We start from the raw sequence: 216,673 nt of genomic DNA on the forward strand, positions 1-216,673 counted from the left end.
TCTATCAGGAGTACCCCGAGAGCACCGAGCAAGTCATCCACCCCAAGAAGTACCCCGACGAGGACCCGGTGAACGTCACCGTGCCCGACCGCTCGAACGGCGAGTGGGACCGGTTCGACCACGACCCGGTCGCCGACACCGTCGGCGAGGCGTCCATCTTCGCGACGATGTACCACAACAACCAGACCAACGCCAGTCGCTACCGCTACCAGAGCGAGCCATCGGCGGGGTGGGCCGGCGACAGCGTCGTCCCCTACCGCAACGACTCCGGTGGCGGCGGCTACGTCTGGGTGAGCGAGTGGGACACGGAGCAGGACGCCCGCCAGTTCGCACGGGCGTACCGCGCGGCGCTCGTCGAGGAACACGGCGCGACCCAGCCACGGACGAACGTCTACGTCGTCCCCGAGTCCAGTTCCTTCGCGGACGCCTTCCGCATCACCCGGTCGGGCACCACCGTCCGCATCGTCAACGGTCCGACCGTGTCGGATTTGGACGGCATCCACCGCCCGCGGGGCTGACCGTCGCCCCGGACCCTTCGTCCGTCGCCGACACACTACACGTGTAGCCCATCGTGAACGTCTCGCACACGAATAGACTCTTGTAGGTTGGGAGACACGATACGGACGAATGCAATCGACGAGACCGACGACGGAGCGGCCCGAGCGCACGTACGCGTGTCCACTCTGTGAGCACCACGGCCGGACGGTGAACGACGTCTACGTCCACCTGCAGGTCAGCCACCGGAAGAGTGCCATAAGCGAGGCACTCATCGACGCGGTCGTAGACGACGGGGAGCGGTAGTCGCCCGGCGCGAGGGCCGGCGACGACGGCGAGGCGCCGCGGAGACGAGCGGTGGACCGGGGTCCTTTTTGAACTACCTGCCGAAGGCGGGGTATGAGCGAGGGATTCGACGTCGTGCCGCCCGAGGCCATCCGCGAGGGGCGGGCGACCGACGCCTACTTCGACCGGACTATCGAGGCGCTCGACCACGCCGGGAAGAACCCCGACGTGGTCGCAGAGGTGACCGCAAACCAGTTCGCCACCGGGTCGTGGCACCTGCTGGCCGGCCTACGAGACGCCGCACACCTGCTGGAGGGCCGAGGAGTAGACGTCGACGCCCTCCCGGAGGGCCAACTGTTCGACGGCGGTCCGGTGATGCGCATCGAGGGCCCCTATCGGGCGTTCTGTCGGCTAGAGACGGCGTTGCTCGGCTTCCTCTCGCACCCGACCGGCGTGGCGACACGGGCGCTGGAGGCGCGCCACGCCGCCCCCGACTCGACGGTCCTCTCGTTTGGCTCCCGGCACGTCCACCCGTCGCTGGGCGCGATGATAGAGCGGTCGGCCCTGCTGGGGGGGCTGGACGGCTTCTCGAACGTCGCCGCCGGCGACGTCCTCGGCCGCGAGGCCGGCGGGACGATGCCCCACGCGCTGGTCATCTGCTTCGGCCGGGGGCAACAGGAGGCGGCGTGGCGGGCCTTCGACGAGGCCGTCCCCGAGTCGACGCCGCGTATCGCCCTGACCGACACCTACTCCGACGAGGTGGACGAGGCCCTGCGGGCCGCCGCGGCCGTCGAAGACTTAGACGGCGTGCGTCTCGACACGACCGGGTCCCGGCGCGGCGACTTCCGCTACATCGTCCGAGAGGTCCGCTGGACGCTCGACGCTCACGGCCACGAGGACGTGGACATCTTCCTCTCGGGCGGGTTGGGGCCCGACCAACTCCGCGAACTCCGGGACGTGGCCGACGGCTTCGGCGTCGGGAGTTACGTCTCGAACGCCGACCCGCTGGACTTCTCGCTGGACCTGGTGGAAGTCGACGGCGAACCCGCGGCGAAGCGCGGAAAGTTGACCGGCAAGAAGTCCGTGTATCGGACCTCAGACGGCGGCCACCACGTCGGTCTGGCCGCCCACGACGCGCCCGAGGACGCCGAGTCGCTGATGAAACCGCTCGTCAGGGACGGCGAGGTGGTCCGCGAGTTCGACCTCGACGCGGCAATCGAACGCGCTGCGGCGGACGCCGAGGCGGTGGGGTTCCCCGCCGAGAACGCCAGAGCGGAGTAGGCCGGTGCTCGTCGTTGGGGGGATGGCCGGCTGTTTCCGCCGACGACACGACCGACCGGGTGGACTGAAAGGGGCCGACCGCTGGCGCCAGCGGGCGGTCGTCTGCGCGACCCCTATCCGAGCGAGCGCAGCGAGCGAGGATATGTCGGACAGCGACCGCCAGCGGTCGGGGGCTTTCTGCCCATGTGGCTCGCGTCCCTCGAACAAAGTGGCCGAGGTTAAGTTCACAGCGACGCTACGAGCGGGCATGGCAGACCGCATCATGAAGGTCAACGCGTACACGACGTTCGACCTCCTCGACGGCGAGGTGGAGGGTCACGACTTCGAGGAGGAGGCACTCGCAGTCCTGAACGTCACCGCACCGCGGAAGAACCCCGACCACGTCGAACTCCAGTTGGAGATGGACAACACGCAACTGGACGCCGTGAAACCCCACGCCGACACGGTCACGCTCTCGGCGGGACAGGCCCGCGAACTGGCGACCGAACTCGAAGAGTACGCCGCCAAGGTCGAGGCCGCCCAGTCGGAGTAGGTCGCCGTCTGGCGGTTCTGGCGGTCCGTGAACGACCCGGTAGTTCTTTGATGTGTCGTCACTTACCACGGGCCATGTCGACCGACACGCCCGGGAACCCCGCGGCGCGGGAACTGGGGTACTGCCCGTGCTGTGGCTATCGGACGCTCCCGAAGGGCCGGCCGGGGTCCTACGAGGTCTGTCCAGTGTGCCACTGGCTGGACGACCCCACGCAGTTCGGCGACGACGACTACGTCAGCGACACCAACCACGTCTCGCTGGCGACGGCGCGGGAGAACTTCCGCGAACACGGGGCCTGCGCGCCACAGGAGGCCGACACCTGCGTCTCCGCCGACGGGTTCGACCGGGACCCGAACTGGCCGTACGACCGCTAGACCGCGAGCGAGATGTCGAGGTACAGCATGACGATAGCGCCGCCCATCAGTCCCAGCGTCGCCACCCGCTCGTGGCCGCTCCGGTGGGTCTCCGGGATGATTTCGTCGGAGATGACGAACAGCATCGCACCCGCCGCAAAGCCCATCGCGTACGGGAGCAGCGGTTCGACCAGCGTCACGGCGACGGCGCCCAGCACCGCCAGCGGTATCTCGACGACGCCGGCGCGGACGCCCGCGACGACGGCGTACAGTCGCCTGTCCAACCCGGCGTTGATGGCCGCCACCGACACCGCGAGGCCCTCGGGGACGTTCTGGATGCCGATGGCGAGCATCAGCGCGAGCGCGCCGCCCAATTGCGACGGGTCCGACGCCGCCGCCCCGAACCCGACGCCGACGGCGAGTCCCTCGGGCATGTTGTGTAGTGTGATAGCGAGGATGAATAGGACGACGCCGGACAGTCGCTGGTCGTCGACGGGCAGCGACTCGCCCGGGTCGGCGGCGTCCGTCCGTTTCCGGCCGGTGAGGAGGTAATGGGCGTGCGGCAGGAAGCGGTCGGCTTGGTCCAGAAAGAGCGCCCCCAGCACGACGCCGACCAGCGTCGGGACGGGGTTCCCGCCGGAGTACTCCTCGATGCCGGGCAGGATGAGGCTCGTGAACGCCGCCGCCAGCATCACCCCAGCGGCGAAGCCGAGGGCGGCGTCGAGCGCCCGCTCTGAGGGGTCGCGCCACACCAACACGAGCGACGCTCCGAACAGGTTCAGCGCGGCGATGACGAGGCCACCCACCAACCCCAACAGGAGCGGGTCGGTGCCGACGAGCGACGAGAACGTCTCCGGGAGTCCCGACTGCATCGTCGTCTCCTGCGGCGTCGCGGTTTTTGTAGCTATCGCCGACGACCCCGGAAGGCTTTTTTCTGCCGTCGGCGGAGTCGCGGGTGATGGAACGTGCCACGCGCGGCGTCGCTCTCGTCGGCCTCAGCCTCCTCCTCCTCGTCGGAACGCTCGCAGTCGGCTCGGCGACGGCACCGGACCGCGGTATCGGCGGCGACGGCAGCGAGGGCGCGACCCTCGTCGGGTCGCAGGGCGGCGGTCCCGGGTGGCACGAGAAGGGGAGCGTCTACCTCGTCGAGAACGGCTCTATCGCGTGGCGCGAGGACAGCGCCGACAGCTACTTCGACGTGACTATGCTCCCGAACGGCACCGTGATGGCCGGGTTCATGCACTCGGGGTACGACTCCGGGTGTGGCCCCTACGACGCCCCGTGTACGAAAACCGGCTTTCGCATCGTCGACCCGGACGCCGAGGGCGGACCGAGCGTCGTAGAGGAATACGCCTTCCCGGTCCGCACCGCGAAGAACAGCGAGACCCACGACGTGGAACAGCTGGACTCCGGCGAGTACCTGCTCTCGGACATGGAACACGAGCGTATCTTCACCGTCCGGGACGGCGAGGTGACGTGGCAGTGGAACGCCTCCTCGTTCTACGACGCGCCGCCGGACCCGACCAAGCGCGATTGGCTCCACGTCAACGACGTGGACGCCGTCAACGAGACGCACTACCTCGTCTCCGTGCGCAACGCCAACCAGATTCTGCTGATAGAGCGCGGAGAGGGCGTCGTCGAGGTGGTCAACGAGGACAGAGGGGGCGACGACGCGTCCTGTCTCGGCAACGGCCAACTCTCGGACTTCGACGGCGACGGCGACGTCCGCTGTGGCAACCCCGAGATTCTCGACCACCAGCACAACCCCCAGTGGCTGGGCGACGGCGCGGTTCTGGTCGCGGACTCGGACAACGACCGCGTGGTCGAACTCCACCGCGAGAACGGCCGCTGGGAACCGGCGTGGACGCTCGAACGCGCCGGCGGCATCGCCCTCCACTGGCCGCGAGACGCCGACCGACTCGACAACGGCAACACGCTGGTCACGGACACGCTGAACAAGCGGGTGTTCGAGGTGACCCCCAACGGCACCGTCGTCTGGAGTACGGGCACGCCCAGCGACTCGCCGATTCCCTACGAGGCCGAGCGACTCCCGGAGGGCGAACGAGTCGGTGCCCAACTGTACGGGACGGCCGACGGCGAGGGCGGGACGCCCACCGAGGCGGCGACGGGCACCGGAACGGCCACCGACGGCGGACGGGTTCCGGGCCTCTCGCTGGCGCTGGTCGGCGTCCGGGCGGTGGCCCCGTGGATACCGTTCTGGTTCGGCGAGGCCCACCTCGCGCTCTCGGCGCTGTCCGTGCTGGGAGTCGCCGCGGGGAGCGCCGACTGGTACCGCCAGCGCGACTAGAACGGGTCGGAGGACCCGACGAGGCGGCGCATCTCCATCGCCGAGGAGAAGTCCTCGCGGGAGACGACGTGGACGCCGTCCGGCCCCTCCACGAGGGCGGCGCTCGCCCGCGACGTGTCCAGTTCCACCAGCGCGTCGAACGCCGGGAGGTCGGCGGCCAGTCGCGGCAGGTCCGTCTCCATGAGGTCGGCGACGGTGTCGGCCGCGCGTTCGGCCTGCGAGAGCGCCCGGAAGTCCGCGACTGTGACGACGCCGACCACCTCGCCGTTCCGCGTGACCGTGAACTCCGTCGAGCGGTCGGCGAACATCCGGTCGACCAGTTCCTCGACGCTGGCGTCGGCCTCGATGGTCAGCGCCGTCGGGCGGGCGACGTCGCCGACGGTCAACCCTTCGAGCAGGTCCGACAGCGCGACGGTCCGGGACTCCCCGGTGGCGGCGGCGTAGATGAACAGCGCAAGCAACAGCAGAATCGGGCTGAAGGAGAGGGCCCCGACGACGGCGAACAGGACGGCGAAGGCCGTCCCGATGCGCGCGGCGATGCGAGTCGCGGAGGCGTACGGCCGGTTCCGGGCGAGCAGCGCCCGCAGGACCCGCCCGCCGTCCATCGGGAACGCCGGGAGCATGTTGAACACCGCCAGCACGACGTTCGTCACCGCCAGCCACCCGACGACGAACAGCGTCACGTCCGCGCTGGTCGGCACCGCCTGCAGGCCCGCGTAGCAGACGACGCCGACGAGGATGCTCGTTATCGGCCCCGCGACGGCTATCCAGAACTCCCGGTTCCACTCTCGGGGCATCTGCTTGAAACTCGCCAGTCCACCGAGAATCCACAGCGTGATGGACTCGACTTCGAGGTCGTAGCGCATCGCCGCCCACGCGTGGCCGAGTTCGTGGAGGGTGACGCTGACGAACAGGCCGACGGCCGCGAGCGTCCCGACCAGCCACGGCGTCGCGCCCGCCTGCAGGCGGCCGAGGTCCAGCGTCGTCCCGGCGAGGCTACCCACGATGCCGGCGTACAGTTCTATCTGCGACCCGCTCCCGATGAGCCACGCGAGCACCGGCAAGAAAATCAGCAACGAGATGTTGACGCGGATGGGGATGCCCCACACAGTCGTGACGTGATAGTTTCGCACGCCTGAGACGAACGCGCGCCTGCGGCTAATATCTTCGGCACAGACCGCAAGAGACAGGAACCGAGCCACCGGACCGAGGGCTATGGTCGACTGGGACGTGTATCTGGTGACCGGCGAGTCGCTGTCGGCGGGCCGGACCACCCGCGAGATAGTCGAGCGAGCCATCGCGGGCGGCGTCGGCGTCGTCCAGTTGCGCGAGAAGGACCGCACGGTCCGGGAGCGCTACGAGATGGGGCGAGAGCTTCGGGACCTGACTCGCGAGGCCGGCGTGCCGTTCGTCGTCAACGACCGCATCGACCTCGCGCAGGCGCTTGACGCCGACGGCGTCCATCTGGGTGACGACGACCTGCCGGTGACCGCGGCGCGCGACCTGCTCGGCGAGGACGCGATAATCGGGCGCTCCGTCTCGTTCGTCGCGGACGCCGAGGCCGCCGAGGCCGCCGGCGCGGACTATCTGGGCGTCGGCGCGGTGTACGCCACCGGGTCGAAAGACGACATCCCCGACGAGGAACACGGCATCGGGACTGACCGAGTGGCCGACGTCGCCGCCGCCGTCGACGTCCCGGTGGTCGCCATCGGCGGCATCACGGCCGAGAACGCCACCGAGGTGGCCCGAGTCGGGGCCGACGGCGTGGCCGTCATCACCGCCATCACCGGGGCCGAGGACCCCGAGGCGGCGACGGCGGCGCTCCGCGAGGCGGTCGAACGGGGGAAGGCCGAGCGGTGACTACGCGGTCAGTTTCCGGCGCAGTCGCCGCTCGTCGACGCGGTACTTGAACGCCGGCGACCCGTCGACGAGGACGTAGGGAACCCGCTCGCCGTACCGTTCGCGCAGTCCCTCGTCTGTGTCGACGTCCACCAGCGAGAGGTCCAGCGCGACGCCCTCGTCGTCGGCGACCCGTTCGATGGTGTCGATGGCCTCCTCGCAGAGGTGGCAGTTCTCGCGCGTGTACACCGTGACCGACACGTCGCTCATCACCCGGCCGTACCCGCTCGACGGGCAAATGACCATCTGTTTCGCCGAGGGGTTTCTGTGTCTTCGACCCCAACGACGGCCCATGGCAGGTTGGACGGCAGACGACATGCCGGCGATGACGGACAGCACCGTGGTCGTGACCGGGGCCAACAGCGGCCTCGGCTACGAGGGCACGAAAGCGTTCGCCCGGAAAGGCGCGACCGTCGTGATGGCGTGTCGAAGCGTCGAACGGGGCGAGCGGGCCGCCTCGGAGATTCGCCGCGTCGACGGCAGCGGCGAACTGGACGTCCGGGAGTGTGACCTCGCCGACCTCGACAGCGTCGCGGCGTTCGCCGAGGGCGTCCGCGAGGAGTACGACGCCGTCGACGTGCTCTGTAACAACGCCGGCGTGATGGCCATCCCGCGACAGGAGACGGCCGACGGGTTCGAGATGCAACTGGGCGTGAACCACCTCGGCCACTTCGCGCTGACCGGCCGCCTGCTCCCGGCCCTGCGGGCGAGCGACGGCGAGGCCCGCGTCGTCACGCAGTCCTCCGGCGCTCACGAGATGGGCGAGATGGACTTCGCGGACCTCCAGTCCGAACGGGACTACGGGAAGTGGTCGGCCTACGGTCGCTCGAAACTGGCGAACCTCCTCTTCGCCTACGAACTCGAACGCCGACTGGACGAGAGCGGCGACGATATCCGCAGCGTGGCCTGTCACCCGGGCTACGCCGACACCGAGTTGCAGTTCCGCGGTCCCCGCCAGATGGGGTCGTCGCTCCGCATGGCCGGGATGAGAGTGGCCAACGCGCTGTTCGGCCAGTCGGCCGCACAGGGGGCGCTCCCGATGCTGTACGCCGCGACGGCCGAGGCGGTCATCGGCGGCGAGTACGTCGGTCCCGACGGCTTGCTGGACATGCGGGGCCATCCCGAGTTCCAGCAGTCGAACGCGGCCTCCCGCGACGAGGCCGACGCCGAGCGACTCTGGACGGCCTCCGAGGAGTTGACCGGTGTCACGTACGACTTCGGCGAGTGAGCGACCCGGCGACGGCGACCGGTAGTGGCAACACGGGCGAGTAGCCCGGTGCTTTTCTACGCCGGACTCCACAGACCAGGTATGGACGGCACACTCGACCACACGATGATTCGCGTCGCAGACCTTGAGGAGTCGCTGGAGTGGTACCAGACACACCTCGACTACGAGGAGAAGGACCGCCACGAGGGCGACGGGTTCACCATCGTCTACCTCGGGCCGGAGGACATGCACGAGGACGGCGCGATGCTGGAGATTACCCACAACGAGGGCGAGACGCCCGAAATCGGTGACGCGTGGGGCCACATCGCGGTCCGGGTGCCCGAGGGCGAACTCGAAGCGTACTACGAGCAACTGATGGAGGAGGGCGTGGAGGACTACCGCGACCCCGAGTCCTGCGGCGGGCGCTACGCGTTCGTCAAAGACCCCGACGGCCATGAGGTCGAAATCGTCCAGCGCGACCACGGCGCGACGTGGAGCCTCGATCACACCATGATTCGCGTCGAGGACGCCGACGAAGCGCTGGGGTTCTGGACCCGCAAGTTCGGCTACGACGAGGTGGGCCGCTGGGAGGCCGACACCTTCGCGAACTACTTCGTCGAACCGACCGACGCCGCCCCCGAGGAGATGTCCGTCGAACTCACCTACAACTACGACGGCCGCTCCTACGAGATGGGCGACGGGTGGGGCCACCTCTGCGTCCGACTCGACGACCTACACGACGACTGGGACCAACTCATGACCCGCGAGGCCGAGGACTACCGCGACCCCGAGTCCTGTGACGACCTGTACGCGTTCACCAAGGACCCCGACGGCCACGAGATAGAGCTGCTGGAGCGGGACCCCGAGGCCGACTCGCTGTTCCCGTTCTGACCGGTCCCGACAGGTTCCGTCCCATCGGCCGCGAACAGTACTTTTTCCCGGAGCGAGAGAGAACCGACGGGCAATGCAACCCGTCGAGATAGCGGTCAGACTGCTGGCTGGCCTCGGCCTCATCCTCGCCAACGGCTTCTTCGTCGCCATCGAGTTCGCGCTGACGCGGGCCCGGCAGTTCACCGAGGACGAGTTCGTGAGCGGCGGCAACGCTGCCTTGGAGCGAGCGTGGGAGATGACCAACGACCTCGAGATTTATCTCACCACCTGTCAGGTCGGCATCACCGCCTCCTCCATCGCCGTCGGTATCGTCGCCGAACCGGCACTCGCCGCGCTGTTCGAACCGGTGTTCGCCGGGTCGCGACTGGCCGGCATCGGCCTCGGCGCACTCATCGCCTTCCTCATCATCAACCTCGTCCACCTGACCCACGGCGAGCAGACGCCGACGTATCTGGGCGTCGAACGGGCGCAGTTCGTCTGTCGCTACGGCGCGACCCCGCTGTACTGGTTCAACTGGCTCATCTCGCCGCTCATCACTCTCGGGGACGCCGTCGCGAAGTGGACGCTGAGACTGTTCGGCATCGAGATGACCGGCGCGTGGCTCGAAACCGAGGAGGACGTCATCGAGTCCCGAGCGGACCTCCGGAACAAACTCGGCTCGGTGCTCGACGAGGGCAACCTCTCCGAAGAGCGCCGCGAGGAGGTGCTGGCGGCCCTGCACGCCGGCGACCAACAGGTCCGGGACGTGATGGTCCCGGTCGAAGACGTCGTGGCGCTGTCGACGGCCGATAGCGAAGCCGAGAACGCCCGACGCGTCGCCGAGACGCCACACACCCGGTATCCGCTGGTGGGCGAGTCCCTCGACGAGTTCCTCGGCATCGTCTACGTCCCCGAACTCGTCCGCGAACAGGGCGAGGAACCGCTCGACGGCACCCTGCTCGACGGCGTCGACCTCGAAGCCGTCGCGGCCCCGCCGATGACGATGACCGCGAACACCAACGTCAGCGACGCCATCGACCGGTTTCAGGCGGAGAGTCAGGAACTCGCGCTGGTCATCGAGGACGGCGAGGTGCTCGGGATGCTGACCGTCACCGACGCGCTCGAAGCGGTGGTCGGAGACATCCGCGACCCGATGGACGAACAGGCCGGCGTCGCCTAACGCGGCGGCGTGTAGACGTTGAACGTCTCCAGTGGCGCGTCGCCGTCGTTCTCGATGCCGTGGCGCTCGCCCGCTTCGATGCGGACCAAATCGCCGGCGGCGACCCGCTCCGTCGCCCCGTCGACGGTGACGAGACCAGTGCCAGACACCACGAACAGCCACTGGTCGCTGTCGGCGTGGTAGTTCTCCGGGCCGCCGACGCTCCGGCCGGGGTCGACGGTCATCTCGGCGGCCTGTGCCTCCGCAGTCTCCATGACGACCTCGAAGTGACGGTCGAAGTCGAGGTGGGCGCGCTCCATGGCCGCCCTTCGCCCGCGGCCCAAGAGTGCGTTTCGGGGCCGAACGCTCAACAGCACGCCGGCCGAACCTCCGGTATGGACCTGCAGACGCTCGTCGAGTCGTCGCTTCGCGAGTACGACCAGACCCAAGGGCTGGACCCCGACTGGCTGGACGAGATAGGCGCGACCTACCGCGAGCAGGGGTATCTCACCCGCGACCAGTTGTACGACGTCGCCTACGCCAGTTCGACGCGGAGCGCCTACCACGTCGAGCGGAACCCGGCAGAGCGCTGTCGGGAGGTGACGCGCAACGTCCGCGCCGTCGAGGGGGACTTCTCGAAGATTCAGCTCCTCTCCGGCCTCTCGGGGTTCAAGGCCCCGACGGCGTCGGCCGTGTTGACAGCACTCGACCCCGACCGGCACGCCGTCGTCGACACCCGCGTCTGGGCCTCGCTGGAGCGACTGGGGTATCTGGAGGGGCGAAAGGAGACGTTCGACGCCGCCGACTACGTGACGATGCTCGACCCGATTCGTGCCATCGCCGACGAGACGGGGCACGCCACCGACGAGGTCGGGTACGCCCTGTTCGCGTACGACGTGGCCGAGCGCGAAGGGACGCTCCACTGAGCGCCGGACCGCTGGCACTCCGACCCGACCACTCGCTCTCCGGCACGACTACCCGTACCATTCAGGCCCCCGTAGCACTCACTACATAGATAGGTTCTATCCAAAACCGCAGTACTGCAGCGCTTGTAAGTTATTAACCATGAGTGATAACTCCGAACGATTCATACCGGACATCCAAGTACGTGGAAATTGCACACCAATGTCCACAGCTGACATCCGGCGCGTCCTGCGCGGCGATGGGGACCGGTTCATCTACCTCACGTCGGCGTTGGCCGCGCTGAACGGCCTCCTGTTCGGCTTCGACACCGGCATCATCTCGGGGGCGTTCCTCTACATCAACGACACCTTCGCGATGTCGCCGCTGGTCGAAGGCATCGTCATGAGCGGGGCGATGGCCGGCGCGGCGCTGGGTGCCGCCGTCGGCGGGAAACTGGCGGACAGATTGGGTCGTCGTCGACTGATACTCCTCGGCGCGGCGGTGTTCTTCGTCGGGTCGCTGACGATGGCCGTCGCGCCGTCGGTACCGGTGCTGGTCGCAGGCCGACTGATAGACGGCGTGGCTATCGGCTTCGCCTCCATCGTCGGTCCGCTGTACATCTCCGAAATCGCGCCGCCGCGCATCCGCGGGGCGCTCACCTCGCTGAACCAACTGATGGTCACCGTCGGGATTCTGGCGTCGTACTTCGTCAACTACGCCTTCGCCGACGCCGGCGCGTGGCGCTGGATGCTCGGCACGGGCATGATTCCGGCCGTCGTCCTCGCCGTGGGGATGCTCAAGATGCCCGAGAGCCCCCGCTGGCTGTTCGAACACGGACGGGAAGACGAGGCCGAGGCCGTCCTCCAGCGGACCCGACAGGGCGACGTCGAGGACGAACTCGACGAGATAGCCGAAACCGTCGAGAAGCAGTCCGGCACCGGCGTCCGAGAACTGCTCGAGCCGTGGCTCCGCCCAGCGCTGGTCGTCGGCCTCGGACTGGCCGTCTTCCAGCAGATTACCGGCATCAACGCGGTCATCTACTACGCGCCGACCATCCTCGAATCGACCGGGTTCGGGAGCACCACGTCCATCCTCGCGACGGTGGGCATCGGCGTCATCAACGTCGTCATGACCGTCGTCGCCATCGCGCTCATCGACCGCGTCGGTCGCCGCCTCCTCCTGCAGGTCGGCATCGGCGGGATGGTCGTCACGCTCGCCGCCCTCGGGACAGTGTTCTACCTCCCCGGGTTCGGCGGCGCACTCGGTTGGATAGCCACGGCGAGTCTGATGCTGTTCGTGGCGTTCTTCGCCATCGGCCTCGGGCCGGTGTTCTGGCTCCTCATCTCCGAAATCTACCCACTCGCGGTCCGCGGGAGCGCGATGGGGACCGTCACCGTCGCCAACTGGGGCGCGAACCTGCTCGTCTCGCTGACCTTCCCGATGCTGACCGCGGGCGTCGGGAAGCCCTACACGTTCTGGCTGTTCGGCGCCTGCAGTCTGGTCGCACTGCTGTTCACCTACCGACTCGTCCCCGAGACGAAGGGGCGCTCGCTGGAGGCCATCGAGGCGGACCTCCGCGAGAACGTCGGCACCTCGGCAGAGGCCGCGGACTGACACCTCGGCCGGGCCGGATTCGACCGTCAGACGGCTCGTGTCACACGAACGCAGGACATCCGTCTGACGAGAGTATTTATCCGCCGACCGCTTGGTTCGAACCCGATGAACGAGACGTTCCTCGACCTCGAAGAGGTCGAACTCGAACTGGACGAGGCGTTGCTCGAAGCGGTCGACGAGAAGGCGTTCGCGGACCACCGCGACAACCGCGACGCCGCAATCCGCGACCTGCTGGACGAGTGGCTGAAGACGCGCGATGAGGAGTGAGAGGAGCGTCGTCGACAGTCAGACCTCGACCGTCTCGCCGAGTTCGGGCGCGCCGGCCGTGAAGCCGTCGGCACGCAACTCCTCCGCGAAGGCTTCCGTCCGGTCGCCGTGGTTGACGAGGACCGGCGTCTCCCGGTAGCTATCGAGGAAGTCGAGCAGTCCGTCCCGGTCGGCGTGGGCCGAGAACTGGTGGAGTTCCACCTGCGCGCTGACCGGCATCACGCGCCCGTCGAGTTCGGCACTGCCGGTCTCTAGGAGTTCGCGGCCGGGCGTCCCCTCGACCTGATACCCCGTCAGCGCCACCTTGTTCGTCGGATGCTGGCGGATGGCGGGGACGTAGGTCATCGCCGGGCCGCCCGAGAGCATCCCGCTCGTCGTGATGATGACGGTGTTCTGCTTCGCGATGCGCTTCCGTTGACCGTCCCGGCCGTCGACGAACCGGGCGGAAGAGGTTGCACCGGCGAGCGCGTCGGCGTCCCGCAGGAACTCGGGGTGGCGTTTCAGTTGCGTCGTCACCCGCTGGCCCATCCCGTCGACGTAACAGTCCACGTCGTGGGCGGCACAGACCAGCATCGCCTCCTGCGTGCGGCCGATGGCGAACGCGGGGACGACGACGGTGCCGCCCTGCCAGACCGTCTGCTGGACGCTCTCGACGAAGCGCTTCTCGACCGTCTCGCGGGCCTCGTGACGCACGTCGGAGTACGTCGACTCGCAGATTACGGCGTCGGCCTCGGGACGCGCGGTGGAGGGAGCGACGAGTCGCTGGTCGCCGGTGTGGAAGTCGCCGGTGTAGAGCAACCGCGAGTCCCCGTCGTCCACGAGGACGTGCGCGCTCCCGGGGATGTGTCCGGCGTTGTACAGCGTCACCTCGTAGCCGGCGGCCTCGAAGGACTCGCCGTAGCCGTGGGTCACCGAGGCCTGTGTGAGTCGGCGCACGTCGGTATCGGTGAACGGACAGCGTGGCGTCGACCCGTGAAGTTTGAGCGTGTCCTCGGCGAGCGTCGTCGCCAAATCGCGGGTCGGTGGCGTCCAGTGGACCGGCGGCAGGTCGCCGCTGGACATCAACGCCGGGACCGCGCCCGCGTGGTCGAGGTGCCCGTGGCTCACGACGACGGCGTCGGGGTCCACGTCTCCGACCGGGTACTGCGGCGGCGACTCGCTCGCCATCCCGTAGTCGAGCAAGAGACTGTCGTCCACGAGGACGGCGCTCCGACCTATCTCGTCGGCCCCGCCGAGGAACTGGACCTCCATCGGCCGCGAGTAGGGCCCTCGACGGTTAGTGTTCGTCGGTCCAGTCCTCGTCGGCGACCACGCCGACCTCGACTTCGTTCCGACGCATGAACGGCGGCGCCCACGGGTCGTTGTACTGGAGGACGACCGGGTCACCTCGCGTCTCGACGCCGCGGTCGGCGAGCGTCGACAGCAGTGCGTCGCGCTCGCGGGCGACCCGACCCTCGGTGGCGTACCACCCGAACCGGCGGACTGCGACCGTCCGCGGCGGGTCGACGACGAGGCGGACCGCGGGGTCCGTCGGCATCGGGGCCGTCCCCGGCGTGTACGCCTCGGGGAGGTAGAACGCCATCGTCACGTCACTCTCGGCCTCGACGTCGTCGGTGCGGACCGGCGCCGTCATCGAGACGTCGACCCCGGTCCGGACCGGAGCGGGCGTCCCGACCGCCGCGCCGTCCGTCGCCACGGGCGCGGTCATCTCGACGCTCTCGCTCGCCTCGTTCTCCCCGGAGAGGTACCGGAACAGGCGGCGGAACGCCGCACCGGCCGTGGGAGCCGTCGTCTCGACGAGCACCGTCTGCGGGTAGCGCCGTATCTCGACCCCGTCGAACTCGTCGAGCGTCTCGAACGGGACGCGTTCTGTCGTCCGGTTTACATACAACCCCCAACCGACCCAGAGCGTGACGCCGGCGGCGACCGTCGCGAGGAGCGTGCGGGTTCGTGCGCCCATACGCGCAGAGACGCGCCGCGAAGACAAAAATATAGTCGGAGTAACAGTATCACACTACGGCGCCGCCGTCTTGCGGTATGTGTCCCTTGTTACCACGGATATTGTGGGACGCTACCAATAGCACATAAACAATTATTAGGATTGGGGGATAAGGTACACTTGTCATGGCGACACGCCAGCAGACACCGACGATGTACCACACGTGCAGCTGCGGTGAGGAGTTCGAGACGACGGAGGACCTCCTCGAACACGCACGAGAGGCACACGGAATCAGCGTATTCTGACTGGCGTTACGGTCCCCGTTTTTCCACGTCTCCGAGCGTCGGCTACGAGCGCGTGTCGACGTCCGGTCGGACGCTGAACCGGGCGTAGCCGCCGTGTGAGAGGTCGAGCGCGCCGAGCCACCAGTTCCACCGCTCGACGAGCGAGTAGTCCTCGGGGGCGTCCTGTAGGTTCTCGACGACGGTGTCGACGGTCAGTTCGCCGTCGAAGTCCGCGTCGAACTGGCCCGCGTCGGCGAGGTCACGCGCCTGTCGGGCGACGACGGCGACGAGGTCGGCCTCGGCGTCGAACGTCTCGCGCAGCGCCGTTTCGAGTTCCTGTCGGTCCACACGGTGTCGTTGGTGGCCGTGCTCTTGAATCCACGGCTGGATACGTGAGCCTGTGCGCTGAAGGGACTGAGAGTGCGAGTGGCCACGGGGCCTCGGCCGACCCCGGTCGGTGGCCTCGCTGCGGCCCTCACGTCGGCCGTCGTCCCGAAGGGAGACGTCACTCAGCGAACGGCACGCGAAGAAATCGGCGACGTCGAGACGCCTCAGTTGCCCTTCTCGATGGGCGCGCCGACGAGGTTGCCCCACTCGGTCCAGGAGCCGTCGTAGTTGATGGTGTCCTCGTAACCGAGCAGTTCGTGGAGCGCGAACCACGCGACGGAGGAGCGCTCGCCGATGCGGCAGTAGGCGACGGTCGTGGACTCGCCGTCGATGCCCTCCTCGCCGTAGAGTTCTTCGAGTTCGTCGTAGCTCTTGAACGTGCCGTCGTCGTTGGTCACGGCCGCCCACGAGATGTTGCGGGCGCCGGGGATGTGGCCGCCGCGCTGGGCCGTCTCCTGCAGTCCCGGGGGTGCGAGAATCTCGCCGGAGAACTCCTCGGGCGAGCGGACGTCGACGAGGGGGACGTCGCGCTCGATGGCGTTCTCGACGTCCTCGCGGTAGGCGCGGATGGACTCGCGCGGGCCGGAGGCCTCGTAGTCGACGGCGGAGAACTCGGGCACTTCGTCGGTGAGTTCGTAGTCGTTCTCGACCCAGTACTCGCGGCCGCCGTCCAGCAGTTTGACGTCGTCGTGGCCGTAGTACTTGAACTGCCAGTAGGTGTAGGCGGCGAACCAGTTGGAGTTGTCACCGTACAGGACGACGGTGGAGTCCTCGCTGATGCCGTGGGAACCGAGCAGGTCCTCGAAGTCCTCCTTCGAGAGGATGTCCCGGGTGGTCTGGTCCTGCAGGTCCGTCTCCCAGTTGAAGCCGATGGCGCCGGGGATGTGGCTCTCCTCGTACAGTTCTGTGTCCACGTCCACCTCTACGAGACGGTGGGCGGGGTCGTCGCTCTGGAACTCGTCCAGATGCTCGCTGACCCAGTCGGCCGAGACGAGCACGTCGTTGGCGTAATCAGTCATTGTGCGACCGACCCTTCGTCTACCACACATATATTACCACGAGTGGCGGCATGTACGGCCACTCCTCCCCCCTGACGGCATATGTTGCCCCTATCACACGAGCGGCGCTTGTGAACGAGACGCACTCCTAGCCACCGGAGCGAGGGACAGCGCGCGGGTTCGGCCGGACTACGGGACCCCGCCGCGACACAACAGGCAACAGTTGCCAGAACCTTCGACCGGCCCCGATGAGAGTCTTCAAGCGGCGCGAGTGGGTACGGGCGGGCAATGACAGACATCGTCTCCGCGGAGTGGGTCGCCGACCACCGCGAGGACATCCGCATCGTGGACGTGCGCGACGCGTGGGAGTACGACGGTCTCGGCCACCTGCCGGGCGCCGTGAGCGTCCCGTTCGACCGGTTCCGAAGCGACGAGGGCGAGGCGGGGATGCTCCCCAGCGAGGACGAGTGGTCGGCCCTGCTCTCGGAGGCCGGCGTCGCCGGCGACACCGAGGTAGTCGCCTACGACGACCACCACGGCGTCTTCGCGGCGCGGTTTCTGGTCACCGCGGAACTGCTGGGCCACGACCCCGAGAGGCTACACCTGCTCGACGGGGACTTCTCCAGTTGGCAACTCGAACGCGAGACGACGAGCGAGGCGCCCGACGTAGAACCCACCGAGTACGCCGTCGACCCGCCCGAGTCGTCGCCCCTGGTCGGCCCCGACGAGGTGGCCGCCGCGAGCGACGACCCCGACGCCGTCCTCGTCGACACCCGCGAGGACGAGGAGTACGTCGAGGGCCACATCCCCGGTGCCGTCCTGCTGGACTGGCGGGACCTCGTCGACGACGAGACGCGCGGCCTCCTCCCCCGCGAGGAGGCGCTCTCGGTACTGGAGTCGGTCGGCGTCGTCCCCGAGAAGCGAATCGTCCTCTACTGCAACACCGCCCGGCGAATCAGTCACACCTACGTCGTCCTCCGCCATCTCGGGTTCGAGGACGTGGACTTCTACGAGGGGAGCCTCACAGAGTGGGAGGCCGAGGACCGACCGATGGAGACTGGCGAGGCCGAGTAAATCGACTCGGAGAACCGACGCGGGCGTCACACTGCGTTGTTCGGCCCGCGCTCCTCGGCGAGGAGGTTCGCCGCCTCGACCAGCAGTGCGACGACCACCGGCCCCGCGATGAACCCCACCAGCCCCAGCGACAGCACCCCGCCGGTGAACCCGACGAAGTAGAGGCTGGCGGGCATCCCCGTCGTGTAGCGAGCGAGTCGCGGCCGGATGACCGCGTCGGGGAGGAAGCCCACGAGGACCAACCCCAGCACGGTCACCAACAGCGCACCCACGGCGTCGCCGGTCACGAGGTCCGCGGCGGCGATAGCGACGACGACGACGCTCGGCCCGACGACGGGGACGAACTGCAGGATGCCGGCGACGACGGCCAGCGAGAACGCGCTGTCGTAGCCCAGCACCGCGAAGACGGCCCACGCCATCAGGAACGTCCCGAACGCCGTCGCCGCCTGGAGGACGTAGATTGCGTACAGCGTCCCGCGCAGGCGTTCGTGGAAGCGAGTGACGACGTCGTGGTAGGGGGCCGGTATCGTCCGGTACAACACCCGCCCCGGCGCGCTGGGCCGCCAGAGCATCGCGTACAGCAGGATGGTGAAGAGGACGACTTTCAGCGCGATGATGGGCGTCTCGCTGGCGATGGCGACGGCGACCCCTCGCAGACTCTCGCTGAGAGCGGCCAGCGTCGCCTCGATGTTTATCGGATACCGGAAGTCGCCGACGACGAGGGTGACGCTGTCGGGGAGTCGCTGGAAGAACTCGAACAGGTCCCGGCGGCGGCGGTACAGCACCGCGGCCGGCGGGACGGCGACGAGCGACCCGGCGACGAAGGCGATACCCGTCGTCACCGCCGCCGCGAGTCGCTTCGAGAGGCCGTGGCCGACGAACCAATCCGACAGCGGGAACAGGACGTAGGCGACGGTTATCGCGAAGAAGACGGTGGTCAGCACGCTCGACAACAGCACCGTCGTCAGGAGGGCCAACCCGACGAGTAAGCCCGCGAGCACGTACGTCCGCTGGCGAGTAACCACGGCGTAGCTTTCGTATCGGCCGACAAAAACGTTCCCGCAGCTGACAGCTGAACGAAACGACCTGTCAGGGGGCGACGCCGACGGTGACGAGCGTCCCGAACTCGCGGTACCGTTCGACCATGGCCTCCCGACTCGCCCAGTCCTCGGTGGGGAACTCGCTGGCTGGCGGAATCTCGATGTCTCGGTCCGGGACGTTGTCCTGCACGGCGACGGCGAGGCCCGCCTCGCGGAAGGCGGTACGGTACTCGGCGGCGTCCCAGCGGGTCATCGGCACGTCCACCAACTCGTCCCACGCGTGGGAGTGAGTGTTCTCCTCGTAGTAGTTCACGGCACAGTGGAAGGTCCCCCCGGGCCGGAGGACGCGGGCCACCTCGTCGAGGACGGCGTGGGGGTCGCTCGCGTAGTAGAACGCCTCCATCGAGAAGCAGTGGTCGACGCTGTCGGACTCGAACGGGAGGTGTTCGAAGTCGCCGACGAGGTAGCCCACGTCCGGGTCGTCGGTGTACGACCGGGCGTTCTCGGCCATCGCGGGCGAGGCGTCGATGCCGTAGGCCCGCCCGGCGTCTTTCGTCTCCTTGAGGGCGCGGCCGGCGTAGCCGCTCCCACACCCCAAGTCGAGGACGGTGTCGCCCGCCTCAACGGGCATCCGGGCCAAGACGTGCTTCGCGGTGTGCCAGTGGCGGTCCTCCATCCCGCGGTCCTTCCCGCGGGCCGCCCAGTCGTCGAACTCGTCGCTGACGCTCATGCCCACCCGTGGGGGCGTCCGGGCCAAACACCCTTCGACTCGGCCGCCGACTCCGAGAACGTTATCCGGCCGGGCCGTCCAGAGAGGGGTATGCGCCGCCGTCGCCGCCGGTACCGTATCGCCGACACCGCCCAGCAGGTGGTCGGCGGGTTCCTGCTGGCCGGCCCCTTCGTGGTCACCGAGGAGGTGTGGGTGCTGGCCGCGAACATGACGACGTACCACGCGGCGCTGGTGGCCGCCATCGTCTTCGCCATCGGCTACGGGGCCCTCTACAAGGCCGACGCGGACCGCGACGTCGAACGGGAGGCCGAAGTCGCCGGCGTCCCCGTCCGGTTCGTCTCGCTGATGCTCGTCGCCTTCGGGTCGGTGGCGGTCCTCGCGCTGGTTTTCACCGCCCCCGACGCCTTCCTCGTGGAGGGCGGCATCCTGCCGGACCCGACGACCACGACAGTCGCCGTGACGACGCTGAAGGCGACGACGGTCGGCGCCATCTTCAGCGTCGTCGGGGCCGCTACCGCCGACAGCGTGTTCTAGGTGCCGAATTTCGGGAACCCGGACGCGAAAGCGAGACTGGACCGAACGACCAGAGAGCCCCTGCCCACACCGGGAAGGCGGACGAAGTACGCACGCGAGGCGAGCCCCGGCAATCGAGCGTCCGGGAACGTCGTGGCCGTCTCACTCACCCCTACTCCCAGTTCCCACTCGACGACCATCCACTGGCGAGACCCGCAGGCTTAATGACTGTCGCCTCGCTCTTTCGGGTACATGGAGTATACGCTGGCCATCGACAACACGCCAGACACCGTCGAGGGCGGGACGGGCATCCTCCTCCTGCACCCGAGCACCGGAGCGACGGACCGACTCGACACCGACTTCCTCTCGACCGACACGGACGCGATGCTGGTCATCTCGACGCGGACCACCGCCCGTGAGGTCAAGCAGAAACTGGAGTACTACGAAGTCGACGAGGACAGCGCGACCATCCTCGACACGCTCTCGGTCGAGCGAGGGTACACTCGCCGACAGTCCGAGAACGTCCGCTACGCCTCCGCCCCCGACGACTTGGAGGGCATCGTCGCCGAGACGGAGGCGTTCCTGCAGGACCACGAGGGGAAACTGCGCGTGAGTTTCGACTCGCTGACCGAACTCATCTACTACGCCGACGAGGAACAGGCGACGGCGGCCGTCGAGGACATCCTCGAACTGCTCGAGGAGTACGACGCCGTCGGGATGTTCCACCTCGCGAAGGGCGTCCACGACGCGGACACCGTCGACGACTTCCGGGCGCTGTTCGACGGCGTCGTCGAACTCGGCGAGGACGACGCGGTCACCAGCGAGTTCTGAACGCCGGTGGACCCCCAGTCCTCGGGTGTGACAATTCCTACCAAAGCACCAACAATTAAGACGATATAGTCCGTCATTCGCACCTGTATGCCGGAATGCCAGAACTGCGGTAATTTTGTAACGGCCGACTACGCGCGTGTCTTCACGCCGAACGGGGTCGAGAAACCGCGGGTCTGTCCGCAGTGTGAAGACAAGATTCGTGACGGGGCCGACGTCCGCGAGGCCCGGTCCACGCGGCGCGGGTAATCGAACTGGGGTCGAACAGCACGCTCTCTCTCCCCCGGGGCCTTCTGCCCGGGCGTTCTCGGCCGGCGACCAGTGCCGACAGTCTCAGCGAGCGTCGGCAAGCAGGTCCCGCGCCGTCGTCAGCACCGCGTCGGCCCGGTCGGCGTCGCGGGCCTCGGCGGTGACGCGAATCAGCGGTTGGGTGCCGCTCGCGCGGAGGAGGAACCACGCGTCGCCGAGGTCGACGCGCACGCCGTCGAGCGTGGTCACGTCGTCGAACTCGTCCAAGACCCGCTCTCGGACCCGGTCCATCACGGCACCCTTCTCGGTCACCTCGACGTTGTCCCGGCGGATGGGGTAACTCGGCACGTCCGCGGCCCGGTCGGCGAGCGGTCGGTCGGCGGCCAGCGCGACGGCGGTACAGGCCGCGAGCGGGCCGTCGGGACACAGCGTCCGGTCGGGCCATATCCACGCGCCGCTGGGTTCCCCGCCGAAGGCGACGCCCGCCTCGCTGGCGGCCTCCGCGACGTAGACGTCGCCGACCGGCGTGTACTCCACGTCTACGTCGATTTCCGCGAGGTGGTCCGCGACGGCGAGACTCGTGTCCACCGGGACGGCGACCCGTTCGCCGGGGCTGGCGGCGTCCCGCGCGAAGAGAGCCAGCAGGACGTCGCCCGAGAGATAGGTGCCGTCGGCGGCCACCGCGCGCATCCGGTCCGCGTCCCCGTCGTGGGCGATACCGACCTCGGCGTCCGACTCTGCCACGAGCGTCGCGAGCGACTGGCAGTTCTCGGGCGTCGGTTCGCTCGGCCGGCCGGGGAACGCGCCGTCGGGTTGGCCGTTCAGCGTCTCGACGTGACACCCCATCGCCTGCAGGACCTCAACGGTGACGCCGCCGGCACCGTTGCCCACGTCCACGAGAACGTGGCTGTCGAGTGTCTCGTGGCCCAGTTCCGACCGGACGGCCTCGGCGTGGCGGGTGCGAGCGCCCGTCTCCCACGATTCCAGGCGGCCCACGCCGTCCCAGTCGGCCGGGTCGAACGCGCCCTCGGCGATGCGGTCCTCGATAGTCTCGCGTCGCTCGGCGTCGAACGCCTGCCCGGAGGGTTGCCAGAGTTTGATGCCGTTGTCCTCGGCGGGGTTGTGGCTCGCGGTGATGGAGACGCCGGCGTCGGCGTCGCGCCACCCGACGGCCCGGCCGACCGTCGGCGTCGCGGCGAGGCCGACGTCCACGACGTCCGTGCCGCTCTCGCGCAGACCCGCGACGAGCGCCGACTGGAGGAACTCGCCGCTCTCGCGCGGGTCCCGTCCGACGACCACGCGGTCGCTGTCGACGCCCAGCGCCCGCCCGACCGAGAGCGCTAGCTCCGCAGTCACCGTCTCGCCGACCGGCCCGCGAATGCCACTCGTCCCGAATAGTGTCATACTCGGGTCCGCGAGTGGAGGCGGAAAAAGGGTGTCGCCACGGGAACTGACAGTTATTCCGGCGACCACTCACAGGCCGTCCCGGTCGTCAGCCCCGTCTCGTCGATGTGGGCCGACAGACAACCGTAGTTACAGAACTGCGCCGTCGGCTCCGAACCCGGCTCCGTCGAGAGGTACAGTGGGTCGTGGTCCTCGACCGGACTGCCGCAGTACGTACACTCCATGTCCGAGTGGAGCGCCCCGAGCAACAAACGTTTTGTCCGCGTCCGCGGCATCTCCGGGCATGAAACAGGGCGGCTCCGACGCGGCGAAGCGCGCGGCCGGCGAGGCGGCGGCCGAGACAGTCGAGGACGGGATGGTGGTCGGTCTCGGGACCGGGAGCACCGCGGCCCACGCCATCCGGGCTATCGGGCGAGACGTCGACGCCGGACTGGACGTGGTCGGCGTCCCCACCTCCTTCCAGTCCCGCGAACTCGCCCGCGAAGCGGGGATTCCGCTCGCCGACTTGGACGAGGTGTCGGTCGACCTCGCCATCGACGGGGCCGACGAGGTGGCCGGCGGCGACCTCGTGAAGGGCGGCGGCGCGGCCCACGCCCGCGAGAAGATAGTCGACGCCAGCGCCGACCGCTTCCTCGTCGTCGCGGACCCGACGAAAGAGGCCGAGACGCTCTCGTACCCCGTGCCGCTGGAAATCCTGCCCGCGGCCCGGAGCACCGTCGCAGCGTCTGTCCGAGACCTCGGCGGCGACCCCGACCTGCGGCGGGCCGAACGGAAGGACGGCCCAGTCGTCACCGACAACGGCAACCTCGTGCTGGACTGCGCGTTCGGCGAGATGGGCGACCCGGCGTCGCTGGCGGCGGACCTCGCGGCGCTCCCGGGCGTCGTCGAACACGGCCTGTTCGTCGGCATGGCCGACGCCGTCTACGTCGGGAGCGAGGACGGCGTCACGGTCAGAGAGCCGTAGCGGCGCTGTCGCTACCCGGCGAAGCGCCAAAGAAAGGGTGTGCTCGGAGACGACCTTACAGGTCGCGCGGCTGAACGGTCTTGCGGTCGTTCTCCTCGGCTCGGCGGGCTGCGTCGGCGAGCAGCTCCTCGACCTCGGCGTCGAGGGCGTCGTAGAAGTCCGAGGCAACGTTCATGTCATCGAGCTCTTCCTTCACAGCGGCTTTGACGATTAGGTCTGCCATACAATCGTGCCATCCGCAGGGGTAGCTTATATACTTTCCCCAATGATATGGCTCTCGCCGGTATTCACGGGGGTTTGAGACGTTTTTGGCCGTCTCCCCCTATATAAATAGCCCCCGAATCGGACATATCAGGGTCGAAAGCCCCCTCGCGGGCGGAAATTGGCTCCAGATACGTCCAGCGACGACGCTCCGGCGCTCGCGCGCGGTCGGCCAAGACCGACGGATAGGAGTAGTCGGCCCCCCGAACGGAGGCTATGCGAGACCTACTCGACGCGGTCGCGGCGGGAGAGGTGAGCCCCGCCGAGGCGGAAGCGGAACTCGCCGGGTACGCCACCAGCGGCGCCGGCCGGTTCGACGCGGCCAGAGAGAGTCGTTCGGGGGTCCCCGAGGCGGTGCTGGGCGACGGCAAGACCCCCGCGGAGATAGCCGACCTCGCGGCGACGGCCGTCGAGACGACCGGCAGAGCCATCGTCACCCGAATCGACCCGCCGGCGGCCGCCGCCGTCCGGCGGGAACTGGCGACCGAAGAACCCGACGCCACGGTCCGGTGGTCCGAGCGGTCGAACTGGCTCGTGGCGACGGCTCCCGACTTCGAGCGCCCCGAGTTGGACGCCGCCGTCGGCGTCGTCACCGCCGGCACCTCCGACGCGGTGCCCGCCGGCGAAGCGGCGATGCTAGTCGCCGAGATGGGGGCGACGGTCACCCGCATCTCCGACGTGGGCGTCGCGAGCATCGCCCGGACCATCGACGCCGTGGACCGCCTGCGCGACCAAGACGTACTGGTCGTCGCCGCCGGCCGCGAGGGCGCACTCCCCACCGTCGTCGCCGGCCTCGTCGACACGCCGGTCATCGGCCTCCCCGTCTCGACTGGCTACGGCCACGACGGCGAGGGCGAGGCGGCGCTCTCGGGCATGATTCAGTCCTGCACCTCCCTCTCGGTGGTCAACATCGACGCGGGCTTCACCGCGGGCGCGCAGGCGGGCCTCATCGCCAGACAGGTCGCCGACGCCCGGGCCGACGATGGGTAGCGACCGACCCGTATCTGGGGGAGAATACCCATACATTTGGGTAAACGAATATCCCTCCGGGACCCCTCTGAACCTACGTCGGCGGTGGTGTCGCCGACGAACACGATGCCTGAATGTGACCATTGCGGCGCGCACGTCTCAGACCAGTTCGCCCGTGTGTTCGCTGACGAGCGCGGACACATCAGGGCCTGCCCGAACTGCTCGGCGAACGCTGGCATCGCCGAGGTATCGAGAGAGCGCGCCCACAGAGTTTGAGGCCCACTGGGCCGCCCGCATCGTGCGATGACCACCACGCGGAGCCCTGTTCACTACGCCTACGTGCTGCGGTGTAGTGACGGAAGCTTTTACACCGGCTACACGACGGACGTCGAGCGCCGGGTGCGCGAACACGACGCCGGCGACGGGGCGAAGTACACCCGTGGCCGGACGCCAGTGGAACTCGTCCACGTCGAGGAGTTCGAGTCGAGGTCGGCGGCCATGAGCCGCGAGTACGAGATTAAACAGCTCTCCCGGGCCGAGAAGGAGTCTCTCGTCGAATCCTCGGACGCCGAGACGGCGTTCGACGCGTGAGGCGACGCGAGATTTTTTCACCGCTCACCGAGAGGGTGCCGACATGGACGACGACGACGCCGCGGCGATAGCGTTCGGGACCGACGGGTGGCGAGCGACGTTAGACGAGTTCACCGCACCGCGCGTGCGGATGGTCGGGCAGGGCGTCGCGACGGCGCTACGGGAGCAGGGGGCGTCCGGGACGGTGGCCGTCGGCTACGACGCCCGCGAGACGTCGCGCGGGTTCGCCGAGGAACTGGCCCGCGTCCTGTGTGCCAACGGGTTCGACGTACTGGTCCCGGAGCGTGACACGCCCACTCCCGTCGTCGCGTGGACGGTCACAGAGCGCGGCCTCGCGGGGGCGCTCCAGATTACGGCCAGCCACAACCCGCCGGAGTACAACGGCGTGAAGTTCGTCCCCGGGTCGGGTGCCCCGGCGCTCCCGGACGTGACCGAGGGCATCGTCGAGAACCTCGGCGACCCGGACCCCCTCCCCGAGGACGAGTGGGGGTCGGTCACCGAGGACGACCTCGTCGCCGACTACGCCGAGCACGCAATCGACTACGTCGACGCCGACCTCTCGGGGCTCTCGGTGGCCTACGACGCGATGCACGGGAGCGGTCGGGGTGTCACCGACGCGCTCCTCGAACGGGCCGGCGCGAACGTGACCGCCCTGCGGGTCGAGCAGGACCCCGAGTTCGGCGGCGGGTCGCCCGAACCGGCCGCAGAGAACGTCGAGGAACTGGTCGCCCGCGTGCGCGAGGGCGAGGCCGCCCTCGGCGTCGTCAACGACGGCGACGCCGACCGCATCGGCATCGTGACGCCCGAGCGGGGGTATCTGGACGCGAACCTCTTCTTCGCGGCGCTGTACGACTACCTGCTGGAGTCGCGGTCCGGCGACGTGGTCCGAACCGTCTCCACCTCCAGCATCGTCGACCGGGTGGCCGAGGCCCACGGCCAGTCCGTCCACGAGACGGCGGTGGGGTTCAAGTGGGTCGCACAGGCGATGGCCGACCACGACGCGCTGATGGGCGGCGAGGAGTCTGGTGGGTTCGGCCTCACCGACCACCTCCGCAACAAGGACGGCGTGTTGCTGGCGCTGGTGGCGGCCGCGGCCGAGTCCGAAGAGTCGCTGGACGCCCGCCTCGACCGCTTGCTCGACGAACACGGCGAGATTCATCAGGGACGGGTCAGCGTCGACTGCCCGGACGACCGGAAAGAGCCGGTGCTGGACGCGCTGGAGGACGAACTCCCCAACTCGGTGGCCGGCGAGAGCGTCGCCGGCGTCAACACCGTCGACGGGTTCAAGATACGGCTGGCCGACGGGACGTGGGTGCTGGTCCGGCCGTCGGGGACGGAACCGAAACTGCGCGTCTACGCCGAAGCGGGGAGCGAGGCCCGGGTCGACGAACTGCTGTCGGCGGGACGTGACCTCGTCGCCCCACTTGTTTAACCCGCCGGCGCGCGTCTCTCCGGTATGGACCCCGACGTCGAGTTCGCCTACACAGAGGGGATGTCCGAAGCCGAAGTCGAGAGCAAACTGCGCGACGCCACGGACGGCGTCCTCTCGCTGGCCGACGACGGCGACGCCTACGCAATCCCCGTGTTTCACCACTACGAGGACGGGGTGTTGTACTTCCGATTGGGCGAGACCCCCGACAGCAGAAAGGCCGCCTACATCGAGACGACCGACACCGCGACGTACGTCGTCTACGACGCCGAGCCGGTCGAGGACCCCGACGAACAGTACGGCTGGAGCGTCGTCGCCCGCGGCCCCGTGCGGGAAGTCCCGGCGGACGACCCGGCCTACGACGCCGTCAGCATCAACGACCGGTTCGCGCCCATCCGGGTGTTCGACGAAGCGCTGGACGAGATGGAGTTGACCCTCTACGAGTTGCGAATCGAGGAACTCGCGGGCCGGAAGGACTGAGGGCGACGGGCGTCAGCGCTCGCCACACCAGCGGCCGGCCTCGTCCGCCGGTTCGACGGCGAACCCGAGTCCCTCGTAGAACTGTTTCACGTCGGCGTCGAACGTCGCCGTCAGTCGCGCCCGTCGGTCGGCGGCGGCCCCGACGAGCGCCGTCCCGATGCCCTGTCCGCGACGGCGGCGACGGACCGCGACGGCCGCGATACGCTCGCCGTCGAGGACGAGTGCCCCCAGCACCCGCTCGCCGTCCTCGGAGACGGCCACGAGAACGCCGTCGCCGTCGATACCCGCCCGGACCGCCTCGACGTCGGTTTCGAGGGCCGCGCCGTCGAGGACGTTCAACACGTCGGGTACCTCATCGGCGATGGCGTCGCGGACGACCGTCATCGGCGGCGGGCCCCGTCGATAGCCGCCAACGGGTCGTCGACGCCGGGCCGGTCGGACGCCTCGCCGGTCGTCACCTCCGGGTCGGCGGCGAGTGCCGACAGCGACACCGGGTCCGGACCGGGGCCGACGTTGGGGTGCGAGAAGCCGCTCTCCTCGATAAGCATACGCTCGGAAGGCGCTCGACGGGCAAAAACGGTCGGTTCCGCCGGCCGACTCAGCCGCCCTTGATGAGTCTGACCACGCGCACGTGGTCGGCCTCGACCGGTTGGTTCGTCGGGACCGTCCGGTCGTCGACCAGCACCGACACCGCGTGCGGCGAGAGGTCCAGCGGCTTCAGCAGGTCGGCGTAGGTGGCGTCTTCGGCGACGCTGAGTTCGTGGGTGTCCTCGCCGGCCACCTCGACGGTGACGTCCATAGGCGTGTGTATCGGGATGGACGGCTTGAGTGTGTCGGCTAGCGACGAACAGCGACGACGAACACTGCGAGCGGGGCGTTTAAGGCTAGCCCGCGCCTCCCCACGACCATGAGTGAGGCCGAGTCCGAGTCGCGGGCGGGACGCGAAGAGGTGTGGATAGAGAAGTACCGCCCGGAGTCGTTAGACGACGTGATGGGCCACGAGGACATCGTGGGCCGGCTACAGAGCTACGTCCGGCGGAACGACCTCTCGCACATGCTGTTCTCGGGGCCGGCGGGCACCGGCAAGACCACCTGTGCGACGGCCATCGCCCGCGAACTGTACGGGGAGGACTGGCGCGAGCACTTCCTCGAACTGAACGCCTCCGACGAGCGGGGTATCGACGTGGTCCGGGACCGCATCAAGAACTTCGCGCGGACCAGTTTCGGCGGCCACGAGTACCGCATCATCTTCCTGGACGAGGCCGACGCGCTGACCAGCGACGCCCAGTCCGCCCTGCGCCGGACGATGGAGCAGTTCTCGAACAACGTCCGCTTCATCCTCTCGTGTAACTACTCCAGTCAGATTATCGACCCCATCCAGTCACGGTGTGCCGTCTTCCGGTTCTCGCCGCTGTCGGACGACGCCGTCGAGGCCGAGATTCGCCACATCGCGAGCGAGGAGGACATCGAACTGACCGACGACGGCGTCGACGCGCTGGTCTACGCCGCCGCCGGCGACATGCGCAAGGCCATCAACGGCCTGCAGGCCGCCTCGGTCAGCGGCGACGTGGTCGACGAGTCGGCGGTGTACGCCATCACCTCGACGGCCCGCCCCGAGGAGATTCACGACATGGTCCAGTCCGCACTCGACGGTGACTTCACGGCCGCCCGCGCGACGCTGGACCGACTGCTCACCGAGGAGGGCATCGCCGGCGGCGACGTCATCGACCAGTTGCACCGGTCGGTCTGGGAGTTCGACGTCGACGACGAGGCGGCGGTCCGCATCCTCGAACGCGTCGGCGAGACGGACTACCGCATCACGCAGGGCGCAAACGAGCGCGTCCAGTTGGAGGCGATGCTGGCCTCCCTCGCGAAGGGACAGTAGGGCTAGTCCCGCTGTTGGATATCTATCGCCACGTCGCCCTCGCCCGTGGCGAGTTGAACGATGCGGCCGGAGTAGCGGAACTCGCGGACCCGGTTCGAGGACGACCCGCCGACGCGGACGTCCGCGACCCGGTCCGACGGGTTGTCGTCGTCGCCGAAGACCGCCGATATTCGGCCCGTCACGCGGACGAACACCCGAACTGAGCCGCGGCGCGGGCCGGTAACCCGGACGTAACTCTCCCGCTCGTCGTCGTCATCGTCGTCATCGTCGTCGAACCGGTCGAGGTCGACCGTCCGCCCGTCGACCACGACGTCGGGCCGCCGCCGGGACCACCGGACGTCGGTGATGCGTCCGGTGAACTCGAAGGAGTCGACCGACGCCTCGTCGCTCAGAATCGCCCGGATGAACCCGGAGCGAGCCACGTCGTCGCTGTCGGCCCTGTCGCCCTTCCGGGCGTCGCCGGAGACGCGCACCTCGACGACGTTTCGCTCGTCGACGGTGTTGTAGATGCGCATCTCCTGAAACTCGTCGTCATCGTCGTCATCGTCGTCGTAGTCGCTCGGGTCGATGCGACGCCCGTCGACGTAGATTCGCGGTTCGGCCTCGCTCCAGCGGATGCGTCGAATCTGCCCGGTGAATTCGAACGTGTCGGCCGCCTCGCGGTCGGTGAGCACCGAGCGGATGCGTCCGTCCTCGGCGCTGTCTGCGTCTTCGGTGCCCTCGCCGAGTCGCACGTCGCCGGAGACGCGCACCTCGACGACGTTCCGGCGGTTCACGGTGTTCTCGATGCGGAGCGTCCGTCGCCGCTGCTGTGCGCTGGCCTCGCCGAACAGGGCCAGTCCCGTGAGCGAGAGCAAGCCCTTGGTCAGAGTGCGTCTATCCATCGTCGGTGCCAGCACGACCGGTGGGCGATTAGTTATGCGGCGGCGTCACACACTACCGTCGCCTTAGCGCTCCCCACCAGAAGTTTCGACGGGATTACCGACCGGAAGGCGCGGCCAACCGCGCTCCGAGACCCCCCACCTTGCCAGAACGGCGAATCCATCGTTTTCACCCGCGATAATTTCTCACGCAGGTTTATACGGGAGAGGTCACTTATCTATCAACAACTGGAATGCGCAGGACGACCAATCGACGCCGCGGCGACCGCGGACAGGTCGGCATCGGTACGCTCATCGTGTTCATCGCGATGGTGCTGGTCGCGGCCATCGCCGCCGGCGTCCTCATCAACACCTCCGGCTACCTCCAGACCTCCGCGGAGGCGACCGGACAGGGGGCGAGCGACTCGACGACCAACCGGGTGGTGGTCGTCAGTGCGACCGGGAGCCACTTCAAGAACGACGACGTCGGCGTGGTGAACATCACGGTGAAGGTGGCACCCGGCGCGGGCAACGTCGACCTGGGACAGGCGACGGTCCAGTGGGTCGGGCCGAGCGGGTCGTACTACCAACTGGCCGAGAACGGGGCCTCGGGGAACCCCGACGGCCGGTTCGGCGTCTCCGTCGTCCAAGACGACGACAACCCCGCGTCGTCGCCGGTGCTCGACTCGACGGAGGACCGCTTCACTATCTCGCTGGACCTCGGGAACGGTAACCTCGGCGGTGACACCACGCCGTTCGGTGAGGAGCTCGACGAGGGCGAGACGGCGACGGTCCGTATCACGACTACCTCCGGCGGGACCACCGTCGAGCGAATCGTCGTCCCGGAGACCCTCTCGGGCAGTTCGGCGGTGGCGGTGTAGCCCCCCTTCGGAACTGTTTTACCCGCTGCTGGGCCAACACTACCCCAATGAGTGACCTCGACGAGGCCTACCAACTCGACTACTTCGAGGAGGCCGGGTTCCATCGACAGGAGTGCGCGGAGTGTGGCGACATGTTCTGGTCGCGCGCCGACCGCGACACCTGCGGCGAGCCCCCGTGCGCCGAGTACGGCTTCATCGACAACCCCGGGTTCGACGAGGAGTTCACCCTCTCGGAGATGCGCGAGGAGTTCCTCTCTTTCTTCGAAGCGCGCGACCACACCCGCATCGACCCGTACCCGGTCGCCGCCAACCGCTGGCGCGACGACGTCCTGTTGACCCAGGCCTCGATTTACGACTTCCAACCGCTCGTGACCAGCGGGACGACGCCGCCGCCGGCGAACCCGCTGTGTATCTCCCAGCCGTGTATCCGGATGCAGGACATCGACAACGTGGGCAAGACCGGGCGGCACACGATGGCCTTCGAGATGATGGCCCACCACGCGTTCAACGCCAAGGAGGACATCGAGGACCCCGAGGAGTACGCCTATCAGGGCGAAGTGTACTGGAAGGAGGAGACGGTCGCGTACTGCGTCGAACTGTTCGAGGAACTCGGCGCGGACGTCGACGAACTCACGCTCATCGAGGACCCGTGGGTCGGCGGCGGCAACGCCGGCCCGGCCTTCGAGGTCATCTACGAGGGCGCGGAACTGGCGACGCTCGTCTTCATGTCCTTAGAGCAGGACCCCGACGGCGAGTACGAGATGAAGGACGGCAACCGCTACTCGGAGATGGACACCTACGTCGTCGACACCGGCTACGGGTTAGAGCGGTGGACGTGGGTCTCACAGGGCACCCCCACCGTCTACGAGGCCGTCTACCCCGACATGATACAGTTCCTCAAGGACAACGCCGGGGTCGAACTCACCGACGAGGAAGAGGCCATCGTCCACAACGCCGCGAAACTCGCGGGCCGGATGGACATCGACGAGGCCGAGGACATCGAGGCCGAACGCGACACCATCGCCGCCGAGGTGGGCGTCACCGTCGAGGAACTGCGCGAGTTGACGGCACCGCTGGAGGACATCTACGCCATCGCCGACCACTGCCGCACCCTCGCGTACATGCTCGGCGACGGCATCGTCCCCTCGAACGTCGGGACGGGCTATCTGGCCCGGATGGTTCTCCGTCGGACCAAGCGACTGGTCGACGGCGTGGGCGTCGACGCACCGCTGGACGAGTTGGTCGACATGCAGGCCGAGCGCCTGAACTACGAGAACCGCGACACCGTCCGCGACATCGTCCGCACGGAGGTCGAGAAGTACCGCGAGACCCTCGACAGGGGCGGCCGCCGCGTGCGCCAACTCGCCGAGGAGTACGCCGAGAAGGGCGACCCCATCCCGACCGAGGAACTGGTCGAACTGTACGACTCCCACGGCATCCAGCCGGACATGGTCGAGGAGATAGCCGCGGAGAAGGGCGTCGAAGTGGACGTCCCCGACGACTTCTACTCCGTGGTCGCCTCCCGCCACGGCGGCGGGGACGACACCGCCGCGACCGAGGGCGTCCCGTACGCCGACCGCATCGCGGAACTGCCGAACACCGACCGACTCTACTACGAGGACCAACAGCGAACCGAGTTCGAGGCCGTCGTGCTGGAGGTGTTCGACCGCGACGACGGGACGTTCGACGTGGTGCTGGACCAGACGATGTTCTACCCCGAGGGCGGTGGACAACCGCCGGACCACGGGACGCTGGCCACCGACGACGTGACCGCCGAAGTCGAGGACGTCCAGCGTCACGACGGCGTCATCCTCCACACCGTCGACGAGGACCCCGGGAAGGGCGAGTTCGTCCGCGGCCAGATAGACGCGACCCGCCGGAAGCGCCTGATGCAACACCACACTGCGACCCACATCGTCGTCCACAGCGCCCGGCAGGTGCTGGGCGACCACGTCCGGCAGGCCGGCGCGCAGAAGGGTGTCGACTCCTCGCGCATCGACGTCAGCCACTACGAGTCGGTGACCCGCGAACAGGTCAAGGAGATAGAGCGGTTCGCCAACGACCTCGTGCAGGACAACGTGCCGGTCACCCAGCAGTGGCCCGACCGCAACGAGGCCGAGGAGAAGCACGGCTTCGACCTGTATCAGGGCGGCATCCCGGCCGGCGAGCAGATTCGGCTCATCCAGGTCGCCGACGACATCCAGGCGTGTGGAGGGACCCACGTCGCCCGCACCGGCGACATCGGGGTCATCAAACTGCTGAACACCGAACGGGTGCAGGACGGCGTCATCCGTCTCACCTTCGCGGCCGGCGACGCGGCCATCGAGTCGACCCAGCGGACCGAGGACGCCCTCTACGAGGCCGCCGACGTCCTCGACGTCGCACCCGAGGAGGTGCCCGACACCGCGGCGCGCTTCTTCGACGAGTGGAAAGCCCGCGGCAAGGAGATAGAGGACCTCAAGGAGCAACTCGCGGAGGCGCGGGCCTCCGGCGGTGCCGACACGGAGGAGGTGGACGTCGACGGGACCACCGCCGTCGTCCAGCGCATCGACGCCGACATGGACGAGTTGCGCGCGCAGGCCAACGCGCTGGTCGAACAGGGCAAAATCGCCGTCCTCGGGTCCGGCCGCGACGGCGCGCAGTTCGTCGTCGCCATCCCGGAGAGCGTCGACGTTGACGCCGGCGAAGTCGTCGGCGAACTCGCCGGCCGCGTCGGCGGTGGCGGCGGCGGCCCCTCGGACTTCGCACAGGGCGGCGGCCCCGACGCCGACTCACTCGACGACGCCCTCGACGACGCCGCGGACATTCTCAAGTCCGTGGCGAACGTCTGAGCGGCCGAATTATCCCACTTCTGCGTCGTGCGAGGTCGTTAGAACCGGAGACCTGTCGCGGGGAAAGAACGATACTACTCCCCGCGAAACAACTGGACGATATGCCGTACTGTACGGCCTGCGGGGCCGGCGTCAGGACGAGCGACGCCTTCTGTCCCGAGTGTGGCACCAAGCGCCACGAACCGGAGGCCGCGGCGGCCGGAACGCGAGCGTCGGCGGGCGGCGACGCGGCCGAGTCCGAGGAGACGCCCGACGAGCGGCGTGCCGAGACAGTCCACGAACCGAGCGAGGAGACGGACCCGTTCGAGCGCGACGCCTTCTCGTTCGGACTGGCCTACCCCCTCCGAGAGGACTACGAACCGCTGTTGCTGGGGAGCATCGTCGCCCTCGTGGGGGCCGTCGTCCCGCCGATTAGCCTGTTCACCTACGGGTACACGTTCCGACTCGCGGGCGCGGCCGCCGGCGGCCGGCCCGACCCGCCCGCCTTCGACGAGTTCGCGGGCCTCTTTCTGGACGGCCTCAGGGCCGTCCTCGCCTTCGTCGTCCTCGGCGGGGGGACCGTCGTCGTCGGGATGTCGGTGGCGGCGGTGGCCGAACAGGTCGGTCTGGATGGGACCGTCCGCGACGTCGCGGTGGCCGCCGTCGCCTTCGCCGGCCTCTACGTGACGCCGGCGGTGCTGACCGCCTACGCGGCGACCGGGCGGTTCCCGCGGGCGTTCTCCGGCCGTCACGCCGGCGCGTTCGCCACCTCGAAGCGGTATCTGGAGGCGTTCGCTGGGTGGGCCGTCCTCCTCGTGGCCGCGACGATGCTGTGGCTGGCGTCGATACTGACGCTGGTCGGCCCGGCGTTCGTCTCGACGTACGTCGGCTACGCCTTCGCCTCGTTCTGGGGCTATCACTACCGGGCCGCCGCCGAGGCTGGCGTCGTCCCCGCCGTCGACCGGAGCGGCGACGAGGACCGTGCGGCCGTCGTCCGGCCGACTCAGTCCCCCTGACAGTACTCCCGAGCGGTTCGGAGCGCGTCGTTCGTTTCGCAGATGAGGGTGAGATGGTCGCCGGTGGCCAGCGTGAACTCACCGTCCGGGACTCTGTCTTCGCCGTCCCGACTCACCATCGCCACCAGACAGCCCGAGGGCAGGTCGTCGGTCACCGCCTCGACGGGCTGGCCGGCGAGGGCGTCGTTCCGGAGTTCGACTTCGAGGACGTCGCCGGTCCGGCCGGCGTCGGCCAGCCAGTGGCTCAGGGCCGGCCGCTCGATGGCGTCGTCGATGGCGTCGGCCACCGCGAACCCGGCGGAGATGGGTTCGACGTCGAGGTCCTCGAAGGCCGCGAGGTTGTCCGGCTGGTTCGCCCGCGCGACCACGGTTTCGACGTCGAATCGGGTCGCTGCGAGTTGGGCGACCAGCAGGTTCACGTCGTCGTCCGCAGTGGCCGCGACGACCACGCTAGCCCGTCCGGCGTCGGCGGCCTCGAGTGTGGACGCGTCGGTCGCGTCGCCGTGGACCGCTCGGTGGCCGGTGGCGCGCGCTCGTTCGACGGCCGAGGCGTCCTTGTCGACGATGACGACCTCTTCGCCTCGGGCCTCGAACCTGTCCGCGAGTTCCGTGCCGACGCGGCCAGCGCCGACGATGAGCGTATGCGTTGGCACGATATCGAGCGCCTGTGCGAGATGACGGGCCAGACCGCCTTGAAAGATGACGGTCGTGAAGATGACCGAGAAAACGGTCCCGACCAGTACCGTCGCTGCCGTCGGGTTCGCCGGCCGCAACTCGATGGCGAACAGCGTCGCGACGCTCGCGGGCACGATACCCCTGGGGCCGAGTAGTCCGACGAACAGACGTTCGTTGGCGGCCAGCGACCCGCCGGCCGTCGCGAGGAGCGCGCCGAGCAAGCGCGCGAAGACGACCACGACCACGACGACCCCCAGTCCGGCGACGCCGAGCGCACGAATGTCGTCGAGCGACAGGAGAGCCGCGAGGATGATAAAGACGAACGAGAGGACGAACAGCGTCACCCCGCCTTTGAACTCCGCGACGAGTTCCCGGTGAGGGATGTCGCTGTTCCCGAGGACGAGTCCGGCCGTCGCCGCCGCCGCGATACCGGCTTCCGAGAGCAGTGACCCAGCGACGGCGTACGCGGCGAGCGCCGCTGTCAGGACGACCAACCGAGCGCTCTGTGCCGCGGTGTCGGCGGCGAGTCGGAGGCGGGCGAGCAACGCCGCGACGCACCAGCCGATAGCCGCTCCGACGGCGACGCCGACGAACAGACGGAGGAGGAACGCTTCGACGACGAAGAGTGGCGTCGCACTGTCGGCGACGACGAACTCGAAGGTCGCCACCGCGAGGATGGCCGCGACCACGTCGTTGATGATGCCCTCCGTCTCCAGCGCCGCTGCGACCCGGTCACGGACCGGGACGACCTGTAGAATGGGCGTGATGACGGTCGGCCCGGTCGCGACGAGCAACGACCCGACGAGGACGGCGACGGGCCAGTCTACGCCGAACACCAGACGGACGGCGGCCGTCGTGCCGGCGAGCGACAGCAAGGCTCCGACGGTGACGAGTCCGAGCGCCTCGCGGGACGCCTCGCGGACCCGGTCGACGGTGAGGTGGAATGCGCCCTCGAACACGATGATACCGACGCTGAGACCGACGATGGCCTGTAGCCCGGCCTCACCGAAGAGGCCGGGGCGCACGAAACCGAACCCTTGCGGGCCGACGAGGACACCCGCGACCAGCAGGAACCCGACGCTGGGGACCTGTAGCCGGTCGGCGACGAGTTGCGCGGCGACCCCCAGACCGGTGACGAGCACGACGGCACCGACGAGTGACGTGGCGGTGGACACGACCCGGGGAGAGGTTCGTGGCGGCGCGGCTTAAATAGTGCCGACCGAAAGAGCCACCGGCGGCCCGGTCGAATCCCGAGTGATGCCGACTGCAACGAACCGCGGCGTCTCGCTGCACTACGAGACCGACGGCGACGGGCCGACCGTCGTCTTCGTCGGCGACGTGGGCTACGGCGCGTGGCTCTGGGGCTGGCACTACGACGCGCTGGCCGGCCCCTACGAGACGGTGGTGTGGGACCTGCGCGGCACCGGCGACTCCGACGCCCCCGAGGGCCCGTACGACGTGGCGACGCTTTCGGCCGACCTCGAAGCCGTCCTCGCGGACCACGGCGTCGGCAGCGCACACCTCGTCGGCGCGGGCCTCGGCGGGATGGTTGCCCTGCGGTACGCCCACGAGTACAATCGAGCGCGGACGCTGACGCTGTACTGTACCGCCGCCTCGGGTGACGCCGTCGACGGCGACGCTCTGCGGTCGCTCTCGCTCGACGACGGCCCCGACGCGTCACTGGACGGCGCGTTCTCCCCGGCGTTCCGCGAGGCCACCCCCGACCTCGTAGAGCGCATCACCGGATGGCGGCGCGCGGACGACGCGACGGGTGCGGCATTCGACTCGCAGGCCGCCGCGGCCCTGTCCTTCGAGGCCCCGCCGCTGTACGAGGTGACCCTGCCGACGGAGGTGTACTACGGCGTCGACGACCCCGTGGTACCCGCCGACGCCGCCGAGTCGCTGGTGCGGGACCTCCCGCGCGGGTCGGGCGAGGCCGTCGAGGGGCGACACTGCTGTTTCGTGGAGCACGCGACGGTGCTCACCGACCGTCTGACGGCGTTTCTGGACGAGCACACCGACCACGAGTTTTAACCACTCCCCGGGCGACTCGGGAGACATGTCCCCGGACGACCCGGACGAGGGACCGCCCTCCGACGACGAACCGACCGCGCACGACGACTCGGCGACCGACGACCGCGAGGACCCGACCGACGAGGAACGGTCGGACGACGGCGCTTCGATGGCCGAGTACGACCCCGAGACGGGCGAGCGAGTGGCCGAGGGCGACGGCGAGGCGTCGGCCAGCGCCGCCGACGGGCAGAAGTACTGCCACGCCTGTGGCACCCAGATTTCGGCGGGTGCGAAGTTCTGCCCCGACTGCGGCGCTCAGCAGGACGACGCGTCCCCGGCGGAGACCGGCGGCGACACGCGGGAGGTGGACCGGGTCACAGCGGGCATCTTCGCCATCCTGCTCGGCGGCCTCGGCGTCCACCACTTCTACCTCGGGAACGTGGGCCTCGGCGTCCTCTACCTCTGTTTCTCGTGGACGTTCATCCCGGCGCTGGTCGGCATCGTCGAGGGCATCATCTACCTGACCAAGACCGACGAGGAGTTCCAGCGCCAGTACGGCGGCGACTGAGGTGCCGAGCGTGTTACGGTCCGAACTGCGCGACGAACTCCGCCGCGGACTGGCCGCGGCGGCCCCCTACCTCCTCTCGCACCACACCGCCGCCGAGCGCCACCGCTGTCACCGACTGGCCGTCGGCGGTCGGACGCTACACCTCTGTGCCCGCTGTTCGGGCGTCTACCCCGGCATCGCGCTGGGTCTGGCGGCGTTCTCGCTCGGCGTCGGTCGCGGCGCGTTGTTCCCCGTCGTCGCGCTCGGTCCCCTCCCGGCGCTGGGCGACTGGGCCGTGACGACCCTCGGCGAGCGCCGGGGGACCAACGCCGTCCGGACGGCGACGGGCGGCCTCCTCGGTGTCGCCTACGGGCTGGCGTTGCCGTGGTTCCTGACGACGGGAGACCTGCGATTGGTGGCTGTCGCGACCGTCTACGGGTCGCTCGCGGCGCTGGGCCTCTGGTTGGCGTCGGAGTGAACGGCAGTTCCTGCCGTAGAAGCGGGCATTTTTGGTCCTCGCCACGTTCCCTACAATCGATGAGTCTGCGTATCGCCTTGTTGAACGCGGCCCACGAGGGCGAGGACAACCGGCGGAACTTCAGGCGGGAACTGGACGCCGACCTCGTGGAGTACGACGTGACCGAGCGCGAACTGCCCGACACCTTCGCGTTCGACGGCTGTCTCCTCACCGGCTCGCGGGCCTCCGTCTACTGGGACGAACCGTGGATTGCCGACCTCGAAGCGTGGGTGAGCGACGCCGTCGACCGCGGCCTGCCGTTTCTGGGCGTCTGTTTCGGCCACCAGTTGCTCGCCCACGCGCTGGGCGGCCGCGTCGAGGCGATGCCGGAGTACGAAATCGGCTACCGGACCGTCGAACACGACGGCGAGAACCCCCTGCTCTCGGGGGTCGACGAGGAATTCACCGTCTTCACGACCCACTCGGACCACGTCGCCGAGATACCGCCGGGTGCCCAGCTGTTCGCGGAGAACGACTACGGCGTCCACGGCTTCCGGAAGGGCGACGTGTTCGCGGTGCAGTTCCACCCCGAGTACGACCCCGAGACCGCCGAGACGGTGACGAGAGGGAAGGACCTACCGGACGAGCGCATCCAGCAGGTGCTGGACGGCATCACCGAGGAGAACTACCGGGCGGCCTGCGAGGCCAAGCAGGTGTTCGACAATTTCACCGACTACGTGCGGACCCGGCGGGTGACGGAGGGCGACGCCGCCCGCGTCGCCGGCGACGACTAGCGGCCCAGTCGGACCAGCAGTTCCTGTTCTGCGGCCAGTACCGCGACGGCGAGGACGATGATACCCCCCTGCGTCGGCGAGGAGAGGATTCCGAGGCCGACGATGAGCGTCGTCGCGCAGGCCGGGGCGTGGCCGGTGTCCGTCAGGAGCATCCCCGCCGTCGTCAGGGCGACGGCGACGACGCCGCTGACGACCAGTCGGAGCGTTCCCACTGTGCCGGCACCCATCGTCGCGGTGATGACGACGCCGCCGGCGACGGCGTGGTACGCGAGCAACCCGGCGAGGACGCCGACGACGTGCCCGCCGACGACGCGACGGACGGCGGACTCCGGCGCGGCCGGTCGGGTGGCGAAGAGGTACGCCGTCGGCCCGAGACTCGGGAAGAGGAAGGGGAGGCCGCTGAGCCAGACCACCGCACCGAGCGTCGAGAGCAGCGCGCCGACTCTGACGGCCCGCCTGAGCCACACTCGGCGCGTGTACGGTTCGACCACGGTGGCCGTACGTCCCTGTCGTCGGACAAAACGGTGACGTTCCAGCGACGGCGTCACCGCCGGAGGATGGCGATAGCCAGCGGCACGGCGACGAACAGCGTGATGAGCGCGAACACCGGCGAGAAGACGGCCACGACGGCGACGAGCAACACGAGGGTTATCAGGGCGACGAGTTTCTGACCGATGGAGAGCATCGGTCAGAGCGACGGCGGTGCGGAACGTAAGTGTTACTCAGGTGAACCGCCCCGTCTCGGCGTCACACTCCGTACAGAGCGTCACGAGGGCCTCACGGTCGTCGCTCAACTCGACGCGTTGCTCGGTCCGTCCGCCGCAGTCCGTGCAGTGGCGGACCATCTCCGTCTCGCGTTCGTCCTTCGGCGCGCCCATCGCCAGCGCGACGACGCGTCGGTCGCCGTCGTTGCGTCCGAGTTGCCACTCGCCGGCGGCGAATCGAACCGCCTCGTCGGGGCCCACGGTGACCTCGCCGTCCTCCGTCTCGAACGTGACGGTGCCCGAGCGGACGTAGAACACCTCCTCCTGTTCGGGGTGGCGGTGATAGCCCAGTCCGAACGTCTCGCCGGGAGCGAGTTCGTAGTAGTTGAGCGCAACCTCGGTGGTGTCGAGCGCGTTCGAGAGGGACCGCTTGACGGCGGCCGGTCCCATCCGGTCGTCGACGGCGTCGAGACTGACGCGTTCCATACCTGGGCCTGTGCGCCGAGAGACAAAACGTTGGTCCGGGAGGGCGGTCCGTCGGTGGGCGGGCAACGCGACCGCGTCCGTGGCCGCGACGACCTACTCCCGTCGGTCGATGTCGAGTTCCTCGTCGAGGTCTGCGAGCCAGTCGGCGTCTTCGAGTTCGGCCATCTGCTCGCGGAAGTGCGTCTTACAGACCCCGACCTTGACGCCGTCGCTCTCGACGGCGACGTCCGCGTCGCGGTCGCAGTAGTGACACTGCATACCCGACAGTTGGGACCGTAGCGCATTGAATCCTCGGTTTGCGTCTGCCAGTCGTCAGACGATTTCGTCCCGGACGCGCTCCCACGCCGCCCTGTCGAGGCCCGCCTGTCCGAGCGTCTCGTCGTGGGCGTCGCTCCCGCCGGTCGGCAGGAGGTCGTACGTCTCGACGGCGTCGTCGACGAGAGCGGTGTCGACGGCGCGGCCGTAGGGGTACCACCGCTCGACGGCGTCCAAAGAGTCACACAGCGAGAGGGCGGCCTCGGTGTCGGGATAGCGGAACGGGTGCGCGAGACCGACCACGCCGCAGGCGTCCGCGAGCAACCGCCGGCCGCGCTCGAACGAGGGGACCTCGCGGGCGACGAAACACGGGCAGTCGTCGCCGATGAGGTCCTCGAACGCCTCCTCGTAGCTGTACTCGGAGACGTCGGCGATGGCCCGTGCGATGTGCGGACGGCCCAGTCCCGGCCGGGGTTCGACCGGGAGCGAGACCCCGAGCCGGTCCTCGACGCACTCGATGATACGCCGCCCTCGCTCGCGCCGGTCCCGCTGGATGCGGTCGCATTCCTCGCGGAGTGCGTCGGTCGGGTCCACGCCGTACCCCAGGAGGTCGAGTCGCTGGTTTGCGGCCTCGACGCGGAGTTCGATGCCGTGGACGACGGTGACGCCGTCGCGCGTCGTCACCGGCGCGGAGAGTGCCGGGTTGACCCTGTCGTGGTCGGTGACGGCGACGACGTCGACGCCCGCCCTCTCGGCGGCGGCAGGCAGCGTCTCTAGCGTGAGCGACCCATCGGAGCGTGTGGTGTGGACGTGGAGGTCCGCGACGACCATAGCGGACGGTCCGGCCCCAGCGACAAGCCACTTCCTACCGGGCCGTGGGTCGTGCGACCGTGGCTCGTACGTGCCTTAAACGCACTAAGGTATATTAACATTATCAATAGTGAAGGTTTATTAACTACCATGCACTTCTCCGTCGTATGCGAATGATGTCCAACGCGGCAGAGGCGTTCGAAGCGTACGACTACCCCATGACCACCGAGGAACTCATCGAGGCCGAGGGCGACATGACACTGGAGTTGCCCAACGGCACGGAGACGCTGCGTGACGCGCTCAGTCGGTCGGCACCCGAGACGTTCGAGACGGCCGAAGACGCGCGGCTGACCGCGTACGCGGGCCTCTCGAGCAAGGCCATCGGCCGGAAGGGGTACTCGGACCGCGACCCCGTCTGCATGGGCGAGGACGGTCCCGAAGAAGTCTCGTTCTGAGGCGGACACCGCCCACGCAGGCCCCAGCTCAACCGTTTTTGCGTGCGTTCACCGGCGAGCGGTTGCGCCGGTCAGAACCCGAACTCGTCGTCGTCCCGCAGGGCGGGGTCCTGCTGTTCGGCCGCAGTCTGCCCGAACATGTCGTCGTCCATCTCCGTCTCGGACTCCTCGGTGGTGGTGTTGTACGCGGAGATGCCGCGCGCGAGGAGGTCCTCGACGGCTTGGTCGCGGTTGAGGAACTCGCCCTGGTCGACGAGGCGCTGGATGTCGGAGTCGACTTGGTCAGGTAACTCGACCTTGATTTTGCTCATACGCGGCGGCTTGTCCGGTCGTGTTTATAAGCCTTGTTGGCGGGACCGGCGATAGCTACCGTTCGAGGAAGTCCGGCCGGTCCACGGCGTCGGTGCTGTCGACGCTCTGCCGGTCGAGCAGTTCCGTCGGTTCCAGCGCCTTCGGGAGGCCGTCGCGGCCACCCGTCCGCACGCCGTCGGGTTCGACGAACGTCGTCTCGCCCTCGACCAGTTCGGCCCAGACGGCGTCGCCGTCGCCGCCCCCCCTCTCGGCGGCCGCCTTGGCCTCGTTGCGCCCCTCGTCGTACGCGAGTTCGACCATGCTCCGGTGGTACGCGGAGTCCATCTCTGCGTAGATGGCCTCCAGTTCCTCCCGGTTGTACTCGCCGAGGCGTTCGGCGACGCCGATGGCGTAGGCCCGGTCGGTCCCCTCGTCCTTGTCGAGGGCGTCCCAGTCGGTGTCGAACTCGCGTTCGTAGCGGCTCATGTCTCTACCTTCGTGTCGGCGTGGACCTGCAACCCGCGGTCGCTGAACGATATCTCTCGGATGTCACAGTCGATGGCCGTCCCGCGCATCTTGATGACCTGCACGCCGCGGGTCATGCTCCCGCCTTCGAGGAAGTTGTGGAAGAAGACGACGCCGTGGGCGAGGTAGTGTTCGTCGCTGTAGGATGAGGGGTCGGTCATCTCGGAGATGAGCAACGTGGTCGCCTCCGTCTGTTTCAGCGCCGAGAGGAAGCCCGTAATCTCGCTGTCCACGTCGTTCATGAAGTGCTGGAGCAGCATCGTCGAGTCGATGACCACCCGCTGGATGTCGTTCTGCTCGATGTAGGCGACCAGTCGGTTGGTGAGGCCGCCGTCGGTGCCGAACTGGGTGATGGTGCGCTTGCCGCTCTCGGTGACGAGGTTGAGAAACTGGACGGCGTCGGACTGCATCGCCCGGTCGAAGCCGAACTCGTAGCCCGACATGTCCTGCATCAGTTCCGTCTTCGTCTCGTGCATCGTCACGTAGAGACACGTCTCGCCCGATTTGGCCCCCTGCGTGATGAACTGCGAGCAGAACGTCGTCTTGCCGCTGCCCGGTGGCCCGCTGACGACGTACAGGCGGTCGGTGAGCAACCCCCCCTGTACGAGTTCGTCGAAGCCCGGGACACCGCTGGAGATACGCATACCACCAGCATGCGCGCGTCTGGACATATGTCTTGATGCTCCGTTTTCACCGGTGATAACTCCCTCGGCGCGCTCACCGCTCGACAGCGCTCGGGTGGTCGTCGACGAACCCCAGCAGCGTCTCCGTCCCCGACTCGTCGAACCGCATCGGCCGCCGCCACCACGGCCCCTTCCCCGAGTCCGACGAGCGCTCGGTGACCAGCCAGTTGGCGTCCGTCCCGCCGGTCGGTGCCGACAACGGCACCACCGTCTCGTAGAGTCGCGACTTCTCCGGGTCCCCGAGGACGAGGACGCGGGCGTCGAACTCGGCCCGTTGCACGTGGGCGTTCGAGTCGAAGACGGCCCGGTCGTCGTCGTCCATCGCGCGGTACTGCTCGCCGGTGATGGCGTCCCGTGCGAGTCGGAAGTGCCCGACGACGAAGGCGCCCCACGACGGCGGCGCCCAGTCGGGCACGTCCCCGGTGGTCGTCAGCGTGGCGTAGAAGAAGAGGTAGTCCCCGGCCGAGAGGTCCGAGAGCGGGCCGGCCTTCACGCCGTGTTCGTCGCCGTAGGTGTAGCGCTCGCCGCCCGCTTCGGGGAACTCGGGGTCGAAGTGGACCGGTCGGTCGGCGACGTCGCCGACGTCGGTGTCGAGTGCGAGGTCGGCGTAGGTCGGCACTGGCTGGGCGGTCGGTTTCGACTCCGGAATCGGAATGTACTCGAAGGTCCCGTCGGGGTACAGTGGCCCGCGAAACCCGGGTTCGTTGGTGTTGGCCCCGACGTTGATGGCGACGCTCCGCATACGCCACCCTCGGCCCGCCCGGCCAAGTGGCTACCGGAGCGACGCCGCACAGGACCGGCAGTACCGGACCATCCGGTGGGCCTCGTTGGCCGTCCCACAGTGCTGGCAGTGGACCGTCCCGTCGGGGGACGACACCGGCGTCCGTCGGCCGCCGCCCCGGTCGACGCGACCCTCCGTGGTCTCCGGGGACGGGTCGCTCCGCCTGAAGTACCGGTAGAGGAGGAGCTGCAACAGCCCGAACCCGACGACGTACGCGGTGAGCCACACCCAGGTTTCCATGGGGTGTCTCTGTCGGAGCGGTACTTCGGTGTTCGGGCCGCAGTTTCAGGAGTGATACTGAGGCGCGCGCCGCGGCTCAGCGGTCCGGCGGCGTGAGATTGCGCTGGAACTCGTCGAACTGGTCGACGGTCTCGGGCATCTCGTAGTCGAGTCGGCGTTCCTCGCGGCGGTCGGCGTTCGCGTCCTCGAGGGGGTCGGCCACCGACTCCCACCCGTCCTTGACGGCGATGGACTTGGCGGGGGTGCCGGCGGCGATGTGGTGAGCGGGGATGTCGCTGCCGGCGATGGACTTGGCGGCGAGGATGGCGTTCTCGCCGACGCGGACACCGGCCCGGACCATCGAGTCGTAGGTGAGTCGCACGTCGTCCTCGACGATGGTGTGGTAGTTGTCGACGTGCGTCTGGTCGACGACGTCGTGGTCGTGGCTGTAGATGTGCGTGTCGTCGGAGATAGAGACGCGGTCCCCGATGGTGAGTTTGCCGCGGTCGTCTAAGTGGACGTCGTCGTGGACGACCACGTTGTCGCCGATTTCGATGTTGTGGCCGTAGGTGAAGGAGATGCCCTTGAAGAAGCGGCAGTTCTCCCCGCAGGATTCGAACAGGTGGTCGGCCAGCATCCGGCGGAAGCGGAGCGCGAACTCGACGTTGTCGGCCATCGGCGTGGCGTCGAACTGGCGCCAGAGCCACTGGAGGTGCTTCGAGCGCTTGAACTTCTCCTCGTCTTTCTCGGCGTAGTACTCGCTCTCCAGCGTGGTGTTACAGGGATCGTACCCCTGCAGGCGGACCCGTTCGGCCGGAGAGATGTCCTCACCGGATTGCCAGCGTTCGTAGGCGTCCCGGTCCCCGTGGAGGTCGATGAGGACGTCGGTGACCACGTCGCAGGTGTCCTCCTCGCCCGAGAGTCGTTCGTCCACCTCGTCGATGAACGCCCGGAGTCCCTCCTCGGCGAGCGGCGGCAACGATACGTGGCGCTTGGTCATGTCACCTACGTCGCCGTGGGGGCAGATATGGGTTTCCGTTACGTGACCGATAGCCGGTGACACCGGCGTCACTACCACCAGACCGGGCGACGGGAGCCAACAGTATAAACCGACGCCGACCGACACGCCGGCATGGTCAGGTCGGACTTCATCATGGAGGTGCGGGGTTACCTCGTCAACCCTGCCGAGCGACGGTTGCGCACGCCGTGGCGAATCGTCGTCTGGATGTTCCTCGCGGGGTTCGGGGCCATCGTCGTCAGCGCCGTCGCCGGGACGGTCCCGCTCCCGACCGGCGACGGCCTCGTCCCGGCGCTCTACGGCATGGTCCGACAGGTGGGCCTCATCCTCGCCTCGCTCGTCGTCGCACTCGGCATCGGCTACCTCCTCGACCGACGGACGCTCGCGGACTACGGCCTCGCACCGGACCGGCAGTGGTGGCGCGACGCCGGGTTCGGACTGGCGCTCGGGTTCGCACTGCCGACGCTCGCCCTCGTCGCGGAGGTAGCCGTCGGGTTCGTCACCGTCACGGGCGTCCTACCGACGAGTCCCAGCGACACGTTCGCGTTCGGGTCCACCGGGGCGTTGGCCCGCCTCGCTCTCCTCCTCCCCTTCTTTCTGGTGCAGGCGACCACCGAGGAAGCCATCGTCCGAGGCTACCTCCTGACGAATCTCGCCGAAGGCCTCGCGGGCACGGTCGGGAAGCGGCGAGCGGTGGTCGCCGCCACCCTCGCCACCGGGGCGCTGTTCGGCGTCGTCCACCTGACCAACCCCAGCGCCTCGCTGCTCAGCACCGCGAACATCACGCTGTACGGGGTCCTGCTGGGCGCGTGTTACGTCCTCACCGGCCGTCTCGCCATCGCCTGTGGCTTCCACGTCGCGTGGAACTACACGCTCTCGCTGTGGGACTTCCCGGTCAGCGGCCTGCGGACCGGCGCGGCCCTCTTGGCCACCGAGTCCACCGGCCCGGCGCTCGTGACGGGGGGCGCGTTCGGTCCCGAGGGCGGCCTCGTCGCGCTCCCGCTACTCGTCGTGGGTTCGGCGGCGCTCGCGTGGTGGGTCCGGCGGGAGTACGGCGGCGTCGAGATTCTGGCGGACGTCGCCACGCCGGACCTCCGGATTCGGCGGCGCTCGATAGACTCCTAGGGGCCGCGGACCGACTCCGGGCGACGAACCACGACGGATAAGTGCGGAGCTACCTAACACGCCACTATGAAGTACGATACCCTCGGGAACTCGGGCGTCGACGTCTCGGAAGTCGGCTTCGGCGCGTGGGTCGTCGGGACGGACTGGTGGGGCGACCGCACGCGCGAGGACGCCGTCGAGATGGTCCAGCACGCCGTCGACCAAGGCGTCACGTTCGTCGACACCGGCGACGTCTACGGCCACGGCGACAGCGAGGAACTCGTCGGCGAGGCGCTGGCCGAGGTCCGCGACGAAGTGACCGTCTCCACGAAGGTCGGCTACGACTTCTACAACAACCCGCAGGCGGGCCACGGCGAACTGCCGAAGAAGGTCACACCTGAGTGGGTTCGCACCGCGCTCGACCGCTCGCTCGACCGCCTCGACATGGACCACGTCGAGGTGCTGATGCTCCACAACGCCAACGTCGACGAGGTAGACGAGGACGTACTGGAGACGCTGGACGAACTCCGCGAGGAGGGGAAAGTCGAGGCCATCGGCTGGGCGCTGGGCCCCTCCATCGGCTGGCTGGCCGAGGGCGACGCGGCCGTCGCCGAGGAGTTCGACGTCCTCCAGACCGTGTTCAACCTCTTCGAGCAGACGCCGGGTCGGCACTTCGTCGACACTATCCGCGAACGGGACGCCGACACGTCCATCGTCGCCCGGGTGCCCCACTCCTCGGGCCTGCTGAACGAGCAGGTCACCCCCGAAACGGAACTGGGCGAGGGCGACCACCGCGCGCACCGCCCGACCGAGTGGTACGAGACCGGGTGGGAGAAACTGGAGACCATCCGCTTCCTCGAGCGCGATGGGGAGCGGACGATGGGGCAGGCCGCCATCCAGTGGCTCCTCGCCCACGACGAGGTCGCGTCGGTGACGCCGACGTTCCGAACCCCCGACGACATCGACGAGTGGGCCGCCGCCCCCGACACGCCGCCACTCAGCGACGAGGAGTTCCAGAGAGTGCAGGACCGCTACGCCGACAACTTCGGCATCGACCGGGACGACGGGATGGACGCCCTGCGCTCCTCCGTCGGCGGCGACGACCTCGAAGGGACCGGCATGAAGTCGGCCGGCGACTGACACCGACGCCTCCCGGACCACCCGCGAACCTGCCAGCATCTGGAGACGATAGACTGGGGCTCTCGGGAACACCGTCTTCGCACCGCCGTCGTGTGGTTTTCTCCCACAACCCCCTCGTTTCGACAGGAGATGTATCGCCCTCTGGTGGTTCGCCGTCTCCCGATTCACTTTCACTCCGGTCCGTCAGACGCCCGAAAGACGCAGTACGGGAGCGGGTTCGAGGTGAAACGAAGGGGTTCGAGACGTGGGGGCACGTCACAGGTTCCGGCGGAGTGAGACGTCTGGCTCAGAGTGCAGTCGCTGTGCGGTAGAAAACAGGGGGAGAGAGCGGGTCGCGTTACTCGTTCATCAGGCCGCCTTCCTCGACGCGCATGACGCCCTCGCCGTCGGGCAGGTTCGGCGCGTCGACGAGTTTGACGATTCGCTTGTCGCCCTTGGACTTCCGGAGGTAGATGCGGAAGGTGGAGGTGTGCCCGAGGATGTTCCCGCCGATGGGCTGGGTCGGGTCACCGAAGAAGGAGTCGGGGTTCGAGGCGACCTGATTCGTGACGAGGACGGCGGTGTTGTTCAGGTCGCCGACGCGCATCAGGTCGTGGAGGTGCTTGTTGAGTTTCTGCTGGCGTTCGGCGAGTTCACCGCGGCCGACGTACTCGGCGCGGAAGTGCGCGGTGAGCGAGTCGACGGCGAGCAAGCGGACCGGGAACTCCTCGTCTTGGGTCTCGCTGGCTATCTCCTGGGCCTTCTCGGCCAGCAGAATCTGATGGTTGGAGTTGAACGCCTTCGCGACGTGAATCTTGTCGAGGACGGACTCGACGAGGGCGTCGAGCATCGCCTCGTCGGTGGCGTCGGCCTCGCCTTCCTCGGCGACGCCGTGGAGTACCATCGTGTCCTCCAGCACCTCGTCGTCCTGCCCTTCGACCATCTGCTCGATGCGCTCGGGGCGGAAGGTGTCCTCGGAGTCGATGAAGATGGCGCTCCCCTCCAGGCCCCCGTGTTCGGCGGGCAGTTGGACGTTGACGGCGAGCTGGTGGGTCACCTGCGACTTGCCGGCCCCGAACTCGCCGTACACCTCGGTGATGGACTGAGTCTCGACGCCGCCGCCCAGCAGGTCGTCCACCTCGTCGACGCCCCACGAGAGCTTCCCGATTTGCTCGCGGCGTTCGAGGACGGTGGCACCCGTCTCGAAGCCACCGATGTCGGCGGCATCGCGGGCGGCGTTGATGATGTCGGCGGCCGAGGACTCGCCGATGTCGGCCGTGTTCGACAGTTCGCCAGGGGAGGCAACGGCGATACCCTGGTAGGAGTCGAATCCGTTCTCTTTGAGCTTCTCTGCTGTGGCCGGACCGACGCCCGGCAGGTCTTCGAGGTCCTCGCTTGCGGACATGGATACGACTTTTGCCCGGTAACATATAAACCCCCGTTAACAGCGTGGTGAAAGTGAAACTGCGGGACGGCGAGGTGACAGTACGGAGCGGCATCGGGAGGTTTAGAAGCGAAGGGGAGTCCGCCCGGTGACGGCGCGTCGGACCCGCCGTCAGAGACGCCCGCTGCCGACGTAGACCAGCGCGAGGCCGCCGACCACTATCAGCAGGCCGGCCTGGAGTCCCGAGAGGGAGAGTGCGCCCTGTCCGAACTCGCCGGCGAGCAAGAGTGCGAGCGCGACGGTCGACGCTATCGGGTGGGCCGCGAGCGACTGGACGAACACCCGCGTCGACCAGTAGAGGCCGTCGAGCGACGAGCGGACGACCGCCCGCGGCGAGCGGTTCCCGTCGGGGTTCTCGGCCCTCTCGAACCCGGAGAGCGAACCGGAGGGGACGGAGACGACCTCGCCCGTGTTCGCCCGCCGGCCGGCGGCGTCGGCGACCCGGAGGATGGTCACGCTATCCGCGTCCGTCCCGACCACTCGGTAGACGCCGTCGGGATAGTCGGCCGTCGTCGGGCGGAGGTGGTCGTAGACCGCGGGGCTGTCGGCCACGCGCTACTCCCACGGGTGGTCCCCGACGCGGTCGGGCCACAGCGGGTACCAGAACTCCTTGTCCCCTTCGACGGTGAGTTCGCCGTCTAGGTTGCTCTCCAACTTGAACTCCGCCGTCGTGTCCCGCTCGTGGTCCCGGTCGGGGTCCGGCGCGAACGGGTAGTACGCGCCCCGACGGAAGGAGTACACCCAGTAGACGGGGTCGCCGGTACGCTCGTCCTCGAAGCCGAAGAGGGCGGCCAGCAACCGCGACCCGTAGCGCCGTTCGATGAGCGTGTCGGCGGCGAAGTGGATGGAGGTCACGAGGTCCTCGAAGTCGTCGTCGTGGAGGACGACCCACTGGTAGCCGTGGGCGTCCTCGGTGAACTCCGCGACGGTTCCCGTCTCGGCCTCCCCCGCTTCGAGGATAGTCTCCACCTCGTCTTTGGCGTCCTGAAAGTCCGTACTGTCCACGTCACCGAAGCAGAGGGCGGCGTCGCCGGTCGGCGCGTAGCCGAGGTCCGCCTCCATCGTCACGTAGGCCGTCGACATCCCGAAGAGGTCCTCCGGGTCGGCGTCGCGGGTGGCGTCGGCCTCCGCTTTCACGCCGAGGACGCTCTTGAGTCCGTCCAGCAGTCCCATACCGGTGCAAGGCGGGCGGGGGATAAGGCGGTTTTCGTGCTAGCAGCGGTGTGAGTCGACGGGAGCGGCCAGTCTCTGAACGGCCAGAAAGTCCCACCGTGTGGAACGCCCAACCGGGAGGGACTTTCTGGCTGTGAAAAGTCGTGAGAACCACGGCGAACCCGCCGACGCCGGTTCCTCAGACCCCCTCTAGCTCGCGTTCCATGTCCCGGAGGCGCTCGATGCGCTTCTCGGTCTGGGGGTGGGTGCTGAACAGGCGGCCGATCCAGCCGATTCGGATGGGGACGATGAAGAACGCGTTCATCTCCGACTGGCCGCGCAGGTCCTCTTTGGGAACCTTCTCCATGCCGCTGTCTATCTTCATCAGCGCCGTCGCCAGCGACGAGGGTTTGCCAGTGATGACCGCACCGCCCCGGTCGGCGGCGAACTCGCGGTAGCGCGAGAGCGCCCGAATCAGGAGGAACGACACTATCCACACCACGAGCGAGGCGAGGATGGCGACGAACACCGGGACCTGTTGCTGACCGCCGCGGTCGCGCCCGCCGGTAAAGAGCCACCCCCAGCGGACGATGAGGAAGGCGATGGTCGAGAGGAACGAGGCGATGGTCATCACCATCACGTCGCGGTTCTTGACGTGGGCGAGTTCGTGGGCGATGACGCCCTCCAGTTCCTCGTCGTCGAGCATGTTCATCAGCCCGGTCGTCACGCAGACGGCCGCGTTCTTCTGCGAGCGTCCGGTGGCGAAGGCGTTCGGCGTGCGCGAGTCCGCCACGGCCACCTTCGGCTTGGGGAGGTCGGCCTGCTGAGAGAGGCGTTCGACGCTCCGGTGGAGTTCGGGGTACTCGTTCGGTTCGACTTCGCGGGCACCCATCGAGTACAGCGCGAGTTTGTCACTGAAGAAGAACTGCGCGCCCATGAACAGCGCCATCACCAGTACGATGGCTGCGAAGTTCGTGAAGTACAGACTGAGGAGGCCGATGAAGACGATGTACAGCGCGAACAGCAGGAACATCGTCAAGGCCATCCGACCGCGGAGTCCCCAGTCGGTTTGCCACTGCATACCCGGAGGTATGCGACGGACGGTCTAAAACCCCGCTATCGTGGGCCCGGTTCGCACACGGCGGCGTCGAACGTCGTTTGCAGGCGTCCGTGTACCTATGTGTCGCCACCGACAACGGAAGCCATGACCGAGACAGTCGTCGTCACCGGTGGACGCGGCCGCTCCGGGCGCTGGATTTGCGACTACCTCGCGGGCGAGTACCACGTCGTCTGCGTCGATTTGGACCATCCCGGCTGGGAAGTCGACGAACGCGAGCACGTCGAGTTCAAGGCCGTCGACGTCACCGACGGGGCGGAGGTCCGCGACCTCCTGAGCGAGTACGCCCCCGCGGCCGTCGTCCACTGGGCGGCGATTCCGGCCCCCGAGCGCCACGCCGGGACGCGCGTCTTCGACACCAACGTCTCCGGCGCGTACAACGTGTTGGACGCGGCAGGACGGGTTGGTGCCGACGTGGTGTGGGCGTCCTCCGAGAGCGCCTACGGCCTCGCGTTCGCCGAGGAGACGCCCCTCCCGGCCTACCTCCCTATGGACGAGGACCACCCGATGGCCCCGGAGGACCCCTACGGCACCTCGAAGGTGGCCGGCGAGGAGATAGCGAAGATGGTGGTCCGGCGGGACGGTATCGACGTGGCGTCGGTGCGCCCCTCGTGGATTCAGTACCCCGGCGAGTACACCTGTCGGGACGTCGCCGAAGGTGACCTCTCTGGCGGCGTCGGCAACTGCTGGTCCTACGTGGACGTGCGGGACGTGGCCTCGCTCGTCGCCGCGGCGCTTTCCGCCGACCTCGGGGGTCACGAGGCGTTCCACGCGGCCGCCGCGGACAACTACGTCGGCCGGCCGACCGCCGAACTGGTCGAGGAGCACTGGGGCGAACTCCCCGAGCAGTGCGAACTGGACGGCGACCAGTCGGCGCTCTCGACGGCGAAGGCGCGGGGCTTGCTGGAGTGGGAACCGACCCACTCGTGGCGCGAGGCCGCAGACGCCGACGTCCCCGAGCCCAGTCTGTTCGGGGAGTGAGCGGACAGAGCCACCACGCCAGCGCGGAACGCAATACGTAACCCGCTGAGTCCAGTATCCGAAGACAATGAGCCGGTCTGGAGCCTTCTGCCCGCGGTGCGGCGACGAGATGGCGGAGCCACCCGAGGACCGCCCGCACCTCCCGGGCGCCCAACGGGACTCCGAGCGGGTGCTGTGTGACGCCTGCTACTTCGAGGAGTTCGACCTCGTGGACGCCCCCGAGAAGATACAGGTCCGCGTCTGTGCGCAGTGCGGCGCGGTCCACAAGGGGAACCGCTGGGTCGACGTCGGGGCCGAGGACTACACGGACGTCGCCGTCGAACAGGTGAGCGAGGCGCTGGGCGTCCACGTCGACGCCCAGTCCATCGCGTGGCAGGTCGCCCCCGAACAGGTCGACCAGAACAACATCCGGATGCACGCCGAGTTCTCCGGCGTCGTCCGCGAGACGCCCGTCACCGAGGAGGTGGTCGTCCCCGTCGCCATCTCCAGACAGACCTGCGAGCGATGCGGGAAGATAGCCGGTGGCTCCTTCGCCAGCGTCGTGCAGGTCCGGGCCGACGAGCGGGACCCGACGGACGAGGAGATAGCGCGCGCGAAGACAATCGCCGAAGAGTACGTCGCCGACCGCGAGGAGACGGGCGACCGCAACGCGTTCATCACCGAGAAGAAGGAGGTGCCGGAGGGCCTGAACATGAAGATTTCGACGAACCAGATGGGCCTGGGCATCGCCAAGCGTATCACCGCCCAGTTGGGTGGCTCGTACTCCGATTCGAAACGCCTCATCACCGAGGACGAGGACGGCCAGAAGCTCTACCGGATGACCTACGCCGTCCGCCTGCCGCGTTACCAGCAGGGCGAGATTATCGACCCCGAGGACGGCGACGGCCCCGTCCTCGTCCGCTCGGTGCAGGGGAACCTGAAGGGCGTCCGACTGGCCACCGGCGAGCACTACGAGGCGAGTTTCGAAGAGGGCGAAGCCCCGGACGGCGAACGACTGGGCTTCCGAGAGGAGAGCGAGACGACGACGCTGGTCGCCGTCGAGGACGAGAACGCCGTGCAGGTGCTCGACCCGGACACCTTCGAGAGCGTGACGATTCCGCGGCCCGACTATCTGGACACCGGCGGCGACGAACTGACCGTGTTCAAGAGTCAGGCGGGGCTTCACGTCCTGCCCGAGAACGGCGACGGCGATGAGTGAGGACGGCGACCAGCGCCTCGCCGTCGTCGTGGCGAAGCCGCGCGCACAGCACGTCATCGACGCGCTCGAAGCCGAGGGCGTCTACGACGCCGACCGGAGCGTCCGCTCGTGGGATAGCGACAGCGTCGCCGTTCCCGTGACCGATGCGCCGGCGTCCGTCGACGTCCGGGAGGTCGTCCGGCAGGTCGGTGAGCCGCGACTTCGGACGCTGGCGGACCACCTGCGCCAGCGCGGGTGGACCGACGAGGAACTCGCCGCCGCGCCGTCCTCGTGGGCCGTCGTCGGGAGCGTCGTCCTCGTGGAGGTGGGCGACGCACCGCGACCCGAGGAGGTGGGACAGGCGCTGCTGGCCCTCCACGGCGAGGCCGACACGGTGCTGGCCCGGGGCGGCATCTCGGGCGTGCACCGCGAACCGGACGTGCGCGTACTGGCCGGCGAGGGCGACACCGAGACGGTCCACACCGAACACGGCACGCAGTACGGACTGGACCTCGCCGAAGTCATGTTCTCGCCGGGCAACAAGGCCGAGCGGGCGCGGATGGGCGAGGTCGTCGAGGCCGGCGAGCGCGTCCTCGACATGTTCGCCGGCATCGGCTACTTCACGCTCCCGATGGCCCGGGCCGGCGCGGACGTCACGGCCGTCGAGCGCAACCCGACGGCGTTCCGCTATCTGGTCGAGAACGTGATGCGCAACGGCGTCGACCAGCAGGTCCAGCCCTACCGGGCGGACTGTCGCGACGTCGTGCCGGAGTTCGCGAGGGAGGCCCGCGCCGACCGCGTGATGATGGGGTACTACGAGGCCCACGAGTACCTCGACAGCGCACTCGAAGCGCTGGCCGCCGGCGGCGTCGTCCACATGCACGAGGCGACGCCCGAGGCCCTCGGCTTCGAGCGGCCTATCGAACGGCTTGAGGCCGCTGCGGCCGACGCCGGCCGCTCGGTCGAGGTGTTGGACACCCGGCGCGTGAAGGGGTACAGTGAGGGCGTCGCCCACGTCGTCGTGGACGCCCGGGTCGAGTGACGACCACAAACTATTCACCAACCGTCCGACAGGTACCCGTATGCGACGCCGCCAGTTCCTCGCCGCCGTCGCCGTCGGCGCGACCCTCCCCCTCGCCGGGTGTTCTGACCCCCGCGGGTCCATCCGCCTGACGGACGTGAGCGACGATACCGCCCTCGCCAAGCAGTGGGCCACCCCCATCAGCGCCCTCTCCGACCCGTACCGCGGCCTCGTGGTCGGCGCCGTCGAGGGCGACGCCGACCGCGCGACTGCGGCGGACACGCATCCGCCGTTCGAGCCGCCGACCCCCCTCGAGTACGAGCGGTCCTACTACTCCGTCGACTACGAGGCCACGAACGAGCGCACGCGAACCCAGTACGGGGTCGAGTCGACGTTCGACCCAGACCCCCCACCCGAGCGGACGGTCGCGTACGCCGACCTCCCTGCCGTCGACCGGGAGAAACTCGACCGCATCTTCGACCCCGACACGTCGCGGGACCCGGGCGAGACGTTCGGCGTCGGCGTGCGCTACACGGACGCAGAGGCCGCCGAGTCCGTCGTCGTCCCCGAACCCGAGTACGACGGGGTCACGCGGGACGGAGCGACGTTCGGGGTCGCCGTCCGCGGCAGCCGAGAGGTGACCGTCGCCGACTACCGCTACCGCGCCGAGTTGCTGGCCGAAGACGATACCGGACTGGCCAGCATCGCACGCGACCGCTTCCAGTTCTCGTTCGGCGGTCTTCCGAGCGACCAGCGGGCCGTCCTCGACGAGGCGAAAGGCGGCGAGGCCGAGTCCGAGGACCCGCCCTCCGAAGCGTTCACGGCGCTCGTCGAGCGGTTCCGCGCCCACGACGACGTGGCCGTCGACGTGTCCGAGTACAGCGGGACGTGGCTCCTGCGGTACGACGACGCCGACTGGTGGGCCGAAGTCAGGTATCCGGAGGGGATGCGGGGTTAGAACAGCGGTTCGAGGTCGCCCTCGGGAGCCGACAGCAGGTCCGCGAGCTTCGTCTCAGAGCTATCGCTCAACTCGCGCATCGACTGTTGGGTCTCGATGGCGATGCCCTGTAGCTCCTTGACCCGCGGGACGTCGCTGACCCCCGAGAGGACCACCGCGGCGGCCACCTCGTCGGCGTCCGGGACCGGGAAGTCCCCGCCCCGGACCTCCATCGTCCCCGTCGCCTCCTCCAGCCAGTTGCGGGCCTTCTCGACGCCCTGCCGGCTCAGTAGCTCCGGCGGCCCGGCGACGACGACGAGGGCCCGCTCGGCGCTCGTTATCTCGCAGGGCAGGGAGAGGCGGCCCAGCGTGGCCTGCCGGACCGTCGAGAGGATGCGCGGCGTCGCGTCGGTGGCGTCGGCGGCCTTCTTGCCGCCGAAGAGCCCGCGCTTGCGCTCGACTGGCGAGGCCGCGTAGCCGAACGAGGAGACCCCGCCACAGGCGAAGGTGTTGATTATCTCGCTGGCGTCGACCACCTGCTCTGGGACGGCGCGGCCGTCGGTCTCGCCGGCGGCGAGGAGGACGCCGAAGCGGCGGGCGAGTTGCTCGTTGGCCCGCGCGAACCCGCTGGCGAGGCTGTCTCCGGCACCGGACATCGTCTCGTTGTCGTAGACGACGAGGTTGTCCACCTCGCGGACGAACGTCATGAACGACCGGGCGGCGTTGAGCACGTAGATGCCGCCCTCGTCTTTCGCGGGGAGCAGTCCCAGCCCGTACACCGGTTCCTCGTAGCGCCGGCCGAGTTCCTTCGCGAGGTACGGCGCGACGCCGGACCCGGTGCCGCCGCCGAGGCCGGCGACGAGCATGAACGCGTCCACCTCGTGGGTCGGGATGTCGGCGACGGCGTCCAGCACCTCCTCGCTGTCGGCCTGCGCGATTTCGGCCCCCAGTTCGTTGTCGGCGCCGACGCCGTGGCCCTTCACGCGGTCGGTGCCGATGAGCAGGCGGTTGCCGACGGGGACCCGCTGGAGGCCCAGCAGGTCCGCTTTGGCGGTGTTGACCGCCAGCGCGTCGACGACGATATCGCTGTCCGTCCGGTCGGCGTACTCCAGAAAGGCGTCCGTGACCTTGCCACCAGCCTGACCGACCCCGATGAGTGCGAGACGCATGTCCTGATTGTACGGTAGGGCCGTCTTAACAGTATGCCCGCGCCGAGACTCGTCGTAACGCCTAATTAGCCGTCAGCCGAACGGCGTGCATGGACAGACAACAGGTGATGGCAGTCTTTCTGGCCTTCCTGATGGTCGGGTCGGCCGTCGTCTACGGACTCGCGTTCGCGTTCCTCTAGTCCCAGACGTCCGAGAGGGGGTGACTGCCGCCGCCGGACCGCGAGCGAGAGCGGTCGTGGCGGCGCTTCGCGCTCGCACTGACGCCCGTCAGCGCGCGGTCCGGCGCGAACTCGGGGAGGTCGGGGTCGGACATCCCCACCACTTGCTCGTCGAACCAGTCGGGCATGTCGTGACGGGCCCGTTCGAACAGGTCCAGCAGCGACGAGTCCGCGAGGTAGGTCGACCCGTAGTCGTCGGGCGCTCTGACGACGCGCCCGCAGGCCTGAATCACCGTTCTGAGCGCCGTCCGGTAGTACCAGCCCCACTGGCCGTCTTCCAGTCGCCGGGCGACCCGCGAATCGCGCGTGTTGGGGTAGGGGGCCTTGCAGAGGACCTGCCAGCGACAGAGGTCGCCCTCAAGGTCCAGCGCCTCCTCCATCTTCACCGAGAGGAACACGTCGGGGTTGTCGCTTCGCTTCCACGCCGACAGCGCGCCGTCCCGGTCGGCCTTGTCGTGGCTCCGGACCCGCGGACCGACGCCGAAGTCGGTCAACAGGTCGTCCAACTGCTCCTGAATCGCGTAGGAGTGACAGTGAATCAGCCCTTTCTCGTCGGGGTGCTGGGCCATGATGCGGACGATTTGGCGGGCCACCTTCGGGAGGGTGTCGTCGCGATGGTCGTAGGTCATCTTCCCCTGCGTGACGTCGTACAGCGGCCGGTTCTCGACGGGGAAGGTGTGGCCCACTTCCACGAGGGCGACGTCGTCGGGGTCCAACCCGACGTTGGCGCAGAACGCCTCCTTGTTCAGAATCGTCGCCGAGAGGAGGGCGAAGCGGTTGCCCCGGTCCCAGACGGTGTGTTTCAGGTACCGCTCGGGGTTCATCGGCTTGATGGTGACCGGCGCGCCCTCGCCGTCGGCCTGGTCGACCACCCACGTCGTCGCGCTCTCTGGGTCGCGGTAGTCCTCCTGAAACCACGAGAGGTCGCTCCGGAGTGTGTTCAGCGAGTCGCGCTCGGCCACCTCGTCGGGGGTGAGTTCGGCGTTGCCACGCAGTTCCTTCACGCGGCGCTCGGTGAGGTGTTCGAGGCGTTCGGCGAACGAGACGGCCTCGTCCAGTCCGTCGAGGTTCGGCACGTCGAGGTCACCCCACATCGGGATGGTCTCCGGCGAGAGGTCGATGGTGGCGTACATCTCCGCCCACTCGCCCAGTCCGTGGGCCTCGTCGACGACAACCACGTCCCGCTTGCCGAACACGTCGCTGCCGGCCGTCTGCATGAAGTACGCGAGCGTCATCGCCGCGATGCGGCGGTTCGAGGCGATGGCGCGGTCCGAGAAGTACGGACAGCGGTGTTTCACCTGACAGTCGAACTCCCGTTCGCGCACGCAGGGGGCCTGATTGACAGGCGTGTCCGTCTCGCCGGGGAGGATGCAGTCGTAGTTGTTCTTCCCGCGGATGACACAGAGGTCTTCCAACAGACTGTCCTCGGCCACGTCGTCCAGTTGGGACACCTGCGGCGTCGTGTAGTAGGCGTCGACGACCTGTTCGGCGGCCGCCTCCCCCGCGGTGCGGGCACACCCCGCGATGGCGCGGGCCAACAGGGACTTGCCGCTCCCCGTCGGCGCGCGCACGAGGACGACGTCGTTCCCGCCCTCGAAGGCCGCGCGGATGTCCGAGAGGGCCTGCTTCTGGTTCCCGCGATAGCTCGGAGCGGGAAACTCGTCGTGAATCCGCGCCGGGTACACGCGAGAAGGCAACGGGCCGGCGGGCGTAAACCTTTCCTGTCGGATGCCGGCGGTGACGCGCCAGAGCACACGGCCGAGACGGGGTTGCCGATGGTGTGGGCAGTGTTCACACCCACACGGTCGTGTGAGTGGTACCCTCGGAAGCCTTATACATATACCCCCTGTATGTTTGTTTGCAATGGCAAACGGTAAGGTTGATTTCTTCAACGACACAGGCGGTTACGGTTTCATCTCGACTGAGGACGCGGACGAGGACGTGTTCTTCCACATGGAAGACGTCGGCGGCCCGGACCTTGAGGAAGGCGAGGAGATAGAATTCGACATCGAACAGGCCGACAAGGGCCCCCGCGCGACGAACGTCGTCCGCAACTAACGCAGATTCTCGGTCGCGGAAGCGACCACGTCTGACGCGTTTTATCGACCACCACAGTTCTGAGCGGTAGCGTCGCGTCTCGGCGACGCAGGGCCGACGAGCAACGGCGAGCGCTAGGACTCCTCGGAGAGCGCCGCGACGTCCGCCGCCGTGACCTCGTGGTCGTCGGGCAGGCGGTCGATGCAGTCGTAACAGAGGAAGTGTTCGGTGCCGTCGCCGAGTTCGAGGACGATGCCCTCGGTCGGACGGCTCTCTCGGGTCCAGATGTTGGCGATGCCGCCGGCTATCGAGACGCTCCTGCCACAGCCGTCGCAGGGCTGTGAGGCCATGGCCGACCTAGCGGCGACTGGGGTAAGGACCTTTGCTTTTTGGTACGTGCTGTCGAAGAACACGGCATGGAGGTCGATTGCGAAGGGTGCGCTGGGTGTTGCATCGACTGGCGCCCGCTCACCGGCCGAGACATCGACCACGAGCGACGCGGCCCGTTCGAACCGCTGGACGACACCTACAACCTCGTGCCGCTCTCCCGCGAGGAGGTCCGCGGGTTCGTCGAGGCGGGGTACGGCGACGCCCTCCGACCGCGGTTGTGGCGGGCCGAAGAGGACGACCGGAGCGTGACGCTCGACGGCGTCGACGTGGCCGCTATCGACGACCGGCCCGTCTTCTTCGTCGGGTTGCGCAAGCCGCCGAAACCCGTCGCGCCGTTCGACCGGCCCCCGACGTGGCTCCGGACCTGCGCGTTTCTGGACCCGACGACGCTCCAGTGTCGCATCCACGGTGGCGAGCACTACCCGCAGGCTTGCAGTACCTACCCCGGCGAGAACCTCCTGCTGGAGACCGAGACGGAGTGCGAACGCGTCGAGTCCGTCCACGGCGGCCGCCGGTTGCTGGACGACGACCCGCCGGACGTGACCCCGCTGTTCGGCCCGGGCGCCCTCGGGGAGCGAGTGTTCGCCCACCCGGACCCGGCGCGTGTCGCCGGAGCAGTGGGGCGGTTCCGCGACGACGACCTCACCGCGGCGGACCGAGCGGAGTTCGTCGCCGTCGCCGCCGCGTCGAGTCCGGGGACGCTCGCAGTCAGCGACGCGCACTACGAACAGGCGCTGGAGGCGGTGTCGACCGCCGACTCGTGGGTCGGTCGGACCGTCGAGGAGTGGCGCGAACGGGCGGGCGGACTCGGAGAGCGGTCCCCCGACCCCGCCGTCGCCCGGCACGTCGAGGACGAGGACGGCGCGCCGCCGACGCCCGGGTGGTGAGACGCCGCGGGGACCGCCCGGCCGAACGGAGTGGCCGCTCGGCAGGGGTGCCTTTTAACCTCCTGCCGCGCCGTGAGTGGACCATGCACGTGCTGGTGACCGGCGCGTCGGGGTTCGTGGGGAGTCACCTCGTCCCCGCACTCCGTGCCGCCGGCCACGACGTCCGCGCCCTCGTCAGGGACCCGTCGACGTACGACCCGCCGCGAGGCGTCGAGGTCGCGACCGGGGACCTGTTGGACCCCGGCAGTTTCGAGGACGCGGTGGCGGGCGTCGAGGCCGCCTACTACCTCGTTCACTCGATGCGGGCGGGCCCCGACTACGCCGAACGGGACCGTCGGGCGGCGACGAACTTCCGGGCGGCGGCCGACGACGCCGGCGTCGGCCGCGTGGTGTATCTGGGCGGCCTCGGCGAGGACGACGAGATTCGGTCGAAACACCTCCGCTCGCGCCGCGAGGTCGAGTACCTGCTTGACGAGGGCGAGTACGACCTGACGGCGCTCCGGGCGGCCATCGTCATCGGCACCGGGAGCGCCAGTTTCCGCCTCATCAGGGAACTGACCGCGCGGCTACCGGTGATGTTCACCCCGCGGTGGGTCCGCACCGACTGTCACCCCATCGCCATCGCCGACGTCGTCGAGTATCTCGTCGGTGCCCTCGAAACCCCGTCGACGGCCGACGAGACGTACGAAATCGGCGGCCCCGAGGTGATGACCTACGCCGAGATACTCCGGCGGACCGGCGAGGTGATGCACGACGCGGAACCGCACATCGTCCCGATTCCGATACTGAGCCCCCGACTCTCGGCGCTCTCCATCGGACTGGTGACGGACGTTCCCTCGACGGTCGCCAGACCGCTCATCCACGGGCTGAAGACGCCCGTCGTCGCCGGGGACGACGACATCCAGCGGCGAATACCGGTGACGCTGACGCCGTTCGACGAGGCCGTCGAGCGAGCGCTCGACGGGACCCGACAGAGCGACCGTATCCGGGCCGTCGCCGACGGTGGTGAGGCGAGCGACGCGAGACGTCCCTCGTCAGACCCGCGTTCTGACGGTGGTGCGCCGAGCGACGCGAGGGGAGTCTCGCCAGAGTTCCGCACTGACGGCGGTGAGACGGAATGAGCGGCGAGAACCCGCCGCCCGAGTACGGCGAGGCGTGGGTCTACGAGAGCATCGTCAAGGCGCTCCCCGGCATCGACATTCCCACGTGGGCGGCACTCGCCATCCAGTTGGCCGTCTTCGAGGTGGCCGTCGTCGCGCTGGCGTGGTACTACGACGTCTGGAACGCCGCCATCGCCGCGACGGCGGTCATCTTCGTCGCCACCGTCGGGAGCATCGAGTTGCTGCGCATCAGCACGCTCGTCCGCCGCATCGACGTCCCACCGACGTACAGCGCCCTGCTGTTCTCCTCGAACATGGAGGTGGTGCTGTCGGTACTGGCCTACATCGCCATGTTGACCCACCTGTTCGTCTTCGACCCCCAGACCGCCGAGTCGCCGCTCGTCACGACACTGTTCGGGCCGGAACCGCCGGTGTTGGTGGTGTACCTGACGCTGCTCATCCTCTGGGACGTCTGCTACCGCATCGGGACGGGGTGGTGGGCCAGCATCACCGGCCTCTGGCGGTCGCTCCGCTTCCGGTTCGACCGGGAGACCGCACGGGTGTTCCAGCGGGCCGACCTAGAGACGTGGGGGTTCGGCGTCCTCCAGTTGGTGTTGGTGCCGTTCGTCCTGGACCAACCGGTCCTGCTGGCGGCGCTGATAGCGCACGTCCTGGCCGTGACTGTGGTCACAGCCGCGTCGGTGACGTTGCTACAGGTCCGGTCGAGAAAGCCCGGCGTTACTCGGAGTTGATCTGCTTGAACTGGTCCAACAGCTCTTCGGTGGACTCCCCGCTGTCGTAGTTCACGGTTCCGTGATACGCTGTGCGGTCGTCGTCCTCCGAAAGGTCGACCTCGTTGTTCTTGCGTTCACGGCGTTCGTGTTCGTCGTCGTCATACGCTCCCATAGACATACGTTACCACACTCAAACTTGCATGTTAGTACCTATCAATGTAACGGTCAGTCGAATTCTCCACCCACAGGCCTCCTATCCCCCACAGACGCGCTCTTCGCCCCATTGAAAGGAGGGATGCGGAACGCACAAGACCACTGACCGACTACTGACGGGCGTGGCTGGCCCACTTCGATTTCGCTACTCGACCGAACGCTGGAGCGAGGACCGCGTCCGGCGTGACCTGCTCTCCCCCCTCCAGAACACCTTCGGCGCCGAACTGAACGGGCCGTGGTTCGTACCACCCGACGGGTGGGCGGCCCGCAGACTGGAGATGGACAACGGCGACCTCGCCCTGTTCTGCTGGAACGGCAACGAGGCCTACTGGCTCGGCAACACACAGACGCCCGAGACGCTCTGGCGGACGAACAAGCGGACGTTCGACGAGGCCCCCGACCCCATCTCCGAGTGGGGCCAGCGCGAACTCCTCGCCCAGTTGGAGGTCGAGGACCCGTGGCTCGCCGAGTACGAGGCCGTCGCGCACTTCTTCCTCCCCGTGTTCCTCTCGAAGGACGGCCGGGACTCGACGCGGACCTTCTTCCGGGACCACGCCGGCGGCTTCCCCGACGCCACGCAGGCAGAGGGCCTGCGCTTCTACGACGACTTCCTCGCGACCGGCGTGTTGGACGAGTATCGCTACACGATGGCCAGCAAACTCGGGACCAGCGAGGGGTTCGACCTCTCGCGGATGCAGGCGACGATGGGGGAGTTCAACACCGCGAAACTGCTCGTGGACTCGGGCAACGACATCGAACCCGAGGTGGAACTCGGGTCGGGCCACTCCGTCGACTTCCGCGTCGAGGACACCCTCGTCGAGGTGACCCGCCCCCGCCCGCCGACTCGCCGACAGGTCGACACCGCCATCGGCGCGCTGAAGGCCTCCGGCGACGCGAAGACCCGCGACCAGCTGGCCGCCCACCCCGGCGCGGTGCTGGTGGTGGACTGTACCTCCTTCCACGACGACGAGTGGCGACGGGTGTACGCCGAGAAACCCAGCGTCGGCTACGAACCACTCGTCGCGTTCCGGTACCGCCCCGACGGCACCGTCGAGGGGTATTCGCGTGGCTCCGTACCGTTCCCACTCCCGTTCTGAGCGCGTCGGCGTCACGCACACCACACCGTTATCCTCGCCCAGAGAGTAGCCCGGCGCATGCCCCACATCGCCGAGACGCACATCGTCAACCGAGAGCGCGTCCAGCCCACCCACGCCAACAACTACGAGAGCGCCCACGGGGGCATCGTGATGAAGTGGATGGACGAAATCGGTGCCATGTCCGCGATGCGCGCCGCCGAGGAGTCCTGCGTCACCGCGCAGATGTCCCGCGTCGACTTCGAGCGCCCCATCCCCATCGGCGACAACGCCCGCGTGGAGTCGTGGGCCTACGCCACCGGCCGGACGAGCGTCCGGGTCCGCATCGAAGTCGCGGCCGAGAACCCCCGCACCGGCGAGACGAAAGAGACCACGAGCGCCTACGCCACCTTCGTCGCCGTCGAGGACGGGACGCCCGTGCCGGTGCCCGAGTTGACCGTGAAAGGCGAGAAGTGCAAGGAGCTACGGGACCGGGCGCTGGCCGAGGAACCGGAGCGGGAGTGAGCGAGGCGGCGAGAGACGTGTCGGCCGGCATTTGAATCCGGAGTCAGAGTAAACTGAGCGTCTCGCAACGTACGGCTAGTCCCCGAACTGAAGGCTAAACGTAGTCTGAGGGAGTGGTTCACAAGGATTCATAAGGTATCAGTAACTCGTCACAGAACGAGATGAACCGGGATTCTGTTCGTAGTTTTGTGGACCAATCTGAGGCCGTTTTTGAATCATCACCACAGATGGACGAAGCAAACACAAAAGCCGCCATCCTGCGTGATTTTTTAGATTTGCTTGATTGGCAAATCCCGGAGAACACTCAGCTCGAATACTCAGTCGAAGCGTTCGGACGGACCTACAAAGTCGATTACGCACTTCGCTCTTGGGAAGTAGATTGTTGATAGCGAGAGCTGCGGCTAAAAGTCGAAGAGGGCAAGGGCACCGCGCCAGCGGTGCCCGATATGTTCCCAATGAGCCGATTCGTGTCGGAATCGGCTGCAGCGGACCTGCTGGAACAGGTTCGCTGGCGTGATGGCGTCGAATGCCCCCGCTGCCGTTCTGACCTGACGGTCAGAAACGGCAGCTATCGGGTGTATCAGCGGTATTTGTGTAAGAATTGCGGTCGGACGTTCAACGACAAAACCGACACGATCTTCGCTCACTCGAAGATGAAGCTCAAAGAGTGGTACTTCACTATCTACGTGTTCTTACGGTTTAACACGAGCATTCGACAGATTGAGGCGGAACTCAATCGTTCGTACAGAACGGTGAGACGGCGCGTCGAGCGCTTCGCCAGAGCGCTCGACGCGCCTTCGATCACGCTGTCTGGACCGGTCGAAATCGACGAGGTGTACGTCTCTGCTGGCCTCAAAGGCCGCGAGCGCGACCAGGAGTCGCGCTCGCGTGGCCTGTCCACGCGTGGACGAGGATCGTACGACGGTGACAAACCGCCGGTGTTCACGCTGGTCGACCGTGGCTCGGACGATCGGTACGTCGTGCCAGCGAAATCCGCCGACGAATCGACCATCCGACTCCTGCTCGCCGACCACGAGCAGGAGTCGCTGACCGTCTATACCGATGGATTTCGGGCCTATGATCCGTTAGAGGACGACGACGGGTTCAACCGCAAATACGTCGTCCACGGCGACGGAGAATACGCTGACGGCGATATCCACGTCAACACCTGCGAGAGCCACGCGTCGCTGACGCGACGGTGGCTCTCGCCCCACCGAGGAGTCTCAAAAGACAAGCTAACGCCGTATCTCAGAACGCTTCAGCTCCGTCGCGAACTCTACAGAAAACCAGGTGACGAAGCACTCAAACATGCTCTCGACGCCGTTCTCTGAAATCAACAACGTGCTTCACAAGAGCGTACGCACTTATAATCGAAGGTACACCAGTGGCTTTTCTCGAAGCAAAGGGAGCCGACACCGCCCTGACCGCTGATCACGAGGAACAGTTGTCCTCGTATATGACGAACAAGAACGTAACTTATGGTATTCTCACGAACGGCAAGGAGTATCGCTTTTTTCAGCGCCGAGTTGACGCTACCCACGTAGACGTTCAGAAAGTCGGTGAGATACCACTTAGCGACCTTCCGAACCGGCTCGCCGTTGTAAGGGCTTATAAAAGAGACACTATCGAATCCGGTGAGTCTGGTAAGATCCTCGGTCGAATCAACGAACTCCGGGAGGCTCGCCATGCCCTCGAAACAGACAAAGGCGGTCTAGCGAGGACTATCTCACAAGTGCTCGCCGACGAAGTGTCTACGACGATTTCTCCCCTCGCTGAAAGTCAGGCCAAAGAGATGATTGATCGGCTTGTTTCAGACATAGAGTCTGAGATAGACGTCGATAGTCCTGATACTGGCACCAGTGGAAACAAAGGAGGTATCCGACCCGAGGGGGACCAGATCGTAGGCACAATCAGTCGTAACGAAATTGTGGGGCCTGACGACGCGAGTGTCGCCGTATTCCCGAGCAAAAAATCCGGCGTTCAATTCTTACGCGAGAACAATGCATGGGGATTCGTCGATATCGGGCGTGACCCCGATTTTGTAGCAATGTACGTCTCTGAGGGAGAGAGTGAAGTGAGATACGTTGCACGGGTCAAAGAGATAGTCTCCGCCAAGCAAGCGGACCTTGCCCGGCCCGACCAGTACTACTTCGAATCTGGATCTAACGAGGCGCAGGCCGGATTTGATCCTGGTCAGAAAGTACTGGTTTTTGAGGAAGAGAGCCTGTTTGAACTGGAAGACCCTGTCCCATTCGAGACCAAATATCCGCAGTCGCTTCGATATACGACCTTGGAGGCCCTCAGAACTGCAAAGACAACAGACGACATGCTCTGAGACTCTGTTTAAGCGCAGCAGTCATTTAGCGACACGCCAGTCTCACAATGCAACTGAACGCGGTGCAACGAGATGTGTCGTTCAGAGTTTGATTGTGAGAATTTCGTCGCCCGGAATTTGAACTACGCGAAGACGGTCGCTCACGGTGTTCGCGCTGCGTCTTCTCTCGATTCAAATCCCGCATCAGTCTCGCACGTCGACACGGAACGCGGCGCGACGAGACGCGCCGCTCGCAATTAGTCTCCAAGAAGAGCCTAGGCCGGAATTTGAATCCGGGGTCTCGTCCTTACCAAGGACGCGCTTTACCGCTAAGCTACCCAGGCGCACTTCGATGTACCCGGCAATTGTCTTTAGGCGTTTCGATTCGGGCCCGGCGTGGCGATTGTTCTCAGTGGTCGGCGGCGGCCTCGGTGCCGTCACTCTGGGTGTGGTCGGGCCGGGCGCGGGTCCGCAGTGCGTCGGTCACCTCGTCACCGACGAGGCGGGCGCTCTCGGGGAGGCCGTCGGCCCCGAGGCCGGTGGCGTACTCGCGGAGCGTCGGCGTGGGGTGGACGCCGGCGGCGGTGACGCCGGCGACGACGGCGAGTTCGCAGACGTCCACCTCCAGCGTCCCGTCGAGGCTCTCGTCGCCGGTGGTGCGCTGGACGGTCTGGTCGTGGCCGAACGAGCGGACGACCTGCACGGCGGCGTCGGCGGCCTCCGTGCGAGCCAGAAGGTAGAACCCCCGCGAGACGAGGATGTCCGCGATGAGGATGTCGAGGTCGGCGGCGTCCCGGTCGCCGTCGGTCCACGGGTCGTCGTGGGCGAGTTGCCGGGTGAGCCGAAGCCCCTCGTAGATGAGTTGGACGCCGGCGGCGCGGTCGGCGTCGCCGTCGGCGGGGTCCGCCGAACGGTCTCTGGCGGCGCTGGCGCTGACCAGCGTCAACACGCCGGGCGAGAGCGAGGCGTCGTCGAGGCGTGCAGAGATGCGCTCACAGAGACGTTCGGGCTCGACGTCGTCGACCGCCGCCAGCGCGGCTCGGCGGACCGCCGCCACTTCCTCCATTGGTGCGACCTAGCGGCGGCAAGGGCAAAGACCTTTGGAAACAGCGGAGTCAGACAGCGCATGGTCCGGACGACGGCCGACGGCGACGTGCGCGTGCTGACCCTCGACCGCCCCGAGCGGCGGAACGCGCTCGACCGAGCGGCGCTCCGAGACCTCGAGACGGCCGTCTCGGAGGCGACGGAACCGGTGGTGTACCTCCACGGCGACGGCCCGGCGTTCTGCGCCGGGGCGGACCTCGACGTCGTCGAGTCCCTCGACGAGGAGGAGGCCGTCGCGTTCGCCGAACTCGGACAGCGGGTCGCCACGACGGTCGAGTCCTACGACGGGGCCGTCGTCGCCGGCATCGACGGGGCGGCCCGCGGCGGCGGCGTCGAACTGGCGCTGGCCTGCGACCTCCGGGTGGCGACGCCCGACGCGACGTTCGCGGAGACCGGGGTCAAACTCGGCCTGTTCGGCGCGTGGGGCGGCACCGGACGGCTCCCCCGAGTCGTCGGCGAAGGCGAGGCGCTGGACCTCGCGCTGTCGGGCCGCACCGTCGACGCCGACGCCGCCCTCCGGATGGGGCTGGTCTCACGGGTCGTCGACGACCCCCGTGCCGTCGCCGACGAGGTGGCCGCCGTCGACCACGGGGCGCTCCGGGAGCTGAAGGCGATGATGCGCGACGAGTCGGACAAGCAGACGATAGAGGAGCGCGAGCGAGCGGCGTTCGAACGGCTGGTCGGGGACGCGGAGTTCTGAGTCCGGCCGCGATACCCACGACGGCGGCGTCCCCCGAAGCGGCGGGGTGGAACCGACGCCCGGAACGAGATTTATAGTCACGCGTCACCTAGCGGGGTGCGTGAACCGCACGGCAGCGCTCGACGCCGTCGTCTTCGGGGTGGACATCCAGAGCGGCGACGTGCGTGGTGACGCCCCGTCCTACGCGCTGGTGGTGTTCGACGGCGAGGAGATAGAGCGTGACGTCGTCTCCCGCCGGAAGCTTCGACGCCTCGTCGACGACCGGGAACCGGACATCGTCGCGACGGACAACATGTACGAACTGGCGGCCGACAAGGACCAGTTGGTCCACTTCCTCGGGTCGCTCCCCGACGCGACGAAACTCGTGCAGGTGACCGGCGACGAGCGACCGGAACCGCTCTCACGGGTCGCCAAGCGCCACGGCGTGCCCTACGGGAAAAAGCCCATGAAGGAAGCGGAGGCCGCCGCTCGACTCGCCGCCGCCAACGTCGGACAGGAGGTGTCTGCGTTCACCGACACGACCGAGGTGAAGGTCTCGCGTGGCCGTTCGACGGGCAAGGGCGGGTGGTCCGAGGACCGCTACACCCGGCGCATCCACGGGGCCGTCAAGAAGCAGGCCCGCGAGGTAGCGTCCGAACTCGACGGCGCGGGGCTGGAGTACGAGCGCGAGGTCACCGAGAAGTACGGCGGCTTCTCCAGCGCCGTCTTCCGCGTGCAGGCCCGTCCGCAGGACATCCCCGTCTCCACGCACCGCTCGGGAGACACCCGCGTCGAGATTGAACGGATGCGCCGGGACGGCATCGAGTTCCGACCGCTGGCGAAGCGCCGGGACCACGTCGTCGTCGGCGTCGACCCCGGCACCACGACGGCCGTCGCCATCGTCGGGTTAGACGGCGAGGTGCTCGACGTCTACTCCTCCCGGACCAACGACCGGGCCGACGTCGTCGAGTGGATAATCGAGCGCGGGCGACCGGTCGTCGTCGCCGCCGACGTGACGCCGATGCCCGAGACGGTCGAGAAGTTCCGCCGGTCGTTCGACGCCGCCGGGTGGGAACCAGAGCGGGACCTGCCCGTCGACGAGAAGAAACACCGGACCCGCGAGGAGGGGTACGACAACGACCACGAACGGGACGCGATGGCGGCGGCGCTGTACGCCTTCGACCACCACGAGAGCCAGTTCGACCGCGTCGCCGGGAAGGTCCCGCCACAGCACGAGGTGGGGCCCGTCGTCGCCCGCGTCGTCGCCGGCGACGAGTCCGTCGAGTCCGTCCTGCGTGACATCGAAGGCGACGACGAGGCCGACGAGGAGTCGTCGAGCCACCAAGCCCGCGAGTTGAGCGACGAGGAGAAGGAGATAAAGCGACTGGAGGCCCGCATCGACCGCCTCGAGTCCCACGTCGACGACCTGAAAGAGACCATCCAGCGCAAGGACGACCAGTTACGGGAGAAAGAGAAGCAACTGGAGAAGGCCAGACAGGAGGGCCGTCGGGAGGTCCGCAAGGACCGGGAGGTCACCAGACTCGAACGGCGCAACGAGGCGCTGGAACGGAAAGTCGACGAAGAGCGGGAGAAGCGCGAGGAACTGGCCGACAAACTCGACCGCCTGAAGTCCCTGTGGAAACTCGACCACTCGAACTTCGCCGACGTCGCCGAGGAACGGGAGGGACTGGTGCCCGTCAAGGTCGTCGAGCAGTTCACCCGCGACGCCATCGAGGCCGCCGACGAGCAGTTCGGACTCGTGGCCGACGACGTGGTCATGCTCCGGGACGCCTCGGGCGCCGGCCGGTCGACGGCCGAGCGACTCGCCGACGTCGACCCCCGAATCGTCCTCCGGAACGGGAACCTCTCGGACGCCGCCGACGAGGTGCTGTTCGACCACGACGTCCCCGTCGCACCCGTCGAGATGGTCACCGTCCAGGAGATAGACGAACTCGCCGTCGCCCGCGAGAGCGAGGTCGAAGCCGCCGTCGAGGACTGGTCGGACCGGGCCGAGGACCGCGAGCAGGAACAGAAGGCCGAGATGGTCGACCAGATTATCAGCGAGCACCGGGCGGACAGGCCGGCAGAGCAGTAGTGGGACCGCACGGAGTGGGGGTTCGAGCCGCGGCCGAAATCCCGTCAACCCCCGCCAGCGTCCCTGTGGACGGCATCGAGAGGCGATTCTGTACGAAGGGTTATTACCACCAGTAGCGTACCAGACGGTATGGCGGGGGATGGGCGGCTTCTCGAACGCGCACTCGATACGTTAGACGACGTTTTCTACGTCTACGACGAGAGCGGACGGCTGATTCACTGGAACCGGCGACTGAACGACCTCTTCGGGCTGACCGACGAGGAACTCGACGGGATGCTCCCGATGGAGTTCTTCGAGGAAGCGGACCGGCCGGCCGTGACGGACGCCATGGCCGAAATCTTCGAGCACGGGGAGACGTCCGTCGAGGCGTGGGGCCAGACCACCGAGGGGCGCATCCGATTCGAGTTGACCGGACGACTGGTCACGGACGACGACGGGTCTGTCCTCGGGTTCGCCGGCGTCGGCCGGGACGTGACCGACCGGTACGAGCAGGCCTGGCACCTCGCCCAGCAGAACGAGCGGTTAGAGGAGTTCGCCGACATCCTCGCACACGACCTGCGGAACCCGCTGGCCGTCGCCAACGGCCACCTCGAACTGGCCCGGCGAGAGTCGGACTCGGCGGCGCTGGCCGCCGTCGACGACGCCCACGACCGGATGGCCCGCATCGTCGAGGACGTGCGGACGGCGACGCGCGAGGGGACGCTGGCGGACGCCGCCGAGGCCGTCGACGCGAGCGTCGTGGCGGCCGACGCGTGGGCCACCGTCGAGACGGGCGAGGCGGTGCTCGACACACCGGCGTCGCTGTCGATAGTCGCCGACGAGGACAGACTCCGGCGTCTGTTCGAGAACCTCTTTCGGAACGCGATAGAGCACGGCGGCCCGGACGTGACCGTCACCGTGGCACCGACCGACCGGGGGTTCGCCGTCGAGGACGACGGGCCGGGCATCGACCCGGCGGACCGCGACTCCGTGTTCGTCCCCGGCGTGAGTGGGACCGCCGATGGGACCGGGTTCGGTCTCTACATCGTCCGCACCATCGCCGTCGCCCACGGCTGGACGGTGGACGTGGCCGAGGGGGAGACGGGTGGCGCTCGCTTCGAGTTCGACCTACACGAGCGTTAGGACATCCCGCCCATTCCCATCCCGAAGGAGGCCAACAGGCTGGAGACGAGGCCGTAGACGATGAGGCCGAGGCCGCCCACGACGAGGGCGAGGCCGGCCGCGACGATTGGTTGCTTCCATGCGACGAGGCCGATACCGCCGAAGAGGACGACGACGCCGGCGACACCGGACAGGCCGAGTTTGTCGAGCATACCCGTGTTCGCCCCGCCAGCGGACAAAAACCCGTCGGTCAGTACTCGAACTCGGTGTCGACGCCGCGGGCGGCCCCGACCATCTCCGCGATGGCGTCCTGCCGGCGCAGGAGCGTCATGGTGTTGCCGGTCACGTCGAAGGTGCCGTTCATCACGGACTCGGAGACGTCCAACTCGCCCGACAGCATCGCGGTCCACGCCTCGTAGGGGCCGCGCAGGGCGAAGTCGTAGTCGGCGTCGCCGTCGGCGACGTGGGCGGCGGTGCAGTCGCCGTCGGCGACGACGACCTGGAACCGTATCGGGTCGCCGTCGTAGACGTCGTCCGCCTGTATCTCGAAGCGGAACGTCGCGTCGAACCCGGCGGCCGCCTCGGCGAACGCCTCGCGGTCGTTGATTCGGTCGCGCCACGCCTGCGCCCAGTCGTCGGCTTCGGCGGGCAACCTGAGAGTCATGCGCGGCCGTTACCGTGGCCGGACCTTGGGCCTTGCCACTCGGGCCGGCGTGACAGTCACGCGTTGCCACGGGCAATCGTACAAAACTTAACCCTCCCGGGACCGAACGGTCAGACATGAGCGACAACGAGGGCCGGAAAGACCTGCGGATGCCCGACGACGACGAGGTGTTCGCCGTCGTCACGAACATGCTCGGAGCCAACCGCGTCAAGGTACGCTGTATGGACGGCGTCGAACGCACAGCCCGGATTCCGGGCAAGATGCAGAAACGAATCTGGATACGCGAGGACGACGTGGTCCTCGTCTCGCCGTGGGACTGGCAGGACGAGAAGGCCGACATCACGTGGCGCTACGAGAAGCAGGACGCAGACCAACTCCGCGAGGAGGGCCACATCCAGGAGTAGCGCCGTAATGCACCGCGCGCCAGCGCCGACGGAGGCCGAGACGTGAGCGACAGCGAGGCGGAGTTCGGACTGCTCGACACCGACGAGGCCGAGGGCGTCGGCGACGAGTGGGAGGAGATAGACGTTTCTGACACGGAGGCCGACCGCATCGCCCGGAAGCGGGACCGCGAGTTCAACGAGTTCCGCAAACGCATCAAGGACGCAGACCAGTTCAAGGTCGAGGCCAGCGTCTTCGACGACGCCACCTTCGGCGCGCTGTACAAACTCGTACAGGACGGCCACATCGACGCCTTCGGCGGCCCCATCTCGACCGGCAAGGAGGCCAACGTCTACACCGCGCTCGCCGGCGACGAGGAGGTGGCCGTCAAGGTGTACCGCATCAACGCCTCGGACTTCAAGGACATGCGGGGCTACTTAGACGGCGACCCCCGCTTCGAGGGCATCGGCTCGGACAAGAAGAAAGTCGTCACCGCGTGGGTCCGCAAGGAGGCCTCGAACCTCGAACGCGCCCGCCGGGCCGGCGTCCGGACGCCGGAGCCAATCGCCGTCGAGCGCAACGTCCTCGTGATGGAGTATCTCGGCACCGAGGAGGGCCGCGCGAAACGGCTCAACGAGGTCCACATCGAGAACCCGGAGACGGCCTACGAAGTCGTCAAAGAGTACGTCCGTCGCCTCTACGACGCCGGCCTCGTCCACGGCGACCTTTCGGAGTACAACGTCGTCTTCCACGAGGGCCAACTGTACATCATCGACCTCGGGCAGGCCGTCACCATCCACCACCCCAACGCCGAGGAGTTCCTCGAACGGGACTGCCGGAACGTCGCGAACTTCTTCGCCAGACAGGGGGTCGACACCACGCCCGAGGAACTGCTCGCCTACGTCGAGGAGTACGCGACGCCGAAAGACGACGAGGACACCGCCCCGGGGAGCGACGACGACGCCGTCCCGCAGGGGACACCCGAGGACCGGACCGAAGAGTAGCCGAGACGTTTTCGGGCCACCTCGGCGACGGCCCGGAATCGAGAGGCGGGCGGGACTTTCTGGCCGTTCTGACGCCCGTCCTCGGCGAATGTCGTAGAAGCGAAACCGCCCAAGCTAGACGCCGAAGTCTTAAACAGGCAGAGCCCCGTACTCGGAAGCATATTATGAAACACGTGAAGATTCCGCAGGACCGAATCGGCGTGCTGATCGGCGAAGGTGGTGAGACCATGCGCGAAATCGAGGAGCGGGCGGAGGTCCGTCTGGACATCGACTCCGAGGACGGCACCGTGAAGGTGGAGTCCGTCGGCGACCCCGTCACCGCGCTGAAGGGGCCGGACATCGTGAAGGCCATCGGCCGCGGGTTCGCCCCCGAGGACGCGTTGGCGCTGTTGGACGACGACATGATGATGTTCGAGATTATCGACATCGAGGCCGCCTCCCGGAACAAGAACGACTTCCGCCGCCAGAAGGGCCGACTCATCGGCGAGGGGGGTCGCACGCGCGAACTCATGCAGGAGTTGACCGGTGCCGCCGTCGTCATCTACGGGTCGACGCTCTCCATCATCGGCGGTCCCGAACAGGTCGACGCGGTCCGCGAGGCCGCCGAGATGCTGTTGGACGGCGCACCCCACGGCTCCGTGTACTCCTTCCTCGAACGCAAGCACAACGAGATGAAACACAAGGGACTGGAGTACCACCAGTTCACCGGATAGCGGGCGGCGCGACTTTCTTTCAGTTCGGGCGTAACGTATAACCACGCCGACCGACAAATACGGTGAAGAACGACCGTGCCAGACGACAGCGACGGCGCCGGCGGGACCGAAGCGGGCGGCGAGAGCGGCCAGACCGTCGGCGACGTGATGGACCGCCTGGAGCGACTTCGTGCCGAGGAGGACGACCGCTCGGAGACGGTCTCCGAGGGCGTCCTGCTGGACCAGTTGCGGGAGGTCGAACAGCGCCTGCTGGCGTTCGGCGAGGCGCTGGGCGGGGACCCCGAGGACGTGACCGACCTGCCGTTCACCGAGGAGGCGGGGCTGGACCACATGCCCGAACCGCTGTACGTCCGCCACGACACGGCGATGCTGAATCAGGTCACCTCGTGGCTGTTGCAGGACCAGCACATCGGCCTCGTCAGCCCGTACGGCACCGGGAAGTCGGCGTTCCGGGAGATCGTCCTCAGGGACCTCTCGGAACACGACGACTTCGTCGTCACGCATCTGGACAACCCCCGCGAGACGACGGCACGGGCGCTGTACCAGACGGTGCTGGAGGCGGCCTACGCCGACGGCTTCTCGGTCGACTTCGGCCGCTACTCGCAGGTCCGCAACGGCATCCCGTGGGCGACGGCCGAGGCGAAGAGCGCCGTCCGGGAAGTCGTCCAGCGGGTGCGCGAACACGGGAAGACCCTCTTGCTCGTCGTCGACGAGATAGAGGTGCTGGAAGCGGACCTGCTCTCGCCGTTGCAGGTCGCCGGCGACGCCGGCGTCCGCCTGTTCCTCACCGGGACGCCCGAGGGGAAGCGCCGGGTCGCGGAGATTCGCGGGACGCTGGACTCCCGACTGCGCTACTACGAGAACATCGAACCGTTCGGCCCGGACGACGTGGCAGAGTACGTCGCCCGGTCGCTGGCGTACTTCCGCGGAGAGACCTACGACGGCGAGGCCCCGGACCTCTTTACCCGGGCGGCCATCGAGGACGTCCACGAGCGAACCGAGGGCGTCCCCCGCGAGGTGCGCATCGAGTGCCGGGAGTTGTTCACGCGCGCGGCGTTCGTCTGGTACCGCACCGGACAGGACGTCGACCGGATACAGGTCACGCCGGAACTCCGACATCGCCGGTTCGGGATGGGGTACTGACCCCGTCGAACCCACGCCACACCCCCGAAACTCCGGCCTCACGGCACGAGATTGGTATTTAAACCCACCACGGTACACCGTGCCACACCGTCGAGAGCGATAGACAGTGCGGTGATACATCGGCCGTCAGCACAAGCTTTATATAGAATCACATTCAATCATCGTCTGACTATGGCTCAACAGCAGATGGGCAACCAGCCCATGATCGTACTCTCCGAGGAGTCCCAGCGAACCTCCGGGAAGGACGCACAGTCCATGAACATCACGGCCGGGACGGCCGTGGCGGAGGCCGTTCGGACCACACTCGGCCCGAAGGGCATGGACAAGATGCTCGTCGACAACTCCGGGTCGGTCGTCGTCACGAACGACGGCGTCACCATCCTCGACGAGATGGACATCGAGCACCCGGCGGCCAACATGATCGTCGAAGTCGCCCAGACCCAGGAGGACGAGGTGGGCGACGGCACGACGACGGCCGTCGTCATCGCCGGTGAACTGCTGTCGAAGGCCGAGGAACTCCTCGACCAGGACATCCACGCGACCATCCTCGCACAGGGGTACCGTCAGGCCGCCGAGAAGGCCAAGGAGATTCTCGAGGAGAACGCCATCGAGGTCGACGCCGACGACACCGAGACCCTCGAGAAGGTCGCCGGCACGGCCATGACCGGCAAGGGCGCCGAATCCTCGAAGGACGTCCTCGCCGAACTCGTCGTCCGCGCGGTCCAGTCCGTCGCCGAGGACGACGGCACGGTCGACACCGACAACATCCAGCTCGAGACCGTCGTCGGCGGCGCCACGGACGAGTCCGAACTCGTCGAGGGCGTCATCGTCGACAAGGAGCGCGTCCACGACAACATGCCGTTCGCCGTCGAGGACGCCGACGTCGCTCTGCTGGACACGGCCATCGAGGTCCCCGAGACGGAACTGGACACCGAGGTCAACGTCACCGACCCCGACCAGCTCCAGCAGTTCCTCGACCAGGAAGAGGCTCAGCTCAAGGAGTACGTCGAGAAGCTCAAAGCGGCCGGCGCCGACGTCGTCTTCTGCCAGAAGGGCATCGACGACATGGCCCAGCACTACCTCGCCCAGGAGGGCATCCTCGCGGTCCGCCGCGCGAAGAAGTCCGACATCGAGGCCCTCTCGCGCTCGACGGGTGCCCGCATCGTCTCGAACATCGACGACATCACCGAGGACGACCTCGGCTTCGCCGGCTCCGTCGCCCAGAAGGACATCGCCGGCGACGAGCGAATCTTCGTCGAGGACGTCGAGGACGCCAAGGCCGTCACGATGATTCTCCGCGGCGGCACCGAACACGTCGTCGACGAAGTCGAGCGCGCCATCGAGGACTCGCTCGGCGTCGTCGCCGCCACGCTGGAGGACGGCAAGGTCCTGCCCGGCGGCGGTGCCCCCGAGACGGAACTCGCGCTCGGCCTGCGTGACTACGCCGACTCCGTCGGTGGGCGCGAACAGCTCGCCGTCGAGGCGTTCGCCGACGCCATCGACGTCATCCCGCGCACGCTCGCGGAGAACGCGGGCCACGACCCCATCGACTCGCTGGTCGACCTCCGGAGCAAGCACGACGGCGGCGACGTGACCGCCGGCCTCGACGCCTACTCCGGCGAAGTCGTCGACATGGAGGAGGACGGCGTCGTCGAACCCCTCCGCGTCAAGACCCAGGCCATCGAGTCCGCCACCGAGGCGGCCGTGATGATTCTGCGCATCGACGACGTCATCGCCGCTGGCGACCTGAAGGGTGGCCAGGGCGACGACGACGACGAGGAAGGCGGTCCCGGCGGCCCCGGCGGCGCGCCCGGCGGCATGGGCGGCGGCATGGGCGGCATGGGCGGCGGCATGGGCGGCATGATGTAAGCGCCCCCTGAGGACGCCACCAACCCCATCCGTCTGACCCGCTGAACCGCTCGCGAACCGACTCTTCTCTCTCTGTCCGCGTCGCCAGCCCGCGGCTCGTCCGACGCCGAACCGGGCCGGACCGCGCCGTTCAGACCCGCTCGACGAGCGTCGCGATGCCCTGTCCGAACCCGATGCACATCGTACAGAGCCCGTAGCGACCGTCGCAGGCGTCGAGTTGGTAGGGGAGCTTTCCGAGCAACGCCGCCCCGGTCGCACCCAGCGGGTGACCGTGGGCGATAGCGCCGCCCCAGACGTTCGTCTTCGCCCAGTCGGCGCCAGTCTCTTCGAGCCACGCCGCCACGACGGGGGCGAACGCCTCGTTCACCTCGAAGCGGTCGATATCGTCGATAGCGAGGTCGTTGCGCCGGAGTACCTGCTCCGTGGCCGGAATCGGGCCCGTGAGCATCGTCGTCGGGTCGACGCCGACGACGGCGGTGTCGACGATGCGGACGAGCGGGTCCCAGCCGCGGTCCTCGCAGGCCGCCCCGGAGGCGACCAGCGTCGCGGCCGCGCCGTCGACGATACCCGAGGCGTTGCCGGGGTGGACGACGCCCTCGCCCTCCTCGCGGAAGGCCAGCGACAGGTTCGAGAGGGTCTCCACGTCGGTGTCGGGTCGAGGGTGGCCGTCCTCGGCGACGACCACCGACTCGCCGTCGAGCGTCGTCTCGACGGGGACCACCTGCTCGGCGTATCTGTCGTCGGCGACGGCCTCGCCCCACCGGCGCTGTGAGTCGACGGCGAGTTCGTCGAGTTCCCGGCGCGAGAACCCCCACTGCTCGGCGATGCGCTCGGCGCCCTCGCCCTGCGTGGTCAACTCCTCGAAGTGCTCGAAGTAGGTGTCGGTGACGCCGCTCGGGTCGGCGTAGCTGTGGCCCTCGCCCGGCGTGTCGCTCCCCATCGGGACGCGCGTCATGTGCTCGACGCCGCCGGCCACGAGGAGGTCCGCCATCCGCCCGCGAACCTGTCCGGCGGCGAAGTTCACCGCCTGCTGGCCGGAGCCACACATCCGGTTCATCTGGACGCCGGGCACCGAGTCCCCCCACCCGGCGACCATGGGGGCGATGCGGCCGACGTTCAGTCCCTGCTCGCCGACGGGGACGACACACCCGTACAACACGTCCTCGACGTCGCGTCCGTCGAACCCGTTGCGCGTTTCGAGGGCGGCGAGCGGTTCGGCCGCGAGGTCCTGCGGGTGGGTGTCGCGGAACGACCCGTCTCTGGCCCCGAACGGAGTCCTGACCGCGTCGACGACGTACGCCTCCTGCATGCGTCGAGTGAGTCGGGCGTGACACATCACTGTTCGGCCGTAGCGACACTCCCGTCGACCCGAAGCGCCCTATCGGTGAGACCCGTCCGGAGACGCCAGCGGGTCGCCCGTCCGCTCGGGGTCGTATCGGTGACACCGGACCGAGCAACCGTCCATCTCCGCCGTCTCGGGCGTCTCCCGTTCGCAGACGGTCGAGAGGGGGTCCGCGAGGCGCTCCCTCGCCCGGGCCGGGTCGCCGTCGGCAACCGCTTCGGCGGCGTCCGCGACGGCGCGTTCGACCGACGCGTCGGGTATCTCGTCCGGCACGTCGAAGCGGTCTCGGACCGTCGCGGCGTCCGTCGCCTCGGCGACCCGGGGCGGGAGGTCCCCGGCCCGTAGCGTGAACCGGAACGCGGCGACGGCGGACCACGTCTCCGGGGCGAGCGAGGCGTCCCCGGGTGGAATCACCGCTGGACAGCGCGGATGGAACCGACAGCCAGCGGGCGGGTCGGCGGGGTCCGGGACGGTGTCGGTCAGCGGTTCGCCGAGGCCCCGGTCGGTCGGGTCGAGCGACGGCACGGCGTCGAGCAGTAACTTCGTGTACGGGTGGGCGGGGTCGGTCAGCACCGCGTCGGTCGGCCCCCGTTCGACGATTTCGCCGAGGTACAGCACGGCGACGCGGTCACAGAACCGCCGGACGACGTCGATGTCGTGGCTGATGAACAGGACTGCGACGCCGAACTCGCGGCGAACCTCGGCCAACAGACCGAGAATCTCGGACTCGACGCGGGTGTCGAGCGCGCTCGTCGGTTCGTCGGCCACCAGCAGGTCGGGGTCGACGACGAGGGCCCGAGCGATAGCGAGGCGCTGTTTCTCCCCGTCGGAGAACTCGTGGGGGTATCGGTCGGCGTCGGCCGCCGACAGACCGACGCGTTCGAGCAGGTCGTCGACGATTGCCCGTCGGCGCTCGTCGTCGGTCATCCCGTGGAGGGCGAGCGGTTCCGCGACGGCCTCGCCGACGCGCATCCGGGGATTGAACGCCTCGTTGGGGTCCTGCACGACGAGTTGCGCACGGCGCTGAAACGCGCGCTCGGCGGCCCCGGAGAGGTCACTCACCCGGTCGCCGTCGAAACGGACCTCGCCGCCGGTGGGGGATTCGAGGCCGAGGAGGGTGTGGGCCGTCGTGGTCTTGCCGCTGCCGGACTCGCCGACGAGGCCGAACGTCTCACCGCGCTCGACGGTGAAACTCACGCCGTCGACGGCCCGTACTAGACCGACCTCCCGCCGGAGCAGTCCCTCGGTGACCGGGTAGTGTCGTTCGAGGTCCCTGACCTCGAGGAGGGGTGGACTGTCAGTCATCGTCACCTCCCGACTGGACCGGTCGAGCGTCACGGGCCTCCGCGAGAAGGGCTGACGCGTCGGCGTCGGCGGCGTAGTGGACGCAGGCGGCGGTGTGTTCCGGGTCGGCGCCGACCCGATACGCGGGTGGTCTGTCCGGCCCCGCACAGGCGTCGACGGCGTGGGGACACTCCGCTCGGAACCGACAGCCGTCGGTCGGGAGGTCGCTCCGAGCGGGCCGGTCCGGTCGGTCAGTGACCCCGTCGTAACTGTCGAACAGCGCTTGGGTGTAGGGGTGGGCCGGGCGCTCGAACACCGACTCGACGGGGCCGCGTTCGACGATGGTGCCGCCGAACATGACCAGCACGCGGTCGGCGAGTTCCGCGACGACCCGGAGGTCGTGGGTGACGAGCAACAGCCCCATCCCGTCGGCCAGCAGGTCACGCAGTACGTCGAGGAGGCGGGCCTGCACGGTGACGTCGACGGCCGTGGTCGGTTCGTCGGCGAGCAGCAGAGACGGGTCGGCGGCGAGGGCGATGGCGATGGCGACCCGCTGGCGCATCCCGCCCGAGAACTCGTGGGGGTAGTCGTCGACCCGTGTCGCGGGGTCCGGGATGCCGACCCGACCGAGCAGTTCGACCGCGCGCTCGCGGGCCGCCGCGTCGCTCATCGCACGGTGGACGGTGACGGCCTCGACGAGTTGCCGGCCCACGGTGTAGACCGGGTCCAGCGCGTGTTGGGGGTTCTGAAAGACGTGACCGATGCGGTTCCCCCGGAACGACCGCAGGTCCGTGTCGGCCTCGTGGAGCGGGGTCCCGTCGAACGTTATCGACCCCTCGACCACCTCGGCCGGCGGGGTAGGGACGATGCCGGTCAGCGACTCCAGCGTCACGCTCTTGCCGCTGCCGGACTCCCCGACGAGACAGACCGCTTCGCCGCGGTGAACGGCGAAGCTCACGCCGTCGACGGCCCTGACGGTGCCCCGGTCGGCGTGGATGTGCGTCCGGAGGCCGTCGACGGACAACAGCGGTTCGGCCCCACCGTCCTCGGTGCGGCCGCGTCGCCCGGAGTTGACATCTCCGGACATGGTCACGGCTCCGTTCGGGGGTCGAAGACGTCGCGCAGACCGTCGCCCGCGAGTTTGAACGCGACGACGAGCGTCGTCAGTGCGAGTGCCGGAAGCGCCGAAATCCACCACACCTCGTGGGGGTGCATGGGGTCGGTGTGTAACCCCTCGGCGATGGTAGACCCCCACGAGTGCAGTTCCACGTCGCTGAACCCGAGGAACGCGACGCCGGCCTCGGCGACGACGAGGACTGCGAAGAGGTGGAACACCGCGGGGACGAGCGTGTTCGTGACGTTCGGGAGGACGTGTCGCGTGGCGAGGTAGCGGTCCGAGGCCCCCAGACTCCGTGCGAGGCGGACGTAGCCGTCCTCCCGCCGCTGGAGCACCTCGCTGCGGACCAGTCGAGCGATGCCGCCCCAACTCAGCAGGCCGAAGGTGACGAGCAACAGGAGCATCGACGGGCCGAGGTACACGTGGCCGATGAAGTAGAGGAACAGCGCGGGGACGCATAGCTGAACGTCGACGTAGGTCATCAACAGGTCGTCCAGCCGTCCGCCGCGCAGACCCGCCGCGACGCCGACGGCGGTGGCGAGGGGGACGACGAACGCCGCCGCGAACACGACGACGTAGACGGCCGTGCGCGCCCCCGAGAAGACCATGTACTCCATCGGGTGGCCCCGGTGGTTCGTCCCGAAAGGGTAGTACAGCGACCCGCGACAGAAGCGGGTGATGCCCGGCCCCTCGGCCACGGTCCCGCGGCACCCCGTGTTCCATATCTCGGCCGAGAACCCCGCCGGCGGCTGGTAGGCGTAGAGGAAGTTCAGCGACGGTTCGCCGACCAGCGGCGCGACGACGACGCCGAGAAAGGCGAAGACACCGACGGTGACGAGGGCGACGAGGAGCGTCGGCCGCGACCGGACCTCGCGGAGGACACGGCGCGTGGTCCGGGGCCGCCGGAGCGCCGGGACGACGCCGTAGGCCACGAGACAGACGAGACCGAGCACGACCACCCAGTCTATCGGCCGCACCTCCCACGAACCCACGAGGTAGACGTGAGCGACGTAGAAGTCGTACAGAAACAGTGCGAGCAGGACCACGATACCCGCGAGGAGCGTGACGCGTTCCGGCGTGGCTCGCCGCCGTGAGCGTATCTCCGACCACTCGACGCGCTGGAACCGCGGGCGTTCGTTCGACTCGTCCATGGAGGGGCATGCTAACTGGCCACACGAGACCCAAAAATCCACCTGTTCGTCGCCACCGACCCCGTCGCTGGCTTTTTGCCGTGGTAGCGTTCAACAGGGGAAGTGATGCCCTCCACCTGCCCGTTCGCTGCCGACAGCGCCGCACCCCCGCCACGAGGCAGTCGACTCGCCCCCGTGCGCTGCCGACAGCCCCACAATCTCGCCTCGCGGTGGACTGCTCGCGGCCACGCAGCGTCGGGACGGCCCGGCGACCCACCGTGTGCGGCGGAGGGCACGGGATGAGACACCTCCGCGTGGTGGCGTGGCGGGCGACGCTGGGCCTCGTCGCGTCGTGGGCGATTCTCACGTCCGTCTTCGCGCTCTTCAGCGTGACCGAGGACTGGGTACTCGCACGGCGCCTCGGCGCGCTCAAGTGGAGCGGCGCAGACGACTCGGCCGTCGAACAGGCGACGGCCGAGTACCTCGCCGCACGCGGGCTGAACCGCACCCTCTGGGAGCGGTACGTCGACTGGATGTGGAGCATGCTCACGCTCGACTGGGGCACGTCGTTCCGGCTGAACGAACCCGTGTTCCCGCTGGTCCTCGACGCGGCGGGCCGGACGGCGGCGTACGTCCTCCCGGCGCTGGGCTTCGCCGTCCTCGTCGGGGTGGCGCTGGGGCTGTACGTGGCGCTGAACCCCGAGAGTCGCGTCGCCGACTACGGCCTCGGGACGACGTATCTCCTCTTCGCCGTGCCGAACTTCTGGGTCGGCGGCCTCCTCGTGTCGCTCGCGGCCGGCGGCGTCGTCCCGCGGCACCCGCTGGTGTTCGGGTACGTCCTCCCCGGCCTGCTGACAGCGACGACGCTGCTCGGCGGCGTGGTGAGCTACGCCCGGGCACACGCCGTCGAGTACGCCTCCGCGGAGTTCGTCCGCCTCGTGACGGCGACGGGGGCCGGTCCGCGCCGCGTCGGGGCGCACGTCCTCCGCAACGCGGCCGTCCCCATCCTCTCGCTCGTGTTCACCGAAGCGCTCGCGCTCTTGGTACTCGCGGTGTTCGTCATCGAGGTGCTGTTCGGCGTCGAGGGGTTCGGACTGCTCCTGTTCCGTTCCGTCGAGGCGCGTGACCTGCCCGTGTTGCTCGGGGGGACGCTCGTCATCGTCTCCGTGGGCGTGCTGGGCAACGTCGTGCAGGACCTCTCGTACGGCCTGCTGGACCCCCGAATCGACGCCGACGAGCGCTGAACTGGCAGTCACGTCGAACGCACCTGCATCTCATCGGCAGGTACTTAGATAGCAGATAGGACTGAAGACGAACGTTATAGATTTGCAATCATGTGCATATCGAACTGAAGTGTGGGCGAACGTAGCCACCTAGAAATCGACCGGTAAATACAGTTATATCTCCGGCCCGGTTGCCTCCGCTATGCTCGGGTCAACCGGTGGAGCGAAACGGGGCGGGACGGGATGTGGCTGCTGAGTCGAATCAGCCGACTGCTGGCCGGAGCCCGGTCCTGCATCCGCTACGAGTGTCGAATCTGCGGCGTGACGATGCGGGAACGGCCGGAGGTCTGCCGGTCGTGCGGGTCACGCGAAATCGCTCGGTACGACCTCTGCTGAGCGACAGCGGCGCTCGACACCGGGTGAAGTCGAAAGGGTTCTTTGCGTCGGTACGCGAGTGAGCGGCGTGTCACTGCTCGGAATCTTCGCGACGGCCATCCTCCCCGTCGTCGGCGTCGCCGTCCTCGGCTTCCTGCTGGGCCGGTACGAGGGCGTCGAGGCCGACGGCCTCACCACCGTCACGGTGTACGTCCTCGCGCCCGCGCTCGTGGTCCACAGCCTGACCACCTCGGAACTGGCGGGCGGGACCATCCTGCAGGTGGTGGTGGCCGTCCTCGGGTTCACCGCGGCGATGCTGGCAGTGGCGGAACTGGTCGGACGGTTCTCCGGGCACTCGGAACCCCTGTTGGGGGCGTTCGTCCTCGTCACCGTCTTCCCCAACACCGGCAACTACGGCATCCCGCTGGCGGACTTCGCGTTCGGCGCGACGGGGCGGAGCGTGGCGGTGTTGGTGACCGCCCTGCAGGGCGTCCTCCTGTACACGGTGGGCATCTACGTCGCGGCGCGGGGCCAAGAGAGCAACCCGCTCTCGGACATGCGCCGGGTGTTCGGCGTGCCGCTGGTGTACGCCGTCGTCGTCTCGCTGGCGGTCCGGTGGCTGGGCGTCGTTCCACCCGAATCCTCGACGCTGATGAGGACGCTGGAACTGCTCGGGAACGCCTCCATCCCCGTGATGTTGCTCATACTCGGCATCCAACTCTCGAACGTCGACGGGACGGACACGCTCCGACCCGTGGGCACCGCGAGCGGGATGCGCCTCCTGCTCGCGCCCGTCGTCGCCACCGGCGTCGTCCTCCTCGTGGGCTTCGCGAACCCAACGGTCGGACGCGTCGTCGTCCTCTTGCTGGCGACGCCGACGAGCGTGACGTCGCTCATCCTCGTCGGCGCGTTCAGCCGCGACGCGGAGGGTATCGCCCCCGGGGAGTTCACCAGCGCGACGGTGCTGGTGACGACGGTGGCGAGCGTCCTGACCGTGACGCTGCTGGTCGCGGCGCTGCAGGCCGGGATGGTGCTGTGAGCGGTCGGGTTACGCCTCTTCGTCGTCTTCCTCGTCTATCTCGTCCGCGTCGGTGTCCTCCTCGTCTATCTCGTCCGCGTGTTCGAACTCCACTTCGGCCTCCAGTTCGATTTCCACGCCGTCCGCGTCGAGGGTCGCCTCGAACTCGGTGGCGTCCTCCACTTCGGCTTCGAGTTCCTCGGTGTCGATTTCCACTTCGACTTCGACGTCTACGGTGACGTTCTCTGGGTCCATACGACCGTTTTGGACCGGCGGCCTCAATTCGGTTGTGCATCGCGTCTCGACACGGTTATGGGCGATACGTACCGACGGCCCCAGTATGACCGACCACGTCGAGGTGACCGTCGAACACGGCGACGCGACCGAGCAGGTCCGCGTCCACGACGACGACGGCGAAGTCGAAGCCGGCGACGCCAGCGTGCGCTTCCGGTTCGACACGCCGGCAGGTGACGCCGACGCGGACGACGACGCGGGTTCGGCCGAGGCCGCGTCCCAGACGGACCCACGGCGCATCGTCGCCCTCGACGACGTCCCTCGCGACAGTACGCTCCGGTTCGGGGCCGTCGACGGGCGGCGGAGCGTCGACTGCATCCTCCACCGCTCGGACGACGCCGTCGTCGCGTGGCGGAACTCCTGTCCGCACCGCCCCGAGGTCCCCTTGGACACGGGAACGGGGGCCATCGTCTCGGGCGACCAGTTGGTGTGTCACAAGCACGGCGCGCGGTTCGAGCGCGACGACGGCGTCTGCACCCACGGTCCGTGTGCCGGCGACGCCCTCGACAGCGTCGCGGTGACGGTGCGCGACGGGGCCGTCTACCTCGACGACGACCGCTTCGAGCGAACCACGGTCCGGTAGTCGGCCGCGGCCGGGTCAGTCGAGCGCTTGCACGAGCCGCCAGCAGTCGCGGCGCACGGCCGCGGCCGTCTCGTAGCGGGTGAGTTTGTCCTTCGCGGTGGCCTTCGCGACGATTTCGTCGACGGCGTCCGGGAGCCGCGGGTTCACCGTCGTCGGGGCCGGCGGTCGCTCGTGGAGGACGCCGCGGCGGACCGCGTCGTAACTCCCCGTGAACGGCGGACGCCCGGTGAACAGGCGATAGCACACCGTCCCGAGCGCGTAGACGTCCGTGGCAGCGTCGATGCTGCCGTACTCCCGCGAGAAGTACTCGGGGGCGGCGTAGCGCGGGTCGAGGTACGACGACGGCTCGAAGTGGGCGCGCACGGCGTCCATCAGGCCGACGTTGTCGAGTCGCGGGGCCGGCAAGCCGTCGATGTTCCGCGCGGGATAGACGACGGCCTCGGGGTCCAGTCCCCCATGGACGAGCCCGTTGCGGTGGCAGTTCGCCACAGCGCCCGCGACGTGGGCCGCCTCGCGGAGAGCGCGTTCGACCCCCGGCCGGCCCCTGTCCGCGAGCGACCCGTCGAGGTACGGCGTCGCTACCCACGGCCGGGGGTGGTCCCCCCAGTCGTGGACTGTCACGAGGCCGTCGTGGTCGGCGACACCGTCCCACCGGGCGAGGGCCTCGGCGACGCTGGCGGCGAACTCGGTGCGGGCGGCGGCGTCGTCGGGGAGGTCGAACAGGCGAAGGGCGACGCCGACCTCCTCGCCGTCGAGCGTCGCTCGCGTGCGCAGGACCGACCCGTAGCGGACTGCCTGCTCCGGTTCGACGACGGCGAGGTCGTCGAACTCGCCGAACAGTTTGATGGCGCGGAACGCGCGGGACTGCTCGGCGCGGGCCAGTCGGTCGCGCCGGTCGACTGCCGCCGGGTCGCCCCGTCGTTCGCGTTCGGCCGCCCGGTCGGGGTCGGCGTCCGGCCCCGTCTCTCCCGGGCGACGTTGCGCGACGCCCGGGCCGGGGTCGCGCGGGTCGTCCGTCTCGACGACCCGCCGGACCGCGTCGGTGACGCTCCCGCCGTCGGCCCGTTCCGCGAAGGACCACCCGTCGGCCGTCTCGATGGCGGTCCGAACCTGCCGGTCGGCGTCGCAGTCGGACAGCGCCGCCCGGACGGCCTCGCGGTGGTCGGCCGCGAGCGTCGCCAGCGTCCGCAAGAGCGGTCGCCGGTCGGTGTTTTCGGGCACCCGTTGGAGGAGGCGAGCGGCGAGCGGTCGGGCGAGCGAGTCGTCGGCGTCGGCGAGGAGGCAGAGGGCGCGTGCGGCCTCGCGCGGCGCGTCGCCGTCGAGCGCCGAGAGCAGGGGACCGCCGAACACCGAGAGCAGTCGCTCGCCCTCCCGGTCCCCCGACCGCGCGCCCGTACTCATACGCGTGGACGGTTCCCCAGCGACACCCAAGAATCTACGTCAGACGGCCGTCACACGGCCGAGCGTGGGGCCAGCGCCGCTCGTGCGGCGGGCCGTCAGTCGTCGGCCACCGCGGCGCTCTCCGCACGCGGGTCGGCCTCGCGCCACGTGCCCCGGAGGAACCACGCGACGGCGATGCCCGCGGCGAGGACGTTGGAGACGCCGAACGCCAGCCAGATGCCCTGTTCGGCCAGCGACTGCTCGAAGAGGTCGGCGACGGTCGGGCCGACCCACGCCGGCACCGCCACCGGTCGGGAGGCGACCCACGCGACCGGCAGGCGGATGACGCCGAGCATGGTGACCGCCAGCGCCGCCGCGGTGAGCGTCTTCCCGGAGCCACGGAACCCGCCGGAGTACGACCGGACGATGCCGATGAACCCGAACGTCGGCGCGACCCACTGGAGGAACTCCGCGCCCATCTGGACCACGTCGGGGTCGTCGCTGAACACGCTGACCACCGCGGGGGCGGCGAAGATAGTGACCGCGCCCAGTGCGGTGAGGACGACGAAGGAGAACTTCGCGGCGAAGTGGTTGGCCTCGGCCGCGCGGTCGGGCCGGTCGGCCCCGAGGTTCTGCCCCGTCATCGTCTCGACGCCGCGGTCCATCGCGATGGCGGGCATGAACACCAGCGAGAACACGCGGATGCCGACGCCGAACGCGGCGACGACGGTGACCGAGAACGTCCCGACGATGAACAGCATGGCGTTGACCGACAGCGCCCGGCCCGTCCCCTCGACGGACGCCGGGATGCCGAGTTCGAGCAGTTTCCGGAGGTACGAGAGGTCCGGCACCATGTCGCGGGGGTTGACCGTGATGCCGTGGTTCCCCTGAAGCATGATGACCACGCCGACGGCGAAGGCCAGTCCACGCGAGAAGATGGTCGCCACGGCGGCCCCGACGACGCCCATCTCGGGGAACGGCCCCCACCCGAAGATGAGGAACGGGTCCAGCGCGATGTTGAGGACGACGGTGCCGAACATCACCACCATCGGCGTGACGGTGTCGCCGGCCCCGCGCATCAGCGAGATGAACACGAAGAAGCCGAACATCGTCGAGAGCCCCAGCGAGACGACCTGCAGGTAGCCCGTCGCCCCCGGCAGGACCTGCTGAGACGCCCCCAGCAGGGAGAGGAAGTCCTCGACGAAGAAGAAGCCGATAGCGCCCAGCAGGACGGAGGCCCCGACGGCGAACGTCAGCGTCTGGGAGGCCGCGTACTCTGCCGCCTCGGGTTCGTCGGCCCCGGTGTGCTGGGCGACGAGGACGCTGCCGGCCACCGAGAGGCCCATCCCCAGCGAGATGAGCAGGAATATCATCGGGAACGCGAAGGAGATGGCCGCCAGCGCCGTCGTGGAGTACTGCCCCAGCCAGAACGTGTCGGCGAGGTTGTACGCGACCTGGAGCAGGTTCGTGACGACGATGGGAAAGGAGAGGTACAGGAGGGGCTTCCCGATGGGACCGCTCGTCAGGTCCAGGTCCTCCTGCCCTTTGAACAGGCCGCCCAGTCGCTCGGCGAGGGCGTTCACCCGGCCGCGCGGACTCACGCCTCTACCTCCTGTTCGGTCGCCAGCACGTGGGTCTCGACGTACTCGGCGAGCATCCGCCGCGTACACTCGACGGACCGGCCGGCGGTGACCCGTTCGGTGGCCGCGCCGGTCAACACCGTGACGACGAACCGGGAGGTGTCCTCGGGGTCCATCTCCGGGTCGAACGTGCCGTCCGCCACGCCGTCTTCGAGGATGGCCGTGAGTCGGTCGGCGAGGTACTCGTCGAACCGGGTCAGTCGGTCCCGGAATCCGGGTTCGTACGGTGCCTGCGCACGGATTTCGAGGATTGCGGTCCCGAACTCCTCGCTGTCGTCGTCGGGCTTGTCGAGCACCGCGTCGACGAGTGCGCGGAGGCGGTCGTGAGGGTCCTCGCCGCCGACGTCGGCCGTGCGCTCGACGAACCCCTCGAACAGGTAGTCGAGGAACGCACACAGCAGGTCGTGCTTGCTGTCGTAGTGGTAGTGGAGGGCCGCCTTGCTCTTCTCGGACTCGTCGGCGATGTCCTGCATCGTCAGGTCGGCGTACCCGTGGGCACACAGCGCCCGGTAGGTAGCGCTCATGATGTCCTCGGAGGTGTCGCCGTCGCTCATTACCGTAACTAACTGACCAGTCAGTCAAGTATCCGTCGGTTGGAACGTCGCCGGCGAGTCGAACGGCGGAGAAGGGTTACTCGAGGTCCAGTTCGAACTGCTCGTGTTCGGTCGCCGTGTTGAGCACGACGGAGGTGTTGGACTCGTTGATTTCGGGGTCCGTGAGCAGTTCCTTGATTTGGGCGTTCATCCCGTCGGTGTCGGTGAACTTCCCGACGGCGATGATGTCGTAGTCGCCGGTGACCTCGTACACCGAAATCATCTGCTTGTGCTCCTTGAGGCTCTCGGTGACGTCGGGCAGCGACGACCCCTCCACCTTGAGTTGGATGATGGCCGTGACGTCGTAGCCGAGGGCGTCGTAGTCGACCTTCGGCGTGTAGCCGTTGATGATGCCGTCGTCTTCGAGCGCCGAGAGGTGGTTCGAGACTGTCGTGACCGAGACGTCGAGGTCCTCACCGAGGCTCCGGAGGCTCGCCCGTCCGTCTCCCAGAAGCGCATTCACCAACTTGCGGTCGAGATTTTCGTACGTCATTACACCCACACACGTCCTCCGGGGATTAGAATTTTACGAATGTCCAACTGCGAGCGGTAGGCCCGAAATCCTTGCGCAAAACGGCAGTATTTTAGTAGTAGGAATGCTCCATCCCGGTGTCCAAAGATGACAAGCGAACTCTCACCGGAAGCACAGGAGGTACTCGACGAAATCGAAGAGCAGAACGTCGACTTCCTCCGCCTGCAGTTTACCGACATCCTCGGCACCGTCAAGAACGTCTCTATCACGGCCGACCAGGCCGAGAAGGCCTTCACTGAGGGAATCTACTTCGACGGCTCCTCTATCGACGGCTTCGTCCGGATTCAGGAGTCCGACATGCGCCTCGAACCGGACCCGGAGACGTTCGCCATCCTGCCGTGGCGCGAGAACGTCGAGGGCGGCTCCAGCGCTCGACTCATCTGTGACGTGTTCAACACGTCGACCGGCGAACCGTTCTCTGGCGACCCGCGTGGGGTCCTGAAGGACGCCATCCAGCGCGCGAACGACCTCGGCTACGAAGTCAACGCCGCCCCCGAGCCCGAGTTCTTCCTGTTCGAGGAGGACGAGGACGGCCGCGCCACGACCAAGACCAACGACGCCGGTGGCTACTTCGACCTCGCGCCGAAGGACCTCGCGAGCGACGTCCGCCGTGACATCATCTACGGTCTCGAAGCGATGGACTTCGACATCGAGGCCTCCCACCACGAGGTGGCACAGGGCCAGCACGAAATCAACTTCACGTACGACGACGCTCTGTCGACGGCCGACAACGTCGCCACCTTCCGGTCGGTCGTCCGCGCCATCGCCGCGGAACACGACCTGCACGCGACGTTCATGCCCAAGCCCATCGCCCGTATCAACGGCTCCGGCATGCACACGCACATCTCGCTGTTCACCGAGGACGGCGAGAACGCGTTCCACGACGAGGACGACGAGTTCAACCTCAGCGAGGAGGCCAAGCAGTTCACCGCCGGTATCCTCGAGCACGCACCCGCACTCGCGGCGGTCACGAACCCGACCGTGAACTCCTACAAGCGACTCGTCCCCGGCTACGAGGCACCCGTCTACGTCGCGTGGTCCGACCGCAACCGCTCTGCGCTCATCCGCAAGCCGGCCGCCCGCACACCGGCCGCCTCGCGCATCGAGGCTCGCTTCCCCGACCCGTCGTGTAACCCGTACCTCGCGTTCGCCGCGCTCATCCACGCCGGTCTGGACGGCATCGAGAAGGGCCTCGAGTGCGAGGACCCCGTCCGCGAGAACATCTACGAGTTCGACGAGCAGAAGCGCGAGGAGTACGGCATCGACACGCTGCCGGCCAACCTCGGCGAGGCCGTCGACGCCCTCGAAGAGGACGAAGTCGTGCAGGACGCGCTCGGCGAACACGTCTACGAGAACTTCGTCGAGGCCAAGCGACACGAGTTCGAGGAGTACATCGTCGAAGTCTCCGAGTGGGAACTCGAGCAGTACCTCGAGAAGTTCTGAGCGGTCTCCGACCTCAGATTTTTTGCGCGACGCGCTCGCCGACCAGCGGGAGCGCCAGCACCAGTCCGACGCCGACGGCCGCCACCAGCGCGACCAGCGGCGGTCCGGGGCCGAGAGCGAGGACGGCGACGGCACCGACCCCGAGCGAGAGCGCCCCGGAGACCGAGGTCAGCGCGGCCCCGCGCACAGTCGGGACAGGGAGCGGCGGGAGCGCCCACCACGTCGCCGCGCCGCCGACGGCGATACCGAGAGCGGCGGCGGTGTCGCGCGTCGGGCCAGCGACCAACAGGCCCCCGAGGGCCACCAGCGCCGCGAACGCGAACACCCGTTCGGGTCGCCGGAGACGCGTCACCGCGAGCCAGAGGACGGCCCCGGCGACGGCGGCCCCGGCCAGCACGTCGACCACGTAGTGGACGCCGAGGACGAGACGGGAGAGGGCCACCAGCGCGGTGACCGCCCCCGCGACGGCGTACCGCTGTCGCCGCGTGCCGATCCGGAGCGTCGCCGCGAACCCGCCCCAGACCAGGAGCGTCGTCGTCGCGTGGCCGCTCGGGAACCCGTAGCCGTCACCCGTCGCCATCGACTCGTAGAGGGCCCGAACGACCGCTGGCAGGAGGTCGGCGTTGCCCGCCGTCCCCGCGCCGGGCGGCCGCGGGAACGCGAACAGTACCTTCAGCGAGACGGAGAGCGCGACCGCACAGGCTAACAGTGCGAGCAACAGCGCCCCCCGCTCCCGGGTCAGCCCACGGCCGAGTCGCGGTATGCGGGGTCCGACCCAGTAGGCCAGCAGAGACGCCGAGGCGACGAACCAGAGGTCCCCGAGTTGCGTGACCAGCGCGAAGACGACGACGACGCCCCCCGGAAGCTCCGAGAGGAGGTCGGCGAGGCCGAGGCCCCTGTTCATTCCCGCCAGTCGCGGACCTTGTCGACGGCCCGTCCCGGCAGACCGGTCACGCGGAACGTGACCCCGACCAGCAACATGAGCACGTACAGGCCCAGCGTGGAAAGCCAGACGACGAGCATCGCCACGACCGCCCACAGGCCCTGCAGGTAGTAGAACGCTCCGAGCGTCATCAGCGTCCCGTAGAGCAGGACCACGTACGGCCCCCATCCCCGGGCGTGTCCCCGGCGCATCCGTCGACGGACGTACCGTTCGAGGTCGTCCTCGACGTCGTCCCGGTGGAGCGTGCGGTCCTCGACGTCGTCGCGGAACGACTCGAACTCCTCGCGCAACTGTTCGAGCTCCTCGTCGGTCAGGTCGTCGCCGGCACCGGCGCCCGGTCCGTCGTCCGGTGGCGGCGTCTCGCCCGACGTCCTGTCGGCGTCCTCGCTCATCGCTTTGCTGGACCGTCGGAGCGGTTCCTGTTGTAGTTGCCGGTCCACCTCGCCCAGCAGGACCTTGTTGAACGCCGCTCCGACGAGCAGAATCTGGCCGGCGAAGTAGAACCACGTCACGAGCAACAGCGCCCCGCCGATGACGCCGTACAACTGGAAGCTCCCGGCCTGCGAGGCGTAGACGGTGAACGCCGTCCCGAACACCGTCCACGCGGCGGCGGCCAGCAGAGCGCCGGGCAGGGCCTCGCGAAGCGAGAGGTCCACGTCGGGAAAGAGGTAGTACAGCGGCAGGAACGCGACGGTGAGGACGGGGACCAGCGCCAGTCCGCCGAGCGCCACCTCGACGCCGAAGAATGCGCCGAGCGACCCGATGACGACCAGGCCGCCGAGCGCCAGTCCGATACCGGCCAGCGCCGACGCGGCGTCGACGACGGTGGCGACGAACGAGTCCGTGCCCGCGGTGCCGTAGATTTCGGAGAACGCCATGTCGAGCCCGCGGAACACCTTCAGCGCGCCCCAGAGCGTCACGGCGAGTCCCAGCACCGTCGCGCCGCCACGGCCGGCGGCGCTCGTCAGGGCGTCTTCGAGGAGGTCGGCGGCCGCGGGCGACAGCGCGGACCCGACGGCCCCGACGACGCTGTCGGCGAACGCCTCGCCGCCGAGGACGGACCCGACGACGAGCGCGAACAACAGCAGCGGGAAGATGGAGACGAACAGGTAGTAGGCGATGCTGGCCGCCAGAAACGAGATTTGGTCCTCGCGGACGGTCCGGACGAGTTCGCGGACGACGGCGACGGCGCGGTTCTGGTCCACGTGGGAGCGTCGGCCGGGCGGTACAAATACCTCCGCGCCCGAGGCCGCTAGTCGTCAAGCGCGGCGTCGGGGCGGTAGGCCCGACTCACCACCCGCCACGTCCCGGAGTTGAACCGGTAGTACGTGATGGCGGCGGGAACCGCCGTCTCGACGAGCAGGGAGGCGTACAGCGCGAGGACGCCGAGTGCGGGCACGGCCACGCCCGCGTAGGCGACGGGGAGCGCGAACAGGTACATCCCGGCCAGTTGGGAGTACAGCGGCCAGCGAGTGTCGCCGCTGGCCCGGAGCGGTCCCGTCGCGCCGCCGTCGACGCCGCGGAAGACGACGCTGACGCAGGCGACGGCGACGAACACGGTCACCAGTCCCAGCGCCGCGGGTTCGTCGACGAACAGGCGGCTAATCTGTCGGGCGAAGGGGGTGAGCGCGGCGGCGACGAGAACGTAGACGGCGATGCCCAGACGGAGGACGGTCCGCGCCCACTCGGTCGCCTCGCGTTCGTCGTCCTCGCCCAGCGCCTGCCCGACGAGGCTGCTGGAGGCCAGACTCAGCCCCCAGTTCGGCGTGTCGAGCAACATCCGGACCCGGAGGGCGACGACGTACGCCGAGACGACGGTGGGGCCGAACAGGCCGACGATGAACAGGCGCGGGAACTGCGCGCCGGTCCGGGCGAGGTTCGTCCCGACCAGCGGCGTCCCCATCTCCGCGAGGTCGCGGGCCAGCGAGGCGTCGAGGAACGGCCGCGAGAGCGGAATCCGGACCGGAAAGTCGACGCCGGGGAGGCCGCCGCGGGCGAGGCCGACGGCGAACGCGGCGGTGACGAGGACGTTCGCGACGACGGTGCCGATTGCGGCCCCGACGACGCCCATCCCGAGGCCGAAGATGAGGACGGCGTTCAACACGACGTTGACGACGGCGCCGCCCCCGCGGACGAGCATGGGCGCGTAGGCGTCGTCGGCCCCGACGAGAGTGCGACTGCCGACGAGGTTCAGCGCGGCGAACGGGACGCCGACGGAGACGACCTGCAGGTAGCGTTCCCCGTAGCCGACGGCGGCGTTCCCGGAGCCGACGAGATTCACCAGCAGGCCGGGGTAGCGCCAGTACGCCGCGGCCACCGGGAGCGTGATGGCGACGACGACGGCGGCGCTGGTCGTGACGGTCAAGCCGAGTTCCTCGTGGGCGTCGGCGCCGAACCGCTGGGAGACCATCCCGATTGTCCCGCCGGCGACGCCGCCGCCGAGCGCGAACGCCAGCCCCCAGAACGGCGAGGCGAACCCGACGCCGGCGATGGCCGTCGGCCCGATAGCCAGCCCCACCATCGCCACGTCGGCCGTCGACTTCGACATCCGCGCGAGTCCCGTGACGACGCGGGGCCACGAGAGTTCCGTCGCCCGTACGATTCGGTCACGGTCGACGAGGCCCGCTCGCGCGAGGAGGCCGCCGACGAACAGGAGGAGGGCACGGACGGGGTTGTAACGGGACGACACGGACGCTCCCTTGTCGTCGGACCCTGAAATGGGTTAAGAACCGAGCGACCCGCACAGGGTTTATAGCCGGCGCGAGCGAGCACCGAGGCATGGAGACGGAGATGGCTATCCGGTCGGCGACGATGCAGGTGACGATTCTGATGCTCGTCGCGGCCGGCCTGTTGCTCGCACTCGGACTGGCCGGCGTCCCGGCCTCACTCCCGCTGGTCGTCACGCTGCTCGCGCTTGCCGGCGGTCTCTACTTCACCCGTCCAGAGGAGGGGGAGGTGGGGGTCGTCCTCGGCGTCGACGTCGACACCCTCCTCGAGTCGCTGTGGCTGGCGCCGGCCATCGCGGCCGCCCCGCTGGTCCTCGAACTCGGTGCGACGCCGGAGGAGGTACAGGCGCTCGGTGGGTTGCTCGGACTCGCCGGCATGGTGAACTACTTCCTCCGGCCGGTGTACCTGCTGGCGTACGGCCTCGTTCGGTCGGTCGGTGGGAGCGGCGGGAGCGGTAAACAGGTCAACGGCCGATAAGCCCGGCTACTCCGCCGTCGCGTCGCGTATCTCGGTCACGTCGGCGTCCGTCTTGAACGTCGTCCCGCCGTAGTGTGAGCGAGAGGCCTCGTAGCCCGCGTCCCGGAGTTTCTCGATGAACGTGTCCATCGCCTCGGCGCCCCGACCCCACCGCTTGCAGAGGCGGTGCTGGTCGTAGTGGGTCGGCGTGTCGAGTTCGGCCCCGAGCGTCGCCAACAACTCCTCGGCGTTCTCGGCGGTGCCCATGTCCTCGGTGAGGTGGTCGCCGACCGACGCGGCGAACTCGGGGTCGCAGGTCCGGCCCAGCCAGATTGGTCCGGCGGTCTGGAGGTGTTCGTCACAGACCGGGCAGGCGTCGGGGGCGTCGGCGATGAGGCCGTAGTCGTGGGTCCGCCAGAGGCAGTGCTGGCAGTGGTGGACGTAGCCCAGTTCGTCGATGCAGTCGTTGGCGACCCGGGCGCCGTGCTCGAAGTCGAGGTACGTGCGAGCGTAGTGCTTGGTGGCGTGGCTCAGGATGGGACGGGCCGCGATGTCGTAGCGGGCGGCGGTCCGCACCATCGCCGAGAGGAGCACGCGCATCCCCATCTCGGCGTGGAACTCGGTGTTGCGCGGGACGGCCCCGTAACTGCGGACGCCGCTCTCGAAGTGGGCGCCACACAGCGGTGCGGTGTCGGTCGCGGTCACACAGAGCAGGTGTTTCGTCCCCTGTACGGCGGCGTCGGCGAACGGGATGGGCGTCCCGAACGGGTCGACGTCGACCACGTCGAACGCCTCCGAGTGCATGAGGACGTTGGCGTTCTCGTGACGGACCTCGGCGGCGAGGTCGTTGCGCGCGAGGTTGTCCTCACAGAGCGCCACGGCGTCGTCGTCGACGTCACAGAGCGTCGTCTCCCACCCGTCGGCGGCCGCCCGAACCCCGCGGATGCCGCTGGCGGCGGTGGCGTCGAGGTAGCTCTCGGCGCGGTCCTCTCGCTCCCGGTAGGCCCGCAGGGCCGCCACGGTGAGGTCGCGGTTCAGTTCCTGCACGGGGTTGAAGAACACGTCGGCACCCTTGCCGGCGTCCGGTTGTTCGGGGACCGAGACGGTGACCTGCCCCTCGCTGACGCGCATACCCGACTCTCCGTGCGGGCGCCGTTAAGTCGTTCGACCAGCGGCCGTCACGCCGACATCGGGTCCGCCGCGACCGGTCGGTCCCGCGGGAGGCGGACGGTCACCGTCGTCCCGTCGCTCGTCTCGAAGTCGAGGTCCCCCTCCAGCGTCTGGACGGCCCAGCGGACCAGCCACAGGCCGATGCCGCTCCCGTGGGAGAGGTCGGTCTCCCGCCCGCGTTCCAGCACCGAGAGTTCGTGGTCGGGGACGCCCGACCCGTCGTCGGCGACGGTGAGGACCACCGCGTCGTCCTCGGCCCGAGCAGTCACCTCGACGGCGGCGTCGGGGACGTGTTGGAGGGCGTTCTCGACGAGGTTGGTCACGACGACGCCCAGCAACGCCGGTTGGGTCCGGAGCGTGAGGTCGGCCGGGACGTCGACGCTGACCGTCCCCGCGTAGTCGGCGGCGAGCGTCGACGCGATATCGGTGACCCGTTCGCGCAGGGCGACCGTCTCGACGTCCTCGGCGTCGACGCCGGCCGTCGAGAGCGTCCGGGCCTTGTCGCCGGACTCCACGAGGCGGTCGACGGCCCGTTCGATGGTCGCGGCGTGGTCGGCGTACTCCCCGTCGAGTTCCGCCGCCAGCAACTCCGCGCGGGCCTGAATGACGACGCTCTCGTTGCGGACGTTGTGCCGCAGGAAGCGGTTGAGCACCTCCAGTCGGCGCTCGCGCTGTATCTCGTCGGTGATGTCCTGAAAGACGACGGTGTAGCCCAGATGGACGCCGCCCGCGTCGCGCAGCGCCGTCTGCTGGACCTTGTAGGTGTGGCGCGGCCCCCGGTTCTCGACGGCGAAGCGGTCGAACTCCGTGCCGACGGCGAAGTCGTCGCCGACGAGCAGAGCGTCCAGCGACTCGGTCAGCACCGACCGCTTCTCGACGCCGAGCATCCGTTCCCCGGCGGGGTTGAGGTTCACGACGCGGCCGTCGACGTCCACGATGGCCACCGGCGTCGCGATGTCGTCGATGGCCGCTCGCTCGCCCGCGCGCCGGGTCGCCGGGTGGAACTCGAACATGTCGCTCCGGACGAAGGCGTAGGCGTCGAGCGCGATGTGCGGGAGGAACGCCAGCGTCGTCAGGTTGGCCGCCGGCCCGATGCCCAGCGCCCACACCAGCACCGCGAGACCGGGCGGTATCGGACTCAGCGCGACGGCGAGTGCCTCCCGGCGGTACAGCGGGCCGTAGCTGACGACGGTGTCGAACACCAACACGGTGGCGAAGGAGACCAACAGCATCGCGACGAGGACGACGACGTACCCCAGCGGTTGGAACGTGTACTGGACGAGCGAGGCCCCGTCGACCGTGACCACCCGAACCCCGTCCCACAGGAGCGCGTGCAGCGGGTTCGAGAGCGCCAGCGCCGAGGCGACCACGGGGACGGCCGCTAACCCGGTGAAGCCCCGACTCTCCAGAATCGTCGTCCGGCCGGTGTACCCCAGCGCGAACGCGAGGAAGAAGAACCCTATCCACACCAGACACACCCACGTCACCGCCTCCAGCACCCGCCGGACGAGCGGTGCCGACACCAGTACGGCGACGCCGTAGGTCCCACACCAGACGGTGATGGTCGCTATCGTCGCGACGAACCACCGCGCCCCCGGCTTCCCCCAGTGGTGGCGCAGTTGCGCCAGCAGGTACAGCGACCCGGCCCCCGACGCGAACGACCCGAGCGCGAGCCAGAGACCGGCGTCGACCATGACACGTCGTGGGACCGAACCCAGTTTACGCTTCCGGGGCACTCACCGACCGACGGAGACGACGCTGTTTTGTCACACCTCCGCCTAGCCAGCGTGTGACCGCCGTCGACGACTGGGTGGCGCTGCTGGAATCCGAGGGGGGACTCACCCCCGACGCAGTGACGGCTATCGTCGACGCCCACGGCGACCGGGGCCAACGCGCCATCGAGGCCGTCGGCGAGAGTCGGGTGAAGGGCTATCGCGACTTCACCGTCGTCGTCGGCTACGAGGACGAGTACATCGTCGAGGACGGCGGGTGCCACTGCGCCGACGCCGAGTACAACCTCGACAGCGAGGACCCCGACGACCTGTGCTGGCACGCCATCGCCGTCCGCGTCGCCGAGGCCATCGACGCCGTCGACGACCACGACATGTGGTACTCGGACGTTCGGGACTTCCTCTAGACCACCTTTTTCGTCGTCGGGTGCGCTCGCTTCGCTCGCACACCACTCCTCGAAAAACGTGGGCGAAAAAGGCCGGACCCTCGGTCTTCGACCTCGGGTCCGGGGAAACCGCGCCGTCGGCGCGGTATGCTCGTGTCTGCCTGCCTTCCCCCGTCGTCGCGCGACGGAACGCGCTCCCGGCCACCGCAACCGCGACCCGCTACCGCTGGTCGACGCAGTAGTCGACGTAGTTCCGGAGGATACGCAGGCCCGTCTCGCCGGACTTCTCCGGGTGGAACTGGGTGCCGAAGACGTTGCCGGCCTCGTTGGCGACGACGGAGGCGAAGTCGACCCCGTAGTCGGTTGTGGCGACGACGCTCTCCTCCTCGTCGGGGACGGCGTAGTACGAGTGGACGAAGTAGGCGTACTGCCCGTCTACGCCCTCGACGAGGGGGTGGTCCCGTTGCACGTCCAGTTCGTTCCAGCCCATGTGGGGCACCGTCTGGTCGCGGCTGAACCGGACGTTCTTCCCGGGGACGAGGTCCAGTCCCTCGGCGTCGCCCTGTCCGGCGTGGTCGGCCTCCTCGCTCGTGGTCAGGAGCATCTGCATCCCGAGACAGATACCGAACAGCGGCGTGCCCGCCTCGGCCTGTTCGACGAGGGCGTCGCGGAAGGGCCCGGCGTTCTCCATGCCCTCGGAGAAGGCACCGACGCCGGGGAGGACGATGCCGTCGGCCGCGTCGAAGTCCGCGGGGTCCTCCGAGAGCGTGACGCTCGCCCCCGCGCGTTCGAGGCCGCGCGTGACGCTCCGGAGGTTCCCGAGGCCGTAGTCGACGACGACCACGTCGGCCGCCGTCTGTCTGGTGTTCATGTGCGCGAGTAAGCCGAGGCGGGCTAAGTGCGTTCCCCTTCGCGCAAACTCGGCCTACCGGTCGGCGGCCGCGTCTATCTCCCGGGCCGCCGCCACCACGCGGTCGTGGGCCGTGCCGTTGGAGGCGACGAGGCCCCGACTGTCGTGGCACCACGGGTCGCCCTCTAGGTCGGTGACGGTCCCGCCGCCCCACTCGACCATCGCCGCGCCGGCGACGGCGTCCCACGGGTTGGTCGCGACGTTGGTGACCACGCCCTCGACGCCGCCGGCCGCGAGCAGCGACAGGGCGGCCTGTGCCGACCCGACGCGCCGCATGTCGCCGAACCGTTCGACCACGGCGCGTCCCGCGGCGGCGTACTCCTCGCGGCGGTCGAACCCCCACCACACCGTCGGGACGACGGCGAACGTCTCGGGGTCGGTCCGGTCGCTGACCGACACCGCTCCGCCGTTGCGTTCGACCCCGTCCGGGTCCGCGACGTAGGTGTCTCCCAGCGCCGGGAGGACGTTGGCGGCGGCGACGGGCCGACCGTCCTCGACGGCGGCCACGCTGGTCGCCCAGCGTCGGTTCCCGCGGACGTAGTTGTTCGTCCCGTCTATCGGGTCGACGACCCACGCCGCCCCCTCGTCGGGGACCACCGTCGCGGCGTCGTTCTCCTCGCCGACCACCGCGTCGTCGGGGAATCGCTCGCGAATCCGCTCGACGACGGCGTCTTGAGCCATTCGGTCGGCGCGGGTCACCACGTCCGTCTTCCCGTCTTTCCGCTCGACGGTGAGGTCACCGCGGAAGGACGCCGCCGCCACCCTCGCCCCCGTTCGCGCCGCATCGAGGGCGACGCTCGTGCGCGTTGCAGGGCACATACCGTCCACTGCCGTCCGCGAGAGTTAGTGGCACCGATACTGGGGACACGTGGAGTCGACTGGTGCGTATTTGTTGAGTATATAGAAGTAGCGTAAGAAAATTTGAATATGTAAATCTACACGAGAAACATATGAACGCTTTAGCTTATGAATTCTCAACGAGTGGTTATGCGTAAGCGGCGAAGCTTCATCAAGGGTGTTGGTGTGCTCGGGACCGCCGGACTGCTCGCGGGTTGCTCCGGAGACGGTGGAGACGGCTCCTCCGACGGGAGTTCCGGAACCTCGGACGGCGGGTCGAACGACGGTGGCTCGGGGACGTCGACCCCGAGCGGTCCCGAAGTTACCTTCGGTGGGAACCAGGAACTCAACTTCAACCTCTCGCCGAGCGTCCCGCAAGAGGACCTCTACGTCCAGTACGCGCCGCTCCGTGACTACCTAGAGCGCTACATCACGGAGAACTACGACGTTCCGGAGGCGCTCGACGCCCAGATGAACGTCGGGAGCAACTACAGCGCCGTCATTCAGGCCCTCGGTCAGGGGACCGCGGACCTCGCGGAGACCGGTCCCTTCGCCGCCGCCGTCGGCCACCAGACCGGCAACAGCGAAGTCATCCTCCAGCGGCGGGGATACGGTAGCTGGACCTACGCGAGCCTCATCGCCGTCCGCAACGACAGCGACATCAGCAGCGTCGAGGACCTCGAAGGCAAGAACGTCGCCTTCAGCGACGCGCTCTCGACCAGCGGCTTCCTCTACCCCACCGCAGCGATGAAGGAAGCGGGCATCGACGTGGGGAACCTCCCCGAGGGCAACGGCTCGCAGGCGGCGTTCGAACCGACGTTCGCCGGCGGTCACGTCCAGTCGTACACACTGCTCGAACAGGGGCAGGTCGACGCCGCCGCCATGGGCGGGTTCGTCCGTGACACCAGCACCGGCCCGACCACGGAGGAGTGGCAGAGCGTCGCGACGACGCTCCACGAGGACACCGGCCTCCCGCGGGCACCCATCGTCGTCAGCAGTGCGCTGGACGACGACGCGAAGGACGCCATCCAGACCGCCTTCCTCGAAGCCTCCGACCGGGTCTACGACGGCGCCGACGGCGAGGACGGCACCGACGACGACCTGTGGTTCAGCGCCGTCCGCGAGGCGGACGTCGAAACCTATCAGGACGTCATCGACAAGGCCGAGACCCTGGGCGTCGGTGCTGACTTCTTCAGCAACTAACCACATCGGTTTATCATCAAGGATTTTCTTATCAGAGTCATGCCCGCAGTTAGTTTCGACAACGTGACGAAGGTATACGGCGAAGATACCGTCGCTCTCGACGACGTCGACGTCGACGTCGAAGCGGGAGAGTTCGTCATCCTGCTCGGCCCCTCGGGTGCCGGTAAGTCGACGTTCCTCCGCGTCCTGAACGGTCTCACCGCGCCGACGGAGGGCGAGGTGACCATCAACGGCAAGTCCGCCACCAGCGCCCGCGAGGACGTCGGGATGGTGTTCCAGGAACACTACCTCATCGAGAGCATGAGCGCCTTCCAGAACGCGCTGACCGGCGCGCTCTCGCGGAACAGCCTCCTCCGGAGTTTCCTCACGTGGCACGGCGAGGCCGACAAGCGAACCGCGCTGGAGGCCCTACAGACCGTCGGTCTGCTCCACGAGGCCGGCCAGCGCGCCGGGTCGATGAGCGGTGGCCAGAAACAGCGCGTCGGCATCGCCCGCGCGCTGGTCCAGCAACCGAACCTCCTGCTGGCCGACGAACCGGTCGCCAGCCTCGACCCGAAGGCCGCCCGCGACGTGATGAGCTACATGAAACAGGCCGCGAGCGAGCGCGACCTGACCGCCATCACCAGCCTCCACCAGGTCAACATCGCCCGCGAGTTCGGCGACCGCTTCATCGGCGTCCGGGACGGCGAAATCGTCTTCGAGGGCGGCCGCGACGACCTGACGATGGACGTCGTCGACGACATCTACTACGGGGAGGGCGGTGAGGACGGCGAGACGAGCATCGGCGTCGACGCGAACGACGCGGTCCCACCGTCGGCCGAGGGAGGTGAGTCGGCGTGAGTACCGGCCCCATCACGTCCCAACTGAACTCGCTGCGGCGCGCCCGCCGCATCAAACAGGTCGGGACGCTGGCCCTGCTCCTCGGCATCGTCACCGCCACGTATCTCGGTCTCGGCTTCGTCCAGTTCGAACTGGCCGAGATACGCGCCGGTTTCTCCGGGTTCGTGGAGTTCATCTTCGCGTTCTTCCCGCCGAACTTCGAGGCGTTCACGCTGTACACGAAAGACGGCGACATCACCGGCCTCGCCGCCATCGTCGCCAGTCTCGCGAACCCCGGCAGTATCGTCGAGAGCCTCGCCTCGCCGCGACTGACGCTCGTGAAAGCCAGCATCGTCACGCTCCTGCTCGGTTTTCTGGGTACCGTCCTCGGGTTCATCCCCGCGCTCGTCTTCGGCGTGCTGGGTAGCGAGCAGGTGACGCCGTTCCCGTTCAACTTCATCTTCCGCGGGACGATGAGCGCCATCCGTGCCATCCCCGCTATCGTCTGGATTTTCCTCTTCATCCCCTTCGGCCCGCCGAGTCAGGCGACGGCCGTCCTCGCCATCGCCACCGACACCGTCGGGAACCTCGGTCGTCTGTTCACCGACGAACTCGAAGAGGTCGAGGAGGGCCCCATCGAGGCCATCCAGTCCACCGGTGCCTCCCGCACGCAGACGGTGGGCTTCGGGATGTTGAGTCAGGTGTCTCGCTCCTTCATCGCGTGGACGCTGTACATCCTCGAAATCAACACCCGCATCGCCATCTCGCTGGGCGTCGTCGGCGCGGGCGGCCTCGGCCTGTACATCCGGAACCAACAGGACCTCCTGCAGTTCCAGAACACCGCCGCCGGCATCGTCATGGTGTTCGTCGTCGTCCTCTCCATCGAACTGCTCTCCTCGCGCATCCGCGCCCGCCTGCGCCCGAGCGAACACGAGAGCAAAGGGTTCGTCGAGGGGATGAAGGACCTGCTGAACGCCGAGAAGTGGCTCGGCCGCTCGCAAGAACACTAGGACTGAACGCCATCGCCTCTGTCTCGACGACTCTCGTCGTACACAGCCAGAAAGCCCCGGCACAAGTAACACTGCAGACCTCAGACGCTCCAGCGACTAGAAGTCGCCCAGTCGTCGCTGCCCGCTCTCGCCGTCGGAAAAGTCGGCGGCCTTCGCCAGCGTCGACGCGAACGTCTCCTTCTGGCTGGGGTCGTACAGCGTCGCCGCCGGGTGGACACAGACCATCACGCGGCGGGGCTGACCCTCGATTGCCACGTCGGCCACGTCGCCGGCCTCGCCGGTGACCGCCACGTCCCGGCCGAGCAGGTGTTCGGCGGGTACCTTCCCGAGCGTAATCACGAGTTTCGGGTCGACCCGGTCGATTTCGGTCTCCAGATACTCGCGGCAGTTTCCGAGTTCCTGCTTGTGCGGGTCGCGATTGTCCGGCGGGCGACAGCGCACGCAGTTGGTGATGCGGACGTCGCCGCGGTCGAGCCCCACCTCGCGCAGACCGTCGTCCAGTACGTCGCCGCTGCGGCCGACGAACGGTTCGCCTTGCTCGTCCTCGTTGGCCCCCGGTGCCTCCCCGACGAACAGGAGGTCCGCGTCCGCCGGGCCGACGCCGTTGACGATTTGGGACCGGGAGTCACACAGTTCCTCGCACCGCTCGCAGGCGAGGACGTCCAGCCCCTCCATCTGTTCCATACCCGACGTTCGGTCCGGGACGTATCAAGGCCGACGGTTGCGGTCGGTGTCGGTCACCGCCGGCGCTCACTCGGCGTCGGCCAGTCCGCGGGCGGCGAGTCTGGCGACGCGGAGCGGTTCCGGTCGGCCGCCCTCGGGCGTGAACCCCCGGACCACGTCGGCGGCCGCGTCCTCCTCGACACCCACCGCTCGGACGTACACCGTCTCGTCGTTCACCGTGACCGAGTGACGCGATGGCTGGGCGCGGTAGGTGTCCAATCGGTCGGCGACGACCGCCGGGTCGTCGAACGCCTCGCTGATGGCCCCTTCTAGCCCCGGAGAGGCCTCGAAGGAGACCGAGACGGTCGGCAGGCCGGTGCTGTCGTGTATCGCGTACAGATCGAAGAGGTTGAACCACGCCGGGGCGATGCCGGCGAGCAAGAGGTAGCGGACGTCCTCGCGGTCGAGGCGGTCGACCATCCCACAGACCGCGTCCGTCGCGTCCGTCCCGCCGACGGTGCAGGTGCCGAAGACGAACCCGTCGACGACGCGACTGGCACGGACGACGGCGCCCGCGAGGTGACTGGTCGACTCCCGATACGACTCCGCGACGCCGAGCGCGCGAGCGCCGGCTTTCACGTGTTCTGGCTCTCGTCCCCCTTGATGTCTTTCAACCGGTCGAGCAGTTCGTCGTTCGACGCGGTGAATTCGTACTCGACGTCGCCCTCGTGGGCGTTCTCCTCCGCGTCAAGCCCATCCTCGTCGTCGAAGTCTGTGTCGTACTCCTGATTGTCTTGTTCCGACTCGTCGTAGCTCCCGAACCCCATAGTACGTGTACAACTATGTAGTTCACCGTAAAAAATCACTCGCCGGTCAGAGCCACGAATTGTCTCTCGTCACGCGCGTGGGCGCGTGAGACAGTCATTTTGACCAGCCGCCGAGGTCGGATTACAGCGACTCGCGCGGTTCGACGTTGCGGTTGCCGGCGCGGGCGTCGGCCCCCTCCGTCGGCGTTGCCCACCGGACAGCGTTGTCCAACACCCGCTGGACATCCTCGCGGTGGTAGATGGGGTACGTCTCGTGCCCCGGACGGAAGTAGAAGATACGGCCGCGGCCCCGGCGGTAGCAACACCCGCTCCGGAACACCTCGCCGCCCTCGAACCACGAGGTGAAGACGAGGCGGTCGGGTTCCGGGACGCCGAACGGTTCGCCGTACATTTCGGCCTCCTCGATGACCAGCGAGTCGTCCAGTCCGTCGGTGATGGGGTGGCCGGGGTCGACGACCCAACAGCGCTCTCGTTCGCCGGCCTCGCGCCACGTCAGGTCACACGGCGTCCCGAGCAGTCGCTTGAACGGCTTGGAGGCGTGCGCGGAGTGGAGGACGAGCAGGCCCATCCCCGACTGGACGCGCTCGGCGACTCGCTCGACGACTTCGTCGTCGACCTCGTCGTGGGCGGCGTGGCCCCACCACGTCAGGACGTCGGTGTCGTCGAGGACGGCATCGGTGAGGCCGTGTTCGGGTTCGTCCAGCGTCGCCGTCCGGGTGTCGTGGCCCCGTGCTTCGAGGGCGTCCGCGATGGTCGCGTGGATGCCGTCGGGGTACACCTCGGCCACCGCGTCGTCTTCCCGTTCGTGGACGAACTCGTTCCAGACCGTGACTGATGCCATACCGAGACCCACCGTCCCTCGACGTATAGGTTCGGCGAACCGCCAGCGGCCGCAGACGCCACCGCGTCGTCAGTACACTCAAGCGGCCGGCACGCCACACGCCGGACATGGAGGTTCACAACGTCACCGCCGACGCCGAGACGTTCACCTGCAACGCCTACCTCGCCATCGGCGAGCGCACTACCCTCGTGGACGCCGGCGCGATGGACGGCGTCGTGGACGTGATTCGCGACCACACGGACGCGCTCGACGCCGTCGTCCTGACCCACCAGCACGGGGACCACGTCGAGCAACTGGACGCCGTCCTCGACGCGTTCGACGCGCCGGTGTACGCCTACGGCGAGCATCTGCGCCGCGACCACGCCATCGAGGACGGCGACGAACTGCTCGTCGGGGACGAGACCTGCGAGGTAGTGTACACGCCCGGCCACGCCGAGGACCACGTCTCGCTGGTCTCTGCGAACTCACTGTTCTCGGGCGACGTGGTGGTCCACGACGACGGCGCGTTCGACGACGGGTCGTTCGGCCGCACGGACTACCCCGGCCAGTCGCGCGAACGACTCGTCGAGAGCATCCGGACGCTACTCGACAGGATGCCGGCGGGCGTCGAACACATGTACTCGGGCCACGGGAGCGTCTTTCACGGCGACGTGCGCGAGGTGGTCGAACGAGCCCTAGAGCGGGCCGAGCGCCGCGAGCCGAAGTACCCCGACGAGTGAGCGCCGCCGCTGGTCGGGGAGTCGAGAGTGCTGAGAGCGCCGCCCGTGAGAAGTGACCGCCGCTCAGGCGCTGCGGGTTTCCTTCGCCTTCGGGCGAAGGTTGCCGTAGCCGCACTTCCGGCACTGTTGGGCACGCTGGGGGTTGCGGGCGTTACAGCGCATGCAAATCTGCTTGTTCAGGATACGGTCTGACGCTTCCTCGAAACTAGCCATACGGACGGGTTGCCAGTGTGGCCGTTTAAGCTTTGAGTTTCCGACCGGCGCGGTTTTCAGGGCGGCACCCGACTTCGGAGTATGTACGACCGGGTCGCCGACCTATCGCTGACCGTCGAGGACTGCACCTTCGAGTTGCGAGAGCGGGCCACCTCCAGCGGGTTCGAGCGGGCGACGACCACGATTGCGCTGTCCGGGGACGGCGAGACGGGGCGGGGCGAGGACGTGACCTACACGAACGAGGCCCACCACGCGCTGGTCGACCACGACGTCGAGTTGGCGGGCGAGTACACGATAGACACCTTCTCCGCGGCGCTCGACGACGCCGACCTCTGGCCCGACCCGCCCGACGAGGACCGATTCGACCACTACCGCCGCTGGGGGTTCGAGAGCGCGGCGCTGGACTTGGCGCTGAAACAGGCCGACACGAGCCTCGGGGCTGCCGTCGACAGGGCGTACGACCCCGTCGAGTTCGTCGTCTCGACGCGCCTCGCCGAGTCCGAGAGCGACGACCCGCCGACGACCGACCGCCTCGATTCGCTGCTCGCGGTCCACGACGACTTGGCGTTCAAACTCGACCCGACGCCGGACTGGGACGAGGCGTTCCTCGCCGACCTCGCCGACTACGACGTGCAGGTCCTCGACTTGAAGGGCCTGTACGAGACGGAGGGCGTCGAGGTGACCGTCGACGCCGACTTCTATCGCCGCGTCGTGGACGGCCTGCCCGACGCGCTAATCGAGGACCCGAACCTCACCGAGGAGACCCGACCCGTCTTCGACGGCCGGGAGGCGCGAGTGACGTGGGACGTCCCCATCACCGGCGTCGAGAGCGTCGAGGCCCTGCCGTTCGAACCCGAGTGGCTCAACATGAAACCCTCGCGGTGTGGCACCGTCGAGTCGGTCCTGGAGACCATCGCGCACTGCGAGAGCGAGGAGATACGGCTCTACGGCGGCGGGCAGTTCGAACTCGGCGTCGGCCGCGACCACGTGCAGGCGCTGGCGTCGCTGTGGTACCCCGACGGGCCCAACGACGTAGCGCCGAGCGGGTACAACGACCCGGACCCGTCGCCGGAGGTGCCCGCGAGTCCGCTCACCCCGCCCGACGACCCCCGCGGTATCGGCGTCGGGTTCGGCGACCCTGATAACTGATGGTCAATCTACAAGACGCGTGTCGTGGTAGACAGACACATGCGCTGTCCGAACTGCGGCGAACGCATCACGGACGTCCTAGAGGCGGAAACACGCAAGGCGTGCCCGCACTGTGACGCGTCGCTTCGCGACCCGGTCATCAGTTGACTCACTCGTCGGCCAGATAGTCGTCCTGCACGGCGACGACGTCGCTGGAATCGTCACACTCGGCGTACCGCCGTAGCGGTTCCTCGTTCAGTTCGAGGAAGGTGTGGCCCCACGAGAACTTCGAGAGAATCTCCTCGGCGTGGTCGCGTTCGCCGAGGATGCAGAGCGCCCCGGCGAACGCCTCGACGGTGTTCAACTGGAACGCCGTCCCGTAGTTGACGGGGTTGCCGGCGACGAGGAAGGGGAGCGAGCGGTGGACGCCCTGCAGGTCGAACGCCTCGCGTTCGGCCGTCTCCCACGAGCAGTCCAGCGCGACCAGTCGCTCGTGACGGGCGCCGTCGCCGACCGTCGGGGCGTCGGCGGGCGAGAGGGCTTGCTCCGCGAACGGGTTGAGGACGATGCCCGGCGGCGTCGAACGGGTCGCCCGGTGTAACTCCGCGAGGTCGAAGCGGGCGAGTTTCCGGGCGCTACACTTCTTCGGGTCGTCGTCGCCCTCGTAGCGAACGTGCAGTTCCACACCGTCAGTTCCCCCTCAGCCGCCAAAAACCGCTCGTTCGGCGGGCCAATGTCAACCACCATTAAGTATCGGTAGGTAGAGATGCAACTGTGCTTTCGGAGGGGGCGGTGGCACCGGGGTTCGAGTTGCCGGCGTTAGTCGACGGTGAGCGCCGCCGAGTCGCGCTGGAGGAGTACCTCGGCGAGGACGTGGTCATCCTCGCGTTCTACCCCGCCGACTTCAACCCCGCCTGTGACGAGGAGTCGTGTGACCTCGACGAACTGGACCTCTTCACGATGCAGAAGGACGTCACCATCCTCGGCATCAGTCCGGACTCGGTGTACAGTCACCGGGCCTTCGCGGACCGGTACGACCTCAGCGTGCCGTTGCTCGCCGACACCGCCGGCGAGGTGGCGGACCTGTACGGCCTCGCGACAGTCGACGACATCGGCCAGCGACTGGTCGAACGGGCCGTGGCCGTCGTGGACCACGACGGCGTCGTCCAGTACGCGTGGCACACCGAGGACGCGACGGAACTCCCGCGCGTCGCGGAGATAACGGACGCCATCGCCGACACCGGCGGCGACGACACCGCCTTCGCCCGCTACCGCGTCGGCCACGCCCACTACACCGAGGGGCGTCGGGCGTTCACCGCCGCGATGGCGGAGTTCGGCGACTCCGAGTGGATGCTGGCCCAGACCGACTTCCAGCGCGCCCGCGAGGAGTTCGCCGAGGCCGAGGCCAAGTTCGACACGGCCCGCCGGTTCGTCGACGACGACTCGCTGGTCCCCGTCTACGACGGGTCGGTGACGAAGGCCAACGCCCTGTGGCAGGCCGCCGACTGGCTGGCAGAGGCCGCGAGCGCCTACTCCAGCGGAAGCGGGGCCGAGGGGCAGGAACTGCGCGACGACGCCGAGCGACCGCTGGAGGCCGCCCGGCGATACGAGGACCCGCCGGACCCCGACGGCGAGTGGCCGCCGACGCTGGACGACTTGGAGAAAGACGAGGAGAGCCTGTCGTCTGTCCTCCCGTCGGGACCGGAGGCGGCAGACGCCGCGCTGGCCGTGGACATCGACGACGAGGTGGTCGAGGCCGGCAGCGAGGCCGCGACCGACTCGTCGGCGGCGACGGCAGACGCGGCCGACGACCGGGACGGGACGGCCGGTGACCACCCGGACGAGACGGCCGGGACGGCGGACGAGTCGGCGAGCGACGAAATCGACGACGACGAACTGGCCGAGATACAGGCCGAACTGGCCGCCAGCAACCGGGACGCCGAACCGCCGACCGAGACGGTGACGGCGGAGTCGACGGCGATGGTCGACGCCCCGCCCGAGAACGGCGAGAACGGCGACGAGCGTGCGGGGGGCGGGGCCAGTCCCGAGACGTCGAACGGCGACGGCGGAGACGGGGACAGCAGTGACGAGCGGTCGGCCGACGGCGACGCCGTGGACGGCGAACTCGAACTGAACGACCCAGTGCCCAAGAGGGCGGCCGACGAACCGTCGGGCGATGAGTGAGAACGACGCCGACGAGCGGACGGTCGAGCGCGCACGGACCTACTACCGGGCGCTGGACGACGGCGACTACGACCTGCTGAGCGACCTGCTCGCCCCCACGTTCGTCCACGACCGGCCCGACCGGACCATCGAGGGCCGCGAGCGGTTCGTCGCGTTCATGCGCGAGGAGCGACCCCAGACCGACACGACCCACCCGATAGACGGCGTCTACCGTCGAACGGGTGGCGACGGGGTGGCCGTGCGCGGGCGCTTGCTCGACGCCGACGGCGACCCTATCGCTCGCTTCGTGGACGTCTTCCAGTTCTCCGCGGGCCGCATCGAGCGCATCGAGACGTACACCGACTGAGCGGTCACGCCGGCGGGAGCGACAGGACGAGGCCGTAGTCGGACCCCGCCGTCTCCGTCGTGCGCAGCGATTCGAGCGTCCACGGCGTCTCGGCGACGACGTCTCGACACCGGTCGGGGTCCACCAACAGGAGGTCGGTCCACGGGCCGGCGGTCCCGTCGTACTCCACCCGGAACCGGCGGGCGACGACGCCGTCGTGGTCGCCGGGCGCGCGCGTCCTGGGCGCGGCCCGGGTCGTGTCGTCGAGGTCGGCGAGCAGTCGGCCGCCGGGACGGGTCACCCCGGCCAGCGCGGTCAGGGTGGCCCGGAGCGCCGACGGTGTCGCGCCGAGTCCCAGTTGCTTGCCGAGGACCAGGACCGTCTCGAACGGCCCGTCCGTCGGCGGCCGCGTCAGGTCGCCGACGACGGCGCGGTCGACGCCGCGGTCGCGCGCGACGGCGACGGCCCCCGGACTGCGGTCGACCGCCAGCACACGGTGGCCTCGGGCCTGCAGTTCGAGCGCGTGCCGACCGGCCCCACACCCGAGGTCGAGGGTCGGTCCCGCCGCGCGAGCGAGGAGGCGACGCTCGACGGCCCGCCACTCGGCGGGTGGCTCGAAGTACCCCGCGAGGTGGGCCTCGGTGACGCTCCCGTCGGGCCGGCGGTACCGCGGGGGGTCGGCAAGTCGTCCATGGTGGTAATCGACCACCATCCGACCGAACGCGTCCGCCGAACCGCCCGCATCGTGGCTCTCGGAGCACATCGACGGGGGATAGACGCTCGGCGGACGTGAAAATTTCCCGAAATGTGATAGCGTTTAACGTGTGACTAGGGTTCGGTACGAGCGCTATACTATTGACCGCCGACGCCGCCACGCGGTTCGACGCGAGAGTTGTTAGGAGGTGTTTATTTATGCCCCTCAGACCGGTTTACGTGATGCATGGCAGGACGCTCGACTCCCCGACTGGAACCAGAGGCGGCCCCGAGGGCCGGCCCCTTCCGACTCAGAGACGGCGCGAAGGGACTGGTCACCTCGGCGTCGAAGGTGCTGTTGGTCAGAGAGCGCCACGCCGACGGCACGCCGTTCTGGACCCTCCCGGGCGGCGGCGTCCACCGGAGCGAGTGTCCGACGGAGGGGCTACGCCGCGAACTGGACGAGGAACTCAACTGCCGGGCCCACGTCGGACGCCCGGTGACCACGTTCTGGTACGCCCACGACAGCCTCGACGACACCGTCTCGGCGTACACCGTGTTCGACTGCTCGCTCCTCTCTGCACCCGTCCCCGAGCAGCGAGAGGGCGTCTTCGAGTGTCGATGGGCCGACCCCGGGGCGCTCCCGGCCTCGACGCTCCCGCAGGTCCGACACGTCTGCCAGCACGTCGCCGACCTGTCGGCCTCGGCCGCGAGCGACGACTGAGGCTACTCCTTCTCGCCGGCGCCGACGGCGCTCTCGCCGACCGGGTCAGACCCCTCGATGACCTCCTGTCCGCCCATGTACGGTCGCAGCGGTTCGGGCACCGTGACCGTGCCGTCCTCGTTCTGGTAGTACTCGAGGATGGCGACCATCACGCGGGGCACCGCGAGGCCGGACCCGTTGAGGGTGTGGAGGTACTCCGCGGACTCGTGACGCTCGGGCCGGAAGCGGAGGCCGGCGCGTCGGGCCTGAAAGTCCTCGAAGTTCGAGACGGAGGAGACTTCCAGCCACCGGCCGCCGATATCGGGGCCGCCCTCCATGTCGTCGCCGGGCGACCACACCTCGATGTCGTACTTCTTGGCCTGCGTGAATCCCATGTCGCCGGTGCACATGTCCAGCACGCGGTAGGGGAGTTCGAGGCGGTCCAGCACCTCGGCGGCCTCCTCCAGTAGCGATTCAAGGCGGTCGTAGCTGTCCTCCGGGCGGACGAAGTTGACGAGTTCGACCTTGTGGAACTGATGGACGCGGACGTACCCGCGGGTCTCCGTGCCGTGTTCGCCGGCCTCCCGCCGGAAGTTCGGCGAGAACGCCTGATGTTTCACCGGCAGGTCGTCGTCCAGCAGAATCTCGTCGCGGTACATGTTGGTGACCGGCACCTCCGCCGTCGGCAGGAGCCACAGGTCGTCCTCGTCGTAGTCGTCCTCCTGTCGCGCGCCGACGCGGTAGGCGTCGTCGTCGAACTTCGGCAACTGGCCGGTGCCCTCCATCGACGCGGAGTTGACCGGAATCGGTGGGAGGATGTCCGAGTACCCCTGCTCGCGGTGGACCTCCAGCATGAACTGGATGAGCGCGTGTTCGAGGCGTGCGCCCTCCCCCTTGACGAACTGGTAGCCGCCACCGGTGACCTTCGCGCCCCGCTCGAAGTCCAGGATGTCCAGTTCCTCGCCGAGGTCGTAGTGCGGGACGACCTCCTCGGGGAGGTCACGCAGGTCGTCGAACCCCTCGCGGTAGGCCTCGACGTTGTCGCTCTCGTCCTCGCCGGTCGGCACGGACTCGTGGGGAACGTTCGGCAGTTCCAGCAGGGCCGCCTCTAGCTGGGACTCCAGTTCGTCGGCGCGGTCCTCTACGTCCTGCAGTTCGTCTTTCAGTTCCTGCGAGCGGTCGATGGCCTCCTGGGCCTTCTCCTCCTCGCCTTCCTGCTTGTACTCCCCTATCTTGCTGGAAATCTCGTTGCGCTCCTGTCGCAGGCCGTCGCCTTTCGCCTTCAGTTCGCGCCACTCCTCGTCGATAGCCAGCACCTCGTCGAGGTCGACGCCCGTGACGCCCTTGCGTTCGATGGCGTCACGGACCGTCTCGGGATTCTCCCGGACGAACTGTCTCGATAACATGGCCGACGGTTCTCGACGGCGGGAATTAGGCGTGTCGGTCCTAGCAGCAGTGGGTGGCCGCGTGGGCGACATCGCTGTGCCCCCCGTGGACAACCGACCGGGCGGGACTGGAAGGGACCGACCGCTCGAGTAGCCCGGACGACGCAAGCACCGAGCGGAGCGAAACGCACAGCGAGTCCCGGCAATCGGGCGTCCGGGGCTCTCTGACCGGTCGGTGCTACGAGCCAACACTGACGACAGACGACCGTTCCTAGCGAACACAACCGTTTTCCGCACCCCAGCGTCAGCTTAGGTATGGCAATCGGTGACGTGTACGAGGCCGACGCGTGCGAGGACGTCTACTACGTCGACACCGGGATGTACGGCGTGCCGGAGTACGGGTCCGTGTACGTCGTGGACGCCGAGCGACCGGCGCTCGTCGACACCGGGATTGGCACCAACTACGAGCGCATCATCGACGCGATGGACGAGGTGGGCCTCGAACCCGGGGAGTTGGAGGTCATCGCGCTCACGCACATCCACCTGGACCACGCCGGCGGGACGGGCTTTCTGACCGAGGCGTGCCCGAACGCGACGGTGTACGTCCACGAACTCGGGGCGCGACACCTGGTCGACCCCGAGCGAATCTGGGAGGGAACGAAGAGCGCCGTCGGCGACCAGATACGGTACTACACCGAACCGGAACCGGTTCCGGCCGAGCGCGTCTCCGAGGTGACCGACGGCGACGAAATCGACCTCGGCGACCACACGTTCGAGGTGGTCCACGCGCCCGGCCACGCCCCACATCAGGTGGTGTTCCACGACCCGGCGATAGACGGCGTGTTCACCGCCGACGCGGCGGGCATCTACACCCCGTCGACGGACGAGGTCCACGTCACCAGTCCGCCGGTGAACTTCGACCTCGCACAGGCGCTCGACGACGTCGACACCATCCGCGAACTCGACCCCGAGACGATACTGTACGGCCACTTCGGCCCGGCACCGACCGCGGACCGACTGGACACGTACGCCGAGATACTCGCCGAGTGGGTGGCCGCCGTCGAGACCAAGCGTGCGGAACTGGGCGACGACGACGCCGTCGTCGACCACTTCGTCGAGACGGTCGAGACGCCGGCCGTCTGGGGTGACCACAAGGCCGACGCGGAGGTGGCGATGAACGTCCGCGGGGTCCTCGTCGCGCTGGACCGGGACGACTAATCGACCGGCGGCAGAGCCAGCAAGCCGGACGGGAGTGAGTGCGTTTATAGAGGGGGGTGCCCTTGTCCGGGCTAGATGGAGGACAGTAGTGGCTGGTAGCTCCACACTCCTGATTCCGCTTGTCGCCGGTATCATCGGGCTGGGCGTCCTCGCACAGGTGCTCGCCGCTCGATTGCAGGTCCCGAGTATCATCTTCTACCTGCTGGTCGGCGTCGTCATCGGCCAACCGGGACTCGGACTCGTCGGGAGCGGCACGTTCGGTGGAGCGCTGTCGGCTATCGTCGGCCTCGCGGTGGCCATCATCGTCTTCGAGGGGGCCTACCACCTCCGCTTCGAGCGCATCCGGGAGGCGCCGGCGGCGACGTTCCGACTGGTGACGGTGGGGGCAGTCATCGCGCTGGTCGGGACGGCCGCCGCCGTGAAGTTCGCCTTCGCCGAGGCGGCCGTCTCGTGGAACCTCGCGTTCCTCGTCGGCGCGCTCCTGGTGGCGACGGGGCCGACGGTCATCACACCCATCCTGAACGTCGTCCCGGTACGCGACCGTGTGGCGACGGCGCTGGAGACGGAGGGAATCGTCAACGACGTGACGGCGGCCATCATCGCCGTCGTCGTCTTCGAGACGGTCAACCCCGGCGCGACCAGCGAGGGCCTGTTGCAGGCGTTCGCGCTCCGACTGGGGACCGGTCTGCTCGTCGGCCTCGTCGTCGCGGGCTTGCTGTACTACCTGCTCCAGTACATCGACCTCTCGCCGGGCGACGCCCCGCGGAACTCCCGCTTGCTGGTGCTCGCCGGCGCGCTGGTCGCGTACGCGGCCGCCAACACCATCGCGACGGAGGCGGGCGTCGCCGCCGTCGCCACCGCCGGGATGGCGCTGGGCAACGTCGACCACCCCTACGAGGAGGACATCGAGGCGTTCAAGGGCGACATCACCCTGCTGGTCCTCTCGTTCGTGTTCATCGCGCTGGCGGCCCAACTCAGTCTGGACGCGCTCATCGACGTGGGACTGGCCGGCATCGCCGTGGTGCTGGCCGTCGCGCTGGTCATCCGACCCGTACTCGTCTTCATCTCGACGGTCGGCGACCGCTTTACGCGCGCCGAGAAGTTGTTCGTCAGTTTCGTCGGGCCGCGCGGCATCATCCCGGCCTCCGTCGCGACCCTCTTCGCCGTGGAGTTGAACAGCGTCGCCGAGGAACTGCGCAACGAGGCCGCCGAGGCGAGCGGACAGGAGGCGACCGAACTGCTGGCGCAGGCGGACCTGCTGACCAGTCAGGCCGAGATTCTGCTCGGAACGGTGTTTCTGGTCATCTTCGCGACGGCCCTGCTGGAAGGCGGGCTGGCGCGGTATATCGCGGAAAAACTGGACGTGATACCAATGCGAGTCATCATCGTCGGCGGCGGACAGGTGGGCCGAGCGCTCGCCAAGCGCCTCGAAGACCGGGGCGAGAACGTCGTCATCGTAGAGGAGGACGAACAGATAGTCGAACGAGGGCGCAACGAGGGGTACACCGTCGAAATCGGCGACGGGACCGACACTGACGTGTTGCGCGCTGCGGGTGCCGAGAACGCGAAGACGGTCGTGGCCGCGACCGGCGACGACGACGCGAACCTGCTGGTCTCACAGCTAGCGAGTTCGAAGTTCGGCATCGACCACGTCATCGCCCGGGCGAACAATCCGGACAACGTCGAGGCGTTCGAGGACCTCGGGGTCCGCACCATCTCCTCGGCGATGGCGACGGCGTGGGCCATCGACAACCAGATAGAGCGCCCGGCCATCGCCCACTGGATGACCGACGTGGGCCGGACCGGCGACGTGCAGGAAGTCGAGGTTCGCAACCCGGACCTCGTCGGGAAGGCCGTCCGCGAGGTCGGCCCGATGCTCCCCGAAGCCTGTCTCATCGCCCTCGTCAGTGGGCAGGACCACGAAGAAGCGCAGGTCCCGACCGCGGACTACGTCCTGCAGGAAGGCGACATGGTGACGCTACTGGGTCGCCGCGAGTCCGTGCGCGACGGGATGGAACTCGTCAGCGACGGCTAGTCGGAGAGCTTTTCGACCGACTCCTCGTCGACGCCCTGCGTCCACGGCGACTGGCCGCCCTCGCCGTCGGTCTTGTACGTCCCCCGAGCGCTGGCGACGTGGTGGTCGGCCGCGTCGTACACCTCGGCGTCGACGACGGCGACGCTCCCACCGTTCCTGACGACGTCGGCGGTCGCCCGAAGGTCGTCCGTCGCGGGGGCGAGGTAGTCGATGCGCATGTCCACCGTCGGGGAGATGGTCCCGGAGAGCGACACCACGGCGGCCCCGCCGACCGTGTCCACGAGCGAGTAGGTGACTCCGCCGTGCGCGATTCGCGAGTGGGGGTTCGAAGAGTGTTCGGCGCGCAGCGGGAGACGCCCCTCGGCGTGGCCGTCACCCACCTCGGTGAGTTCCATCCCGAGTTCCTCGACGAACGGGATGTCGTTGAACAGTGCCTGGAGACTCATACGAGCGGGACGACTGCCGGCCGTATAAGTCACGGAGAACGCGAAACAACGAGAGAGTCGTGGTCGGCGGTATCTGCCGCCGGCCGGCCTCATGCCTTACTGCCGCCGTCGTTCGGATGCCGGGCGGACAGCGACACCGGGTCGATGCGCACCGTCCCGCGTGTCGTCGCGGTGAACGGGGCGACCGTGGGCCGGAACGAGTCCGGGACGGACAGCGGTGGGGCGACCCGACGCCACGGCCCACCCTCGGTGCGGTAGCGGGCGACACAGCGCCCGCCGCGGTGTGCCAGTTCCAGCGTCACCGGCGGCGAGACGTCGACGGTGGTCGACGGGGCCGGCGGACGGACGGGTGACGACCCGTAGCCGACGGCGACGCCGTGGACCGGCGAGGCCCACACCGCGACGAGACCCGGGTCCTCCTCGCCGCTCTCCGTGTCCCTGAGCGCGACGCCGCCGCGGCCCCACGGGTCCGCCGCCGCGCACCGCACCACCCTGACGACGCCCACGGTGTCCGACCCGACGCCGTTCGCTCGCCCCCCGTCCTCGTCTTGCCCACACATACCACGCCGATTCAAAATATGTGAAGAAAAACTTTTTCATAATTATTTCTGGAACAGTCCGCCACAGGTACAAGCGCGAGGCCGGGCGTCGGGGCGCGTCTGGCGGTGAGCGGAGCAATAAAGAGGGTCGCTGTCCACGAACGAGCAAATGGACTCGACGGCCGAACGACTGACGCAGTTCGGGCTCTCGGAGACGGAGGCACAGACCTACCTCGCGGTTCTCGAACGGGGGACCGCGACAGTCGCCGACGTCGGTGCGGCGACGGACATCTCCACGGGGTACGTCTACGACCTCGTCGAGAGTCTCGAAGCGCGCGGCCTCGTCGTCGTCGACGACCACCGTACCCCGACGCAGGTGCGTGCGGTCGACCCCGAGTCGGCCATAGAGTCGATGACCGAGGAGTTGAGCGACCTCGAATCTGACCTCTCCGAACGGTTCACCGACACGGAGCGGGACTATCCCGCCATCGAACTCGTCAGGGCACGACAGACGCTGTACCAGCGGCTGGAGACGCTCATCGACGGCGCGGACCACGAGTTGTTCATGATGGTGCCGGCCCCCGTCGCCGACCGCCTCACGGAGACGCTCAGGCGGGCCCGAGACCGGGGCGTGTTCGTGGCGCTGTTGCTCGGCGGCGAGGACGAGGCCGCCGTCGAGCGAGCGGTTGACGTCGCCGACGTCGTCCGGACGTGGGAACCGCCGGTCGAGAGCATCGTCATGGTCGACGACGAGGCGGCGGTGACCAGCGACTCCTCGCTACTGCGCGGCGAACACCGCGAGGGCGACTACGGCCTCGTCCTCGAACAGAGCCCGAAGGCGTCCGGTGCCATCGGGTCACAGTGGTTCAACTTCTGGGCCGCCGCCGAGGAGGTGGCCAGCGCCGACCCGCAACCTCTGCCCGCCGAGGACCTCTCGTTCAGACACGGCGTCTTCGTCGCCACCAAGCACGCCGCCGATACCGACATCGAGGTGACGGCGACGCTCTTCCCCGGACAGGGCCACGAGTCGCTGACGGGGACGCTCGTCGAGGTCAAGCAGGGGCTGCTCGAGCCGGTCAGCTACGACTTCCCCGTGCAGAACACTCTGGTCCTCGACGTCGACGGCGTGACGGTCAGCGTCGGCGGCCCCGGCGCGTTCGTGGAGGACTACTCGGCGAAGTCGGTGACGATTCGGGCGAAAGACGACTGAACCGGTGGCGTTCGCGGCGACGCCGCCCGAATCCGGCGTCCGAGAATCTCGCTACGGCCGGTGGAACTCGATGGCCACCCCGCTGCCACCTTTTTGCACCTCGGGTGGCCCTCGGCCACCACTCGGCGCAAAACGTGGGCGAAAAAGCGCGAATCGCCCTGCGATTCGCGTGCGTGCGCCCTCAGGGTCGGTGGAACTCGATGGCCGCGCCCTGCCCGAACCCGACACACTCCGTGGCGAGTCCGAGTTCGGCGTCGCGTTTCTGCATCTCGTGGACGAGCGTCACCGGCAGGCGCGCGCCCGACGCGCCGAGGGGGTGGCCGATGGCGATGGCACCGCCGTTGACGTTGTAGACGTCGTCGTCGAAGCCGAGTTCGCGCTGGCAGTACAGACACTGGGAGGCGAAGGCCTCGTTCAGTTCCACGAGGTCGTAGGCGTCGGTGTCACGGCCGGTCCGCTCGGCCAGTTGCCGCACCGCGGGGACCGGGCCGATACCCATCACCGTCGGGTCGACGCCGGCCACCTCGTGAGCGCCGATTTCGGCCATGACGTCGAGGCCGCGTTCCTCTGCGAACTCCCGGGAGGTGACCAGCAGGCCGGCCGCGCCGTCTGACACTTGGGAGGCGTTGCCCGGCGTGACCGTCCCGTCGGACTTGAACACGGTCGGGAGGCCGGCGAGCGTCTCTACGTCGGTGTCCCGGCGGATGCCCTCGTCCTCCTCGACGCGGCCCTCGTCGGTGTCGATGGGGACGAGTTCGTCGTCGAACCGTCCCGAGTCGGTCGCCTCGGCGGCGCGCTGGTGGCTTCGGGCGGCGTACTCGTCCTGTTCGCGCCGTGCGACCTCCTTCTCCTCGGCGACCTTCTCGGCGGTCATCCCCATCTGGAGTTCGCCGATGTTGTAGAGTTCGGCGAGTCGCGGGTGGACGTTGTGGGTGTTCTCCCCCATCGGGACGCGGGACATCGACTCGACGCCGCCGGCGACGAGCACGTCACGCTGGCCGGCGGCGACGGCGTCCGCCGCCCGCATCAGCGCCTCCGCGGAGGAGGCACACCAGCGGTTGACGGTCGACGCCGGGACGCTCTCGCCGAGGTCCGACAGCAGGGCGATGACACGGGCCACGTTGTTGCCCTGTTCGCCGCGTTGCTGAGCGCATCCCCAGAGCAGGTCGTCGACTTCCTCGCTCTCGACGCCGGTACTCGCCAGCAGTTGGTTGACGAGCGGAACCGAGAGGTCCTCGCTTCGAACGTCGGCGAGCGCCCCGTCCTCTTTGCCCTGTGGCGTCCGGACCGCGTCTACGATAACCGGTGTCGGCATGGACAGGCCAACGAGCGGTGTCGTGTTAAAAGCTCACAAACTCGGAACCGCGGGGCGTGAGTTGTCTCCCCCGTCGGTGGTCACCCGAGAGTCACGGCGTCGAGTCGCCGGCGTCGAACCCCGGTGGCAGTCCCGTGTGCTTGATGCCGGCCCAGTCGTCCACGTCCAACCGGTAGACGACCACCTCCTCCGTCTCCATCGCCACCTCGAACACTTCGGGCCGCCACACGCCCTCCAGCACACCCGAGAGGTCGTCCCACTCCGATTCCGGGACGCGGGAGACGGTGCCGGTGAGGATGAGGCTCTCCCAGTTGAACACCGACTGGGCGGCGTACGTGAGAAAGCGAACGGTTTCGGCGTCCGCTATCAGCGTCCGTTTCCTGCTGTCGGGGCCGCCGACGAACGTGAAGTACAGCGACGACTCGCCGTCGTAGCCGAACGATATCGGCACGACGTAGGGGGCGTCCGCCGCCGGGAGCGCCAGTACCCCCGTCCGTTGGTTCGAGACGAAGTCACGCATCTCCGCGTCGGTCATCTGCGTGAGGCCGAACGCCTCCATGTCCTCAACTGTCATGCGAGTGTAACTTCGTCACAGCGAAGCATAAGCGTTCGCCGGGACCGACAGCGCCGGTTCGAGTCACTTATCCCGGTCGCGTGGCAACGTGAGTGGGAATGAGCAACCCGGAACTGGACGTCGTCGAGTTCCTGTTGACGACCGACATCTACAGCGAGCGACGGGACCTCGACCCGGACGACCTACCCCCGGCCTACCGTGCGGTGTTCTGGAACGAGGGCGACATCGAGCGACCGCTGTCGGCGACGAACACGACCGCGAGCGAGGCGACCGGCGTCGAACGGCCGTGGAGCGCCGTCTCCGGTCTGATGTTCACCGACCGCGACGACTTCTCCGGCACCATCTCCTTCACCGACCGGGACATGGCCGAGGAGTGGTACCTCGACCGCGTCGACGCCGACCGACTCGCGCGCAACCCCGTCCTCGCGGCGGCGTACGGCGAGGAACTCGACGTCGACTACGAGACGGCCCGCGCCACGAACCGGCCCGCCCGGGCCGACCGTGCGTTCATCGACGCGATGCTGGAGGCGGCGTTCGACACCGACGACGAGGACGACGAGGAGATGCTGGACCTCGTGGACGTGCGCGCCCCCGCCGAGGTGGAGACGACGCTGAACGACCTCGTGCTGACGCCGGACCAGGAGGGCGAGATTCAGAAGATAGTGAAGGCCATCGAACACCGGGACTACCTCGCGCAGATCGGCCTGCGGGAAATCGGGAAACTGCTGTTCGTCGGGCCGCCGGGGACCGGCAAGACCAGCGTCGCGCGGGCGCTGGCCCACGACCTCGACCTGCCGTTCGTCGAGGTGAAACTCTCCATGATTACGAGCCAGTACCTCGGCGAGACGGCCAAGAACGTCGAGAAGGTGTTCGAGGTGGCCAAGCGGCTCTCGCCGTGTATCCTCTTCATGGACGAGTTCGACTTCGTCGCGAAGACGCGTTCCTCGGACGAACACGCCGCCATCAAGCGCGCGGTCAACACCCTGCTGAAGAGCATCGACGAGATTTCGCTGATTCAGGACGAGGTGTTGCTCATCGGCGCGACCAACCACCCCGACCAACTCGACGCGGCGGCGTGGCGGCGCTTCGACGAAATCGTCAACTTCCCCAAACCGGACCGCGGCATGCGCGCGGACATCCTCCGCATCGTCACCCGGGAGATGGACATCACCGACTTCGACCCGGAGACGCTGGCGGAACTCACCGAGGGCCTCACCGGGAGCGACCTCCGGATGGTGCTCCGCGAGGCCGTCCTCGAAGCGCTGACCGAGGAGCGCACGACGCTCACCCAGCAGGACCTCGAAGACGCTATCAAGGACTTCGAGGAGCGTGACAACCTGAAGAACATGGACATGATAGACGGGGACCACGACGCTCTCGTCGCGGGCGGCGACTTCTCCGAGGACGCCGACGCGGCCAGCGACGGCGGCCACAGCCACGACCACGACCACTAAGCGGTCAGGGTTCGGACGCGCCGCGGACGATGACCACGTCGTAGGCGTCGTCGGTGCTGACGCGACCCGCGACGCTACCGAGCGTCGTGACGAGGCGCCCGGCGTTGGCCGACCCGACGAACACCATGGAGGCGCCGTTGCGCTTGGCGAACTTCCGAATCGGCTTCGCGATGCGGTTCCCGGTCGCCTCTCTGACGCACGTCTCGTACTCGAACGCCGCGTCGGGCGCGATGTCGTGGACCGAGCGCTCCAGTGACGCGGCGATGGCCTCGAGGTCGAACGGTTCCTCGCCGTCGACCCACCCCGCCTCGCGGGCGTAATCGAGGTTGTCCCTCGGGACGACCGTAATCGCGAGGACGTCCTCGCCGAGTGCCTCGGCGAAGTCACGGGCGCGGACGAGAGCGACGCGGGCGTGCGCCGAGTCGTCGAAGGGAACGACGAAGGTCATGTGGTATCCGACGGCGCGTGGCCGTATAGTTCGTTGCGTCAACGCAGACGGTGCACGCGGACGCCGACCAGCCAGACACGTTGTCGAGTCGATACTTATGGTTCTCGGCGTCGTCGGGGACGAGTATGGCAAGCGACGTGTTCACAGACCCCGACGAATCGAGCGACGAGTGGGTCGACGTCCGTATGACCGATCCCGAGGCGGGCGAGTGGGACATCGACGTGGTCGTCGCCGAGGGGCGGGTCGAGTTCGTAGACCTGCGCGTCCGGCCGGCGCTCCTCTCGGGGTTCATCGAGTGCCTCGTCGACGACGTGGCCGAGGAGCGAGCGGCGGAGATTATCGCCGACACCGCCAATCGCCACGGCCTCGACCCGGAGGACCTCGTTTCCGAGGAGTGAGCGGCAGAGAAAGCGCGGGACTTACCCACGTCGCCGCCCGAGTGTGAGGCGATGGAGGTCACGCTGCTGGGAACCGGCGACACGACGGGCACGCCGACGGTCGACTGCGACTGTGACACCTGCGAGCGCGCCCGCGACCCCGACGCGGAACTGCGCGAGCGGTTGCGCGAGCGAGGCGTGGACGCGAGCGACGGCGTCGAGCGCTCGCGCTTCTCGGTGGTCGTCCGGAACGAGGAGACCGGCGAGTCCCTCCTCGTGGACGCCAGCCCGGACTTCCGCCACCAGTTTCTCACGCAGGACGTGGGGCTCCCGGACGCGGCCATCGTCACGCACGTCCACTTCGACCACCTCGACGGGTTGGGCAACGCCTATCGCCTGTTCGACGACCTGCCGGTGTACGCCGCCGACGAGACGGACCCGGTCACCGGCGAGAGCGTCGCCGAGGGGATACGGAGTCGCTACGACTACCTCGACACCATCTCCGTCCATCCGCAGACGCCCTACGAACCGTTCACCGTCGCCGGACTGGAGGTGACGCTCGTGCCCGTCGAACACCCGCCGCTGTTGTGTTACGGCCTCCGCATCGAGGAACCGGAGAGCGGCGCGGTGCTGGCCATCTCGGGGGACACCTGCTACGAGATTCCCGACCGCTCGACGGCCGCGCTCTCGGGTGCGGACCTCGCGCTGGTCGAGGGCATCGTCCACGAGGAGGCCTGCGAGTTCCACCCGAAGGGCGGGGCACACCACGACGACGAGGGCGTGCCGCGGACGTTCGGCACGAAACACATGACCCTGCCCGGGGCGCGCGACTTCGCCGAGAAAATCGACGCCGCGGCCTACCGCATCGTCCACACCGCCCACTACGTCCCGGCCGACCGGGCGTTCGCCGACGACATCGCCGTCGACGGCGAGCGGTTCTCGCTGTGAGACGGCGGTCGATTCGGCTACGTGAAAGCGACCGCACACTTTTGTGCGAGTGGACCACACACGAGGACATGGACAGGCGTGGCATCGCGGAGACCGGCGGCGCGGCGCTGGTCAGCGGTGGCCTCGCCGTCGCCGGGTTGTGGCTGTTCGCCGGCTACGTCGACTGGGTGCTCGTGGTCGGCCTCGTGGCCGGCGTCGCCATCGCCACGGCCGCGAACTACCGTGCCCGGACCGGCCACGCCGAGAACGTCGCGACGGAGGCACCCGAGACTGGCCCGGACGGCTACGACGCGGACTGGGAGACCGCGGCGGGTGACGGAGGGACCCCGCCAGCGGAACGGGGTGACGGCGAGTTCTCCGGGACCGACGGAACCGAGACCGAGCAGACGGGGACCGACCGCGTCCGGTAAGTGACCGGGACCCCATCGGACGCCGTGGACAGCACGTGGACGCACCCGGTGGTGGGTGGAGTGGGGGCCTTTCTCGTCTCGGTGAGCGGCGACCTCCTCGCCACGGGCGACGTGTCGTGGGCACTGAACGCCGTCGTCGCGTTCGCGCTGGCGCTGGCCGTCGACCACCAGCGCCGCGTCGTGGCGCGGTCGCCCTGACTCAGCGAAACCGGTCGAGGCCGGACTGGCGGCGGCGACGGCCCGCCGGGTCGGGGTCCCACGGGGTGCGGTCGGCGCGGAGTCCGTCGCCGTCGACCGACAGAGGGTCGGCGGGCGCGTACCCGCCGCAGTCGGGGCCACATTCCTCGCTCGCCCGGACCGGCCGCCCCTTCCACGCACACTGGGGCAGGCCGTCGTCGTCGGGCGAACACCGCTCGCAGGCCGGGTAGTCGAAGCTCCGCCATCCCTTGGCGTAGGCCCGTTCGGCCAGTCGGGTCCGGGCGCGGGCCTTCTCGGCGGCGGTCACCATCCGCACGTCCGTCCGCGCGGGGGACTGCTCCAGCAGTTCGACGCCGCCCTCGTCTGTCGGGAGGTCGGTCGCCTCGCGGACGACTTCGCGTTCGCCGCTCTCGGGGCCGAACCGCCAGACGCCGACTTCCTCGGGGATGCGGTTGAGGTGTGCGCCGGTGACGTAGTCGGCGGTGGCCAGCACCACCCGGTCGACGAGGGCCAGCGAGACGTCCGTGCGCAACTGCGCTTCGAGCGCGCCCGGCCGGTCGAGGTCCGGTTTGTTCTCGACGGCGGTGACGCCGTCCACCCAGTCGGGGTAGCGAGCGGTCTGGCGGACGTAGGTGCGGCCGCCGCGTCGCTCGCGCTCGAAGAAGCCGCGCTCGACGGCGAGTTCGGTGGCTCGCTCGGCGCGGTCCGGGTGGCAGTCGAAGGCCGCCTTCCAGTAGCGGGCCCGGCCCGGCCCCACGTCGGACTCGATGGCCGCCGTCGGGATGCGCTCGGGCGTGATGGCCGCCCGGTCGGCGACGGCCTCGGTCGGGTGGACGACCACGGTGTCGAGCACCCGCCGGCCGTGGACGTGCCCGCCGAGCTGGCGGCTCACGAGGTGGCCCTCGCGTTCGAGGGCCGCACACAGCGCCAGTTCGAAGCCGAACTCCCGCACGGCTCTACGCAGGGGCGAGAGCGACAAAAGCGGCGCGCCCGGGTCGAGATTTATACCGGAGGTGTGTGAAACGTGTGATACGTGTGTTTGAATGACACGCTACGCCACCCAGACCGTCTCCTCGGAGGGTAGCCCGTGAGCCACGCCGGCGAGCGCGCCCCTGTCCCGACGCTGACGCTGCTGGACGCGACGATGGTCGGCATCGGCGCGATGATAGGGGCGGGCATCTTCGTGCTCACCGGACTGGCCGTCGAGACGTCCGGTCCGGCGGCCATCCTCGTCTTCGCGCTCAACGGCGGCGTGACGACGTTCACGGCGCTGTCGTACGCCGAACTGGCGTCGGCGATTCCGCGCAACGGCGGGGGTTACGCCTACGTTCGGGAGGTGTTCTCCGCGCCCATCGCGTTCGTCATGGGGTGGACCCGGTGGTTCACGTACATGATTGCCGGGGCGCTGTACGCGCTGGGGTTCGCCTCGAACTTCATCGAGTTCGGTCACATCTTCGGGGTGACCCTGCCGGGCGGCGTGCTGTTCTGGGCGGCCACGGTGGTGGTCGTCTTCGTGACGTTGAACGCCGTCTCGACGGCCGCCAGCGGGAGCGCCGAGACGGTCATCACGCTCGTGAAGATTCTCATCCTGCTGGTGTTCGTCGCCTTCGGCCTGCAGGTCGTCGATTTGGGCGAGTTCGAGCCGTTCTTCCGCCGGGGGGACCCGCTCACCGTCCTGCCGGCGATGGGGCTGACGTTCATCGCGTTTCAGGGGTACGACCTCATCGCCACGGTCACCGAGGAGGTGGAGAATCCGGAGAAGAACATCCCGCGGGCCATCCTGCTGTCGGTTGCCACGACCGTCGTCGTCTACCTCCTCGTGGTGTTCGTCGCGCTGGGGACGCTCGGCGCCGACGGGTTGGCCGGTGCCGGCGAGACGGCCATCGCGACCGCCGCCGAGGAGTTCATGCCGTCGTTCCCCCTCCTCGGCACGGGCGCGGCGCTCATCGCCTTCGGCGCGGTGTTCTCGACGGTGAGCGCGCTCAACGCCGTCGTCATCGGGTCCAGTCGCGTGGCCTTCGCCATGGGCCGGGAGGCGCAACTCCCGGCCCGACTGGGGCGTCTCCACCACCGCTTCGGGACGCCGCTGGTCGCCATCGCCGCCTCCGCCGTCGTGATGCTCGTCGCCGTCGCCGTCGTCCCAATCCGGGTCGTCGGCAACCTCGCCAGCCTCTTCTCGCTTCTGGGGTTCGTCATCGTGAACCTGAGCCTCATCCGCCTACGCCGTCAGCAACCGGACCTCCGGCGGCCGTTTGAGGTGCCCTTCTACCCCGCGACGCCGATTCTCGGTATCGTCCTCAACCTCCTGCTCGGGGCGTTCATCGGCGGGGAGACGTGGGCGCTGGCGGTCGGGTGGTTGCTCGTCGGCGGCGTTGTCTACCTGTTGCTCTCGCGGCGGCGGGGCGAACCGACCGTCCCAACCGCCGAACCGGAACCCGAGATAGCCGACCCCGAAGTGACCATCCCCACGGAGGAGTGACCCATGCCAGACCAACTACGCGTCATCGTCGCCGGCGGCGGGACCGTCGGCCTCAGAACCGCCGAACTGCTCGACGAACGGGGCCACGACGTGGTCCTCATCGAACGCGACCCCGACCAGAGCGAACGGGTCGCCGCCGAGTACGTCGCCAGCATCATCGAGGGCGACGCCGCCCGCCCGGCCGTGTTGCGGCAGGCCCAACCCGACCGCTGTGACGCCATCGCGGCGCTGACCGACTCCGAGTCGACCAACTTCGCCGTCTGCATGGCGGCCCAGCGGATGGCCGAGATACACACGGTGATGCGCATCGACGGCGACCCGGACGAACTCTACCCGGAGTACGTCGACGCTGTCGTCTCGACGGCCAGTCTCACCGCGCGGGTCGCGGTCAACGAAGTCGTCGGCGGCGGCGTCCGGAGCATCGAGGAGGTGGGCGGGAAAGTCGAACTACTGGAGGTCGAAATCGCGGAGGACGCCCCGGCGGCCGGCAAGACCCTCGCCGAGGTGCGACTCCCCCGGGGGAGCCTCATCATCGTCGACGTCGAGGGGAACCGCATCGGCGGCCCCGACACGGAACTCACACCGGGTGAACGGTTCCTCGTGGCGGTGGAGGGGGCCGTCGCCGACGAGGTGATGAACCTCCTTCGGGGCTGACTCAGGCGTCGCAGGCCCGGCGCGCCGTCTCGACCACCTGCAGGTCGCCGTCGAGGGTGACGTGCAACGCCTCGTCCGCGACGGGGATGCGGACCTGGACCTGCCACGGGTCGCTCGATTCGACGGTCGTGTACTCGTCGTCGACGCACCACGGAAGCGTCCAGTACGGGCGGGCCGCGAGGTCGACGCCGTGGTCGGCGTAGAACGCCGCGACCGAGGAGTCGTCCAGTAGGGAGAGGCCGACCGGCGAACAGAGTTCGTACCGACACCGCTCGCAGACGAACTCCGCCCGCACGGAGACGTCGAGACAGCACTCCCCCTCCCCGGAGATGACCGTGCGGACCCGGCCGGCGCACTCGGGACACACCCCGTCGGCGGCCAGACAGTGGAGGTGACGCACCCGTTCGGCGAACGCCGTGGCGATTTCGGCCTCCTCCCGGTCGACCAGTCCGCCCGGCGGGAACGGGTACTCGCCGTGGGCCTTCCCGCAGTCGCCGCAGTCGATGGCGAACTGCTCGTCCGCGTAGCGGGCCAGCAGGGACCCGCCGCAGCGAGTGCAGGCCCCCTCGACGGCGAACGGGTCGACGTCGGGCCGGTGGGTGAACGTCCCCGCGTGGAGCGCGCGGATGACCTGCGCGCCGGCGTGCCTGAGTCGGTAGCCGTCCTCGCCGTCGGCGACGAACTGGCCGGTAAGTTGCTGGAGGTGGTAGTTGAACTGACCGCTGTCGGCCAGCGACACCGCGTCGAACAGCGTCGAGAACGCCACGGGCGTCTCGTCGACCCGCCAGAGGGCTTCGAGGATGTCGAGGCGCGTCTCGCTGGCGACGACGCCGAACGCCGTCGCCGGGTCGATGTCGCCCTCCTCGCCCGGTCTCTCGTCTGCGCGAGCCATGTGTGACACATCCGAACACTCGACAAAAAGGGTTCGCAGAAACGAGTTCCTGTAAGCGACGATATGATTTCGAGCGGGGCGTGTCACCGACCCACGCGGGCGCTGGACGTCCGCTGTGGCCGCAGCGTCACGTCCCAACGGCACCCTCGCGGGGCCGGGGGCGTACGCACCCCCGAGTCCCACCCATCGCAACGGCCGGTGACGCCCGTACAGCGGCGGCGTTCGCGGGGAATTCGGGAGACGAAAACCGGACCGCCCGCCGTCCACGACCCGCAAACAGTAGGTTTATCAGTCGCACGCGGCGAATCTCCACCAAGATTACTCTCGAAATGACATCGAACAAACAACCGGAGGTGAACATCGGACTCGTCGGCCACGTCGACCACGGAAAGACGACGTTGGTGCAGGCCCTGTCCGGCGAGTGGACCGACCAGCACTCCGAGGAGATGAAGCGCGGTATCTCTATCCGCCTCGGCTACGCCGACGCCACGTTCCGCCGCTGTCCCGACGAGGAGGAACCGGACGCGTTCACCGTCGCCGAACACTGCGAGGAGCACGACGTAGACACCGACTACCTCCGGACGGTGTCGTTCGTCGACGCCCCCGGCCACGAGACGCTGATGGCGACGATGCTGTCGGGCGCGGCCATCATGGACGGCGCCGTCCTCGTCGTCTCGGCCACCGAACCCGTCCCGCAGGCCCAGACCGAGGAACACCTGAGCGCACTCGACATCATCGGCATCGACAACATCGTCATCGCCCAGAACAAGGTCGACCTCGTCGACGAGGAGCGGGCGATGCAGAACTACGAGCAGATTCAGGAGTTCGTCGAGGGGACCGTCGCCGAGGACGCACCCATCGTCCCCATCAGCGCCCAGCAGGAGGCCAACGTCGACCTCCTCATCGACGCTATCGAGCGCGAGATTCCGACCCCCGAACGGGACCCCGAGGCCGACGCCCGGATGATGGTCGCCCGGTCGTTCGACATCAACCGCCCCGGTACCACGTGGGAGGACCTCCTCGGTGGCGTCCTCGGCGGGTCGCTCGTCCAGGGGAAACTCGAAGCCGACGACGAGATAGAGCTCCGCCCCGGCCGCGAGGTAGAGGAGGGCGGTAAGACCGAGTGGCGGCCCGTGACCACGGACGTCCGCTCCCTGCAGGCCGGCGGCGACTTCGTCGACGAGGTCACCCCGGGCGGACTGCTCGGCGTCGGGACGGGGCTCGACCCCTCGATTACGAAGGGCGACGCGCTGGCCGGTCAGGTCGCCGGCCCGCCCGGAAGCCTCCCGCCGACCCGTGAGCAGTTCACGATGGACGTGGACTTACTCGAACGCATCGTCGGCGACGACGGCGGCGAGGTCGACGAGATATCCACCGGCGAACCGCTGATGCTGACTATCGGCACCGCCACCACCGTTGGCTCTGTCACCAGCGCCCGCGACGGCGAGTGTGAGGTCGCGCTCAAGCGGCCCGTCTGTGCCGAAGACGGTGCGAAGATAGCCATCAACCGCCGTGTCGGCGCCCGATGGCGGCTCATCGGCGTCGGCACGCTGCGTGGATGATAGTACTGGACACGAACGCGCTCATGATGCCGGTCGAATGCAACGTCCGCGTGTTCGAGGAACTCGACAGGGTCCTCTCCGGGTCGGGCGACCGCGACTACGTCGCCCCGGTAGCCGTCCGCGAGGAACTGGAGAAACTGGCCGACGGCGCCGGCGCGGAGGCGACGGCCGCCGGGGTCGGACGGGACCTGCTCGAACGGTGTTCGGTCGTCGATACCGAGGCCGACTACGCCGACGACGCCGTCCTCGAACTCGCGACGCGACCGGACGCGACACACGCGGTGACGAACGACAAACCCCTCAAACGCCGCCTGCTCGAGGCGGACGTTCCAGTAATTAGTTTAAGGGGCCAGAACAAACTCGGTATCACTCAACCATAACATGTACAAACGGGTACGCCTACGCGATACGGTCGAAGTGCCGCCACGCCACCTCGCGGACGTCAGTCCGGGGATGGTCAAGAAGCTCCTGCAGGACAAGCTAGAGGGCCGGATGGACGAGGACGTCGGCAGCGTCGTCTCCGTCATCGAGGTCCACGACATCGGCGACGGTGCCGTCCTGCCGAACGAACCCGGCGTCTACTACGAGGCCGAGTTCGACGCGCTCACCTTCGACCCCCAGATGCAGGAAGTGGTCGACGGGGAAGTCGTCGAAGTCGTCAACTTCGGGGCCTTCGTCGGCATCGGCCCGGTGGACGGTCTGCTGCACGTCTCCCAGATTTCCGACGAGTATCTGGCCTACGACGAGGAGAACCAGCAACTCGCCTCCCGGGAGTCCAACCGGACCCTCGGCGTCGGCGACGCCGTCCGGGCCCGCATCGTCACGAAGAGCATCGACGAGCGCAACCCCCGGGACTCCAAAATCGGCCTCACGGCCAAGCAAGTCGGCCTCGGCAAACACGGCTGGCTACAGGAGGACCGCGAGAAACGAGAGGGCACGGCGGAAGTCGGTGATAGCTGATGGCCGACCGACTCGTCTGCCGCGACTGCCACCGGGTGCAGGGCGCCGAAATCGAGAGCCAGTGCGAGGCCTGCGGCGGTACCTCGCTCACCGAGGACTGGGCGGGCTACGTCGTCATCGCCCACCCCGAGAAGTCCGAAATCGCACGCGAGATGGAAGTGACCGAACCGGGCCAGTACGCGCTGAAAGTCCGTTAACGTGCCAGACGTCCTCCTCGAACTGCCGCGGTCGCTGCGGAGCGAACTCAAAGAGCCGATGGGCCGGGTGTACACCGACTCCGAGGCGCTACTCGCCGACGCCGGCACCCCCCTCGTCGCCGTCGGCGACATCGTCACGTACCACCTGCTGGAGGCGGGCCGCGTCCCCGACGTCGCCCTCGTGGACGAACGGACGAAACGCTCGGCCGTCGACGACGAGGTAGTGGCGGCCATCGAGGGGTTCGACCGCCGCGTCGACGTGTCGAACCCGCCGGGCACGCTGACCCGCGAGTTGCTCCGCGCGCTCCGCGAGGCCCTCGACGCCGAGGAGACGACGCTACTGGACGTGGACGGCGAGGAGGACCTGGCGGCGCTCCCTGCCGTGTTGGCCGTGCCCGAGACGGCGAGCGTCGTCTACGGGCAACCCGACGAGGGGATGGTGCTGGTGACCCCGGACGACGCGACGCGAGCGCGGGTCCGGTCGCTCTTGGAGCGGATGGACGGCGACTCGCAGGCGGCGCTGTCGGCGCTCCGCTGACTACTCGGGGCGAGGCACGCTGAGGTTCTGCATCTGTTCCCCACAGCGCTCACAGGTCACCGTCGAGAGGTCGCTACAGACGCGCGTGCCGCACGAGGGACACTCGAATAGCTGTTCGTCCTCGTCACACGGCGCCGGGTCTGACCATCGAGGCATGCTTGTGACTGTATGGCCAGTCTGCGTGCTTAAGCCTTGTTACCACATCACAATGATGGACGTACGTCCAAGAAACTGGACGGTCGGTCACTCGAGGACGTGGACGTGCCTGACGAGCGAGCGGTGGACCCGCCGTTCGAAGCGGTCGGCGACGGTCCACCCCGCCTCTCGGGCGGCGTCGCTCCAGTCACGGTCGGCGACCAACACGCACCGCGGCGCGACCCGGCGGGCCTCGGCGAGCGCACCCGAAACGAGGGGGGTCAACTCCCCCTCGATGCGGGACTGTCGACCGTAGGGTGCGTCGAAGACGACGGCGTCCGCGGCGTCGTCGGCGAGCGGCAGTCGGGCCGCGTCGGACCGGCAGACGTCCCAGCGACCGGCATCGGGGTACACACTCCTGCCGGGGTGGCCGTCTCCGTCGAGGGCGTACGCGAGGTTCTCGCGGGTTCCCCGGGCCATCTTCGACTGCGCGTCGCCGCCGACCACGCGCGCGCCGAGGAGTCCCGCCTCCAGCAGGATACCTCCCGTCCCACACATCGGGTCGACGACGGTCGCCCCGGGCCGCGCCCCCGCGACGTTGACCAGCGCGCGGGCCTCCAAGGGGTCCATGCTCCCCGGTTGGAAGAACGGCCGGTCGGTGGGCTGGCGCTCGCCGAAGTCCCGCACGCTGGCGAGGTGTTCCCACCCGAGCGCACAGCAGGCCGCCCCCTCGCCGCCCTCCTCGTCGCCGGCCGGGTCGGCGAAGTACGCGTACAGCGTGTTGTCGGGCGAGTCGAGGTCGACGGCGAAGCCACGGTCGGTGAGGACGCCGCCGAGCGTTCGCTCCGCACGCTGGGTGTCGATACCCGTACTCGCACGCACGTCGACGGCCCGCACCGCGACGCTCCCCTCGCGGTCGATACTCGCGGCGTCGAGTAGCGCGTGCGCGCTCTCGACCGTCGGGTCGCCCGTCCCGACCAGTTCGCAGACCCGATGCGTGAACGCGAGATGGCGCGCGCGCTCCGAGACACCGCGCGCGGTAGCCAGTCCCGGCGCGAGCGTGGCGACGTCGCTCGCCGCGCTCGCGGCCTCCGTGCGCGCGAAGGCGTCGTCCTGTCCGCCTAGTTCGAGGACGTACACGCCGGTATCCTGCGCCCGTGCCGGTATGAGCGTGCCGGTCGCCGGCCGCGCTCGGTACCGTATTTAGGCCCCTCTCATCAACCGAGCGACGTTTTGACTGTGCGACCTGTCATCCGTAGCCATGAACCTTTATAAGCCTTAAATACGTGATTTAAGTCGAGACATGGTTGACCCCAAGGAAACCATCAACATCGAAAACGTCGTCGCCTCGACCGGAATCGGCCAGGAGCTCGACCTTCAGAGCGTGGCGATGGACCTCGAGGGTGCCGACTACGACCCCGAGCAGTTCCCCGGACTCGTCTACCGCACGCAGGACCCCAAGTCCGCGGCGCTCATCTTCCGCTCCGGGAAAATCGTCTGTACGGGCGCGAAGTCCACGGACGACGTCCACCAGAGCCTGCGCATCGTCTTCGACAAGCTTCGTGACCTGAACATCCAGGTAGACGACGACCCCGAAATCGTCGTCCAGAACATCGTCACGTCGGCCGACCTCGGTCGGAACCTCAACCTCAACGCCATCGCCATCGGCCTCGGGTTGGAGAACATCGAGTACGAACCCGAGCAGTTCCCCGGCCTCGTCTACCGACTCGACGAACCCGACGTCGTCGCGCTGCTCTTTGGCTCCGGCAAACTCGTCATCACTGGCGGGAAAAAGCCCGAGGACGCCGAGGAAGCCGTCGACAAAATCGTCTCCCGACTCGAGGAACTCGGCCTCCTCGACTAGGCGACCCGCCGCGTGCCCGGTCGTGCGCGTAGCCGGGAACACAATGCATTAGCGACACCATGACCAACCGCAGGTATGCTCCAGGCCGGTACGCCGAGTCTGACCGGCGGCGGCGTTCTCGCCGTCGTCGTCACCCTGTTGCTCACGTGGCTGTTCTACGCGGTCACGCTCCATCTGGCGGCGACGTTCTTCATCGGGGAGACCCCGAGTCAACTGGCCGCGAAGGCGGCCGCCGTCCCCGCCGTCGTCTCGCTGTTGCTCCAGCAGTGGGGCGTCGAGTCGGGTATCGTCTCGCCCAGCCTCGGCGTCCTCGTCGTGGTCGTCGCCACGCTGGTCGCGGACGGCATCGCGATTAGCACCGTCTACCGGCTGTCGACCCGCTCTACCGCGCCGCTGGTCGCCCTGCACTTCGCCTTCGCGGCGGTGCTCGGGTTCGCGCTGAACAACATCTTCGGACTGATATAGATGCACGACAACGACCGCGCCATCGTGACGTTCACCGGGATGGCACACGGCCTCGTCCACACGTACGAACTCTCGATTCCCATCCTCGTCGTCGTCTGGCTCACCGAGTTCCCGGTGACGACGGCGCTCCTCGGGACGGTGGTCGCCGTCGGCTACGCGCTGTTCGGCGCGGGCGCCCTGCCCGGCGGCGTCCTCGCGGACCGCTACGGGTCGAACCAACTGGTGACCGCCTGTCTCGTCGGGATGGGGGCCTCCTTTCTCCTGTTGAGCGTCGCCCCGGGCGTGCTCACCATCGCCCTCGCGCTGGGGCTCTGGGGGCTGGCCGCCAGCGTCTACCACCCCGCGGGGTTGGCGCTCATCTCCACCGGCGTCGAGGAGCGGGGCACCGGCTTCGCCTACCACGGGATGGCCGGCAACGCCGGCATCGCGCTGGGGCCGCTGCTCACGGCGCTCCTCCTGCTGGCGTTCGACTGGCGGGTCGTCACCGCCCTGCTGGTCGTCCCCGCCGTCGTCGCGGTGGCCTACGCGCTCACCGCCGAGTTCGACGAGACGGCGGCGGTCAGCACCGACGGGGGCGAGGAGAGCGAGCCACCGGCCTCGGTCGGCGAGTTCCTCGCCGACAGCCGCGCCCTCTTCACCACCGGCTTCGCGCTCGCGATGGTCGTGGTGATGATGAACGGCCTGTTCTACCGCGGGACGCTGACGTTCCTCCCGGACGTGCTCGGGGGCTTTCTCCCACCCGTCACGGAGTTCGTCCGACTGTTCGAACCGGGCAGTCCGCTGGCCGAGGAGTTCGACCTCGCCTTCTACCTGTACTCGGGGCTGTTGACCGTCGGCATCGGCGGGCAGTACGTCGGCGGGAAACTCACCGACCGCATCGACACCACGGCCGGCGTGGCGGCGGTGTTCGGCGGCCTCGCCGTCGTCGCTCTACTCTTCGTCCCGGCCGCCGAGACCGGACTGGGCCCCCTGCTCGCGGTGAGCGTCCTGTTGGGCTTCCTCCTCTTTACCCTCCAACCGCTCTACCAGTCGCTCATCGCCGAACACAGTCCGCCCGGTGACCGGGGCCTCTCCTACGGCTACACCTACCTGACGAACTTCGGCGTCGGGGCCGCCGGCGCGGCGGTGTCGGGCTACCTGCTGTCGGTCGTCGGCGTCGACGGCACGTTCCTCGGACTGGCCGTCTTCCCCGCCGTCGGACTGGTGTTCGCCGCGACGCTGTGGCGACACGACGGCTGAGCCAAAGGGTTTTCAGCGACAGCCACGGGGTTCGTCTATGGACAGCGAGCCGAATCTGGACCGCTTTACCTCCCGTCGGTCGACGGCCTACGGGACCCGCGGTGTCGTCGCCACCAGCCAACCCCTCGCCGCCGAGGCAGGCATCGACGTCCTGCGCGAGGGCGGCAACGCCTTCGACGCGGCCGTCGCCACCGCGGCGACGCTGAACGTCGTCGAACCGATGAGCACCGGACTGGGCGGGGACACCTTCGCCCTCTACCGCACCGCCGACGGCGACGTGGGCGCGATGCGGGCCTGCGGTGGCGCGCCCGAGGCGGCGACGCTGGATACCGTGCGAGAGCGAGTCGCCGAGCGCGAGGGGTGTGCCCCCGAGGACGCCGAGATGCCCGACCGCGGACCGCTGGCGGTGACGGTGCCCGGCGCGCCCCGTGGCTGGGAGGCCACCGTCGAGCGGTTCGGCCGCCTCTCGATGGACGCCGTCCTCGACGACGCCATTCACTACGCCACCGAGGGGTTCCCGGTGAGCGAAGTCATCGCTTCGGCGTGGGCGCTCTGTGAACCAGAACTGCGCAACGACGCGGCCCGCGAGCAGTACCTCGTGGACGGCGAACGAGCGCCCGAGGTGGGCGAGCGGGTCCGCCTGCCCGAACTCGGGTCGACGCTCGAGACGCTGGCAAGCGATGGGGCCAACCCGTTCTACGAGGGCGACATCGCCGGCGAGATAGCCGACACCGTGCAGTCGGCGGGCGGCCTCCTCGAACGCTCGGACCTCGCCGGGTTCGAAGTCGAGTTCCCCGACCCCGTCTCGACCACCTACGGCGGCGCCGAAGTGTACGAACTCCCACCGAACAATCAGGGGCTCGTCGCGCTGGAGGCGCTGAACGTCGCCGAGGCCGTCGGCGTCCCAGAGGCCGAGGACCCGGTCGAACGGACCCACCTGCTGGCCGAGGCGACGAAAATCGCCTTCACCGACGGCCACCACTACATCACCGACCCGGAGTACGAGGAGATTCCGCCGCTGGCGTCGAAACAGTGGGCCGAGCGGCGGGCCACAGAGGTCGGGCCGGAGGCCATCGAGGACGCCGAGGTGGGGATGCTCGACTCGCCGGCCGAGGACGCCGACACCGTCCTGCTGACCGTCGCCGACGGCGAGGGCAACGTCGTCTCGTTCATCAACTCGCTGTTCAACGGGTTCGGGAGCGGTCTCGTGGCGGGCGAGACCGGCCTCACCCTCCAGAACCGCGGCGCGTCGTTCTCGCTGGACGAGGCCCACCCGAACGTCGTCGCTCCGGGCAAGCGGCCGTTCCACACGCTGATTCCGGGCCTCGCGCGCTTCGGCGCGGACGACTGGGCGGCCTTCGGCGTGATGGGCGGGTACATGCAACCGCAGGGCCACGTGCAGGTGCTCTCGAACCTCTTGGACCGCGAGATGCCGTTGCAGGCGGCGCTGGACGAACCGCGCTGGCGCTACTGTGAGGACGGGACGCTGGCGACGGAGGCCCGCTTCGACGACGACGTGGCCTCGAAACTCGCCCGCCGTGGGCACGACGTCAGAGTGGACGTACCGCTGTACTTCGGCGGTGCACAGATAGCGCGCTGGGACGACGGCACGCTCTCGGGCGCGACGGAACCGCGGAAAGACGGCACCGTCGACGTGTACTGAGCCAGGGTCAGGTCACTCGATGAGCCGCTCGATTTCGGTGACGAGGACGTCGCTCGCGCCCACGTTTTTCAGGTCGTTGATGGTCTCGAAGACGGCCGACTCCTCGACGACGGCGTGGACCGCCACGTGGTCGGAGCCGGCGATGTCCATCACCGTCGGCCCGCCCATCCCCGGCAGGACCTCCTTCACGTCGTCTAAGGCGTCCTCGGGGGCGTTCATCATCAGGTAGCGCTTGTCCTCGGCAGAGAGCACCGACCCCAGCGCCATGTCCACCTGCTGGACCTTCTCGTCGTCGGCGGTGTCCTCGCGCGCGAACAGACGGACGGAACTCTGGAGCACCTCGGCGACGACTTCGAGGCGGTTCATCCGCAGGGTCGTCCCGGTGGAGGTGATGTCCACGATGCCGTCGGCGATGTCGACGTGCGGGGTCAGTTCGGTCGCGCCCGACACCTCCGCGATGTCCACCTCGACGCCCTGTTCCTCGAAGAACCGGCGGGTGATGTTCGGGAACTCCGTGGCGACGCGGCCGCCCTCGAAGTCGGCGACGGAGGTGACGTCGTCGTCTTCCGGTGCCGCCAGCACGAGGCGACACTGGCCGAACTCGAGGTCGCGCAGGTCCACGAGGTCGACCTCGGCCTCCCGGACCTGGTCCAGTCCCGTGATGCCCACGTCGGCGGCGCCGTCGGCGACGTACTCCGGGATGTCGGCGGCGCGGGCGTAGAGGACGGTCACGTCGGGGTCGACCGTCTGGGCGTACAGTTGGCGGTCGGCCCCGTCGACGAGGTGGAGGCCGGCCCGTTCGAGTAGTTCGACGCTCGGGTCGTGCAGGCGGCCCTTGTTGGGGACGGCGATGCGCATACCCACTCTCCCACCCGGCGGGCCAACTGTCTTTCCCTCGCCGGTCACGCCCGAGGGGGGAGCGCGAGGTAGGCCAGCGCCGCCAGCGCCGTCAGTCCGGCCATCAGGTAGAACGCGGCGTCGAAGAGGCCGCCGTCGGCGAGGAGACCGACCAGCGTCGACCCGAGCGACCCGACGGCGAAGAAGCCAGAGCGGAGCAAGCCCCACCCGGTCCCCTGCACGTCGTCGGGCAGGACGTCGACGATGTAGGCGTTCGAGAGCGGCCCGGCGCTCATTCGGATACCGATTGCGGCCGCGCCGGCGGCCAGTGCGACCTCTCCCTCGAGTTGCGGCAACAACGCAAGCGGCACCGCGCTCACGAGCGCCACCGCGGTCAACACCGGCGGCGACCCGAAGCGGTCGGCGAGGCGCCCGGTCACGAACTGGGAGACGGCCCCGCCGACGAACAGCACCGAGAGGACGGCCCCGGCGGTGGACTGGTCCAGCGTCTTCACCGTGACGAGGTACGTCGTCAGGAACGCCGTCGCCGCCTGAAAGACGAACAGCATGACGGTCGCGCCGACGGCGGCCAGCAGGAGGCCGCGGTGGCGGATGCCGTCGAGCGCCGCCCGCAGGTCCTCGTCGAGGCGTCGGCCGTCGGCCGCGTTCGGCCGGTCCGAAATCGAGAGCCAGAGGGCAACGGCGACGACCAGAAAGAGGGGAGCGACCCCGCCCAGCGCGACGCGCCAGCCGTACCGGGCGGTGGCGACGCTGGCGACGAACGGGAGCGCGGCGGCGCCGATAGACCCCGCGGCCATCACCGCGCCGAAGGCGGTCCCCTCCCGGGCGTCGAACGTCCGCGAGAGGACGGTTCCCCGCGTGGGACCGTACAGGCCCGTCCCGAGGCCGAACGCGGCCGTCGCCAGCAAGAAGAGCGCGTACGTCGCCGAGACGAAGTACGCCAGCAGACCCGCCCCCGAGAGGACGGCCGCGGCGACCAGCAGGGTGCGCTCGCCGACGCGGTCGATGAGCGCCCCCGTCGGGAACTGCATCGCGGCGTAGGTGAGCCACAACACTGTCACCGCCAACCCCGCCGCGGCGTTCGAGAGGCCGAACTCCTCGCTGATGGTCGGCAGGACCGCCGGGACGACGAAGCGCATCCCGAGGACGAGGAACCACCCGACTGCGACGGCCCCGAGCAGTCGTCCGGGGTGACCCTCGCGGAGGCCACTGACGGTGCGCCGGACGGCGTCGGTGACGGCCATCTGAGTACCGAGCGAACGCGCGCGACCGATAAGACGGTGACGGAAGGGGCGGCACCGTCCTCAGTACCGGCACTGGTGGCCCGCGCCCACGACGGCCCCGTCCGCGACGGTCAGTCGGAGGGTCGACAGCGTCCCGTCCTCGCAGGCGACGACGGCCGCGGACTGGAGCGCCCCGTCGGGCGTCGTCACGACGTAGAGGACGGCCGCCGTGCCGCCGGGGTGGGAGAACGTGACGCCCCAGGTGCCGTTCTGTCGCTCGAAGGAGACGGACGCGCCGTCGGCCAGCGGCTCGACGCCCGTCGCGCCGTCGAGCGCACCGTCGGGGAGGTCCTCGGGCGTTGCCGACTCGGGGAACGTCCGACTGCTGTCGTCGGGGTAGAACACCCGTAGCCCGCCGGTCCCGTCGGTGATAGCGTGGACGGTGACGTGGACCGGGCCGTCGCCCTCGACGGCGACGTCTAGGGCGAACTCGTCGGGTGTGGTGGGGCCGTCCGGCGTCGCCGTCGGCCGGTCGGGGACGGCGTTCGGCGTCGACGTCTCGGTCTCCGGACCCGAGAACGAGGCGGTACCGCATCCGGCGAGGGCGACGCAGAGCGCGAGGAAGACGGTGCGCAGGGCGAGTCGGTTCATCGCGGACCGATACGCCGGACGGCGGGATAAGGACCGTCGGAGGCGTGCGAGCAGTCGGCACGCTGGCCCGCGACCCGTTCGAGTCGCCGCGGACCCGGCCGAACTAAGAGCGGGGCCACCCAACCGCCGGCCATGAGCGAACTCCTCGTGAGCGGTGGACGGGTCCTCCGTCCGGACCTGACAGTCGAACGCGCCGACGTGCTGGTGGACCGGGACGGCGGCGAGATACTGGCCGTCGAGGCCCCGGGCGAACTCGCGGGCGACGACGAACTCGACGCCAGCGGCGGCCTCGTGATGCCGGGACTGGTCAACGCCCACACCCACGTCGCGATGACCCTCCTGCGGGGCTACGCCGACGACAAGCCGCTGGACGCGTGGTTGCAGGAGGACATCTGGCCCGTCGAGGCCGAACTCACCCCCGAGGACGTCCGCGTCGGCGCGGAACTGGGCCTCGTCGAGATGGTGAAGTCGGGCACGACGGCGCTCTCTGACATGTACTTCCACGTCGACGAGATAGCGGCGGCCGTCGAGCAGGCGGGCGTGCGGGCGGTGCTGGGCCACACCGCCGTCACCGTCGGGAAGGACGAAGAGGGCGCTCGCGCCGATATGCAGGAGAGTCTGGACGTGGCGCTGGCACTCGACGGCGCGGCCGACGGGCGGGTTCGGACGACGTTCCAGCCTCACAGCCTCACGACCGTCGGCGAGGAGTACCTCCGCGAGTTCGTCCCCGAGGCCGTCGAGGCGGGCCTGCCGATGCACCTCCACGCCAACGAGACGACCGCCGAGGTCGACCCCCTCGTCGAGGAACACGGGGTGCGCCCGCTCGAATACGCCGACGACGTGGGCCTACTGGGCGAGGACACCTTCCTCGCGCACTGCGTCCACGTCGACGACGGCGAAATCGACCTGCTGGCCGAGACGGGCACCGGCGCGGTCCACTGCCCGGCCTCGAACATGAAACTCGCCAGCGGGATGGCACCGGTCCAGCGGTTGCTAGACGGCGGCGTCACCGTTGGTCTGGGCACCGACGGCGCGGCCTCGAACAACGACCTCGACATGTTCGACGAGATGCGCGACGCGGCGATGCTCGGGAAACTCGCGGCCGACGACGCCAGCGCCGTCGCCGCCGAGACGGCCGTCCGGATGGCGACCGAGAACGGGGCCGACCTGCTGGGGTTCGACGGCGGCCGCGTCGAACCCGGCGCGAACGCCGACCTCGCGGTCCTCGACTTCGACGCGCCCCACCTCACGCCGGCCCACGACCTCGTCTCGCATCTGGCCTACGCCGCCCGCGGGAGCGACGTGCGCCACACCGTCTGTGACGGCGAGGTGCTGATGCGGGACCGCCAACTGACGACGTTCGACGAGGCCGCGGTTCGCGAACGCGCGAGCGAGCACGCGACGGCGCTCGTCGAGCGAGCCGAGGAGAGTTAAACGTTCAGAGCGAGTCTTGAACCGTATCGGGCGTTCTACGCCGGTATATTCGAACGTGGGAATCGGACTGAACGGTGTGAACGAGAGGGGGGTTTAGAGAGGTATCCGGTAGACGACTGGTACGTAATGCGAAACCAAGTGATTGCCCTCCTCGCGGTCGCCGCACTGTTCGGCGCTGCCCTCGCGCCGGCGGCGGCCGCTGCCGACACCTCGGACGAATCGCTCGCCGTAACAGTCACACAAGACGACGACGTGACCGTCGAAGTCACGCGGAACGGCTCCGCCGTCGAGAACGCGACGGTGACCGTCGCCGCCGTCGACGGCAGTTACGCCGGGTCGGGGAGCTACGAGACGGACGCGAACGGCACCGTCGCCCTCCCGACGCCCGACGAGCGCGTGAACGTCACCGTCACCGCCAGCGACGACGGCGAGACGGCGGCCGCGACGGTCGAACTCGACCCCGACTTCGAGGTCGACGTCGAACAGAACCGTGACGTCGTCGTGACGGTCACGCGCGACGACGCCGCCGTCGAGAACGCGACGGTCAACGTCAGCACGCGAGAGGCCGACAGCGACTACGACGGCGTCGGAAGCTACGAGACCGACGAGAACGGCACCGTCGCTCTCCCGACGCCCGAAGACGACGAACCCGTGACGCTGACCGTGACCGACGGAGAGACCGTCGAACTGAACGTCACGCTGGTCGACGGCATCGACGTCTCGGCGGCCCAGAACGACGACGGGACCGTCACCGTCGACGTGACGCGCAACGACACCGCCATCGAGGACGCCAACGTCTCGGTCGCGACCGACGGCAACGCCACCTACGAGGGCACCGGTGACTACCAGACCGACGCAGACGGCGAGGTGTCGCTGGCCGCCCCCGACGAGAACGTCACCGTCGAGGTCACCGCCAACGCGGACAACGCCTCCGACTCCACCACGGTCGACCTCGAATACGTCAACCAGACCGCCGAGGACGAGGAGTTCGCCGGCGTCTCCGACTTCGTCCACTACCTGCTCGAGAACGGTGCCACCGGCATCGGCCCGGAGGTCTCCGAGTACGTCACCCAGAACAACCCCGGGAACGCCCCCGACCACGCAGGCCCGCCCGAGGACCGCGGCCCTGACGGGGACGACGAAGACGACGTCGAGACCGAGGACGAAGACGAAGAAGAGGACGAAGAAGCGGCAGACGAAGAAGAGACTGACGACGACGCCGACGAGGAGGAGACCGAACAGGACGAAGAAGTCGAACAGGAAGACGAAGACGATGACGAGGAAGACGACGAGGACGGCGAGAGCGGTCCGCCGGACCACGCGAACGGCAACGCCAAGGGCCACTAGCTGAGCGCCTTCGGTAGCGTTTTACGAACTCTGTGCTTTCTGTCGGGCATGACAACACCCATTTCGGAGCGACTCGACGACGTGGAGTCGGCCCGCGAGTCGGGCCGCCGGAAGATGGACTGGGCAGCACAGCACATGCCCATCTGCGCGTCGCTGCGCGAGGACTTCGAGACCGACCGACCGTTCGCCGGCGAGCGCATCGGCATGGCGATGCACGTCGAGGCGAAGACGGCCATCCTCGCCGAACTGCTGGCGAAAGGCGGCGCCGAAGTCGCCATCACCGGCTGTAACCCGCTCAGCACGCACGACGACGTGAGCGCCGCGCTCGACGCCGTCGACGGCGTCACCTCCTACGCCGAACGCGGCGTCGACGACGAGGCGTACTACGAGGCCATCGAGGCCGTCATCGACCACGAACCGACCATCACGGTCGACGACGGGATGGACCTCGTCGCGGCCATCCACGAGGACTACCCCGAGCTCATCGACACCATCGTCGGCGGGGCCGAGGAGACGACCACCGGCGTCCACCGCCTGCGCGCGATGGACGCGGACGGCCAGTTGGAGTACCCCGTCTTCGCCGTGAACGACACGCCGATGAAACGGCTGTTCGACAACGTCCACGGCACCGGCGAGTCCTCGCTTGCCTCCATCGCCATGACGACGAACCTCTCGTGGGCCGGGAAGACCGTCGTCGTCGCCGGCTACGGCCACTGCGGGAAGGGCGTCGCCAAGAAGGCCAGCGGCCAGAACGCCGACGTGGTCGTCACCGAAGTCGAACCCCGCCGGGCCTTAGAGGCCCACATGGAGGGGTACGACGTGCTCCCGATGGCTGAGGCCGCGGAAGAAGGCGACGTGTTCATCACGACGACCGGGAACCGAGACGTCGTCGTCGAAGAGCACTTCGAGGTCATGCAGGACGGCGTCTTGCTCGCCAACGCCGGCCACTTCGACGTGGAAATCGACCTCGACGCGCTCTCGGACCTCGCCGTCGACACCTACGAGGCCCGCGACGGCGTGCAGGCCTACGAGATGGAAGACGGCCGCCGCCTGAACGTCCTCGCTGAGGGACGTCTGGTCAACCTCGCGACGCCCATCGCGCTGGGCCACCCGGTCGAAGTGATGGACCAGAGCTTCGGGATTCAGGCCGTCGTCGTGCGCGAACTGGTCGAGAACGGCGACGACTACGGGGCCGGCGTCCACGACGTGCCGGACCGGTTGGACAAGGAAGTGGCGGAAATCAAGTTGGAGGCCGAAGGCGTCGAGTTCGACGCGCTGACCGACGAGCAGGCCGAGTACATGGACTCGTGGCAGCACGGGACCTGAGTGGTTCGAGCGGAGCGAGAATCGCCGAAATGCGAGCGGTGACCGCAGGGAACCGCGAGCAGTAACCGACCCCCTCGTTTTCCGGCCGGCTACGCCGTAGCGGCCGCCCCGTCGCCGACGTCCTCGTCCGCCTCCTCCTCGATGACGTCGTCGAGCCACCCGCCGCGCAGGAAGAAGGCGACGCCGGCGACGGCGGCGGCGACGTTGGAGGCGGCGATGCCGTACCACGCGCCGGGCGCGCCCATGCCGACCACGACGACGAGGGTGGCGGCGACCACGATGCGGAAGCCCCACAGCGTCAGCAGGCCAAGCCCCATCGAGAGGCGGGTCGACCCGGCCCCGTGGAACGCGCCGTTTATCATGTGGAAGACGGCCATCACGGCCCACGTCGGCGCGACGATGCGGAGGAACGACGTGCCGTGGTCGACGACGGCGGCGGCCCCCTCGCCAGTGATGAACACCCCGACGATGGCCGGGGCGAACTGCGTGACGACGAGGCTGGCGAGGAGGAACACCGAGACGAGGATGCCGCTGGCGAGCAGGACCGTCCGGCGGGCGCGGGCGCGCTTCCCGGCGCCGAGGTTCTGGCCGACGACCGTCTCGACGGCCATCCCCATCCCGACCATCGGGAGCCAGACCAGCGACGTGAGGCGGCCGCCGATGCCGTAGGCGGCGACGGCGTCGGACCCGACGAGCGCGACCAACGCCGTCATAACCGTCACCGACAGCGCCTGCGTGCTCGTCTCGACGCTGAGGGGCGCGCCGACGCTGACGATTTTCCGAATCTCCGGGACGTCGGGGCGGAGGTCCGACAGCGAGAGTTCGATGCCGACCCGGCCCGAGAACAGCAACCAGAGGCCCACCGCGGCGGCCAGTCCGCGCGAGAATATCGTGGCGATGGCGGCGCCCTCGACGCCGAGGCCGGTGAAGCCCGTCGCCGCGAGCGCGCTCGCGGCCACCCTCCAGTCCGAGCCACGCGAACAGGGGGTTGTCGGCGAAGCCGAGGATGAGTATCGGGTCCAAGACGACGTTGAGCGCGACGCTCCCGACCATCAGGTACATCGGGGTCTTCGTGTCGCCCCAGCCACGCAGGAGCGCCTGAAAGACGAAGAACCCGAGCATGAAGTACAGGCCGAGGAAGACGTAGCGCGTGTAGGTGACGGCCATCTCGTGGATGGGCGTGCCGGCCTCGGTGCCGATGGCCTGCAACAGCGTCGGCGTCAGGAGGTAGCCGACGACGGAGATGGCCACCGAGAGAGCGGTGACGAACACCAGCGTCTGGCCGGCGACGTGGCTCACGCGGTCGTCGTTCTCCGCGCCCGTGTGCTGGGAGATGAGGATGGTCCCGGCCCCGGTCATCCCGCCGCCGACGCTCACCAGCAGGAAGACGATGGGCCACGAGAACGAGAGGGCGCTCACCGCGTCCTGTCCCAGACGGCCGACCCAGAAGGTGTCGGCGATGTTGTACAGCGTCTGGAGGAGTTGCGTGGCGACCAGCGGCGCGGCCAGCGTCAGCAGGGGCCAGAGGAGCGTCCCCTGCGTGAACCGCTCGGACTGCTCGCTCGTCGCCGTCACCGTCGACACCTCCGGACAGGGAGAGAGAAGGGGACCAGCATAGTACTGACTGGATGGTCAGTCAGTATAGCCGTTCCGTGAGGTTGTGACACTATCTCACAGCACGTCAGTCGGCCGTGGCGGGTGCGTCTTCGTCGGCCTGTTCGTCCGCCTCGACGACCGACTCGTCCCAGTCGCCGACGAGATACCAGACCGCTACGAGCGCCGCGGCGGCGACGTGCGAGAGCGCGATGCCCCACCAGACGCCCGCCGCGCCCATCCCGACGACGGTGACGAGCGCGAGCGTCGGCGGGATGCGGAAGAACCACTGCGAGGCGATGGAGAACCCCAGCGCCGTCCGCGTGCTTCCGGCCCCGCGGAAGGCGGCGTTCAGGAGGTGGAAGAGACCCATGAACACGTACGTCGGGCCGATGACCCGGAAGTAGTCGGCGCCCATCGAGAGCACCGCGGGGGCCGTCTGGCTCACGTCGAAGAAGAGAGCGACGATGGCCGCGGCGAAGGCGTACGCGCCCAGACTGGCGAGGAGGAAGACGCCACCGCCGAGGCCCGTCGCCAGCAGGACCGCCCGACGCGCGCGGCCCGACCGGTCCGCGCCGAGGTTCTGGCCGACGGCCGTCTCGACGCCCTGCGCGAGGCCCACTGCCGGGAGGTAGACGAGGGTGTTGATGCGGTTGCCGACGCCGTAAGCGGCGACGGCGTCGGTGCCGACCATCGCCACGAGGACGGTCATCCCGGTGTAGGCCAGCGAGTCCGCCGACCGTTCGAGGCCGGCGGGGCCGCCCACGTCCAGTATCTTCCGGACCGTCTCGCGGTCCGGTGCGAGGTCAGACGGCGAGATTGCGAAGCCGAGGCGGCCCGAGAAGAGGAGCCAGAACCCCGCTAGCGCGGCCCCCCCTCGGGAGATGACAGTGGCGACGGCCGCCCCGGCGACGCCCATCCCGGAGAACCCGGTGAGCGCGTACAGCGTCGCTTCGAGGCCGCCCAAGCCGAGCAGGGAGAAGACGACGTTGCCGTCGAACCCCAGCACGAAGAACGGGTCCAGCACCGCGTTGGCGACGACGCTGCCGAACATGAGGTACATCGGCGTCCGGGTGTCCCCCCACCCCCTGAGGATGGCCTGAAACGCGAACGCGCCGAACATGAACGCCGTCCCCGCGAAGACGATGCGGGTGTACTCGACGGCCATCGCGTGAATCGCCGTCCCCGGCGTCGTCCCGATGTACGGCAACAGCGTCGGCGCGAGGAGGTAGCCCACGACCGACAGGAGCCCAGAGACGACGGCCGTGACGGCGATGGTCTGCCCGGCGACGGCCCGCACCCGGTCGTCGTTGCCGGCCCCCCGGTGCTGTGAGACGAGGACGGTGCCGGCGACGGTGAGCCCGCTCCCCAGCGAGATGGTGAGGAAGATAAAGGGGAGCGAGTAGGTCAGCGCCGCCACCGCCTCGTCGCCCAGTCGGCCGACGACGAACGTATCGACGAGGTTGTACGCGACCTGCAGGAGCTGTGTTCCCACGAGCGGCAGTGAGAGGGCGAGCAGTGGCCGCAAGAGCGGCCCCTCGGTCAGGTCGACGGAGCGGTCGGTCGCTGTCACGTCCGACCATAGACAGATGTGATGTGATAATTCGTCGGGATTCGAGGCGGCCCGGAACGGGGATTTTATTCGGCCACACGCGCAACGCCAGTCCATGCAGCCGCTCCACGCTCGCTACCCGTTCCTCGCCGCCGCCCGCGAGGCCGTCGAGGCCGCCGCGGTGGATTTGGGCGAGGTCGTCGCCACCGACGAGGCCGTCACGCAACGGGCGCTGGAGCGGGTCGAACACGCTATCACGGACGGCACCGTCGGCGAGCCACACCGCCGGACCCGCGTCGAACTCCTCTCCTACCCGGTGGCCCGCGTCCTCGTCTCGCTGGTCGACCAGCACGTCTGCACCCGCAAGTACGCCCGCGCGGAGGCCGAGACGGCCCGCGAGCGGTTCGGCGAGGAGTTCGCGGCGACGACGGAGTTCAAGTCCACCCAGAGCGAGCGCGTCGAGTTGCGCGACCTGCTGTCGGAGTTCGACCTCGCGGGGTCGGTCCACGAGTCCGACCGCGGGTACTGGGTGGACGTCGGCGCGTACCTCGACTTGGCGGCCGACCAGCGGGGCGACCAGTGGCGCCTCGTCAACCGGCCGCTGGCAGACGGCCGCGTTCGCATCGCCGCCGAGGAACTCCACGTCCTGCTGAAACAGGCCATCCGGCACCGCGTCGCCGACGGCCTGCCCTTCGACGTGCCCGACGCCATCGCCGACGAACTCGACGAGGAGGTAGAGCGGCTACAGGACATCCTCGCCGAACTCGACCTGACCCGCGAGATAGACACCGTCGTCCCCGAACTGTTCCCGCCCTGCATGCAGGCGCTGCTGGACCAAGTGCAGAAGGGCGAACACCTCGAACACCACTCCCGGTTCGCCATCGCCGCGTTCCTCACCAGCATCGGGATGACGACCGACGAAATCGTCGACCTCTTCCAGGTGAACCCGGGGTTCGGCGAGGAGGCCACGCGCTATCAGGTCGACCACATCCGCGGCGACACCAGCCCCACCGAGTACTCGACGCCGGCGTGTTCGACGATGGTCTCCTACGGCGACTGCGTCAACAAGGACGACCTCTGTGAGCGCATCTCACACCCGATGGCCTACTACGAGCAGAAGATAGACGACGCCGAGGACGACGAACTGGTCGACTGGCGCGAGGAGAACGGCGAGAGCGGTGAGGACGAGGCCGACGCTTAGAACTGCTGTCGTTCCATCCAGATGCCCGCGGCGAGCATCACGACGATGAACAGTCCGATAGCGCCGATGACGGCGACGCCGCCCTGAGAGGTGAGGCCGCCGTTACTGGAGAAGTTCAGCGAGACGAAGACAGCGGCGGCGACGAACGTCACCAGCGCGATGGCCGAGACCACGACCTGCACGATGGCCTCCCGGTCGATTTCCATGTCCCGCGGTATCGCCGGGCCGGGCAAAAGAGTGTCGAAGCGGCCCCAACGCCCCCACTCAGCGAGCCGACGGCCGAGACGTTTACCTCCGTGGAGACCCTACGTTTCGACTGGACACACCGAGAAATACAGCCGTGTCCGCCCGCTATGACACTCATCGAGCCATCCGCCGATTCGGAGCGAACTGCACTCGCACCGGACCCCAGCAAGCTCGACGCCCGCGCGGCCCGCGCGTGGACCGAGCGCATGGCCGTCCGGCCGCGCGAGGGCAGTACCTACGCCGTCACCTCCGAGAGCGGCCACACGTACCTCGTGGACCTCGCGGACCACTCCTGTACCTGCCCGGACAACCAGATTCGCGGCGAGCAGTGCAAGCACCTGCGCCGCGTCGCCATCGAGATTACGGCCCGTCGCGTGGCCCCGCCGGACCACGAACGCGCCCGCTGTGACGTCTGCGGGGCCGTCGCGTTCGTGCCCGAGGCCGCCGACCCGCCCCACTTCTGCGAGCGATGTCGGGTCGCGCCGGGCGACGTCGTGGTCGACCGCGAGACGGGCGACAGCCTCGTCGTCGCTGGCGTGAGCGCAGACCGGGCCGACGAGTACGTCATCGAGGCGACCGGTCGGACCGTCGCCGCCCACGACACCAACGAGGGGTACCCCGAGGACGACGTCGTGGTCGAAGTGACGTACCTCGCCGACGCGACCCGGCGGAAAGACCCGCGGCGGTACGCGTTCCCCTACTCCCGACTGCACCGGACCGACGCCGAACTGGTCGAGTGAGGGGGGAGACGTCCGGCGGTTCGTCAGCGCGCACGCACCGCTCGAGCACCGGGACACCACCTCGGTTCCCGCCGGTCACTGCGGCGCTTCGGGGTGTCACATCCCCTTCAACGCCTCGCTCGGTCCACGGCTCCCTACGGTCGCCGTTCCGTTTCGAGGGACTTCGCTTCGCTCAGTCCCTCGCTACTCCAGCATCGCGGCCGCCTCCTCTATCTCCAAGTCGCCGCGCTCGAACGCCGAGAGGACGTCCAACACCGTCTGGTCCGGGCCGTCGTCGGCCACCTCCTCCAGCGTGACCTTCTCGGAGTGGCCGACGAACTCCTCGAAGTCGGTGCCCTCCGAGAGTGCCGTCTCCTTCTTGACGCGGTAGTTCCCGCCGTCGGTCGTGTAGAGGTCGCCGGGGTGGAAGAAGTACCAGTCCTCGCGGTCGAAGCGGACGCCGACGCGGGGTTTCGCGCCGAAGTTGCGCGCGAAAAAGAGCAGCGCCTCTATCTCCTCGCCGGTCAGGTAGATGGGGTCGCCGGCGCTGGATTTGGCCTCGATGGCGTAGAACGTCTCGCCGTCGCCGGTCAACACGTCCGGCAGTTCTCGCTCGGTCGCGCTCCCGCTTGCCGGCGCACGCATCACCGCGAACCCCGCCTCGTCAAGCGCGTTGACCAACTCCCGCTCGCGGCGGTCCCCCTTCGCGTTCGAGTTTGCCATTGTCCGCTCCTAGGCACTCCGGCGTAAAACCGTTCAGGTCCGGCGTTCATTCCGTTTATCCGCCGCCGGGACCCTGAACGAACGGCCCCTTATATACGGCCGTACTCCTGACGGGCGGACATGGACAGACGCTCGTTCATCAGCACGACCGCCACAGTCGGAGCGACGTTCGTCGCCGGGTGTGGCGGAGGGAGTGGCGACGGCGAATCGACCGGCGAGGCCACCGACGGTACCGACAGCGCCGGGACCGCCCAGTCGACGACCGGGACGTTCAGGTTGCTCGTCAGCGACCGCCCCGCGGCCATCGAGGACTTCGACTCGCTAGACGTGACCTTCGACGCGGCGCGTGTGTACCGAGCGACGGGAGAGGAGGAGACAGACACGGAGCGCGGTACGGAATCGCAGACGGAGACCGACACGGCGACCGAGACCGACACGGCGACCGAGACCGACACGGCGACCGAGACCGTCGAACAGGAGGGAGACGAGGAAGCGGACGAGGACGGCGAGGCGAGCGGCGACGGGAACGTTCGCGTCTTCGACCTCGACGACCCGACAGTCGACCTGACGACGGTCGTCGGGGACCGAGCCGTCGGCGTCCTCGACGAGCGACTGGCGGCCGGGCGCTACGCCAAAATCGAACTCGCCGTCGCGGACGTCGCGGGCGTCGTCGACGGTGAGACGGTTCCGGTGAAGGTGCCCAGCGAGAAACTCCAGATAGTGAAGCCCTTCGAGGTGACGGCCGGCGAAGGCGTCGAGTTCGTCTTCGACATCAGCGTCGTCGAGAAGGGACCGAACGGCTACAACCTCCTGCCGGTCATCAGCGAGAGCGGCGTCGCCGGCGAGGACGTAGAGGTAGAGGAGGTCGAGGCCGACGAGACGTCGGAGGCAGGAGAGACCGAGGAGACAGAGACCACCGAGACGGCAGGCGACGCCGCGGACGACGGGGCGAACGGGAACCAGTCGCGGGCGTGAGGTCGGTCGTCCCCGCTACCCGCGCTCGCCGACAGCGGCGAGCGTCTCCTCGATGGACGCTCGGAACGCGTCGGCGCGCTCGCGACGCTCCTGTTTCGGCACCTGTTTCTGGAGGAACAGCGCTTCGAGGTACGAGACACCGTTCAGCAACCGGTAGTACGGCCGGCGGGAGCTGAAACCGTCGGGCAGCGACCGGACGGACTCGTACCCCTCGCGGAAGGCCACCCCAATACCGTCGGGCGCGTCGCCGCCCTCAACCAGCGGGCCGACGGTCCGCCAGTAGTCGTACTCGGCTGGAGCGACCAGCGCGTGTTCGAAGTCGATGAGCGCCGCTGCCTGCCGGTCGACGACCCCGACGTGGGCTGGGAGAGCGTTGCCGTGACAGAGGACCGGTGGGCCAGCCCCGGCGAAGGCGTCGGGCGTCGCCGCGATTCGGTCGGCCACCCGGTCGACGACGTCGGCGTATCCACGGTCGGTGAGAAACGAGCGATGGTGGTCGAGTCGGGCGAGGACGGCCGTCCGCCAGTCGTCGTGTGGTCCGCCGGCGAGCGAGCAGTCGCGGGGTCGGGGACGGCCCCACCCGTCGAAAGCCTCGGCCGTCGCGTCGTGTAGGCGGGCGAGACAGTGACCGGCCACCCGGGCCCACCGTTCGGTCGTGGGTGGGTCCTGCGGCGGGACATCGGGGTCCCACGCCGCGAGGAAGTGGTCGTCGCCGACGGCGAGGACCGGCGGTGCTGGCGCTGGCGTCTCGGCGGCGACGAACGTCTGGACGGCCCCCTCGACGGCGGCCTCGCCGCGTGGGTGGGCGTCACGCTTGAGGACGGCCCGCGTCCCGTCGAGGCGCACCTCGTGAACACAGTAGGGCGGGACTGCGTGGAGGACATCGACGACAGCGTACGTGTCAGTCGAGTACTTGTCGAGGATGGCGTCTGGCGAGGGCATCGGTATCAGTGGAATCGGGTCGCTGCGGCGGGGCGTTCTGGGCTACAGGGCCGCTCAATCGTCTTCGGCCCGCGACTCGATTTCGCGGATAATCTCTTCCGTCTCGCCGCCGTCGCTCCGGACCGCGTTCGCGTAGCGCTGGTACTCCTCGGGGGAGACCTGCACCGTCTTCGACTCGCCCCTGTGGGTGAGTTCCAGTCGGACCATCCCCTGTGGGTTGTTCCGCGCCCGGAAACTCGCCATCGCGGTGAAGACGAACCAGAAGGCCAGTCCGGCGCCGAGGAAGTACGCCATCGTCGTCTCGAAGGCCATCGTCTCCGCGCCCGTCGTCCAGCGGTGTGGGTACGCTCGCTGGAACAGGACGATGCCGACCAGACAGAGGCCGGTGCCGACGGCGACGCCGACCTGCTCCCGGCGCGAGGACGGCAGGACGGCGACGACCGAGAGGAACAGCGCGGGGATGCCGAGGCCGCCCAGCGTCCCGGCGAGTTTCTCGGCGGCGCGGAGGTCGCTTGCCCCCAACAGGGTCGACAGCGGCGTCGTCACCACGAGGACGGCCGTGACGACGGCCAACACCCCCACGACGCCCAGCGCGGCCCCGGCGTAGACGCGACGGGGGTCCCGACCCGTCCAGCGGGAGTCACCGGCGTAGGCGTCTCCGAGACTCTCCATGTGCTGTCGTTGGAGCCACCCCCACAAAACGGTACGTCAGACGTGCGTCGGACCCGAAACGGCAACAGCGGCGTGCTGTGGGCGCGAACGGTGGTGAATCGGTCTGCGTACGCCCGGCCGGACGAAGGGTTACTCGCTCTGGATGCGCGGGGCCAGCATGTAGGTGACCCGACCCTCGCCCTCGGCGAAGTTGAAGTGCATCTTGACGGGGAATTCCTCGCCCAGTTCCATCTCCACCTCGGCGTCCTTCGGGATGGCCTTGTTCATGTTCTTCAGGTAGTCCAGCGAGAACAGCGAGTGGGCGTTCCCGGCGGTGAGGTCGATGAGGTCGTCCCGCGTGAGTTCGAGGTGGACGTCGTCCGTGTCGCCCTCCGCGTCGACGTAGAACAGTTCCTCGGTGGCGTCGACGCCGAGCGCGATGTGGTCGCTGACCATGTCGGCGGCGGTGACCGCGCGGTTGATGTCCTTCCCCTCGATGACGATGTGTGCAGAGAGGTCGAGGTCAGGCAGGTCCGGCTCCTGTCGGATGGAGTCGGGGTCGATGAGGGCCAGCGTGTACTCCAACCCGTCGATGGCGATGTGGAGTTTGCGGGTCTCCTCGTCGAGTTCGAGGTGGACCAACTGGCCGGCGTCGGCCATACCGGCGATGTCTTCGAGTCGCGATAGGTTCACTCCGATGAGGCCGCCGTCCGTCTCGTAGGACTCGAAGGCGGCCGCCTCCAGTCGCAGGTCGACCATCCCGACGTTGGCCGGGTCCACCGCCCGTATCTCGAGGCCGTCTTCTTCGAGGTGGATCTTGCACTCGTCCACCAGCACGCTCACTGAATCGAGAGCCGATTGGAGCGTGTCCGCGCTCACGATGGCGTTGAACATCTTGAACCGGGCTACGCCCCCATGCATTAAAAAGTCCCTCATTGACTCCGCGTGCGCGTGCGACCCGGAGGGACGTCCGGCACCCCGAGTGCGACGGTGTGCGTGGGAATAGCACACGGCGAACTGCCAGAGCGTCGTGCCTGCAAAATCAGGCCGCGGGCAGACGAGACGACCGCCCCCTGCGACGTGCGCCCGACCGTCGCCGGCCGGTCAGACTTCGGGCTGGAACACGTCGTGGTTCGGTTCCCCTTCGCGGTTGATGACCGCCATCATGCCCTTGCGGGCGACCCGGGAGAGCGCGTGGTCGACCAGTTTGATGGGACCGGGCACCTCCGCGTGCAGAGTCGCGACCACCGTAGAGCCGGGTTTGACCGGCGTGGTCTGGACGTAGCGGTGGGGTTCGCTGGCGGTTGCGCCCTGCGGCCAGACCTCGTCCCAGACGGAGCCGATGGGGTGGAAACTGGAATCGAGGTTCGGGCCGCCGACGGCGAAGTACACCCGGGCCGTCTCCCCGACCTGCATGCTCGGGGCACCGTAGCCGTCCGGGGTGATGCCGTACTTCTCGCCGTTCATGAGGACGTAGGTCGGCTCTTCGGCCTGCATCGCCTCGATGTCGAAGTCGTGGTGACCCTCCTCGCCGGCGTCGCCTTTGGTGTACAGTTCGTGCTGGCCGAAGTAGAACTCGTGGTCCACATCGGGTAGCCCCTCCTCCGGTTCGACGAGTATCATGCCGAACATCCCCGAGGAGATGTGCATGTCGAGGTTCGGGACCGCACAGTGGTAGATGAAGCTCCCGGGGTAGGTGGCCTTGAACCGGAAGGTCTTGGTCTGGCCGGGCGTGACCATCGACGCCTCGGCACCCCCACCCGGCCCTCGAACGGCGTGGAGGTCGATGTTGTGGGGCATCGAGTTGCCCTCCTCGTTGGTGATGGTCAACTCGACGGTGTCGCCGCGGCGGACCCGAATCATCGGCCCCGGAATCTGCCCGTCGAAGGTCATGTACGTGTACGTGACCCCGGGTTCGATTTCGGCGACCTGCTCTTTGGTCGTCATCTCGACCGACACCGTCTTCGGCTCCGAGCGGTCGATGGGGTCCGGGATGTCGGTCGGGTCGGCGGCGATACGGTCGACGTCGGTCTGCTGTGCGGGGTTCATGCTTGGCTCCTGAGGGGTGGTCCGTTCAGTGGGCTGTTCGGTCTCTGCGCCGGGGGCACCGGCACAACCGGCGATGGCCGCCGTGCCGACGCCCAGCGCCTGTAACACGCGGCGCCGCGTCGCCGTCGGAATGGATGACATGAGTGGGACCTCCGTTACAGGTACATCTCGGGTCACCAGCTACATATACCGAGAAGCGGGCTCTCAGGCTCTGGGAGCAGGGGTGAACGTGTTCGGGTGGGGGATATACCCCATATTCGTAGCCGCGGTGTGCCGACGCCCGTGCGCGCTCAGTCGGCCGCCGCGCCGGCGGCGACCCCGGTGTCCCTGTCGGTGTGTCCCCCGAGGACGGCATTCACGACGGCCCCGAGGAGGAGGACGACGCCGCTGAAGTACAGCCACGTGAGCAACAGCATGATGCCGGTGACGAAGCTGACGCCACCGCCGCCCGTCGAGACGGCGACGTAGACCTGAAACAGCCCCTGCAGGAGCGCCCACCCTACCGCCGAGAGGAGGACGCCCGGCAGAATCTCGCGGGCCGTCACGTCGACGTTCGGGAAGACGTAGTACATCGGGAGGAACGCGAGGACGAGGCCGGCCGCCAACACCAGCGGGAGCAACAGCCCGAGAAACGGTACCCTGCCGGCGAGCGCGCCGAAGATGGTCGTGACCGCGATGGTCGCGCCCACCGAGAGGACGAGCGACGCGAGGACCACGAGGCCGTCTCTGAGTTGCTGGAGGAGCGAGGTGTCGGAGTCCACCTCGTAAATTTCCTCGAAGGCGACGTCGAGGCCGCGAAAGAGCTTCAGCGCCCCCCAGACGAGGACGACGACCCCGACGAGCGAGGACCCGGCGGCGCCGCCGGACTGACTCTGGAGTAACTGCTCGATGAGTCGCCCGACAGTGGGCGAGACGTTCGACGAGACGAGCGTGAGAAAGCGATGCTCCAAGCCCGCTCCGAAGAGGGCGAACGCGAGGACGAGGAACAGCAGGAGCGGCACGAGCGAGACGAACGCGGTGTATGCGATGCTCCCGGCGAGGAAAGTGACGTTCTTCTCGCTGAACTCGCTCCCGACGGCCTTACAGACCGACGTGAGTTCCGAGATGGAGACCATGCCGATAGGCGTTGGTGCCGGACGTGGAAAAGGGATTTTTCAGAAGCACGTCCTTTCTTCCGTATGTGTCACCGGCGGTGAAGACGCCCGCGACGCCTGCCGCCGACGGCTGGTGGTGGCCGCGGCGTTCGAACCCGCGTCGCCAGTCCGCCTCAACCGGATACCGACGTGACCCGTCCGAACCCGACCGGAGGACCACCGCCGCGAATCGGTAGAGCAGTTGCACATCCGACACGAGCGGCGGTGGCGTGCTTCCGCACGGGCCGTGTCACGCGACGACCGGAGGTCGTCGATTCGGCACCCCTTTCCGCGTCGGCCGCGTTCGTAGCGATATGACCGAGCGGACGTGCGGAACGACGGTTCGAAACGCGACAGCAGGTGCGGAGAGGTAACCATGTCCGGGAAAGACGACTACTACAACAGAGCCAAACAGGAGGGGTATCGCGCCCGGTCGGCGTACAAACTCCAGCAACTGGACGAGACGGCCGGTCTGCTGGGCGAGGGGCGGACCGTCGTGGACCTCGGGGCCGCACCGGGTGGCTGGATGCAGGTGGCCGCCGAACGCGTCGGCGAACGGGGCACCGTCGTCGGCGTCGACCGCCAGCGCATCGACCCGCTCTCCGACCCCGAACCGACCGTCGAGTTCGTCCGCGGCGACATGACCGAGGACAGCACCAAGGCAGAGATACGGGACGTCGTCGGCGGGTCGGACGACGACACCGGCGGCCCCGTCGACGTGGTCATCTCGGACATGGCACCGAACATGACCGGCGAGTACGACTTGGACCACGCCCGGTCGGTCCACCTCGTCCGGCAGGCCTTCGAGGTGGCGACGGACCTCCTCGCCTCGGGCGGGGACTTCGCGGCGAAGGTGTTCGACGGGCAGGACCTAGACGACCTGAAAGCCGACATAGAACCGGAGTTCGAGTACGTCCGCGAGGTCCGCCCGGACGCCTCGCGGGACTCCTCCTCGGAACTGTACCTCGTGGCGAAACACCGCCTCACGGCGCCCGTCCGCGAGGGCGACGTGGTCGAGGTGACCATCGAGGACGTCGGCGAGGAGGGCGACGGCATCGCCAAGGTGGAGAACTTCACGGTGTTCGTCAGCGGCGTCGAGACGGGCGAGACGCTCGACGTGCGCGTCGACGACGTGAAACCGCGGTACGCGTTCGCGCAACCAGCGGAGTAAGGGCCGCTTACTGCACTGCGGGCGCCGCCTCGTCTTCCTCGTCCTCGATACCGGCCAGCGCGACGACGGCGTAGACGAACGGCGTGTCGAGCAACGCGATGAGCAGTTTCAGGAGATACTGCCCGACGACGAGCGACAGCGCCGCCGACAGCGGGACGCCCTGGAAGAGGACGAACCCGACGCCGATGAAGATGACCGTGTCGACGAGTTGGCTCGTGGCCGTCGACCCGACGTTCCGGAGCCAGAGCGCGTCGCCGTCGGTGGCGTCGCGCAGCGCGTGGAAGACGAACACGTCGAGGTTCTGGCTGACGACGTACGCGGAGAGGCTGGCGACGACGATGCCGGTGCTGGCCGCGAGGACGTTCCGGAACGCCGCCGGGTCGACCGGTTGGGCCTCGGCGGGCAGGCCGGGCGCGAGAATCGTGCTCCACACCAGCGCCAACAGGACGAAGTTCATCACGAAGCCGACGTTGACGACGACGGTGGCGGCCCGCCGGCCGTACAGTTCGGCGTAGCAATCGGAGGCGAAGAACGTCAGGGCGTACGCCAGCGCCGCCCCCGGGAGGACCAGCGACTCGCCGGCCACGGGCAGGGAGAACGGGAGGCCGAAGGCCAGTAGCTTCGACGCCGTCACCTGCGAGACGACCAGCGCCGTCACGAACAGGGCGACGAGGCCGACCCGAATCGGATGCTCGCCGCTACTGCTCATCGTCGAGTCGCCCCTGTCGCTCGTCGATGTCGTCCAGTACGTCCAGCGTCTTGCGGATGGAGGCGCGGATGGCCTCGCTCCGGTTGACGAACTTCCCCTCCTCGCCGACGTGTGCGTCTAGGTCGTCCAGAAGCTCCGCGGGCACCTCGACGCTTATCTTGGGCATATCCGGAGAATACTGTCAGCCGTGCTTAAATCGCTCGCCTCCGCGCGTCAGTCGGCGGGTTCGCTCCGGCCTTTCGGCGCCCGTCGGCCGCCGAGCGTGTACACCCAGAGGATGCCCAGTCCCAGCAGGTACGCGAGCGCCGTCGGGATGCCGACGATGAACATCGTGAAGATGCCGTTCGGCGAGAGGATGGCCGAGAGGGCGACGATGCCGATGACCACCTCGCGCCAGCGCTCGTACATCAGCGTGAAGGGGACGATGCCGCCGCGGTGGAACAGGAACATCGTCACCGGAATCTCCGCCAGCAGGCCGATGCCGATGGTGAGGAAGAACACCAGCCACCCGAACTTGCTGATGCGGTAGGCGATGACCATGTTGGCCTGCAACTGGTCGTAGGCGATAGCCGAGATGGTCATCGGCGCGACGTAGAGGAAGCCCAGCAGACTCCCGCCGATGAGCGCCGCGAACAGCGTGCCGCCCCACACCAGCAGGACGTTGCGGTCCCCGACGACGAGTCCGCGTTCGCGCATCGCCGGCCACGCGAAGTACAGCAACAGGGGGACGACGGAGATGAACCCGAGGATGGTCGAGAACTTCACGATGAACACGAGGTGTTCGACCGGGTGCAGCGTCACGATGTTTACGCCGTCGGCCATCCCCTCGGGGAGGCGACTGACGAAGATGCGCTGTATCTTCCCGATGCCGCCCTGATAGAGGAACAGGAACGCCGCCGAGAGGACGAGACCGAACACGCCCAGAATCCAGAACGCCTTCGAGGCGATGGAGTCGAGGATGAAGCGGATGTCGTAGTAGTAGCCGCCCACGTCGTCCTCGGTGGTCTCCTCGTCGGTGAAGGCGTTCAGCATCCCGGCCGTCGTCGAGGTGAGGACGTCCCCCTCCTCGTCCGCCGCGGCGTCGCCGTCGGCGCTCTCTGCGGCCGCCTCGTCGGGACCGCCGTCCTCGTGGGCCATGTCCCAGCGGTCCAGAATCAACTGCGCCTTCTCCTGGTTCTCCTCGGAGAGGGCGCGGTCGGCGTGGGCCAGCGCCTCCTCCTCGGTCATCTCCTCGAACACCTCCGGCGGGCACACCTCGATGGCCGAGGCGCTAATCTCGTCGATGTCGATGGCCGTCGGGTCGCCGTGGCGGCGACCCGGGCCGACGGCGCTCTGGTCCAGCGCTTGGAGGACGTGGTAGTAGAGGACGGCGGCGGTGCCGAACGCGCCGAACACGGCGGCCAGCAAGACGGCCGTCCCCTCCACGGAGAGGCCGAAGAGTTCGGGCCGGGCGAGGTTCCCCGTGAGTCGGGTCGAGTACTGCGCGCCGAACGCCTCGACGGCCCGCACGTACTGGAACGCGCTCGTCGTCAGCACGTAGTAGGTCAGGCCGCCGACGAGGACGGCCGACCCGAGGACGGTGTTCCACTGCTCGCGGGCGACCCGGCGCGTGCTGACGAGGTCGCTGGAGCGTTTGATAGTCACCGCGAGTTTCGAGAGGGCGAGACTCAGCCCGTAGAGACCACACAGCGGCGCGGCCCACATAATCTGGGTGAACGGGTCCGGCGGCGAGAACAGCGCCCCGAACCCGAAGATGATGACCACGGCGTAGCGCCACTTGTCGCGGAACGTCTCGTAGGGGACGATACCGGTGTACGAGAGCGCGGTCATCATCAGGGGCAACTGGGCCGCGAGACCGAACGACGCGGCCAACAGGAAGACGAACTGCGCCCACTTGACGATGGAGTACTGCGGGGTGAACCCGGCGGCGTCGGCGTTGCCCGCGAGGAAGTTGAACATCAGCGGGAAGAACAGTTCGTAGGCGTAGGCGACGCCGGCCGCGAACAGGCCCAGACTGACGAGGACGAACAGCGCCCCCTTCCAGAGCGGAATCTGCTCCGCCGGCCACCACCCGCGGCGTCGGAGGCCGTCCCGGCCGAAGTAGACGAGCAGCGGAAGGGCCATCAGGATGCCGACGACGGCCCCTATCTTCACCTGCAAGAGGATGACGTCGAACGGCGTGACGGCGACGATGCTCGTCGCTTGCTGCGTGGTGAGGTCCATCTGGGAGTACAGCAGGTCCTGCCGGAGTCGGTCCCAGACCCCGTACTGCAGGGCCATGATGGTCCCGAGCATCCCGACGACGAAGACGATGAACACCTTCTGGAGGTGGGTCTGCGCGGTGCTGAGCATTGCACCCAGCGTCGCACGGCCGCTCTGGACCGTCTGGACCGTGTCCTCGTCGATTGCACTCGCCATCTTCCGTGAGGGTAGCCGATTCTGCGTTATCAATTTGTTCATCACACGGGCGCTCCCGCCGCCGGGCGGCCGCGAACGTGGGCCGCTCGAAAAGAAAGTTTACAACCACCAACCGCTAAACCGCTTCCAGATGGTGGACGGCGACGGCGACGACGACCGCCCGCGTCCCGAGGACCCGCTTCTCTCCTCGGATTCGGGGAGCGACAGCGACGTCCACCCGGAAGCACACGGCTACGACCCCGACCGACAGTCGGACGAGACCGAGACGGCCGACAGCGACTCGGAGAGCGACGAGGACGTCGGCGAGGAGGAGGGCCGCCCGGTGAGCGGGCCGGGGCCCGAACCCGTCGGCGGCCACGAGACCACGGCGGGGTCCCACAGTCTCCCGGGGCCGACCCGCGCGGGACTGTTCGACCGCGACCCGAGCGAGGTCAGCGCCGCCACGCCCGCAGACATCCCCACCGACTGGGGCATTCCGGCCACGCCCACCCCGACCGGTGACGCGGCGGGCGGGGCGGCCGGCGCTGGCGCGCCCGGCTACGACCCCGACGACGAGGTGGGCGCAGGCGGTGCGCCCGACGACCAGGAGATGCCGCTGGCCGACCACGTCGAGGAGATGGCGACCCGCCTGTTCATCGTGGTCGGCGTCATGTCGGCCGTCGCCGTGCTGACGTTGCCGGCGTCGGACGAACTCATCAACTTCCTCTGGTACTCCTTCCTCGACGGGCCGGCGGAGGCCTGCGGCCAGTTCGCCGTCGACGCCCAGCAGGGCGGGTCCGGCACCGTCGCCGGCGCGGACTGCCCGCACGTCTACAGCCCGCTCGCGCTGATTCTCGCGCGGCTGAAGGTCGCGTCGCTGGTGGGGTTCATCGCCGCCTTACCGGTGTTCGTCTACGAGACGTACCTGTTCATGCGCCCGGGGCTGTACCCCCGCGAGCGGCGCTACTACCTCGCGGCGGTCCCGACGAGCCTCGTCCTCGCGGCCATCGGCGTCGCCTTCGCGTACTTCGCGGTCCTGCGGGCGATGTTCGACTACTTCATCACCTACTCCGACCGGGCCGCGGACCTCGCGTTCGGCCTCGGCGAGACGTTCAACCTCATCATCCTGATGCTCGGGTTCTTCGCGCTGGTGTTCCAGATTCCTCTGTTCGTGATGCTCGCCATCATGATGGGCGTCACGACCAGACGGTGGCTCGTCGACCGCCGCCTCTACTTCTGGGGCGCGTTCGCGGCCATCGCGTTCGTCTTCAGCCCCGACCCGACCGGGATGGCCCCCCTGATGGTCGCCGTGACGATGATAGGGCTCTTCGAGGGGACGCTCCTCCTGTTGAAGTGGACCGGGAGCAGTTCGCCCGTCCCGACCGCCGAGGACCTCGCGAACCGGCGGCCCTACGCCTACGCTCTGTTCGCGCTGGTCGGCTACGTCCTCAGCCCCGCGCCCGTGCCGACCGGCTACTACGGCCAGTTGCCCGCGAGCGTCACCGAGACGCTCGCCACCGTCGGCCTCGCGCCCCCCATCCTCGTCGGCGGGGGCCTCATCGTCCTGTTCGAACTGACCGCCTACGTCAACAAGAACTACTACGGCAGCGTGACACTCTGGCGCGGCCTCCGCCGGGCGCGCCTCCCCGTCTGGACGGTGGCCATCGTCGTCGGCTACCTCTCCAGCCCCGACCCGACGCTGTTCCGTCTGGTGAACCAGTTCGGACTGGCGACGACGGCCGCCGTCGGCGTCGCCGCCGCGCTGGTCGTCCTGTTCGAGGGCGGCCTGCTGGTCGCGCGCTACCGCCGCGGCGGCGCGAGCGAGACGGAGGAGTGAACGCCCGTGGCAACCGTTCTGCTCGTCCGGCACGGCGAGACGCACTGGAACCGCGAGGGGCGGGTACAGGGCTGGGCCCCGACGCGCCTCACCGACCGCGGCCGTGAACAGGCGGCGACGCTGGGCGCGTGGCTCGACGAATCCCGAAACGTCGACCGCGTGGTGTCCTCGGACCTCCGACGGACGCGCGAGACGACGGCGTGCGTCCGGGAGGCGAGTCCCGGGTTGCCCGCCCCCACGTTCGACCGGGCGTGGCGCGAACGCGGCTTCGGCGTCTATCAGGGGTTCCTCGGCGAGACGCTGTTCGAGCGCCATCCGGACCACGACCCCGAGGACAGCGTCTCCGCGCTCGACGTCGCGCCGGAGGACGGCGAGAGCGTCGAGACGTTCTGTGAGCGCGTCGAGTCGGCGTGGGCCGCGCTCCGCGAGGGCCTCGGTCCCGACGAGACGGTACTGCTCGTCACCCACGGCGGCGTCGTCAAGGTACTGCTCGCGGCCGTGACCGAGCGGTCGCTGGCGGCGACCATCACCGACCACTCGCCGCCGAACTGCTCGGTGACGGCGGTTCGACACGCCGACTCGGGCACGTCGCTCGTCACGGAGGGCGCGACGCCGTGGGCGTGACGAGCGCACCCGACGGCGTCGCCTCGCACGGACGAGGGAGTCGCTGGCCGGAGTCCGGCCGCCGCTTATAAAGAGTCGCAGATATCTCGCAGAACCGACCTCGGCCCGCGGGCCGAACTCCCGGTCGTGTCCCCATCGACCACCACGATGCTCCCGGAGACGGTGGCGCGGGCGCTGTTCGGCGGGTCCCCGACCCGCTTCGAGTACGTCGCGGCCGCGCTGGTGGCCGCCGTCCTCGTCTCGTTCGTGCCGCTGGTGTCGGCCGCCGTCGTCATCTGGGCCAAGCGCAAGATAACGGCGGCGTTCACCGACCGCATCGCCCCGAACAGGACCGGTCCGTACGGCCTGCTCATCGTCGTCGCGGACATCGTCCGTCTGCTGAGCAAGGAACTCGTCGTTCCAGAGGGTGCCGACCGCCCGGCCTACGACCTCGGGCCGCTACTGGTGCCGTTCTCGGCCATCCTCGGGTTCGCGGTGGTCCCGATGGGGTCGCTGTTCGGCGTCAACCTCCAACTGGCCGACCCGAAGACCGGCCTCGCCTTCGCGTTCGCGGTGGCCTCGCTGGCCACGCTCGGCCTCCTGCTGTGTGGCTACGCCTCCGACAACAAGTACTCGATGCTGGGCGGCCTGCGGGCCGTCGCACAGAACGTCGCCTACGAGATACCGCTCGTCGTGACCGCGGCGTCCGTCGTCCTCCTCGCCGGTACCCTCCAGACGAGCGAACTCGTCGCCGCACAGCGCCACCCGCTCCTCACCGTCGCGGGCCTCACAGTCCCCTCGTGGTACGCCTTCGTCAACCCTTTCGCGTTCGTGCTGTTCGTGATTGCGAACCTCGCGGAGGTGGGGCGCAACCCCTTCGACATCCCCGAGGCACCGACCGAAATCGTCGCCGGGTACCAGACGGAGTACTCCTCGGTGTACTTCGTCCTCGTCTACATGGGCGAGTTCGTCCACATCTTCCTCGGCGGCGCCCTCGTCGCCACACTGTTCCTCGGTGGCCCGGCGGGGCCGGCGCTCCCCGGGTTCGTCTGGTTCCTCCTGAAAATCTGGGCGGTCTTCCTGTTCACGCAGTGGGCCCGGTCGGCGGTGCCCCGCGTCCGCATCGACCAACTCGTCGAAATCGGCTGGAAGGGGATGCTCGTCCTCTCCTTCGGCAACCTGCTGGTGACGGCCGTCGTCGTGGGCGTCTTCGGCATCTGAGGACGCCCCCGAACTCTCTCACTCGACGGTCGGGTAGTCGGCGTCGAAGACGTTCGACACCACGTCCTCCTCGTCGTCCTCCTCTTCGGGACTGACGCTCCCGGTCTGGTAGCCGTGGAGGTCCAAGGTCACGTGGTCGAACCCGCAGTCCTCGACGTGGTCGCGGGCCGCCCGGACGAAGTCGGGGTCCAGTGCCGTCTCCAGTTCCTCCTCGCCGACTTCGATGCGGGCCAGTCCGTCGTGGTCGCGGACCCGGAACTGCTCGAAGCCCCACGTCCGCAGGAGGCGTTCGGCCTTCTCGACGCGGGAGAGGCGCTCCTCGGTGACCTCCAGTCCGGTCGGGATGCGCGAGGAGAGGCAGGCCATCGAGGGCTTGTCGGCGACCGAGAGGTCGTACTCGCGGGCGATGTCCCGGACCTCCTCCTTCTCGATGTCCTGTTCCAGTAGCGGGGAGTAGGCGTCCAGTTCGTCGACGGCCCGGAGGCCGGGGCGGTGGCCCTCGCCGACGTCGGAGGCGTTGGTGCCGTCACAGACGACGTCGATGTCCAGTTCCTTCGCCCGGTCGTACATCGCGCCCAGACGCATCGACCGGCAGTGGTAACAGCGCATGTCGTCGTTGCGCATGAACTCCTCGCTGTCGAGTTCGGAGAACTCCACGATTTCGTGTCGGATGCCGATTTCCTCGGCGACTCGCGTGGCGTCCTCCAGTTCGGCGGCCGGGAGCGTCTCGGACTTTGCGGTGCAGGCGATAGCGTCGTCACCGAGGGCGTCGTAGGCGAGCGCCGCGACGACGCTCGAATCGACGCCGCCGGAGAACGCGACGACCACGCCGTCTCGCGATGCGAGGTCGTCCCGGGCGGCGGCCATCTTCTCCGCGACAGCAGACATACCCACGCCTACTGGGTCGACGGGGAAAACCGCTTCGTGTCCGGTGTGACGACCGCCTGCCGGAGACACGAGATATGTACCGTCGCCTCGGGAAGCCCCGGGCGATGCCCTCCACCAGCCAGCGTCTCGCCACGGTAGCGGTCGCACTCGCGGTCCTACCGGGCGTCGCCGCCGCACAGCAACCGACCGGTCAGGTCACCCTGTCGCCGCTCGCGCAGTTCGCCGCGGCGGGCGGCTACAGCCTCGTCGTCGGCGCTCTCCTACTTGCTGCCGCCCCCGCATGGACCAGAAACGCCGTCGCGGACATCTTCGACGACCCCGGAGCCGTCGTCGCCGCCGGCACGCTCGGATACCTCGCGGTCGTACTCGGCCTCGTCCTGCTGGCGCTGACGCTCGTCGGTCTCGTCGTCACCATCCCCGGCCTGCTGGCGCTGTTCGTCGTCGCGCTGGTGGGGACGCCGCTGGGCGCGTACGCCGTGGGCCGATGGCTCACCGGGGTCGGCGACGTCGACAACCGCTGGGCGGCGCTGGCTTCGGGTGCCGTCGTCGTCGGTGCGGTCAGCGCCGTCCCCGTCGTCGGGAACCTCCTGAACGCGCTGGTGGCCAGTCCCGGCATCGGCCTCCTGCTGTTGCGCGGGAAAGCGAGCCTGCTGGAGTGATGGGGGCCGTCTGAACCGTCCCTCGGTGGTCGTCGGCCCAGCGTCCCGAGAACGACGGCCACAGGTCTAGCGAGCGAGCGGAGCCTTCTTGCCGCCGACCGCCGGAGTACGGGTATGGACATGACACGTCGCCCACGGCGGTTACGGACGGACGGGGTCCGGCCGCTGGTCCGCGAGACCGACGTCTCGGCGTCGGACCTCATCGCCCCCGTGTTCGTCGACGCGACGGCGGACGAGCGGATGCCTATCGAGACGATGCCGGGCCACGAACGGGTCCCCGTCGAGGAGAGCGTCGCCCGCGTCGAGGAGGTATTGGAGACCGGTGTCGAGGCCGTCATGGTGTTCGGCATCCCCGAGTCGAAGGACGAACGCGGGAGTCGCGCGTGGGCCAGCGACGGCGTGGTGCAGGAGGCAGTCCAGCGCGTCAGCGAGGAGACGGACGCCTACGTCATCACCGACGTCTGTCTCTGTGAGTACACCGACCACGGCCACTGCGGGGTGTTAGAGGAGACGGCCGAAGCAGACCCGGACCTCACCGTCCGCAACGACGAGACGCTCGACCTGCTGGGGACCATCGCGGTCAGTCACGCACGCGCGGGTGCGGACATGGTCGCGCCCTCGGGCATGATGGACGGGATGGTCGGGGCCATCCGCGAGGCGCTGGACGGCGACGGCCACACCGAGGTACCGATTATGAGTTACGCCGCGAAGTTCGAGTCGTCCTTCTACGGCCCGTTCCGCGACGCGGCCGACGGCGCGCCGGCCTTCGGCGACCGGCGGCACTACCAGATGGACCCCGCGAACGCACGCGAGGCCCGCCGCGAGGTGGAACTCGACGTCGAACAGGGCGCGGACGTACTGATGGTCAAGCCTGCGCTCCCGTATCTGGACGTCGTCCGCGACGTGCGCCGCGAGTACGACCACCCGGTCGCCGCCTACAACGTCTCCGGCGAGTACGCGATGCTCCACGCCGCCGCGGACAAAGGGTGGCTGAACCTAGAGGAAGTCGCCTACGAGTCCCTGCTGTCCATCAAGCGGGCCGGCGCAGACCTGATTCTCACCTACTTCGCCGAGGACGTCGCCGACCGTCTCTGAGACGACCGCACCGGTACACCAGCCGTAGGGACGAGATTCCAGCGACCGACCAGTTACGCTGAGAAAGTGTAGACACCCGTCCACCGAAGTCGCGAGAGACTGCGCGCGCAAGCAAAATCGGCCCGAAATCCGCCGTTCGGTCCGAATCGCGGTCGACGTTCGTCCAGAACACCTGCGGACAGATGCCGAGTTTCTTGACGGAGAACAACCTTATATCCATAATATCATACGGTAATCTGGACGGTCGTCTACCCAACACCCCGTAATTTCGATTTTCATAAAGCAAATCCTTATGTAGTGGTGTTGCCAGAGGTTTCTCCGTGAACGAGTTGACAAAGACGGCGATGAATACGATAAAGTTGGACGTTCAAACGCAATAGCCGCAACACAATACAACACATGGTACTCGAACTACTGCAGACCTCACCGGAAACGCTCGAAACGTTGGTCACGGGAGTCAACCTCCTGTGGGTCCTCGTCGTAACGTTCCTCATCTTCTTCATGCACGCCGGCTTCGCCATGCTCGAGGCGGGGCAGGTGCGCTCGAAGAACGTCGCGAACCAGCTCACGAAGAACCTCCTCACGTGGTCGGTCGGGGTGTCGGTGTTCTTCCTCGTCGGCGCCGGCATCTCGTCGCTCGTCGGCGGGGGCGGGTTCTCGCCGGCCTTCGTCGTCGAGAACCCGAACGACTGGGTCGGCTGGCTGTTCGGCGCCGTCTTCGCGATGACGGCCGCGACCATCGTCTCCGGGGCCGTGGCCGGCCGGGCCAAGCTCCGCGCCTACGTTGCCTACACGTTCCTGCTGGCGGCGGTCATCTACCCGGTCGTCACCGGCATCACGTGGGCCGGCTCGTACATCAGTTTCGGCGGCGCGACCTTCCACGACTTCGCGGGCGGGATGATCGTCCACGGCATGGGCGGCATCGCCGGCCTCACCGCCGCCTACGTGCTGGGTCCGCGCATGGGCCGGTACAACGACGACGGCTCGTCGAACGTCATCCCCGGTCACTCGCTGACCTTCGCCGTGCTGGGGACGCTCATCCTCGCGTTCGGCTGGTACGGCTTCAACGTCGGCACCGCCGCGAGCGTCTTCGTCTTCGAGGACGGTGCGCTCCAACTCGGCGCGTTCTCCTACGTCGGTCGCGTCGCCATGACGACGACCATCGCGATGGCCGCCGGCGCCATGGGCGCGGGGCTCGTCGCGTGGCTCAAGACCGGGAAGGTCGACACGCTGTACGTCGCCAACGGCCTGCTCGCCGGCCTCGTCGGCATCACCGCGATTCCCGACACCACCGCGTGGTGGGGCGCGTTCGTCGTCGGCGGCCTCGCGGGTGCACAGCTCCCGGTCGTGTTCAACTTCGTCGAGAAGCGCCTGAAGATAGACGACGTGTGTGCCGTGTTCCCGGTCCACGGGAGCGCCGGCGTGCTGGGGACGCTCCTGTTCCCGTTCGTCGCCGCACAGACGCCCGCGGGCGGTGTCGTGAACGCCTTCGTCGCGCAGGTCGTCGGCGTGGTCGCCATCGCCGGGTGGACCATCGTCGCGACCGCCGCAGTCTGGGGCGTCCTCAAGGCTGTCGGACAGGCCCGCGTCACGCCCGAACACGAGCAGGAGGGGCTGGACGTCAGCGAACACGGCGTCGAGACCTACCCCGAGTTCGGGGCCGACGACAGCGTGGTCGCCGACGGTGGTATCGTGACGGACAACGTGCGTACTGACGGAGGTTCCAAGGATGACTGAAGACACCGACATCAAGATGGTCGTCGCGATGGTTCGCCCGGACAAACTCGGAGACGTCAAACAGGCGCTCGCAGAGGTGGGCGCCCCGTCGCTGACGGTCACCAACGTCTCCGGTCGCGGTTCACAGCCCGCGAAGAAGGGGCAGTGGCGCGGCGAGGAGTACGTCGTCGACCTCCACCAGAAGGTCAAGGTAGAGACGGTGGTCGCCGACATCCCCGCCGACGACGTCGTCGAGGCCATCGCGGAGGGGGCCCACACGGGCGAGAAGGGCGACGGCAAGATATTCGTCCTCCCGGTCGAGGACGCCTATCAGGTCCGGACGGGTAAACGGGGACCAGAGGCAGTCTGAGCGGCGTCGATGGTCGACGACATCGACAGACAGGTCGTGAACGCCCTGCTCCGCGACGGTCGGGCCAGCGCCCGCGACGTCGCCGCAGAGACCGGCGTCGCGGCGACGACCGTCTCCCGCCGGATGGACCAACTCGTCGACTCCGGCGTCATCGAGGAGTACACCGCCCGAGTCGACTACGCGGAACTCGGCTACGACGTCACCGCCGTCTTCCAGCTATCGGTCGACGGCAACGGCCTCGCCGACGTGACCGAGCGCCTGACCGGCCTGCCGAACATGGTCGCCGTCTACGAGGTCACCGGGAGCCACGACGTCGTCGCCGTCGGGAAGTTCCGCGACACGAACGAGATGAACGCCCGCATCAAGGACCTGCTCACCGACCCGGACGTCGAGAGCGCGGCCACGTCGGTCGTGTTGAACACCGTCCGCGAACACGAGCAGTTCCCCGTCGACACGAGCGGCGAGTAGTCGCCGCGGTCGACGACTCCCTTTCCGCTTCGCTTCGACAGAACACCGGGTAGCGACAGCGCCGACGCGGCCAACGCCGGCGTGCGGTGGCGTTAAGCCGGTCGCCCCGCTCGAACGGGTATGGGACTGCAAGTCGACGTGCGGAAACTCGACCTCTTCAACCAGATGGCCAAAGAGGGGTCGAGCACCGTCGCCGACAACCTCGGGCAACTGACGGGGCTGGACGCGTCGGTCCACACGTCACAGATCAACTTCCTCGACATCGCGGACGTGAAGACCCACATCGGGAGCCAGAAGCAGGTCGGCATCTACGTCGAACTGAACGAACCGCCCTACGGCTACGTCCTGTTCATGCTCGACCCGGCCGACAGCAAGCGACTGGCCGGCGCGATGATGGGCGGGATGGGCGAGGCGAGCGACGGGGACGGGTTCACCGAGATGGAGCGCTCGGCGATGCAGGAGATAGGCAACATCATGACCTCGGCGTTCATCGACGGGTGGGCGAACGTGCTGGACACGACCATCGACATGGGGACGCCGAACTTCGTCTTCGGTCCCGCCAGCGGCATCGTCGACGAGATGGGCGGGTGGCCCGAGTCGGAACTCGTCTTCGTCATCGACTCCCAGATTACCGTCGAGGGCGGCGACCTCGGGATGACCGTCTACACGTTCCCCGAACTCGAGTCGCTCGTCTCCCTCATCCAGAACATCGACCTCGAGACGGACGTGGCCGTGGACACGAGCGCAGGCGACGTCCTCTGAGGGAGCCCCCACGGCACAGCCCGGTGTGGGTGCGACGACGCTGCGACGGGGTCAGGTCCGGAGCGCGTAGACGATACAGAGCAGGCCCGCTATCTCGAAGGTCTGGATAATCGCTTGCAGGAGCCGTTCCCCGGCCGCGACGGGCACGAGCAGATAGACCGGGACGACGAGTAGCGGCAGCCCGAGTACCAGCGTGAACCCGATGGCGATGAACAGCATCGGTCGACTGTCGTTCCGGCGGTACCCCCGGTAGGCGAGATAGGCGATGAAGAGGCCGATGGCTGCACCCACCAGTTCGTACAGCTGGAGCGCGACGTCGACCGGATTCGAGACCGACCACCCGGCCTGCACGAGTGGCGTCACGCCCGCGAGTGAGAGGCCCGTCATCGTCACATCTCCTCCACGAGGCGGGTGAAGCGGTCGGCCATGGACTCCGAACGCTCGACGCGCATCGTCAGGGAACCGTCGTCGAGGGCGAAGGTGACGCGGTCGAGGTTCGGCGCGTACACCGTCCTGTGGTGGCCCTCCTCGGGGTCGGGTTGGGTCCGCTCGACGAGGAGGTCCGCGTCCCGAAGCCGTTCGAGACGGCGGTAGATGGTCGGTCCCGACGCGTCACAGCGTGTTTTCAGGCGGCGTGCTGACATGGGTTCCTGACTCGTCTCGGTGAGGATTGTGCGGGCCGTCTCGTCTTCGAGTAGGCCCGCGACGGTCGCCACGTCCGGGTCGTCCTCACGCACGGTTGGTCGATAGTCTCGGAACGGCCCTAAAGAGGTGCCGACGACTTCAGCGCGTGAAGCCCTGCGTCTCACCCTATTGTCCCGTCGGCCGACCGGTCGAGTATGCAGACCCCGCCAGAGTCCGCCGCCGGTCGACTCGCCACGCTCGTCGAACGCCACCAAGTGAGCGCCTTCGTCGCGTTCACCCTGACCGTCTCGTGGGGCCTCTGGCTCCCGCTACTCGCCACCGGGACGGCGGTGCGGACCCACTACCTGATTCTCGGTGGGTTCGGGCCGGCACTCGCGGCCGTCCTCGTGGTCCGTCTACGAGGGGACAGCGTGCGAGCGTGGCTGACCGACGCCCTCGACTGGCGGGTCCGCAAGCGGTGGTACGCGGTGGCACTCGCCGCTCCCGTGGTCTTCGCCGCCGGCATCGGGGCGGTGTTGGTCGGTCTGACCGGCACGTTCGACGGCGAAGCGCTCGTCGCGTCGCTCCCGACGTACCCGCTGGCCGTCGCGTTCACCGCGCTACTGGGCGGCGGACAGGAGGAGTTCGGCTGGCGCGGGTTCGCCCTCCCGGCGTTGCAGGAACGGGTGGGCGCGCTGACCGCGAGCGTCGCCGTCGGCGTCGTGTGGGCGGTGTGGCACCTCCCCCTGTTCCTGCTGGACGCCCCCGGGTACGCCACCCCGTCGTTCGCATTCTACCTCCCGCTGGTCGTCGGGTTCTCGGTCGTGTTCACGTGGCTCTACAACAGTTCCGGCGGGCACCTGCTCCCCGTGATACTGCTCCACGGCGGCATCAACGTCGCGCCGGGGTTCGCCGTCCGGGCGACCGGTGACCCGCCCGCGAGCGTCCCCTTCGAACTCGTCTTCGCCGCCGTCGTCTGGACCGCCGCGCTCGCCGTGCTCCTGCGCTACGGTCGGAAGCGCCTGTCGGCCGGGCCGGTCGCGACCGAGGCCGCAGACAGACGGTCCGACCGCGCCGAGACGATGTCCGGCGGGGACGCTGTCGAGCACTGACCGCGAAGGCCGTCCCGACGGGGGGACCGGACCCGGGCGCGCGCCGTCGGAGCGCCAGCGTCCGGACCGTCGGCCCCCGGCGGCCAGCCGCCGCGTCACTCGTACAGTTCCGGTGCGGCGTCGTAGGCCACCGCCTGCAGGCGTGCGGCGTCCGATTCGTGGCGACGGTCGTTCTCTTCCGGCATCGTCAGTCGTCGGCCGACAGCGGTTCACCGCTGGCGTCCGTCGGGGCCGGACTCTCGCCGTCGTCGAAGGGGTACCACGACTGCTTGCCGTCGGCCAGACAGGGGTCGGTGTACCCCTCGACCTCCTCGGGTTCGGCCAGTTCCACGATGGTCTCGTGGCCGGTGGCGTCGACCCACTCGCGGAAGGTCTGGCCCTCCGAGCGCAGCGCCGCGTACGCCGCGACGACGTTGGCTATCATGCCGGGCACCTCGTCGGCGGGCACGCGCTGGCGGACCCACTCGATGAACGCGGGGTCGTCGCCCATGCCGCCGCCGACGCCGACGTCCATGGCCTCGACCATCTCGCCGTCTTTCCGGGCGCGCATCCCCTGTAAGCCGATGTCGGCGGTCATCGCTTGCCCGCAGTCGGCCGTACAGCCCGAGAAGTGCATCTTGATGCGGTCCACGTCGTCCGGCACCACGACGTTGTCCCCCAGCCATCGCAGGAGGCGGGCCATCCGCACCTTCGTCTCGGTGAGCGCGAGCGAGCAGAACTCCGTCCCGGTGCAGGCCATCGCACCCTGCACGAACGGGTTCGGTTCCGGCGAGTGCTTGTCCAGCAGCGGTTCGTCGAGCAGGGCGTCCAGATTCTCGTCGGGAACGTCCACGACCAGCGGGTTCTGCCGGCGGGTCAGCCGAACTTCGCCGGAGCCGTACTCGTCGGCCAGGTCGGCCAGTTCGATGGCCTCCTCGGCGGCGATGCGTCCGACGGGTACCGACAGGCCGACGTAGTTCCGCCCGTCCTGCTGGTCGTAGACGCCGACGTGGTCGTGAGCGCCCTGCTGGGCGGACTTGCCGGCGTTGTAGGAGTACTCGCCGCGGAAGTCGGTCCCCGCGGCCTCGAACTCGAAGTCGAGACGCTCGTCCAGTTCCTCGCGGATGGCGTCGGTCCCGTGTTCGTCGACGAAGAAGCGCGCGCGGTTCTTCGAGCGGTTCTGGCGGTTCCCCTCGTCGTGGTAGAACTCGACGAACGCGCGGACCGTCTCGACGGCGTGGTCCGGCCGGACGAACAGGTCCAGCGGGCGCGCCTCGCGGGGTTCGCGGCCGCCCAGACCGCCGCCGACCCGGACGTTGAACCCCTCGACTTCCTCACCGTCGATTATCTTGTGGGCGGGTTCGAGGCCGACGTCGTTGATGGCGTCCTGCGCACATCCCTGCCGGCACCCCGACACCGAGATGTTGAACTTCCGGGGCATGTTCGAGAGGTCGTCGTCCCCGCGGATGGTCTCCTGAATCTCGTCTAAGATGGGGCGGGACTCGACGTACTCCTCGGCCTTGCCGGCGACGGGACACCCAGAGATGTTGCGCATCGTGTCCCCGCCGGCGGAGCGAGAGGAGACGCCGACGGCTTCGAGTTTGTCCCATATCTCGGGGATGTCCTCCAGTTTCAGCCAGTGCAGTTGGACGGACTGACGGGTCGTGAAGTCGACCCAGCCGTTGCCGAACGCGGGATTCTCGGCGGGGCCTTTGGCGTAGTCGCGGGCCACCTCGCCGATAGTTCGGAGCTGTTCCGGTTCCAGAATCCCGCCGCAGTTCGTGAGTCGCATCATGAAATACGACTCCTGTCCGCCGCGGTGGTGGAAGACGCCCCAGAACTTGAACCGCGTGAACCACTCGCTCCGCTCGTCCTCGGGGATGGACTCCCAGCCCTGCTCGGCGAACTCCTCCAGTTTCTCTCGAACCTCGTCGCCGTACAGTTCGCCCTTGACGTCCTCTTTCTTGTGTGCCATCGTCAGTCCTCCAGAGACACGAATATTCGTTTGTTTTTGTCGTTCATTTGTATTCGAACGTCCGTTAATTCACACCAGATGCGTGAATGCGGACTGCTAAAACTCTAATCGTTGAAAAAGTCTAAAGATAGAGTTTCGCTCCGGACGGCCGTCCAGAATTAAGCCGTCTGGGAGGTGTTTAATGATTCTAAGGGCCGGCAGGATGGGCGCCGACGACCGACAGACGGTGGCGGGATTGTAGCCGCTTCCGTCCGTCAGTCATCGCCGGTCACGTCGTCCGTGACTCGGCGGCCCGGAGGCCGGCCGGCGTGTCGATGTCGCTGACCGCGCGCGCCGGTGCCGGGCCGGGAACGACTGTGACCGACAGCCGTTCGAGCATCTCTCGAAGCGACCCGGACCTCATTCCGAGGGTCGTGTCGGCGGCCGCGACGGCGGCCTCGGTGTCGTAGACGGCCGCCAGCGGTCGGAGGCGGCGGCCGATACGCGGGACAGCGCCGTCCTCCTCGCTCGACTCGAACAGTCGGGTGGCGAGTTGCGGACGGACGAACGGCATGTCACAGGCCGTGACGAACGCCTGTCGCCCACGGGCGACCCGACATCCGGCCCGGACGCCGGCGACCGGTCCGCCGTTCGGGACGGGGTCGACCGCGAAGCGGTAGTCCAGACCCGTCAGCGCGGCCGCGATGGCGTCGCGCTGTCCGCGGCGGCAGTTGACGACCACCTCGTCGACGGCCGGTTCGATTCGGTCGGCGACGCGGCGAACCAGCGGCGTCCCGTCGAGTTCCGCCGTCGCCTTGTCTTCGTCGCCGAAGCGGGTGGAGTACCCGCCTGCGAGGACGACCCCGCTGCGCATCAGTCGTCTCCCGAGGCGACCGTCTCCGTGGCACTGCGCTCGCCGACGAAGCCGGCAGTGTTGGCGACGCTCGCTATCTCCGGACGGAACACCCACGCGGCCAGCAGGACGATGGGAACCATCGACGCCCCGACGATGGAGTAGCCGAGGTGGAGGTTCGCCAGCCACGGTGCGGAGTAGACCAGCGGGTAGAGGATGCCACCGACCGTGCCGACGCCGCCGACGACGCCGGCGACCGCACCGGAGCTGTTGGGGAACATCGAGGGGACCATCGCGAAGATGGAGCCCTCGGCGAAGGCACAGGCCGTGCCGACGAGGAAGCCGACGACGACGGCGTTGAGCAGGACCCCCGACAGGCCCGCGAGCGTCATCCCGAACATCGTCACGACGATGAAACACAGCGTGACGAACGTCCACTGCTCGCGGTAGCGGCCGTGGAAGACGGGCAGGATGTTCATCTCCTTGCGGGCGAGCACGTCGCTGACGTAGCCGCCGATGGGCCGGAGCAGGCCGGCCGCGATGGAGAAGGTGGCGGCGAAGGTGCTCGCGAGGACGAGGTTGTTCTGGTCGAACGCCTCACGGTAGTAGGTCGCGAGCCAGCCGTTCATCGACAGTTCGAGGCCGAACGACATGATGTACGCCAGCGCGAGGACGACGGTTCCGTAGCGCGTGGCCGTGTGAAGCCAGTCTTTGAAACTCGCGTTGTCCTTGGTCGCCTGCCGCTTCGCTTCGGACTTCGCGGCCTCCCCGAGCGTGTAGTACGCGATTGCGAGGACGATGGAGACGATACCGGTGTAGAAGAAGGCGGCGCGCCAGTTCGTCGAGAACAGCGGGCCGCTCCAGCCACTGCCGAACACGCGCGGGAGGACGAGTGCCCCGCCCGCGGCACCGGCGTTGCCGACGCCGGCGTAGATGCCCTCGGCCAGTCCGAGGTTCTCCTCTTCCCACCACTCGGCGACGTGCTGGATGCCGATGACGAACGTGATGCCCGCCGTCGCGACGACGATGCGGGTCACGAAAAAGAGGGAGTACGTCTCGATGAACGCGCTCGCCATCGAGAACACGCCGACGTACGTCAGCACGATGGCGAAGATGGTCGGCGCGCCGAACTTGTCGGAGAGCCAGCCAGTCAGCATCCGGCCGAACGGTGCCATCCAGATAGCGGAACTGGCGAGGATACCGATTTCGGCCGTCGAGAGACCGAACTCCTCGGCCATCGGGCCGGTGAACGGCGCGAAGGAGAACCAGATGAGAAAGGAGAAGTTGAACCCGATGGTCGCGAGCAACAGCGTCCGGTACTTCGTCATCCGAATCAGCCCCATACCGCCACCTCCGGAAGGGCGACCGGACGTACGCCACGTACGTTCATTAGCGACTGTTCGTCCACCGAGCGTAAGTTATTCTGGATGTGTGGCCACATCAGCACGAATGATCCGAATGTCCCAGCACATAATAACGATACTCGTTGACGAACAGTTGGTTTCGACGTGTGCCACTGGACGGGCGGCCAATCTGCAATCGGATATTGTCTCCTTAAGGAATCCGAACGTCCACCGAGGCCGTCGACAATTCGACGGATTCCGAGAACTGGGGCGCGGCGGCGAGAACGAGTGACACCGCGAGCGCCGGGCGGCGTCAGTCGGCCGCGGCCGGCGGGAGTTCGGCGTCGGGCGCGAGGAGACGGACGGCACACTGCTTGAAGTGCGGTTCCTTCGACTGGGGGTCCCGTTCGGAGAGGGTCAACCGGTTGGTCGCCGGGTGGTGAATCGGGAGCCACACCATCCCGCGCGGGACGCCCTCGTCGGGGTCCAGACGCACCGTCGCGGAACCGCGGCGGGAAGCGACGGTGAGTCGGTCCTCGGCCACGAACTCGGCGTGCGCCTCGACGGTGTCGGGGTGGACGCGCGCCACGAGGTCACCGGCACCCCCGCCGCGCGAGCGGACGCCCGTGTTGTAGCCGTCGGCCTCGCGGGCGGTGGTCAGCGTCAGCGGGTAGTCGCCGTCGGTCGGTTCGGGCAGGTCGCCCTGCCGCCCGGTCGAGAACTGTGCGTTGCCGCTGACGGTGGGGAACGCCCACGACTCGTCGCCGCTCGCCTCGCTCTCGTAGTACCGGTAGCCGCCGGCGCTCTCCGCGTCGGGGGCGGGCCACCGGACGGCGTGGGCGTCGTCTAAGCGGTCGTAGGTGATGCCCGAGCAGTCGGCGACGGTGCCCTCGGTGAGCGCGGCGAACTCGTCGAAGACGTCGCTGGGGTCCGGCGAGGTGCTCTCGAAGAGGCCGGGGAACAGGCGGGACCCGATAGTGGCGACGACGTCGAGGTCCTGACGGACGCCGCTGGGGACGTCCGTCGCGGCGCGGACCCGCGAGATGGTCCGCTCCATGTTCGTCGTCGTCCCCTCGGACTCCCCCCACGTCGCCGCGGGCAACACCACGTCGGCCAGTCGGGTCGTCTCCGTGTGGAAGGCGTCCTGTGCGACGAGGAAGGCGTCCGCTAGCGACGCGCGGGCGCTGTCGGCGTCGGGCATCCCCGCGACGGGGTTGGTGGCGACGGTCCAGACGGCCGCGGGTTCGGCTTCGAGCATCCCGACCGGGCCGGGGCCGGGGTCGTCGGGCAGGCGGTCGACAGGCACGTCCCAGTGGTCCGCGACGGTGCGGCGGTGGTCCGGGTCGCCGAACGCTCGCTGACCGGGCCACGACCCCTTCGAGGAGCAGATTCGGGTGCCCATCGAGTTGGCCTGTCCAGTCAGCGAGAACGGGCCGCCGCCGGGTCGGAGGTTGCCCGAGGCCAGCGTGAGGTCCACGAGCGCACGGGCCGTCTCGGTGCCTTGGACGTGCTGGTTGATACCCATCCCCCAGTACAGGAGGGCGCGCTGGGCCATCGCGTCGGCCAGCAGGTCGACCTCGGCCATCTCGACGCCGGCCTCGGCGGCCGCCTCGGCGGCGGTCGGGAGAGCGTCGAGCAACGCCTCGAATCCGTCGGTCGCCTCGGCGACGAACGCCTCGTCGACGCCGTCGGACGCGACCAGCCGCGCGAGGACGGCCCGTGCCAGCGCGAGGTCCTTCCCGGGGTCGGGCGCGACGTGGTGGTCGCTGTTCTCGGCCGTCTCCGAGCGTATCGGGTCGACGGTGAGCAGTTCGACGCCGTCTTCGTCGGCCGCCTGCCGAATCCAGCGGAACATCACCGGGTGGGCGACGGCGGGGTTGGCCCCCCAGACCACGTGTCGGTCGGCGTCCTCGATGTCGCCGTACGTACAGGGCGGGGCGTCGCTCCCGAACGCCTGATAGTACGCCGTCACGGCGCTGGCCATGCACAGCGTGGTGTTTGCGTCGTACATGCGCGTGCCGAAGCCGCCGCGAGCGACCTTCCCGAGGGCGTAGGCGGCCTCGTTGGTCTGCTGGCCGCTCCCGAGCACGGCCACCGAATCGGGGCCGGTCTCGTGGGCGTCGCGCAAGCCCTCGACGGCGCGGGCGAGCGCCACGTCCCACGTCGTCTGTCGCAACTCGCCGTCGGACCGGACCATCGGCCGCGTGAGCCACCGACCGTCGGGGTCGCGGCTCTCCCGAATGCCGCGAGCGCAGGCCAGTCCCTGATTGACCGGGTGAGCGGCGTCGCCGCGCACCGTGTCGATACCGTAGCCGACATCGGCGGCCCGGTGCATGTGCCCGCACCCGACGGCACAGCGCATGCACGTCGTGGGGACCCAGTCGCTCACGACGGACCACGCGCCGATTGGGTGCACGTCCGTCCGGTAAGCGACGATGGGAGAACACGTTCTACAACCATATCTCTGTCTAGACGAAAGGATAGTCAATATAAAACGCTATCTCTTGGTGAAAGTCTACCTTTTCTCGATATAGTTCCCGTATTCGTCCAGTTGCCTCCCGGGCGACAGCACGACCCGTCAGGTTCTTTCTGGCCGCGTTCGAACCCCGCGCCATGAACCACGAGCAGTCGCGAGCGCTGTACGACCGCGCGCTGTCGGTGATGCCCGGTGGCGTGAACTCTTCCGTGCGGGCCGTCCGCCCGTACCCCTTCTTCGTCGAGAAGGGCGACGGCGGCCACGTCGTCGACGCCGACGGCAACCGCTACATCGACTTCGTGATGGGGTACGGTCCGCTCCTGTTGGGCCACGACATGCCCGAACAGGTCCAGTCCGCCGTCCAGCAACGCGCGGCCGAGGGGCCGATGTACGGCGCGCCCACCGAAGTCGAAGTCGAACTCGCGGAGTTCGTCACCCGCCACGTCCCCAGCGTCGAGATGGTCCGGTTCGTCAACTCCGGGACGGAGGCCACCGTCTCGGCGGTGCGTCTCGCCCGTGGCTACACCGGCCGGGACAAGATAGTCGTGATGCAGAGCGGTTACCACGGCGCACAGGAGTCCACGCTCGTCGAGGGCGAGGGCGACCACACCCACCCGTCGAGTCCGGGCATCCCCGAGAGCTTCGCCGAACACACGCTGACGGTGCCGTTCAACGACCCCGAGGCCGCCCGCGAGGTGTTCGACGAACACGGCGACGACATCGCCGCCGTCCTCACCGAACCAATCCTCGGCAACTACGGCATCGTCCACCCCGTCGACGGCTACCACGAGACGCTCCGGGGCCTCTGTAACGACCACGGGTCGCTGCTCGTCTTCGACGAGGTCATCACCGGGTTCCGCGTCGGCGGCCTCCAGTGCGCACAGGGGAAGTTCGGCGTCGAACCGGACGTCACCACCTTCGGCAAGATAGTCGGCGGCGGGTTCCCCGTCGGGGCTATCGGCGGCAAGAGCGAGATTATCGAGCAGTTCACGCCCGCCGGCGACGTGTTCCAGTCCGGCACCTTCTCCGGCCACCCGGTGACGATGGCGGCGGGGCTGGAGACGCTGCGGTATGCGGCAGAACACGACGTATACGCCCACGTGAACGAACTGGGCGACCGGATGCGCTCGGGGCTACAGGACATCCTCGAGGACCAGGCCCCCGAGTACACCGTCGTCGGGACGGACTCGATGTTCAAGGTCGTGTTCACCCGCGACGGGCCGGATACCTTCGAGGGACACTGCGAGGCAGGCTGTCAGCAACGGCCCGAGTGCCCCCGCTACGACTACTGCCCCAAGGACGGCGGCGACGTGAAACAGGCCGAGACGGAGCGGTGGGAGCGCCTGTTCTGGCCCGCGATGAAAGAGCGGGGCGTGTTCCTGACGGCGAACCAGTTCGAGTCACAGTTCATCTGTGATGCCCACACAGCAGAGGACGTAGACGATGCCCTCGAAGCCTACAAAGAGGCGATATGAAGTGAGCGACGACGACATCGCGCTCTCGGAGAAGCGGATGTACGGCGAGAAACGCCCGGAGACCCACGCCTACGTCGCGTCGGGCCTCGGGGTCACGCGCGTCGAGACGGCCGGCGGGCAGATAGGCCGGTTCAGCCTCGAGGAGCGGTGCAACGCCCGCGACGTCGCCGGCGCGAACGGAGAGGTGGCCGTCGCCACCGACGAGTCCGTGCTGGTCTCGACGGCCGACGGGTTCGCCCCGACCGGGTTCGGCGCGGCGACGGCCGTCGGCTACGACGCTGACGGGTTGCTGGCCGGCGGCGCGGGGCGCGTCGCCCGCTACGCCGACGGCGAGTGGGTCGAACTGGGTGCCGTCGCTGACGTGCGGGCCATCGACGGCGACCTACTGGCGGCGGCCGACGGCGTCTACCGCTTGCCCGATTGCGAACGTCTCGGCCTCGCGGACGTGACGGACGTGGCACCGGGATACGCCGCCACCACCGACGGCCTCTACGAACCGGTCGACGGCGAGTGGACCGAAGTTCGGTCGGGCCGCCACGGCGCGGTGGCGAGCGACGGCGACGCCCGAGTCCACGCCGCCGCCGAGGACGCCCTCTACGAGTTGGTCGACGGCGACTGGCGCGAGTGTGACCTCCCCGTGCGGGAACGGGTCGTCGACGTGGCCTACGGCACGGACACCTACGCCATCACCGAGGACGGCACCTTCCTCGTCGACACCCCTGACGACGCCACCGCCGACGGCCGCGGCGGGTGGCGCCAGCGCTCGCTGGGCGTGCCCGACGTCGTCGGCGTCGCCGTGGCCTGACAGACGCCTTTTCTGGCGGCGCGACAGCCGCCGTAGTTCGGCCGGTGACACAGCCAGCAAGGGACAGCAGTCGACACAGCCGACCGGGTGGACTGAAAGGGGCGACGCGCTCGGCGAAGCACGCCGACGCAAGCACTGGACTGAGCGAGCGGAGCGAGTGACGGAAGCGCACAGCGAGGTGCGCGAGTCGAGCGCGTCGGGGCTTTCTGGCGGTTCCCCTCGATAGCGTCGGTACGTCCCAGAATCGCCCTCCCTAGCCCCGGAATCGAAAAGTGGTTTAGCCCGGCCGGCCACCCCTCGGACATGATTATCCCCGGCGCGGAGACGCAGGCGTTCGCGGCGGCGCTGGCCGATGCCACCGGCGAGCGACTGGGACGGGTCGAGTACGAACAGTTCGCCGACGGGGAACACGTCGTCCGTCTGCCCGAGTCCGTCGCGGGCGAGCGAGCCGTGGTCGTCGCCTCCACAGTCGACAGCGACGCCCACGTGCAGGTGCTCCAGTTGCAGGACGCGGCCCGCGAAGTGGGCGCGAGTGAGGTTGTCACCGTCCTCCCGTACATGGGCTACGCGCGGCAGGACGAGGCGTTCCGGGCGGGCGAACCGGTCTCCTCGCGGGCGATGGCACGGGCCATCTCGACGGGGACCGACCGCGTCATCACGGTCAATCCCCACGAACCATCGGTGTGTGACTTCTTCGACGTGCCGACGACCCACGTCGACGCATCGGGCGTGCTCGCGGACCCTCTGCCCGAGGACTTGGCCGACCCGCTCTTTCTCTCGCCCGACGAGGGGGCCATCGACCTCCCGATAACGACCCGCGACGCCTACGGCGAGGGCGAGACCGACTACTTCGAGAAGGACCGCGACTACGACAGCGGCGCGGTCCAGATTACGCCCAGCGACGCCGACGTGGCGGGCCGCGACGTGGTCCTCGTCGACGACATCATCGCCACGGGGTCGACGATGAGCGAGTCCATCGAGGTGCTGAAAGAGCGAGACGCAGCGCGCGTGTTCGTCACCTGCGTCCACCCGATGCTGGCGAGCAACGCCCTGACGAAGCTCTCTGCGGCCGGCGTCGAGGCCGTCTACGGCACCGACACCCTAGAACGAGTGGTCAGCGAGGTCAGCGCCGCGCCCGTCGTCGCCGCGGAACTCTGATTACCACTCGGCCAGTCCCGCCCGGCCGTGCCGGACCGTGAGGATGCCCAGAAACGCCGCGACGCCGGTGAACGCCGACGCCGCGCCCAGATAGAACACCCACTCCATCCCGACGTTCGTCGTCAGCCACCCGCCCGCCAGCGGCGCGAGGACCGACCCCGGCCGCCAGACCAAATCGCGGACGCCGAAACTGGAGGCGACGCCGCTGTCGCTCCCCTCGTCGGCGAACAGCGCCATGCTCGCGGGTTCACGGATGGAGTCGGCGACCCCGAGCAAGCCGTTCAGTGCCACCAGCGGGAGGAACGCCGGCGAGAGGGCCCCGAAGTAGGGGAACACCGACGGGAGGCCGAGCGCCGCCCCGATAGCCGGCGTGAAGGGGACGACGAGCGCCACCAGTCCGTAGCAGAGGCCGCCGACGAAGACGAACCGGGCGCGGCCGAACTCGTCGGAGAGGCGTCCGGTGTAGGGCTGGGCGAGCATGTTGGTGAACTTCTCGGCGGCGAGGACGACGGCGACGGCCGTCGCGCCGTGTATCGCCGCGTTGTACCCCAGTCCCCCGCGAGCGGCCGCCACGCCGGCGAAGATGGGCACCCACGTCCGGACGAGCGTCACGGCGACGGCGTACTGGGCGCGGAAACTAGTGATGGTGAGGATGCGGCGGTTCAGCGCGAGGTCGGCGAATGCGAACCCCTCCGTGGTCGTCTCGTCCGGTTGGACCCAGACGAGGACGCCGAGGAAGGCGAGGCCGCTGATGGCCATCAACAGACCGAACACCGCGTCGAAGCCGAACGTATCGTAGAGGACGCCCGCCGACAGCGACCCGCCGATGGCCGCCGCGAACCGCCACGAGTTCGACATCCCGATGGTGGTGCCCCGTTCGCTCTCGCGGGCGAGTTGGCCGACCAGCGCCAGCCCGAGTAGGCCCGCGACGGTGGCGGCGACGCCCTGCAACCCGCGGACGAAGACGAACCCCCAACTGGACCCGACCAACGGGAACAGGCCGTAGACGGCGGTGGCGAGCGCCAACCCCGCCAGCAGTATCGTCCGCTTGTCGAACCGGTCGCCCAGATACGACACCGGGAGGACGGTGCCCGCCTGCGCCAGTGTCAGCCCCGTGGCGAACATCCCGAGGACGAACCCCTCGGGGTCCAGTAGGTCGATGTACGTCGGCAGGAGCGTCAACAGCGTCACGATGCCGAAGGCGTTGGCGAAGCGGGTGAAGAACAGGGCCTGTAGTTGTCGTCTCTCCGTCACTGCCCGGTAGCAGTCTGTTCCGGGCCTAACCGCTTTCGGTCTCGCCGGATTGCGCCCGCGAGGCCGCTGAAAGAAATCGGCCGCCTCGTCGGCGACTCACTCCCGCGGGAGGTCCACGGCCCCGACCTGTTGCATGAGGCCGAGCATGTCCGGTTGGACCCACCGTTCGGCTATCAATCCGTTCTCGAACCGGCTGAACACCATGTTCTCTATCTCGACGTCCTCGCCGGTCGCCTCGATTCCCCTGAACTCGCCGGTGTGTTTCCCGGTGAGGCGCACCCGCATGGCGACGGTGTCACCCTCGGCGACGATGTCCTCTACGGACGCCGAGAAGCCATCGAACGCCTCGCGGATGCCGCGTATCTGTGCTTTCAGGTCCTCGCGCCCGGACACTTCGCCCAGCGGACTGTGGTCGGCGACGTCCGGCGTGCAGATGTCGTCGACGAGGTCGATGTCGCCCTCCGACACGACTTCTTCCGGGAACTGTCGCGCGATTCGCTTTTCCTCTTCTAGTGGTGCTGTTGCTGCCATCGGTGTCTCCGTGCGCTCCGTTCGACGCGTCCCCCCGGACTGCGTGACTTCGTAGTGAGCGCTACGGGGAACTACGCCGTGCGGGACGGTAGCATTTGTTACCAGATGCTCCCGAGTCCTGCTCCGAGAGCGGTTCTGAAGGAGAAGTCGGCGGTTTCAGTCGGACGCTTCGGCCGCCGCCGTGGCTCGCGGCTCCCTCAGTCGCCGCTCGCCTGTTCCGAGGCCTCCCGTTGGTCGGCCTCGCACGGCGCGATAGCTATCTCCATCTCGACGCCTTCGACGTCCCACGTCTTGCGGTGCCCGTCCTCGACGTCGCCGAACTCGTCGGCGCGGACCTCCTCGGCGACGAGCGCCTCGTGTTCGCGGACCAGCGAGTCGACTCGCTCGTCCGCAATCGAGAGGTCCACGACGATACGGGCCTCGATGTCCAGTTCGAGGTCCTTGCGCATCTCCTGGACCCGGCGGATGACCTCACGGGCGTACCCCTCGCTCTCGATGTCCTCGGTGAGCGCCGTGTCGACGTAGACGACGCCGCCGCCGTCCAGCGCCGAGAACTCGGTGCCGGTGACGCCCTCGGGCGTCTCGCGGCGGAAGGTCACCATCGCCTCGGTCAGGTCGACTGCCTCGCCGAGCGCGTCCTCGACGGCGGCTTCGAGGGCAGCGAGAGACGGCTCCTCGAGTCGGGCCTCGTTGAAGGCGTTCATCACGCGACCAGCGTCGTCGCCGAAGGCCGGGCCGAGTTCGCTCATGTCGGCCTCGGCGGAGTAGTGGAGTTCGCCCCACGCCTCGTCCGGGCCGACGACGTCCACGGTGCGAGCGTTGAGGCGGTCGGCGACGATGGCCGTCTGTGCGCGGACCGCGTCGGCCACGGCGTCGCTGTCGGTGTCGACGACGACTCGCGTGACCGGCCAGCGGAGTTTCCGCTCGGCCTGCTGACGGGCGTTCGACCCGGCCTCCTCGACTTCCCGGACGACCTCCATCTCGTCTTCGAGGGCGGGGTCGTGGAGGTCCTCGGTCGGTTCGGGCCAGTCGCACATGTGGACCGTCGGGTGGCCCGCGTCGCCGGTCAGCGAGCCGTAAACCTCCTCGGCGACGAACGGCGTGAACGGGGCGAAGAGGGCGGCGACTTCCTCCAGCACGCGGTAGAGCGTGGCGTAGGCGGCCTGCTTGGAGTCGCTGTCCTCCTCCTCCCACATCCGCTCGCGGACGACCTGGATGTAAAAGCGGGAGACGTCCTCGACGACGAAGTCCAGCAGTTCGTGGGCGGCCTTGTCGTTCTCGAAGTCCTCCATGTGTTCGGTCATCGCCTGCTCGACGCTCTGGAGGCGCGAGAGGACCCACTCGTCGGCGAGTTCGAGGTCGTCACGCATAGACTCGACCGTCGTGGCCTCGGGGTCGAAGTCGTCGGCCCGCATGTACGGCAGCGGGAACCGGGCGACGTTCCAGAGGATGTTGAGACGGCGCTGCATCTCCTGGGTCTCCTCCCACGAGAAGTTCATGTCCTCGCCCTGCGCCGTCACCGACAGCAGGAACAGACGCATCGGGTCGCGGCCGTGCTTCTCGATGACCTCGTGGGGGTCGACGAGGATGCCCTTCGACTTGGACATCCCGCGGCCGTCCGGCATGTTGGCGTAGCCGTGCATCAGCACCTCCTTGTACGGTGATTTGCCGGTGGCGGCGGTGGACATGCCGAGTTGCGACCAGAACCACCCGCGGGTCTGGTCGTGGGCCTCCATGATGAGGTCGGCGGGCCAGAGGCGCTCGAAGTCCTCCTCGTTCTCGGGGTAGTCGAGGGTGCCCCACGTCGCCACGGAGGAGTCCAGCCACACGTCGAAGACGTCGCCGACGCGGGTGTACGTGGTTCCGTCCTCCGTGATGGTGAGGTCGTCGACGGTGCCCTTGTGCAGGTCGACCGTATCGGGGTCGATGTCTTGGTCGACCCGCTCTGCGAGTTCCTCGCGGTCGCCGACGACGATGGCGTCGTCCATGTCGCCGCTCCAGTCGTCGGGGAGCCAGATAGGGATGGGGATGCCCCAGTACCGCTGCCGGGAGACGTTCCAGTCGGGGGCGTCCTCGACGAAGTCCCGGAAACGGTTGTCACGCGCCCACTGGGGGTGCCACTCGCTGTCCTCGATGTTGTCGAGCAGTTCCTCTTTGATGTCGGTGACCGTGATGAACCACTGGTCGGTGACGATGCGGACGATGCCGGTGTCACAGCGCCAGCAGTGCCCCTCGTTGACGGTGTAGCCCGACTCGCTGGCAAGCAGCAGTCCCTTCGCGTCGAGGTCTGCGACGACGTCGTCGTTGGCGTCGCGGACGAACGTGCCGGCGTACTCGCCGCCCTGTTCGGTGTAGACGCCGTCGCCGCCGACGGGACAGAAGATTTCGAGGCCGAGTTCGCGGCCGCGCTCGAAGTCCTCCTCACCGTGTCCGGGCGCGGAGTGGACCAGACCGGTCTGGTCCTCGGCGTCGACGTACTCCGCGGTGTAGACCTGTCCCGACCCCTCGCCGCTCGCGTGGTCGGGCACCTCCTCGGCCAGCGGGTGGTCGTACTCCCAGCCGACCATCTCCTCGCCGGTGACCTCCTCGACGACCTCGTAGTCCTCGTACCGGCCCTTCGAGAGGACGTCCTCGACGCGGGGTTCGGCGACGTAGAGGACCTCGCTCTCGCCGTCTTTCTCGGCGCGGACGCCCTGATAGGTGACCTCGCCGTCGACGGCGACGAACGTGTTGGCGGGGATGGTCCACGGCGTCGTCGTCCAGATGACGAGCGACCCCTCGCGGTCGGCCAGCGGGAACTTCACGTAGATAGACGGTTTGCCGACCTCCTCGCGTTCGACCTCGTTGTTGGCGATGGCGGTCTCACAGCGGGGGCACTGGTTGATGGAGCGCTGGCCCTGTTCGACCAGTCCGCGCTCGTGGGCGCGCTGGAATCCCCACCACGCGGCCTCCATGTACTCGGGGTTCAGCGTCTTGTAGGGGTCGTCCCAGTCCATCCAGACGCCGAAGTCCTGAAAGTCGCTCTGGAGACCCTCCAGTTGTTCGTTGGCGAACTGCTTGCACTCCTCGATGAAGTTCTCCTCGCCGAACTGCTCGATGTCCTTCTTGTTCTCGAAGTCCAGTCGCTCCTCGACTTTCGTCTCGATGGGGAGGCCGTGCATGTCGTAGCCCGGCCGGTCGGTGACGTCGTAGCCCCGCATCCGCAGATACCGGATGTAGAGGTCCTTCAGCGTCTTGTTCCACGTCGTCCCCATGTGGGCGGCCCCGGAGGTGTAGGGCGGCCCGTCGACGAAGAAAAAGTCCTCCCCGTCGGCGCGGTGCTCGACCGTCTGCTCGTAGGCGTCGACGTCGTCCCAGTACTCGAAGACCCCCTCCTCGACGCTCTCGGGGTCGTACTGGTCGTCGACCGCGGCGAACCGTTCCATATCGGTCACATTCGCCGCCGGCATTAAAGGGCAATCGGTTAGCTACCTGTCTCGGGGGACGTTCCCGGCGTGACCAGCAGGGCTTTGGACCCGCCGCCCCACCGCTCGCGTGTGCCGGAGTACCCCGACGTCGACGAGCGAAATCGACTCGCCGCCGACTGCCGGCGCTGTCCCGCCCTCGCCGACGCGCGCGAGTGCATCTCGTGGGGGAACGGGCCGCTGGACGCCGAGGTGGTCGTGGTCGGCGAAGCGCCGGCCGCGGGCGACCCTGAGGCCGAGACGTGGCGGGGCGGGAACCTGACCGGGATGGCCTACACCTCCCGCGCGTCGGGGCGGAAGGTCCGGAGGCTACTGGCCGACGCCGGGTTCGGTCACGACGACTGTTACTACACGAACGCGGTGAAGTGCCACCCGCCGGGGAACCGTGACCCGACGGGCGAGGAACTCGACAACTGCCGGCCCTATCTGGTCGAGGAGGTCGAGACCGTCGACCCGAGAGCGGTCCTCACCACCGGGAGACACGCCACCGAGACGGTGTTGGCGCTGGACGAGGAGTCGCTTTCCGGCTTCCTCGACAGCGTCCTCTCGCCGTTCGAGAGCGACGCCCTCGGGCGACCGGTCGTCCCGCTCTTGCACCCGAGCTATCAGGAGGTGTGGCTCTCCAGACTGGGCTACGACCGCGAGGGGTACGTCGCCGCCGTCGCGGAGACGGTGCCGCGGCCGAACTGACGTCGGCCGAGCGAACGGTCGCTGTGACCGGGCCAACCTTGATGTGAAAACCGGACGACCACACGGACATGGACGACTGCATCTTCTGTCAGATAGTCGACGGCGACATCCCGAGCAGAACCGTCTACGAGGACGACACCGTGCTGGCGTTCTTGGACGCCAATCCGCTGGCACCGGGGCACACGCTCGTCATTCCGAAGGCCCACCACGAGACGATGGCCGACCTACCGGCCGACGCGGCGAGCGACGTGTTCGCGGCCCTGCACGAACTCACGCCGGCCGTCGAGGCGGCCGTCGACGCCCCGGCCAGCACGGTGGCGTTCAACAACGGCGAGGAGGCCGGACAGGAAGTGCCCCACGTCCACGGGCACATCGTCCCGCGCTTTTCCGACGACGGCGGGCGGCCGATTCACGCCATCTTCGGCGACCGGCCGGAGCTGTCGGACGACGAACTGGACGACATCGCGTCGGAAATCGGCGACGCGGTCTGAGTCAGCGGCGGGTCAGCGCCTCGTCGGCGGCGACGACGTCCGCCCGATACCCGTCGAGGCGAGTCTGTGAGACGTAGCCGTCCGGGCCGACGAACGGTCGGTCGGCGTCGGAGACGGAGGACCCGTGGACGCCCGTGCTGACGACGACGCCGTTCCCGTCCTCGACCCGTGCGAGGTGGAGATAGACTGCGCTCGGGTCCGAGCCGTCGATAATCCCCGCGTACGTCTCCAACGAAACCGATTCGCCGAGCAGCGTCGTCTCCTCGGTGTCGAGTCGCGTCGGGCCGCGCGCCCACTCGACGCCGCCGTCGCCGACGCCCGACGACGAGAGGAACGCCTCGGCCCGTGCGTGCGTCAGAAACTCCGAGAGGTCGGCCCGGGCGAGGGGGTTGACCGACTGGCCGGAGACGGTCGCGAGCGGGGTACTGAGGACGCCGAGGCTGAGCGGCGCGGCCGCCAGTTCGGTCGTGTCGACGCTCTCGGAGGGTATCGCCCGGTCGTAGGTGACCTGCGTCCCGGCCGCCTCGACTGCCGCGGCCGTGAGCCCGAAGTCCCCGGGGAAGTGGAGCACCTCCGTCGGCGCGAACGGGTCCGTCGAGAAGAAGATGGCGTTCGGGAACGTAGACGGCAGGGCCCCGCCCGACACCGGGTGGGCGTTTGCCTCCATCGTGACGAACACCGAGTCGGGAAAGAGCGCCGAATCCGGATAGAAGAACGCCTCCGGGATGGGCACGGTGGCGGAGGAGGGCGAGGCGTCCGGGTAGAAGAACGTGTCCGGGAACCCCGCGGGGTCCGGCCCGTCGGCGGCCGGGCCGGCCGGGAAGAACAGCAACGTGCCACTCGGCGAGAGTCCCATCCCGGCGTCGACGATGGAGAACGGGGCCGGCACCTCCGACACCGGGTCGACGGGGAAGAACAGCGCGAGGGACTCGGGGTTCAGCAGCGAGTCCGAGAGGAAAAGCGACTCCGAGAAGAACGCCGAGTCCGGGAACAGGTCGCCGAGAGAGGCCGCGAGTACCGGGTGGGCCCCCGAGAACACTGAGTCGGGGAGGCGCACCGAGTTCGGGAACAGCGTCTCGCCGGGAACGTACGCGAACGGGGCCCCGCGTTCGCGGTCGGAGAAGACGACGACCCCCGTGTCGTCGGCCACGCGTCCGGCGTCGGCCACCGAGAGGTCGGCGTCGAGGCCGAGAGAGTCGGCCAGCAGTTCGGGGTCGGTCACCGAGGCGCCGATGTCGAAGAACGCGTCCGCCGGCGCTGCGACGTAGTCGGCGTCGAGGGGCGTCCCGGCATCGAACGGCGTGCCGGTCCGGTCGGTGACAGCGCCGTCGCCGCCCCGTCCCGGGAAGAACGCCACCTGCGAACTCGCGTCGTCGCCAGGCAGTACCCAGTCCTCGTCGGGGAACCACTCGGCACCGACGCTGAACACCGAGTCAGGGAAGAAGATGCGGCCCGGAAACGTCACGCCGTTCTCGGCCGGGACGAGCGGTGCGTCGGAGAACGCCGACCGGTGGGCGACGGCGAGTACCTGCCCGGCGTCGACGCCGCGGTCCGACAGCGCCGCGGCCGGCACGAACAAGACGACGCCGTTCGGGTCGAGGACCCCGTCGCTCTGCAGGAGCGACAGGTGGCCGCCGACGGTGTGGGCGGCCGTCGCGGGCGCGGCGAGCAGGCGGTCTGCCGACCCCGAAAACGGGTCGGACCCGCCGGCGAACCGCAAGAGCAGCGGGGGGCCCGCGTACGCTTCCTCCCGCACCGTTTCCGCCGCCGTCCGGGCATACACCGAAACGAAACTCTCGACGGTCGCCGTGACCGCCTGTCCATCGACGGACCGTTCTACCTCCCGTCGCCGAGCCTGTTCGACCACCGAAGAGAACCCGAGGTCGGACTGAGCGGCCGACGGCAACACGACGGGGTCAGCCTCGAACTCTTGATTCGTGGCGTCCTGACAGCCCGCGAGTGCGCCCGTCACCCCCGTCAGACACGCGGTGCGGAGGAACTGCCGTCTGCGCCACGAGTCAGCGCCGCCGTCTTGCGTCATCTTGGTACTCCACTGGGAAGTAGTGTAGGGCTACCCGGAGTATAACTTTTCTCGTCAGCCGTGCTTGATTTCTTCCCGTCGAAACGCGGAACTTTTTGTACCGGACCGAGATACACGGGGTGTCATGGGGAGTTCGACGCTCGCCCTCACAGGGGCGACTGGGGGTGCCGGGACGACGAGAACCGCAGTAGAGATGGCGGCGACGCTGGCCCGTGCGGGCCGGTCGGTGGCCGTCCTCGACGCCGCCTTCGCCACGCAGGGACTGGCGACGCACGTCGAGGGGCGTATCGCGGCGGACGTGACCGCCGTCCTCACCGGCGAGGCGACGCTGGACGAGGCGCTGTACGACGCAGGGTTCGACGTGCCCGGACGGGTCGCGCTGTGTCCCGCCCACGCGCCGTTCGAGCGAGTCGCCCGCGCGAAGACCCCCGAAAGCGCCCGAGCGTTCGAGACGGCCGTCGCGGACGCCGCCACTCGCTTCGACCACGTCCTACTGGACGTGCCGCCGGTCGCGGCCAACCAGTCCGTCGCGGCACTGACGACCGCAGGGCGGCGCGCCCTCGTCGTCCCGGCGACCCGACGGGGCCGTGACCTCCTCCCGCGACAGCGCGGCCGTTGTCGCGACCTCGACGCGCCCGCCGACGCCGTTCTCGCGACGCGCCCGGACGCGGACGGAGCGGTGCCCGTCGACGACGCCGACCACGGACTACCCACGGCAGACCCTGACGCGGAGGTCCCCGTGGCGCTCGACCCGGAGTCGACGCTCGCCCCGGCCGTCGCCGCCGCCATCGAGGACGTGGTAGACGTGACGCTGGACCTGTCGTTCCCCGACGAGAGCCTGTTCGACCGCGTCGGCCCCTAGAGGTCCGGAAGCGGGACGACCACCACCGGTCGGGCCGCGCGTTCGAGGAGCGCGCGGGCCGTCGACCCGACGCCGTCGGCCCCCTCGGTGCCTCGGTTCGGGCCGAGGACGACCACGTCCGGGTCGTGCTCCTCGACGGCCGCCAGCAGTTCCGTCGTCGGGTCGCCCTCCCGCGTCTCCGTCTCCGGCATCGCGGCCGCCAGCCGCGACCGGGCGACGTTGGCGGCGTCGCCGGCGTCGCGCGACGGCGCGTCGGGTTCCCGGACGCCGACCACGACGACGCTGTCCGCACTGGGGTCGAGGCGTCCCTGCAGGTAGTCGGCGGCGGCGGCGGTGACGTGCACCGACGCCGCGCCGACGAGGTAGTCGGTCATACCTCGGGGTGGGCGCTCCGGTGGCTTCGGCGTTTCGGGGGCGCTCCCCGTCGGTCGGTCCCGCGCCACTGCTCCGCGGGTCACTCACTTCGTTCGCAGCGCTCGCTACTGCTCCACGGCTCACTCCGTTCGCCGTTCCGTTTCGAGGCCCCGCCCAGAGGTCGGGGCCTCGCTACCTGCTCCGCGGTTCCCTTCAGTCACCGCTCCGCTTCGAGAGCCCTCGCTTCGCTCGGGCTCTCGCTACTGCTCGCGGCGTCGCCGCTCGCTGTCCGAGGGACCGACGGTCGTCGGTCCCTCGCTACCCGACGAACTTACATACACCGCCCCCGCTATCCGACAGCGTGCGCGTCGAGAACAGTTTCATCGGGGTCGACGGCGTCGGCGAGCAGACAGAGCGGTCCATCTGGGAGCAGGGGGTCACTCACTGGGACGAGTTCGAACCCGGCGTCGTCGGCGGGAAACGCGGCGACCGCATCCAGCGGTTCATCGAGGACGGCCGCGAGCGTCTGGACGCGGCCGACGTCGGCTTCTTCGACCGGCAGTTCCCGAACAGCGAACAGTGGCGACTCTACGAGACGTTCCGCGACCGGGCGTGTTTCTTCGACATCGAGACGACCGGGCTGGACGAACGCCGCAATCAGGTGACCACGGTCAGCCTCCACCAGGACGGCGAGACGGAGACGCTGGTGGCCGGCGACGACCTGACCGCCGGGAACCTCCGGGCGGCCTTCGCCGACGCCGACCTGTTGGTGACGTTCAACGGCAAGCGCTTCGACGTCCCCTTCCTCGAAGCGAACTTCGACGTCGACCTCCAGCGCCCGCACCTCGACTTGATGTACACCTGCAAGAAAATCGGCCTCTCGGGCGGGCTGAAACAGATAGAGCAGGACGTGGGTATCGAGCGCGACCGGCCGGACATCTCCGGACGCGACGCGGTCCGCCTCTGGCGGGAACACGAGAGCGGCCGGGACGGCGCGTTGGAGAAACTCGTCTCGTACAACCGCGAGGACACCGTCAACCTCCGGACGCTGGCCGACGAGGTGACCGGAAGCCTCGACGAACAGGTCTTCGTCCGCTGACTCAGAACCGGGACGGGTCGGCCTCCGGCGTCGCGTCGCCGGGACGCAACAGGTGCGCTCGGCCGGCGAGGAACCCGAGCAACAGGCCGGTGAAGTGCGCCACCAGCGCGACGCCAGGGTTGGCCGTCAGGAGCGTAATCACCGCCGCGAGGACGCCCCCCAGCGCCAGTTGTGCGCGGGCCGGGAGTTGGAACCCGCCGACCACCGTCTCGGTGAAGCGGTTGGCCGCCAGCAGGTACCCGAACAGGCCGAAGATGGCGCCGCTGGCCCCGAGGACGCTGACGCTCGCCGGGACGCCGGGAATCAGCGGGCCGACGAGGCCGACGAACGACACCTGTGCGACCCCGGAGAGGGCACCGACGGTGACGAAGAACCCGTGAAACCGCGCGCTCGTCGTCGTCCGTTCCAAGAGGAGGCCGGCGAGTGCGAGCGCCGCGGCGTTGGCCAGCAGATGAGAGGGGCCCGCGTGGGCGTAGACGCTCGTGACCAGCGTCCAGGGCTGGTCGAACAGCGGGTTCGACAGCGCGAAGAGGTGGCGCTGGCGGGCGACGACGCCGACGACCTGCTGGAGGACGAACACACCGCCGATGGCCAGCAGCGTCACCAGCGTCGGACTCTCGGCGGGACGGCGCATACAGTATGTTGTCGGCCAATCCACAAGAAAGGGGAGGGTGGCCCGGTCGTCGGAGTCCAGAACGCATACGTGGCCCCACGGCGTGGGCCCGCACATGTCCGACCTCAGCGACTCGCTCGACGACGCCTTCGGCGAGGAGACCGACGCCGACACCGCACAGACCGCCGCCGAGAACGTCGCCGCGTTCGCCGAGCAGTACGACGAGGGCCTCACGGCCGACGCGGTGCTGGAGACGTTCGAGGACGCCCCGTACGACGGCTTCGAGCGCCGGTTCAACTGGCTGGTCGGCGAACTCGCCGCCCGAGAGGACGACTGCACCGACTCCCGTGAGTTCCGCCTCGGCGGGTTCGGCGACCTCGCCGCCGACGCCGAGATGAGCGCCTGAGCGGGATGGACGGCGGGACGTACACCCTCGTCCTCGAACGCGACCGCGACGGGACCGTCACCGTCGGCGCGCTCGGCGACCTGTCGCTCCCGGCGGGATGGTACGCCTACACCGGGAGCGCACTGGGCGCGGGCGGGTTCTCCCGGGTCGACCGCCACCGCGCCGTCGCCGGCGGCGACAACGACGCCCGCCACTGGCACGTCGACTATCTCTTGGGCGACGACGCCACGCGGTTCGACGCCGCCGTCACGACCCACGCGGCCGTCGAGTGCGCCGTGGCCCGTCGACTGGGCGAGAGTGAGGAGTTCGAGGCCGTCGAGGCGTTCGGCTGTTCGGACTGTGGCTGTCGCTCGCACCTCCACTACGGGGACGACCGCGGGGCCCTGCTGGCGGCGGTCGAGCGCGCTCACGGGGACGCCGGCTGAGCCTCAGCGGACGAGGTCGTAGCCCGCGTCGGTAATCGCGTCGAACAGCGACTGGTCGGCGACGTCGTCCTCCGCTTCGACGGTGACCTCGCCGGTCTCCTCGTCGGCGAGGGCCGACTTGACGCCGGTGACGCCCGTGAGAGCCCCCTCGACTGATTTCTCGCACTCGGCGCTCTCCATGCCGGTCACGGCGAGCGTGCGCTGTCGCATGGACGGCGATACGCCAGCGAGGAGGAAAAATGTGGGGCCGCGGGACGGGCCGAGCGAACGCCTCAGTCGACGACCGAGTAGCCCGCTTCCGAGACGGCCGTCGACAGCGCGTCGTGGTCGACGGCACCGCTGGTCTCGACGACGACGGCGCCGGCCTCGTGGTCCGCCGTCGCCGCCTCGACGCCCGAGACGCCGAGAGCGGCCCCCTCGACCGACTCCTCGCAACCAGTGCAGGACATGCCACTCACCGAGAGCGTGCGTTGCTCCATGGGCCGCGGTACGCCGGCGAGGCGGAAAAACGTGGGGACCCGCGTGCAGGGCGGTACTCAGCAGTCCTGTGGCTCGACGTGCGTCGTCGGCGACTCGCCGTCGGGGACGCCGAGGAACAGCACGTAGGCCATCGCCTGAGCCGTGTCGCTCGGGTTCATCGCGACTTCGGCGTGGCCGCCGGGGTCGACGAACGCCTCGCCGGCCGCGTAGGAGTGGGTGGTACAGGTGTGTGCGAAGACCACGTCGAGTGCGCCCTCGGCGACGTTGACGACGACCGGTCCCGGGTGGGTGTGCCAACCGGTCGTCCCGCCGGGTTCTAACGTCACCCGGGCGATAAGAACAGTCGACGGGTCCCGAACGAACGCCGCTTCGTCGCCGCCCTGCGCGAAGGTGACGCCGAGCGCCATCCCCACGTCGTCGGTGAACGTCGCGTGCGGGGCGAGCACCTCGACGCTCAGCCCTTCTGGCTGGTCGACCTGCCCGTCGTCGGTCTGTCCGTCCTCTGTCTGGCTGTCAGCTTGCGCGGCGGCGACGCCCCCGGTAGACGAGAGCGCGAGCGCGCCGGCCCCCAGTTTCGCGGAGTCGGAGAGGAAGTCGCGCCGCAGGAACGGGAGAGAAGCGACGCGGCCCGCGTCAGTGTCTCCGTCGCGTGTCTCGGCGGCCGAAGGGTCGGTGTCGGTGCGTGTCGGTGGGTCGTCGTCTCGTGTCATGGCGTTCTCCGGGGCGAAGTCGCCCGAGTAGAACCGCGTCACCGCCGAGCGTAGTTATGTACCGGCAGAAACATCGCCGCCAGAGTTTGTCATGCGGTACCATTTGTCAAGGTCCCGTGACTGTCACTAAGACGACGTTACCGTGGCTGCCGCTGTCGGCGCGACCGCCGGCCAGAATTCGGGTGTCCGCGCTCGGTCCGCCTCAGGAGATGTGGATGGCCGGCTTGTTGGGCCGGGCTTTCCGGGCCAAGTCGTCGTCGCCGTCGGCCCGCCGCACCGTCACGTCGGCGGCGAACTCGTCCTCGAACAGCCACGCGGCCTGCGAGAGCACGTCGAGTTCCCGGTCCCCGTCGACGACGGGTTCCAGCCCCGCCCCGCGGTCGGCGAGTTCGGCGGCGTAATCGGCGGCGGCGTCGCCGTGCTGTTTGATGGACTCCTCGCCCATGATTTCGCCGACGATGGCGTCGCCGGGGTCGGCGTCCTGTGCGATGCTGTACGCCCGATACTTCCAGTCCTCGGCGACCACCACCTCGATTTCGTTGGGGTCCGCGATGTCGACGACGTCGGTGATGTCGCGTACGTCGTCGAGCGTCGTCCGGACGAGTTGGCGCTCGATGCGGAACTCGGCGACGTCCCGCAGGGACTCGGGCCACGGCGACTCGACGACGAGGCCCTCCTCGTCCAAGAGGTGCCACAGTTCCTCGGCGAGATACGGGGCGATGGGCGCGACCAGTTTCGTCAGGACCCGCAGGCCGCGACTGTAGGCGAACCGGTAGGGGGTGTCGTAGCCCGCGTACCGGCGGAGTAAGCGGGCGAACCGCTGGAGTTCGCCGACGACGCGGTGGAACCGGAAGCGGTCGTACTCCTCGGTGACGGCGGCGATGGTCCGGTCTATCTCGCGTTCGAGGTAGGCGTCGTGGGGGGCGCTCTCCGTACGCGTCTCCTGTCCGGCGGTGTAGGCGTCGACCATCTCGTAGAGAGTCTGCTGGAAGTCGTAGGCCGCGGAGACGTCCTTGACCGTCCACTCGAAGTCCTGTGCGGGATGGGCCGCCGAGAGGACGAACAGGCGGGTGGTCTCCGCGCCGTACTCGTGGGGCGCGACGGCGTTGCCCTTCGACTTGGACATCTTCTCGCCGCTGTGGAGCACCGTCCCCTGATTGATGAGGCGGTCGACGGGTTCCCGGCGGTTCAACAGGCCGAGGTCGGCGAGCGCCCGCGTGAAAAAGCGGATGTACAGCAGGTGGAGGACGGCGTGTTCCTCGCCGCCGACGTAGACGTCGACCGGGAGCCACTCGTCTGCGGTCTGCTGGTCGAACGGGGCGTCCTCGAAGTGCGGCGAGAGATAGCGCAGGAAGTACCACGAGGAGTCGACGAACGTGTCCATCGTGTCCGTCTCGCGGGTCGCCTCGGCCCCGCAGTCCGGGCACTCCGTCCGTTTCCACTCCTCGGCGGCGTCGAGCGGATTGCCCGTCGTCTGGACGTACTCCGGCAGTTCGACGGGCAGGTCCTCGTCGGGGACCGGCACCCGTCCGCAGTCCTCGCAGTGGACCATCGGGATAGGCGTGCCCCAGTACCGCTGACGGGAGATGAGCCAGTCCCGCAGGCGGTAGGTCGTCGCTTCCGCGGCGGCGTCGTGCTCCAGCAGGCGGTCCCTGGCGGCCGTGCTCGCGAGGCCGTCGTACTCGCCGCTGTCGGTGAGCATCCCGTCGTCGGTGTAGGGGTCGTCCGGCAGGTTCGTCCCGGTGCCGTCGACGGGTTCGACCACCTGCTCGACCGGCAGGTCGTGCTCATCCGCGAAGGCGTGGTCCCGTTCGTTGTGGGCGGGCACGCCCATGACCGCGCCGGTGCCCACGTCGTCCAAGACGTAGGCGGCGACGTAGACCGGTATCTCCTCGCCGGTGTAGGGGTGGGTCGCGGTGCGGTCCGTCTCGACGCCGCTGAGGCCGGCGTCGTCCGTGCTGGCGACCGACTCGACGTACTCCGCGATACGCTCGTCGTCCTCGGCCAGTTCGCGGACCACCTCGTGACCCGGTGCCAGCGCGAGGTACGTCGCGCCGTAGACGGTGTCGAGGCGAGTGGTAAAGGCGTCGACGTCGTGACCGTCGACCGCGAAGGTGACGCGAGCGCCCTCCTGTCGGCCTATCCAGTTGCGTTGGCTGTCACGGACCCCCTCGGGCCACCCGTCTAAGTCGTCGAGGCCGTCGTACAGTTCGTCGGCGTAGTCGGTGATGGTGAGGAACCACTGGTCCAAGTCGCGCTGTTCGACGGCGGTGCCACAGCGCCAGCAGACCCCGCCGTGACCGTGGTCGTGGCCGCCAGTCGCCTCGGTCTCGACCTGCGCGTCCGCGAGAACGGTCTCGCAGTCGGGACACCAGTTGACCGTCGCCGAGTCGTAGGAGACGAGGCCGGCCTCGTGCAGGCGGGTGAACAGCCACTGGTTCCACCGGTAGTACTCGGGGTCGCAGGTCGTTATCTCCCGAGACCAGTCGTAGCCAAAGCCCATCTCCTCCAAGTCGCCGCGCATCCGCTCGATGCAGGCCCGCGTCCACGACTCGGGGTCCGTGTCGCGCTCGTAGGCCGCGTTCTCGGCCGGGAGCCCGAAGGCGTCCCACCCCATCGGGTGGAGGACGTCGTCGCCCGCCATCCGACGGTAGCGGGCGTAGGCGTCGGTGATGGCGTAGTTCCGGATGTGGCCCATGTGCAACGAGCCGGAGGTGTAGGGGAACATCCCCAGCACGTAGGTCGGGTCGTCGGTGTCGTCGGGGCAGTCGTAGACCCCCTCCCGCTCCCAGACGTGCTGCCAGTACTCCTTGACCCGTGCGTGGTCGTAGCGGCGCGACATTCGATACCTCGGAGTGGGACGGCGTGGCACATGAGTGTTCGGCCGCCCGAGCGTCTGTGAGTGGGACCGACCACCACAGTAACATCGCCGTCACCGGGTGACAGTGGCGTCCGCGAGCGCTTTTCACCGCGAGACGCGACCGTCTCGGTGTGTCCCAGAACAAAGACGGCTACGCCGACGCGGTGTCCTACGACGAATCACTCGACGACAGACCGAGCGACGACGAACTCGACGCCACCGTCGAGAACCTCGAAGCCAACGGGTTCGACGTCGTCGTGGTCGAGGACGGCACGGCCGCACTCGACGAGATACAGGCGCGCATCCCCGCCGGCGCGTCCGTGATGGACGGCCACTCCACGACGCTCGAAGAAATCGGCTTCGTTGAGTACCTCACCGAGGGCGACCACGAGTGGGAGAACGTCCACAGCGAGGTGTACGGCATCGACGACGACGAGAAGCGACAACGCGCCCGTCGGGAGGCACAGGCCAGCGACTACTTCCTCGGGAGCGTCAACGCCATCGCTCGGACCGGCGAACTCGTCGCCGCCGACGCCTCCGGGAGCCGAATCGGCGCGTACCCCTTCGCCGCCGAGAACCTCCTGCTGGTCGCCGGGACGAACAAAATCGTCGACGACTTAGACGCCGCGCTGGACCGCCTCGAAGACGTCGCCTACCCCTTGGAGGACGCGCGCGCCCGGGACGCCTACGGAACCGGGAGCGCCATCGCGAAACAGTTCGTCTACCGACGGGAGGCCGAGGAGGGGCGCACCACGCTGGTCCTCGTCCGCGAGTCGCTCGGCTACTGACCGTCCCGCCGTCCGCCCTCGCTACCGTGACCCGCCGTCGCGGGAACGTTTATCGGTCGGGCGCGTGAATCCCCGGCAATGAGTACGACGCGACTGCACCGGGAGGGCTGAGTCGTCGGTGGCGGGACTCGTCTTCTGGGCGCTGGTCGCCCTCGCGACGGTGACGGGACTGGTGACCGCGTGGGCGCTCGGGGCCAACAGCAACTCGCCGCCGTTCGCGCCCGCTATCGGCGCGAACGCCATCTCGACGATGCGAGCGGCCTTCCTCATCGGCATCCTCGCCGCGCTCGGGGCGCTCACGCAGGGGGGGAGCATCTCCGAGACGGTCGGGGCCGGCCTCATCGACGGCGTGCAAATCACGTCGCTGGCGGCGACGGCCGGTCTGCTGACCGCGACGCTGTTCATGGCCTTCGGCGTCTACAGCGGCTACCCCGTCCCCGCCGCGTTCGCGACGACGGGCGCGATGGTAGGCGTCGGCCTCTCGCTGGGCGGCGCGCCGGTCTTCGACACGTACCGGCGCATCGCGACGTTCTGGGCGCTCGTCCCGCCGGTCTCCGGGGGGCTGGCCTACCTCACCGCCACCATCCTCCGCCGCGACGACATCCCAGAGACGGTCGGCGTCCCCCTGCTCGCGGCCGTCGTCGGCGGCATCGTCGCCAACGTGGAGTTGAGCGTCATCCCCGCCCCGGCCGGCGCCACCCAGAACTCCATCGCCGGGTTCGCCGCCATGCTCGTCCCCCTGTCGGGCGTCGTCGTCCTCGTGACGGGTCTCGCGGCCGCCGCGAGTTTCCTGTTCATCCGGCGGCGCACCCAGCAGTCCGTCGACAAGGGCATCAAGACGTTCCTCGTCGCCCTCGGGAGCGTCGTCGCCTTCTCCAGCGGCGGGAGTCAGGTCGGACTGGCGACCGGCCCGCTGGAGAACCTCTACCGCGTGGAACTGGGCCTGCCCGGTCTCCTGTTGCTCGGCATCGGCGCCGTCGGCATCCTCGGCGGCGCGTGGATGGGCGCGCCCAGACTGTTGCAGGCCACCGCCCGCGAGTACGCCCAACTGGGGGTCAGGCGCTCCATCGCGGCGCTCGTCCCGGGCTTCATCATCGCCCAGACGGCCATCGCGCTGGGCATCCCCATCTCGTTCAACAACATCATCATCTCCGGCGTCATCGGCGGCGGCCTCGCCGGCGGGTCGGCGGGCGTCTCGCGGCGCAAAATCGGGGTGACGCTCGGCTTCTGGGCGCTGACGCTGGTGAGTTCCGTCGCCGTCGGGTTCGCCCTCTACCGGGCATTCGCGACGGTGTTGGGCTAGCGGACGACGGTCACCGTCACCGGAGCCTCGCTCACGACTGCCGTCGCCACCGTCCCCAGCAGTCGCCGCGCGAGTTCGTTGCGAGTCCCGCCGTGGCCCCCCATCACTATCTGGTCTACCTCGTGCGCCTCGGCGTAGTCGAGAATCGTCTCCGCGGGGTCGCCCGTCTCCACCGCCGTCTCGACGGTGCGGTCCTGTTCGGCGGCGCGGCGTTCGGCCCGTTCGACGAGGCTCTCGGCCCGCGTCAGCGCCTCCTCGCGTCGCTCCTCACCCGGTTCGAGAATGCCGCCCTCGCTCATGGCGCTGTCCAGCGGCGCGACGACGTTCAGCACCGTCAGCCGACAGTCGAACGTCTCTAGGGCGTGGACCAGCGCCTCGTCGGCCAGCGGCGAGCCATCGAGGGGAACGAGGACGTGTTCGGGCGCCATACCACACCTCGTGTGTGCAGCGACAAGTAGCCGGGTGGTGACGGCGCCACCGCTCGGCGGTCGGGAACGGAGGAGAGTAGTCCATCCTGGATTCGAACCAGGGTCGAAGCCCCCAGAAGGCTTCAGGATTGGCCACTACCCCAATGGACTGTTGCACTCCTCTGTAGCCATCGGTCCCTTGTAAGCGTTGCGCGATTGAGCGGGGTTGCGAAACGACAGCAGGGGTCACAGCGACTTCTCGTAGAACAGCAGCGTCCTGTCCCCCGCGTCGACGTCCTCCCGACCCACGCACTCGTAGCCGTGGTGTTCGTAGAAGGCGACGGCCGCCGACCGGACGAGCGACGTGTCGAGTTCGACCCGCTGGAACCCGCGCTTTCGGGCGCGGGCCTCCAGTTCGTGGAGGACGCGCGTGCCGTACCCCGAGCGGTGGTGGGTCGGGGCGACCCGCATCCGTCGGAGGACGACCGCCTCGGCGACCGTCTCGTGGGGCTGGAACCCGCCCATCGCGACGAGGACGCCGTCGCGGCGGCCGACGAGGAACTCCCCGCCCGGAGCGAGGTACGCATCGGCGACGTTCCGCAGGTCCGTCCCCCGGTGAGCGAACGCCTCGTCGTAGCCGCCGGGGTCACGGCGGGTGCGCTCGTGGAGGCCCCAGACGGCCTCGGCGTCGGCCGGGTCGAACCGGCGGACCGTGAGGTCGGTCACGGCGGCTGTTCGGCCAGCCGATACTTCAACGGAGGTGACAGCGGCAACCGCGGCGGACAAACATCGACACGGCTTTTGTCGGCTGGCCGCCCATGTCGGGTATGTACGTCGGACGCTTCGTCGTCGTCGGCCCCGAGGTAGGCGCGTACCGGGTCTCCTCGCGGTCGTTCCCGAACCGGCAGGCAGTACAGCGAGACGGGACCGTCACCGTCGAACCGACCCCGGACGCCCCCGAGACGGACAACCCCTACATCTCCTACAACGGCGTCCGACTGACCGAGCGCGGGGCCGTCGTCGGTAACGGCTCTCACGTCGACCCCATCGCCGAGAAACTCGAACTGGGCTACCCCGCACGAGACGCGCTGGCCGAGCCGCTTCTCGCGCTGGACTTCGAGAAGGACGACTACGACACCCCCCGTATCGCGGGCATCGTCGGCCTCGACGGCGACGACCCGACGACGAGCGCCGACGGACCGAGCGCAGTCGTCGGCACCGTCCGCCGCGACGCCCTCCTCGTCGAGGAGGTCACCGAACCGACGCTGGTGGCCACCTACGAGGAGGATAGCCCGACGGCGTTCGACCTCTCGGCGACGGCCGCAGACGCGGCCGCCCGCGAGGTGTACGACCACGAGTTCGAACACGCGGTGTGTGCGGCCGGCGTCAGCGGCAGGACCGGCGACTTCGACGTCTCGGTGTACAACGGGGAGTGAGCCACAGTCGGGGGCGCAGTTCCTGACGCAGTACCGACACTCAAGACCCCTCACCTGTTAGAGTCACGCAATGAACGTTGGCGTTCTCTCAGACATCCACGGAAACCGGGTGGCGCTGGCGGCGGTGCTCGCGGACATGCCGCCCGTCGACCGACTGGTCTGTGCCGGCGACGTCGTCGGCTACAACCCGTGGCACGCCGACTGCGTCGACGCGATGCGCGGTGTGCTGGACGGCGGAGACTGGCCCGACGCGGAGGTCCCGACGGTGATGGGCAACCACGACCGGGCCGTCGCCGGCGACACCCCGTTCGCGTTCAACGGGATGGCTCAGGCCGGCGTCGAACACGCCCGCGAGCAACTCGACGAGGCGCAACTCGATTGGCTCGCCGCCCTCCCGGACGAGCGACACGAGTGCGACGGCCGGGTGAAACTCGTCCACGGCCACCCCGACGACCCGGACCACTACACCTACCCCGCCGAGTTCGGACCGGACCTGCTGGGCGAGGAGGACGTCCTCGTGATGGGCCACACCCACCACCAACACCACGAGGTGTACGACGAGGGCGTCGTGCTGAACCCCGGGAGCGTCGGCCAACCGCGCGACGGCGACCACCGGGCCGCCTACGCGATTCTGGACCTCGACGCGATGGCCGTCGAGGAGCGCCGGGTGGAGTACGACACCACCGAGGTCATCCACGCCGTCGAGGACGCCGGCCTCCCCCGGGAAATCGGGTTCCGGTTGACGCAGGGACGGTAAGCGGTAGCGAGCGGACGCGGCTTTTTCACCGGTGAGCGGTCGCTTGCGACCGCGGAGCGAACGGTGGAGCCGTGAGCAGCGAGGGCCTGCCGTTTTCGCCCACGGTTTTCGAGGAGCGGTGTGGGAACGGAGCGAGCACACCCGACGCTGAAAAAGGTGGCCTCAGAAGGTACTCTGGACGAGTTTGAGCGCCTGTTCGCGGTCCTCCCACGGGATGAACACCGACACCGACGTGGCCGAGGTGATAACGTCGTAGAGGTGGATGTGGGCGTCGGCCAGCGGTTCGGCGACCCGGTAGGGGAGCGCGTGTTCGCTGGGGTCCCCGCCCGTGACGCGGATGACGGCGATGTCGTCCTCGACGGTGACCGACGAGAGCGTCTCGTCGTCCACGATTTTGTCGTGGAGGAGGGCCTCGACTCGGTCGGCGTCGTCGCCGTCGACGTAGAACGTCAGCGAGTCCATCCCCGAGGAGTTGGCCTCGATGTTGATGCCCTCGTCCCCGATAGCCGAGGAGAGGTCCGCGAGGATGCCGGGGCTGTTACGGATGGCGCGCCCGGCGACGGTGACGCAGGCGAGCGGGTGTTCCTGCAGGTCGATGAGGTTCTGGAACTCCCCCTCGATGGAGGTGCCGCCGGTGAGCAGGTCACCGTGCTGGTAGTGGGTGACGCGAACCCCGAGGTTCGCGTCCTTGTACGAGAGCGCGGACGGGGCGACGACTTCGGCCCCGCGGAAGGAGAGCGAGCGGAGTTCGTCGACGGAGATTTCGCCGACGTTCCGGGCGCCCTCGACGACGCGCGGGTCCCCGGTCATGACGCCCTCGACGTCGGTGACGATGACGACTTCGTCGGCGTCCATGTAGTTGCCCAGCATCACGGCCGTCGTGTCCGACCCGCCGCGGCCGAGCGTCGTCACGTTGCCCTCGTGGTCCTCCGCGAGGAACCCCGTGATGACCGGGACGACGTCTTTCATCTGGCCGGCCAGCGCGTGGGCGCGCTTTTTCGTCTCGTCGACGTCGACTTCGCCGTACTCGTCGGTGATGATGGGCCAGTCCTCGCTCCCGGGTTCGAGGAAGACGGCCTCGATGCCCCGGGCGGCGAGCGCGCCCTTGAGCATCCGGACGGAAGTTCGTTCGCCCATCGAGACGATTTCAGCGCGGTCCTCGTCCGCGGCGTCGTACTCGATGCCCTCCAGCAGTTCGTCGGTCGTGTTGCCCATGGCCGAGGCGACGACGCCGACTTCGTGGCCCTGTTCGACCGCGGCCGCGATGGAGTCTGCGGCCCGGTTGATTCGGTCGCCGCTCCCGAGGCTCGTACCCCCGAACTTCGCGACTACGCGCATCGTACCACCCGCAGCGTGCGTGATTGAGTCATGCCCCCGCGTTCGCCGTCGCTGGGGATAACTGTGTTCATCTGCCCCGATTCGGGGACCGGGTGCTACTGTCCGACACACCGTTTATTTGCGTGGGGCACACAGTCACTGCCATGGAGATACGTGACGCCGTCGAGGCCGACGCCGGGCGTCTCGCCGACCTCGCGGACAGTCCGCCGGACGTGATGCGCAACCTCGTCCACGACCGGACGGTACGAGTCGCTACGGAGGACCGAGAGAGCGGCGAGGAGGGGGACGAGGACCCCGACATCGTGGGGTTCGTCAGCTACGACGCCGAACGCGGGACCGTCCACGTCACCCAACTCGCCGGGTCGGCCGAGGCCTGCGAGCGACTGCTCGACGAGCCAATCGCCTTCGCCAGAGGGGAGCGCATGAGCGTCGAACTGCTCGTCCCGGACGGGGAGGCGGCCGTCGAGTCGGCCGTCGAAGCGACCGGGTTCACGCAGACCGGACGGGGCCCCCGGTTCGAGGGAGAGCCGACGGTACGGTACCGGCTCGAACCCAACCGCGCCGAACAGTAGGCACACCGCCGGAAGTGATAGGCCGTCGCGCCGAGAGAGGGGTCACCATGGTCGACGCAGACCGCACGGTCACCGCCGCGCTCGCCGCCCTCGTCACCGTCGCCGTCGTCGGATTGCTGTTTCTCGGTCCCGTCGGGTGGGTACTGGCCGCCGCCGTCGTCCTCGCCACATTCGTCCTCGCGGAGTTCAGTGGCGTCTTCGACGGCGCGGCGACGACCGACCGGCGGAACTGCGACCACTGCGGCGCGCCGAACGAACTCGACAGGGACGCCTGCAAGCACTGTGGGGCGGGTCTGTCCTGACCGCCCGCGCGACCACAAGACACTTTCGACGCACCCGTGAGCCGTCGCCATGGACACCGTCCGGCACCTCGAATACACCCACGAGACCCCGCTTCCGCCGGGTATCGACCACGAGATTCGGACGCCGACGCCGCTGGTCAGGGACCTACTGACCGAGTACACCGCTTCCGGGGACGTGGTACTGGACCCCTTCGCCGGGTTCGGCACCACCCTCCGGGTCGCCGAGCGACTGGGCCGCGACGCCGTCGGCGTGGAGTACGAGGCCGGGCGCGTCGCGTACGTCCGGGACCGGGGCGACCACGGGCGGATTCACCACGGCGACGCCACCGCCCTCGGGTCGCTGGACCTCCCGTCGGTCGACTGCTGTCTCACCTCGCCGCCGTTCATGGTGGCGGCGATGACCGACGACCCTCTGCAGAACTACGCGGGCGAGAGCGACTACGAGGCCTACCTCGACGAGATGCGGGGCATCTTCGAGGGAGTCCGGGACCTGCTCCGGCCGGGCGGACACGTCCTGCTGGACGTCTCGAACATGAGACACGACGGGACCGTCACGACGCTCGCGTGGGACCTCGCCCGCGCCGTCCGCGAGGTGCTCCACTTCGAGGGCGAGCAGGTCGTCGTCTGGGACGCCCCGGACGACCACGACCGAGACGGGGCGTTCGGCTACGGCTACGACCACAGCTACTGTCTCGCGTTCTCGAAGTCGGCCTGACTCACTCGGCCGGCGGGACGGCCAACCGCCACCCGACCAGTCCAGCCAACCCGAAGCCGTAGGCGTTGAGCGACCCGTGGAGGGCGACCATCGTCGAAATGTCCAGTCCCACGTCCACGCCGCCGAACGTCGATACGCCGTAGCCCAGCGCCAGCGCCATCGAGGCCGGGAGTGCGACGGCCGACGCGCCCAGCAGAACGCCCTGCGCTCGCGGGCGGGTCGGCGCGACCCGGACGAGGACGTACCCACCGAAGACGGCGACGGCGACGGTGAACCCGGCGACGGCCAGCACCTCGACCAGCGGGGAGACGGAGATGCCGACGGCGATTATCGCCGGACCGGCCAGAATCACGCCCACGAGGAGCTGGCGCAGACTGCCCTCGAAGGCATCTGCGCGGCCCGTCAACCCAGTCATCACGGGGAGGACGAACCCGGCGTAGTGGAAGTGGACCGCCGTCAGCAGGACGATGGTCCGACCGAACCAGAACGTCAGGTCGAGGTGGTAGAGGAGAAGTGCCACCGCGCCGACGGAGACGTACGCGAGGCCGACGTCGCCCGCCGTCTCGGGCAGAGCGAGGCCGCCGCAGGCGTGCGTTCGAGCGAGGGCGGCCGCCCCGAGGAGGCCGGTGACCGCCAGCCACGGGAGGGCCAGCGCCGCGGCCGTCACGCCCCCGACGGGGAGCGCGAGCGACGCCGCGAACAGGGCGGCACCGAGCGGTTGGAGCCAGACGGCCGGGCGGGCGAACCGGCCGGCCGGACCGGCAAGCGGCGGCGTGAGCGCCATGCCGAGGCCCAGCGGGACCAACACGAGCGGTGCGAGCGAGAGCGCACGCTCGACGGCGCTCAGTCCGCCGACGGCGACCAGCGCCACCCACGCCAGCGACCCGGCGGCGGCGCTCCAGTCGGTGACGGCGACGGCGGCGAGCGTCGGTCGGGACTCGGCGACCGGGGGCCGCGACCGGTCCCCGAGCGGTCGGCTCATCGAGGCGGGAGCGTCGGGAGGCGTCGAATCGGGCGGAGGTCCGCCCCGTTCGCTCGCTCGGAGCGGTCCTGCGTGAACGACCCCCGATAGCTGAGGACGTGGCCGGCAAGCGCGTTCTCGACGGTGGCGAGGACGTAGTAACACTCGCCGGCGTCGTCGTACCGGTCGCGCACCTCGACGTCGGCGACGAGGGGACCAGGGAGGCGGACGTAGCGGTCGCCCAGACGGAGCCACTGGCGGCCCGCCTCGACGACGAGGGCCCCGTTCTCGACGCGGGGGTGCAGTTCCGTCGCGATGGGACCGCCCCGGCCGAGAAAGTCCAGTAACCGCTCGCCCTTGCGGTCCCACACCGTCACCGAGTCGAACCGACGGGTCCGGTCGTCGAACTCGAACTCGCGGCGGGTCGTCATCGCCTCGTGGCCGCCGAGGTCGTAGCCGACCGTCGTCACGGTGAACGGCACGTCGTGGCCGGCCTCGGGGAACAGCATGTCCCGACTCGTCATCGCGTAGAGCGCCGGGAGGACGTGCGTGCCGCGGGAGATGTCCATCTCCCCGTGACCGACGGTGACGCCGCCCTCGCGGTCGACGCTGTATCGCTCGCGGACCTTCGGATGGAGGTCGGCGGCGGCCTCGCCCAGCGCCCGTTCGTAGACGCCGGTCATGCGGCCTCCCGGCGATAGTGGGCGAGTGACGATGTCGGACGACCCGGACGGCACCGGAGTATGACGACCATATCGGTTTGCCTTCTCCCACTGGCCAGAAAAGAATTGCCCGCGGCCGGCGGCGAGCGGTCGGTCAGTGCTCGGCGAGGTGGTCCAGCACGGCCTCGGTGCTGTTGGCGACGGGTTCGGGGTCGTTGCCCGCCTCGGCGGCCGCGTCGGGGTCCTTGAGCAGGTGGCCCGTCGTCAGGCAGACGACGGACTCGTCGTCGTCGATTTCGCCCTCGGCGCGGAGTTTCCGGAGACCGGCGATAGAGGCCGCGGAGGCCGGTTCGACGCCGACGCCCTCGCCCGCGAGGTCACGCTGGGCGGCCGTAATCTCCTCGTCGGAGACGGCGACGGCCGTCCCACCGGTCTCGCGGATGCCCGGCAGGGCCTTCGGCGCGTTGACCGGGTTGCCGATGCGGATGGCCGTCGCGCGGGTCTCGACCTCCTCCCAGCGGCGGGTCTCGTCTAAGCCTTCCTCGATAGCTTCGACCATCGGGGCGGCGCCCTCGGCCTGTGCGCCGGTGAGTTTCGGCACCTGGTCTTCGGTGATGGCGCCGGCCTTGACGAGTTCGCGGAAGCACTTGTACAGCGCCGCGGTGTTGCCGGCGTTGCCGACCGGCAGGACGATGCGGTCGGGGTACTCGCCGTAGTCGGCGTAGTGCTCCTCCATGATTTCGAGGCCGATGGTCTTCTGGCCCTCCAGACGGAAGGGGTTCAGCGAGTTCAGGAGGTACGCCTCGCCGCGCTGAGCGAGGTCCTGCACGATGTCGAGGCACTCGTCGAAGTTGCCGTCGACTTCGAGGATGCGGGCCTTGTGCAGGGCCGCCTGTGCAATCTTCCCGGCGGCCACCTTCCCGGCGGGGAGGAGAACCAGCGTCTCCATCCCGCCGCGGGCGCCGTAGGCGGCCAGCGCCGCAGAGGTGTTCCCGGTCGAGGCGCAGGCGAGACGGTCGACGCCGACCTCCTGTGCGACCCGAACGCCGACGGTCATGCCGCGGTCCTTGAACGACCCCGTGGGGTTCATCCCCTCGTGCTTCACCCGGAGGCTCTCGACGCCGACTTCCTCCTCGATGCGCGGGACGCGGTGGAGCGGCGTGTTCCCCTCGGGGAGGGTGACGCCGACGTCGAACGGCAGGGCCGCGTGGTAGCGCCAGACGCCCGACCCCTCACCCTCGAAGTCCTCGAAGGTCGGGAGGTCGGCGTAGCGGGCCTCCAGCAGGCCGTCGCAGTGGTCGCAGGTGTAGCGGACCTCCTCGAAGGGGGCGAACGACTCGCCGCACTCGATGCAGGCGAGCCAGACGCCGTCGTCCGCCGCCGACGGCACGTCGTCGGTGAGTTGCAGATTAGCCATTGTTCGTGGCCATGGTCCCACCGGGCAAAAGTCGGACGGTTGTCGGCCGGAACCCGTAGTACGCGGCGGCACGGTGCGAACGGGCGGAGCAGGGGCCCGGAGTTACGCCGTCCGACCGTCGAACTCGTCGATTCGCTCGTGGACCGCCGCCGCCCACTCGTCCAGCGTCTCGTGCATCGAATCGCGGGCCTCCTCGACGGGCGTGGCGGTGTACTGGTAGACGTGACCGCCGCCGTCCAGTAGCCGCCGCTCCCGCCGCGCCAGCCCTTTCTCCCGGAGCGTCGACAGCGAGCGGTTGACGTTCGAGCGGTCGCGGTCGAGCGCGTCGGCGAGTTCCTCGACGGTACTGCCGGGGGTGTCGAGCAGCGTTCGATAGGTCCGGACCTCGTGTCGCTGGACGCCGAAGACGCACGCCATCACCTCGTCGAGGGACGGTTCGTCGTCGACCATGAGGTCGCGGAACCCGTCGGTCGAGGGGTCGATTGCCATGTGCGACCGGATAGGCACGCCCCCCGCATAAACGGGGCCGTTACCCGTAGCTCACCCGGTGAGACCCGTGTTACCGGTCAGTCCCGGCCGTAACCCTGTCGCTCCAGACATCTCCGCATCTCCTCGCGGGAGTCGTGCTTGTGGAGTCGTGTCGGGGTGTCACAGTACCAGACGCCGTCGTAGCGGAGCGTCACCTCGTGGGACTCGCCGAGGAACTGCGTGCGGACGACGACCCGCCGGCCGTCTTCGAGGGCGTCCAGCAAGTCCGCGACGTCCGCTTCGCCGGCGTCGACGACGAGTGGGTCCATCGCGTGGCGCTACCAGCGCCATCGGCTTATACTGTCGGGCAGGGCCGTCGGTGTCACCGTCCGTGAGTGCGGTCGTGACACATCCTCACACAGTCGGCGTACGGTTATGTAGGTCGCCCGGTCCAGCTATCTAACCCTTCCGCGTCGCTGTACCCGCCTCACGCGGCCGAGGTACCCCTATCCCCCGGAGTCGGGTAGCTCTGCGTACGATGCACGACAGACGCACGGTCCTCGCGGGAACGTTCGGGGCGCTCGCGGCGCTCGCGGGGTGTCAGGGACCCGGCGAGTCGGAGCAGACGCCGACCGAATCGGCGGCGAACACCCCGACGGGGACGCCGACTGGAACGGCGACGGGCACCGGTGGCGACGTCGACTACGGCGACTGGTTCGCCGACACGAGCAACTTCGACGGGACGGTCGATGTGCGCGGCGAGTCGTCGGTCACCGTCGCCGTCGGGGCCGACGGGAACGGCGGCGCGTTCGCGTTCGGCCCGCCGGCGATTCACGTCGACCCCGGGACGACGGTCGTCTGGGAGTGGACCGGAAACGGCGGGGCCCACAACGTCGTCGCCGAGGACGGGTCTTTCGAGAGCGGCGACCCAGTCAGCGAGGCCCGGGCTACCTTCGAGCGGACGTTCGACGGCGATGGCGTCACCCTGTACGTCTGTAATCCGCACCGCTCGATTGGGATGAAAGGGGCCGTCGTCGTCGGCGACCCCGCCGGCGGAACCGACGGTCAGACCGCGGCCTACGACTTCGCGGCGGCCACCTTCGACGCCTACTGGTACTCCCTGTACAACATGAGCACCAACGTCGCCATGAGCGGCAACGGCGTCCCGTTCCCGCTGAACGACCAGATGGCGCAGCTACGGGACCGGCGACTGCCCGCGATGCTCAAACGGGCGGCCGTCGAGCGACCGCCGATTACGGACCCGAACCTCTCCTTCGCGGCGTTCACCGAGGGCGACCCCCACTTCACGCAGCGACCGGTGCTGGAGGACGACACCGGGCGTCCGGACGCGAAGACCCTCGCGTGGGACCAGAGTGCGTCCTCCGGCGTCGTCAGTCCGTCGTCGCTGGCCTGGACCCACCTCAAGGGCGTCACGTGGGCGAAGAACTTCCAGACGCACTTCGACCTCCTGCCGACGGAGATGGCCCCTCGCTTCCGCGCGCAGTTGCTGGCGACGCTGGCACAGGTCGGTATCAACGCCGCCATCCTCGTCGGTGGGTCCCGAGCGAACGGCGCGCTGACCCACGGGGATAGCTGGGAGTTCCTCTCGGAGTACCGGCCCGCGGCGGGCCGCATCGAGGACGAGACGCGCCGGCCCCACCACCACGCGGCGATGCTGTGGTTCCTCGCTGACACGACCAGCCTCGCGCAGAACGGCTGGTTCGGCTACGTCAACCCCCGGCCGCTGCTCCCGAAGGAGGCCGGTGCGGACGCCGTCCTCGACTCACCCGTCGGCATTCAGGGGATAACCGACGGCGTCGCTCGGACGACGATGGACCTGTTCAGCCCCGAGGCCGTGGCCCAGCAGGAATCGACCCGCTCGGTCGGACTGATGCTCGGTGCGGTCGGCTACTACGGGCCGCAAGCGGGCAGCGCCGACCACAGGGCCGCGGCCGCCGACTACGCGAACGGCCTCGCGAGCGTCGTCCAGTCGAACCTCGCCGGCAACGGCAGCGTCGAGAACGGGGCCGCGAATCAGGCGGCCACGCAGGGCATCGTCGCGCAAGGCCTCCTGTGGGCCTCCCAGATGAACGGCGTCGACCACACGGACACCGCGGCCGAGGTGGTCGGCTACATGGTCGACGAACTGTGGGACGACGACGCCGGCACGTTCGCCTCCGGAGCGGACGATTCTACCTACACCATCACCGCACGAGACGCCGGGGACGTCACGGGTGGGCTGAACGCCGCGGACGCGGTGCTCGGGCGCTCGGACGTCCGGCCACTGTTCGCGCGCTTCTTCGACAGCACGTTCAACACCGGCAGACTCCAGCGTGCCCAGCGGCCGCCGTCGGTCAGTCAGTCGAAATCGAACGAACCGCCGCTCCCGCCGAAGGCCGGCGGCGAGTTCGGGCAGGCCGCCGTCTACAACGGCGAGGTGGCCTACGACACCGAGGCCGGTGAGTGGGCCGTCACCGACGACCGGTTCTACACCGCCGACGCCCTCTACCTCGCCAATCAGGACATCTGGGTCGGCAACTGGGGCGGCGAGTTCTACCAGGGACGTGGTGTGCCCGGGCAGAGTGACGACCCCCCGAACTGACCGTTCGGGTGCCACCAGTTGCCAAACGTATCGAAAAGGGTAGCGTTTCGACTGGAACCTCAGAGTTCAGGTACGGTCGCGAGTGTGACAACAGTTGTCGAATGTAGCGAAAAGGGCACCGTTTCGACTGGAACCCGACTATTCAGGCACCGCTACCGGCGGCCGAGTTCGTGCACGACAGCCCCCGACCACACTGACCGGCACAACGTCTAAGCATCGTTCGGACGGGAACGTACGTATGGCACAGTCGACACGTTCCGGAGAGAGCGTCCTCGTCACGGGCGCGAGTGCAGGCATCGGTGCGGCGACAGTACGACGCGTGGCCGACGACGGCGCGGACGTGGCGTTGCTGGCGCGGAGCGAGGACCGACTCCGCGAACTCGCCGACGAGGTGGCCGACGCGACGGGCGTCGAGACGCACGTCGTCCCGGCGGACGTGAGCGACCCCGCGGCGGTGGCGGCCGCCGTCGAGTCCACCGTCGAGACGTTCGGGTCCCTCTCGGGCGTCGTCGCCAACGCGGGCCTCGCCCGCGGCGACGACGTCGAGACGATGACCGACGAGGAGTTCCGGACGATGCAGTCGGTCAACGTCGACGGGGCGTTCTACACCGCCCGCGAGTCGCTCTCCCACCTCCGCGAGACGGCCGGAAACCTCGTCTTCATCGGGAGTTTCGCTGGGCAGTACCCCCGGCCGTTCAACCCCGTCTACGCCGCGACGAAGTGGTGGGTCCGCGGGTTCGCCATGAGTCTGGCCGGACAGGTCGGCGGCGACGACGTGGGCGTCACCGTCGTCAACCCCACCGAGGTCCGCTCGGAGTTCGGCAGCGAAGAGGGGACTCCCTTCGAGGAGCGGTTCGACCCCGGCGAGGTGACCGAACCCGAGGAGGTGGCCGACGCCGTGGCGTTCGCACTCGCACAGGAACCGCCGACGACGGTCAACGAACTCGACGTCTACCGGCGCGACAAGTTCGGTGGGTTCTAACCACCGAAACTGTCGCTCGGCAGTGCGAGTTTTCTAAACCCGTTCGTCCAATTTCCGGACAGAGTTTGAAAGAAGTAGATGTTTTTGGAGTTTTAACTTCGCTCCTTAGGTGTCTATTCCCAGAAAAGGTTTAATACCTAGTGCCGAGAGTTCACGAGCGTAAGGAGAATGTCACTCAAGTCCTTCACGACGGCGCTGACGCTGTACCGCAGCGAGACGTTCACGCTGGAGCAGGCGGCCGACTTCAGCGGGTCGTCGCCGGCGGAAGTCGCGTCCGCGCTCCGCTCGCGCGGCATCGCCGTCCGCGAGTCGGACGCGGCGTCGCTCTCAGAGAACGTCGGTCGGTAGGCCGCGACTCGGCGACACCGGCCCGCGCAAGAATCGAGAAGAGAGTCGCTCGCGCCCTCAGTCCTGCTCGGCCGCGACGCGGCTCACTCCGTTCACCGCGTCGCTTCGAGGAACCTCACTCCGTTCGGTTCCTCGCTAACCACGCCAACAGCCCCTTCTGGGCGTGTAAACGGTTCTCCGCTTGGTCCCAGACGACGGCGTTGTCCGACTCGATGACCGCGTCGGTGACCTCCTCGCCGCGGTGAGCGGGGAGACAGTGCATCAGCGTGCGGTCGCCGAGCAGGTCCGTGGTTATCTGGAAGCCGTCGAAGTCGTCCAGTTTCTCGTGGCGGCGGTCCTCTTGGCCCATGCTGACGAAGACGTCCGTGTAGACGACGTCGGCGTCGGCGACGGCCGCCTCGGGGTCGTTCGTCGTCTCGGGGGCGTCGCCCAACTCGGCGGCCCGGTCCAGTACGTCGTCGGCCACCTCGTAGCCCTCCGGCGTGGCGACGGTGAGGTCGATGCCGGTCATGGCCGCGCCGAGGACGAACGACTGGCAGACGTTGTTGCCGTCGCCGACCCACGCCACGTTCACGTCGAACCCGCCGAACTTCTCGCGGACGGTCAGGAGGTCCGCGAGCGTCTGGCAGGGGTGGGCGTCGTCGGTCAGCGCGTTGATGACCGGCACGTCGCTGTACTCGGCCAGTTCCTCGACGTCCTCGTGGTCGAAGACGCGGGCCATCACGAAGTCGACGTAGCGGGCCAGCGCCCGCGAGGTGTCCTTGACCGGTTCGCCGTGGCCCAGATGGATGTCGTCGGGGCCGAGAAACAGGGCGTGGCCGCCCAGTTGCGTCATCCCCGTCTCGAAGGACACGCGGGTTCGCGTCGAGGGCTTCTCGAATATCATCCCCAGCGTCTGCTGGTCCAGCAGGTCGTCGTGGGCGTCCGGGTCGGCCTTGATTTCGGCCGCGCAGTCGAGCACGGCCGTCAGTTCGTCGGTCGTGAGGTCGTCGACGTCGAGCAGGTGCATGGTCACAGGAGGCGTTCGGTGACGTCCGTGAGGACGCCGACCGCGCGGTCGTACTCCGCGAGGTGGATGTGTTCGTTCGGCGCGTGGTCCAGGTCCGAGTCGCCGGGGCCGTAGGTCGCCATCGGGCAGTCCCACGCCTTGGCGAAGACGTTCATGTCGCTGGTTCCGGTCTTGCGAAGCAGGGTGGGGTCCCCGCCGTGCTGTCGGATGGCGGCCCGGAACGCTCGGGCGACGCTGGTGCGGGGACTCTGCATCACGGGTTCGACCTTGTCGTCCCAGTGGACGGTGCCGTTGGTGAGGTAGCCGTCGGCTATCTCCCGAATCTCGTCGGTGGTGTACTCCGGCGGGACGCGCAACTGCACGTCCATCGTCGCCTCGACGGAGAGGCCGTCCTCGGAGATGCCGCCGTCGATGTCGACGGGCTTGCAGGTGACCCGCTCGAAGACCGGCACCCACTCGTCGGGTTCGAACTCGTCCTCGACGGCCGACCACCACGCGATGGCGTCCTGGATGGCGTTGTTCTCCGGGCGCGAGGAGTGGCCGGACTCGCTGGTGGCGACGTAGGTGCCGGCGAGCAACCCGCGGTAGCCCAGCGTGATGCCCTCCCAACCCGAGGGTTCGCCGTTGACGACGGCGTCGGGCGCGGCCTCGCGGTCCTCGACGAGGTAGCGCGCGCCGCGGGAGTCGACCTCCTCGCCGACGACACCGACGAAGGACGCCCCGGTGCGGACGGCGGCGACGGCCATCGAGCACAGCGGCCCCTTGGCGTCGACGCTGCCGCGGCCCCACAGCGCGTCGCCCTCGTCGGTCTCCTCGATGCGGACCGGGATGTCGCCCGGCACGGTGTCGATGTGGGAGGTCAGGAGGACGCCGTCGTCGGCGGGCGCGCGAACGTTGCCAACGTCGTCTAGCCACACCTCGCGGTCGTGGGCCTCGAAGAAGTCGACGAGGCGCTCGGCGGCCTCGCGCTCGTTCGGGGTGACCGAAGGGGTGCGGACGACGTCTTCGAGGAGTTCGCGGGCCTCGGTGTCGGCCTCCTCGACGGCCGCTTCGCTCATCCTATCACCTCGGTCATGGCCTCGACCACGTCGTCGGCGTGGTCCTCGTCGATGGTCAGCGGCGGGAGCAGTCGCACGACGGTCCGGCCCGCCGGGAGCGCGAGGATGCCGTGGTTCAAGGCGAGTTGCTTCAGCGCCTTGTTCGCGCCGCGGCCGACTTCGACGCCTATCATCAGGCCCTCGCCGCGGATGTCTCGGACCTCGTCGCCGATGGCCGCGGTCAGTTCCGTCTGGAGGTAGTCGCCCATCGCCGCGGCGTTCGCGGGGACGTCGTCCTCGAGGAGCGTCGTGACCGTCGCTCCCGCGGCGGCGGAGATGACCGGGCCGCCGGAGAACGTCGAGGCGTGAGAGCCGTAGTTCTCGGCAATCCAGTCACGGCACAGCGTCGCGCCGACGGGGAAGCCGTTGCCCAGCCCCTTCGCCGACGTGATCATGTCCGGCGTCACGTCCGCTCGCTGGGAGTTCCACAGCGCGCCGGTCCGGCCCATCCCGGTCTGGACCTCGTCGAAGATGAGGGCGGTCCCGGTCTCTTCGGTTATCTCGCGGGCCGCTTCGAGGTACTCGGCGGAGGCGGGGTTGATGCCGCCCTCGCCCTGCACCGGTTCGACGATGAACGCGGCGGTGTCGTCGTCGACGGCCTCGTCCAGCGCCTCGGCGTCGTCGTAGGGGACGAACTCCACGTCGCCGATGAGCGGTTCGTAGGGCTTCTTGTACTTGTCCTTCCACGTGGTGGCGAGCGCCCCCATCGTGCGGCCGTGGAACCCCTTCATCGTCGCGACGATTTTGGAGTTGCCCGTCGCCGAGCGCGCGAACTTCAGCGCCGCCTCGTTGGCCTCCGTCCCGGAGTTACAGAGCCACGTCTTGTCGATTGGGTCGGGCGCGGTGTCGGCCAGTAGTTCGTACAGGGCCGTCCGCTGGGCGTTGGGGTAGGAGGCCTGTACGTAGGTTATCTTCTCGAACTGCTCGGTGACCGCGTCCTGTACCGCCGGGTGCCCGTGTCCCAACGGGACACAGGCGTAGGACGCGCCCATGTCGAGGTACTCTGTGCCGTCGTCGCCGTAGACGTAGGCACCGTCGCCACGCTCTATCTGGATGGGTTTCTCGTTGAAGACGAATCCGCTCATTGGTCTGCCTCCTGAACTGCGCTCGCTTGCACGTGTGTCCCCTCGCCGTCGAGCGCCGACAGAATCGGTTCGTCGGCGTTCGCGTCGGCCACGACGACTTCGGGTGCGCCGCCGGTGAGCGCCTCCTCGGCGGCCATAATCTTCCGGCCCATGAACCCCTCGGCGGCGGCTTCCAGCGCCGCCCACTCCGCGCCCGTCTCGACGGACTCGATGAGCGTCGCGGGGTCGTCGGGGTCCTCGTAGACCCCCTCCACGTCGGTCAACAGGACGAGCGTCGCGTCGAGTTCGCCGGCGATGGCCGCCGCCGAGCGGTCGGCGTCGGTGTTGACCGGAACGACCTCGCCGTCGTCGTCTCCGGCCATAGGCGGGGCCGCAACAGGCGTGTACCCGTCTGAAAGCAGCGACTCCAGCAGGTCGCCGTTGACCCGCTTGATGGTCCCGGAGTGGTCCCCGCGCTTTATTTTCTTCTTGCCGTCCTCGACGACGCGGACCGCGGACTTGCGGGGGCCGTAGAGCAGTTTCCCGTCCACGCCGTTCAGACCGACGGCGTCGACGCCCTCGCTCTGGAGGCCCGCCACGAGTTGCGTGTTGAGGTGGCCGAAGGCCATCTCGAACACTTCCATCGTCGTCTCGTCGGTGAAGCGGCCGACGACGCCGCTCGGCGTCTCGACGTACTCCGGGTCGATGCCGAGTCGTTCGAGCGTCTCGTCGACTTTGGTCGAGCCGCCGTGAACCACGACGACCTGTTCGCCCTGCTCGACGAGTGATGCCACATCCGCGAGCGCCCCCGCTGGGTCAACAGCACGAGCGCCACCGACTTTGATTACTACAGTCATGAAAAAGCCTCTCCAGGAGTTACGGTGCGCCGACGGGGTGGAGTCCCTGGAACTCCAGTCCCGCCGTCTCCTCGATGCCGAGGGCGACGTTGGCGGCGTGGACCGCCTGTCCCGCCGACCCCTTCATCATGTTGTCGATGGCCGAGAACACGACCAACCGCTTGTTCGCGGGGTCGAGTTCGAAGCCGACCTCCGCCTTGTTCGTCCCCGCGACGGCCTTCGGTTCGGGGTAGCGGTAGACGCCGCCACCGCCGGCGACCAACTCGACGAACGGTTCGTCCTCGTACTGGCCGCGGTAGGCCCCCCAGAGGTCCCCCTTCGAGACGGGGCCGTCGGGGAAGACGTGACAGGTCGCGCTCGCGCCACGGACCATGTCCACCGCGTGGACGGTGAAGGAGACGTCGACGCCGAGGAACTGCTG

General features: G+C 68.5%; 242 protein-coding genes, 2 tRNA genes and 1 pseudogene (2 of these 245 cut by a window edge). 125 read left to right on the forward strand and 120 right to left on the reverse strand.

The genetic code is table 11. The features are described from left to right. The 5 genes from Hhyl6_RS07480 to Hhyl6_RS07500 all read left to right on the forward strand — a co-directional run. A protein-coding gene (locus Hhyl6_RS07480) for an Hvo_1808 family surface protein (RefSeq protein ID WP_483738588.1) crosses the window boundary here: on the forward strand, positions 1-518 show its 3' end. The gene continues 811 nt to the left of window position 1, outside the view; 518 of the gene's 1,329 nt are visible here — the last part of the coding sequence; the start codon falls outside the window, past its left edge; its stop codon occupies positions 516-518. Between the two features lie 109 nt (positions 519-627). After that, the gene (locus Hhyl6_RS07485; protein ID WP_483738589.1) at positions 628-801 is read left to right on the forward strand and encodes a hypothetical protein; all 174 of its coding nucleotides are present in this window, start codon (positions 628-630) and stop codon (positions 799-801) included. Positions 802-894: 93 nt separating this feature from the next. Beyond that, positions 895-2,061, forward strand: a complete 1,167-nt coding sequence (locus Hhyl6_RS07490) for a nicotinate phosphoribosyltransferase (RefSeq protein ID WP_483738590.1) — start codon at positions 895-897, stop codon at positions 2,059-2,061. Positions 2,062-2,308: 247 nt separating this feature from the next. Then, on the forward strand, positions 2,309-2,593 hold the full coding sequence (locus tag Hhyl6_RS07495) for a DUF6360 family protein (protein ID WP_483738591.1): 285 nt from the start codon (positions 2,309-2,311) through the stop codon (positions 2,591-2,593). Between the two features lie 74 nt (positions 2,594-2,667). Next, positions 2,668-2,967 (forward strand): CPCC family cysteine-rich protein, encoded by a 300-nt coding sequence (locus tag Hhyl6_RS07500; protein ID WP_483738592.1) that lies wholly within the window; start codon positions 2,668-2,670, stop codon positions 2,965-2,967. Here the strand turns inward: Hhyl6_RS07500 and Hhyl6_RS07505 are convergent. After that, complete coding sequence (locus Hhyl6_RS07505; protein WP_483738593.1) at positions 2,964-3,818, reverse strand: ZIP family metal transporter; 855 nt, start codon at positions 3,816-3,818, stop codon at positions 2,964-2,966. The two genes, Hhyl6_RS07500 and Hhyl6_RS07505, sit on opposite strands and share 4 nt — an antisense overlap. A gap of 86 nt (positions 3,819-3,904) precedes the next feature. Between Hhyl6_RS07505 and Hhyl6_RS07510 the strand changes: the two genes are divergently transcribed. Further along, the gene (locus Hhyl6_RS07510; protein WP_483738594.1) at positions 3,905-5,254 is read left to right on the forward strand and encodes an arylsulfotransferase family protein; all 1,350 of its coding nucleotides are present in this window, start codon (positions 3,905-3,907) and stop codon (positions 5,252-5,254) included. On the opposite strand, the gene Hhyl6_RS07515 is transcribed toward Hhyl6_RS07510, so the two are convergent. Continuing rightward, positions 5,251-6,387, reverse strand: coding sequence for a site-2 protease family protein (locus Hhyl6_RS07515; RefSeq protein ID WP_483738595.1), 1,137 nt, complete (start codon positions 6,385-6,387; stop codon positions 5,251-5,253). The genes Hhyl6_RS07510 and Hhyl6_RS07515 overlap by 4 nt on opposite strands. Before the next feature lie 82 nt (positions 6,388-6,469). Between Hhyl6_RS07515 and thiE the strand changes: the two genes are divergently transcribed. Further along, on the forward strand, positions 6,470-7,114 hold the full coding sequence (gene thiE, locus Hhyl6_RS07520) for a thiamine phosphate synthase (protein ID WP_483738596.1): 645 nt from the start codon (positions 6,470-6,472) through the stop codon (positions 7,112-7,114). On the opposite strand, the gene Hhyl6_RS07525 is transcribed toward thiE, so the two are convergent. Beyond that, on the reverse strand, positions 7,115-7,363 hold the full coding sequence (locus Hhyl6_RS07525; RefSeq protein WP_483738597.1) for a glutaredoxin family protein: 249 nt from the start codon (positions 7,361-7,363) through the stop codon (positions 7,115-7,117). An 82-nt stretch (positions 7,364-7,445) separates the two neighbouring features. Between Hhyl6_RS07525 and Hhyl6_RS07530 the strand changes: the two genes are divergently transcribed. The 3 genes from Hhyl6_RS07530 (at position 7,446) to Hhyl6_RS07540 (ending at position 10,410) form a co-directional block, all read left to right on the forward strand. Continuing rightward, entirely contained in the window at positions 7,446-8,381 is a 936-nt protein-coding gene (locus Hhyl6_RS07530; RefSeq protein WP_483738598.1) for an oxidoreductase, read from the forward strand. Between the two features lie 81 nt (positions 8,382-8,462). Further along, entirely contained in the window at positions 8,463-9,251 is a 789-nt protein-coding gene (locus Hhyl6_RS07535) for a VOC family protein (protein WP_483738599.1), read from the forward strand. Between the two features lie 73 nt (positions 9,252-9,324). Next, entirely contained in the window at positions 9,325-10,410 is a 1,086-nt protein-coding gene (locus tag Hhyl6_RS07540) for a hemolysin family protein (RefSeq protein ID WP_483738600.1), read from the forward strand. Here Hhyl6_RS07540 and Hhyl6_RS07545 read toward each other — a convergent pair. After that, positions 10,407-10,709: a cupin domain-containing protein gene (locus Hhyl6_RS07545; RefSeq protein WP_483738601.1), complete on the reverse strand. Its 303-nt coding sequence runs from the start codon at positions 10,707-10,709 to the stop codon at positions 10,407-10,409. The genes Hhyl6_RS07540 and Hhyl6_RS07545 overlap by 4 nt on opposite strands. 75 nt (positions 10,710-10,784) lie before the next feature. Here Hhyl6_RS07545 and Hhyl6_RS07550 point away from each other — a divergent pair, with 75 nt between their 5' ends. The 3 genes from Hhyl6_RS07550 (at position 10,785) to Hhyl6_RS07560 (ending at position 13,173) form a co-directional block, all read left to right on the forward strand. Then, positions 10,785-11,315, forward strand: a complete 531-nt coding sequence (locus Hhyl6_RS07550) for a hypothetical protein (RefSeq protein ID WP_483738602.1) — start codon at positions 10,785-10,787, stop codon at positions 11,313-11,315. Positions 11,316-11,514: 199 nt separating this feature from the next. After that, positions 11,515-12,906, forward strand: coding sequence for a sugar porter family MFS transporter (locus Hhyl6_RS07555; RefSeq protein WP_483738603.1), 1,392 nt, complete (start codon positions 11,515-11,517; stop codon positions 12,904-12,906). A 105-nt stretch (positions 12,907-13,011) separates the two neighbouring features. Next, positions 13,012-13,173 carry a ribbon-helix-helix protein, CopG family gene (locus Hhyl6_RS07560; protein WP_483738604.1) on the forward strand — a complete coding sequence of 54 codons (162 nt, stop codon included), beginning with the start codon at positions 13,012-13,014 and terminating at the stop codon, positions 13,171-13,173. 18 nt (positions 13,174-13,191) lie between these two features. Here Hhyl6_RS07560 and Hhyl6_RS07565 read toward each other — a convergent pair whose 3' ends face one another. The 4 genes from Hhyl6_RS07565 to Hhyl6_RS07580 form a co-directional block, all read right to left on the reverse strand. Continuing rightward, a complete protein-coding gene (locus tag Hhyl6_RS07565; RefSeq protein WP_483738605.1) occupies positions 13,192-14,424 on the reverse strand; it encodes an MBL fold metallo-hydrolase in 1,233 nt (410 codons plus the stop codon). A gap of 25 nt (positions 14,425-14,449) precedes the next feature. Continuing rightward, entirely contained in the window at positions 14,450-15,133 is a 684-nt protein-coding gene (locus tag Hhyl6_RS07570; protein ID WP_483738606.1) for an SOUL family heme-binding protein, read from the reverse strand. A gap of 326 nt (positions 15,134-15,459) precedes the next feature. Next, positions 15,460-15,774, reverse strand: coding sequence for a WNWW family protein (locus Hhyl6_RS07575; RefSeq protein WP_483739682.1), 315 nt, complete (start codon positions 15,772-15,774; stop codon positions 15,460-15,462). 173 nt (positions 15,775-15,947) lie between these two features. After that, positions 15,948-16,802, reverse strand: a complete 855-nt coding sequence (locus Hhyl6_RS07580; RefSeq protein WP_483738607.1) for a sulfurtransferase — start codon at positions 16,800-16,802, stop codon at positions 15,948-15,950. Between the two features lie 267 nt (positions 16,803-17,069). Between Hhyl6_RS07580 and Hhyl6_RS07585 the strand changes: the two genes are divergently transcribed. Continuing rightward, positions 17,070-17,855, forward strand: coding sequence for a sulfurtransferase (locus tag Hhyl6_RS07585; protein ID WP_483738608.1), 786 nt, complete (start codon positions 17,070-17,072; stop codon positions 17,853-17,855). Positions 17,856-17,881: 26 nt separating this feature from the next. Here Hhyl6_RS07585 and Hhyl6_RS07590 read toward each other — a convergent pair whose 3' ends face one another. Together Hhyl6_RS07590 and Hhyl6_RS07595 are read right to left on the reverse strand one after the other, a co-directional pair. Then, positions 17,882-18,880, reverse strand: coding sequence for an AI-2E family transporter (locus tag Hhyl6_RS07590; RefSeq protein WP_483738609.1), 999 nt, complete (start codon positions 18,878-18,880; stop codon positions 17,882-17,884). Positions 18,881-18,944: 64 nt separating this feature from the next. Further along, positions 18,945-19,625 carry a class I SAM-dependent methyltransferase gene (locus Hhyl6_RS07595; protein ID WP_483738610.1) on the reverse strand — a complete coding sequence of 227 codons (681 nt, stop codon included), beginning with the start codon at positions 19,623-19,625 and terminating at the stop codon, positions 18,945-18,947. Positions 19,626-19,715: 90 nt separating this feature from the next. Here Hhyl6_RS07595 and Hhyl6_RS07600 point away from each other — a divergent pair, with 90 nt between their 5' ends. The 3 genes from Hhyl6_RS07600 to Hhyl6_RS07610 all read left to right on the forward strand — a co-directional run bounded on the left by Hhyl6_RS07600 (position 19,716) and on the right by Hhyl6_RS07610 (position 21,215). Then, positions 19,716-20,159 carry a DUF2391 family protein gene (locus Hhyl6_RS07600; protein WP_483738611.1) on the forward strand — a complete coding sequence of 148 codons (444 nt, stop codon included), beginning with the start codon at positions 19,716-19,718 and terminating at the stop codon, positions 20,157-20,159. Positions 20,160-20,390: 231 nt separating this feature from the next. Beyond that, positions 20,391-20,969, forward strand: coding sequence for a DUF7090 family protein (locus Hhyl6_RS07605; RefSeq protein ID WP_483738612.1), 579 nt, complete (start codon positions 20,391-20,393; stop codon positions 20,967-20,969). 87 nt (positions 20,970-21,056) lie between these two features. Beyond that, positions 21,057-21,215 (forward strand): DUF7563 family protein, encoded by a 159-nt coding sequence (locus Hhyl6_RS07610; RefSeq protein WP_044952319.1) that lies wholly within the window; start codon positions 21,057-21,059, stop codon positions 21,213-21,215. Positions 21,216-21,299: 84 nt separating this feature from the next. Here Hhyl6_RS07610 and glmM read toward each other — a convergent pair whose 3' ends face one another. Next, positions 21,300-22,619, reverse strand: coding sequence for a phosphoglucosamine mutase (gene glmM, locus Hhyl6_RS07615; protein WP_483738613.1), 1,320 nt, complete (start codon positions 22,617-22,619; stop codon positions 21,300-21,302). A gap of 53 nt (positions 22,620-22,672) precedes the next feature. Further along, positions 22,673-22,843 carry a hypothetical protein gene (locus Hhyl6_RS07620; RefSeq protein ID WP_483738614.1) on the reverse strand — a complete coding sequence of 57 codons (171 nt, stop codon included), beginning with the start codon at positions 22,841-22,843 and terminating at the stop codon, positions 22,673-22,675. Positions 22,844-22,902: 59 nt separating this feature from the next. Here Hhyl6_RS07620 and rpiA point away from each other — a divergent pair, with 59 nt between their 5' ends. Further along, the gene (rpiA, locus tag Hhyl6_RS07625; protein WP_483738615.1) at positions 22,903-23,583 is read left to right on the forward strand and encodes a ribose-5-phosphate isomerase RpiA; all 681 of its coding nucleotides are present in this window, start codon (positions 22,903-22,905) and stop codon (positions 23,581-23,583) included. A gap of 55 nt (positions 23,584-23,638) precedes the next feature. On the opposite strand, the gene Hhyl6_RS07630 is transcribed toward rpiA, so the two are convergent. Then, on the reverse strand, positions 23,639-23,806 hold the full coding sequence (locus tag Hhyl6_RS07630; RefSeq protein ID WP_220617743.1) for a DUF1931 domain-containing protein: 168 nt from the start codon (positions 23,804-23,806) through the stop codon (positions 23,639-23,641). Between the two features lie 254 nt (positions 23,807-24,060). Here Hhyl6_RS07630 and larB point away from each other — a divergent pair, with 254 nt between their 5' ends. From larB to Hhyl6_RS07655, 5 genes are all read left to right on the forward strand, one after another. Continuing rightward, positions 24,061-24,834 carry a nickel pincer cofactor biosynthesis protein LarB gene (gene larB, locus Hhyl6_RS07635; RefSeq protein WP_483738616.1) on the forward strand — a complete coding sequence of 258 codons (774 nt, stop codon included), beginning with the start codon at positions 24,061-24,063 and terminating at the stop codon, positions 24,832-24,834. 105 nt (positions 24,835-24,939) lie between these two features. After that, positions 24,940-25,089: a DUF7563 family protein gene (locus Hhyl6_RS07640; protein ID WP_483738617.1), complete on the forward strand. Its 150-nt coding sequence runs from the start codon at positions 24,940-24,942 to the stop codon at positions 25,087-25,089. Positions 25,090-25,116: 27 nt separating this feature from the next. Next, complete coding sequence (locus Hhyl6_RS07645) at positions 25,117-25,404, forward strand: GIY-YIG nuclease family protein (RefSeq protein ID WP_483738618.1); 288 nt, start codon at positions 25,117-25,119, stop codon at positions 25,402-25,404. Positions 25,405-25,447: 43 nt separating this feature from the next. Further along, on the forward strand, positions 25,448-26,836 hold the full coding sequence (locus Hhyl6_RS07650) for a phosphoglucomutase/phosphomannomutase family protein (RefSeq protein ID WP_483738619.1): 1,389 nt from the start codon (positions 25,448-25,450) through the stop codon (positions 26,834-26,836). A 24-nt stretch (positions 26,837-26,860) separates the two neighbouring features. After that, the gene (locus Hhyl6_RS07655; protein ID WP_483738620.1) at positions 26,861-27,313 is read left to right on the forward strand and encodes a pyridoxamine 5'-phosphate oxidase family protein; all 453 of its coding nucleotides are present in this window, start codon (positions 26,861-26,863) and stop codon (positions 27,311-27,313) included. 12 nt (positions 27,314-27,325) lie between these two features. Here the strand turns inward: Hhyl6_RS07655 and Hhyl6_RS07660 are convergent, their stop codons facing one another. From Hhyl6_RS07660 to samp2, 3 genes are read right to left on the reverse strand one after another with little or no spacing between them, the layout of a single operon-like run. Then, positions 27,326-27,697, reverse strand: coding sequence for a GNAT family N-acetyltransferase (locus tag Hhyl6_RS07660; RefSeq protein WP_483738621.1), 372 nt, complete (start codon positions 27,695-27,697; stop codon positions 27,326-27,328). Next, complete coding sequence (locus tag Hhyl6_RS07665; protein ID WP_483738622.1) at positions 27,694-27,861, reverse strand: hypothetical protein; 168 nt, start codon at positions 27,859-27,861, stop codon at positions 27,694-27,696. Before Hhyl6_RS07665 ends, Hhyl6_RS07660 begins: the two co-directional genes overlap by 4 nt. A gap of 50 nt (positions 27,862-27,911) precedes the next feature. Beyond that, positions 27,912-28,112, reverse strand: coding sequence for a ubiquitin-like small modifier protein SAMP2 (samp2, locus tag Hhyl6_RS07670; protein WP_483738623.1), 201 nt, complete (start codon positions 28,110-28,112; stop codon positions 27,912-27,914). A gap of 108 nt (positions 28,113-28,220) precedes the next feature. Between samp2 and Hhyl6_RS07675 the strand changes: the two genes are divergently transcribed. Next, positions 28,221-29,198 (forward strand): replication factor C small subunit, encoded by a 978-nt coding sequence (locus tag Hhyl6_RS07675; protein WP_483738624.1) that lies wholly within the window; start codon positions 28,221-28,223, stop codon positions 29,196-29,198. Between the two features lie 2 nt (positions 29,199-29,200). Here the strand turns inward: Hhyl6_RS07675 and Hhyl6_RS07680 are convergent, their stop codons facing one another. Beyond that, the gene (locus tag Hhyl6_RS07680) at positions 29,201-30,082 is read right to left on the reverse strand and encodes a hypothetical protein (RefSeq protein WP_483738625.1); all 882 of its coding nucleotides are present in this window, start codon (positions 30,080-30,082) and stop codon (positions 29,201-29,203) included. A gap of 230 nt (positions 30,083-30,312) precedes the next feature. Between Hhyl6_RS07680 and Hhyl6_RS07685 the strand changes: the two genes are divergently transcribed. The 3 genes from Hhyl6_RS07685 to Hhyl6_RS07695 all read left to right on the forward strand — a co-directional run bounded on the left by Hhyl6_RS07685 (position 30,313) and on the right by Hhyl6_RS07695 (position 34,765). Continuing rightward, positions 30,313-30,939, forward strand: coding sequence for an archaellin/type IV pilin N-terminal domain-containing protein (locus Hhyl6_RS07685; protein WP_483738626.1), 627 nt, complete (start codon positions 30,313-30,315; stop codon positions 30,937-30,939). A 47-nt stretch (positions 30,940-30,986) separates the two neighbouring features. Beyond that, on the forward strand, positions 30,987-33,770 hold the full coding sequence (gene alaS / locus Hhyl6_RS07690) for an alanine--tRNA ligase (RefSeq protein WP_483738627.1): 2,784 nt from the start codon (positions 30,987-30,989) through the stop codon (positions 33,768-33,770). 101 nt (positions 33,771-33,871) lie between these two features. Next, positions 33,872-34,765 carry a DUF4013 domain-containing protein gene (locus Hhyl6_RS07695; RefSeq protein WP_483738628.1) on the forward strand — a complete coding sequence of 298 codons (894 nt, stop codon included), beginning with the start codon at positions 33,872-33,874 and terminating at the stop codon, positions 34,763-34,765. Here the strand turns inward: Hhyl6_RS07695 and Hhyl6_RS07700 are convergent. Then, positions 34,753-36,615, reverse strand: coding sequence for a cation:proton antiporter domain-containing protein (locus Hhyl6_RS07700; RefSeq protein ID WP_483738629.1), 1,863 nt, complete (start codon positions 36,613-36,615; stop codon positions 34,753-34,755). The two genes, Hhyl6_RS07695 and Hhyl6_RS07700, sit on opposite strands and share 13 nt — an antisense overlap. Positions 36,616-36,697: 82 nt before the next feature. On the opposite strand from Hhyl6_RS07700, the gene Hhyl6_RS07705 reads away from it, so the two are divergent. From Hhyl6_RS07705 to Hhyl6_RS07720, 4 genes are read left to right on the forward strand one after another with little or no spacing between them, the layout of a single operon-like run. After that, positions 36,698-37,474: an alpha/beta fold hydrolase gene (locus tag Hhyl6_RS07705; protein ID WP_483738630.1), complete on the forward strand. Its 777-nt coding sequence runs from the start codon at positions 36,698-36,700 to the stop codon at positions 37,472-37,474. A gap of 25 nt (positions 37,475-37,499) precedes the next feature. Continuing rightward, complete coding sequence (locus Hhyl6_RS07710; RefSeq protein WP_483738631.1) at positions 37,500-38,021, forward strand: zinc-ribbon domain and TM2 domain-containing protein; 522 nt, start codon at positions 37,500-37,502, stop codon at positions 38,019-38,021. A gap of 10 nt (positions 38,022-38,031) precedes the next feature. Continuing rightward, the gene (locus tag Hhyl6_RS07715; RefSeq protein ID WP_483738632.1) at positions 38,032-38,478 is read left to right on the forward strand and encodes a DUF2085 domain-containing protein; all 447 of its coding nucleotides are present in this window, start codon (positions 38,032-38,034) and stop codon (positions 38,476-38,478) included. A gap of 59 nt (positions 38,479-38,537) precedes the next feature. Further along, positions 38,538-39,251: a type 1 glutamine amidotransferase gene (locus Hhyl6_RS07720; protein WP_483738633.1), complete on the forward strand. Its 714-nt coding sequence runs from the start codon at positions 38,538-38,540 to the stop codon at positions 39,249-39,251. Here the strand turns inward: Hhyl6_RS07720 and Hhyl6_RS07725 are convergent. The 5 genes from Hhyl6_RS07725 to Hhyl6_RS07745 all read right to left on the reverse strand — a co-directional run bounded on the left by Hhyl6_RS07725 (position 39,248) and on the right by Hhyl6_RS07745 (position 41,527). Beyond that, complete coding sequence (locus Hhyl6_RS07725) at positions 39,248-39,742, reverse strand: HPP family protein (protein ID WP_483738634.1); 495 nt, start codon at positions 39,740-39,742, stop codon at positions 39,248-39,250. The genes Hhyl6_RS07720 and Hhyl6_RS07725 overlap by 4 nt on opposite strands. 53 nt (positions 39,743-39,795) lie before the next feature. Further along, positions 39,796-39,936, reverse strand: coding sequence for a hypothetical protein (locus Hhyl6_RS07730; RefSeq protein ID WP_483738635.1), 141 nt, complete (start codon positions 39,934-39,936; stop codon positions 39,796-39,798). Positions 39,937-39,973: 37 nt separating this feature from the next. Then, entirely contained in the window at positions 39,974-40,441 is a 468-nt protein-coding gene (locus tag Hhyl6_RS07735; protein WP_483738636.1) for a cupin domain-containing protein, read from the reverse strand. A gap of 93 nt (positions 40,442-40,534) precedes the next feature. Beyond that, the gene (locus Hhyl6_RS07740; protein WP_483738637.1) at positions 40,535-40,699 is read right to left on the reverse strand and encodes a DUF6757 family protein; all 165 of its coding nucleotides are present in this window, start codon (positions 40,697-40,699) and stop codon (positions 40,535-40,537) included. Positions 40,700-40,753: 54 nt separating this feature from the next. Further along, positions 40,754-41,527 (reverse strand): PHP domain-containing protein, encoded by a 774-nt coding sequence (locus Hhyl6_RS07745; protein ID WP_483738638.1) that lies wholly within the window; start codon positions 41,525-41,527, stop codon positions 40,754-40,756. A gap of 146 nt (positions 41,528-41,673) precedes the next feature. On the opposite strand from Hhyl6_RS07745, the gene Hhyl6_RS07750 reads away from it, so the two are divergent. Next, positions 41,674-41,961: a DUF5789 family protein gene (locus Hhyl6_RS07750; protein ID WP_483738639.1), complete on the forward strand. Its 288-nt coding sequence runs from the start codon at positions 41,674-41,676 to the stop codon at positions 41,959-41,961. A gap of 71 nt (positions 41,962-42,032) precedes the next feature. Here the strand turns inward: Hhyl6_RS07750 and Hhyl6_RS07755 are convergent, their stop codons facing one another. The 6 genes from Hhyl6_RS07755 to Hhyl6_RS07780 form a co-directional block, all read right to left on the reverse strand. Then, the gene (locus Hhyl6_RS07755) at positions 42,033-42,272 is read right to left on the reverse strand and encodes a DUF7120 family protein (RefSeq protein ID WP_483738640.1); all 240 of its coding nucleotides are present in this window, start codon (positions 42,270-42,272) and stop codon (positions 42,033-42,035) included. A gap of 55 nt (positions 42,273-42,327) precedes the next feature. After that, positions 42,328-42,738, reverse strand: coding sequence for a DUF8057 family protein (locus Hhyl6_RS07760; RefSeq protein WP_483738641.1), 411 nt, complete (start codon positions 42,736-42,738; stop codon positions 42,328-42,330). Continuing rightward, on the reverse strand, positions 42,735-43,421 hold the full coding sequence (locus Hhyl6_RS07765) for an RAD55 family ATPase (protein ID WP_483738642.1): 687 nt from the start codon (positions 43,419-43,421) through the stop codon (positions 42,735-42,737). The genes Hhyl6_RS07760 and Hhyl6_RS07765 overlap by 4 nt, the downstream gene beginning before the upstream one ends. A 73-nt stretch (positions 43,422-43,494) precedes the next feature. Beyond that, positions 43,495-44,202 (reverse strand): Nmad3 family putative nucleotide modification protein, encoded by a 708-nt coding sequence (locus Hhyl6_RS07770; protein ID WP_483738643.1) that lies wholly within the window; start codon positions 44,200-44,202, stop codon positions 43,495-43,497. Positions 44,203-44,232: 30 nt separating this feature from the next. Further along, positions 44,233-44,481, reverse strand: a complete 249-nt coding sequence (locus tag Hhyl6_RS07775; protein WP_483738644.1) for a DUF7577 domain-containing protein — start codon at positions 44,479-44,481, stop codon at positions 44,233-44,235. A 76-nt stretch (positions 44,482-44,557) separates the two neighbouring features. Continuing rightward, on the reverse strand, positions 44,558-45,460 hold the full coding sequence (locus Hhyl6_RS07780; protein ID WP_483738645.1) for an acyltransferase: 903 nt from the start codon (positions 45,458-45,460) through the stop codon (positions 44,558-44,560). 132 nt (positions 45,461-45,592) lie between these two features. On the opposite strand from Hhyl6_RS07780, the gene Hhyl6_RS07785 reads away from it, so the two are divergent. Then, positions 45,593-46,603: a CPBP family intramembrane glutamic endopeptidase gene (locus Hhyl6_RS07785; RefSeq protein ID WP_483738646.1), complete on the forward strand. Its 1,011-nt coding sequence runs from the start codon at positions 45,593-45,595 to the stop codon at positions 46,601-46,603. A 66-nt stretch (positions 46,604-46,669) separates the two neighbouring features. Next, on the forward strand, positions 46,670-47,722 hold the full coding sequence (locus Hhyl6_RS07790) for an aldo/keto reductase (protein ID WP_483738647.1): 1,053 nt from the start codon (positions 46,670-46,672) through the stop codon (positions 47,720-47,722). A 337-nt stretch (positions 47,723-48,059) separates the two neighbouring features. Here Hhyl6_RS07790 and radA read toward each other — a convergent pair whose 3' ends face one another. The 4 genes from radA to htpX form a co-directional block, all read right to left on the reverse strand. Next, entirely contained in the window at positions 48,060-49,106 is a 1,047-nt protein-coding gene (gene radA, locus Hhyl6_RS07795) for a DNA repair and recombination protein RadA (RefSeq protein ID WP_483738648.1), read from the reverse strand. 150 nt (positions 49,107-49,256) lie between these two features. Continuing rightward, a complete protein-coding gene (locus Hhyl6_RS07800; RefSeq protein ID WP_483738649.1) occupies positions 49,257-49,697 on the reverse strand; it encodes a hypothetical protein in 441 nt (146 codons plus the stop codon). A 3-nt stretch (positions 49,698-49,700) separates the two neighbouring features. Continuing rightward, positions 49,701-50,318, reverse strand: coding sequence for a PspA-associated protein PspAB (pspAB, locus tag Hhyl6_RS07805; protein ID WP_483738650.1), 618 nt, complete (start codon positions 50,316-50,318; stop codon positions 49,701-49,703). Between the two features lie 178 nt (positions 50,319-50,496). Continuing rightward, a complete protein-coding gene (gene htpX, locus Hhyl6_RS07810) occupies positions 50,497-51,378 on the reverse strand; it encodes a zinc metalloprotease HtpX (RefSeq protein WP_483738651.1) in 882 nt (293 codons plus the stop codon). 123 nt (positions 51,379-51,501) lie between these two features. Here htpX and Hhyl6_RS07815 point away from each other — a divergent pair, with 123 nt between their 5' ends. The 4 genes from Hhyl6_RS07815 to Hhyl6_RS07830 all read left to right on the forward strand — a co-directional run bounded on the left by Hhyl6_RS07815 (position 51,502) and on the right by Hhyl6_RS07830 (position 55,551). Continuing rightward, positions 51,502-52,395, forward strand: a complete 894-nt coding sequence (locus Hhyl6_RS07815) for an NAD-dependent epimerase/dehydratase family protein (RefSeq protein WP_483738652.1) — start codon at positions 51,502-51,504, stop codon at positions 52,393-52,395. Positions 52,396-52,462: 67 nt separating this feature from the next. Further along, positions 52,463-53,593, forward strand: coding sequence for a 60S ribosomal export protein NMD3 (locus Hhyl6_RS07820; protein ID WP_483738653.1), 1,131 nt, complete (start codon positions 52,463-52,465; stop codon positions 53,591-53,593). Then, positions 53,586-54,614 carry a class I SAM-dependent methyltransferase gene (locus Hhyl6_RS07825; protein ID WP_483738654.1) on the forward strand — a complete coding sequence of 343 codons (1,029 nt, stop codon included), beginning with the start codon at positions 53,586-53,588 and terminating at the stop codon, positions 54,612-54,614. The genes Hhyl6_RS07820 and Hhyl6_RS07825 overlap by 8 nt, the downstream gene beginning before the upstream one ends. Before the next feature lie 40 nt (positions 54,615-54,654). Continuing rightward, positions 54,655-55,551: a hypothetical protein gene (locus Hhyl6_RS07830; protein ID WP_483738655.1), complete on the forward strand. Its 897-nt coding sequence runs from the start codon at positions 54,655-54,657 to the stop codon at positions 55,549-55,551. Here the strand turns inward: Hhyl6_RS07830 and Hhyl6_RS07835 are convergent. Next, entirely contained in the window at positions 55,548-56,699 is a 1,152-nt protein-coding gene (locus Hhyl6_RS07835; protein ID WP_483738656.1) for a tubulin/FtsZ family protein, read from the reverse strand. The two genes, Hhyl6_RS07830 and Hhyl6_RS07835, sit on opposite strands and share 4 nt — an antisense overlap. A gap of 175 nt (positions 56,700-56,874) precedes the next feature. Next, the gene (locus tag Hhyl6_RS07840) at positions 56,875-58,602 is read right to left on the reverse strand and encodes a helicase C-terminal domain-containing protein (protein ID WP_483738657.1); all 1,728 of its coding nucleotides are present in this window, start codon (positions 58,600-58,602) and stop codon (positions 56,875-56,877) included. Between the two features lie 178 nt (positions 58,603-58,780). Between Hhyl6_RS07840 and Hhyl6_RS07845 the strand changes: the two genes are divergently transcribed. Beyond that, positions 58,781-58,975, forward strand: coding sequence for a cold-shock protein (locus tag Hhyl6_RS07845; protein WP_166967680.1), 195 nt, complete (start codon positions 58,781-58,783; stop codon positions 58,973-58,975). A 113-nt stretch (positions 58,976-59,088) separates the two neighbouring features. Here Hhyl6_RS07845 and Hhyl6_RS07850 read toward each other — a convergent pair whose 3' ends face one another. Then, entirely contained in the window at positions 59,089-59,304 is a 216-nt protein-coding gene (locus Hhyl6_RS07850) for a DUF7561 family protein (protein WP_483738658.1), read from the reverse strand. A 66-nt stretch (positions 59,305-59,370) separates the two neighbouring features. On the opposite strand from Hhyl6_RS07850, the gene Hhyl6_RS07855 reads away from it, so the two are divergent. The 3 genes from Hhyl6_RS07855 (at position 59,371) to Hhyl6_RS07865 (ending at position 62,083) form a co-directional block, all read left to right on the forward strand. Then, positions 59,371-60,231 carry a YkgJ family cysteine cluster protein gene (locus tag Hhyl6_RS07855; RefSeq protein WP_483738659.1) on the forward strand — a complete coding sequence of 287 codons (861 nt, stop codon included), beginning with the start codon at positions 59,371-59,373 and terminating at the stop codon, positions 60,229-60,231. Between the two features lie 83 nt (positions 60,232-60,314). Next, positions 60,315-61,352 (forward strand): NAD(P)H-binding protein, encoded by a 1,038-nt coding sequence (locus Hhyl6_RS07860; protein WP_483738660.1) that lies wholly within the window; start codon positions 60,315-60,317, stop codon positions 61,350-61,352. Beyond that, positions 61,349-62,083: a DUF7530 family protein gene (locus tag Hhyl6_RS07865; protein WP_483738661.1), complete on the forward strand. Its 735-nt coding sequence runs from the start codon at positions 61,349-61,351 to the stop codon at positions 62,081-62,083. Before Hhyl6_RS07860 ends, Hhyl6_RS07865 begins: the two co-directional genes overlap by 4 nt. Here the strand turns inward: Hhyl6_RS07865 and Hhyl6_RS07870 are convergent. Continuing rightward, positions 62,070-62,243, reverse strand: a complete 174-nt coding sequence (locus tag Hhyl6_RS07870; RefSeq protein WP_483738662.1) for a DUF5786 family protein — start codon at positions 62,241-62,243, stop codon at positions 62,070-62,072. The genes Hhyl6_RS07865 and Hhyl6_RS07870 overlap by 14 nt on opposite strands. Positions 62,244-62,400: 157 nt before the next feature. On the opposite strand from Hhyl6_RS07870, the gene Hhyl6_RS07875 reads away from it, so the two are divergent. The 5 genes from Hhyl6_RS07875 to Hhyl6_RS07895 all read left to right on the forward strand — a co-directional run bounded on the left by Hhyl6_RS07875 (position 62,401) and on the right by Hhyl6_RS07895 (position 66,211). Further along, positions 62,401-63,375, forward strand: a complete 975-nt coding sequence (locus Hhyl6_RS07875) for a DUF5784 family protein (RefSeq protein WP_483738663.1) — start codon at positions 62,401-62,403, stop codon at positions 63,373-63,375. Positions 63,376-63,432: 57 nt separating this feature from the next. Continuing rightward, complete coding sequence (locus tag Hhyl6_RS07880; protein ID WP_483738664.1) at positions 63,433-63,876, forward strand: acyl-CoA thioesterase; 444 nt, start codon at positions 63,433-63,435, stop codon at positions 63,874-63,876. Between the two features lie 161 nt (positions 63,877-64,037). Beyond that, entirely contained in the window at positions 64,038-64,262 is a 225-nt protein-coding gene (locus Hhyl6_RS07885) for a hypothetical protein (RefSeq protein WP_483738665.1), read from the forward strand. A 60-nt stretch (positions 64,263-64,322) separates the two neighbouring features. Next, positions 64,323-65,207, forward strand: coding sequence for an IS1595 family transposase (locus tag Hhyl6_RS07890; RefSeq protein WP_483738666.1), 885 nt, complete (start codon positions 64,323-64,325; stop codon positions 65,205-65,207). A 53-nt stretch (positions 65,208-65,260) separates the two neighbouring features. Then, complete coding sequence (locus Hhyl6_RS07895) at positions 65,261-66,211, forward strand: hypothetical protein (RefSeq protein ID WP_483738667.1); 951 nt, start codon at positions 65,261-65,263, stop codon at positions 66,209-66,211. A gap of 251 nt (positions 66,212-66,462) precedes the next feature. Here Hhyl6_RS07895 and Hhyl6_RS07900 read toward each other — a convergent pair. Then, positions 66,463-66,534, reverse strand: a tRNA-Thr gene (locus tag Hhyl6_RS07900). Positions 66,535-66,599: 65 nt separating this feature from the next. After that, entirely contained in the window at positions 66,600-67,256 is a 657-nt protein-coding gene (locus tag Hhyl6_RS07905) for a DUF7114 family protein (protein ID WP_483738668.1), read from the reverse strand. Positions 67,257-67,316: 60 nt separating this feature from the next. Between Hhyl6_RS07905 and Hhyl6_RS07910 the strand changes: the two genes are divergently transcribed. The 3 genes from Hhyl6_RS07910 to Hhyl6_RS07920 all read left to right on the forward strand — a co-directional run bounded on the left by Hhyl6_RS07910 (position 67,317) and on the right by Hhyl6_RS07920 (position 71,190). Next, positions 67,317-67,994, forward strand: coding sequence for an enoyl-CoA hydratase/isomerase family protein (locus Hhyl6_RS07910; RefSeq protein WP_483738669.1), 678 nt, complete (start codon positions 67,317-67,319; stop codon positions 67,992-67,994). A gap of 100 nt (positions 67,995-68,094) precedes the next feature. Then, on the forward strand, positions 68,095-70,068 hold the full coding sequence (locus Hhyl6_RS07915; RefSeq protein ID WP_483738670.1) for a DUF460 domain-containing protein: 1,974 nt from the start codon (positions 68,095-68,097) through the stop codon (positions 70,066-70,068). Between the two features lie 129 nt (positions 70,069-70,197). Beyond that, positions 70,198-71,190: a sensor histidine kinase gene (locus tag Hhyl6_RS07920; protein WP_483738671.1), complete on the forward strand. Its 993-nt coding sequence runs from the start codon at positions 70,198-70,200 to the stop codon at positions 71,188-71,190. Here the strand turns inward: Hhyl6_RS07920 and Hhyl6_RS07925 are convergent. Together Hhyl6_RS07925 and Hhyl6_RS07930 are read right to left on the reverse strand one after the other, a co-directional pair. Then, the gene (locus tag Hhyl6_RS07925) at positions 71,187-71,381 is read right to left on the reverse strand and encodes a DUF7470 family protein (protein WP_483738672.1); all 195 of its coding nucleotides are present in this window, start codon (positions 71,379-71,381) and stop codon (positions 71,187-71,189) included. The two genes, Hhyl6_RS07920 and Hhyl6_RS07925, sit on opposite strands and share 4 nt — an antisense overlap. A 38-nt stretch (positions 71,382-71,419) precedes the next feature. Beyond that, the gene (locus Hhyl6_RS07930) at positions 71,420-71,833 is read right to left on the reverse strand and encodes an SCP2 sterol-binding domain-containing protein (protein WP_483738673.1); all 414 of its coding nucleotides are present in this window, start codon (positions 71,831-71,833) and stop codon (positions 71,420-71,422) included. Between the two features lie 116 nt (positions 71,834-71,949). Here Hhyl6_RS07930 and eif1A point away from each other — a divergent pair, with 116 nt between their 5' ends. The 5 genes from eif1A (at position 71,950) to thsA (ending at position 76,943) form a co-directional block, all read left to right on the forward strand. Further along, positions 71,950-72,237, forward strand: a complete 288-nt coding sequence (gene eif1A / locus Hhyl6_RS07935) for a translation initiation factor eIF-1A (RefSeq protein WP_220617691.1) — start codon at positions 71,950-71,952, stop codon at positions 72,235-72,237. Between the two features lie 42 nt (positions 72,238-72,279). Then, positions 72,280-73,218, forward strand: a complete 939-nt coding sequence (gene rio1, locus Hhyl6_RS07940; RefSeq protein WP_483738674.1) for a serine/threonine-protein kinase Rio1 — start codon at positions 72,280-72,282, stop codon at positions 73,216-73,218. Positions 73,219-73,382: 164 nt separating this feature from the next. Beyond that, positions 73,383-73,931, forward strand: coding sequence for a KH domain-containing protein (locus tag Hhyl6_RS07945; RefSeq protein WP_483738675.1), 549 nt, complete (start codon positions 73,383-73,385; stop codon positions 73,929-73,931). A gap of 147 nt (positions 73,932-74,078) precedes the next feature. Next, the gene (locus tag Hhyl6_RS07950) at positions 74,079-75,074 is read left to right on the forward strand and encodes an AAA family ATPase (RefSeq protein WP_483739683.1); all 996 of its coding nucleotides are present in this window, start codon (positions 74,079-74,081) and stop codon (positions 75,072-75,074) included. A gap of 186 nt (positions 75,075-75,260) precedes the next feature. Next, a complete protein-coding gene (gene thsA, locus Hhyl6_RS07955) occupies positions 75,261-76,943 on the forward strand; it encodes a thermosome subunit alpha (protein ID WP_483739684.1) in 1,683 nt (560 codons plus the stop codon). A 130-nt stretch (positions 76,944-77,073) separates the two neighbouring features. On the opposite strand, the gene Hhyl6_RS07960 is transcribed toward thsA, so the two are convergent. From Hhyl6_RS07960 to Hhyl6_RS07975, 4 genes are all read right to left on the reverse strand, one after another. Beyond that, positions 77,074-78,252 (reverse strand): thiolase family protein, encoded by a 1,179-nt coding sequence (locus Hhyl6_RS07960; RefSeq protein WP_483738676.1) that lies wholly within the window; start codon positions 78,250-78,252, stop codon positions 77,074-77,076. A gap of 69 nt (positions 78,253-78,321) precedes the next feature. Further along, positions 78,322-79,590, reverse strand: coding sequence for an ABC transporter ATP-binding protein (locus tag Hhyl6_RS07965; RefSeq protein WP_483738677.1), 1,269 nt, complete (start codon positions 79,588-79,590; stop codon positions 78,322-78,324). Continuing rightward, positions 79,583-80,656: an ABC transporter ATP-binding protein gene (locus Hhyl6_RS07970; protein WP_483738678.1), complete on the reverse strand. Its 1,074-nt coding sequence runs from the start codon at positions 80,654-80,656 to the stop codon at positions 79,583-79,585. Before Hhyl6_RS07970 ends, Hhyl6_RS07965 begins: the two co-directional genes overlap by 8 nt. Before the next feature lie 2 nt (positions 80,657-80,658). After that, complete coding sequence (locus tag Hhyl6_RS07975; RefSeq protein ID WP_483738679.1) at positions 80,659-81,837, reverse strand: ABC transporter permease; 1,179 nt, start codon at positions 81,835-81,837, stop codon at positions 80,659-80,661. Positions 81,838-82,115: 278 nt separating this feature from the next. Between Hhyl6_RS07975 and Hhyl6_RS07980 the strand changes: the two genes are divergently transcribed. Next, a complete protein-coding gene (locus tag Hhyl6_RS07980) occupies positions 82,116-83,060 on the forward strand; it encodes an ABC transporter permease (RefSeq protein WP_483738680.1) in 945 nt (314 codons plus the stop codon). A 442-nt stretch (positions 83,061-83,502) separates the two neighbouring features. Then, positions 83,503-84,453, forward strand: coding sequence for an AEC family transporter (locus tag Hhyl6_RS07985; protein ID WP_483738681.1), 951 nt, complete (start codon positions 83,503-83,505; stop codon positions 84,451-84,453). A gap of 9 nt (positions 84,454-84,462) precedes the next feature. On the opposite strand, the gene Hhyl6_RS07990 is transcribed toward Hhyl6_RS07985, so the two are convergent. Next, a complete protein-coding gene (locus Hhyl6_RS07990) occupies positions 84,463-84,687 on the reverse strand; it encodes a hypothetical protein (protein ID WP_483738682.1) in 225 nt (74 codons plus the stop codon). 85 nt (positions 84,688-84,772) lie between these two features. On the opposite strand from Hhyl6_RS07990, the gene Hhyl6_RS07995 reads away from it, so the two are divergent. Next, positions 84,773-85,309, forward strand: a complete 537-nt coding sequence (locus tag Hhyl6_RS07995) for a Rieske (2Fe-2S) protein (RefSeq protein WP_483738683.1) — start codon at positions 84,773-84,775, stop codon at positions 85,307-85,309. Between the two features lie 15 nt (positions 85,310-85,324). On the opposite strand, the gene Hhyl6_RS08000 is transcribed toward Hhyl6_RS07995, so the two are convergent. The 4 genes from Hhyl6_RS08000 to lrp (Hhyl6_RS08015) all read right to left on the reverse strand — a co-directional run bounded on the left by Hhyl6_RS08000 (position 85,325) and on the right by lrp (Hhyl6_RS08015) (position 89,415). Then, the gene (locus Hhyl6_RS08000; protein WP_483738684.1) at positions 85,325-86,710 is read right to left on the reverse strand and encodes a protein kinase domain-containing protein; all 1,386 of its coding nucleotides are present in this window, start codon (positions 86,708-86,710) and stop codon (positions 85,325-85,327) included. Between the two features lie 95 nt (positions 86,711-86,805). Further along, entirely contained in the window at positions 86,806-88,290 is a 1,485-nt protein-coding gene (locus Hhyl6_RS08005; protein ID WP_483738685.1) for an MATE family efflux transporter, read from the reverse strand. Continuing rightward, positions 88,287-88,883 (reverse strand): TetR/AcrR family transcriptional regulator, encoded by a 597-nt coding sequence (locus Hhyl6_RS08010; RefSeq protein ID WP_483738686.1) that lies wholly within the window; start codon positions 88,881-88,883, stop codon positions 88,287-88,289. The genes Hhyl6_RS08005 and Hhyl6_RS08010 overlap by 4 nt, the downstream gene beginning before the upstream one ends. Before the next feature lie 76 nt (positions 88,884-88,959). Then, entirely contained in the window at positions 88,960-89,415 is a 456-nt protein-coding gene (gene lrp, locus Hhyl6_RS08015; RefSeq protein ID WP_483738687.1) for an HTH-type transcriptional regulator Lrp, read from the reverse strand. Positions 89,416-89,541: 126 nt separating this feature from the next. On the opposite strand from lrp (Hhyl6_RS08015), the gene glnA reads away from it, so the two are divergent. Next, positions 89,542-90,897, forward strand: a complete 1,356-nt coding sequence (glnA, locus tag Hhyl6_RS08020; RefSeq protein ID WP_483738688.1) for a type I glutamate--ammonia ligase — start codon at positions 89,542-89,544, stop codon at positions 90,895-90,897. 13 nt (positions 90,898-90,910) lie between these two features. On the opposite strand, the gene Hhyl6_RS08025 is transcribed toward glnA, so the two are convergent. The 3 genes from Hhyl6_RS08025 to Hhyl6_RS08035 are packed head-to-tail and all read right to left on the reverse strand — an operon-like array spanning position 90,911 to position 94,529. Then, positions 90,911-91,801 carry a phosphatase PAP2 family protein gene (locus Hhyl6_RS08025; RefSeq protein ID WP_483738689.1) on the reverse strand — a complete coding sequence of 297 codons (891 nt, stop codon included), beginning with the start codon at positions 91,799-91,801 and terminating at the stop codon, positions 90,911-90,913. Next, positions 91,798-93,045, reverse strand: coding sequence for a YihY/virulence factor BrkB family protein (locus Hhyl6_RS08030; RefSeq protein WP_483738690.1), 1,248 nt, complete (start codon positions 93,043-93,045; stop codon positions 91,798-91,800). The genes Hhyl6_RS08025 and Hhyl6_RS08030 overlap by 4 nt, the downstream gene beginning before the upstream one ends. A 47-nt stretch (positions 93,046-93,092) precedes the next feature. Beyond that, positions 93,093-94,529: an MATE family efflux transporter gene (locus Hhyl6_RS08035; protein WP_483738691.1), complete on the reverse strand. Its 1,437-nt coding sequence runs from the start codon at positions 94,527-94,529 to the stop codon at positions 93,093-93,095. 89 nt (positions 94,530-94,618) lie between these two features. Here Hhyl6_RS08035 and Hhyl6_RS08040 point away from each other — a divergent pair, with 89 nt between their 5' ends. Continuing rightward, positions 94,619-95,044 carry a hypothetical protein gene (locus Hhyl6_RS08040; protein ID WP_483738692.1) on the forward strand — a complete coding sequence of 142 codons (426 nt, stop codon included), beginning with the start codon at positions 94,619-94,621 and terminating at the stop codon, positions 95,042-95,044. Between the two features lie 6 nt (positions 95,045-95,050). On the opposite strand, the gene Hhyl6_RS08045 is transcribed toward Hhyl6_RS08040, so the two are convergent. Continuing rightward, positions 95,051-96,154, reverse strand: coding sequence for a tRNA (guanine(26)-N(2))-dimethyltransferase (locus Hhyl6_RS08045; protein ID WP_483738693.1), 1,104 nt, complete (start codon positions 96,152-96,154; stop codon positions 95,051-95,053). Positions 96,155-96,201: 47 nt separating this feature from the next. Then, the gene (locus Hhyl6_RS08050) at positions 96,202-97,887 is read right to left on the reverse strand and encodes a histidine kinase N-terminal 7TM domain-containing protein (RefSeq protein ID WP_483738694.1); all 1,686 of its coding nucleotides are present in this window, start codon (positions 97,885-97,887) and stop codon (positions 96,202-96,204) included. Positions 97,888-97,982: 95 nt separating this feature from the next. Here Hhyl6_RS08050 and Hhyl6_RS08055 point away from each other — a divergent pair, with 95 nt between their 5' ends. Next, positions 97,983-98,330 carry a hypothetical protein gene (locus Hhyl6_RS08055; protein ID WP_483738695.1) on the forward strand — a complete coding sequence of 116 codons (348 nt, stop codon included), beginning with the start codon at positions 97,983-97,985 and terminating at the stop codon, positions 98,328-98,330. A gap of 199 nt (positions 98,331-98,529) precedes the next feature. On the opposite strand, the gene hisH is transcribed toward Hhyl6_RS08055, so the two are convergent. Both hisH and Hhyl6_RS08065 read right to left on the reverse strand, forming a co-directional pair. After that, positions 98,530-99,180, reverse strand: coding sequence for an imidazole glycerol phosphate synthase subunit HisH (hisH, locus tag Hhyl6_RS08060; protein ID WP_483738696.1), 651 nt, complete (start codon positions 99,178-99,180; stop codon positions 98,530-98,532). Positions 99,181-99,234: 54 nt separating this feature from the next. Further along, complete coding sequence (locus Hhyl6_RS08065) at positions 99,235-100,038, reverse strand: inositol monophosphatase family protein (RefSeq protein WP_483738697.1); 804 nt, start codon at positions 100,036-100,038, stop codon at positions 99,235-99,237. A gap of 168 nt (positions 100,039-100,206) precedes the next feature. Between Hhyl6_RS08065 and Hhyl6_RS08070 the strand changes: the two genes are divergently transcribed. Genes Hhyl6_RS08070 through Hhyl6_RS08080 form a run of 3 tightly spaced genes read left to right on the forward strand, consistent with a single transcriptional unit; the run spans position 100,207 to position 103,088 of the window. Beyond that, complete coding sequence (locus Hhyl6_RS08070) at positions 100,207-101,259, forward strand: phosphate/phosphite/phosphonate ABC transporter substrate-binding protein (RefSeq protein WP_483738698.1); 1,053 nt, start codon at positions 100,207-100,209, stop codon at positions 101,257-101,259. Between the two features lie 39 nt (positions 101,260-101,298). Further along, the gene (gene phnC, locus Hhyl6_RS08075) at positions 101,299-102,099 is read left to right on the forward strand and encodes a phosphonate ABC transporter ATP-binding protein (RefSeq protein WP_483738699.1); all 801 of its coding nucleotides are present in this window, start codon (positions 101,299-101,301) and stop codon (positions 102,097-102,099) included. Beyond that, complete coding sequence (locus Hhyl6_RS08080; RefSeq protein ID WP_483738700.1) at positions 102,096-103,088, forward strand: PhnE/PtxC family ABC transporter permease; 993 nt, start codon at positions 102,096-102,098, stop codon at positions 103,086-103,088. The genes phnC and Hhyl6_RS08080 overlap by 4 nt, the downstream gene beginning before the upstream one ends. 96 nt (positions 103,089-103,184) lie before the next feature. On the opposite strand, the gene Hhyl6_RS08085 is transcribed toward Hhyl6_RS08080, so the two are convergent. The 4 genes from Hhyl6_RS08085 to Hhyl6_RS08100 form a co-directional block, all read right to left on the reverse strand. Next, positions 103,185-103,772, reverse strand: a complete 588-nt coding sequence (locus Hhyl6_RS08085; protein WP_483738701.1) for a uracil-DNA glycosylase — start codon at positions 103,770-103,772, stop codon at positions 103,185-103,187. Between the two features lie 66 nt (positions 103,773-103,838). Then, a complete protein-coding gene (locus tag Hhyl6_RS08090; protein ID WP_483738702.1) occupies positions 103,839-104,390 on the reverse strand; it encodes an endonuclease dU in 552 nt (183 codons plus the stop codon). Continuing rightward, complete coding sequence (locus Hhyl6_RS08095) at positions 104,387-104,578, reverse strand: DUF5786 family protein (RefSeq protein ID WP_483738703.1); 192 nt, start codon at positions 104,576-104,578, stop codon at positions 104,387-104,389. Before Hhyl6_RS08095 ends, Hhyl6_RS08090 begins: the two co-directional genes overlap by 4 nt. Before the next feature lie 121 nt (positions 104,579-104,699). After that, complete coding sequence (locus Hhyl6_RS08100; protein ID WP_483738704.1) at positions 104,700-105,419, reverse strand: ThuA domain-containing protein; 720 nt, start codon at positions 105,417-105,419, stop codon at positions 104,700-104,702. Positions 105,420-105,526: 107 nt separating this feature from the next. Between Hhyl6_RS08100 and Hhyl6_RS08105 the strand changes: the two genes are divergently transcribed. Beyond that, a complete protein-coding gene (locus Hhyl6_RS08105) occupies positions 105,527-106,138 on the forward strand; it encodes an MBL fold metallo-hydrolase (protein ID WP_483738705.1) in 612 nt (203 codons plus the stop codon). A 63-nt stretch (positions 106,139-106,201) separates the two neighbouring features. On the opposite strand, the gene Hhyl6_RS08110 is transcribed toward Hhyl6_RS08105, so the two are convergent. Then, positions 106,202-106,351 (reverse strand): 50S ribosomal protein L40e, encoded by a 150-nt coding sequence (locus Hhyl6_RS08110; RefSeq protein ID WP_166967608.1) that lies wholly within the window; start codon positions 106,349-106,351, stop codon positions 106,202-106,204. 81 nt (positions 106,352-106,432) lie between these two features. On the opposite strand from Hhyl6_RS08110, the gene Hhyl6_RS08115 reads away from it, so the two are divergent. Both Hhyl6_RS08115 and Hhyl6_RS08120 read left to right on the forward strand, forming a co-directional pair. Then, entirely contained in the window at positions 106,433-107,500 is a 1,068-nt protein-coding gene (locus tag Hhyl6_RS08115) for an enolase-like domain-containing protein (RefSeq protein ID WP_483738706.1), read from the forward strand. A gap of 24 nt (positions 107,501-107,524) precedes the next feature. After that, positions 107,525-107,647 carry a hypothetical protein gene (locus tag Hhyl6_RS08120; RefSeq protein ID WP_483738707.1) on the forward strand — a complete coding sequence of 41 codons (123 nt, stop codon included), beginning with the start codon at positions 107,525-107,527 and terminating at the stop codon, positions 107,645-107,647. Position 107,648: 1 nt separating this feature from the next. Here Hhyl6_RS08120 and Hhyl6_RS08125 read toward each other — a convergent pair whose 3' ends face one another. After that, positions 107,649-108,164, reverse strand: a complete 516-nt coding sequence (locus Hhyl6_RS08125; RefSeq protein ID WP_483738708.1) for a DUF367 family protein — start codon at positions 108,162-108,164, stop codon at positions 107,649-107,651. Between the two features lie 89 nt (positions 108,165-108,253). Here Hhyl6_RS08125 and Hhyl6_RS08130 point away from each other — a divergent pair, with 89 nt between their 5' ends. Next, the gene (locus tag Hhyl6_RS08130) at positions 108,254-109,663 is read left to right on the forward strand and encodes a redoxin domain-containing protein (RefSeq protein WP_483738709.1); all 1,410 of its coding nucleotides are present in this window, start codon (positions 108,254-108,256) and stop codon (positions 109,661-109,663) included. After that, positions 109,656-110,009: a nuclear transport factor 2 family protein gene (locus tag Hhyl6_RS08135; RefSeq protein ID WP_483738710.1), complete on the forward strand. Its 354-nt coding sequence runs from the start codon at positions 109,656-109,658 to the stop codon at positions 110,007-110,009. Before Hhyl6_RS08130 ends, Hhyl6_RS08135 begins: the two co-directional genes overlap by 8 nt. Before the next feature lie 4 nt (positions 110,010-110,013). Here the strand turns inward: Hhyl6_RS08135 and Hhyl6_RS08140 are convergent, their stop codons facing one another. Next, positions 110,014-110,751 carry a class I SAM-dependent methyltransferase gene (locus tag Hhyl6_RS08140; protein WP_483738711.1) on the reverse strand — a complete coding sequence of 246 codons (738 nt, stop codon included), beginning with the start codon at positions 110,749-110,751 and terminating at the stop codon, positions 110,014-110,016. A 177-nt stretch (positions 110,752-110,928) separates the two neighbouring features. On the opposite strand from Hhyl6_RS08140, the gene Hhyl6_RS08145 reads away from it, so the two are divergent. Then, entirely contained in the window at positions 110,929-111,405 is a 477-nt protein-coding gene (locus Hhyl6_RS08145; RefSeq protein ID WP_483738712.1) for an NUDIX hydrolase, read from the forward strand. 2 nt (positions 111,406-111,407) lie between these two features. Here the strand turns inward: Hhyl6_RS08145 and serS are convergent, their stop codons facing one another. After that, positions 111,408-112,790 carry a serine--tRNA ligase gene (gene serS, locus Hhyl6_RS08150; RefSeq protein ID WP_483738713.1) on the reverse strand — a complete coding sequence of 461 codons (1,383 nt, stop codon included), beginning with the start codon at positions 112,788-112,790 and terminating at the stop codon, positions 111,408-111,410. Between the two features lie 294 nt (positions 112,791-113,084). Between serS and Hhyl6_RS08155 the strand changes: the two genes are divergently transcribed. Both Hhyl6_RS08155 and Hhyl6_RS08160 read left to right on the forward strand, forming a co-directional pair. Then, complete coding sequence (locus Hhyl6_RS08155) at positions 113,085-113,987, forward strand: MBL fold metallo-hydrolase (protein ID WP_483738714.1); 903 nt, start codon at positions 113,085-113,087, stop codon at positions 113,985-113,987. A gap of 88 nt (positions 113,988-114,075) precedes the next feature. Continuing rightward, positions 114,076-116,022 (forward strand): cation:proton antiporter domain-containing protein, encoded by a 1,947-nt coding sequence (locus tag Hhyl6_RS08160; protein WP_483738715.1) that lies wholly within the window; start codon positions 114,076-114,078, stop codon positions 116,020-116,022. Here Hhyl6_RS08160 and Hhyl6_RS08165 read toward each other — a convergent pair. Together Hhyl6_RS08165 and Hhyl6_RS08170 are read right to left on the reverse strand one after the other, a co-directional pair. Next, on the reverse strand, positions 116,019-116,468 hold the full coding sequence (locus Hhyl6_RS08165) for a PaaI family thioesterase (RefSeq protein WP_483738716.1): 450 nt from the start codon (positions 116,466-116,468) through the stop codon (positions 116,019-116,021). The genes Hhyl6_RS08160 and Hhyl6_RS08165 overlap by 4 nt on opposite strands. Positions 116,469-116,557: 89 nt before the next feature. Further along, positions 116,558-117,028, reverse strand: a complete 471-nt coding sequence (locus Hhyl6_RS08170) for a hypothetical protein (protein WP_483738717.1) — start codon at positions 117,026-117,028, stop codon at positions 116,558-116,560. 148 nt (positions 117,029-117,176) lie between these two features. Here Hhyl6_RS08170 and Hhyl6_RS08175 point away from each other — a divergent pair, with 148 nt between their 5' ends. After that, the gene (locus tag Hhyl6_RS08175) at positions 117,177-118,217 is read left to right on the forward strand and encodes a TrmB family transcriptional regulator sugar-binding domain-containing protein (RefSeq protein WP_483738718.1); all 1,041 of its coding nucleotides are present in this window, start codon (positions 117,177-117,179) and stop codon (positions 118,215-118,217) included. 181 nt (positions 118,218-118,398) lie between these two features. Here Hhyl6_RS08175 and Hhyl6_RS08180 read toward each other — a convergent pair whose 3' ends face one another. Next, complete coding sequence (locus Hhyl6_RS08180) at positions 118,399-119,532, reverse strand: thiolase family protein (protein ID WP_483738719.1); 1,134 nt, start codon at positions 119,530-119,532, stop codon at positions 118,399-118,401. A gap of 91 nt (positions 119,533-119,623) precedes the next feature. Then, positions 119,624-120,106 carry a pyridoxamine 5'-phosphate oxidase family protein gene (locus tag Hhyl6_RS08185; protein WP_483738720.1) on the reverse strand — a complete coding sequence of 161 codons (483 nt, stop codon included), beginning with the start codon at positions 120,104-120,106 and terminating at the stop codon, positions 119,624-119,626. 98 nt (positions 120,107-120,204) lie between these two features. Between Hhyl6_RS08185 and Hhyl6_RS08190 the strand changes: the two genes are divergently transcribed. Beyond that, on the forward strand, positions 120,205-121,560 hold the full coding sequence (locus Hhyl6_RS08190) for an ATP-binding protein (RefSeq protein ID WP_483738721.1): 1,356 nt from the start codon (positions 120,205-120,207) through the stop codon (positions 121,558-121,560). Positions 121,561-121,564: 4 nt separating this feature from the next. Here Hhyl6_RS08190 and Hhyl6_RS08195 read toward each other — a convergent pair whose 3' ends face one another. After that, entirely contained in the window at positions 121,565-122,008 is a 444-nt protein-coding gene (locus tag Hhyl6_RS08195) for a universal stress protein (RefSeq protein WP_483738722.1), read from the reverse strand. Positions 122,009-122,133: 125 nt separating this feature from the next. On the opposite strand from Hhyl6_RS08195, the gene Hhyl6_RS08200 reads away from it, so the two are divergent. The 4 genes from Hhyl6_RS08200 (at position 122,134) to Hhyl6_RS08215 (ending at position 123,941) form a co-directional block, all read left to right on the forward strand. Further along, positions 122,134-122,406 (forward strand): hypothetical protein, encoded by a 273-nt coding sequence (locus Hhyl6_RS08200; RefSeq protein ID WP_483738723.1) that lies wholly within the window; start codon positions 122,134-122,136, stop codon positions 122,404-122,406. A 51-nt stretch (positions 122,407-122,457) separates the two neighbouring features. Then, complete coding sequence (locus Hhyl6_RS08205; protein ID WP_483738724.1) at positions 122,458-123,333, forward strand: MBL fold metallo-hydrolase; 876 nt, start codon at positions 122,458-122,460, stop codon at positions 123,331-123,333. Between the two features lie 68 nt (positions 123,334-123,401). Then, the gene (locus Hhyl6_RS08210) at positions 123,402-123,743 is read left to right on the forward strand and encodes a hypothetical protein (protein WP_483738725.1); all 342 of its coding nucleotides are present in this window, start codon (positions 123,402-123,404) and stop codon (positions 123,741-123,743) included. Next, complete coding sequence (locus tag Hhyl6_RS08215) at positions 123,744-123,941, forward strand: hypothetical protein (RefSeq protein WP_483738726.1); 198 nt, start codon at positions 123,744-123,746, stop codon at positions 123,939-123,941. It begins immediately after the preceding gene. Between the two features lies 1 nt (position 123,942). Here Hhyl6_RS08215 and Hhyl6_RS08220 read toward each other — a convergent pair whose 3' ends face one another. Then, positions 123,943-124,893 (reverse strand): DUF5787 family protein, encoded by a 951-nt coding sequence (locus tag Hhyl6_RS08220; RefSeq protein ID WP_483738727.1) that lies wholly within the window; start codon positions 124,891-124,893, stop codon positions 123,943-123,945. A 135-nt stretch (positions 124,894-125,028) separates the two neighbouring features. On the opposite strand from Hhyl6_RS08220, the gene Hhyl6_RS08225 reads away from it, so the two are divergent. Both Hhyl6_RS08225 and Hhyl6_RS08230 read left to right on the forward strand, forming a co-directional pair. After that, a complete protein-coding gene (locus tag Hhyl6_RS08225) occupies positions 125,029-126,420 on the forward strand; it encodes an APC family permease (protein ID WP_483738728.1) in 1,392 nt (463 codons plus the stop codon). Positions 126,421-126,423: 3 nt separating this feature from the next. Further along, positions 126,424-127,074 carry a potassium channel family protein gene (locus Hhyl6_RS08230; protein ID WP_483738729.1) on the forward strand — a complete coding sequence of 217 codons (651 nt, stop codon included), beginning with the start codon at positions 126,424-126,426 and terminating at the stop codon, positions 127,072-127,074. A gap of 1 nt (position 127,075) precedes the next feature. Here Hhyl6_RS08230 and Hhyl6_RS08235 read toward each other — a convergent pair whose 3' ends face one another. Continuing rightward, positions 127,076-127,966: a DUF7351 domain-containing protein gene (locus Hhyl6_RS08235; protein WP_483738730.1), complete on the reverse strand. Its 891-nt coding sequence runs from the start codon at positions 127,964-127,966 to the stop codon at positions 127,076-127,078. Positions 127,967-128,295: 329 nt separating this feature from the next. Here Hhyl6_RS08235 and Hhyl6_RS08240 point away from each other — a divergent pair, with 329 nt between their 5' ends. The 5 genes from Hhyl6_RS08240 to Hhyl6_RS08260 are packed head-to-tail and all read left to right on the forward strand — an operon-like array spanning position 128,296 to position 131,223. Beyond that, positions 128,296-129,528, forward strand: coding sequence for a translation initiation factor IF-2 subunit gamma (locus Hhyl6_RS08240; protein WP_483738731.1), 1,233 nt, complete (start codon positions 128,296-128,298; stop codon positions 129,526-129,528). After that, positions 129,525-129,908: a twitching motility protein PilT gene (locus Hhyl6_RS08245; RefSeq protein ID WP_483738732.1), complete on the forward strand. Its 384-nt coding sequence runs from the start codon at positions 129,525-129,527 to the stop codon at positions 129,906-129,908. Before Hhyl6_RS08240 ends, Hhyl6_RS08245 begins: the two co-directional genes overlap by 4 nt. A 1-nt stretch (position 129,909) precedes the next feature. Further along, a complete protein-coding gene (locus Hhyl6_RS08250; protein WP_483738733.1) occupies positions 129,910-130,488 on the forward strand; it encodes a DNA-directed RNA polymerase in 579 nt (192 codons plus the stop codon). Beyond that, positions 130,488-130,685, forward strand: a complete 198-nt coding sequence (gene spt4 / locus Hhyl6_RS08255) for a transcription elongation factor subunit Spt4 (protein WP_483738734.1) — start codon at positions 130,488-130,490, stop codon at positions 130,683-130,685. Before Hhyl6_RS08250 ends, spt4 begins: the two co-directional genes overlap by 1 nt. 1 nt (position 130,686) lies before the next feature. Beyond that, entirely contained in the window at positions 130,687-131,223 is a 537-nt protein-coding gene (locus Hhyl6_RS08260; protein ID WP_483738735.1) for a GTP-dependent dephospho-CoA kinase family protein, read from the forward strand. Here Hhyl6_RS08260 and Hhyl6_RS08265 read toward each other — a convergent pair whose 3' ends face one another. Both Hhyl6_RS08265 and Hhyl6_RS08270 read right to left on the reverse strand, forming a co-directional pair. Then, positions 131,224-131,379 carry a rubrerythrin-like domain-containing protein gene (locus Hhyl6_RS08265; protein WP_483738736.1) on the reverse strand — a complete coding sequence of 52 codons (156 nt, stop codon included), beginning with the start codon at positions 131,377-131,379 and terminating at the stop codon, positions 131,224-131,226. It lies immediately after the preceding gene. An 87-nt stretch (positions 131,380-131,466) separates the two neighbouring features. Then, the gene (locus Hhyl6_RS08270; RefSeq protein ID WP_483738737.1) at positions 131,467-132,498 is read right to left on the reverse strand and encodes a TIGR01177 family methyltransferase; all 1,032 of its coding nucleotides are present in this window, start codon (positions 132,496-132,498) and stop codon (positions 131,467-131,469) included. A 163-nt stretch (positions 132,499-132,661) separates the two neighbouring features. On the opposite strand from Hhyl6_RS08270, the gene Hhyl6_RS08275 reads away from it, so the two are divergent. From Hhyl6_RS08275 to Hhyl6_RS08290, 4 genes are all read left to right on the forward strand, one after another. Next, a complete protein-coding gene (locus tag Hhyl6_RS08275; protein WP_166967082.1) occupies positions 132,662-133,222 on the forward strand; it encodes a TATA-box-binding protein in 561 nt (186 codons plus the stop codon). Between the two features lie 75 nt (positions 133,223-133,297). Next, entirely contained in the window at positions 133,298-133,687 is a 390-nt protein-coding gene (locus tag Hhyl6_RS08280; RefSeq protein ID WP_483738738.1) for a DUF7473 family protein, read from the forward strand. After that, positions 133,688-134,926: an MFS transporter gene (locus tag Hhyl6_RS08285; protein ID WP_483738739.1), complete on the forward strand. Its 1,239-nt coding sequence runs from the start codon at positions 133,688-133,690 to the stop codon at positions 134,924-134,926. It begins immediately after the preceding gene. Between the two features lie 37 nt (positions 134,927-134,963). Beyond that, the gene (locus Hhyl6_RS08290) at positions 134,964-136,589 is read left to right on the forward strand and encodes a gamma-glutamyltransferase family protein (RefSeq protein WP_483738740.1); all 1,626 of its coding nucleotides are present in this window, start codon (positions 134,964-134,966) and stop codon (positions 136,587-136,589) included. 12 nt (positions 136,590-136,601) lie between these two features. On the opposite strand, the gene hisG is transcribed toward Hhyl6_RS08290, so the two are convergent. Genes hisG through Hhyl6_RS08305 form a run of 3 tightly spaced genes read right to left on the reverse strand, consistent with a single transcriptional unit; the run spans position 136,602 to position 139,321 of the window. After that, a complete protein-coding gene (gene hisG, locus Hhyl6_RS08295) occupies positions 136,602-137,447 on the reverse strand; it encodes an ATP phosphoribosyltransferase (RefSeq protein WP_483738741.1) in 846 nt (281 codons plus the stop codon). A 44-nt stretch (positions 137,448-137,491) separates the two neighbouring features. Further along, positions 137,492-138,691: an MFS transporter gene (locus Hhyl6_RS08300; protein WP_483738742.1), complete on the reverse strand. Its 1,200-nt coding sequence runs from the start codon at positions 138,689-138,691 to the stop codon at positions 137,492-137,494. Positions 138,692-138,751: 60 nt separating this feature from the next. Next, positions 138,752-139,321 carry a hypothetical protein gene (locus tag Hhyl6_RS08305; RefSeq protein WP_483738743.1) on the reverse strand — a complete coding sequence of 190 codons (570 nt, stop codon included), beginning with the start codon at positions 139,319-139,321 and terminating at the stop codon, positions 138,752-138,754. A 132-nt stretch (positions 139,322-139,453) separates the two neighbouring features. Between Hhyl6_RS08305 and Hhyl6_RS08310 the strand changes: the two genes are divergently transcribed. From Hhyl6_RS08310 to Hhyl6_RS08320, 3 genes are all read left to right on the forward strand, one after another. Further along, positions 139,454-140,755: an amidohydrolase gene (locus Hhyl6_RS08310; RefSeq protein WP_483738744.1), complete on the forward strand. Its 1,302-nt coding sequence runs from the start codon at positions 139,454-139,456 to the stop codon at positions 140,753-140,755. A gap of 126 nt (positions 140,756-140,881) precedes the next feature. Next, the gene (locus Hhyl6_RS08315) at positions 140,882-142,102 is read left to right on the forward strand and encodes a DNA primase (protein ID WP_483738745.1); all 1,221 of its coding nucleotides are present in this window, start codon (positions 140,882-140,884) and stop codon (positions 142,100-142,102) included. Positions 142,103-142,150: 48 nt separating this feature from the next. After that, the gene (locus tag Hhyl6_RS08320) at positions 142,151-143,428 is read left to right on the forward strand and encodes an adenosylhomocysteinase (protein WP_483738746.1); all 1,278 of its coding nucleotides are present in this window, start codon (positions 142,151-142,153) and stop codon (positions 143,426-143,428) included. Positions 143,429-143,517: 89 nt separating this feature from the next. Here the strand turns inward: Hhyl6_RS08320 and Hhyl6_RS08325 are convergent. Together Hhyl6_RS08325 and Hhyl6_RS08330 are read right to left on the reverse strand one after the other, a co-directional pair. Next, positions 143,518-145,003: pseudogene (locus Hhyl6_RS08325) on the reverse strand (MATE family efflux transporter). Between the two features lie 106 nt (positions 145,004-145,109). Further along, positions 145,110-146,594: an MATE family efflux transporter gene (locus Hhyl6_RS08330; RefSeq protein ID WP_483738747.1), complete on the reverse strand. Its 1,485-nt coding sequence runs from the start codon at positions 146,592-146,594 to the stop codon at positions 145,110-145,112. A gap of 94 nt (positions 146,595-146,688) precedes the next feature. Between Hhyl6_RS08330 and priL the strand changes: the two genes are divergently transcribed. Continuing rightward, on the forward strand, positions 146,689-147,774 hold the full coding sequence (priL, locus tag Hhyl6_RS08335; protein ID WP_483738748.1) for a DNA primase regulatory subunit PriL: 1,086 nt from the start codon (positions 146,689-146,691) through the stop codon (positions 147,772-147,774). Here priL and Hhyl6_RS08340 read toward each other — a convergent pair. Beyond that, on the reverse strand, positions 147,771-147,980 hold the full coding sequence (locus tag Hhyl6_RS08340; protein ID WP_483738749.1) for a DUF7472 family protein: 210 nt from the start codon (positions 147,978-147,980) through the stop codon (positions 147,771-147,773). The two genes, priL and Hhyl6_RS08340, sit on opposite strands and share 4 nt — an antisense overlap. Positions 147,981-148,127: 147 nt before the next feature. Here Hhyl6_RS08340 and Hhyl6_RS08345 point away from each other — a divergent pair, with 147 nt between their 5' ends. Continuing rightward, entirely contained in the window at positions 148,128-148,760 is a 633-nt protein-coding gene (locus tag Hhyl6_RS08345; RefSeq protein ID WP_483738750.1) for an SWIM zinc finger family protein, read from the forward strand. A 183-nt stretch (positions 148,761-148,943) separates the two neighbouring features. On the opposite strand, the gene hjc is transcribed toward Hhyl6_RS08345, so the two are convergent. Continuing rightward, a complete protein-coding gene (gene hjc / locus Hhyl6_RS08350) occupies positions 148,944-149,462 on the reverse strand; it encodes a Holliday junction resolvase Hjc (protein WP_483738751.1) in 519 nt (172 codons plus the stop codon). Positions 149,463-149,582: 120 nt separating this feature from the next. On the opposite strand from hjc, the gene Hhyl6_RS08355 reads away from it, so the two are divergent. After that, entirely contained in the window at positions 149,583-150,437 is an 855-nt protein-coding gene (locus tag Hhyl6_RS08355) for a DUF4382 domain-containing protein (RefSeq protein WP_483738752.1), read from the forward strand. 15 nt (positions 150,438-150,452) lie between these two features. Here the strand turns inward: Hhyl6_RS08355 and Hhyl6_RS08360 are convergent, their stop codons facing one another. The 5 genes from Hhyl6_RS08360 to Hhyl6_RS08380 form a co-directional block, all read right to left on the reverse strand. Continuing rightward, a complete protein-coding gene (locus Hhyl6_RS08360) occupies positions 150,453-151,379 on the reverse strand; it encodes a phosphotransferase (protein ID WP_483738753.1) in 927 nt (308 codons plus the stop codon). Between the two features lie 54 nt (positions 151,380-151,433). Further along, positions 151,434-152,051 carry a cell division protein CdpA domain-containing protein gene (locus Hhyl6_RS08365; RefSeq protein WP_483738754.1) on the reverse strand — a complete coding sequence of 206 codons (618 nt, stop codon included), beginning with the start codon at positions 152,049-152,051 and terminating at the stop codon, positions 151,434-151,436. Between the two features lie 129 nt (positions 152,052-152,180). Further along, positions 152,181-152,924, reverse strand: coding sequence for a DNA polymerase sliding clamp (locus tag Hhyl6_RS08370; protein WP_483739685.1), 744 nt, complete (start codon positions 152,922-152,924; stop codon positions 152,181-152,183). A 210-nt stretch (positions 152,925-153,134) separates the two neighbouring features. Next, positions 153,135-154,220 carry a copper-containing nitrite reductase gene (gene nirK / locus Hhyl6_RS08375; protein ID WP_483738755.1) on the reverse strand — a complete coding sequence of 362 codons (1,086 nt, stop codon included), beginning with the start codon at positions 154,218-154,220 and terminating at the stop codon, positions 153,135-153,137. Between the two features lie 149 nt (positions 154,221-154,369). Continuing rightward, positions 154,370-155,194 (reverse strand): YihY/virulence factor BrkB family protein, encoded by an 825-nt coding sequence (locus Hhyl6_RS08380; RefSeq protein ID WP_483738756.1) that lies wholly within the window; start codon positions 155,192-155,194, stop codon positions 154,370-154,372. Between the two features lie 394 nt (positions 155,195-155,588). Here Hhyl6_RS08380 and Hhyl6_RS08385 point away from each other — a divergent pair, with 394 nt between their 5' ends. Beyond that, positions 155,589-156,383 (forward strand): 23S rRNA (uridine(2552)-2'-O)-methyltransferase, encoded by a 795-nt coding sequence (locus tag Hhyl6_RS08385; protein WP_483738757.1) that lies wholly within the window; start codon positions 155,589-155,591, stop codon positions 156,381-156,383. A 7-nt stretch (positions 156,384-156,390) separates the two neighbouring features. On the opposite strand, the gene Hhyl6_RS08390 is transcribed toward Hhyl6_RS08385, so the two are convergent. Genes Hhyl6_RS08390 through tatC (Hhyl6_RS08400) form a run of 3 tightly spaced genes read right to left on the reverse strand, consistent with a single transcriptional unit; the run spans position 156,391 to position 159,510 of the window. Further along, positions 156,391-157,092: a queuosine precursor transporter gene (locus Hhyl6_RS08390; protein ID WP_483738758.1), complete on the reverse strand. Its 702-nt coding sequence runs from the start codon at positions 157,090-157,092 to the stop codon at positions 156,391-156,393. Beyond that, positions 157,082-157,258, reverse strand: coding sequence for a ribbon-helix-helix domain-containing protein (locus tag Hhyl6_RS08395; RefSeq protein ID WP_483738759.1), 177 nt, complete (start codon positions 157,256-157,258; stop codon positions 157,082-157,084). The genes Hhyl6_RS08390 and Hhyl6_RS08395 overlap by 11 nt, the downstream gene beginning before the upstream one ends. 47 nt (positions 157,259-157,305) lie before the next feature. After that, positions 157,306-159,510 carry a twin-arginine translocase subunit TatC gene (gene tatC / locus Hhyl6_RS08400; RefSeq protein WP_483738760.1) on the reverse strand — a complete coding sequence of 735 codons (2,205 nt, stop codon included), beginning with the start codon at positions 159,508-159,510 and terminating at the stop codon, positions 157,306-157,308. Positions 159,511-159,640: 130 nt separating this feature from the next. Between tatC (Hhyl6_RS08400) and tatC (Hhyl6_RS08405) the strand changes: the two genes are divergently transcribed. The 3 genes from tatC (Hhyl6_RS08405) (at position 159,641) to Hhyl6_RS08415 (ending at position 163,150) form a co-directional block, all read left to right on the forward strand. Beyond that, positions 159,641-161,326: a twin-arginine translocase subunit TatC gene (gene tatC, locus Hhyl6_RS08405; RefSeq protein ID WP_483738761.1), complete on the forward strand. Its 1,686-nt coding sequence runs from the start codon at positions 159,641-159,643 to the stop codon at positions 161,324-161,326. 6 nt (positions 161,327-161,332) lie between these two features. Further along, positions 161,333-161,950 (forward strand): histidine phosphatase family protein, encoded by a 618-nt coding sequence (locus Hhyl6_RS08410; RefSeq protein ID WP_483738762.1) that lies wholly within the window; start codon positions 161,333-161,335, stop codon positions 161,948-161,950. 147 nt (positions 161,951-162,097) lie between these two features. Next, positions 162,098-163,150, forward strand: a complete 1,053-nt coding sequence (locus Hhyl6_RS08415) for a complex I subunit 1/NuoH family protein (RefSeq protein WP_483739686.1) — start codon at positions 162,098-162,100, stop codon at positions 163,148-163,150. Positions 163,151-163,168: 18 nt separating this feature from the next. On the opposite strand, the gene larE is transcribed toward Hhyl6_RS08415, so the two are convergent. Next, complete coding sequence (gene larE, locus Hhyl6_RS08420; RefSeq protein ID WP_483738763.1) at positions 163,169-164,038, reverse strand: ATP-dependent sacrificial sulfur transferase LarE; 870 nt, start codon at positions 164,036-164,038, stop codon at positions 163,169-163,171. 74 nt (positions 164,039-164,112) lie between these two features. On the opposite strand from larE, the gene Hhyl6_RS08425 reads away from it, so the two are divergent. The 6 genes from Hhyl6_RS08425 (at position 164,113) to Hhyl6_RS08450 (ending at position 169,108) form a co-directional block, all read left to right on the forward strand. Further along, a complete protein-coding gene (locus tag Hhyl6_RS08425; protein WP_483738764.1) occupies positions 164,113-164,697 on the forward strand; it encodes a DUF8173 domain-containing protein in 585 nt (194 codons plus the stop codon). Between the two features lie 114 nt (positions 164,698-164,811). Next, a complete protein-coding gene (gene hemB, locus Hhyl6_RS08430) occupies positions 164,812-165,792 on the forward strand; it encodes a porphobilinogen synthase (protein ID WP_483738765.1) in 981 nt (326 codons plus the stop codon). A gap of 399 nt (positions 165,793-166,191) precedes the next feature. Continuing rightward, a complete protein-coding gene (locus Hhyl6_RS08435; protein ID WP_483738766.1) occupies positions 166,192-167,529 on the forward strand; it encodes an ammonium transporter in 1,338 nt (445 codons plus the stop codon). Continuing rightward, complete coding sequence (gene glnK1 / locus Hhyl6_RS08440) at positions 167,522-167,878, forward strand: nitrogen regulatory protein GlnK1 (protein WP_483738767.1); 357 nt, start codon at positions 167,522-167,524, stop codon at positions 167,876-167,878. Before Hhyl6_RS08435 ends, glnK1 begins: the two co-directional genes overlap by 8 nt. A 9-nt stretch (positions 167,879-167,887) precedes the next feature. Then, positions 167,888-168,346 carry an HTH-type transcriptional regulator Lrp gene (lrp, locus tag Hhyl6_RS08445; RefSeq protein WP_483738768.1) on the forward strand — a complete coding sequence of 153 codons (459 nt, stop codon included), beginning with the start codon at positions 167,888-167,890 and terminating at the stop codon, positions 168,344-168,346. Between the two features lie 120 nt (positions 168,347-168,466). Then, entirely contained in the window at positions 168,467-169,108 is a 642-nt protein-coding gene (locus Hhyl6_RS08450) for a chemotaxis protein CheC (RefSeq protein ID WP_483738769.1), read from the forward strand. Between the two features lie 51 nt (positions 169,109-169,159). On the opposite strand, the gene Hhyl6_RS08455 is transcribed toward Hhyl6_RS08450, so the two are convergent. After that, complete coding sequence (locus Hhyl6_RS08455) at positions 169,160-169,495, reverse strand: DUF7521 family protein (RefSeq protein WP_483738770.1); 336 nt, start codon at positions 169,493-169,495, stop codon at positions 169,160-169,162. Between the two features lie 2 nt (positions 169,496-169,497). After that, a complete protein-coding gene (locus tag Hhyl6_RS08460; RefSeq protein WP_483738771.1) occupies positions 169,498-169,845 on the reverse strand; it encodes a helix-turn-helix domain-containing protein in 348 nt (115 codons plus the stop codon). A 102-nt stretch (positions 169,846-169,947) separates the two neighbouring features. Between Hhyl6_RS08460 and Hhyl6_RS08465 the strand changes: the two genes are divergently transcribed. Continuing rightward, entirely contained in the window at positions 169,948-170,844 is an 897-nt protein-coding gene (locus tag Hhyl6_RS08465; protein WP_483738772.1) for a CPBP family intramembrane glutamic endopeptidase, read from the forward strand. 187 nt (positions 170,845-171,031) lie between these two features. On the opposite strand, the gene Hhyl6_RS08470 is transcribed toward Hhyl6_RS08465, so the two are convergent. The 4 genes from Hhyl6_RS08470 to nasA form a co-directional block, all read right to left on the reverse strand. Continuing rightward, positions 171,032-172,798, reverse strand: coding sequence for a nitrite/sulfite reductase (locus Hhyl6_RS08470; protein WP_483738773.1), 1,767 nt, complete (start codon positions 172,796-172,798; stop codon positions 171,032-171,034). Between the two features lie 268 nt (positions 172,799-173,066). After that, positions 173,067-173,651, reverse strand: a complete 585-nt coding sequence (gene mobA, locus Hhyl6_RS08475) for a molybdenum cofactor guanylyltransferase (RefSeq protein ID WP_483738774.1) — start codon at positions 173,649-173,651, stop codon at positions 173,067-173,069. Beyond that, entirely contained in the window at positions 173,651-174,973 is a 1,323-nt protein-coding gene (locus Hhyl6_RS08480) for an MFS transporter (RefSeq protein WP_483738775.1), read from the reverse strand. Before Hhyl6_RS08480 ends, mobA begins: the two co-directional genes overlap by 1 nt. A 313-nt stretch (positions 174,974-175,286) precedes the next feature. Continuing rightward, positions 175,287-177,362 carry an assimilatory nitrate reductase NasA gene (gene nasA, locus Hhyl6_RS08485; protein WP_483739687.1) on the reverse strand — a complete coding sequence of 692 codons (2,076 nt, stop codon included), beginning with the start codon at positions 177,360-177,362 and terminating at the stop codon, positions 175,287-175,289. Positions 177,363-177,586: 224 nt separating this feature from the next. Here nasA and hemL point away from each other — a divergent pair, with 224 nt between their 5' ends. From hemL to prs, 3 genes are all read left to right on the forward strand, one after another. After that, positions 177,587-178,924 carry a glutamate-1-semialdehyde 2,1-aminomutase gene (hemL, locus tag Hhyl6_RS08490; protein WP_483738776.1) on the forward strand — a complete coding sequence of 446 codons (1,338 nt, stop codon included), beginning with the start codon at positions 177,587-177,589 and terminating at the stop codon, positions 178,922-178,924. Between the two features lies 1 nt (position 178,925). After that, positions 178,926-179,729 (forward strand): HVO_0234 family beta-propeller protein, encoded by an 804-nt coding sequence (locus Hhyl6_RS08495; RefSeq protein ID WP_483738777.1) that lies wholly within the window; start codon positions 178,926-178,928, stop codon positions 179,727-179,729. 303 nt (positions 179,730-180,032) lie between these two features. Continuing rightward, complete coding sequence (prs, locus tag Hhyl6_RS08500; protein ID WP_483738778.1) at positions 180,033-180,887, forward strand: ribose-phosphate diphosphokinase; 855 nt, start codon at positions 180,033-180,035, stop codon at positions 180,885-180,887. Here prs and Hhyl6_RS08505 read toward each other — a convergent pair whose 3' ends face one another. The 3 genes from Hhyl6_RS08505 to ileS form a co-directional block, all read right to left on the reverse strand. Continuing rightward, positions 180,888-182,141, reverse strand: coding sequence for an MFS transporter (locus Hhyl6_RS08505; protein ID WP_483738779.1), 1,254 nt, complete (start codon positions 182,139-182,141; stop codon positions 180,888-180,890). It lies immediately after the preceding gene. 96 nt (positions 182,142-182,237) lie between these two features. Beyond that, positions 182,238-182,672 carry an ester cyclase gene (locus Hhyl6_RS08510; protein ID WP_483738780.1) on the reverse strand — a complete coding sequence of 145 codons (435 nt, stop codon included), beginning with the start codon at positions 182,670-182,672 and terminating at the stop codon, positions 182,238-182,240. A gap of 197 nt (positions 182,673-182,869) precedes the next feature. Then, the gene (ileS, locus tag Hhyl6_RS08515; protein ID WP_483738781.1) at positions 182,870-186,097 is read right to left on the reverse strand and encodes an isoleucine--tRNA ligase; all 3,228 of its coding nucleotides are present in this window, start codon (positions 186,095-186,097) and stop codon (positions 182,870-182,872) included. 111 nt (positions 186,098-186,208) lie between these two features. Here ileS and Hhyl6_RS08520 point away from each other — a divergent pair, with 111 nt between their 5' ends. Together Hhyl6_RS08520 and Hhyl6_RS08525 are read left to right on the forward strand one after the other, a co-directional pair. After that, positions 186,209-186,826: a uracil-DNA glycosylase gene (locus tag Hhyl6_RS08520; RefSeq protein WP_483739688.1), complete on the forward strand. Its 618-nt coding sequence runs from the start codon at positions 186,209-186,211 to the stop codon at positions 186,824-186,826. A 68-nt stretch (positions 186,827-186,894) separates the two neighbouring features. After that, positions 186,895-187,317: an HIT family protein gene (locus Hhyl6_RS08525; protein WP_483738782.1), complete on the forward strand. Its 423-nt coding sequence runs from the start codon at positions 186,895-186,897 to the stop codon at positions 187,315-187,317. Position 187,318: 1 nt separating this feature from the next. Here the strand turns inward: Hhyl6_RS08525 and Hhyl6_RS08530 are convergent, their stop codons facing one another. Continuing rightward, positions 187,319-189,358 (reverse strand): DUF6517 family protein, encoded by a 2,040-nt coding sequence (locus tag Hhyl6_RS08530; protein ID WP_483738783.1) that lies wholly within the window; start codon positions 189,356-189,358, stop codon positions 187,319-187,321. Between the two features lie 124 nt (positions 189,359-189,482). Between Hhyl6_RS08530 and Hhyl6_RS08535 the strand changes: the two genes are divergently transcribed. Next, positions 189,483-190,220: a MinD/ParA family ATP-binding protein gene (locus tag Hhyl6_RS08535; protein WP_483738784.1), complete on the forward strand. Its 738-nt coding sequence runs from the start codon at positions 189,483-189,485 to the stop codon at positions 190,218-190,220. Here Hhyl6_RS08535 and Hhyl6_RS08540 read toward each other — a convergent pair. Beyond that, on the reverse strand, positions 190,217-190,594 hold the full coding sequence (locus Hhyl6_RS08540; RefSeq protein ID WP_483738785.1) for a universal stress protein: 378 nt from the start codon (positions 190,592-190,594) through the stop codon (positions 190,217-190,219). The genes Hhyl6_RS08535 and Hhyl6_RS08540 overlap by 4 nt on opposite strands. 341 nt (positions 190,595-190,935) lie before the next feature. On the opposite strand from Hhyl6_RS08540, the gene Hhyl6_RS08545 reads away from it, so the two are divergent. Further along, a complete protein-coding gene (locus tag Hhyl6_RS08545; protein WP_483738786.1) occupies positions 190,936-191,673 on the forward strand; it encodes a ribonuclease H-like domain-containing protein in 738 nt (245 codons plus the stop codon). A 1-nt stretch (position 191,674) separates the two neighbouring features. Here the strand turns inward: Hhyl6_RS08545 and Hhyl6_RS08550 are convergent, their stop codons facing one another. Further along, positions 191,675-192,307: a rhomboid family intramembrane serine protease gene (locus Hhyl6_RS08550; protein WP_483738787.1), complete on the reverse strand. Its 633-nt coding sequence runs from the start codon at positions 192,305-192,307 to the stop codon at positions 191,675-191,677. A 94-nt stretch (positions 192,308-192,401) separates the two neighbouring features. Here Hhyl6_RS08550 and Hhyl6_RS08555 point away from each other — a divergent pair, with 94 nt between their 5' ends. Further along, positions 192,402-192,692 (forward strand): hypothetical protein, encoded by a 291-nt coding sequence (locus Hhyl6_RS08555; RefSeq protein ID WP_483738788.1) that lies wholly within the window; start codon positions 192,402-192,404, stop codon positions 192,690-192,692. A 5-nt stretch (positions 192,693-192,697) separates the two neighbouring features. Further along, the gene (locus tag Hhyl6_RS08560; protein ID WP_483738789.1) at positions 192,698-193,117 is read left to right on the forward strand and encodes a GIY-YIG nuclease family protein; all 420 of its coding nucleotides are present in this window, start codon (positions 192,698-192,700) and stop codon (positions 193,115-193,117) included. A gap of 3 nt (positions 193,118-193,120) precedes the next feature. Here Hhyl6_RS08560 and Hhyl6_RS08565 read toward each other — a convergent pair whose 3' ends face one another. The 4 genes from Hhyl6_RS08565 to leuS all read right to left on the reverse strand — a co-directional run bounded on the left by Hhyl6_RS08565 (position 193,121) and on the right by leuS (position 197,149). Beyond that, the gene (locus Hhyl6_RS08565; RefSeq protein WP_483738790.1) at positions 193,121-193,327 is read right to left on the reverse strand and encodes a heavy-metal-associated domain-containing protein; all 207 of its coding nucleotides are present in this window, start codon (positions 193,325-193,327) and stop codon (positions 193,121-193,123) included. 62 nt (positions 193,328-193,389) lie between these two features. Continuing rightward, the gene (locus tag Hhyl6_RS08570; protein ID WP_483738791.1) at positions 193,390-193,596 is read right to left on the reverse strand and encodes a heavy-metal-associated domain-containing protein; all 207 of its coding nucleotides are present in this window, start codon (positions 193,594-193,596) and stop codon (positions 193,390-193,392) included. Positions 193,597-193,653: 57 nt separating this feature from the next. Beyond that, entirely contained in the window at positions 193,654-194,349 is a 696-nt protein-coding gene (locus Hhyl6_RS08575; RefSeq protein WP_483738792.1) for a cupin domain-containing protein, read from the reverse strand. 160 nt (positions 194,350-194,509) lie between these two features. Next, positions 194,510-197,149 carry a leucine--tRNA ligase gene (gene leuS, locus Hhyl6_RS08580; RefSeq protein ID WP_483738793.1) on the reverse strand — a complete coding sequence of 880 codons (2,640 nt, stop codon included), beginning with the start codon at positions 197,147-197,149 and terminating at the stop codon, positions 194,510-194,512. Positions 197,150-197,298: 149 nt separating this feature from the next. On the opposite strand from leuS, the gene Hhyl6_RS08585 reads away from it, so the two are divergent. Both Hhyl6_RS08585 and Hhyl6_RS08590 read left to right on the forward strand, forming a co-directional pair. After that, complete coding sequence (locus Hhyl6_RS08585; protein WP_483738794.1) at positions 197,299-197,955, forward strand: lactate utilization protein; 657 nt, start codon at positions 197,299-197,301, stop codon at positions 197,953-197,955. A gap of 118 nt (positions 197,956-198,073) precedes the next feature. Continuing rightward, positions 198,074-199,258 (forward strand): anion permease, encoded by a 1,185-nt coding sequence (locus Hhyl6_RS08590; protein ID WP_483738795.1) that lies wholly within the window; start codon positions 198,074-198,076, stop codon positions 199,256-199,258. On the opposite strand, the gene Hhyl6_RS08595 is transcribed toward Hhyl6_RS08590, so the two are convergent. The 3 genes from Hhyl6_RS08595 to Hhyl6_RS08605 all read right to left on the reverse strand — a co-directional run bounded on the left by Hhyl6_RS08595 (position 199,255) and on the right by Hhyl6_RS08605 (position 200,391). Next, entirely contained in the window at positions 199,255-199,686 is a 432-nt protein-coding gene (locus Hhyl6_RS08595) for a universal stress protein (protein ID WP_483738796.1), read from the reverse strand. The genes Hhyl6_RS08590 and Hhyl6_RS08595 overlap by 4 nt on opposite strands. Before the next feature lie 77 nt (positions 199,687-199,763). After that, positions 199,764-199,836 (reverse strand) — tRNA-Gln (locus tag Hhyl6_RS08600). A gap of 75 nt (positions 199,837-199,911) precedes the next feature. Next, on the reverse strand, positions 199,912-200,391 hold the full coding sequence (locus tag Hhyl6_RS08605; protein ID WP_483738797.1) for a GNAT family N-acetyltransferase: 480 nt from the start codon (positions 200,389-200,391) through the stop codon (positions 199,912-199,914). Positions 200,392-200,492: 101 nt separating this feature from the next. Here Hhyl6_RS08605 and Hhyl6_RS08610 point away from each other — a divergent pair, with 101 nt between their 5' ends. Both Hhyl6_RS08610 and Hhyl6_RS08615 read left to right on the forward strand, forming a co-directional pair. Next, positions 200,493-201,101 carry an IMP cyclohydrolase gene (locus Hhyl6_RS08610; RefSeq protein ID WP_483738798.1) on the forward strand — a complete coding sequence of 203 codons (609 nt, stop codon included), beginning with the start codon at positions 200,493-200,495 and terminating at the stop codon, positions 201,099-201,101. Positions 201,102-201,171: 70 nt separating this feature from the next. Beyond that, a complete protein-coding gene (locus tag Hhyl6_RS08615) occupies positions 201,172-201,858 on the forward strand; it encodes a metallophosphoesterase family protein (RefSeq protein ID WP_483738799.1) in 687 nt (228 codons plus the stop codon). Between the two features lie 162 nt (positions 201,859-202,020). Here the strand turns inward: Hhyl6_RS08615 and Hhyl6_RS08620 are convergent, their stop codons facing one another. Beyond that, the gene (locus Hhyl6_RS08620; RefSeq protein ID WP_483738800.1) at positions 202,021-203,196 is read right to left on the reverse strand and encodes an aspartate kinase; all 1,176 of its coding nucleotides are present in this window, start codon (positions 203,194-203,196) and stop codon (positions 202,021-202,023) included. Between the two features lie 143 nt (positions 203,197-203,339). Between Hhyl6_RS08620 and Hhyl6_RS08625 the strand changes: the two genes are divergently transcribed. The 3 genes from Hhyl6_RS08625 to Hhyl6_RS08635 are packed head-to-tail and all read left to right on the forward strand — an operon-like array spanning position 203,340 to position 204,785. Then, positions 203,340-203,768 carry a hypothetical protein gene (locus Hhyl6_RS08625; RefSeq protein WP_483738801.1) on the forward strand — a complete coding sequence of 143 codons (429 nt, stop codon included), beginning with the start codon at positions 203,340-203,342 and terminating at the stop codon, positions 203,766-203,768. Positions 203,769-203,815: 47 nt separating this feature from the next. After that, positions 203,816-204,070 carry a zinc-ribbon domain-containing protein gene (locus tag Hhyl6_RS08630; protein WP_483738802.1) on the forward strand — a complete coding sequence of 85 codons (255 nt, stop codon included), beginning with the start codon at positions 203,816-203,818 and terminating at the stop codon, positions 204,068-204,070. Positions 204,071-204,119: 49 nt separating this feature from the next. Beyond that, entirely contained in the window at positions 204,120-204,785 is a 666-nt protein-coding gene (locus Hhyl6_RS08635) for a DNA methyltransferase (RefSeq protein ID WP_483738803.1), read from the forward strand. 1 nt (position 204,786) lies between these two features. On the opposite strand, the gene Hhyl6_RS08640 is transcribed toward Hhyl6_RS08635, so the two are convergent. From Hhyl6_RS08640 to Hhyl6_RS08660, 5 genes are all read right to left on the reverse strand, one after another. Then, positions 204,787-205,767, reverse strand: a complete 981-nt coding sequence (locus Hhyl6_RS08640; RefSeq protein ID WP_483738804.1) for a YndJ family protein — start codon at positions 205,765-205,767, stop codon at positions 204,787-204,789. Further along, a complete protein-coding gene (locus Hhyl6_RS08645) occupies positions 205,764-206,429 on the reverse strand; it encodes a DUF4166 domain-containing protein (protein ID WP_483738805.1) in 666 nt (221 codons plus the stop codon). Before Hhyl6_RS08645 ends, Hhyl6_RS08640 begins: the two co-directional genes overlap by 4 nt. A gap of 133 nt (positions 206,430-206,562) precedes the next feature. After that, on the reverse strand, positions 206,563-207,825 hold the full coding sequence (gene thrC / locus Hhyl6_RS08650; RefSeq protein WP_483738806.1) for a threonine synthase: 1,263 nt from the start codon (positions 207,823-207,825) through the stop codon (positions 206,563-206,565). 102 nt (positions 207,826-207,927) lie between these two features. Further along, complete coding sequence (locus tag Hhyl6_RS08655; protein WP_483738807.1) at positions 207,928-208,314, reverse strand: helix-turn-helix domain-containing protein; 387 nt, start codon at positions 208,312-208,314, stop codon at positions 207,928-207,930. Positions 208,315-208,391: 77 nt separating this feature from the next. Further along, on the reverse strand, positions 208,392-208,622 hold the full coding sequence (locus tag Hhyl6_RS08660) for a DUF8001 family protein (RefSeq protein ID WP_483738808.1): 231 nt from the start codon (positions 208,620-208,622) through the stop codon (positions 208,392-208,394). A 209-nt stretch (positions 208,623-208,831) separates the two neighbouring features. Between Hhyl6_RS08660 and Hhyl6_RS08665 the strand changes: the two genes are divergently transcribed. The 3 genes from Hhyl6_RS08665 to Hhyl6_RS08675 all read left to right on the forward strand — a co-directional run bounded on the left by Hhyl6_RS08665 (position 208,832) and on the right by Hhyl6_RS08675 (position 212,225). Beyond that, the gene (locus tag Hhyl6_RS08665; protein ID WP_483738809.1) at positions 208,832-210,895 is read left to right on the forward strand and encodes a halocyanin domain-containing protein; all 2,064 of its coding nucleotides are present in this window, start codon (positions 208,832-208,834) and stop codon (positions 210,893-210,895) included. A 238-nt stretch (positions 210,896-211,133) separates the two neighbouring features. Continuing rightward, positions 211,134-211,877, forward strand: coding sequence for an SDR family oxidoreductase (locus Hhyl6_RS08670; RefSeq protein ID WP_483738810.1), 744 nt, complete (start codon positions 211,134-211,136; stop codon positions 211,875-211,877). Between the two features lie 168 nt (positions 211,878-212,045). Beyond that, positions 212,046-212,225: a DUF7317 family protein gene (locus tag Hhyl6_RS08675; RefSeq protein ID WP_483738811.1), complete on the forward strand. Its 180-nt coding sequence runs from the start codon at positions 212,046-212,048 to the stop codon at positions 212,223-212,225. A gap of 115 nt (positions 212,226-212,340) precedes the next feature. Here the strand turns inward: Hhyl6_RS08675 and argF are convergent, their stop codons facing one another. The 5 genes in view from argF to argC are tightly spaced (at most 19 nt apart) and all read right to left on the reverse strand, a layout consistent with a single transcriptional unit that may run on beyond the window. Then, a complete protein-coding gene (argF, locus tag Hhyl6_RS08680) occupies positions 212,341-213,234 on the reverse strand; it encodes an ornithine carbamoyltransferase (protein WP_483738812.1) in 894 nt (297 codons plus the stop codon). A gap of 2 nt (positions 213,235-213,236) precedes the next feature. Beyond that, a complete protein-coding gene (locus tag Hhyl6_RS08685) occupies positions 213,237-214,292 on the reverse strand; it encodes a [LysW]-lysine hydrolase (RefSeq protein WP_483738813.1) in 1,056 nt (351 codons plus the stop codon). Then, the gene (locus Hhyl6_RS08690; protein ID WP_483738814.1) at positions 214,289-215,416 is read right to left on the reverse strand and encodes an aspartate aminotransferase family protein; all 1,128 of its coding nucleotides are present in this window, start codon (positions 215,414-215,416) and stop codon (positions 214,289-214,291) included. The genes Hhyl6_RS08685 and Hhyl6_RS08690 overlap by 4 nt, the downstream gene beginning before the upstream one ends. Further along, positions 215,413-216,252, reverse strand: a complete 840-nt coding sequence (locus tag Hhyl6_RS08695) for an acetylglutamate/acetylaminoadipate kinase (RefSeq protein WP_483738815.1) — start codon at positions 216,250-216,252, stop codon at positions 215,413-215,415. The genes Hhyl6_RS08690 and Hhyl6_RS08695 overlap by 4 nt, the downstream gene beginning before the upstream one ends. 19 nt (positions 216,253-216,271) lie before the next feature. Then, positions 216,272-216,673, reverse strand: the 3' end of a protein-coding gene (gene argC, locus Hhyl6_RS08700) for an N-acetyl-gamma-glutamyl-phosphate reductase (RefSeq protein ID WP_483738816.1). It continues 636 nt past the right edge of the window; only the last 402 of its 1,038 coding nucleotides appear in the window; its start codon lies off the right edge, out of view; its stop codon occupies positions 216,272-216,274.

The organism is Haloarcula sp. H-hyl6, from assembly GCF_056934455.1.

Bases quoted from the DNA above. Each gene is read 5' to 3' on its own strand.
- Hhyl6_RS07485 (WP_483738589.1), top strand. From the start codon at position 628: ATGCAATCGACGAGACCGACGACGGAGCGGCCCGAGCGCACGTACGCG.
- Hhyl6_RS07490 (WP_483738590.1), top strand. From the start codon at position 895: ATGAGCGAGGGATTCGACGTCGTGCCGCCCGAGGCCATCCGCGAGGGG.
- Hhyl6_RS07495 (WP_483738591.1), top strand. From the start codon at position 2,309: ATGGCAGACCGCATCATGAAGGTCAACGCGTACACGACGTTCGACCTC.
- Hhyl6_RS07500 (WP_483738592.1), top strand. From the start codon at position 2,668: ATGTCGACCGACACGCCCGGGAACCCCGCGGCGCGGGAACTGGGGTAC.
- Hhyl6_RS07505 (WP_483738593.1), bottom strand. From the start codon at position 3,818: ATGCAGTCGGGACTCCCGGAGACGTTCTCGTCGCTCGTCGGCACCGAC.
- Hhyl6_RS07510 (WP_483738594.1), top strand. From the start codon at position 3,905: ATGGAACGTGCCACGCGCGGCGTCGCTCTCGTCGGCCTCAGCCTCCTC.
- thiE (WP_483738596.1), top strand. From the start codon at position 6,470: ATGGTCGACTGGGACGTGTATCTGGTGACCGGCGAGTCGCTGTCGGCG.
- Hhyl6_RS07525 (WP_483738597.1), bottom strand. From the start codon at position 7,363: ATGAGCGACGTGTCGGTCACGGTGTACACGCGCGAGAACTGCCACCTC.
- Hhyl6_RS07530 (WP_483738598.1), top strand. From the start codon at position 7,446: ATGGCAGGTTGGACGGCAGACGACATGCCGGCGATGACGGACAGCACC.
- Hhyl6_RS07535 (WP_483738599.1), top strand. From the start codon at position 8,463: ATGGACGGCACACTCGACCACACGATGATTCGCGTCGCAGACCTTGAG.
- Hhyl6_RS07540 (WP_483738600.1), top strand. From the start codon at position 9,325: ATGCAACCCGTCGAGATAGCGGTCAGACTGCTGGCTGGCCTCGGCCTC.
- Hhyl6_RS07545 (WP_483738601.1), bottom strand. From the start codon at position 10,709: ATGGAGCGCGCCCACCTCGACTTCGACCGTCACTTCGAGGTCGTCATG.
- Hhyl6_RS07550 (WP_483738602.1), top strand. From the start codon at position 10,785: ATGGACCTGCAGACGCTCGTCGAGTCGTCGCTTCGCGAGTACGACCAG.
- Hhyl6_RS07555 (WP_483738603.1), top strand. From the start codon at position 11,515: ATGTCCACAGCTGACATCCGGCGCGTCCTGCGCGGCGATGGGGACCGG.
- Hhyl6_RS07560 (WP_483738604.1), top strand. From the start codon at position 13,012: ATGAACGAGACGTTCCTCGACCTCGAAGAGGTCGAACTCGAACTGGAC.
- Hhyl6_RS07565 (WP_483738605.1), bottom strand. From the start codon at position 14,424: ATGGAGGTCCAGTTCCTCGGCGGGGCCGACGAGATAGGTCGGAGCGCC.
- Hhyl6_RS07570 (WP_483738606.1), bottom strand. From the start codon at position 15,133: ATGGGCGCACGAACCCGCACGCTCCTCGCGACGGTCGCCGCCGGCGTC.
- Hhyl6_RS07580 (WP_483738607.1), bottom strand. From the start codon at position 16,802: ATGACTGATTACGCCAACGACGTGCTCGTCTCGGCCGACTGGGTCAGC.
- Hhyl6_RS07585 (WP_483738608.1), top strand. From the start codon at position 17,070: ATGACAGACATCGTCTCCGCGGAGTGGGTCGCCGACCACCGCGAGGAC.
- Hhyl6_RS07595 (WP_483738610.1), bottom strand. From the start codon at position 19,625: ATGAGCGTCAGCGACGAGTTCGACGACTGGGCGGCCCGCGGGAAGGAC.
- Hhyl6_RS07600 (WP_483738611.1), top strand. From the start codon at position 19,716: ATGCGCCGCCGTCGCCGCCGGTACCGTATCGCCGACACCGCCCAGCAG.
- Hhyl6_RS07605 (WP_483738612.1), top strand. From the start codon at position 20,391: ATGGAGTATACGCTGGCCATCGACAACACGCCAGACACCGTCGAGGGC.
- Hhyl6_RS07610 (WP_044952319.1), top strand. From the start codon at position 21,057: ATGCCGGAATGCCAGAACTGCGGTAATTTTGTAACGGCCGACTACGCG.
- glmM (WP_483738613.1), bottom strand. From the start codon at position 22,619: ATGACACTATTCGGGACGAGTGGCATTCGCGGGCCGGTCGGCGAGACG.
- Hhyl6_RS07620 (WP_483738614.1), bottom strand. From the start codon at position 22,843: ATGGAGTGTACGTACTGCGGCAGTCCGGTCGAGGACCACGACCCACTG.
- rpiA (WP_483738615.1), top strand. From the start codon at position 22,903: ATGAAACAGGGCGGCTCCGACGCGGCGAAGCGCGCGGCCGGCGAGGCG.
- Hhyl6_RS07630 (WP_220617743.1), bottom strand. From the start codon at position 23,806: ATGGCAGACCTAATCGTCAAAGCCGCTGTGAAGGAAGAGCTCGATGAC.
- larB (WP_483738616.1), top strand. From the start codon at position 24,061: ATGCGAGACCTACTCGACGCGGTCGCGGCGGGAGAGGTGAGCCCCGCC.
- Hhyl6_RS07640 (WP_483738617.1), top strand. From the start codon at position 24,940: ATGCCTGAATGTGACCATTGCGGCGCGCACGTCTCAGACCAGTTCGCC.
- Hhyl6_RS07645 (WP_483738618.1), top strand. From the start codon at position 25,117: ATGACCACCACGCGGAGCCCTGTTCACTACGCCTACGTGCTGCGGTGT.
- Hhyl6_RS07650 (WP_483738619.1), top strand. From the start codon at position 25,448: ATGGACGACGACGACGCCGCGGCGATAGCGTTCGGGACCGACGGGTGG.
- Hhyl6_RS07655 (WP_483738620.1), top strand. From the start codon at position 26,861: ATGGACCCCGACGTCGAGTTCGCCTACACAGAGGGGATGTCCGAAGCC.
- Hhyl6_RS07660 (WP_483738621.1), bottom strand. From the start codon at position 27,697: ATGACGGTCGTCCGCGACGCCATCGCCGATGAGGTACCCGACGTGTTG.
- Hhyl6_RS07665 (WP_483738622.1), bottom strand. From the start codon at position 27,861: ATGCTTATCGAGGAGAGCGGCTTCTCGCACCCCAACGTCGGCCCCGGT.
- samp2 (WP_483738623.1), bottom strand. From the start codon at position 28,112: ATGGACGTCACCGTCGAGGTGGCCGGCGAGGACACCCACGAACTCAGC.
- Hhyl6_RS07675 (WP_483738624.1), top strand. From the start codon at position 28,221: ATGAGTGAGGCCGAGTCCGAGTCGCGGGCGGGACGCGAAGAGGTGTGG.
- Hhyl6_RS07680 (WP_483738625.1), bottom strand. From the start codon at position 30,082: ATGGATAGACGCACTCTGACCAAGGGCTTGCTCTCGCTCACGGGACTG.
- Hhyl6_RS07685 (WP_483738626.1), top strand. From the start codon at position 30,313: ATGCGCAGGACGACCAATCGACGCCGCGGCGACCGCGGACAGGTCGGC.
- alaS (WP_483738627.1), top strand. From the start codon at position 30,987: ATGAGTGACCTCGACGAGGCCTACCAACTCGACTACTTCGAGGAGGCC.
- Hhyl6_RS07695 (WP_483738628.1), top strand. From the start codon at position 33,872: ATGCCGTACTGTACGGCCTGCGGGGCCGGCGTCAGGACGAGCGACGCC.
- Hhyl6_RS07705 (WP_483738630.1), top strand. From the start codon at position 36,698: ATGCCGACTGCAACGAACCGCGGCGTCTCGCTGCACTACGAGACCGAC.
- Hhyl6_RS07710 (WP_483738631.1), top strand. From the start codon at position 37,500: ATGTCCCCGGACGACCCGGACGAGGGACCGCCCTCCGACGACGAACCG.
- Hhyl6_RS07720 (WP_483738633.1), top strand. From the start codon at position 38,538: ATGAGTCTGCGTATCGCCTTGTTGAACGCGGCCCACGAGGGCGAGGAC.
- Hhyl6_RS07730 (WP_483738635.1), bottom strand. From the start codon at position 39,936: ATGCTCTCCATCGGTCAGAAACTCGTCGCCCTGATAACCCTCGTGTTG.
- Hhyl6_RS07735 (WP_483738636.1), bottom strand. From the start codon at position 40,441: ATGGAACGCGTCAGTCTCGACGCCGTCGACGACCGGATGGGACCGGCC.
- Hhyl6_RS07740 (WP_483738637.1), bottom strand. From the start codon at position 40,699: ATGCAGTGTCACTACTGCGACCGCGACGCGGACGTCGCCGTCGAGAGC.
- Hhyl6_RS07745 (WP_483738638.1), bottom strand. From the start codon at position 41,527: ATGGTCGTCGCGGACCTCCACGTCCACACCACACGCTCCGATGGGTCG.
- Hhyl6_RS07750 (WP_483738639.1), top strand. From the start codon at position 41,674: ATGCGAATGATGTCCAACGCGGCAGAGGCGTTCGAAGCGTACGACTAC.
- Hhyl6_RS07755 (WP_483738640.1), bottom strand. From the start codon at position 42,272: ATGAGCAAAATCAAGGTCGAGTTACCTGACCAAGTCGACTCCGACATC.
- Hhyl6_RS07760 (WP_483738641.1), bottom strand. From the start codon at position 42,738: ATGAGCCGCTACGAACGCGAGTTCGACACCGACTGGGACGCCCTCGAC.
- Hhyl6_RS07765 (WP_483738642.1), bottom strand. From the start codon at position 43,421: ATGCGTATCTCCAGCGGTGTCCCGGGCTTCGACGAACTCGTACAGGGG.
- Hhyl6_RS07770 (WP_483738643.1), bottom strand. From the start codon at position 44,202: ATGCGGAGCGTCGCCATCAACGTCGGGGCCAACACCAACGAACCCGGG.
- Hhyl6_RS07775 (WP_483738644.1), bottom strand. From the start codon at position 44,481: ATGGAAACCTGGGTGTGGCTCACCGCGTACGTCGTCGGGTTCGGGCTG.
- Hhyl6_RS07780 (WP_483738645.1), bottom strand. From the start codon at position 45,460: ATGACCAAGCGCCACGTATCGTTGCCGCCGCTCGCCGAGGAGGGACTC.
- Hhyl6_RS07785 (WP_483738646.1), top strand. From the start codon at position 45,593: ATGGTCAGGTCGGACTTCATCATGGAGGTGCGGGGTTACCTCGTCAAC.
- Hhyl6_RS07790 (WP_483738647.1), top strand. From the start codon at position 46,670: ATGAAGTACGATACCCTCGGGAACTCGGGCGTCGACGTCTCGGAAGTC.
- radA (WP_483738648.1), bottom strand. From the start codon at position 49,106: ATGTCCGCAAGCGAGGACCTCGAAGACCTGCCGGGCGTCGGTCCGGCC.
- pspAB (WP_483738650.1), bottom strand. From the start codon at position 50,318: ATGGGACTGCTGGACGGACTCAAGAGCGTCCTCGGCGTGAAAGCGGAG.
- htpX (WP_483738651.1), bottom strand. From the start codon at position 51,378: ATGCAGTGGCAAACCGACTGGGGACTCCGCGGTCGGATGGCCTTGACG.
- Hhyl6_RS07815 (WP_483738652.1), top strand. From the start codon at position 51,502: ATGACCGAGACAGTCGTCGTCACCGGTGGACGCGGCCGCTCCGGGCGC.
- Hhyl6_RS07820 (WP_483738653.1), top strand. From the start codon at position 52,463: ATGAGCCGGTCTGGAGCCTTCTGCCCGCGGTGCGGCGACGAGATGGCG.
- Hhyl6_RS07825 (WP_483738654.1), top strand. From the start codon at position 53,586: ATGAGTGAGGACGGCGACCAGCGCCTCGCCGTCGTCGTGGCGAAGCCG.
- Hhyl6_RS07830 (WP_483738655.1), top strand. From the start codon at position 54,655: ATGCGACGCCGCCAGTTCCTCGCCGCCGTCGCCGTCGGCGCGACCCTC.
- Hhyl6_RS07835 (WP_483738656.1), bottom strand. From the start codon at position 56,699: ATGCGTCTCGCACTCATCGGGGTCGGTCAGGCTGGTGGCAAGGTCACG.
- Hhyl6_RS07845 (WP_166967680.1), top strand. From the start codon at position 58,781: ATGGCAAACGGTAAGGTTGATTTCTTCAACGACACAGGCGGTTACGGT.
- Hhyl6_RS07850 (WP_483738658.1), bottom strand. From the start codon at position 59,304: ATGGCCTCACAGCCCTGCGACGGCTGTGGCAGGAGCGTCTCGATAGCC.
- Hhyl6_RS07855 (WP_483738659.1), top strand. From the start codon at position 59,371: ATGGAGGTCGATTGCGAAGGGTGCGCTGGGTGTTGCATCGACTGGCGC.
- Hhyl6_RS07860 (WP_483738660.1), top strand. From the start codon at position 60,315: ATGCACGTGCTGGTGACCGGCGCGTCGGGGTTCGTGGGGAGTCACCTC.
- Hhyl6_RS07865 (WP_483738661.1), top strand. From the start codon at position 61,349: ATGAGCGGCGAGAACCCGCCGCCCGAGTACGGCGAGGCGTGGGTCTAC.
- Hhyl6_RS07870 (WP_483738662.1), bottom strand. From the start codon at position 62,243: ATGTCTATGGGAGCGTATGACGACGACGAACACGAACGCCGTGAACGC.
- Hhyl6_RS07880 (WP_483738664.1), top strand. From the start codon at position 63,433: ATGCCCCACATCGCCGAGACGCACATCGTCAACCGAGAGCGCGTCCAG.
- Hhyl6_RS07885 (WP_483738665.1), top strand. From the start codon at position 64,038: ATGAACCGGGATTCTGTTCGTAGTTTTGTGGACCAATCTGAGGCCGTT.
- Hhyl6_RS07890 (WP_483738666.1), top strand. From the start codon at position 64,323: ATGTTCCCAATGAGCCGATTCGTGTCGGAATCGGCTGCAGCGGACCTG.
- Hhyl6_RS07905 (WP_483738668.1), bottom strand. From the start codon at position 67,256: ATGGAGGAAGTGGCGGCGGTCCGCCGAGCCGCGCTGGCGGCGGTCGAC.
- Hhyl6_RS07910 (WP_483738669.1), top strand. From the start codon at position 67,317: ATGGTCCGGACGACGGCCGACGGCGACGTGCGCGTGCTGACCCTCGAC.
- Hhyl6_RS07920 (WP_483738671.1), top strand. From the start codon at position 70,198: ATGGCGGGGGATGGGCGGCTTCTCGAACGCGCACTCGATACGTTAGAC.
- Hhyl6_RS07925 (WP_483738672.1), bottom strand. From the start codon at position 71,381: ATGCTCGACAAACTCGGCCTGTCCGGTGTCGCCGGCGTCGTCGTCCTC.
- Hhyl6_RS07930 (WP_483738673.1), bottom strand. From the start codon at position 71,833: ATGACTCTCAGGTTGCCCGCCGAAGCCGACGACTGGGCGCAGGCGTGG.
- eif1A (WP_220617691.1), top strand. From the start codon at position 71,950: ATGAGCGACAACGAGGGCCGGAAAGACCTGCGGATGCCCGACGACGAC.
- Hhyl6_RS07945 (WP_483738675.1), top strand. From the start codon at position 73,383: ATGAAACACGTGAAGATTCCGCAGGACCGAATCGGCGTGCTGATCGGC.
- Hhyl6_RS07950 (WP_483739683.1), top strand. From the start codon at position 74,079: ATGGACCGCCTGGAGCGACTTCGTGCCGAGGAGGACGACCGCTCGGAG.
- thsA (WP_483739684.1), top strand. From the start codon at position 75,261: ATGGGCAACCAGCCCATGATCGTACTCTCCGAGGAGTCCCAGCGAACC.
- Hhyl6_RS07960 (WP_483738676.1), bottom strand. From the start codon at position 78,252: ATGCAGGAGGCGTACGTCGTCGACGCGGTCAGGACTCCGTTCGGGGCC.
- Hhyl6_RS07965 (WP_483738677.1), bottom strand. From the start codon at position 79,590: ATGACTGACAGTCCACCCCTCCTCGAGGTCAGGGACCTCGAACGACAC.
- Hhyl6_RS07970 (WP_483738678.1), bottom strand. From the start codon at position 80,656: ATGTCCGGAGATGTCAACTCCGGGCGACGCGGCCGCACCGAGGACGGT.
- Hhyl6_RS07975 (WP_483738679.1), bottom strand. From the start codon at position 81,837: ATGGACGAGTCGAACGAACGCCCGCGGTTCCAGCGCGTCGAGTGGTCG.
- Hhyl6_RS07980 (WP_483738680.1), top strand. From the start codon at position 82,116: ATGAGACACCTCCGCGTGGTGGCGTGGCGGGCGACGCTGGGCCTCGTC.
- Hhyl6_RS07990 (WP_483738682.1), bottom strand. From the start codon at position 84,687: ATGGACCCAGAGAACGTCACCGTAGACGTCGAAGTCGAAGTGGAAATC.
- Hhyl6_RS07995 (WP_483738683.1), top strand. From the start codon at position 84,773: ATGACCGACCACGTCGAGGTGACCGTCGAACACGGCGACGCGACCGAG.
- Hhyl6_RS08000 (WP_483738684.1), bottom strand. From the start codon at position 86,710: ATGAGTACGGGCGCGCGGTCGGGGGACCGGGAGGGCGAGCGACTGCTC.
- Hhyl6_RS08010 (WP_483738686.1), bottom strand. From the start codon at position 88,883: ATGAGCGACGGCGACACCTCCGAGGACATCATGAGCGCTACCTACCGG.
- lrp (WP_483738687.1), bottom strand. From the start codon at position 89,415: ATGACGTACGAAAATCTCGACCGCAAGTTGGTGAATGCGCTTCTGGGA.
- glnA (WP_483738688.1), top strand. From the start codon at position 89,542: ATGACAAGCGAACTCTCACCGGAAGCACAGGAGGTACTCGACGAAATC.
- Hhyl6_RS08025 (WP_483738689.1), bottom strand. From the start codon at position 91,801: ATGAACAGGGGCCTCGGCCTCGCCGACCTCCTCTCGGAGCTTCCGGGG.
- Hhyl6_RS08040 (WP_483738692.1), top strand. From the start codon at position 94,619: ATGGAGACGGAGATGGCTATCCGGTCGGCGACGATGCAGGTGACGATT.
- Hhyl6_RS08045 (WP_483738693.1), bottom strand. From the start codon at position 96,154: ATGCGCGTCAGCGAGGGGCAGGTCACCGTCTCGGTCCCCGAACAACCG.
- Hhyl6_RS08050 (WP_483738694.1), bottom strand. From the start codon at position 97,887: ATGGTCGACGCCGGTCTCTGGCTCGCGCTCGGGTCGTTCGCGTCGGGG.
- hisH (WP_483738696.1), bottom strand. From the start codon at position 99,180: ATGAACACCAGACAGACGGCGGCCGACGTGGTCGTCGTCGACTACGGC.
- Hhyl6_RS08065 (WP_483738697.1), bottom strand. From the start codon at position 100,038: ATGTGCCCTGCAACGCGCACGAGCGTCGCCCTCGATGCGGCGCGAACG.
- Hhyl6_RS08070 (WP_483738698.1), top strand. From the start codon at position 100,207: ATGCGTAAGCGGCGAAGCTTCATCAAGGGTGTTGGTGTGCTCGGGACC.
- phnC (WP_483738699.1), top strand. From the start codon at position 101,299: ATGCCCGCAGTTAGTTTCGACAACGTGACGAAGGTATACGGCGAAGAT.
- Hhyl6_RS08085 (WP_483738701.1), bottom strand. From the start codon at position 103,772: ATGGAACAGATGGAGGGGCTGGACGTCCTCGCCTGCGAGCGGTGCGAG.
- Hhyl6_RS08095 (WP_483738703.1), bottom strand. From the start codon at position 104,578: ATGGGGTTCGGGAGCTACGACGAGTCGGAACAAGACAATCAGGAGTAC.
- Hhyl6_RS08100 (WP_483738704.1), bottom strand. From the start codon at position 105,419: ATGGCATCAGTCACGGTCTGGAACGAGTTCGTCCACGAACGGGAAGAC.
- Hhyl6_RS08105 (WP_483738705.1), top strand. From the start codon at position 105,527: ATGGAGGTTCACAACGTCACCGCCGACGCCGAGACGTTCACCTGCAAC.
- Hhyl6_RS08110 (WP_166967608.1), bottom strand. From the start codon at position 106,351: ATGGCTAGTTTCGAGGAAGCGTCAGACCGTATCCTGAACAAGCAGATT.
- Hhyl6_RS08115 (WP_483738706.1), top strand. From the start codon at position 106,433: ATGTACGACCGGGTCGCCGACCTATCGCTGACCGTCGAGGACTGCACC.
- Hhyl6_RS08135 (WP_483738710.1), top strand. From the start codon at position 109,656: ATGAGTGAGAACGACGCCGACGAGCGGACGGTCGAGCGCGCACGGACC.
- Hhyl6_RS08140 (WP_483738711.1), bottom strand. From the start codon at position 110,751: ATGTGCTCCGAGAGCCACGATGCGGGCGGTTCGGCGGACGCGTTCGGT.
- Hhyl6_RS08145 (WP_483738712.1), top strand. From the start codon at position 110,929: ATGGCAGGACGCTCGACTCCCCGACTGGAACCAGAGGCGGCCCCGAGG.
- serS (WP_483738713.1), bottom strand. From the start codon at position 112,790: ATGTTATCGAGACAGTTCGTCCGGGAGAATCCCGAGACGGTCCGTGAC.
- Hhyl6_RS08155 (WP_483738714.1), top strand. From the start codon at position 113,085: ATGGCAATCGGTGACGTGTACGAGGCCGACGCGTGCGAGGACGTCTAC.
- Hhyl6_RS08165 (WP_483738716.1), bottom strand. From the start codon at position 116,468: ATGAGTCTCCAGGCACTGTTCAACGACATCCCGTTCGTCGAGGAACTC.
- Hhyl6_RS08170 (WP_483738717.1), bottom strand. From the start codon at position 117,028: ATGTGTGGGCAAGACGAGGACGGGGGGCGAGCGAACGGCGTCGGGTCG.
- Hhyl6_RS08175 (WP_483738718.1), top strand. From the start codon at position 117,177: ATGGACTCGACGGCCGAACGACTGACGCAGTTCGGGCTCTCGGAGACG.
- Hhyl6_RS08180 (WP_483738719.1), bottom strand. From the start codon at position 119,532: ATGCCGACACCGGTTATCGTAGACGCGGTCCGGACGCCACAGGGCAAA.
- Hhyl6_RS08185 (WP_483738720.1), bottom strand. From the start codon at position 120,106: ATGACAGTTGAGGACATGGAGGCGTTCGGCCTCACGCAGATGACCGAC.
- Hhyl6_RS08190 (WP_483738721.1), top strand. From the start codon at position 120,205: ATGAGCAACCCGGAACTGGACGTCGTCGAGTTCCTGTTGACGACCGAC.
- Hhyl6_RS08195 (WP_483738722.1), bottom strand. From the start codon at position 122,008: ATGACCTTCGTCGTTCCCTTCGACGACTCGGCGCACGCCCGCGTCGCT.
- Hhyl6_RS08200 (WP_483738723.1), top strand. From the start codon at position 122,134: ATGGCAAGCGACGTGTTCACAGACCCCGACGAATCGAGCGACGAGTGG.
- Hhyl6_RS08205 (WP_483738724.1), top strand. From the start codon at position 122,458: ATGGAGGTCACGCTGCTGGGAACCGGCGACACGACGGGCACGCCGACG.
- Hhyl6_RS08210 (WP_483738725.1), top strand. From the start codon at position 123,402: ATGGACAGGCGTGGCATCGCGGAGACCGGCGGCGCGGCGCTGGTCAGC.
- Hhyl6_RS08230 (WP_483738729.1), top strand. From the start codon at position 126,424: ATGCCAGACCAACTACGCGTCATCGTCGCCGGCGGCGGGACCGTCGGC.
- Hhyl6_RS08235 (WP_483738730.1), bottom strand. From the start codon at position 127,966: ATGGCTCGCGCAGACGAGAGACCGGGCGAGGAGGGCGACATCGACCCG.
- Hhyl6_RS08240 (WP_483738731.1), top strand. From the start codon at position 128,296: ATGACATCGAACAAACAACCGGAGGTGAACATCGGACTCGTCGGCCAC.
- Hhyl6_RS08245 (WP_483738732.1), top strand. From the start codon at position 129,525: ATGATAGTACTGGACACGAACGCGCTCATGATGCCGGTCGAATGCAAC.
- Hhyl6_RS08250 (WP_483738733.1), top strand. From the start codon at position 129,910: ATGTACAAACGGGTACGCCTACGCGATACGGTCGAAGTGCCGCCACGC.
- spt4 (WP_483738734.1), top strand. From the start codon at position 130,488: ATGGCCGACCGACTCGTCTGCCGCGACTGCCACCGGGTGCAGGGCGCC.
- Hhyl6_RS08265 (WP_483738736.1), bottom strand. From the start codon at position 131,379: ATGCCTCGATGGTCAGACCCGGCGCCGTGTGACGAGGACGAACAGCTA.
- Hhyl6_RS08275 (WP_166967082.1), top strand. From the start codon at position 132,662: ATGGTTGACCCCAAGGAAACCATCAACATCGAAAACGTCGTCGCCTCG.
- Hhyl6_RS08280 (WP_483738738.1), top strand. From the start codon at position 133,298: ATGCTCCAGGCCGGTACGCCGAGTCTGACCGGCGGCGGCGTTCTCGCC.
- Hhyl6_RS08285 (WP_483738739.1), top strand. From the start codon at position 133,688: ATGCACGACAACGACCGCGCCATCGTGACGTTCACCGGGATGGCACAC.
- Hhyl6_RS08290 (WP_483738740.1), top strand. From the start codon at position 134,964: ATGGACAGCGAGCCGAATCTGGACCGCTTTACCTCCCGTCGGTCGACG.
- hisG (WP_483738741.1), bottom strand. From the start codon at position 137,447: ATGCGCATCGCCGTCCCCAACAAGGGCCGCCTGCACGACCCGAGCGTC.
- Hhyl6_RS08300 (WP_483738742.1), bottom strand. From the start codon at position 138,691: ATGGCCGTCACCGACGCCGTCCGGCGCACCGTCAGTGGCCTCCGCGAG.
- Hhyl6_RS08305 (WP_483738743.1), bottom strand. From the start codon at position 139,321: ATGAACCGACTCGCCCTGCGCACCGTCTTCCTCGCGCTCTGCGTCGCC.
- Hhyl6_RS08310 (WP_483738744.1), top strand. From the start codon at position 139,454: ATGAGCGAACTCCTCGTGAGCGGTGGACGGGTCCTCCGTCCGGACCTG.
- Hhyl6_RS08315 (WP_483738745.1), top strand. From the start codon at position 140,882: ATGCGAAACCAAGTGATTGCCCTCCTCGCGGTCGCCGCACTGTTCGGC.
- Hhyl6_RS08320 (WP_483738746.1), top strand. From the start codon at position 142,151: ATGACAACACCCATTTCGGAGCGACTCGACGACGTGGAGTCGGCCCGC.
- priL (WP_483738748.1), top strand. From the start codon at position 146,689: ATGCAGCCGCTCCACGCTCGCTACCCGTTCCTCGCCGCCGCCCGCGAG.
- Hhyl6_RS08340 (WP_483738749.1), bottom strand. From the start codon at position 147,980: ATGGAAATCGACCGGGAGGCCATCGTGCAGGTCGTGGTCTCGGCCATC.
- Hhyl6_RS08345 (WP_483738750.1), top strand. From the start codon at position 148,128: ATGACACTCATCGAGCCATCCGCCGATTCGGAGCGAACTGCACTCGCA.
- hjc (WP_483738751.1), bottom strand. From the start codon at position 149,462: ATGGCAAACTCGAACGCGAAGGGGGACCGCCGCGAGCGGGAGTTGGTC.
- Hhyl6_RS08355 (WP_483738752.1), top strand. From the start codon at position 149,583: ATGGACAGACGCTCGTTCATCAGCACGACCGCCACAGTCGGAGCGACG.
- Hhyl6_RS08360 (WP_483738753.1), bottom strand. From the start codon at position 151,379: ATGCCCTCGCCAGACGCCATCCTCGACAAGTACTCGACTGACACGTAC.
- Hhyl6_RS08365 (WP_483738754.1), bottom strand. From the start codon at position 152,051: ATGGAGAGTCTCGGAGACGCCTACGCCGGTGACTCCCGCTGGACGGGT.
- Hhyl6_RS08370 (WP_483739685.1), bottom strand. From the start codon at position 152,924: ATGTTCAACGCCATCGTGAGCGCGGACACGCTCCAATCGGCTCTCGAT.
- nirK (WP_483738755.1), bottom strand. From the start codon at position 154,220: ATGTCATCCATTCCGACGGCGACGCGGCGCCGCGTGTTACAGGCGCTG.
- Hhyl6_RS08380 (WP_483738756.1), bottom strand. From the start codon at position 155,194: ATGGTCTCCATCTCGGAACTCACGTCGGTCTGTAAGGCCGTCGGGAGC.
- Hhyl6_RS08385 (WP_483738757.1), top strand. From the start codon at position 155,589: ATGTCCGGGAAAGACGACTACTACAACAGAGCCAAACAGGAGGGGTAT.
- Hhyl6_RS08390 (WP_483738758.1), bottom strand. From the start codon at position 157,092: ATGAGCAGTAGCGGCGAGCATCCGATTCGGGTCGGCCTCGTCGCCCTG.
- Hhyl6_RS08395 (WP_483738759.1), bottom strand. From the start codon at position 157,258: ATGCCCAAGATAAGCGTCGAGGTGCCCGCGGAGCTTCTGGACGACCTA.
- tatC (WP_483738760.1), bottom strand. From the start codon at position 159,510: ATGGCGAGTGCAATCGACGAGGACACGGTCCAGACGGTCCAGAGCGGC.
- tatC (WP_483738761.1), top strand. From the start codon at position 159,641: ATGGTGGACGGCGACGGCGACGACGACCGCCCGCGTCCCGAGGACCCG.
- Hhyl6_RS08415 (WP_483739686.1), top strand. From the start codon at position 162,098: ATGCTCCCGGAGACGGTGGCGCGGGCGCTGTTCGGCGGGTCCCCGACC.
- larE (WP_483738763.1), bottom strand. From the start codon at position 164,038: ATGTCTGCTGTCGCGGAGAAGATGGCCGCCGCCCGGGACGACCTCGCA.
- Hhyl6_RS08425 (WP_483738764.1), top strand. From the start codon at position 164,113: ATGTACCGTCGCCTCGGGAAGCCCCGGGCGATGCCCTCCACCAGCCAG.
- hemB (WP_483738765.1), top strand. From the start codon at position 164,812: ATGGACATGACACGTCGCCCACGGCGGTTACGGACGGACGGGGTCCGG.
- Hhyl6_RS08435 (WP_483738766.1), top strand. From the start codon at position 166,192: ATGGTACTCGAACTACTGCAGACCTCACCGGAAACGCTCGAAACGTTG.
- glnK1 (WP_483738767.1), top strand. From the start codon at position 167,522: ATGACTGAAGACACCGACATCAAGATGGTCGTCGCGATGGTTCGCCCG.
- lrp (WP_483738768.1), top strand. From the start codon at position 167,888: ATGGTCGACGACATCGACAGACAGGTCGTGAACGCCCTGCTCCGCGAC.
- Hhyl6_RS08450 (WP_483738769.1), top strand. From the start codon at position 168,467: ATGGGACTGCAAGTCGACGTGCGGAAACTCGACCTCTTCAACCAGATG.
- Hhyl6_RS08455 (WP_483738770.1), bottom strand. From the start codon at position 169,495: ATGACGGGCCTCTCACTCGCGGGCGTGACGCCACTCGTGCAGGCCGGG.
- Hhyl6_RS08465 (WP_483738772.1), top strand. From the start codon at position 169,948: ATGCAGACCCCGCCAGAGTCCGCCGCCGGTCGACTCGCCACGCTCGTC.
- Hhyl6_RS08470 (WP_483738773.1), bottom strand. From the start codon at position 172,798: ATGGCACACAAGAAAGAGGACGTCAAGGGCGAACTGTACGGCGACGAG.
- mobA (WP_483738774.1), bottom strand. From the start codon at position 173,651: ATGCGCAGCGGGGTCGTCCTCGCAGGCGGGTACTCCACCCGCTTCGGC.
- Hhyl6_RS08480 (WP_483738775.1), bottom strand. From the start codon at position 174,973: ATGGGGCTGATTCGGATGACGAAGTACCGGACGCTGTTGCTCGCGACC.
- hemL (WP_483738776.1), top strand. From the start codon at position 177,587: ATGAACCACGAGCAGTCGCGAGCGCTGTACGACCGCGCGCTGTCGGTG.
- prs (WP_483738778.1), top strand. From the start codon at position 180,033: ATGATTATCCCCGGCGCGGAGACGCAGGCGTTCGCGGCGGCGCTGGCC.
- Hhyl6_RS08510 (WP_483738780.1), bottom strand. From the start codon at position 182,672: ATGGCAGCAACAGCACCACTAGAAGAGGAAAAGCGAATCGCGCGACAG.
- ileS (WP_483738781.1), bottom strand. From the start codon at position 186,097: ATGGAACGGTTCGCCGCGGTCGACGACCAGTACGACCCCGAGAGCGTC.
- Hhyl6_RS08525 (WP_483738782.1), top strand. From the start codon at position 186,895: ATGGACGACTGCATCTTCTGTCAGATAGTCGACGGCGACATCCCGAGC.
- Hhyl6_RS08530 (WP_483738783.1), bottom strand. From the start codon at position 189,358: ATGACGCAAGACGGCGGCGCTGACTCGTGGCGCAGACGGCAGTTCCTC.
- Hhyl6_RS08535 (WP_483738784.1), top strand. From the start codon at position 189,483: ATGGGGAGTTCGACGCTCGCCCTCACAGGGGCGACTGGGGGTGCCGGG.
- Hhyl6_RS08540 (WP_483738785.1), bottom strand. From the start codon at position 190,594: ATGACCGACTACCTCGTCGGCGCGGCGTCGGTGCACGTCACCGCCGCC.
- Hhyl6_RS08550 (WP_483738787.1), bottom strand. From the start codon at position 192,307: ATGCGCCGTCCCGCCGAGAGTCCGACGCTGGTGACGCTGCTGGCCATC.
- Hhyl6_RS08555 (WP_483738788.1), top strand. From the start codon at position 192,402: ATGTCCGACCTCAGCGACTCGCTCGACGACGCCTTCGGCGAGGAGACC.
- Hhyl6_RS08560 (WP_483738789.1), top strand. From the start codon at position 192,698: ATGGACGGCGGGACGTACACCCTCGTCCTCGAACGCGACCGCGACGGG.
- Hhyl6_RS08565 (WP_483738790.1), bottom strand. From the start codon at position 193,327: ATGCGACAGCGCACGCTCGCCGTGACCGGCATGGAGAGCGCCGAGTGC.
- Hhyl6_RS08570 (WP_483738791.1), bottom strand. From the start codon at position 193,596: ATGGAGCAACGCACGCTCTCGGTGAGTGGCATGTCCTGCACTGGTTGC.
- leuS (WP_483738793.1), bottom strand. From the start codon at position 197,149: ATGTCGCGCCGCTACGACCACGCACGGGTCAAGGAGTACTGGCAGCAC.
- Hhyl6_RS08595 (WP_483738796.1), bottom strand. From the start codon at position 199,686: ATGGCGCCCGAACACGTCCTCGTTCCCCTCGATGGCTCGCCGCTGGCC.
- Hhyl6_RS08610 (WP_483738798.1), top strand. From the start codon at position 200,493: ATGTACGTCGGACGCTTCGTCGTCGTCGGCCCCGAGGTAGGCGCGTAC.
- Hhyl6_RS08615 (WP_483738799.1), top strand. From the start codon at position 201,172: ATGAACGTTGGCGTTCTCTCAGACATCCACGGAAACCGGGTGGCGCTG.
- Hhyl6_RS08620 (WP_483738800.1), bottom strand. From the start codon at position 203,196: ATGCGCGTAGTCGCGAAGTTCGGGGGTACGAGCCTCGGGAGCGGCGAC.
- Hhyl6_RS08625 (WP_483738801.1), top strand. From the start codon at position 203,340: ATGGAGATACGTGACGCCGTCGAGGCCGACGCCGGGCGTCTCGCCGAC.
- Hhyl6_RS08630 (WP_483738802.1), top strand. From the start codon at position 203,816: ATGGTCGACGCAGACCGCACGGTCACCGCCGCGCTCGCCGCCCTCGTC.
- Hhyl6_RS08635 (WP_483738803.1), top strand. From the start codon at position 204,120: ATGGACACCGTCCGGCACCTCGAATACACCCACGAGACCCCGCTTCCG.
- Hhyl6_RS08640 (WP_483738804.1), bottom strand. From the start codon at position 205,767: ATGAGCCGACCGCTCGGGGACCGGTCGCGGCCCCCGGTCGCCGAGTCC.
- Hhyl6_RS08645 (WP_483738805.1), bottom strand. From the start codon at position 206,429: ATGACCGGCGTCTACGAACGGGCGCTGGGCGAGGCCGCCGCCGACCTC.
- thrC (WP_483738806.1), bottom strand. From the start codon at position 207,825: ATGGCTAATCTGCAACTCACCGACGACGTGCCGTCGGCGGCGGACGAC.
- Hhyl6_RS08655 (WP_483738807.1), bottom strand. From the start codon at position 208,314: ATGGCAATCGACCCCTCGACCGACGGGTTCCGCGACCTCATGGTCGAC.
- Hhyl6_RS08660 (WP_483738808.1), bottom strand. From the start codon at position 208,622: ATGGACCCACTCGTCGTCGACGCCGGCGAAGCGGACGTCGCGGACTTG.
- Hhyl6_RS08665 (WP_483738809.1), top strand. From the start codon at position 208,832: ATGCACGACAGACGCACGGTCCTCGCGGGAACGTTCGGGGCGCTCGCG.
- Hhyl6_RS08670 (WP_483738810.1), top strand. From the start codon at position 211,134: ATGGCACAGTCGACACGTTCCGGAGAGAGCGTCCTCGTCACGGGCGCG.
- Hhyl6_RS08675 (WP_483738811.1), top strand. From the start codon at position 212,046: ATGTCACTCAAGTCCTTCACGACGGCGCTGACGCTGTACCGCAGCGAG.
- argF (WP_483738812.1), bottom strand. From the start codon at position 213,234: ATGCACCTGCTCGACGTCGACGACCTCACGACCGACGAACTGACGGCC.
- Hhyl6_RS08685 (WP_483738813.1), bottom strand. From the start codon at position 214,292: ATGAGCGAAGCGGCCGTCGAGGAGGCCGACACCGAGGCCCGCGAACTC.
- Hhyl6_RS08690 (WP_483738814.1), bottom strand. From the start codon at position 215,416: ATGAGCGGATTCGTCTTCAACGAGAAACCCATCCAGATAGAGCGTGGC.
- Hhyl6_RS08695 (WP_483738815.1), bottom strand. From the start codon at position 216,252: ATGACTGTAGTAATCAAAGTCGGTGGCGCTCGTGCTGTTGACCCAGCG.